General features: G+C 70.6%; 185 protein-coding genes, 4 tRNA genes and 10 pseudogenes (2 of these 199 cut by a window edge). 120 read left to right on the top strand and 79 right to left on the bottom strand.

The window, feature by feature from the left end; genetic code table 11:
* Positions 1 to 2,585, bottom strand: the 5' portion of a protein-coding gene (locus tag E0500_RS01665; protein WP_165935004.1) for an ABC transporter permease. Its footprint begins 766 nt before the window's first position; the window shows 2,585 of its 3,351 coding nt (coding positions 1–2,585); the start codon lies at positions 2,583 to 2,585; its stop codon lies beyond the left edge, outside the window.
* 169 nt (positions 2,586 to 2,754) lie between these two features.
* Entirely contained in the window at positions 2,755 to 3,159 is a 405-nt protein-coding gene (locus E0500_RS01660) for a globin (RefSeq protein WP_131563679.1), read from the bottom strand.
* Between the two features lie 202 nt (positions 3,160 to 3,361).
* Between E0500_RS01660 and E0500_RS01655 the strand changes: the two genes are divergently transcribed.
* Positions 3,362 to 4,378 carry a methyltransferase domain-containing protein gene (locus tag E0500_RS01655; protein ID WP_131563678.1) on the top strand — a complete coding sequence of 339 codons (1,017 nt, stop codon included), beginning with the start codon at positions 3,362 to 3,364 and terminating at the stop codon, positions 4,376 to 4,378.
* Between the two features lie 36 nt (positions 4,379 to 4,414).
* On the opposite strand, the gene E0500_RS01650 is transcribed toward E0500_RS01655, so the two are convergent.
* The 10 genes from E0500_RS01650 to E0500_RS01605 all read right to left on the bottom strand — a co-directional run bounded on the left by E0500_RS01650 (position 4,415) and on the right by E0500_RS01605 (position 18,743).
* Positions 4,415 to 5,998: an FHA domain-containing protein gene (locus E0500_RS01650; protein WP_181586835.1), complete on the bottom strand. Its 1,584-nt coding sequence runs from the start codon at positions 5,996 to 5,998 to the stop codon at positions 4,415 to 4,417.
* Between the two features lie 109 nt (positions 5,999 to 6,107).
* On the bottom strand, positions 6,108 to 7,454 hold the full coding sequence (locus E0500_RS01645) for a VWA domain-containing protein (protein WP_131566887.1): 1,347 nt from the start codon (positions 7,452 to 7,454) through the stop codon (positions 6,108 to 6,110).
* A 326-nt stretch (positions 7,455 to 7,780) separates the two neighbouring features.
* Positions 7,781 to 9,349 (bottom strand): PP2C family serine/threonine-protein phosphatase, encoded by a 1,569-nt coding sequence (locus E0500_RS01640; RefSeq protein ID WP_131566890.1) that lies wholly within the window; start codon positions 9,347 to 9,349, stop codon positions 7,781 to 7,783.
* A 3-nt stretch (positions 9,350 to 9,352) separates the two neighbouring features.
* The gene (locus E0500_RS01635; RefSeq protein WP_131566893.1) at positions 9,353 to 11,980 is read right to left on the bottom strand and encodes a serine/threonine-protein kinase; all 2,628 of its coding nucleotides are present in this window, start codon (positions 11,978 to 11,980) and stop codon (positions 9,353 to 9,355) included.
* Between the two features lie 33 nt (positions 11,981 to 12,013).
* Positions 12,014 to 13,351 carry a hypothetical protein gene (locus E0500_RS01630; RefSeq protein ID WP_131566897.1) on the bottom strand — a complete coding sequence of 446 codons (1,338 nt, stop codon included), beginning with the start codon at positions 13,349 to 13,351 and terminating at the stop codon, positions 12,014 to 12,016.
* A 141-nt stretch (positions 13,352 to 13,492) separates the two neighbouring features.
* Entirely contained in the window at positions 13,493 to 14,521 is a 1,029-nt protein-coding gene (locus E0500_RS01625) for a glutamate ABC transporter substrate-binding protein (RefSeq protein ID WP_131566901.1), read from the bottom strand.
* A gap of 29 nt (positions 14,522 to 14,550) precedes the next feature.
* A complete protein-coding gene (locus E0500_RS01620; RefSeq protein WP_181586834.1) occupies positions 14,551 to 15,990 on the bottom strand; it encodes a hypothetical protein in 1,440 nt (479 codons plus the stop codon).
* Positions 15,991 to 16,359: 369 nt separating this feature from the next.
* Positions 16,360 to 16,896: a hypothetical protein gene (locus E0500_RS01615; protein ID WP_131566904.1), complete on the bottom strand. Its 537-nt coding sequence runs from the start codon at positions 16,894 to 16,896 to the stop codon at positions 16,360 to 16,362.
* Between the two features lie 146 nt (positions 16,897 to 17,042).
* A complete protein-coding gene (locus E0500_RS01610) occupies positions 17,043 to 17,669 on the bottom strand; it encodes a Uma2 family endonuclease (RefSeq protein ID WP_131566907.1) in 627 nt (208 codons plus the stop codon).
* Positions 17,670 to 18,110: 441 nt separating this feature from the next.
* Positions 18,111 to 18,743 carry a LysE family transporter gene (locus E0500_RS01605; protein ID WP_309504798.1) on the bottom strand — a complete coding sequence of 211 codons (633 nt, stop codon included), beginning with the start codon at positions 18,741 to 18,743 and terminating at the stop codon, positions 18,111 to 18,113.
* Between the two features lie 606 nt (positions 18,744 to 19,349).
* Here E0500_RS01605 and E0500_RS01600 point away from each other — a divergent pair.
* Positions 19,350 to 19,496, top strand: coding sequence for a hypothetical protein (locus E0500_RS01600; protein ID WP_165935100.1), 147 nt, complete (start codon positions 19,350 to 19,352; stop codon positions 19,494 to 19,496).
* A 344-nt stretch (positions 19,497 to 19,840) separates the two neighbouring features.
* Here the strand turns inward: E0500_RS01600 and E0500_RS01595 are convergent.
* From E0500_RS01595 to E0500_RS01585, 3 genes and pseudogenes are all read right to left on the bottom strand, one after another.
* Positions 19,841 to 20,031: pseudogene (locus E0500_RS01595) on the bottom strand (transposase); the annotation flags it as partial.
* 140 nt (positions 20,032 to 20,171) lie between these two features.
* Entirely contained in the window at positions 20,172 to 20,348 is a 177-nt protein-coding gene (locus tag E0500_RS01590) for a DUF397 domain-containing protein (protein WP_131566916.1), read from the bottom strand.
* 3 nt (positions 20,349 to 20,351) lie between these two features.
* A complete protein-coding gene (locus tag E0500_RS01585) occupies positions 20,352 to 21,239 on the bottom strand; it encodes a helix-turn-helix transcriptional regulator (protein WP_131566919.1) in 888 nt (295 codons plus the stop codon).
* A 38-nt stretch (positions 21,240 to 21,277) separates the two neighbouring features.
* Here E0500_RS01585 and E0500_RS01580 point away from each other — a divergent pair, with 38 nt between their 5' ends.
* Both E0500_RS01580 and E0500_RS01575 read left to right on the top strand, forming a co-directional pair.
* The gene (locus tag E0500_RS01580) at positions 21,278 to 21,631 is read left to right on the top strand and encodes a hypothetical protein (RefSeq protein ID WP_131566922.1); all 354 of its coding nucleotides are present in this window, start codon (positions 21,278 to 21,280) and stop codon (positions 21,629 to 21,631) included.
* The gene (locus tag E0500_RS01575; protein ID WP_131566925.1) at positions 21,624 to 21,875 is read left to right on the top strand and encodes a hypothetical protein; all 252 of its coding nucleotides are present in this window, start codon (positions 21,624 to 21,626) and stop codon (positions 21,873 to 21,875) included. The genes E0500_RS01580 and E0500_RS01575 overlap by 8 nt, the downstream gene beginning before the upstream one ends.
* 48 nt (positions 21,876 to 21,923) lie before the next feature.
* Here the strand turns inward: E0500_RS01575 and E0500_RS01570 are convergent, their stop codons facing one another.
* Together E0500_RS01570 and E0500_RS01565 are read right to left on the bottom strand one after the other, a co-directional pair.
* Entirely contained in the window at positions 21,924 to 22,610 is a 687-nt protein-coding gene (locus E0500_RS01570) for a hypothetical protein (RefSeq protein ID WP_131566928.1), read from the bottom strand.
* A 270-nt stretch (positions 22,611 to 22,880) separates the two neighbouring features.
* Positions 22,881 to 23,417 (bottom strand): HNH endonuclease, encoded by a 537-nt coding sequence (locus tag E0500_RS01565; protein WP_030237121.1) that lies wholly within the window; start codon positions 23,415 to 23,417, stop codon positions 22,881 to 22,883.
* A gap of 393 nt (positions 23,418 to 23,810) precedes the next feature.
* Here E0500_RS01565 and E0500_RS01560 point away from each other — a divergent pair, with 393 nt between their 5' ends.
* Positions 23,811 to 24,875 (top strand): mechanosensitive ion channel family protein, encoded by a 1,065-nt coding sequence (locus tag E0500_RS01560; RefSeq protein WP_309504795.1) that lies wholly within the window; start codon positions 23,811 to 23,813, stop codon positions 24,873 to 24,875.
* Positions 24,876 to 25,037: 162 nt separating this feature from the next.
* Here E0500_RS01560 and E0500_RS01555 read toward each other — a convergent pair whose 3' ends face one another.
* The 3 genes from E0500_RS01555 to E0500_RS01545 form a co-directional block, all read right to left on the bottom strand.
* Complete coding sequence (locus E0500_RS01555) at positions 25,038 to 26,378, bottom strand: ABC transporter permease (RefSeq protein ID WP_131566931.1); 1,341 nt, start codon at positions 26,376 to 26,378, stop codon at positions 25,038 to 25,040.
* Positions 26,379 to 26,446: 68 nt separating this feature from the next.
* Complete coding sequence (locus E0500_RS01550) at positions 26,447 to 27,145, bottom strand: ABC transporter ATP-binding protein (RefSeq protein ID WP_131566934.1); 699 nt, start codon at positions 27,143 to 27,145, stop codon at positions 26,447 to 26,449.
* Positions 27,142 to 27,675 carry a PadR family transcriptional regulator gene (locus E0500_RS01545; RefSeq protein ID WP_131566937.1) on the bottom strand — a complete coding sequence of 178 codons (534 nt, stop codon included), beginning with the start codon at positions 27,673 to 27,675 and terminating at the stop codon, positions 27,142 to 27,144. The genes E0500_RS01550 and E0500_RS01545 overlap by 4 nt, the downstream gene beginning before the upstream one ends.
* Positions 27,676 to 27,921: 246 nt before the next feature.
* Here E0500_RS01545 and E0500_RS01540 point away from each other — a divergent pair, with 246 nt between their 5' ends.
* The 4 genes and pseudogenes from E0500_RS01540 (at position 27,922) to E0500_RS01525 (ending at position 32,500) form a co-directional block, all read left to right on the top strand.
* Complete coding sequence (locus E0500_RS01540; protein ID WP_131566940.1) at positions 27,922 to 28,167, top strand: hypothetical protein; 246 nt, start codon at positions 27,922 to 27,924, stop codon at positions 28,165 to 28,167.
* A pseudogene (gene malQ, locus E0500_RS01535) lies at positions 28,168 to 30,359 on the top strand (4-alpha-glucanotransferase).
* Positions 30,360 to 30,419: 60 nt separating this feature from the next.
* A complete protein-coding gene (locus tag E0500_RS01530; RefSeq protein WP_131571001.1) occupies positions 30,420 to 30,701 on the top strand; it encodes a hypothetical protein in 282 nt (93 codons plus the stop codon).
* Between the two features lie 249 nt (positions 30,702 to 30,950).
* Positions 30,951 to 32,500 (top strand): annotated as a pseudogene (locus E0500_RS01525) (FAD-dependent monooxygenase).
* Positions 32,501 to 32,533: 33 nt separating this feature from the next.
* Here E0500_RS01525 and pepN (E0500_RS01520) read toward each other — a convergent pair.
* The gene (pepN, locus tag E0500_RS01520; RefSeq protein ID WP_131570995.1) at positions 32,534 to 35,131 is read right to left on the bottom strand and encodes an aminopeptidase N; all 2,598 of its coding nucleotides are present in this window, start codon (positions 35,129 to 35,131) and stop codon (positions 32,534 to 32,536) included.
* Positions 35,132 to 35,244: 113 nt separating this feature from the next.
* Between pepN (E0500_RS01520) and E0500_RS01515 the strand changes: the two genes are divergently transcribed.
* Positions 35,245 to 35,742 carry a DUF1203 domain-containing protein gene (locus E0500_RS01515; protein ID WP_131570992.1) on the top strand — a complete coding sequence of 166 codons (498 nt, stop codon included), beginning with the start codon at positions 35,245 to 35,247 and terminating at the stop codon, positions 35,740 to 35,742.
* Between the two features lie 55 nt (positions 35,743 to 35,797).
* Here E0500_RS01515 and E0500_RS01510 read toward each other — a convergent pair whose 3' ends face one another.
* Entirely contained in the window at positions 35,798 to 36,814 is a 1,017-nt protein-coding gene (locus E0500_RS01510; protein WP_131570990.1) for an aspartate-semialdehyde dehydrogenase, read from the bottom strand.
* 387 nt (positions 36,815 to 37,201) lie between these two features.
* Here E0500_RS01510 and E0500_RS01505 point away from each other — a divergent pair, with 387 nt between their 5' ends.
* From E0500_RS01505 to E0500_RS01495, 3 genes are all read left to right on the top strand, one after another.
* Positions 37,202 to 37,753, top strand: a complete 552-nt coding sequence (locus E0500_RS01505; protein WP_399118379.1) for an RNA polymerase sigma factor — start codon at positions 37,202 to 37,204, stop codon at positions 37,751 to 37,753.
* Positions 37,750 to 37,950 carry a hypothetical protein gene (locus E0500_RS01500; RefSeq protein WP_181586833.1) on the top strand — a complete coding sequence of 67 codons (201 nt, stop codon included), beginning with the start codon at positions 37,750 to 37,752 and terminating at the stop codon, positions 37,948 to 37,950. Before E0500_RS01505 ends, E0500_RS01500 begins: the two co-directional genes overlap by 4 nt.
* 417 nt (positions 37,951 to 38,367) lie before the next feature.
* Complete coding sequence (locus E0500_RS01495; RefSeq protein WP_181586832.1) at positions 38,368 to 38,844, top strand: hypothetical protein; 477 nt, start codon at positions 38,368 to 38,370, stop codon at positions 38,842 to 38,844.
* Between the two features lie 80 nt (positions 38,845 to 38,924).
* On the opposite strand, the gene E0500_RS01490 is transcribed toward E0500_RS01495, so the two are convergent.
* Positions 38,925 to 42,221, bottom strand: a complete 3,297-nt coding sequence (locus tag E0500_RS01490) for a S8 family serine peptidase (protein ID WP_131571666.1) — start codon at positions 42,219 to 42,221, stop codon at positions 38,925 to 38,927.
* A gap of 315 nt (positions 42,222 to 42,536) precedes the next feature.
* Here E0500_RS01490 and E0500_RS01485 point away from each other — a divergent pair, with 315 nt between their 5' ends.
* The 4 genes from E0500_RS01485 (at position 42,537) to E0500_RS45315 (ending at position 46,245) form a co-directional block, all read left to right on the top strand.
* Positions 42,537 to 43,010 (top strand): NUDIX hydrolase, encoded by a 474-nt coding sequence (locus tag E0500_RS01485; RefSeq protein ID WP_131571669.1) that lies wholly within the window; start codon positions 42,537 to 42,539, stop codon positions 43,008 to 43,010.
* 242 nt (positions 43,011 to 43,252) lie between these two features.
* Positions 43,253 to 45,016, top strand: a complete 1,764-nt coding sequence (locus E0500_RS01480) for a TIGR03767 family metallophosphoesterase (RefSeq protein ID WP_131571672.1) — start codon at positions 43,253 to 43,255, stop codon at positions 45,014 to 45,016.
* A gap of 90 nt (positions 45,017 to 45,106) precedes the next feature.
* On the top strand, positions 45,107 to 45,934 hold the full coding sequence (locus E0500_RS01475) for a serine hydrolase domain-containing protein (protein ID WP_399118375.1): 828 nt from the start codon (positions 45,107 to 45,109) through the stop codon (positions 45,932 to 45,934).
* On the top strand, positions 45,931 to 46,245 hold the full coding sequence (locus E0500_RS45315; protein WP_399118373.1) for a hypothetical protein: 315 nt from the start codon (positions 45,931 to 45,933) through the stop codon (positions 46,243 to 46,245). Before E0500_RS01475 ends, E0500_RS45315 begins: the two co-directional genes overlap by 4 nt.
* Before the next feature lie 25 nt (positions 46,246 to 46,270).
* Here E0500_RS45315 and E0500_RS01470 read toward each other — a convergent pair whose 3' ends face one another.
* The 4 genes from E0500_RS01470 to pepN (E0500_RS01455) form a co-directional block, all read right to left on the bottom strand.
* Positions 46,271 to 47,296, bottom strand: coding sequence for a PP2C family protein-serine/threonine phosphatase (locus E0500_RS01470; RefSeq protein ID WP_131569778.1), 1,026 nt, complete (start codon positions 47,294 to 47,296; stop codon positions 46,271 to 46,273).
* Positions 47,297 to 47,537: 241 nt separating this feature from the next.
* Complete coding sequence (locus tag E0500_RS01465; protein ID WP_131569780.1) at positions 47,538 to 48,299, bottom strand: IclR family transcriptional regulator; 762 nt, start codon at positions 48,297 to 48,299, stop codon at positions 47,538 to 47,540.
* A gap of 147 nt (positions 48,300 to 48,446) precedes the next feature.
* A complete protein-coding gene (locus E0500_RS01460; RefSeq protein ID WP_131569782.1) occupies positions 48,447 to 49,487 on the bottom strand; it encodes a hypothetical protein in 1,041 nt (346 codons plus the stop codon).
* Positions 49,488 to 49,735: 248 nt separating this feature from the next.
* The gene (gene pepN / locus E0500_RS01455) at positions 49,736 to 52,306 is read right to left on the bottom strand and encodes an aminopeptidase N (protein ID WP_131569784.1); all 2,571 of its coding nucleotides are present in this window, start codon (positions 52,304 to 52,306) and stop codon (positions 49,736 to 49,738) included.
* Positions 52,307 to 52,483: 177 nt separating this feature from the next.
* Here pepN (E0500_RS01455) and E0500_RS01450 point away from each other — a divergent pair, with 177 nt between their 5' ends.
* On the top strand, positions 52,484 to 53,146 hold the full coding sequence (locus E0500_RS01450; protein WP_131569786.1) for a DsbA family protein: 663 nt from the start codon (positions 52,484 to 52,486) through the stop codon (positions 53,144 to 53,146).
* Between the two features lie 155 nt (positions 53,147 to 53,301).
* On the opposite strand, the gene E0500_RS01445 is transcribed toward E0500_RS01450, so the two are convergent.
* Positions 53,302 to 54,696: an amino acid permease gene (locus E0500_RS01445; RefSeq protein WP_131569788.1), complete on the bottom strand. Its 1,395-nt coding sequence runs from the start codon at positions 54,694 to 54,696 to the stop codon at positions 53,302 to 53,304.
* A gap of 367 nt (positions 54,697 to 55,063) precedes the next feature.
* Between E0500_RS01445 and E0500_RS01440 the strand changes: the two genes are divergently transcribed.
* Positions 55,064 to 55,651: a biotin transporter BioY gene (locus tag E0500_RS01440; RefSeq protein ID WP_131569790.1), complete on the top strand. Its 588-nt coding sequence runs from the start codon at positions 55,064 to 55,066 to the stop codon at positions 55,649 to 55,651.
* Positions 55,652 to 55,792: 141 nt separating this feature from the next.
* Here the strand turns inward: E0500_RS01440 and E0500_RS01435 are convergent, their stop codons facing one another.
* Both E0500_RS01435 and E0500_RS01430 read right to left on the bottom strand, forming a co-directional pair.
* A complete protein-coding gene (locus tag E0500_RS01435) occupies positions 55,793 to 57,190 on the bottom strand; it encodes an FAD-binding oxidoreductase (RefSeq protein WP_399120131.1) in 1,398 nt (465 codons plus the stop codon).
* Positions 57,191 to 57,352: 162 nt separating this feature from the next.
* Complete coding sequence (locus E0500_RS01430; RefSeq protein WP_131569792.1) at positions 57,353 to 58,852, bottom strand: amino acid permease; 1,500 nt, start codon at positions 58,850 to 58,852, stop codon at positions 57,353 to 57,355.
* Between the two features lie 177 nt (positions 58,853 to 59,029).
* Here E0500_RS01430 and E0500_RS01425 point away from each other — a divergent pair, with 177 nt between their 5' ends.
* Complete coding sequence (locus E0500_RS01425; RefSeq protein WP_131569794.1) at positions 59,030 to 59,515, top strand: ribose-5-phosphate isomerase; 486 nt, start codon at positions 59,030 to 59,032, stop codon at positions 59,513 to 59,515.
* A 233-nt stretch (positions 59,516 to 59,748) separates the two neighbouring features.
* A complete protein-coding gene (locus tag E0500_RS01420) occupies positions 59,749 to 60,567 on the top strand; it encodes an Fpg/Nei family DNA glycosylase (RefSeq protein ID WP_181586830.1) in 819 nt (272 codons plus the stop codon).
* Positions 60,568 to 60,625: 58 nt separating this feature from the next.
* On the opposite strand, the gene E0500_RS01415 is transcribed toward E0500_RS01420, so the two are convergent.
* Positions 60,626 to 61,855 (bottom strand): GNAT family N-acetyltransferase, encoded by a 1,230-nt coding sequence (locus E0500_RS01415; RefSeq protein WP_131572231.1) that lies wholly within the window; start codon positions 61,853 to 61,855, stop codon positions 60,626 to 60,628.
* 191 nt (positions 61,856 to 62,046) lie between these two features.
* Here E0500_RS01415 and E0500_RS01410 point away from each other — a divergent pair, with 191 nt between their 5' ends.
* A complete protein-coding gene (locus E0500_RS01410) occupies positions 62,047 to 63,219 on the top strand; it encodes a PP2C family protein-serine/threonine phosphatase (RefSeq protein WP_131572232.1) in 1,173 nt (390 codons plus the stop codon).
* Between the two features lie 437 nt (positions 63,220 to 63,656).
* On the opposite strand, the gene E0500_RS01405 is transcribed toward E0500_RS01410, so the two are convergent.
* A complete protein-coding gene (locus E0500_RS01405) occupies positions 63,657 to 64,823 on the bottom strand; it encodes a cation:proton antiporter (protein ID WP_131570805.1) in 1,167 nt (388 codons plus the stop codon).
* A gap of 138 nt (positions 64,824 to 64,961) precedes the next feature.
* On the opposite strand from E0500_RS01405, the gene E0500_RS01400 reads away from it, so the two are divergent.
* Positions 64,962 to 65,366 carry a phosphohydrolase gene (locus E0500_RS01400; RefSeq protein ID WP_309505205.1) on the top strand — a complete coding sequence of 135 codons (405 nt, stop codon included), beginning with the start codon at positions 64,962 to 64,964 and terminating at the stop codon, positions 65,364 to 65,366.
* Between the two features lie 4 nt (positions 65,367 to 65,370).
* On the opposite strand, the gene E0500_RS01395 is transcribed toward E0500_RS01400, so the two are convergent.
* Positions 65,371 to 66,663, bottom strand: coding sequence for an acyltransferase family protein (locus E0500_RS01395; RefSeq protein ID WP_131570804.1), 1,293 nt, complete (start codon positions 66,661 to 66,663; stop codon positions 65,371 to 65,373).
* Between the two features lie 568 nt (positions 66,664 to 67,231).
* On the opposite strand from E0500_RS01395, the gene E0500_RS01390 reads away from it, so the two are divergent.
* Positions 67,232 to 67,426: a hypothetical protein gene (locus tag E0500_RS01390; RefSeq protein ID WP_131570802.1), complete on the top strand. Its 195-nt coding sequence runs from the start codon at positions 67,232 to 67,234 to the stop codon at positions 67,424 to 67,426.
* 369 nt (positions 67,427 to 67,795) lie between these two features.
* On the opposite strand, the gene E0500_RS01385 is transcribed toward E0500_RS01390, so the two are convergent.
* Positions 67,796 to 67,869, bottom strand: a tRNA-Gly gene (locus tag E0500_RS01385).
* 165 nt (positions 67,870 to 68,034) lie between these two features.
* Between E0500_RS01385 and E0500_RS01380 the strand changes: the two genes are divergently transcribed.
* The 5 genes from E0500_RS01380 to clpX all read left to right on the top strand — a co-directional run bounded on the left by E0500_RS01380 (position 68,035) and on the right by clpX (position 73,878).
* Positions 68,035 to 68,111: transfer RNA gene (locus E0500_RS01380), tRNA-Pro, on the top strand.
* Between the two features lie 210 nt (positions 68,112 to 68,321).
* Positions 68,322 to 69,710, top strand: a complete 1,389-nt coding sequence (gene tig, locus E0500_RS01375; protein ID WP_131570800.1) for a trigger factor — start codon at positions 68,322 to 68,324, stop codon at positions 69,708 to 69,710.
* 1,046 nt (positions 69,711 to 70,756) lie between these two features.
* On the top strand, positions 70,757 to 71,374 hold the full coding sequence (locus E0500_RS01370; RefSeq protein ID WP_165935218.1) for an ATP-dependent Clp protease proteolytic subunit: 618 nt from the start codon (positions 70,757 to 70,759) through the stop codon (positions 71,372 to 71,374).
* A 362-nt stretch (positions 71,375 to 71,736) separates the two neighbouring features.
* Positions 71,737 to 72,417, top strand: a complete 681-nt coding sequence (locus E0500_RS01365) for an ATP-dependent Clp protease proteolytic subunit (RefSeq protein ID WP_131570798.1) — start codon at positions 71,737 to 71,739, stop codon at positions 72,415 to 72,417.
* 174 nt (positions 72,418 to 72,591) lie between these two features.
* The gene (clpX, locus tag E0500_RS01360) at positions 72,592 to 73,878 is read left to right on the top strand and encodes an ATP-dependent Clp protease ATP-binding subunit ClpX (protein WP_131570807.1); all 1,287 of its coding nucleotides are present in this window, start codon (positions 72,592 to 72,594) and stop codon (positions 73,876 to 73,878) included.
* A 102-nt stretch (positions 73,879 to 73,980) separates the two neighbouring features.
* On the opposite strand, the gene E0500_RS01355 is transcribed toward clpX, so the two are convergent.
* Entirely contained in the window at positions 73,981 to 74,985 is a 1,005-nt protein-coding gene (locus E0500_RS01355; protein WP_131570797.1) for a hypothetical protein, read from the bottom strand.
* Positions 74,986 to 75,121: 136 nt separating this feature from the next.
* Here E0500_RS01355 and E0500_RS01350 point away from each other — a divergent pair, with 136 nt between their 5' ends.
* The 12 genes from E0500_RS01350 to E0500_RS01295 all read left to right on the top strand — a co-directional run bounded on the left by E0500_RS01350 (position 75,122) and on the right by E0500_RS01295 (position 92,471).
* Positions 75,122 to 77,746 carry a valine--tRNA ligase gene (locus E0500_RS01350; RefSeq protein WP_131570795.1) on the top strand — a complete coding sequence of 875 codons (2,625 nt, stop codon included), beginning with the start codon at positions 75,122 to 75,124 and terminating at the stop codon, positions 77,744 to 77,746.
* A 119-nt stretch (positions 77,747 to 77,865) separates the two neighbouring features.
* The gene (locus E0500_RS01345; RefSeq protein WP_131570793.1) at positions 77,866 to 79,386 is read left to right on the top strand and encodes a folylpolyglutamate synthase/dihydrofolate synthase family protein; all 1,521 of its coding nucleotides are present in this window, start codon (positions 77,866 to 77,868) and stop codon (positions 79,384 to 79,386) included.
* Between the two features lie 5 nt (positions 79,387 to 79,391).
* A complete protein-coding gene (locus tag E0500_RS01340) occupies positions 79,392 to 79,775 on the top strand; it encodes a DUF4233 domain-containing protein (protein WP_131570792.1) in 384 nt (127 codons plus the stop codon).
* A gap of 99 nt (positions 79,776 to 79,874) precedes the next feature.
* Complete coding sequence (gene ndk, locus E0500_RS01335) at positions 79,875 to 80,288, top strand: nucleoside-diphosphate kinase (RefSeq protein WP_131570790.1); 414 nt, start codon at positions 79,875 to 79,877, stop codon at positions 80,286 to 80,288.
* A 654-nt stretch (positions 80,289 to 80,942) separates the two neighbouring features.
* The gene (locus tag E0500_RS01330) at positions 80,943 to 81,962 is read left to right on the top strand and encodes a rod shape-determining protein (protein WP_131562958.1); all 1,020 of its coding nucleotides are present in this window, start codon (positions 80,943 to 80,945) and stop codon (positions 81,960 to 81,962) included.
* A gap of 167 nt (positions 81,963 to 82,129) precedes the next feature.
* Complete coding sequence (gene mreC, locus E0500_RS01325) at positions 82,130 to 83,074, top strand: rod shape-determining protein MreC (RefSeq protein WP_131562960.1); 945 nt, start codon at positions 82,130 to 82,132, stop codon at positions 83,072 to 83,074.
* A 13-nt stretch (positions 83,075 to 83,087) separates the two neighbouring features.
* Positions 83,088 to 83,756: a rod shape-determining protein MreD gene (gene mreD / locus E0500_RS01320; protein ID WP_131562962.1), complete on the top strand. Its 669-nt coding sequence runs from the start codon at positions 83,088 to 83,090 to the stop codon at positions 83,754 to 83,756.
* Positions 83,757 to 83,874: 118 nt separating this feature from the next.
* Positions 83,875 to 86,172: a penicillin-binding protein 2 gene (gene mrdA, locus E0500_RS01315; protein ID WP_131562964.1), complete on the top strand. Its 2,298-nt coding sequence runs from the start codon at positions 83,875 to 83,877 to the stop codon at positions 86,170 to 86,172.
* The gene (gene rodA / locus E0500_RS01310) at positions 86,169 to 87,368 is read left to right on the top strand and encodes a rod shape-determining protein RodA (RefSeq protein ID WP_131562966.1); all 1,200 of its coding nucleotides are present in this window, start codon (positions 86,169 to 86,171) and stop codon (positions 87,366 to 87,368) included. Before mrdA ends, rodA begins: the two co-directional genes overlap by 4 nt.
* Before the next feature lie 113 nt (positions 87,369 to 87,481).
* Positions 87,482 to 89,110: a CYTH and CHAD domain-containing protein gene (locus E0500_RS01305; RefSeq protein WP_181586829.1), complete on the top strand. Its 1,629-nt coding sequence runs from the start codon at positions 87,482 to 87,484 to the stop codon at positions 89,108 to 89,110.
* A 118-nt stretch (positions 89,111 to 89,228) separates the two neighbouring features.
* Complete coding sequence (locus tag E0500_RS01300) at positions 89,229 to 91,169, top strand: TIGR03960 family B12-binding radical SAM protein (protein ID WP_131562970.1); 1,941 nt, start codon at positions 89,229 to 89,231, stop codon at positions 91,167 to 91,169.
* Positions 91,170 to 91,916: 747 nt separating this feature from the next.
* Entirely contained in the window at positions 91,917 to 92,471 is a 555-nt protein-coding gene (locus E0500_RS01295) for a hypothetical protein (protein ID WP_131562972.1), read from the top strand.
* A 293-nt stretch (positions 92,472 to 92,764) separates the two neighbouring features.
* Here the strand turns inward: E0500_RS01295 and E0500_RS01290 are convergent, their stop codons facing one another.
* Positions 92,765 to 93,367, bottom strand: coding sequence for a hypothetical protein (locus E0500_RS01290; protein WP_181586828.1), 603 nt, complete (start codon positions 93,365 to 93,367; stop codon positions 92,765 to 92,767).
* A gap of 243 nt (positions 93,368 to 93,610) precedes the next feature.
* On the opposite strand from E0500_RS01290, the gene E0500_RS01285 reads away from it, so the two are divergent.
* Entirely contained in the window at positions 93,611 to 93,967 is a 357-nt protein-coding gene (locus tag E0500_RS01285; RefSeq protein WP_131562974.1) for a carboxymuconolactone decarboxylase family protein, read from the top strand.
* A gap of 49 nt (positions 93,968 to 94,016) precedes the next feature.
* On the opposite strand, the gene E0500_RS01280 is transcribed toward E0500_RS01285, so the two are convergent.
* Positions 94,017 to 94,703 carry a DUF899 domain-containing protein gene (locus E0500_RS01280; RefSeq protein WP_131562976.1) on the bottom strand — a complete coding sequence of 229 codons (687 nt, stop codon included), beginning with the start codon at positions 94,701 to 94,703 and terminating at the stop codon, positions 94,017 to 94,019.
* 139 nt (positions 94,704 to 94,842) lie between these two features.
* Here E0500_RS01280 and E0500_RS01275 point away from each other — a divergent pair, with 139 nt between their 5' ends.
* From E0500_RS01275 to obgE, 7 genes are all read left to right on the top strand, one after another.
* A complete protein-coding gene (locus tag E0500_RS01275) occupies positions 94,843 to 96,030 on the top strand; it encodes a hypothetical protein (protein WP_131562978.1) in 1,188 nt (395 codons plus the stop codon).
* A 48-nt stretch (positions 96,031 to 96,078) separates the two neighbouring features.
* Positions 96,079 to 96,891 (top strand): TIGR03936 family radical SAM-associated protein, encoded by an 813-nt coding sequence (locus E0500_RS01270; protein WP_131562980.1) that lies wholly within the window; start codon positions 96,079 to 96,081, stop codon positions 96,889 to 96,891.
* A gap of 273 nt (positions 96,892 to 97,164) precedes the next feature.
* The gene (locus E0500_RS01265) at positions 97,165 to 101,226 is read left to right on the top strand and encodes an Rne/Rng family ribonuclease (protein WP_131562982.1); all 4,062 of its coding nucleotides are present in this window, start codon (positions 97,165 to 97,167) and stop codon (positions 101,224 to 101,226) included.
* Positions 101,227 to 101,701: 475 nt separating this feature from the next.
* Positions 101,702 to 103,048 carry a phospholipase D-like domain-containing protein gene (locus tag E0500_RS01260; RefSeq protein WP_131562984.1) on the top strand — a complete coding sequence of 449 codons (1,347 nt, stop codon included), beginning with the start codon at positions 101,702 to 101,704 and terminating at the stop codon, positions 103,046 to 103,048.
* Between the two features lie 190 nt (positions 103,049 to 103,238).
* Entirely contained in the window at positions 103,239 to 103,559 is a 321-nt protein-coding gene (gene rplU, locus E0500_RS01255) for a 50S ribosomal protein L21 (RefSeq protein WP_004931419.1), read from the top strand.
* A 14-nt stretch (positions 103,560 to 103,573) separates the two neighbouring features.
* The gene (gene rpmA / locus E0500_RS01250) at positions 103,574 to 103,828 is read left to right on the top strand and encodes a 50S ribosomal protein L27 (RefSeq protein ID WP_055620927.1); all 255 of its coding nucleotides are present in this window, start codon (positions 103,574 to 103,576) and stop codon (positions 103,826 to 103,828) included.
* A gap of 138 nt (positions 103,829 to 103,966) precedes the next feature.
* Positions 103,967 to 105,403: a GTPase ObgE gene (gene obgE, locus E0500_RS01245; protein ID WP_131562986.1), complete on the top strand. Its 1,437-nt coding sequence runs from the start codon at positions 103,967 to 103,969 to the stop codon at positions 105,401 to 105,403.
* 15 nt (positions 105,404 to 105,418) lie between these two features.
* On the opposite strand, the gene E0500_RS01240 is transcribed toward obgE, so the two are convergent.
* Both E0500_RS01240 and E0500_RS01235 read right to left on the bottom strand, forming a co-directional pair.
* Positions 105,419 to 106,408 (bottom strand): teichoic acid biosynthesis protein C, encoded by a 990-nt coding sequence (locus tag E0500_RS01240; protein WP_131562988.1) that lies wholly within the window; start codon positions 106,406 to 106,408, stop codon positions 105,419 to 105,421.
* Between the two features lie 122 nt (positions 106,409 to 106,530).
* Positions 106,531 to 108,633 carry a hypothetical protein gene (locus E0500_RS01235; RefSeq protein WP_131562990.1) on the bottom strand — a complete coding sequence of 701 codons (2,103 nt, stop codon included), beginning with the start codon at positions 108,631 to 108,633 and terminating at the stop codon, positions 106,531 to 106,533.
* A 366-nt stretch (positions 108,634 to 108,999) separates the two neighbouring features.
* On the opposite strand from E0500_RS01235, the gene proB reads away from it, so the two are divergent.
* The 5 genes from proB (at position 109,000) to E0500_RS01210 (ending at position 114,240) form a co-directional block, all read left to right on the top strand.
* Complete coding sequence (proB, locus tag E0500_RS01230; protein ID WP_131562992.1) at positions 109,000 to 110,106, top strand: glutamate 5-kinase; 1,107 nt, start codon at positions 109,000 to 109,002, stop codon at positions 110,104 to 110,106.
* Between the two features lie 156 nt (positions 110,107 to 110,262).
* Entirely contained in the window at positions 110,263 to 110,760 is a 498-nt protein-coding gene (locus E0500_RS01225) for a hypothetical protein (protein ID WP_131563011.1), read from the top strand.
* 198 nt (positions 110,761 to 110,958) lie between these two features.
* Positions 110,959 to 112,245 carry a glutamate-5-semialdehyde dehydrogenase gene (locus E0500_RS01220; RefSeq protein WP_131562994.1) on the top strand — a complete coding sequence of 429 codons (1,287 nt, stop codon included), beginning with the start codon at positions 110,959 to 110,961 and terminating at the stop codon, positions 112,243 to 112,245.
* A 213-nt stretch (positions 112,246 to 112,458) separates the two neighbouring features.
* Entirely contained in the window at positions 112,459 to 113,064 is a 606-nt protein-coding gene (locus E0500_RS01215; RefSeq protein WP_131562995.1) for a hypothetical protein, read from the top strand.
* Between the two features lie 111 nt (positions 113,065 to 113,175).
* Entirely contained in the window at positions 113,176 to 114,240 is a 1,065-nt protein-coding gene (locus E0500_RS01210) for a hypothetical protein (RefSeq protein ID WP_131562997.1), read from the top strand.
* 7 nt (positions 114,241 to 114,247) lie between these two features.
* Here E0500_RS01210 and E0500_RS01205 read toward each other — a convergent pair whose 3' ends face one another.
* On the bottom strand, positions 114,248 to 115,369 hold the full coding sequence (locus E0500_RS01205) for a M48 family metallopeptidase (protein ID WP_258572584.1): 1,122 nt from the start codon (positions 115,367 to 115,369) through the stop codon (positions 114,248 to 114,250).
* A gap of 101 nt (positions 115,370 to 115,470) precedes the next feature.
* Here E0500_RS01205 and E0500_RS01200 point away from each other — a divergent pair, with 101 nt between their 5' ends.
* The 10 genes from E0500_RS01200 (at position 115,471) to E0500_RS01155 (ending at position 121,420) form a co-directional block, all read left to right on the top strand.
* On the top strand, positions 115,471 to 115,632 hold the full coding sequence (locus tag E0500_RS01200) for a hypothetical protein (protein ID WP_165934973.1): 162 nt from the start codon (positions 115,471 to 115,473) through the stop codon (positions 115,630 to 115,632).
* Positions 115,633 to 115,983: 351 nt separating this feature from the next.
* Positions 115,984 to 116,148, top strand: coding sequence for a hypothetical protein (locus tag E0500_RS01195; protein WP_165934974.1), 165 nt, complete (start codon positions 115,984 to 115,986; stop codon positions 116,146 to 116,148).
* Positions 116,149 to 116,207: 59 nt separating this feature from the next.
* The gene (nadD, locus tag E0500_RS01190) at positions 116,208 to 116,915 is read left to right on the top strand and encodes a nicotinate-nucleotide adenylyltransferase (RefSeq protein WP_131562999.1); all 708 of its coding nucleotides are present in this window, start codon (positions 116,208 to 116,210) and stop codon (positions 116,913 to 116,915) included.
* A gap of 16 nt (positions 116,916 to 116,931) precedes the next feature.
* Entirely contained in the window at positions 116,932 to 118,836 is a 1,905-nt protein-coding gene (locus E0500_RS01185) for an LCP family protein (RefSeq protein WP_131563001.1), read from the top strand.
* A 116-nt stretch (positions 118,837 to 118,952) separates the two neighbouring features.
* Positions 118,953 to 119,399 carry a ribosome silencing factor gene (gene rsfS, locus E0500_RS01180; RefSeq protein WP_131563003.1) on the top strand — a complete coding sequence of 149 codons (447 nt, stop codon included), beginning with the start codon at positions 118,953 to 118,955 and terminating at the stop codon, positions 119,397 to 119,399.
* The gene (locus E0500_RS01175; RefSeq protein WP_131563005.1) at positions 119,396 to 120,073 is read left to right on the top strand and encodes a histidine phosphatase family protein; all 678 of its coding nucleotides are present in this window, start codon (positions 119,396 to 119,398) and stop codon (positions 120,071 to 120,073) included. The genes rsfS and E0500_RS01175 overlap by 4 nt, the downstream gene beginning before the upstream one ends.
* 212 nt (positions 120,074 to 120,285) lie before the next feature.
* Positions 120,286 to 120,358 (top strand) — tRNA-Ala (locus E0500_RS01170).
* Between the two features lie 386 nt (positions 120,359 to 120,744).
* A complete protein-coding gene (locus tag E0500_RS01165; protein WP_131563007.1) occupies positions 120,745 to 120,918 on the top strand; it encodes a hypothetical protein in 174 nt (57 codons plus the stop codon).
* Positions 120,919 to 120,921: 3 nt separating this feature from the next.
* Positions 120,922 to 121,155, top strand: a complete 234-nt coding sequence (locus tag E0500_RS01160; RefSeq protein WP_131563009.1) for a hypothetical protein — start codon at positions 120,922 to 120,924, stop codon at positions 121,153 to 121,155.
* Between the two features lie 192 nt (positions 121,156 to 121,347).
* Positions 121,348 to 121,420: transfer RNA gene (locus tag E0500_RS01155), tRNA-Ala, on the top strand.
* 109 nt (positions 121,421 to 121,529) lie between these two features.
* Here the strand turns inward: E0500_RS01155 and E0500_RS01150 are convergent.
* Together E0500_RS01150 and E0500_RS01145 are read right to left on the bottom strand one after the other, a co-directional pair.
* Positions 121,530 to 123,146, bottom strand: coding sequence for an NADH-quinone oxidoreductase subunit NuoF family protein (locus E0500_RS01150; protein ID WP_131571241.1), 1,617 nt, complete (start codon positions 123,144 to 123,146; stop codon positions 121,530 to 121,532).
* The gene (locus E0500_RS01145) at positions 123,143 to 124,540 is read right to left on the bottom strand and encodes a cytochrome b/b6 domain-containing protein (protein ID WP_181586827.1); all 1,398 of its coding nucleotides are present in this window, start codon (positions 124,538 to 124,540) and stop codon (positions 123,143 to 123,145) included. Before E0500_RS01145 ends, E0500_RS01150 begins: the two co-directional genes overlap by 4 nt.
* 419 nt (positions 124,541 to 124,959) lie before the next feature.
* Between E0500_RS01145 and leuS the strand changes: the two genes are divergently transcribed.
* The 9 genes and pseudogenes from leuS (at position 124,960) to holA (ending at position 136,426) form a co-directional block, all read left to right on the top strand.
* Positions 124,960 to 127,857 (top strand): leucine--tRNA ligase, encoded by a 2,898-nt coding sequence (leuS, locus tag E0500_RS01140; RefSeq protein WP_131571244.1) that lies wholly within the window; start codon positions 124,960 to 124,962, stop codon positions 127,855 to 127,857.
* Positions 127,858 to 128,008: 151 nt separating this feature from the next.
* Positions 128,009 to 128,775: pseudogene (locus E0500_RS01135) on the top strand (hypothetical protein).
* Positions 128,776 to 128,859: 84 nt separating this feature from the next.
* Positions 128,860 to 129,705, top strand: a complete 846-nt coding sequence (locus tag E0500_RS01130; RefSeq protein WP_131571250.1) for a DegV family protein — start codon at positions 128,860 to 128,862, stop codon at positions 129,703 to 129,705.
* 209 nt (positions 129,706 to 129,914) lie between these two features.
* The gene (locus E0500_RS01125) at positions 129,915 to 131,051 is read left to right on the top strand and encodes a ComEA family DNA-binding protein (RefSeq protein ID WP_181586826.1); all 1,137 of its coding nucleotides are present in this window, start codon (positions 129,915 to 129,917) and stop codon (positions 131,049 to 131,051) included.
* Between the two features lie 104 nt (positions 131,052 to 131,155).
* Positions 131,156 to 133,777, top strand: coding sequence for a ComEC/Rec2 family competence protein (locus E0500_RS01120; protein WP_131571929.1), 2,622 nt, complete (start codon positions 131,156 to 131,158; stop codon positions 133,775 to 133,777).
* A gap of 104 nt (positions 133,778 to 133,881) precedes the next feature.
* Positions 133,882 to 133,962, top strand: a pseudogene (locus E0500_RS43450) (arylamine N-acetyltransferase); the annotation flags it as partial.
* A 211-nt stretch (positions 133,963 to 134,173) separates the two neighbouring features.
* A pseudogene (locus E0500_RS01115) lies at positions 134,174 to 135,054 on the top strand (YceI family protein).
* Positions 135,055 to 135,156: 102 nt separating this feature from the next.
* Positions 135,157 to 135,402: a hypothetical protein gene (locus E0500_RS01110; RefSeq protein WP_131571927.1), complete on the top strand. Its 246-nt coding sequence runs from the start codon at positions 135,157 to 135,159 to the stop codon at positions 135,400 to 135,402.
* A gap of 37 nt (positions 135,403 to 135,439) precedes the next feature.
* A complete protein-coding gene (holA, locus tag E0500_RS01105) occupies positions 135,440 to 136,426 on the top strand; it encodes a DNA polymerase III subunit delta (protein ID WP_131571928.1) in 987 nt (328 codons plus the stop codon).
* 398 nt (positions 136,427 to 136,824) lie between these two features.
* On the opposite strand, the gene rpsT is transcribed toward holA, so the two are convergent.
* Complete coding sequence (gene rpsT / locus E0500_RS01100; RefSeq protein WP_131572356.1) at positions 136,825 to 137,091, bottom strand: 30S ribosomal protein S20; 267 nt, start codon at positions 137,089 to 137,091, stop codon at positions 136,825 to 136,827.
* Between the two features lie 370 nt (positions 137,092 to 137,461).
* Between rpsT and lepA the strand changes: the two genes are divergently transcribed.
* The 5 genes from lepA (at position 137,462) to E0500_RS01075 (ending at position 145,863) form a co-directional block, all read left to right on the top strand.
* A complete protein-coding gene (gene lepA / locus E0500_RS01095; protein WP_131569479.1) occupies positions 137,462 to 139,330 on the top strand; it encodes a translation elongation factor 4 in 1,869 nt (622 codons plus the stop codon).
* 397 nt (positions 139,331 to 139,727) lie between these two features.
* A complete protein-coding gene (locus tag E0500_RS01090; RefSeq protein WP_131569477.1) occupies positions 139,728 to 141,605 on the top strand; it encodes a long-chain fatty acid--CoA ligase in 1,878 nt (625 codons plus the stop codon).
* Positions 141,606 to 141,916: 311 nt separating this feature from the next.
* Positions 141,917 to 143,890 carry a SpoIIE family protein phosphatase gene (locus E0500_RS01085; RefSeq protein WP_131569475.1) on the top strand — a complete coding sequence of 658 codons (1,974 nt, stop codon included), beginning with the start codon at positions 141,917 to 141,919 and terminating at the stop codon, positions 143,888 to 143,890.
* A 61-nt stretch (positions 143,891 to 143,951) separates the two neighbouring features.
* A complete protein-coding gene (gene hemW, locus E0500_RS01080; RefSeq protein ID WP_165935172.1) occupies positions 143,952 to 145,184 on the top strand; it encodes a radical SAM family heme chaperone HemW in 1,233 nt (410 codons plus the stop codon).
* Between the two features lie 100 nt (positions 145,185 to 145,284).
* Positions 145,285 to 145,863, top strand: coding sequence for a Uma2 family endonuclease (locus tag E0500_RS01075; RefSeq protein WP_258572582.1), 579 nt, complete (start codon positions 145,285 to 145,287; stop codon positions 145,861 to 145,863).
* Here E0500_RS01075 and E0500_RS01070 read toward each other — a convergent pair.
* Positions 145,841 to 146,653: a DUF3097 domain-containing protein gene (locus tag E0500_RS01070; RefSeq protein WP_131569469.1), complete on the bottom strand. Its 813-nt coding sequence runs from the start codon at positions 146,651 to 146,653 to the stop codon at positions 145,841 to 145,843. The two genes, E0500_RS01075 and E0500_RS01070, sit on opposite strands and share 23 nt — an antisense overlap.
* Positions 146,654 to 146,699: 46 nt before the next feature.
* On the bottom strand, positions 146,700 to 147,443 hold the full coding sequence (locus tag E0500_RS01065; protein ID WP_131569467.1) for an MBL fold metallo-hydrolase: 744 nt from the start codon (positions 147,441 to 147,443) through the stop codon (positions 146,700 to 146,702).
* A gap of 254 nt (positions 147,444 to 147,697) precedes the next feature.
* On the opposite strand from E0500_RS01065, the gene hrcA reads away from it, so the two are divergent.
* The 9 genes from hrcA to E0500_RS01020 all read left to right on the top strand — a co-directional run bounded on the left by hrcA (position 147,698) and on the right by E0500_RS01020 (position 158,897).
* A complete protein-coding gene (hrcA, locus tag E0500_RS01060; protein ID WP_131569465.1) occupies positions 147,698 to 148,714 on the top strand; it encodes a heat-inducible transcriptional repressor HrcA in 1,017 nt (338 codons plus the stop codon).
* A complete protein-coding gene (gene dnaJ, locus E0500_RS01055) occupies positions 148,715 to 149,848 on the top strand; it encodes a molecular chaperone DnaJ (RefSeq protein ID WP_131569463.1) in 1,134 nt (377 codons plus the stop codon).
* Positions 149,849 to 150,119: 271 nt separating this feature from the next.
* Positions 150,120 to 151,211: a nitronate monooxygenase gene (locus E0500_RS01050; RefSeq protein ID WP_131569461.1), complete on the top strand. Its 1,092-nt coding sequence runs from the start codon at positions 150,120 to 150,122 to the stop codon at positions 151,209 to 151,211.
* Positions 151,211 to 151,951, top strand: a complete 741-nt coding sequence (locus tag E0500_RS01045) for a 16S rRNA (uracil(1498)-N(3))-methyltransferase (protein ID WP_131569459.1) — start codon at positions 151,211 to 151,213, stop codon at positions 151,949 to 151,951. The genes E0500_RS01050 and E0500_RS01045 overlap by 1 nt, the downstream gene beginning before the upstream one ends.
* A 360-nt stretch (positions 151,952 to 152,311) precedes the next feature.
* Entirely contained in the window at positions 152,312 to 152,878 is a 567-nt protein-coding gene (locus tag E0500_RS01040) for a hypothetical protein (protein ID WP_181586824.1), read from the top strand.
* Between the two features lie 45 nt (positions 152,879 to 152,923).
* Entirely contained in the window at positions 152,924 to 156,244 is a 3,321-nt protein-coding gene (locus E0500_RS01035; RefSeq protein WP_165935272.1) for a S41 family peptidase, read from the top strand.
* A gap of 338 nt (positions 156,245 to 156,582) precedes the next feature.
* A complete protein-coding gene (locus E0500_RS01030) occupies positions 156,583 to 156,936 on the top strand; it encodes a histidine triad nucleotide-binding protein (protein ID WP_131570872.1) in 354 nt (117 codons plus the stop codon).
* A 6-nt stretch (positions 156,937 to 156,942) separates the two neighbouring features.
* Positions 156,943 to 157,848, top strand: a complete 906-nt coding sequence (locus tag E0500_RS01025) for a ribonuclease Z (RefSeq protein WP_131570873.1) — start codon at positions 156,943 to 156,945, stop codon at positions 157,846 to 157,848.
* 20 nt (positions 157,849 to 157,868) lie between these two features.
* Complete coding sequence (locus E0500_RS01020; protein WP_165935220.1) at positions 157,869 to 158,897, top strand: adenosine deaminase; 1,029 nt, start codon at positions 157,869 to 157,871, stop codon at positions 158,895 to 158,897.
* A gap of 84 nt (positions 158,898 to 158,981) precedes the next feature.
* Here the strand turns inward: E0500_RS01020 and E0500_RS01015 are convergent, their stop codons facing one another.
* Positions 158,982 to 159,773 (bottom strand): IclR family transcriptional regulator, encoded by a 792-nt coding sequence (locus E0500_RS01015; RefSeq protein ID WP_131570875.1) that lies wholly within the window; start codon positions 159,771 to 159,773, stop codon positions 158,982 to 158,984.
* Between the two features lie 233 nt (positions 159,774 to 160,006).
* Between E0500_RS01015 and E0500_RS01010 the strand changes: the two genes are divergently transcribed.
* From E0500_RS01010 to E0500_RS00960, 11 genes are all read left to right on the top strand, one after another.
* A complete protein-coding gene (locus E0500_RS01010; protein ID WP_309504773.1) occupies positions 160,007 to 161,119 on the top strand; it encodes a PfkB family carbohydrate kinase in 1,113 nt (370 codons plus the stop codon).
* 236 nt (positions 161,120 to 161,355) lie between these two features.
* Complete coding sequence (locus tag E0500_RS01005; RefSeq protein ID WP_131570879.1) at positions 161,356 to 161,859, top strand: TetR/AcrR family transcriptional regulator; 504 nt, start codon at positions 161,356 to 161,358, stop codon at positions 161,857 to 161,859.
* Positions 161,850 to 162,221 (top strand): hypothetical protein, encoded by a 372-nt coding sequence (locus E0500_RS01000; protein WP_131570881.1) that lies wholly within the window; start codon positions 161,850 to 161,852, stop codon positions 162,219 to 162,221. The genes E0500_RS01005 and E0500_RS01000 overlap by 10 nt, the downstream gene beginning before the upstream one ends.
* 183 nt (positions 162,222 to 162,404) lie before the next feature.
* Positions 162,405 to 163,478, top strand: a complete 1,074-nt coding sequence (locus E0500_RS00995) for a PhoH family protein (RefSeq protein WP_131570883.1) — start codon at positions 162,405 to 162,407, stop codon at positions 163,476 to 163,478.
* Between the two features lie 12 nt (positions 163,479 to 163,490).
* A complete protein-coding gene (gene ybeY, locus E0500_RS00990) occupies positions 163,491 to 163,988 on the top strand; it encodes an rRNA maturation RNase YbeY (RefSeq protein ID WP_131570885.1) in 498 nt (165 codons plus the stop codon).
* Positions 163,985 to 165,292, top strand: coding sequence for a hemolysin family protein (locus tag E0500_RS00985; RefSeq protein WP_131570886.1), 1,308 nt, complete (start codon positions 163,985 to 163,987; stop codon positions 165,290 to 165,292). Before ybeY ends, E0500_RS00985 begins: the two co-directional genes overlap by 4 nt.
* The gene (locus E0500_RS00980) at positions 165,289 to 165,648 is read left to right on the top strand and encodes an MmcQ/YjbR family DNA-binding protein (protein ID WP_131570888.1); all 360 of its coding nucleotides are present in this window, start codon (positions 165,289 to 165,291) and stop codon (positions 165,646 to 165,648) included. The genes E0500_RS00985 and E0500_RS00980 overlap by 4 nt, the downstream gene beginning before the upstream one ends.
* 98 nt (positions 165,649 to 165,746) lie before the next feature.
* The gene (locus E0500_RS00975) at positions 165,747 to 166,100 is read left to right on the top strand and encodes a cytidine deaminase (protein ID WP_131570890.1); all 354 of its coding nucleotides are present in this window, start codon (positions 165,747 to 165,749) and stop codon (positions 166,098 to 166,100) included.
* Positions 166,101 to 166,741: 641 nt separating this feature from the next.
* Positions 166,742 to 167,218 carry a hypothetical protein gene (locus E0500_RS00970; protein ID WP_131569560.1) on the top strand — a complete coding sequence of 159 codons (477 nt, stop codon included), beginning with the start codon at positions 166,742 to 166,744 and terminating at the stop codon, positions 167,216 to 167,218.
* A 302-nt stretch (positions 167,219 to 167,520) separates the two neighbouring features.
* Positions 167,521 to 168,864 carry a beta-xylosidase gene (locus tag E0500_RS00965; RefSeq protein WP_181586823.1) on the top strand — a complete coding sequence of 448 codons (1,344 nt, stop codon included), beginning with the start codon at positions 167,521 to 167,523 and terminating at the stop codon, positions 168,862 to 168,864.
* 128 nt (positions 168,865 to 168,992) lie between these two features.
* Positions 168,993 to 170,048, top strand: a complete 1,056-nt coding sequence (locus tag E0500_RS00960) for a WxL protein peptidoglycan domain-containing protein (protein ID WP_181586822.1) — start codon at positions 168,993 to 168,995, stop codon at positions 170,046 to 170,048.
* Here the strand turns inward: E0500_RS00960 and E0500_RS00955 are convergent.
* Complete coding sequence (locus E0500_RS00955; protein WP_131569564.1) at positions 169,987 to 170,325, bottom strand: P-II family nitrogen regulator; 339 nt, start codon at positions 170,323 to 170,325, stop codon at positions 169,987 to 169,989. The two genes, E0500_RS00960 and E0500_RS00955, sit on opposite strands and share 62 nt — an antisense overlap.
* 205 nt (positions 170,326 to 170,530) lie before the next feature.
* Here E0500_RS00955 and era point away from each other — a divergent pair, with 205 nt between their 5' ends.
* On the top strand, positions 170,531 to 171,508 hold the full coding sequence (gene era, locus E0500_RS00950; RefSeq protein WP_131569569.1) for a GTPase Era: 978 nt from the start codon (positions 170,531 to 170,533) through the stop codon (positions 171,506 to 171,508).
* A gap of 177 nt (positions 171,509 to 171,685) precedes the next feature.
* On the opposite strand, the gene E0500_RS00945 is transcribed toward era, so the two are convergent.
* On the bottom strand, positions 171,686 to 172,399 hold the full coding sequence (locus E0500_RS00945) for an SGNH/GDSL hydrolase family protein (RefSeq protein WP_165935175.1): 714 nt from the start codon (positions 172,397 to 172,399) through the stop codon (positions 171,686 to 171,688).
* Positions 172,400 to 172,462: 63 nt separating this feature from the next.
* Between E0500_RS00945 and E0500_RS00940 the strand changes: the two genes are divergently transcribed.
* Positions 172,463 to 173,104 carry a TetR/AcrR family transcriptional regulator gene (locus tag E0500_RS00940; protein ID WP_165935176.1) on the top strand — a complete coding sequence of 214 codons (642 nt, stop codon included), beginning with the start codon at positions 172,463 to 172,465 and terminating at the stop codon, positions 173,102 to 173,104.
* A gap of 58 nt (positions 173,105 to 173,162) precedes the next feature.
* Here the strand turns inward: E0500_RS00940 and E0500_RS00935 are convergent, their stop codons facing one another.
* The 3 genes from E0500_RS00935 to E0500_RS00925 all read right to left on the bottom strand — a co-directional run bounded on the left by E0500_RS00935 (position 173,163) and on the right by E0500_RS00925 (position 175,924).
* Entirely contained in the window at positions 173,163 to 174,479 is a 1,317-nt protein-coding gene (locus E0500_RS00935; protein WP_131569575.1) for a GH1 family beta-glucosidase, read from the bottom strand.
* An 87-nt stretch (positions 174,480 to 174,566) separates the two neighbouring features.
* On the bottom strand, positions 174,567 to 174,833 hold the full coding sequence (locus E0500_RS00930; RefSeq protein ID WP_131569577.1) for a protealysin inhibitor emfourin: 267 nt from the start codon (positions 174,831 to 174,833) through the stop codon (positions 174,567 to 174,569).
* 20 nt (positions 174,834 to 174,853) lie between these two features.
* On the bottom strand, positions 174,854 to 175,924 hold the full coding sequence (locus E0500_RS00925) for a M4 family metallopeptidase (RefSeq protein ID WP_131569579.1): 1,071 nt from the start codon (positions 175,922 to 175,924) through the stop codon (positions 174,854 to 174,856).
* Positions 175,925 to 176,266: 342 nt separating this feature from the next.
* On the opposite strand from E0500_RS00925, the gene leuA reads away from it, so the two are divergent.
* From leuA to E0500_RS00910, 3 genes and pseudogenes are all read left to right on the top strand, one after another.
* A complete protein-coding gene (gene leuA, locus E0500_RS00920) occupies positions 176,267 to 177,988 on the top strand; it encodes a 2-isopropylmalate synthase (RefSeq protein ID WP_131569580.1) in 1,722 nt (573 codons plus the stop codon).
* Positions 177,989 to 178,513: 525 nt separating this feature from the next.
* Positions 178,514 to 179,181: pseudogene (locus tag E0500_RS00915) on the top strand (TerB family tellurite resistance protein).
* A 141-nt stretch (positions 179,182 to 179,322) separates the two neighbouring features.
* A complete protein-coding gene (locus E0500_RS00910; protein WP_258572581.1) occupies positions 179,323 to 180,567 on the top strand; it encodes an exo-alpha-sialidase in 1,245 nt (414 codons plus the stop codon).
* Between the two features lie 509 nt (positions 180,568 to 181,076).
* On the opposite strand, the gene E0500_RS00905 is transcribed toward E0500_RS00910, so the two are convergent.
* The 5 genes from E0500_RS00905 to E0500_RS00885 form a co-directional block, all read right to left on the bottom strand.
* Complete coding sequence (locus E0500_RS00905) at positions 181,077 to 182,015, bottom strand: dihydrodipicolinate synthase family protein (protein WP_131565641.1); 939 nt, start codon at positions 182,013 to 182,015, stop codon at positions 181,077 to 181,079.
* The gene (locus E0500_RS00900) at positions 182,012 to 183,085 is read right to left on the bottom strand and encodes an ABC transporter ATP-binding protein (RefSeq protein WP_131565684.1); all 1,074 of its coding nucleotides are present in this window, start codon (positions 183,083 to 183,085) and stop codon (positions 182,012 to 182,014) included. The genes E0500_RS00905 and E0500_RS00900 overlap by 4 nt, the downstream gene beginning before the upstream one ends.
* Positions 183,086 to 183,156: 71 nt before the next feature.
* Positions 183,157 to 185,142, bottom strand: a complete 1,986-nt coding sequence (locus tag E0500_RS00895) for a dipeptide/oligopeptide/nickel ABC transporter permease/ATP-binding protein (RefSeq protein ID WP_131565686.1) — start codon at positions 185,140 to 185,142, stop codon at positions 183,157 to 183,159.
* A gap of 11 nt (positions 185,143 to 185,153) precedes the next feature.
* Positions 185,154 to 186,113 carry an ABC transporter permease gene (locus E0500_RS00890; RefSeq protein ID WP_131565643.1) on the bottom strand — a complete coding sequence of 320 codons (960 nt, stop codon included), beginning with the start codon at positions 186,111 to 186,113 and terminating at the stop codon, positions 185,154 to 185,156.
* Positions 186,114 to 186,246: 133 nt separating this feature from the next.
* On the bottom strand, positions 186,247 to 187,875 hold the full coding sequence (locus E0500_RS00885; RefSeq protein ID WP_131565645.1) for an ABC transporter substrate-binding protein: 1,629 nt from the start codon (positions 187,873 to 187,875) through the stop codon (positions 186,247 to 186,249).
* 221 nt (positions 187,876 to 188,096) lie between these two features.
* Between E0500_RS00885 and E0500_RS00880 the strand changes: the two genes are divergently transcribed.
* Together E0500_RS00880 and E0500_RS00875 are read left to right on the top strand one after the other, a co-directional pair.
* Positions 188,097 to 188,837: a FadR/GntR family transcriptional regulator gene (locus tag E0500_RS00880; RefSeq protein WP_258573058.1), complete on the top strand. Its 741-nt coding sequence runs from the start codon at positions 188,097 to 188,099 to the stop codon at positions 188,835 to 188,837.
* 40 nt (positions 188,838 to 188,877) lie between these two features.
* Positions 188,878 to 189,345 (top strand): protein-tyrosine phosphatase family protein, encoded by a 468-nt coding sequence (locus E0500_RS00875; protein WP_131565647.1) that lies wholly within the window; start codon positions 188,878 to 188,880, stop codon positions 189,343 to 189,345.
* On the opposite strand, the gene E0500_RS00870 is transcribed toward E0500_RS00875, so the two are convergent.
* From E0500_RS00870 to E0500_RS00845, 6 genes are all read right to left on the bottom strand, one after another.
* Positions 189,337 to 190,308: a cyclase family protein gene (locus E0500_RS00870; protein ID WP_181586820.1), complete on the bottom strand. Its 972-nt coding sequence runs from the start codon at positions 190,306 to 190,308 to the stop codon at positions 189,337 to 189,339. The genes E0500_RS00875 and E0500_RS00870 overlap by 9 nt on opposite strands.
* Positions 190,309 to 190,322: 14 nt before the next feature.
* Positions 190,323 to 191,075 carry an IclR family transcriptional regulator gene (locus E0500_RS00865; RefSeq protein ID WP_131565649.1) on the bottom strand — a complete coding sequence of 251 codons (753 nt, stop codon included), beginning with the start codon at positions 191,073 to 191,075 and terminating at the stop codon, positions 190,323 to 190,325.
* Between the two features lie 130 nt (positions 191,076 to 191,205).
* On the bottom strand, positions 191,206 to 191,487 hold the full coding sequence (locus tag E0500_RS00860) for a hypothetical protein (RefSeq protein WP_131565651.1): 282 nt from the start codon (positions 191,485 to 191,487) through the stop codon (positions 191,206 to 191,208).
* 14 nt (positions 191,488 to 191,501) lie between these two features.
* Entirely contained in the window at positions 191,502 to 192,839 is a 1,338-nt protein-coding gene (locus tag E0500_RS00855) for a TRAP transporter large permease subunit (protein ID WP_131565653.1), read from the bottom strand.
* Positions 192,836 to 194,227, bottom strand: a complete 1,392-nt coding sequence (locus E0500_RS00850) for a DUF1932 domain-containing protein (RefSeq protein ID WP_131565656.1) — start codon at positions 194,225 to 194,227, stop codon at positions 192,836 to 192,838. The genes E0500_RS00855 and E0500_RS00850 overlap by 4 nt, the downstream gene beginning before the upstream one ends.
* Before the next feature lie 134 nt (positions 194,228 to 194,361).
* Positions 194,362 to 194,934, bottom strand: a complete 573-nt coding sequence (locus E0500_RS00845; protein WP_131565658.1) for a class I SAM-dependent methyltransferase — start codon at positions 194,932 to 194,934, stop codon at positions 194,362 to 194,364.
* Between the two features lie 56 nt (positions 194,935 to 194,990).
* Between E0500_RS00845 and E0500_RS00840 the strand changes: the two genes are divergently transcribed.
* Positions 194,991 to 195,881 (top strand): helix-turn-helix transcriptional regulator, encoded by an 891-nt coding sequence (locus tag E0500_RS00840; RefSeq protein WP_131565660.1) that lies wholly within the window; start codon positions 194,991 to 194,993, stop codon positions 195,879 to 195,881.
* Between the two features lie 13 nt (positions 195,882 to 195,894).
* Here E0500_RS00840 and E0500_RS00835 read toward each other — a convergent pair whose 3' ends face one another.
* From E0500_RS00835 to E0500_RS00825, 4 genes are all read right to left on the bottom strand, one after another.
* On the bottom strand, positions 195,895 to 196,734 hold the full coding sequence (locus tag E0500_RS00835) for an isoprenyl transferase (RefSeq protein ID WP_131565663.1): 840 nt from the start codon (positions 196,732 to 196,734) through the stop codon (positions 195,895 to 195,897).
* 63 nt (positions 196,735 to 196,797) lie between these two features.
* Positions 196,798 to 197,547 (bottom strand): DNA repair protein RecO, encoded by a 750-nt coding sequence (gene recO / locus E0500_RS00830; protein ID WP_131565665.1) that lies wholly within the window; start codon positions 197,545 to 197,547, stop codon positions 196,798 to 196,800.
* A 129-nt stretch (positions 197,548 to 197,676) separates the two neighbouring features.
* The gene (locus E0500_RS43445; protein ID WP_131565667.1) at positions 197,677 to 197,907 is read right to left on the bottom strand and encodes a hypothetical protein; all 231 of its coding nucleotides are present in this window, start codon (positions 197,905 to 197,907) and stop codon (positions 197,677 to 197,679) included.
* Positions 197,904 to 198,131 carry a hypothetical protein gene (locus E0500_RS00825; RefSeq protein WP_131565670.1) on the bottom strand — a complete coding sequence of 76 codons (228 nt, stop codon included), beginning with the start codon at positions 198,129 to 198,131 and terminating at the stop codon, positions 197,904 to 197,906. Before E0500_RS00825 ends, E0500_RS43445 begins: the two co-directional genes overlap by 4 nt.
* A 116-nt stretch (positions 198,132 to 198,247) precedes the next feature.
* On the opposite strand from E0500_RS00825, the gene E0500_RS00820 reads away from it, so the two are divergent.
* The 3 genes from E0500_RS00820 (at position 198,248) to E0500_RS00810 (ending at position 200,993) form a co-directional block, all read left to right on the top strand.
* A complete protein-coding gene (locus E0500_RS00820) occupies positions 198,248 to 199,081 on the top strand; it encodes a helix-turn-helix transcriptional regulator (RefSeq protein ID WP_131565672.1) in 834 nt (277 codons plus the stop codon).
* The gene (locus E0500_RS00815; protein ID WP_131565674.1) at positions 199,063 to 199,257 is read left to right on the top strand and encodes a DUF397 domain-containing protein; all 195 of its coding nucleotides are present in this window, start codon (positions 199,063 to 199,065) and stop codon (positions 199,255 to 199,257) included. The genes E0500_RS00820 and E0500_RS00815 overlap by 19 nt, the downstream gene beginning before the upstream one ends.
* A gap of 482 nt (positions 199,258 to 199,739) precedes the next feature.
* Entirely contained in the window at positions 199,740 to 200,993 is a 1,254-nt protein-coding gene (locus E0500_RS00810; RefSeq protein ID WP_131565676.1) for a GNAT family N-acetyltransferase, read from the top strand.
* A gap of 114 nt (positions 200,994 to 201,107) precedes the next feature.
* On the opposite strand, the gene E0500_RS45310 is transcribed toward E0500_RS00810, so the two are convergent.
* From E0500_RS45310 to E0500_RS45300, 3 genes and pseudogenes are all read right to left on the bottom strand, one after another.
* A complete protein-coding gene (locus E0500_RS45310; RefSeq protein WP_399120127.1) occupies positions 201,108 to 201,539 on the bottom strand; it encodes a DUF6185 family protein in 432 nt (143 codons plus the stop codon).
* A gap of 25 nt (positions 201,540 to 201,564) precedes the next feature.
* A pseudogene (locus tag E0500_RS45305) lies at positions 201,565 to 202,419 on the bottom strand (DUF6185 family protein); the annotation flags it as partial.
* Between the two features lie 76 nt (positions 202,420 to 202,495).
* Positions 202,496 to 203,443: pseudogene (locus E0500_RS45300) on the bottom strand (DUF6185 family protein); the annotation flags it as partial.
* Positions 203,444 to 203,851: 408 nt separating this feature from the next.
* On the opposite strand from E0500_RS45300, the gene E0500_RS00795 reads away from it, so the two are divergent.
* The 3 genes from E0500_RS00795 to E0500_RS00785 all read left to right on the top strand — a co-directional run bounded on the left by E0500_RS00795 (position 203,852) and on the right by E0500_RS00785 (position 209,467).
* Complete coding sequence (locus tag E0500_RS00795; RefSeq protein ID WP_131565682.1) at positions 203,852 to 204,562, top strand: DUF6333 family protein; 711 nt, start codon at positions 203,852 to 203,854, stop codon at positions 204,560 to 204,562.
* A 295-nt stretch (positions 204,563 to 204,857) separates the two neighbouring features.
* Positions 204,858 to 208,019, top strand: a complete 3,162-nt coding sequence (locus E0500_RS00790; protein ID WP_181586819.1) for an AfsR/SARP family transcriptional regulator — start codon at positions 204,858 to 204,860, stop codon at positions 208,017 to 208,019.
* 749 nt (positions 208,020 to 208,768) lie between these two features.
* Entirely contained in the window at positions 208,769 to 209,467 is a 699-nt protein-coding gene (locus tag E0500_RS00785) for a M15 family metallopeptidase (protein WP_131570203.1), read from the top strand.
* Positions 209,468 to 209,543: 76 nt separating this feature from the next.
* Here the strand turns inward: E0500_RS00785 and E0500_RS00780 are convergent, their stop codons facing one another.
* The 4 genes from E0500_RS00780 to E0500_RS00765 are packed head-to-tail and all read right to left on the bottom strand — an operon-like array spanning position 209,544 to position 212,807.
* On the bottom strand, positions 209,544 to 209,960 hold the full coding sequence (locus E0500_RS00780; RefSeq protein ID WP_131570205.1) for a Fur family transcriptional regulator: 417 nt from the start codon (positions 209,958 to 209,960) through the stop codon (positions 209,544 to 209,546).
* 59 nt (positions 209,961 to 210,019) lie between these two features.
* On the bottom strand, positions 210,020 to 210,961 hold the full coding sequence (locus E0500_RS00775; protein WP_131570207.1) for a metal ABC transporter permease: 942 nt from the start codon (positions 210,959 to 210,961) through the stop codon (positions 210,020 to 210,022).
* 14 nt (positions 210,962 to 210,975) lie between these two features.
* The gene (locus tag E0500_RS00770) at positions 210,976 to 211,788 is read right to left on the bottom strand and encodes a metal ABC transporter ATP-binding protein (protein ID WP_131570209.1); all 813 of its coding nucleotides are present in this window, start codon (positions 211,786 to 211,788) and stop codon (positions 210,976 to 210,978) included.
* A 20-nt stretch (positions 211,789 to 211,808) separates the two neighbouring features.
* Positions 211,809 to 212,807: a metal ABC transporter substrate-binding protein gene (locus E0500_RS00765; protein ID WP_131570210.1), complete on the bottom strand. Its 999-nt coding sequence runs from the start codon at positions 212,805 to 212,807 to the stop codon at positions 211,809 to 211,811.
* A 219-nt stretch (positions 212,808 to 213,026) separates the two neighbouring features.
* On the opposite strand from E0500_RS00765, the gene E0500_RS00760 reads away from it, so the two are divergent.
* The 3 genes from E0500_RS00760 to E0500_RS00750 all read left to right on the top strand — a co-directional run bounded on the left by E0500_RS00760 (position 213,027) and on the right by E0500_RS00750 (position 216,274).
* Positions 213,027 to 214,406 (top strand): glycine--tRNA ligase, encoded by a 1,380-nt coding sequence (locus E0500_RS00760; RefSeq protein WP_131570212.1) that lies wholly within the window; start codon positions 213,027 to 213,029, stop codon positions 214,404 to 214,406.
* A gap of 249 nt (positions 214,407 to 214,655) precedes the next feature.
* On the top strand, positions 214,656 to 215,660 hold the full coding sequence (locus E0500_RS00755; protein ID WP_131570214.1) for an aldo/keto reductase: 1,005 nt from the start codon (positions 214,656 to 214,658) through the stop codon (positions 215,658 to 215,660).
* Between the two features lie 26 nt (positions 215,661 to 215,686).
* Complete coding sequence (locus E0500_RS00750) at positions 215,687 to 216,274, top strand: TetR family transcriptional regulator (RefSeq protein WP_131570216.1); 588 nt, start codon at positions 215,687 to 215,689, stop codon at positions 216,272 to 216,274.
* Between the two features lie 57 nt (positions 216,275 to 216,331).
* Here the strand turns inward: E0500_RS00750 and E0500_RS00745 are convergent, their stop codons facing one another.
* A complete protein-coding gene (locus E0500_RS00745) occupies positions 216,332 to 216,790 on the bottom strand; it encodes a VOC family protein (RefSeq protein ID WP_131570218.1) in 459 nt (152 codons plus the stop codon).
* A gap of 66 nt (positions 216,791 to 216,856) precedes the next feature.
* On the opposite strand from E0500_RS00745, the gene E0500_RS00740 reads away from it, so the two are divergent.
* Positions 216,857 to 217,462, top strand: coding sequence for an ABATE domain-containing protein (locus E0500_RS00740; RefSeq protein ID WP_181587202.1), 606 nt, complete (start codon positions 216,857 to 216,859; stop codon positions 217,460 to 217,462).
* A 3-nt stretch (positions 217,463 to 217,465) separates the two neighbouring features.
* On the opposite strand, the gene E0500_RS00735 is transcribed toward E0500_RS00740, so the two are convergent.
* Both E0500_RS00735 and E0500_RS00730 read right to left on the bottom strand, forming a co-directional pair.
* Entirely contained in the window at positions 217,466 to 217,672 is a 207-nt protein-coding gene (locus tag E0500_RS00735) for a hypothetical protein (protein WP_131570222.1), read from the bottom strand.
* A gap of 162 nt (positions 217,673 to 217,834) precedes the next feature.
* A complete protein-coding gene (locus E0500_RS00730) occupies positions 217,835 to 219,271 on the bottom strand; it encodes an MFS transporter (protein ID WP_309504763.1) in 1,437 nt (478 codons plus the stop codon).
* Between the two features lie 111 nt (positions 219,272 to 219,382).
* Between E0500_RS00730 and E0500_RS00725 the strand changes: the two genes are divergently transcribed.
* On the top strand, positions 219,383 to 220,423 hold the full coding sequence (locus E0500_RS00725) for a helix-turn-helix transcriptional regulator (protein ID WP_258572579.1): 1,041 nt from the start codon (positions 219,383 to 219,385) through the stop codon (positions 220,421 to 220,423).
* A 98-nt stretch (positions 220,424 to 220,521) separates the two neighbouring features.
* Here the strand turns inward: E0500_RS00725 and E0500_RS00720 are convergent, their stop codons facing one another.
* Positions 220,522 to 221,988, bottom strand: a complete 1,467-nt coding sequence (locus tag E0500_RS00720) for an MFS transporter (protein ID WP_131568093.1) — start codon at positions 221,986 to 221,988, stop codon at positions 220,522 to 220,524.
* Between the two features lie 80 nt (positions 221,989 to 222,068).
* Here E0500_RS00720 and dusB point away from each other — a divergent pair, with 80 nt between their 5' ends.
* On the top strand, positions 222,069 to 223,247 hold the full coding sequence (gene dusB, locus E0500_RS00715) for a tRNA dihydrouridine synthase DusB (protein ID WP_131568095.1): 1,179 nt from the start codon (positions 222,069 to 222,071) through the stop codon (positions 223,245 to 223,247).
* Positions 223,248 to 223,374: 127 nt separating this feature from the next.
* Here dusB and E0500_RS00710 read toward each other — a convergent pair whose 3' ends face one another.
* Together E0500_RS00710 and E0500_RS00705 are read right to left on the bottom strand one after the other, a co-directional pair.
* Complete coding sequence (locus tag E0500_RS00710; protein ID WP_131568097.1) at positions 223,375 to 225,312, bottom strand: glycogen debranching N-terminal domain-containing protein; 1,938 nt, start codon at positions 225,310 to 225,312, stop codon at positions 223,375 to 223,377.
* A complete protein-coding gene (locus E0500_RS00705) occupies positions 225,309 to 226,889 on the bottom strand; it encodes an amylo-alpha-1,6-glucosidase (RefSeq protein WP_399118325.1) in 1,581 nt (526 codons plus the stop codon). Before E0500_RS00705 ends, E0500_RS00710 begins: the two co-directional genes overlap by 4 nt.
* Before the next feature lie 119 nt (positions 226,890 to 227,008).
* Between E0500_RS00705 and E0500_RS00700 the strand changes: the two are divergent.
* Positions 227,009 to 228,228 (top strand): annotated as a pseudogene (locus E0500_RS00700) (ROK family protein).
* Positions 228,229 to 228,681: 453 nt separating this feature from the next.
* A protein-coding gene (gene ppdK / locus E0500_RS00695) for a pyruvate, phosphate dikinase (RefSeq protein WP_399118323.1) crosses the window boundary here: on the top strand, positions 228,682 to 230,686 show its 5' portion. Its footprint extends 743 nt past the window's final position; 2,005 of the gene's 2,748 nt are visible here — the first part of the coding sequence; its start codon is at positions 228,682 to 228,684; the stop codon falls past the right edge of the window.

The raw sequence follows: 230,686 nt of genomic DNA, 5'->3' as shown, positions 1-230,686 counted from the left end.
AGGAACCGGTCGGTGGCGACGCCCGTCACCTCGGACGCCGGAGGCTGGGTCACCTGGAGGCGGACCGTGAACGACTCGGGCCTCCAGTAGAGGTCGCGGGGCACGTACCCGGTGCCGTAGCGGACCACGAGGGAGCCCGGTGGCGACTCCTCCACACGCGGGGTCGTCGGGAGCGTGGAGTCGTCCGCGGACGGCGACGTGCTGCCGGAACGCGACGTGACCGTCCAAGAGGTGGCCTGCGGCAGCGACTTTTCCGGCCCGTTGGCGCGGACGGCGCTCACTTTCTCCAGGGACAGGCGGTGTTGCTCGCCGCCGCCGACCGGTTGCTCCATGGTCAGCCGCACGCCGGTCAGCGTCAGGGGCCCGGCCGCGCGGCCCGTCGGGGCATCGGCCGCGCGGGCGAGGTCCAGGGCGAGGACGTGGAGCCGTCCGTCGACGGCCAACTGGCCGGCGGGGACCTGGTACGGCACGCCGTAGCGGTCCTGCAGAGTGACCGTCACATCGGCTTCGGGGCGCTCGCCGCTCCCGTCCGTGTCCGCCGCGTCGCCACCGTCCCGGTCGCTGCTCAGCCGCAGCGCTAGGCGGAGCTCCGTCGTCCCCTGGGGCAGCCGAGGGCCCGCCGTCCTCCCCTTCGGGGGGAGGCCCGCCAGCAGGGGCCGTACCGGCTCGGAGGCCAGGTCACGCCGTAGCAGCAGTCCGTCGGCCGCTGAGGCCGTGTCCAGGGCAAGAACGGTCGCTGTACGGCCGCCGGACAACGGCATCGCCGTACGGATGGCCGGGGCGGTTGCCCGTACGCCGTCGATGTCCGCGTAGCGCCCGGAGCCGCCGAGGCCGGTCGCGCCGCCCGCGAGGACGCGGACGTCCGTACCGGCGCGGAAGTCCGCCTGGTCGTCCTGCGAGCGGTTCCAGGAGGCGCCCTCGCCGATCGCCAGCATCCCCAGGGCGACTGTGAGGACGAGGAGCAGTACCGGGCCGGCGCCACGCGATGGGCGGCGGCTGAACTGCCAGCCGGCCAGGGCGCTCGGCAGGCCCCGGCCGCCCGCAGCGCGGCGCTCGGCGAGCCGGGCCACCAGCGGAAGCAGCCGCAGGGTGAGGACGGTGCCGGCGAGCAGGGCGAGGGCGGGGGCCGTGACCAGCAGCGGGTCGATGCCGAGGGTGCCGACGGGGCTTCCCCCTACTCCAGCGGAGCCCGGAGCTTCCGAGATGCCGCCGGAGAGGGCGCCGGTGTTCCGGCGGTCCAACTGCCAGTACGCGATGCCGGCGATGACCAGCAGCCCGACATCGGCCCCGGCGCGCACCGGGGCGGGCAGGCTACGGGCCCGCCGCACCGTGAAGGAGCCGGAGGTCAGCGCCGGCACTGTCACCGCGAGCGCGCACCCCAGCGCCACCGCCGCCGCGACCAGCCACACCTCCGCACGCCCGCCGGAGGTGTCGATGTACAGCCCGATCCGGGCCAGCGCCCCACGCTCGGCGAGCAGCCGCGTCAACGGCCCGGCGAGCAGCGGCGCGCAGACCGCCGCGGGCACCGCGAGCAGCAGCGCCTCCAGCGCGGCGAGCCCTGCGACCCGGCGGGGTGAGCCGCCGCGCGCCCTGAGCAGCCGGGTCTCGCCCGCCCGTTCGGCGCTCAGCAGCCGGGCCACGAGGAACAGCGCGTACCCCGAGAGGAGGGCGATCAGCAGTGCCACGATCAGCAGGGTCGAGCGGGAGACGAGGAGGGAGCGTTCGACGTCGTCCAGGATCTCGGGCAGCGAGGTCGTCGCGGCCGTGGTGCCGCTCAGGGCGTCGGACGTGCCCAACCCGGCCGTACCGTCACGGGCCGCCTTCCGCAGCGCGCCGATCCGGTCCGTCGTCAGCGTGGCGAAGTCGGCGGAGGCGAGCCAGGCGGACTCTCCCTTGCTCACCCGGCCGCCGGCGAGCACGGACGGATCGGTGAGCAGGGGTCCGTACGTCGTGAAGGAGAGCTTGTGGACACCGCGGCCGCGGAGGTCGTCCACCTGCCAGTACGGGGCGGTGATCCGGTCGGGCCGGTACAGGCCGGTGATCAGGACACGCACGTCGGGACCGTCGAAACGGTCGGTGAGGGTGAGGCGGGCGCCCGGCTTCAGCCCGAGCGGATCGGCGGCGGCCCCCGGCAGGGCCACCTCGACGGTGCTGCCGCCACCGCGTGGCAGCCGCCCCTCGGTGACCCGCACCTGGGTGCGGTCCAGAGCCGCGAAGTGGGTGAGATCGGGGTTGCCGGACCGGGCGGCGGGTGGCTGGAGGGAGCGCGGGAGGGCGTACGGGCCGGACCGTACGAGCGTGCGCACGGTCAACGGCATGCCGTCGAAGGTCCGTCGAGCGCCCTCCAGCACGGCACGGTCGGCGGCCGCGCGCTCGTCGGCGGACGGGGTGTCCGCCTTGACGATCAGGGAGGTACCGGCGGCGTTCTCGGGGGCGGCGAGGGAGTGGCGCAGGGCCGCGTCGCCGATCGCGCCCGAGTACGCGGTGAGGGTCGTCGGCACCACTGTGGTCAGTACGACGGTGAGCAGCGCGGCGGCGAGCAGCAGCCGGTGCGCCCGCACGCGCAGAAACACGAACCCCGTCACCCGGCCCCCCGTCAGCCGTCCCCGGCTCCGGGATCACCGGAGACCTCCGGGTGATGCTGTCAGATGGTGAGGACAGCCGGTAAGCGCCCGTGGGCCGGACTTGACCGGATCGTGACCGGAATTCGGTGCTCTGCGACCGGAATGTGCCGGCCGCGGAGGCGAACCGGCCTCAGCCGGCGGCGTTCACCATCGAAGCCGCCGCGTACGTCAGGTAGTTCCACAGCGTGCGCTCGTGCTCCTCGGAGAGACCGAGTTCGTCGACGGCCACCCGCATGTGCTTCAGCCAGGCGTCGTGTGCGGCCCGGTCGACGGTGAATGGGGCGTGGCGCATCCGCAGGCGGGGATGCCCGCGGTTCTCGCTGTAGGTGGTGGGGCCGCCCCAGTACTGGATGAGGAACAGCGTGAGGCGCTCCTCGGCCGGGCCCAGGTCCTCCTCCGGGTACATGGGCCGCAGCAGCGGGTCCTCGGCGACGCCCTCGTAGAAGCGGTGCACGAGCCGCCGGAAGGTCTCCTCGCCGCCGACCTGCTCGAAGAAGGTCTGCTCCTGAAGTGTGCCGCGCCGAATCTCATTCACGCACCCATGGTCTCAGACGGGTGGACGGAGGACTCAAGGCCTAGGACCGCACGGATCGACGATCAAGACGGTTCCGGTCGACGATCAAGACGGTTCCGGTCGACGATCAAGACAGTTCCGATCGGCGATCAAGAACGAGCCGATTCCGGTGCGGCCCGTCGTGGTGCTCGCCACGGGGCCGATCGCGCAGCACAGTGTGTATATGGGCACACATGCGGTCGATCGGGACCATGACCTCGCCGCGGAGGCCAGGGCGGCTATGGTGCGCGAGATCGGGGCCGGCGGAGCCTGGGACGCCGACCCGGTGTGGCGGGAGGCGTTCGAGGCGGTTCCGCGCCACCTCTTCGTGCCGTACTACTACGTGGGCGGTGGGCCCGCCCCCTCCACGGGTGCCGGGAGCCCGGGCGGGAGCGGCTACGAGCGGCTCTGGGGCGAGGAGCGCGACCCGAGGCGACGCGAGCGCTGGCTGCGCGGCGCGTACACCGACGTCCCGCTCGCCACACGCCTGCGCGACGGTGAGTTGATCTCCTCCAGCAGCCAACCCTCGCTGATGGCGAACATGCTGGCCGAACTGGAGGTGGAGGACGGAAACCGCGTCCTGGAGATCGGCGCCGGCACCGGCTACAACGCGGCCCTGCTCGCGCACCGCCTCGGGGACGACCTGGTCACCACCGTCGACCTGGACCCCGACATCACCGAGGGGGCACGCAGGCATCTGGCCGCCGCCGGGTACCACCCGACCGTCGTCACGGGCGACGGCGCACGCGGGGTGCCCCAACGCGCGCCGTACGACCGGATCATCGCGACCTGCACGCTGTTCTCGATCCCGCGCGCCTGGCTCGCCCAGTGCGCACCCGACGCCCGCATCCTGACGCCGCTGGCCACGGGTCTGATCCGGCTGCGGGTACGGGACGCCGAGACCGCCGAGGGGCGTTTCCTGCACACGCCCGCGTACTTCGTGCCGTTGCGCGGCGACGGGGGAGGGCCCGCGCGGCTGCATCCCCATCTGGGCGGGCTGCCGGGCCGGGCCAGGGACCACGAGCTCTTCCGGTTCCTGCTGACCCTGACCGCGGGCACCCTGGACCCGCACGAGGCGCTCGCGCTGTGGGACCGCGAGGGGCACCCGACGCGCGACCGGTACGGGATCACGATCAGCGCCGACCGCGAATGGGCGTGGCTGGACGACCCGGAGGGGCCGTATGCGTGGCCCCTCCCGTAAGTCATATGACCCGTCCGCTCGCGCTCGGCTGTGTGTTCAGCCTCGCCGGATGGTGATCGTCGTCCAGGCCCCCACGTGCACCCGGTCCCCGTCCTGCAGGGGTACCGGGACGAACGGCTGGATGGGCTCCTCGGAGCCGTTGACCGTGGTGCCGTTCGTGGAGTTCTGGTCGACGACCGCCCAACTGCCGTCCGGCTGCTGGACCAGGACCGCGTGCTGGTGCGAGACGCCCGGGTCCTCCGGCGGCACCGACAGATCGATGTCAGGGGTGTCACCGGTGGAGTGACGGCGGCGGCCGATGGTCAGCTGGTTGCCGAGGAGGGTGCGCTGCTGCTCCGGGGAGTACGCGGGCAAGTTGAGCCCCGCGGCCTCGGGGCCGGAGCGCTGCATCATCGACATGAAGTAGTCGCGGTCCGGGCCGATCGTCGCCGTCCAGGTGGCCGGCTGCTGGGGGTACGCGGGAGCGGGCGGGGCCTGGGTGGCACCCGGCTGCGGGTATCCGTAGCCACCTGGCGCCCCCGGTCCACCGGGCGCGGGAGGCGCACCGGGACCGGACGACGGCGGGGAGATCATCCAGTCGTCCTTCCCGCCACCGAAGGACGGGCCGCCCGGCTGAGGGCCGCCGGGCCCGCCGGGAGCGGGCGCACCCGGCTGTCCCGTCTCGCCGGGGAACGTGGGCGGAGCGGGCGGCCCAGCCTGCTGGAAGCCCTGCGGCAGCCCACCGGCCGCCGGACCACCACCCGCCCCCGGACCACCGAAGCCTCCGGGACCACCAGGGCCGGAAGGTCCACCGGGTCCGGGAGGGCCGCCGGCTCCCGGCGGAGCGGTCGGCACGGAGGGCTCGCCGCCGAAGGGCGGCCCCGGCGGGATGGGCTCCGCGGGCCGGTTCACCTGCGAGGGGCGCGAGCTCTGATAGTCATACGAGTCACCGCCGCCGAAGGCCGGACCCGGCCCGGGCGGCTGCTGGAACCGGAGCGCCGGGTTCGGCCCACCAGGTCCACCGGGGCCACCAGGATCCGCGGACCCAGCCTGCCCCCCAGGGCCCCCAGGGCCGCCGGGGCCACCGGGGCCGCCAGGCCCCGCAAATGGTGCCGGTCCGCCGGGACCCGCGAACGGTGCGGGACTACCAGGACCCGCGAACGGTCCCGGTCCGCCCGGACCCGCGAACGGTGCCGGGCCACCAGGACCTGCAAACGGTGCGGGACCGCCCGGACCACCGGGCCCCGCGGGTCCTCCGGGACCCGTCGGCCCAGGCCCAGGTCCGGCCCCAGGCCCGGAGGGCCGAGGTGCGGCCGGGGTGTACGAGGTGGCCGTGTTCGTCAGGAAGTTCCACCGGCACTCCTCGCAGAACGGCGCACCGCCCTCGCGGGGCGTGCGGCACTGCGGGCAGAGCTCCGGTGCGCCGCCGGGCATGGCGGACGGATGCGGATGCCCTCCGGGCTGACCGCCCGCGCCCGGAGGCGGGGGAGGAGGCGGAGGGGAGCCGGGTGGCGGATAACCGTAGCCCGCGGCCGGCGGCGGGGGCGGAGGTGGCGGGGGCACGGCACCGGCCATGCGGTGACCGCAGACCTCGCACCAGTCGTCGGAACCCGACTGGTGTCCGTTCGGGCAGGTCGGCATGTCGGCGCGTCCCCCTTTCCTGTCCGGCCGTCCGGGCCGGATTGCTCGGCCGCTGTGGGCCAGTGTGCTTGATTGGTTTTGTCCGACCCCCGGAGCGGGGTCGGCAACGCTACTTCTTGACGCGAACGGTTTTGGTGGACCGCGTCTCCAGAGTCATCTCGTCGGCCTCCGCGACCTTCGCCTTCAGTCGCACAGTACCTGCCGCTGCGTCGACGACGTCCACCACCTTCGCAAGCAGTTTCGCTGTATCGGCATTACCCGACTCGCTGGCGAGTTGAACGGCCCGGCCCAGTTTGGCCGTTGCTCCGTCGACATCTCCGGATTTGCGCGCATCCAGACCTTGTTGGATGACTTGTGCCAGTTCGGCCTGGCCCGTGTAGTGCGCGACCTGGGGATTGATGGAGGTCGAGGCCGCCATGTCCTCAGTCCACACGGCCCGTACGAGACCCTGCGCGCCCAGGTTGTGGACGGTTCCGTCGGGTTGCGGGATCACCAGCGAGACGCGGGCGGCCAGCATCTCCTGGCCGATGTCGGCGGCGGGCACCTTCACACACACGTGGTAGTCGCGCGACTCGTCACCCCATGAACCGGTCGGGTAGTCCCCGGCGCGCGGGCCCGCCTCGGTGCGGCGCTCGGTCAACTCCTCGACCGTGGGGGCCACCTGCTTCACGAACTTGATCTCCGTGCCCATGGGTGTCCACAGCCGCAGCGCGACGTCCGCGACCTCCTTGCCCATGGCCGTCTCCATCATCTGGGTGAAGTCGGCGGCGAGGCCCGTCGGGTCGGCGATGATGTCGGCGGTGCCGAGCAGCGCGGACGCGATCCCTGTGACCTCTTTCACCTCCCAGTCGGTGCCCACGCCCCGCGCGTCACAGGTGAAGCGTCCGGCGGACGCGTCGAGGGCGGCGCGCAGGTCCTCCGGGGACTCGTGCTCGTTGCGGCCGTCGGTGAGGAGGATGCCGTGCCGTATGGCGGCGTCCTCGGAGGAGAGCAGGCGGTCGGCGAGCTTCAGCCACGTCCCGATCGCGGTGCCGCCGCCCGCGCTCAGCCTGCGCAGGGCCTGTTTGGCCTGGTCACGCGTGGTGGCGTCGGCGACGGCGAGCCGACCGCCGCCGGGGTAGACCTCCTTGGCGATGTGTGTGCCGCCGACCACCGCGAAGTGCACACCGTCGCGCAACGCGTCGATCGCGGCGGCCGTGGCGTCCCGCGCCCCCCGCATCTTCGTCGGCGGGTAGTCCATCGAGCCCGAGCAGTCGACCATGATCGCCACGGCCGCGGACGGGCCCTGTCCCGGCGCGTACAGGTGCGGGGCGGCTACGGCGCCGCCGATGGTGCCGCCGCCGGTCGAGCTCACCGTCACGATGGCGTTGACCTCGCGGCCGCCCTCCGGCAGGTACTCGTTCTGGTACACGTCCACCGAGAACTGCGGCACGTTCGACTTCGAGAAATTGGCCATGCGTTCTCTGTCCCCCTCAAGGCCCCCACGACGCGTGGGCCGATGACTGTGGCTGCGTGAACGGGCCGGTCCCCACCGGTCCGTTGGCCGACGCCGTCGACCGGCCGTTCCCCTGCGTTCGGCCGGCCTTTCGGCCGTTTCCATCCGTCGATCCGGCCGACCGACTGACCGTTCCGCCCGTCGAATCGGCCGACTGACCGTTCCGCCCGTCGAATCGGCCGACCGACCGTTGCGTCCGTCGAGCCGGCCGGCCCCGTCTGCCGGCCGCTCGAATCCGTTCCACCGGCCGTTCCCACACGGCCGTGACGGCGCCCTCGCGAGCGCCCTCAGGCCGATCCTGCCCCCTGGGGCGGGGCCGGGAACGGGAGGACGGCCACTGTTACGTTGTCGTGGCCCCCACCGTCGAGGGCGTGGCCCACCAGAACCTGGGCGGCGTGCAGCGGGCGTTGCGCGGCGTCGAGGGGTACGACCTCGGCCATCTCCTCGGCCGCCTCCGCGTAGTTCCACAGCCCGTCGGTGCACACCACCACTACACCCGGCCGGTCCGGTTTGAAGGAAGCGGTGTGCGGCTCCAGTTCGTACGCGTCCGCGCCGAGCCAGCCCGTGATGGCGTGGGCGCGATGATCGGCGTACGCCTCGGCCTCGCTCATCAGTCCCGCGGCCACCATCTGTGCGGCCCACGAGTCGTCCTCGGTCAGCCGGGCCGGGGGTGAGCTGCGGTCCGTGGGGACCCAGTAGGCGCGGCTGTCGCCGACCCAGCCGACGATCAGCAGGGTGGAGGTGACGACGGCGCCGACCAGCGTGCACGCGGGCGCGTTCTGGTGGGGGGCGTGCTCCTGGGCCGTCCGGGGTTCCTCCGCCAGGGAGTTGACGGCGTTCGAGGCGGCGACGATCGCGTCGTGCATGGCCTGCTGCGGGTGTGTGCCGCGCGGCAGGGTCTCCAGCAGCGCCTCGCCCGCGGCGCGGGACGCGGCGAGCGAGGCGTCGTCGGGGCGGGTCGCGGACGACACACCGTCGCAGACGATCGCGACGACCGCGGGCGAACCGTCGGGCAGGGCGGTGGAGGACACCGTGAAGGCGTCCTCGTTGCGGTGGTGGCGCAGCCCCCGGTCACTGACCGCGGCCACGGCGCCCAACTCCTGCTCCATGTGGTCGCGTTCGCGGGGCTGGGCATGGCCGCAGTTCTCGCAGTAGCCGTCCCGGTCGACCTGCCCCGCGCGGCATGCCACGCAGGTCTTGGTGCCCGCGGGCGGCGTCGAGAGGTCAGCGGTACGGGGGTCGACGGGCCGGGGCGCGGCCAGGTGGTAGTCGCCCGCGTCGGACGATGACGACGAGGAAGACGAGGACGACGAAGAAGACGAGGGTGGCGAGGCGGATGAGGAGACCGATGGGGCCGACGGGGCCGACGGGGACGAGGCGGATGCGTCGGACGTATCAGACGCGCCGGACGAGGGCGACTCGGCGGGCCGGTCGAACCGTACGCCCCGCGCCGGACGCTCGGCCCCACTCGGTGATGGCGACAGCGCTGGCGCCTCGCCCTGCGGCGCACCCCCGCTCACCTGCGACGTCCCTTGGGCGGACGGCTCGGCTCCGCCCGGCTGCGCGCCTTCGGCGTGCAGTTCGGAACCGCCCGAGTCCGTCCCCCGGAGTTCGCCGGGCAGGTGCACCGGTGCCGGAGCGTCGGAGGCGCCGGCCTCGGGGGCGACTGGCCAGGCCACCGGCGACGCCGCGTCCGGCAGGGGAGGGGCCGTCCCGTTCATGGTGATCGTCGGGGTGTCCGTCGGCGGCGGGGGGACCACCGACAGGTCGTACCCGCACGCACCGCAGAAACGGTCACCCGATTCGAGGGGCCACTCGCAGCTCGGGCAGGCGGCCAGTTGGGGCATCTGCGACATCAACTACACCCACGTCCGGGGGCGGTAACGGTTGGCACGTTCCACCAGGTCGATCCTTTCCTCGCCGCCCTGCGCGAGCCGGGCCAGCGTGCGGTACGAGCGCTCCAGGCCGAAGCGGAGGCCGCGCTCGTCGAGCGCGCTGCCGAGCAGCACACGTCCGCCGCCCGCAGGTGGCGCCGAACCCTGGCTACCGGAGAGTACCCAGTCCAGCGCGCTGCCGAGGACCTCTGTGGACAACTGCTCACGGCGCACGGCGTCCAGACCGTACCCGCCGAGGGCCTCGACCTGGCCCGCGGCGGCGGTGAGGTCGTCGAGGAACGGCGATCCGGCGGTGTCGTTCGTACGCTGACGCAGACGCGCCCGCACGGCTGCGACGCGGGCCGCCGTGTAGTGGATCGATGCCTCCGGCACGGACTCCAGCGTGCGCACGGCACCGCTCCGGTCGCCCGCCGCGAGCTGCACCCGGGCGAGCCCGAACGCACTGCTCACATAGCTGGGGTCGGTCGACCACACCAGGCGGTGGTACTCGGCCGCGTTGTCCAGCTGCCCGAGGACCTCCGCGCACAGGCCGAGGGCCAGCTTCGGCGCGGGCTCGCCGGGGAACGCGTCGTAGACGGCGTCGAACGCCAGCGCGGCGCTCTCGTGGTCGCCGGTCGCGAGCGCCGCCACGCCCCGGTACCAGACCACCCGCCAGTCGTCCGGATGGTCCCGCTCCAGGGCGTCCAGGGTGCCGAGGGCACTGGCGAACTCGCCCATCTCCAGCCGGGCCCGCAGCTCCCGCAGCCGCAGCTCCAGCGAGCCGGTGGGCGCCGCGTGCAGCGCGGTGATCAGCTCCGCGGGCGCCGAGGCGATGAGTCCGGCGAGGAACCCGGCGTTGGGATCACCGGGGTCGACCCGGGGGACGGGCAGCGCGAGCGCGGCGGCGGCCGTGTCGAGCGGCTTGACCACCACGGGGTCAGCGGCGCCCGGTGTCGGCAGCGGGAAGGACTGCGCCCCCTGCGGTTGCGCCGCCTGCAGTTGCGTTCCCTGCAGTTGCGTTCCCTGCGGTTGCATCCCCTTCGGCGCCGTCCCGCCCGATGCCACCAACGCGGCGGTGCCCTTCTTCCCGCGTACCGGAGCGACCCGCACCCCCAGCCGCGACACGTCCCCGTCCAGTTCGGCGAACAACTCCGTGTCCGTGACCCTGAGCTCGGGCCCGAACAGGGTGGACAGCGCCGGCCGCGGCCGCCCCGTCTGCAGGGACACGACCTCGCGCAGCACGCCCGTGAGCTGCTCCGCCATCTCCTGAGCGGAGGCGAACCTGCGGGCCGGGTCGGGGTCGGTGGCGCGCACCAGAAGCCGGTAGTACGACTCGTACTGCCGGAAGACCTCGATGTGGTCCGGGTCGGGCAGGGAGTCCACGAACACGTTCGTGTAGCCCTGGAAGTCGAAGGTGAGGACGGCCAGTGTGCGTGCGACCGTGTACAGGTCGGAGGCCACGGAGGGACCGACGTCCGCGACCTCCGGCGCCTGGTAGCCGACCGTGCCGTAGATGGCGGACTCGTCGTCGTCCATCCTGCGCACCGCGCCCATGTCGATCAGCTTGAGCTGGTCCTCGGTCTGGATCGCGTTGTCGACCTTGAAGTCGCAGTACAGCAGGTTGCGGCTGTGCAGATGACCGAGGGCCTCCAGCGCCTCGATGCCGTACGCGCACGCCTGCTCGACCGGCAGCGGGTCGCGCTTCCCGGCGGGCGTGCGGCGCTCGTTGGCGATCTCCTTGAGGGACTTGCCGCCGACGTACTCCATCACGATGTACCCGTCCAGCGAGCCGGTGCGCTGGTCGAGGTGCTCGACGAAGTTGTAGATGCGGACGATGTTGGCGTGCTCGATCTCGGCGAGGAAGCGGCGCTCGGAGATCGCGGCGGCCATCGCGTCCTGGTCACCGGTGTCCAGCAGGCCCTTCAGCACGACCCAGCGGTCCGACACGGCACGGTCCACGGCCAGGTATATCCAGCCGAGACCGCCGTGCGCGAGGCAGCCCGCGACCTCGTACTGGCCGTGCACCACGTCGCCGCCCCTCAGCTTCGGGACGAACGAGTAGGGGTGGCCGCACTTGGTGCAGAAGCCCTCCACGCGCCCCGGCCGTTCGCCGCGCGCCCGCCCCACCGGCGCCCCGCAGTCGGAGCGCGAGCAGAACCGCTTCCGCTCGGGCACCTCGGGGTTCTCCAGGACCATCGCCCGCGGGTCGGGCCGCGGCACCTGCGGCACCTGCACCAGACCGGCGCCCAGGCGGGCCCGCCCGGAGGAACCGGCGGCCGAACCGGAGCTGCGCACCGACACCGAGCGGCCCGTCGACTTCCCCGACAGGGCGCGCGAGAGCCGGCCGGAGACCGAGCGCCGGGACTGGGAGGACCGCGCGGACGTCCGGGAGCTGGCGCGGGAGCTACGGCTCGACCTGCTCGACCTGCTCGACCCGCTGGAACCGTGGGCCCCCTTGCCGCCGGCGGTGATCCCCGTGGCCGGAGAACCGACCATGCCGTTCGCTGCGACGACCGGCGCCAGACCACATGTGTCGCAGTACAGCTCGCCGCCGCCCACGTCCTCGTACGCGCCCGAGCAGTCGGGCCGCTGGCACGCCTGCCGCTCACTCATCCCGTATCACTCATCCCGCATCACCTCTGTCGCTCACGCGCCCGGCCCCCTCCGGTCCTGTGGCCGACCGGCCCCGCCCTGCCCGGGCACGACCGTGCCCAGCAGCTCCGCGGCGGCCCGCTGGTAGCGGAGCACCGCCTGTTCGGCGACCCGCAGGTCGCAGGGCGCGCTCCACAGCATGCGGCGGGCCGCGTCGTACCGCTCGACGAGGAACGGGTCCTCCGCGAGTCCGTGCCGGGCGACCTTCGCCTTGTACGCGTCGAGGCGGCCGCGCAGTTCGGCGCGGACCGCCAGGGGAGCGGTGACCGCGGTCAACGACTCCCGGGCCCGCAGCAGTTCGTCCTCCGCCTTCTGCTCCAGGGACTCCAGGAGCGGGGACAGACGGTGCCACTGGGCGTGCCTGCGGTACTCGGCGGCCGTGGCGAGCTGCTCCTGCAACACGGTGGGCGGGCCGCTGACCACGGGCACCTCCGTCGCGGCGATCTTCGCGAGCACCTCGCCGCGCGCGCTGCGTGCCTCGGCGAGCGTACGGTCCGCGCGGCTGAGCACGTCCCGGAGCTTCACCAGCCGTGCCTCCGCGTCCTGGCGGACCGTCAGTACGGCGTCGATCTCACGCCGTACGTCCTCCAGGGCGCGCGCCTCACGGTCGTACGTCGAGGTGTCCGGACGGCCGCCGCCGGGGGCCGAGCTCCTCCCCTGCGCGGGCACCCAGTACGCCAGCGGGTCGGACACCACCTGCTCGCGCAGGGAGGCCAGGGTGCGGGTGATCCGCTCCAGGTCGTCGCCCGCCGGGTGCTCTCCGGGGCGTACGCCGACGGAGTGCGCGAGCTGACGGGTGCGCTGCAACTCGGCGGCCAGTAAGTCGATCCGGGCGGGCAGCGCAGACCAGACCGCGTCGGCGGCGACCACCATGTCCAGCGAGGTCGCGTACAGCTCGTTCATCCGTTCCACGAGCTCGGCCAGGGTGAACTGCTCGCTCAGTCTGCCCCCGCCGACCCGCGCCGGTACGTTGGCCGTCGCCGTGGCACTGCCCGCGACCGTGACGCTCTGGCCGCGCAGCAGTTCGGTCAGCTCGACCAGGTCCTCACGGCTCGACCACCGGCGCCGCGAGCGGATGTCACGGGCGGAGCGCAGCGCGTCCGTGTACGAGTCGAAGTACGCCCACAGCAGCGTGATCGACGCCTCCGCGGCCGTCCAGCGCTCCCTGGTGAGGCCCGTGAGCTCGGCGCCTTCGAGGAGTCTGCGGCCCGCGTGGTCCTGCAGGGCGAGGAGTGAGGTCTCGATCGCCTCGTGCTCCGCGCCGAGCCGCGCCAGCGCACGGTCCACCTCGTCCCGGTCCATCACCGGCCCGGTGGATCCCGCGACGCCCATCGATCACCTCTCGCTCTCGTCGTTCCCCGCGCCCACGGCGTTCGGGCAACTCTCCAGTCGTACCAGGTCGGTTGTTCCGCTTACGGTTCTGGTCTTTTCGGACTCACTGTTCGTGCTCGGTCTGTCCAGGGTCGGTCTGTGTCACCTGTAGTCGGGCGTCGGCGGCCGCGACTTCGCCGCGTCCTCCCCGAGGGTGGGGGCGAGCCACTTGTCGTACGACTGCTGCCAGCCGCTGTCGCGGTAGTCCTCAAGGACCTGGTTGACCCGGCGCACCAGATCCTCCGCGTCCTTCTTCATCGCCACGCCGTAGTACTCGGTCGTGAAGGGGTCGCCCTTGAGGTCGACCGTCGGATCCTGTGCGGCCTGGCTCGCGGCGAGCGCGCCGTCCGTGACGACCGCGTCGACCTCGCCGAGCTGGAGCCGCACCAGGCAGTCGAGCTGGTTGGGAACGGTGGTGGAAATGTCGGCGGAGGAGGGGAGGCCCCCCTTCTTCTGGTCGTCCCTCAGTGTTTCGAGTGCGGTGGAGCCGCTCGCCGTACAGATCTTGGTCTTGGCCAGCGAGTCGTAGCCGTCGATCGTCGAGGACCTGGGTGCGAGGACCTGCTGACCGGTCGTGAAGTAGGGCGCGGAGAAGGCGACCTCCTCCAGGCGCTTGCAGCTGATCGTCATGGTGCGGACCACCATGTCCACCTGCCCACTCTGGATCGCCGGAATGCGCTGGTTCGTGGGAACGGCCTTGAAGCGGATGTTGTGCGTCGAGTCGCCGCCGACGATCTCGTCGGCGATACGGTGCGCGAGGTCGATGTCGAAGCCCTCCAGCTCGGCCTTGTCGCTCTCGCTGTTCGGATCGCGGTAGCCCCAGCGGTAGCTGTTCTGGTCGACGCCGACGGTGAGATAGCCCTTCTTCTTGATGTCCGCGATCGTCGTACCGCTCTCGTCGGAGGACGGCTCCAGGCTCTGCTTCCAGGCGTCGGCGTCCTCGCAATCGTCCGCCTTCGCGTACGTGACCCGGGTGGGCCCCTGGCCGCCGGTGGTCGCGCTGCCCTCGACGAGAGGCGCGTCACGCAGCGGCAGCAGCGTGAAGACCGCGGTGAGGGCGCAGGCGGCCCCCATCGCGCCCACGCCGCCCCAGCCCTTCAGGCCGGCCCTCAGGCGTCGTGCCGCACTCATCACCGCGCCCCCTTCCGCCACCGGCCTCATCACCGGTACTCCGACAGCCTGCGCCCGATGCCGAGAACGGCGCCCGACGCGCCCAGCACGGCGAGCACGGCGGCGCCCACGGGGAGCCCGGTCATCGCCTTCCTGCCGTCCTGGGCCGCCAGCTCGAACTGGGCCTGCTCGTGCCCGAGCGCCTTCTCCAGATTGCTCACGACGCTGTCGAAGCACTCACCCGTCGGTTTGTCGTCCGCGGAGCCGATGACCTTGCTCAGGGCGGCCTGGTAGTCGCCGTCGGTGTCGAACTCGCGGGCCTCTTTGTGGCGCTCCAGCCACTCCCTCATGTTGCGGGTGGCCGCTTTCACGGGCCGCTGGCCCGCCTGGTCGTCGGCCATGTGTCCGGCGATCCCCAGGTACGACGAGAGGTCGCTCATGTCGCCCCTGAAGTCGCTGTCGAACTTGTCGGCGCCGGTACTGGTGGTCTCCGAGCCCCGGCTGACCAGCGTCAGGTTCTCGTTGCCGCGTGCCTTGAGGGAGGCGATCCGGGCGTCGTTCAGCACGTTCACCGAGACCACGCCGTCGTCGTACGAGTCGAGAAGTGCCGAGCGAGCGACGGTGTGGCCGACGACGAGCCACAGCAGGACGGCCGTGGCTGCGGCGGAGGCGGTGAACAGGCCGCGGTTCAGCACCCGGTTCGTGCGGTGGTAGGTGCGGCGCTGGGCCCACACGAGGGCACCGAGAGCGAGGACGCCGAGGCTGATCGCGGCCCACGGGTAGGCGGTCGCGCTGTCATAGTCGTCGCTCAGGCGCTCGTTCTCGTTGTTGTAGAGAAGCTCGGCCTTGGGGAGCATCTCCTCCTGCATCTTCTCGTTCGCGTACCGCAGGTAGGCGCCGCCCAGCGGGTAGCCCTGCCGGTTGTTCGCGCGGGCCCGCTCGACGAGGCCCTTGTACTCGGGCAGCAACTCGTTGAGCTCGGCAATGGTCCGGGCGGAGGAGGAGCCGGGCTCGGAGGCCGTCGCGGCGTCCGCCAGACCGGAGGCGGCCGCTCTCATGTCCTCCTCGTACCGGGTGCGGGACTCGGGGGTCTCCTGGCCGCCGGCGAGGAAACCGCTGGAGGCCGCCGTGTTGGCGCCGGCCAGGGCGCGGTAGACGTCGGCCGCGGCGGCGCTCAGGGGCTGGCTGCTGTGGAGCACGTCGTCGGCGGCGGTCGAGCGGTCCGACATCTGCCACGCGGCGACGGCACCGAAGGCGACGACCAGGAGCGCGAGGGCGGCCCCGATGATCCGCAGCCGACCGGGCTCGGTCGCCGCGGCCGCGCGCAGTTCGTCGACGCCCTCCATGAACGCCGTGCGGTGCGGTGGGCCGCTGTCCGGCGCGCCGGACGCCGCGGGCCGAGCAGGCCGCGTGGCCTGCGGTGGCACGGCCGGGGCCGTGGTCGCGGCCTGGGCCGGTGGCGCCGCGCTCCCCTTCGACGTGTCCGTCACTTGACCTCCCCCATGGTCATCCGCCGGTCACTTCCGCCCGGTGAACCGCACCGTGAACGGAGGCGTCCGGCCGCAAGTATCGCCGCCGTGACTGACATCCGAACAGGTCCTGACTGGATCTTGTTCGGATTGCAGTCCCGATGCAGTCCCCACTGTCGATCGCCCACACCGCGAGAGGCTTCCCACACCACCCCCCGCCCATGAATACGCCATCGGGTTCGGTTCGGTTCCCGCCGAGTTCACCCACTTTCGGGGGACGTTCGCCGTGGGCGCTCAGTGGCCCTCGTCATACGCCATACGCCCACACGCGCGCGTGTACGTCGTCGCGGGCGCCCACAGGGTCGAGGCTCTCGTGGGGGATGCGGTGCGTCAGCCTTCGTCGGACGCGGACAGGGCCTCGGTGATCATGCGGGTGGCGAAGTCGGGGTCGTCGGTGAGGCGGTTGATGTGCTCCGCGAGCAGGAAAGCGGTGGCTTCCAGCGGAGTCATCTCGTTCTCGGTCCAGCGTCCGTACTGTTTGCGCCACAGGCTGGGGCTCAGGCCGGTGCCTGCGGCGACGAGCAGGCCGGCCATGGTGGGAATGACCTCGGGGCGGACGCTCTTGGGCATCATGCGCATCGTGGCCACGAGGTTGGGCACCACGCACTCGATGACGTCCTTGTCGTGGTCCTCGTAGGCCATCCGCAGCCACTGCATGAACATGTAGATGAGCGTGCACGTGCCGTCCAGCACGTCATCGACTCCCCTGGGGCCCAGGGACGCGGCGAACTGGTCGATCAGCGCCTGTTGTTCGGGGTCGGCCTTGGTCTTGCCGTCGTAGACGGCTTTGAGCCGGGAGTCCATCATCATGAGTGCTGCGCTCACATCGCCGGCGCGAGCGTGCTGGGGGTCGCAGGGCGATGACACAGGTTTTCCTCCTCATGTGCCCGCGGTGGGGGACGGGCCCAGGTAGCGAAACAGTCCAGAAGGTGTCGCCGTCGAAGGAGAAGTGGGCGACCACCAGCAGGGACCGGCGACTCCAGGACAGGGCGGGGGGTGCCCAAGCCCACTACTCAGCTGTCTCCCAGGAAGGGAGCCGTGTCGAGCGTGGGGTACGGGGCGGGGAGGGCGAGAGGTTCGCCCAGATCGACCTTGATCTCGGAGGCGTAGTACGCCTGCGTGGGATCTTCGCCTGGCAGCATCGGGTCCGTGTAGCAGTGGGCCGTCTTCGCGTTGCAGTTGATCAGGACGTAGACGGGGACGCCGACGGCGGCGTAGGTGCGGAGTTTGGGGCCGGTGTCCATCTCGTGGTTGGTGGAGGTGACCTCGCCGGCCAGGGCGATCATGTCGATGGGGTACCAGCCCCTGTGGGCCTTGCGGTACGACTCGTCGAGCTCCGAGGCCCTCCGGCGGCGGACGTAGAAGTCCGGAACGAGCAGGGACATAGTAGTGCCGTCCTTGTGGGCGGCTCGATAGCCGTTACCGAAGCCCGTTAGGCGGAATCCGGCGGCACGGAACTGGTAGCTCAGCTCGAAAGCGCCATCGTTGTGACTGTCGTCGGGCTGCGGTGGCACGATGGCCGTCCCCTCGATGTACTCGGGTCGAATCGGCGCCACTGATGCCTCTTCGAACGCGATCAGCAGATCGATGGGGTCCTGCTTCGGCTTCATGACCGGCTCCATGATGGGTTCGGCGCTCATCGATGGCTCTCCCTCGTCACGCTGATGCCAGGCTACGCCCGCGCTGGGTGCCCCAGCAGAACGATGGGCCACCTGGCTGCCCTGCGGCCTGGGCGTTCCGTGCGCGTTCACTCGAACGAGCGTGCTGAACCGTTACGGCGACCGCTGCCCCGTGCTGGCGGCACGCGGTGACGGCACCGAAGGCGACGACCAGGAGGGCGAGGGCGGCCCCGATGATCCGCATCCGGCGCTCAGTGTCCTTCGTAGTACGTCCGCACGCGCGCGATGGTGCCGTTCGCACCTCCACGGATGCCCCCTCCGAGTGCAGGGTGGCCGCCAGTCGCTCCTTCGTATGCGCCAGGGCGGGGCGCCAAGCAGTTGGACCAGGCCACCGAGGCCGACCGCCGGGCCAAGACCGCCCGGTGATCGATCTCCTCGGCGTTGACACACACCGGGACCTGGTCATGGCACTGAAGTGAGCAGGCGAGCGGCGAGCGCGGCGATCAGCGCGCTGGAAGCCAGGGCGGTGACGAGCCGGCCCCGACTGCCGGTCAGAGTTCGGCCGAGCAGTGCTCCCCCACCGGCGAGAAGCATCTGCCAGCTGGCAGATGCCCCGAAGGCCGCGAGAACGAATACGACCTGTTCCAAGCCGTCTGGAGCCGCTGTGCTCTGGCTGCCGAGCACGAGCGCCGCGAAGTAGATCACGGTCATGGGGTTCATCATCGTGATCCCCAGCAGCCCCATATAGGCCCGTGCAGGATTGAGGGGGACCTCGTCGGTCCGGGTTGTCGCCTGTCGAGCGCGGTACTGGCTGATCGCCGTGACGCCGCTGCGGGCCGCCAGCGCGATGAGCACCAAGGCCGAGACCCACCGCAGGGGAACCATGACCGGTTCGATCGCGGGGACGAGCGCGGCACCGCCAAGCACGGCGATCAGCGCATAGAGACCGTCGGCGGTTGCGACACCCAGTGCGGCACAAGCGCCGATCTTCAGAGACGTCCGGGCTGTCAGAGCCACCAGATATGTCGCCACCGCTCCCACGGGCACGGCGATGCCGTAGCCGGCGAGGAGGCCCGCGACCAGGGCGGCGATCACGAGTGCGCGAGCGTCGGCCTTTGCAGTCGGCCGGGCTGCTGCTGGACTCGCACCGATCGGACGGTGGAGGTCAGCGGCAGAGAGGCGATAGTCGTGGTCATGGGCAGATCTTGAGGGCATCGCGGCTGTCCGGACAACTCATTTTCGAGAGTGACATCGTCGGAAAGTGGTCTGCGGTGCTTCAAGCCCCGGCGACGGAACCCTGCCTCCCGCTGCACTGGGTCCGAACCACCGATGCCCCCACAGGTCAGCGCCCGCTGGGAACCAAGGCGGGCAGGTCTGCAGAACGATGTGAGCGGTGGTGCGACCCAAGGAGCGTTATCCGCAAGGCCACGAGCCGAACCTGGACCCTGGTACCGGTCAGGCCCAGGCGCCGGGCTATCTCCGGCCACCGGCCGGGAGCATCGCATAACGGAGCCGGGTCCTTCCGAACCGCGCCTGTCAGGGACGCGGACCAAAAGGACCCGGGACGGCCAAGTTATCGCTCCGTGCCCGGATCGGCTGCCGATCATGGACTTGCGTCGTTGTCCATCCCCATCACGGACGGAGCACGCGGCTCTCAAACTTGCTGACCCCGTGGGTCCAGTTCACCCTGTCGAAAACAAATTGGTTGTCCAACTGGCCGACTGCGCCTCGGACGGCCATGAGTTCGTTGCCGATGCGGGCGACTGGCCCGGTGACGATGCCCTTGGTGCGGGCGAGTCCTTCACGCGCGACGGCGCGAATCTCGGCGAGGCCGGTGGTGATCGCTGATCCAGGGCCTGGAACAGCCCCGGCGGGACCACGTCCTCGGCCCGGGGCGCGAGCGAGGGCCCCTGACCTGGGACATCGGTCATAGGTGAAGATGAAGCGACGAGCACGGCAGCCTTGCGGCTCTGGGAGGGTAGAGAACTCCATGATCCACAACGGCCGTGCCCGTCTCATACTCGGACCCAGGTGATCAACCGGCCGAACCGGGACTCAGTCGACCCTCCCCGGGGCCCTGGGGGCGAGACGGAGCGCGAGAGCGAACACCAGCGTTGTGATGAGCCATGCGGTCACGCTGTCAGCCGGGTAGAGGGCGATGGCCCACCAGGTATGACGCACAAATCGGCGGCGGCGGCGGTGCTGCTGCCCGCCCTGCCCGGCCGCAGCAGCCCCGCGACCGGCTCTCGGCGCCGCCGCGTCCGTGGTCGATGAAGGCCATGAGCGGGTGGTGGCCGTAGTTCTTCTTCCAGGTCCGTGTGGCGTCCTCCTTGTCGGAGTGGGCCAGCACCAGCACGCCGTCGATGTCCACGATCACCTGGCCGTCGGCGTGGGATCGGACACGGCGGTGGGCCCCAGTGGCTGCCGGGGTCACGGGTCCGCTCGCTGCGCCGTTTCCGAAGAAGAGTTGTTCGTAGCCATGTGTATGGGCGCGTGAGGCCGCTTTGTGCTGCCGACCTGAACTCAACGGCTCAGTGACGCAATGAAGTTGGCCCAGGCTTGAGGGGAGAGGCGGAGTGGCCGGGCATCCGGGGTCTTGGAGTCGCGGACGGCTATGGTGCCGGGGATGTTACGGGCGACTTCGACGCATTCGTTGGCGGCTGTGCTGTAGCTGGACTTCATGAACTCGAACTCGGGCATGGGTCACATTTCCTTGCGCAGGTTGTCGATGAGTAGTACGGAGTCGCGTGGGGCCAGGCTGAGCCGGGCGGTGCGGTCGAACAACGTGCTGTACGTGTTGCTTTCGATCTCGTTCTCCACCCAGATCATGTCCGTGATGGTGTCGCTCTGGACCACGTCCAGGGCCTCGTCGTCGGCGAAGGAGATGATGCTGAACGGGCCCGCGATGCAGGGGTGGGCGCCAGCACGGAACGGGAGCACCTGGAGCCGTACGTTGGGCAGTTCGGCGATTTCCAAGAGGCGTTCCAGTTGGGTGCGTGTGACGTCTGGCCCGCCGATCTGCTGGCGTAGTGCGGCTTCCCACACCACGGCGTGCAGGTGGAGGGGGCGTTCGCCCAGCAGGCGTCCTTGGCGCTTCTGCTTCACTTCGGCCGCACGCTCGATGTCGTCGGGGTCCTCCCAACGACCTTCGGCGACCGCAAGTGCCCGTGTGTATTCGGGGATCTGAAACAGACCGGGGATCAGTGAGGACTGCCAGGTCCGGATGCGGCTGGCGACGTCCTCCATCGCGATGTACTCGGCCATGGCGCCGGTGTCGATCGAGCCACGCCACCACCCCTTGGTCTTGCGGCGTTCGCGGTCCAGTCTGGCCAAGTCCAGGAGCCGAGCCAGGGCTTTGGGGTCATCCAGGCCGTAGAACTCGCACAGTACCCGGATGTCAGGGTCCCGCATCGGCACCCAGCCCCGCTCCATCTTCACGATCTTGGTGCCGGTCGCGTTGATGGACCCTGCGGCTTGCTGTTGGGTCTTTCCTGCCGAGTCGCGTAGACGTAGCAGCTCTCCACCAAGCGCGGGGTGCCCGCTCTGCTCGTGGGCGAGAAGGAGGGACAGGAATGGCGCTAGCGTGGGCATGTGCCACAGCTGGGCTCGACGAGCGGAAGGGACGGCCGATGACCATGCCGTACACGGAGGGGGACACTCCGCTGATTCCCCGTCCCGCTCTCACGCTTCAGGCACTGCGCCAGGCGGTGGCCACCGTGGCGCCCTCCCGGCTCCCGGAGTTCTTCGAGGACCTTCAGAAGGCGTTCGTACGGGCCGGGGACGAGGACAGTGTGGTGCCGATCAGGATGTTCTACCGGCAGTGGGGCGTGGTCGTGGAGATCGAGCGCCACCCCGAGACGGCGCGCCGCCTGCACGCCGCAGAGCAGGACATCAACAGCCCCGATCCCGCCGTACGCGACCGTGCTGTCCGTGAGGCCGGCGACATCGTGCGCGCGGCGCATCGAGAGGTCGCCGGTGGCTGACTGGTACTGGGAGCCGTTCCAGGACGATCTGCTGGACGGGCTCCCGGACGTGGCACGCGCGGAAACCGAGCGCCTGGCCAACGAGATCGCCGTGAGTGAGTCGATGGTCTTCCTGGAGGGAACCGCCTATACCGGGCCGGGTCCCGGAGTGCGGACCGAGAGCCGGGGGCTGCTCATGCTCACCTACCTGACGGATGTGCGCGGAGAGCGCATCGTGGTGATGCAGGTGAGCTGGTTCGGCTGAGGCCATGGGGTCCGGTGGTGCAGGAACCGTCACCCGCGTCGGGACACCTCAGTTCGGGTTGAAGTGGGTGTTCGTCCGGCAGCCGAGGAGACGGTAGATGTTGGGCTCTCCCGGGGGCGGCTTGATCCACTGGTACTGGCACGCACCCTCGATGAACCTGCCCTGGATGCCGCCGGGGAAGTCGATCTCCCTGTTCCACAGGAAGGTCGACTCGATGCCGGTCTGCCGCGCGGTGGCGTTGATGTCGATCCCGCCGGGGGCCTGGATCGCGTACACCCACCCGGTGTTGTTCGTACTGGGGCCCGACGTGGCGAAGCCCTGCGCCACCCACCGCTCGCAACTGGTGCTGACGTGGGCGGTGTTCTGCCCGCCGCCCCCGGTGATCCACACCGGCAGCGGGTTGAGGTCCGAACCCTTCGGGGTGAAGCCGTTCCGGAAGACCGGCTCCGGGTCGGGGCGGGTGTCCCCCCGCCACAGCGTGTTGTCGTCGTGACGCCAGTACCAGGCCTCGCGCAACGCGGCCACGTCCACCTGTGGCTGGATGCTGAGATCCGTCGTGGTCTGCGCCCAGTTCGTCTCCTTGAACCCGCCGGTCGGGCCGCAGGGGGCGGTGCTGCGGATCTGCTCCGGGGTTCCCGGGTACGGATCCGTCGAGGCGTCGGCGGGGGACGTGAACGCCAGCGAGGCGGCGATCAGGGTGGCGGCGGAAGTGATCCGGAATGCGGTCTTCAGCATGGTCGGGACAGCCCATCGGTCGGCGCGCGGGACGCATGGTCCCTAGCCGGAAATGAGGGTGGACCCGACAGGCGCTCGGGGCAGTCACCCGCAGGCACCACCAGGTCCACTCGCCCGGTGGAGCCCCGCTCCCCTGATCGGCGCAGGCGGACGGAACCCCGCAGTCGGCGTACGCGCACACCGATGGGCCCCGGAGCGCGTGCGTTCCAGGGCCCGGTGGGGCGCCCGGCGGCCTCAGCGGTGCGCCGGGTCATGCAAAAGCCCGGATCGTCAGGCGGAAATGCCGTCGATCCGGGCCAACGCGTCGTCCGCGCCGTACGGCTGCAAGTAGGGCAGCCAGCGCGGGTCCCTATGGCCGGTCCCGATGATGCGCCAGGCCAGGCCGGTGGGTGGGGCGGGTTTGTGGCGGAGCCGCCAGCCGATCTCCACGAGATGGCGGTCTGCCTTGACGTGGTTGCAGCGACGGCAGGACGCCACCACGTTGTCCCACACGTGCTTGCCCCCGCGACTGCGCGGGATGACGTGGTCGACGCTGGTTGCGACGCCACCGCAGTACATGCACCGGCCCCCGTCCCGGGCGAACAGCGCCCGCCGGGTCAGTGGGACGGGCCCCCGGTAAGGGACCCGAACGAACCTTTTGAGCCGGACCACGCTGGGTGCGGGGACTGTGACGGTCGCGCTGTGCAGATAGGCGCCGGACTCCTCAAGGCAGACGGCCTTGTTCTCAAGGACGAGGACGAGCGCGCGGCGGAGCGGTACGACGCCGAGTGGCTCGTACGACGCGTTGAGGACCAGGACATGCGGCACGGATGCCTCCTTGTGCGTCGGCGGCGCGTGGCTCGCGCCGGGACGTTCGGTAGCCAGTGTCCCCTCATGCCTGGTCGAAGCGCCACCATGTCCTGGTAACGGGCTGGGAGTGTTTTCGACCACACACTGATTCATCCCCCGGATCATGAGCGGTTCATCCCGCCTGTTCATGCCCGGAGAGAGTTCCCGTGGTGAGAGTTGTCTCTCCCTGGAACATCACGACGATCCACACAGGATGCCCCGATAGTGTGGTGGTTCTGCCCGACAGTCCCGCGTCTGTCCACGGTCCGGTCGCGGCTCGTACATGTTCATGACGAGTCTGCGACGGTCCTCGGTCCTCGGCCGTGTCCCCCCTGTCTGTCGGCAGACCCGCTACACCTGGAGGTACCTGCCGTGTCCTTGTCCGTCCTGCTGTCGGCCGCCGACCCCGGTGACGCACCGACGGCCCCTACGCTCCAGGACGCCCAGGAGAGCGCGACCAACGCCGCGAGCTGGGTCGAGGAGAACTGGTCCACGTGGCTCGCCATCGGTCTGCGGGTGCTGTTGATCGTGGTGATCGCGGCCGTCCTCAGGGTGGCGATCCGCCGGGCCATCACCAAGCTCATAGACCGCATGAACCGTACGGCCTCGGCGGTCGACGGCACCGCACTCGGCGGGCTGCTCGTCAACGTGGAGCGGCGGCGCCAGCGCTCCCAGGCCATCGGCTCGGTGCTGCGCTCGGTCGCGTCGTTCCTGATCATGGGCACGGCCGCGCTGATGGTCCTCGCCACGTTCGAGATCAATCTGGCGCCGCTGCTGGCGTCCGCCGGTGTCGCGGGCGTGGCCATCGGTTTCGGCGCCCGCAACCTGGTGACGGACTTCCTCTCCGGCGTCTTCATGATCCTTGAGGACCAGTACGGCGTCGGGGACACCGTCGACGCGGGCGTCGCCTCGGGCGAGGTGATCGAGGTGGGGCTGCGCGTGACGAAGCTGCGCGGCGACAACGGCGAGATCTGGTACGTCCGCAACGGCGAGGTCAAGCGCATCGGCAACCTCTCCCAGGGGTGGGCCACGGCCGGCGTCGACGTCACCGTCCGTCCCATCGAGGACCTGGAGAAGGTCCGCCGCACCGTGCTGGCCGTCGGCGAGGAGATGAGCAAGGACGAGCCGTGGAACGAGCGTCTCTGGGGCCCCATCGAGGTCCTGGGCCTGGACAGCGTCCTGCTCGACTCGATGGTCGTCCGCGTCTCCGCCAAGACGATGCCCGGCAAGGCCCTCTCCGTGGAGCGGGAGCTGCGCTGGCGGATCAAGCGGGCCTTCGACGCGGCCGACATCCCCATCGTGGGCGGCATCCCGCTGCAGCAGGAGGTCGAGCAGGAAACGGACCCCACGGCGGGCATGGCACCCCCGTCGGCGTACTCCTCCACGTCGTCGCCCCAGTCCGAGCGGGCGGCTCCGATCGCGCCACCGGTGAAGTAGGTCCCGCCGACGAAGTAAGTAGTGCGCCGTACGGCGAAGGGCGGCGCCCGAAGCATTCCCGGCGCCGCCCTTTCTCGTGCGCACCCCCAGCAGTGCGCCCCCATACCCTCGCGGCGCCCGGAAGGTCCCCCGTGCCTCCCGGGCGCCGGGCTATGGCGCGGGCTAGGCGTACCGCAGCTCCGCCGGGCGCAGGGTGCGGCGAAGGAGCGGCAGCGCGGTGGCGGCCGCCAGCAGGCAGAGGACGTACACCGCCACCGGGACCAGGAGCGCCTCGTACGGCACACTCCAGTCGCTGCCCCCGACGAGGGCCCCGTACCAGACGCCGATCGTCATGCCGCCGACGCTCGCCAGCAGGAGCGCCGGGGCCAGCGGCAGCGCGGTCTCCAGCAGCAGCGCCCGGCCGAGCACCGCGCGCGGCACGCCCGCGGCGGTCTGCGCGGCCAGGCCCCGGCGGCGGGTGGCCAGCGACTCGGCGGCGCCGACCGCGAGGCCGGAGAGGGTGATCGCGAGGGCGACGAGCACGGCGGCGCCGGCGAGGTCGATGCCGGTGGTGTAGAAGGACTGGTCCACGGCCAGTGTGCTGGGCTCGCGGGCATTCAGGTCACTGAGCAGTGCGTGCCGTACACCCACGAAGCCGGTGCCGACCACGGTCACCAGGAGTACCGTCGCATGGGTGCGGGCCGTCGTCCATGGCGCGTCGCGCAGGCGTTCCGCGGCGATCAGCACGGCCGGGCTCCCGGTACGGGCGGCCAGCAGCCGGCCGGTGAGCCGCGAGATCACGCCGGTGAGCCACACGGCGCCCACCCCGGTCAGGATCACCACTACGACGACCACCGTCACCGGGGCATACCTACCGAAGGCGTCCGGCACCAGGGCCAGCCCCGCCGCCAGCACGCCCAGCGCGACTAGGAACCCGGCGCCCCGACCCCGCCGCGCCGCCGGCCGCACCCGCCGCACCCAGCCGAGCGGCGACGCCACCACCCGGCGCAACGCGAGGGCGCTCACCAGCGCGCCCAGCACCGGGACGGCGACCGCCACCAGCGCGATCCCGGCCCAGACGAACCCGGGCGGGTCCTCGGTCAGGCGCAGCAGGAACCGGACGAACAACGCCGTGGCGACCGCAGAGCCCACCAGGCACGCCAGCCCCGACTCCAGCGCGGCGATCCGCCGCACCTGCCCGGCCGTCGCCCCCGCGAGCCGCAGCCCGGCGAGCCGCCGGTCGCGGTGCACGGCACCGATCCGGGCGCACTGGCCGAGGAAGCCCAGCACCGGCACCAGCAGGAGCGTCAGCCCCAGCATCACACCGGAGCGCGTGCCAGGATCGTCCAGCAGCCCGGCGGCGAGCGGAACGCGGTACCGCCCCGATGCCGAGGCCAGCACCGTCGCCCCGAGCGTGAAGGCCGTCGCCAGCCCCGCCCCGACCGCGGTGAGCGCCACTCGCCACCACTCCCGCCGGCCGGAGCCGCGGGTGAGCAGCCAGGCCGTGCGCAGATCGGATCTCATGGACCGCACCGGACTACCGGATCCCACGGACCGCACCGGACCATCGGATCTCATGGACCTCACCTGACTCACGCCGCCACCCCCACCGGGACCACGGCACCGTCGCGCAGCTGCACCTCGCGGTCCGCGTACGCCGCCACCTGCGCGTCGTGTGTGATCAGCAACACCGCCGTACCGGACTCCCGGGCCGTGTGGACCAGCGCCGACATGACCTGCTCGCCGGCGAGCGAGTCCAGGGCCCCCGTCGGCTCGTCCGCGAAGACGACCTTCGGACCGGTCACCAGCGCCCGCGCCAGCGACACCCGCTGTGCCTGCCCGCCGCTCATCTCGCCGGGCCGCATCTCCTCCTGGCCGAGCACGCCGAACCGTTCCAGCCACTGGCCCGCCCGCACATGCGCGTCCCGCCGCGAGGCGCCCGCCAGCAGCAGCGGCAGCGCCACGTTGTCCAGGGCCGTCAGCTCGGGGATCAGCTGCCCGAACTGGAACACCACCCCGAAGTCCGTACGGCGCAACTCGCTGAGCCGTTTCTCGGGGAGCCCGTCCAGGCGCGTGTCGCCGTAGACCACGGACCCCTCGTCGGGCCGGACGATGCCCGCCAGGCAGTGCAGCAGCGTGGACTTGCCGCTGCCGCTCGCGCCCGTGACGGCGAGGATCTCGCCCGCGCGCAGCTCCACCGAGGCGCCGCGCAGCGCCCGGGTCCTCCCGTGGGTCTTGGTCAGTCCACGGGCTGCCAGGAGTGGCGCCGGCTTCTCGCTGTTGGTGCTCATGAGGCATCGACCTCCGCGGTCAGAGTGGTGAGCCGGGCCGCGGTGGTGTTCATCCACCGGAGATCGGCGTCGAGGTGGTTGAGGGCGTAGTCCGCCGAGAGCACCGTCGCGAGGTCGGCGCTCGGGGCGGTCTTCACCGAGGTGAGCTCCCGCATCCGCGCCATGTGCGCGGCGCGCTGCTCCCGTAGGTAGGCGGCCGGGTCGCCGCCGGCCAGGATCGAGACGACGACCTTGGCGAAGATCTCGTTCGTCACGAACGGTGCGGGCGGGGCGATCTCGGCGGCCCACTCGGCGAGTTCACGCGCGCCCTCGCCCGTCGAGCGGTACATCGTCCGCTCCGGGCCGCCGTCGGAGTCGGTTCCGTCGACCTCGGCCAGTCCGTCGCGGACCAGCCGCTGCAGGGTCGTGTAGACCTGCCCGTAGGCCAGCGGCCGGGCTTGCGGGAAGCGTTCGTCGTGCCGTCGCTTGAGGTCGTAGCCATGGCTCGGCCCTCCGGCGAGCAGCCCCAACAGGATGTGGCGGGTGCTCATGCCGATCATTATGTACTCGGTATATGTACCGAGTGAATAGTGATCCGTGGGGAAGGTGTCGGGGGAGCTCTCGCGTGTCACAATTGTCACGGTATGCACGGTCCGTGACCGCGCCTAAACGGAACGTGTGTGACCAGAACCACGTTGTCCGCCCGAATACGTCTGCGCAGACGCCCCCTGGGTAGGCAGGCCCTAGGTCAGTCAGACCCTGACCCGCCACTGCCGCACGACGACAAGGAGGCCACCGTGGCCGCACATCTTTTGTTCCCGGCCCCTTCCAAACCCACGGCGGAGGAGTCCGCCGACATCGAGCACCTGTGCGTGTTCAGCGCGGAGGGAGCCTGCGCCGAGCCGCCCCTCACCAGCGAGCCCCCGCTGCCCGACGCCGAGCCCCTGACCAGCGAGCCGCCCCTCGCCGACGCCGCGCCCCTGACCAGCGAGCCCACGCCCACGGGCGCCGCCTACTCCGGCCTCGATCCCCTGGGGGTCTAGATGGCGCAGGCCGATCCGGCGGCGGAGCCGAGACCCGCCGAGGACCCCGGCTCCTCCGAGAGCCCGGAGAGCCCGGAGAGCCCGGAGAGACCGGGGAGCCCGGAGGGCTCCGAAGGCGGGACGCCGTTGTCCCGGCTCGCCGCGCTGCACGGCGTCGCCACCTCCTACAGCCCGTCCCCCGACCGCACCGTCGCGGCCTCGGACACCGCGATCGTCACGGCCCTGGCGGCACTGGACATCGACGCGAGCACCCCTCAGGCCGTGCGCGCGGCCCTCGACTTACGGGAACAGGAGCTGCGGGAGCGCCTGTTACCCCCGACCGTGGTGTGCTGGGGCGGACAGACCCCCGGCGCACTGGCCGGACTCCCCGAGGGCACCCACCTGCACATCGAGACCGAACAGGGCGAACTCCGCTCCACCGCCGAGCAGTTGCCGCACGGCGTGCACGCCCTGCGCGCCACCGCACCCGACGGCCGCACCGCCGACGCCCACCTCGTCGTGGCCCCGACCCGGCTGCCCGCCCCGCCCGGACGCACATACGGACTACTCGTCCAGCTCTACTCCCTGCTCTCCCGACGCAGTTGGGGCATGGGCGACCTCGGCGACCTGGCCGAGCTGACCGCCTGGGCCGGACGCGCGCTCGGCGCCGGATTCGTGCAGGTCAACCCCTCCACGCGGCCGTCCCCGGCCACCCGACCGACCCCTCCCCGTACCGCCCCTCCTCACGCCGCTACCCCGACCCCGTGCACCTGCGGGTCGAGGACGTCGACGAGTTCCCTTACGTCCACGTCGAAGTCCACGACCGTCTCCGTGCGCTGCTGGACCGGAGCGCCCGGCTGCGTGAATCCGTGCTCGGCAAGGGCGAGTTGATCGACCGCGACGCCGTGTGGGAGGCCAAGCGGGAAGCGCTGGAGCTGGTGCACGCCGTACCGCTCGGGCCCGGCCGGCGGGCCGCGTACTGCGACTTCCTCGCCGAGGAGGGCGAGGCGCTGGAGGACCACGCCACGTGGTGCGCGCTCGCCGAGGTGTACGGCTCCGACTGGCACCGGTGGCCCGCCGGTCTGCGCGACCCCCGCTCGCCCGCGACCTCCCGCGCCCGCGCCGAGCTGATGGACCGCGTCGACTTCCACAGCCGCCTGGCCTGGCTCACGGACGCCCAGCTCGCCGCCGCTCAGCGCTCCGCGCGGGACGCGGGGATGCCGATCGGGCTTGTGCACGACCTGGCGGTCGGCGTGCACCCCGACGGCGCCGACGCGTGGGCGCAGCAGGAGTACGTCGCCCCTGGCATGTCGGTCGGCGCGCCCCCGGACGCCTTCAACGCCCGCGGCCAGGACTGGGGCCTGCCGCCCTGGCGCCCCGACCGTCTCGCCGCGTCCGGCTATGCCCCGTACCGCCGGCTGCTGCGGGCCCTGCTCCGCCATGCCGGCGCCCTGCGGATCGACCACGTCATGGGGCTCTTCCGGCTGTGGTGGGTGCCACTGGGCCAGGCGCCGACGGAGGGGACGTACGTCCGCTACGACGCCGAGGCGATGCTCGCGATCCTGGTACTGGAGGCCTCCCGGGCCGGGGCGCTGGTGATCGGCGAGGACCTCGGGACGGTCGAGCCGGGCGTGCGCGAGGCGCTGAACGAGCGTGGCGTGCTGGGCACTTCGGTGCTGTGGTTCGAACGCGACTGGGAGGGCACGGGACTGCCCCTGCCGCCCGAGCACTGGCGCGCGGACTGCCTGGCCACGGCCACCACCCACGACCTGCCGCCCACCGCATCCCGGCTGACCGGCGACCACGTCCAGCTCCGCGACCGTCTCGGCCTGCTGACCCGCCCCCTGGCAGAGGAACGTGCCGAGGCCGCCGCCGACACGAGCGAGTGGCTGGCCCTGCTGTCCCGGCTGGGCCTGCTCCGGGGCGGTAGCGGCGGTATCTCGTCCCCCTCGGAGGAGGCCGAGATCCAGGCCGTCCATCGTTTCCTGCTGCGCACCCCGGCCCGCATGATCGGCCTCTGGCTGCCGGACGCGGTCGGTGACCGCCGCCCGCAGAACCTCCCCGGCACCTGGGACCAGTACCCGAACTGGCGTCTCCCCGTCGCCGACGCCGACGGCCGTCCGGTGACCCTGGAGGATCTGGCCTCCTCGCCCCGGCTGCACGCGCTGGTGGACGTGCTGCGGGGGCGCGGGAGCCGGGACGGGAGACCCTGAGCCCGCTCTGTACGGCACCCCGGGCGCGCTGCCGTTTCACGCGTTCGCTACGTTTGCACCGTGGACAAGAAGAACGCCCTGCGCGCCGGCGCCCTGGCTGCCGGTACGACGCTGATGATGCTGCTCATGTCGTCTCCCGCGCTCGCGCTGACGCGCGACGACGGTGACGACCCGGGTCCCGGCCTTTCGATGATCGAGACGCTGGGTCTGTTCGTCGTGGCGCCGATCGCGCTGTTCCTGCTGATCGCGGGCCTGACGTGGGTCCTCGACGGGTCCACGGACCGCGAGCCGAAGGCCAAGGCCAAGGCCAAGACTGCGACGAAGGCCGACGCCAAGGCCTGACGGCCGCCCAGTCGTCCACAGCTACAGCTACAGGCCACAGCTTCCGCCCTCCGCCGAGGGCGTCCGAGGCCATCCGAGGGCACCCACCGCACGTGTACGTGGTGGGTGCCCTCGGCGTGTTCTGCTGTCCTGGAAGACGCCCCGCCAGCGCTCGGTCCCCGTCTGACGGGTCGCGCCGCCGTATGTTGGCAAACGGTCGTAGGCAGACAGTCGTCGGCCAAGCAGAATGCTGACCCGGAAGGGGTCGTCATGACCGGCACCGCAGACCCGACGCGCACCACCAGCACCCCCCGCCCCGCCACCGCGCTTCGCGACGTCATCGTCGTCGGCGCCGGGCCCACCGGTCTGCTGCTGGCCGGCGACCTCGCCGCCGCGGGTGTTCCGGTCACGCTCGTCGAGAAGCGCCCGCACGGGATCAGCAACCTCTCCCGCGCCTTCGCCGTGCACGCCCGCACCCTGGAGCAGCTCGACGCGCGCGGCCTCGCCGACGAACTGGAGGCCAGGGGCCGGACGGTCGACCGGATCAGGCTCTTCGGGCGGCTCAGCGTACGGCTGGACACGCTGCCGTCACGCTTCAACCACGTGCTCGTGATCCCGCAGTACGAGGTGGAGGAGGTGCTGGAGCGGCGGGCGGCCGAGGCCGGTGTGCGGTTCCGGTACGAGGCCGAGGTCACCGGGGTCCGGCAGGGCGGTGACATGGTGACCGTCGAGGTCCGCGGCCCGCGTGGCGAGGACGGGCCGGAGGAGCTCACCGCCGCGTACGTCGTCGGAGCCGACGGGCATCGCAGTGCCGTGCGCGAGGCGATCGGCCTGCCGTTCCCCGGCAGGTCGGTCATCCGGTCGGTCGTCCTCGCGGACGTACGGCTCGACGAGGAACCCGAGATGCTGCTCACCGCGGGCGCCGTCGGTGACGCGTTCGCCTTCCTCGTGCCCTTCGGCGACGGCTACTACCGTGTCATCGGCTGGCACCGCGGCCGGGACGTCCCCGACAGCGAGCCACTCGAACTCGGCGAGGTCAGGGAGATCACCCGGCTTGCCCTCGGCCGCGACTACGGCATGCGCGACGCCCGCTGGATGTCCCGCTTCCACAGCGACGAGCGCCAGGCACCCGCCTACCGGGTCGGCCGCGTCTTCCTCGCGGGGGACGCCGCGCACGTCCACAGCCCGGCCGGCGGACAGGGCATGAACACCGGACTCCAGGACGCCGCGAACCTCGGCTGGAAGCTCGCCGCGGTCCTCGGCGGCCACGCGGACCCCGCTCTGCTGGACACCTACCAGGCCGAACGCCACCCGGTCGGCAGGTCCGTACTCCGCAGCAGCGGCGGCATCGTCCGGCTCGCCATGGCCAAGTACCCCTGGACGCTGGCGTTCCGGGCCGTGCTCACCATGTTCCTCAACTGGGTCGGCCCGGTCCGCGCCCGTGCGATCGGCCAGGTCACGGGCATCGGATTCAAGTACGGCGCTCCCCGTGGCGCCCACCGGCTCGTCGGCACCCGCGTCCCGGACGTCACCCTCAGGAGCGGCCGCCTTCACGAGGCCATGAGGGGCGGCCGGTTCGTCCTCATCACGCCTCGTACGTCCCCCCGTACGTCCCCCCGTACAGCCGCCCGTTCGTCCCCCGTTCATCCGGCCCGCACACCGCCGGGGACCGCAAGGACCGCCTCACCGTGGAGGAATGGGCGAGCAACCGCCGTACGACGGTGCTGGTGCGGCCCGACGGATACGTGGCCTGGGCCGCGGAGGACGCGGACGGCCCGGCGGTCGAAGCTGCCCTGACCGCCGCCGTCGGCGCCCGCTGAGCCGACTCACCGGGCGCCGACGACGTCGTACACCTACGCCTGCGCCGCCGCGTCCGCCGCCTGGGCCTTCAGGGCGCGCTCGACGCCCGAGCGGGACTCCGAGACGAGCCGGCGCAGCGCCGCGTTCGGCTCGGCGTCGGTCAGCCAGGAGTCCGTGCGGTCCAGCGTGGCCTGCGCCACCTGGATGGACGGGTACAGGCCGACGGCGATCTGCTGGGCCATCTCGTGGGAGCGCGACTCCCAGATGTCCTTGACCACCTCGAAGTACTTCTCCGCGTACGGAGCGAGCAGCTCGCGCTGGTCGGTCTGGACGAAGCCCGCGATGACCGCCTCCTGCACGGCGTTCGGGAGCTTGTCGGACTCGACGGCCGAGGCCCAGGCCTCCGCCTTGGCCTCCTCCGACGGACGCGCGGCCCGCGCCGACGCCGCGTGGCGCTCGCCCGCCGCCGTCTTGTCGCGCTCGTACTCGCCCGCGATCTCCGTCTCGTCGAAGCGCCCCACCGCCGCGAGCCGGTGCACGAACGCCCAGCGCAGCTCGGTGTCGACGGACAGCCCCTCGATCGTCTGCGTGCCCTCCAGCAGCGCGTCCAGCAGGTCCAGCTGCTCCGGCGTGCGCGCGGTCGCAGCGAAGGCGCGCGCCCAGGCCAGCTGGTGGTCGCCGCCCGGCTCCGCCGCGCGCAGATGGGCCAGCGTGGCGTCCGTCCAGCGGGTCAGCAGCGCCTCGCGGGTCGTCGGGTCGGCGTACAGGTCGATCGCGAGCTTCACCTGGCGGTGCAGCGACTGCACGACGCCGATGTCCGACTCCTTGGCGATGCCGGACAGGACGAGCGACAGGTAGTCGCGGGTCGCGAGCTCCGCGTCGCGGGTCATGTCCCAGGCCGAGGCCCAGCACAGGGCGCGCGGCAGGGACTCCGCGAAGTCACCGAGGTGCTCGGTCACGAAGGCGAGGGACTGCTCGTCCAGGCGCACCTTGGCGTACGACAGGTCGTCGTCGTTGAGCAGGACCACGGCCGGGCGGCCCTTGCCCACCAGCTGCGGTACGGCGGTCAGCTCGCCGTCGACGTCCAGCTCGATGCGGTCGTCCCGCACCAGCCTGCCGGTCGCGTCGCGTTCGTACAGGCCAACGGCGATGCGGTGCGGGCGCAGTGTGGGCTCGCCCTTGGCACCGGCGGGCAGGGCCGGGGCCTCCTGCCGGATGGCGAAGGAGGTGATGACGCCGTGCTCGTCGGTCTCGATCTCCGGCCGCAGCACATTGATCCCGGCCGTCTCCAGCCACTTCTTCGACCACGTGCTGAGGTCACGCCCGGAGGTCTCCTCCAGGGCGCCCAGCAGGTCGGACAGGCGCGTGTTGCCGTACGCGTGCGCCTTGAAATAAGCCTGTACGCCCCGGAAGAACTCGTCCATGCCGACATAGGCGACGAGCTGCTTGAGGACGGAGGCCCCTTTGGCGTAGGTGATCCCGTCGAAGTTGACCAGGACATCGTCCAGGTCGCGGATCTCGGCCATGATCGGGTGGGTGGACGGCAGCTGGTCCTGCCGGTACGCCCACGTCTTCATCTGGTTGGCGAAGGTGGTCCAGGAGTGCGGCCACCGGCTCTCGGGCGCGTACGCCAGGCAGGCGATCGACGTGTACGTGGCGAACGACTCGTTCAGCCACAGGTCGTTCCACCACTCCATCGTCACGAGGTCGCCGAACCACATGTGGGCCAGCTCGTGCAGGACGGTCTCGGCACGCACCTCGTACGCCGCGTCCGTCACCTTCGACCGGAAGACGTACTGGTCACGAATGGTGACCGCACCGGCGTTCTCCATCGCGCCCGCGTTGAACTCCGGCACGAAGAGCTGGTCGTACTTCTTGAACGGGTACGCGTAGTCGAACTTCTCCTGGAACCAGTCGAAGCCCTGCCGGGTCACCTCGAAGATCGCGTCCGAGTCGAGGAACTCGGCGAGCGAGGGCCGGCAGTAGATGCCGAGCGGCACACTCTGCCCGTCCTTCTCGTACACGCTGTGCACCGAGTGGTACGGGCCCACGATGAGCGCCGTGATGTACGTCGAGATGCGGGGCGTCGGCTCGAAGACCCAGACGTCGTCCTTGGGTTCGGGCGTCGGCGAGTTGGAGATCACCGTCCAGCCGGAGGGTGCCTTCACGGTGAACTGGAAGGTGGCCTTCAGGTCGGGCTGCTCGAAGGACGCGAACGCGCGGCGGGCGTCCGGCACCTCGAACTGCGTGTAGAGATAGGCCTGGTTGTCGACGGGGTCGACGAACCGGTGGAGCCCCTCACCGGTGTTGGTGTACGCGCAGTCGGCCACGACCCGCAGGACGTTGCGCCCCTCCAGCAGCCCCGGCAGGGCGATCCGGGAGTCCTCGAACACCTCGGCGGGGTCCAGGGCGTCCCCGTTCAGGGTCACCTCGTGGACGGTCGGGGCCACCAGATCGATGAAGGACTCCGCGCCGGTCTCCGGCACGTTCCCCGAAGCGTTCTGCGCCACGTCGAAGCGCACCGTGGTCACGGACCGGTAGGTGCCGCCCTCCTGCGCGCCGGAGAGGTCGAGATCGATCTCGTACGAGTCAACGGTGAGCAGCTTCGCCCGCGCTTGCGCCTCTTCGCGGGTCAGGTTTGTGCCAGGCACGCGGTCATCTCCTCGGTGTGTGCGGTCTCGGCCATCCTTCCACGGGACCCAGGGGGAACGCGATGTCCGTTTCCTGCCGGTGAACAGGCCGTACACGCGCGAGGCTGGCCTTCATGACGACATACGTTTCACTTCCCATCACCCGTGCGGTCCTGAAGGAGTTGCGCTCCGCCGACGACGCGGGGCGCCGGATGGTTCCCGTGACCGATGAGGAGGGTGGTGCTCCGCTGCGTTGCTGCCTACGGCGTAGTGAGCGCGGGGAGGTCATCGCTCTCGTCTCGTACGCTCCGTTGCGGCGCTGGGCGGCTCGGGCGGGGGTGGATCCCGGGGCGTACGACGAACAGGGGCCCGTCTTCATCCATGCGGAGGAGTGCGGGGGCCCTGCCGGGCAGGGGTATGCGTTCACGGGGGCGCGGCGCACGGTTCGGCGGTACTCGGCCGATGGTCACATCCTGGGAGGGCGGCTCGTGGAGAGTGCCACGGGTGCCGCTGGGTTCGACCAGGCCTTTGAGGAGGCCTTCGAGGAGGCGTTCGCCGATCCTGATGTGGCGTTGGTGCATGTGAGGGCGGTGGAGTACGGGTGCTTTCTGTACGAGGTAGGTAGGCGGTAGGCGGTAGGCGGGGGCGAGGAACCGTCCGTCGCCCCCGCCGCCCCCACCCGCCGCGTCAGCCCTTCAGTTCCGCCGCCACCAGCTCCGCGATCTGCACCGCGTTCAGCGCCGCGCCCTTGCGCAGGTTGTCGTTGGAGACGAACAGCGACAGACCGTGCTCGACCGTCTCGTCGACGCGGAGGCGACCGACGTACGAGGGGTCCTTGCCCGCAGCCTGAAGAGGGGTCGGAATGTCGGTGAGGACCACGCCGGGCGCACCCGCGAGCAGCTCCGTCGCGCGCTCGACGGTGATCGGGCGGGCGAAGCGGGCGTTGACCTGGAGGGAGTGGCCGGAGAAGACCGGGACGCGCACACAGGTGCCGGAGACCTTGAGGCCGGGGATCTCCAGGATCTTGCGGGACTCGTTGCGGAGCTTCTGCTCCTCGTCGGTCTCGTTCAGGCCGTCGTCCACGATCGAGCCGGCCAGCGGGACCACGTTGAAGGCGATGGGGCGCTGGTAGACCTGCGGCTCGGGGAAGTCGAGCGCCTCCCCGTCGTGCGTGAGCCGGTCCGCGTCGGCGATCACCTTCTGGGCCTGCCCGTGCAGCTCCGCGACGCCCGCGAGGCCGGATCCCGACACCGCCTGGTACGTGGCGACGACCACCGCCTCCAGGCCGGCCTCCTCGTGCAGCGGCTTCAGCACCGGCATCGCGGCCATCGTCGTGCAGTTCGGGTTGGCGATGATGCCCTTGGGGCGGTCCGCGATCGCGTGCGGGTTCACCTCGGAGACCACCAGGGGGACCTCGGGGTCCTTGCGCCACGCCGACGAGTTGTCGATCACGACCGCGCCCTGCGAGGCGACCTTCTCGGCCAGCGCCTTCGAGGTCGCGCCACCCGCGGAGAACAGCACGATGTCGAGGCCCGTGTAGTCGGCCGTCGTCGCGTCCTCCACCGTCACGCCGTCCAGCACCGTCCCGGCCGAACGGGCCGAGGCGAACAGACGCAGCTCGTCGACCGGGAACTTCCGCTCGACGAGGATCCTGCGCATGACCGTGCCGACCTGACCGGTGGCTCCGACGATTCCGACCCTCACGGCGACTCCTTTGCGTGTGTATTGCGTACGTATGACGTGGCCTGGCGCTCCCATCATGCGTCGGCCCCCGGTCCACGTGTCCAATTCTTTGCGTGCGCGGCCCGAGGCGTGGGACGCGCGGGGAAGGCGCAGGTCGGGACGGGGACATCCCGGCCGGCGGAGGCTCGTCGGCATCCGGCCCCCCGCACCGCAGATTTCCGCCCGCGACCCGCCGCGCACGGGAAGCCGTACGGGGCTCCGCCTCCCGGGTCCCGTCTGCCCTCATCCCTCCCCGCCAAGCGTGCCCTCCGTCACACACGCACACCGCCGCCCCGAAAGAGAGCCCCCGGCCGAACGTTTCCCCCGCCCCCGGCGTCCTAGAGGAAACGCGGCGAGGGGAGGGTGGCTGTGCTGCGCAGAAAAACCCGGCGGGCCGCGGGGGTGGACGAACCTCTGGACGTGGCCCAGGGGGCGGACGATCCCCTGGACGCGGCCCAGGAGCGCCGGGTGCGGGCGGTGCTCGCGCTCGGCGGGGTACCGCAGTCGGACCTGCTGGACGGGGTGCAGCAGGTACGGCTGCGGCTCCTGGAACGGGCCGCGAGCGGTCGCGAGGCCCCCCGGGACGTGTCCGCGTGGGCGGCGGTCGTCGCCTCCAATCTGGCCATGGACTGGCACCGGGCCAAGCGCCGCCAGGAACGCATCGGCGAGCGCCTGGCCTCGTTCCGGCAGCTGGAGCACACCTCCGGTGAGGACTCCAGCGTGCTCTCGCTCGCCGTCGCCCGCGGTCTGGACGCGCTGCCCGACGCCCTGCGCCAGGTCGTCGTGCTGCGCTTCTACGCCGACCTGCCGGTACGCGGGATCGCCGAGGAACTCGGCATCCCCGAGGGCACGGTCAAGAGCAGGCTCCACTCGGCGGTCCGCGCCCTGCGCGCCCGCCTGCACGAGGACGAGGTGGTGTGACGTGGCCGCCCGGAACGAAAACCCGCACGACGACCGGCACGACGGCCGGAAGCAAGACCGGCGCGACGCCCGGTACGACGACCGGCACGAAGCCCGGAACCCAGACCGGAACCCAGACCGGAACCCAGCCCGGAACCCAGCCCGGCGCGACGCCCGGTACGACGCGCGTGACCCGTACGACGGCATGGACGCGCTGATGGCCGCGATCATCGACGAACCGTTGCCCGAAGGGGCCCTGGACGACGCCGCGTTCGCCGCGGAGCACAGGTCCGCCCTGGCCGACGTGGCGCTGCTGCGCGAGCAGTTGGGGCTGATCGGTCACGCGCTGGCCGGGGACGGTCTCACCACGCCCACGCCCACGCCCGCGCCCGGCACGGAAGCGGAAGCCGTGGACCCGGCGGGGCGACCCATGGCCGCGCGGCCCGCACCCGGCACCCAGGGCACGTCGCGGCCCGCACAGGAAACCGATTCCGAGACGGAACCCGCACCGGCGCCCACCCCGCCAGTGAGGCCCGTGCGGCGTCCACCCCTCGGCTCGCCCCGCCCGCACCCGCGCCCCGAGGCGACGCCGCCCATCGGCGATCGCCCTCGCCTTCGGGACTCTCGCCGCCGCCGTGGCCGTCCTCGGGGTCGTCGGGCTGGGATGGACGATCTCGCAGGGTGGTGCAGGGGTACACGGCGCCAGCAGCGACAGCGCGGCCAGTTCGGAGGAGCACGCGGGCAAGGCGCAGGACACGTCAGGGACGCCGGACGGCGTGACATCACAGGACGGCCTGGCCTACGTCGCCTGCGCCCGCCTCATCGTCGAGGGGACCGTCACGGGCGTCGAACCGGCCCCCGATACCGGGCTGTCCAGGGTCGCGCTGGATGTCGAGCGTTACTACAAGCCGGACAAGGGTGACGAGGAGGTCGTGTTCCCCGTGGAGGAGCGCGAGGCCCGCCGCCTGCGCGAGGGCGAGCCCGTCCTGATCGGCATCCACCGCGACGAGGCGAAGCCCGACCTGTTGGTCACCGGTGAGAAGAGGATCGCCCAGGAACGTTCCTGGATCGAGCGGGCGGTGCCGGGGGCCGAGTCCGTGCGGTGCGAGTGACCGCACGAGGAAGGGCGGGCGCCCGCACCCGGGCGCCCGCCCCACACCAAGCGCACGCCCTTACGGCGTGACCTTCTCGCTTACGGCGTGACCTTCTCGATCCGCACGCTCCCGACGCCCGCGGCCGTACCACGCGCGTTCACCAGCTGGACCTCGCCGAAGAACTCACGTCCCGCCGGCGCCTCGGCCTGCGCGACGACCGAACCGGAGAACGTCGCCGAGTCGCCCGTGCCGAGCTTCACCGCCGTACCGCCCACCGTGATCTCGCCGAGCGCGGAGGAGAAGTACACGTCGCGGTAGTCGTACGCCGTGGAGCCGGACGGAACCGCGTAGCCCACGACCACCACGGTGTATGTACCGGCGGCCGGCGAGGGCACGGAGACGGACTCCTCCGAGTCGCCGTCGGCGGAGCTGCCGGCCTCGTCGCCGTTCGGGTCGAGGACCACCAGGTCGAGGTCGGCGGCCTGGTCCGAGACGTTGCCGATGGCGACGTCCAGCGACTCGGCGCCCTCGGGGACGTCGACCGTGGTGACCTGCTGGGCGCCGGGGGCGATGGTCGGCCGTGCCGACTTCGAGGAGCCGAGCGGGCCGCCCACCAGCTTGCCCTCGACGGGGGCGAGCTCGTTCGTCACCTTCCAGGAGGCGTCGGTCGGGGTACCGGCCTTGGCCTCGGGAATCGTCACGAGCTCAGGGTCGAAGGACGCGCCGAGGACGGAGACCTCCAGGCTGTACGGGTTGTCGAGCAGCGGCGACGTACGGCGCGACTCGACCTCGATCTCCCACACACCGGGCTGCGGGTCCGCGTACGCGCGCACGTCGGGCTTGCAGCCGTTGCCGCCTGCGTAGTTGTTGTAGCAGTACGGGGTGCCGGTGCTGTCGACCGGAACGCCGTACGGGTGGATGGCGATGAACCGGGTCTGGCTCTTGTCCTTCAGCCCGCCGATCGCCACCTCCAGCGTCTTCGCGCCCTCGGGGACGGTCACGAAGTACGAGTTCGAGCTGTTGCGCTGGACCTCGCCCGACGCCGAGAAGCCGTACTTCAGCGGGGCCGAGACCACGACCGTGTTCAGGACCTGCTTGTCGACGCCCGCGGTCCTCGGGTCGTCGACCTCCAGGATCGCGCTGCGCAGGCCGGAGTACTTCGGCTTGGCGGAGATCTTCACGGTCACCGGCTTGTTCAGCGGCAGCGAGACCTCGTCGTCGCCGACGATCCGGAAGGTGTCGCCGCTGTTGTTCTTCAGCCGCAGCTCGTGGCGGATCGGCCGGTCGGCACCCGACGTACGGGTGATGGTGACGTCGTAGGTCTTCTTCTGGCCGACCTTCAGACCGCCCTCACGGTCGTAGACGCCCGTGCCGAAGCCCGGGGTCTTCAGGGCGAAGTCGATCGCGGTGTCGACAGGGGCCTTCACGGTGTAGTCGGCCGCCGCGGGGCCCTTCTGGACGACCTTCCACGCGTCGACGACGTTGATCAGGCCCGCGCCCTCCGCGTACGCCTGGACACCGCTGATGTGGTCGGCGGTCGAGGTGAGCGCGGTGCGCAGCTTCGCCGGGGTGAGGGCGATGTTCTTCTGCTGGGCGGCGGAGAGCAGGAGCGCCGAGGCGCCTGCCGCCTGCGGGGACGCCATCGACGTGCCCTGGAGCATCGCGTAGCCGGGCGGCAGCGCGTAGCCCGCCTCGGCGACCGGGGCGCCCGGCAGCCAGGTCTGGACGGTGTTGATCGCGGCACCGGGCGCGGTCAGCGTCGGCGTGAAGCCGCCGTCCTCACGCGGGCCGCGCGAGGAGAAGGGCATCATCGCGTACTTCTTCTCCACGGCCGAGCCGTAGTTGGCGGCCCAGGTCTCCTTGGAGATGGACGCGCCGACCGAGATGACCTTGTCGGCCAGGCTCGGGTCGCCGATCGTGTTGGCACCGGGGCCGGAGTTGCCGGCCGAGATGACGAGCTGCACGCCGTACGTGTCGATCAGTCGCGTGTACAGCTCGGCACGCGCGTTGTTGCCGTCGTTGAGGGCCGGCAGACCGCCGATGGACATGTTGACGATGTCGACGCCCCGGTTGATGACCAGGTCGGCCATGCCCTCCATGAGCGCGGTGCTGGTGCAGCCGCCGCTCCAGGTGCAGGCACGGGACGAGACGATCTTCGCGCCCGGGGCCGCGCCGTTCATCTTGCCGCCGAACAGGCCGTTGGCGGCGGTGATGCCGGCGACGTGTGTGCCGTGCTCGGACTCGATGACGCCGATGTTGACGAAGTCGGCCTTCGCACCGGAGGAGTTGAGGACGACGTCCTTGCGGATCTCGACGACGAACGGCTGCCGCTCCACGACGTCCGTGGACGGGTCGTCGGTGCCGAAGTAGCCGATCTGGAAGCCGTCCTTGTACGGCTTGAGCGGCGTGTCGTCACTGAAGTCGTAGTTGTTGTTCAGGTCGACGCGGACCGTGCCGGCCGCCGCGTCGTACAGGACACCCCAGGAGTCGGTGGTGTCGCCGTCCCGGTTCGCGTCGCCCGCCGCGTCGCCGCCGGCGGTGTACGACTCCAGGAAGGTGCTGATCTTGTACGAACCGGCCGGCGCGGTCCAGGTCTTGCCCCCGTAGGTGAAGGTGGGCCCCGAGACGGAGGTGTCCATCCGACGCCAGGTGTTGTCGCCGTCCTTGACCGGGTCGGTCGCCGTCACCCAGTCGACGATCTTCCGCTCGCCCGTGGTGGTCTTCTGCAGCGCCGGGTGGCCCAGGTCAACGCCCGAGTCGAGGATGCCGATGGTGATGCCCCGGCCGTCCGCCTTCGGGTTCTGCTTCACGAAATCGACGGCGCCCGTCTCGAAGGACGGGTTGTACGGGTTCTCGGCCGGAGTGCTCCTGCCGGGCGCCGGGTAACTCCCGGCCGTGGCCTGCTCCTTGGCGCCCTTCGCCCGGTCGCCGCTCGGCGTCGGGTCGTCGAGCGGGATCTCCTGCTGCAGATCGATGCCGTGCACGGAGGAGAGCTTCGCGGCCGCCGCGATGGCCGAGTCCGCCTTCTTCGTGGGCACCGTGGCCCGGACGTAGCCGAGCTTGTCGTAGGTGCGGCCCACATAGCCGCCCTCGATGGCGTCCAGCTGCCCGGCGACCTGCTCGGTCTTGCCGGGCGCCGTGGCGATCATCATGGTGACGTTCTTGGCGCCGTCCGCCTTGGCCTCGGCGAGCAGGTCGGCGTCGGACGAACCGAGCTTGTCGTGGGCGGACTTGACGCCACCGTCGGCAGGAACGGCCGGGGACGGGTCGTCCGCGGAGAAGGCCATGGGTATCGGCCCGGCCGCGGAGAGCGCGGCCACCAGTCCCGCGGCGACCGCGATACGGGCCACGCGTCTCGCACCCGATATCGGGGCGCGCTGGGAGGTGAAGGTCATCTGCATCCCTTGTACGTGAAGGAACGAACGACAGCGATTCGACAGTGATTCGACGGTGAATCACGGTGAAGTACGGTGAAGCAACGGTGATCCGAACGGTGGGACGGATCGCGTTGTCCGGTGTGCGGATCCGGATGATCGCTCAGCCTTACGCATGAGACGTCGTTTTGGGGAGAGTCCTGCCGCGGTGCGCGGGAATCATGGGGAAATCCCCGCATGCGGCGAGGAGTTGAAGACGGTCGATGGTGGGACATGTCGGTCGATGGTTCCCCGAATCAGCCCTCCGTTCGTCGTTCGTGTGTGTAACGTCTGTGCATGCGTGAGGAGTTGAGAGTGGCGGCGTACGCCGTGTGCGTACGGGACGGACAGTTGCTGCTGGCCCGCTGGGTGGCCCGTGACGGCAGCAAGCGGTGGACGCTGCCCGGCGGGGGCATGGACCACGGCGAGGACCCGTACGACACGGTGATCCGCGAGGTCGAGGAGGAGACGGGGTACACGGTCGAGCCGGCCGCCCTCCTCGGCGTGCACTCCAACAGGCGCCAGTACCCGCGCCGCCTCGGCACGGTCGCCGACTTCCACGGTCTGCGCATCGTCTACGAGGCCCGCGTCACCGGCGGCGACCTCCGCCACGAGACGAACGGCTCCACCGACATGGCGGCCTGGCACCCGCTCGACACCGTGCCCTCCCTGGAACGGGTCGGACTGATCGACGTCGGCCTCACCCTGTGGCGCGAACGCCCGCCCGCCGGACACCTGAAGGAGCCGGTGCCGGACGCGCCGCGGGGATAGGTGCTGTACCCCGCGAAGTGAACTCGGAGTGACCGCCGGCCTTCCGGCTGTCTTACGTTCGGGAAGTCTTCGCGAACGCGCAGGGTGGCCCAAGATCCACGTACGGTGATCGGTGCTCCGCGTTGCCGTCCAGTTCACGTGCAGGCCATCCCCGGTGCCAACGATCCAGTACGAGCGGACTGTTCGCGTGCCGAGCCGTCCGTGACCATCACTGACGCGTTTGCACTCGGGGAGATCGCGCCATGTCGCGCCTACGCTCTGTCGCCGCCGCTGCCACCGCTCCTGACCGTCGCGCCTTCCTCGCCGCCACCGGCGCGGTGTCCCTCTCGGCGGGCATCGGGCTCGCCCTGCGGCCCGGCGCCGAGGCCCCCGCCCGCGCCACCACCGGGGACGCGGCCTCGGTCTCCCTTTCCTCCCGCCAGGCGCCGGCCGCGCCCCTGGCGCCGTACACGCGCGGCACGACCCTCGGCTCGGTCGCGGCGCCCAGAGGCGGCTCCGGCTACCGACGGCTCGGCGACGGCCCGGCCTGGAACCGCGTCGTCCGCGGCGACCTGGCCACCCCCGGGTCGGGCCGCGAGAACCGCCGTACGGCCCTCGCCGCCTTCGTCCAGTTCACCGACCTGCACGTGGTGGACGTCCAGCACCCGCTGCGGTACGAGTACCTGCGCGCCCAGACGTCGAGCGCCTGGCGTCCGCAGGAGGCGCTGTCCGTGGCGGGCGCGGTCTCGCTCGTCGAGCGGGTCAACGCGCTCCGCGGAGCCCCCGTCACCGGTTCCCCGCTCCACTTCGTGATGACGACGGGCGACAACACCGACAACAACTCCCGCACCGAGCTGGACTGGTTCCTGAAGGTGATGAGCGGTGGCCGCATCGCCCCCAACTCCGGTGACCCGCGTCGCTACGAGGGCGTCCAGGACAGCGGTCTGAAGCTGTACTGGCAGCCGGAAGCGGCCCTGCGCGACGCCGACAAGCAGCTCGGCTTCCCGCACATCGAGGGCTTCCTCGCGGCCGCGATCCGGGAGGTGAACAGCCCCGGCCTGAACCTGCCCTGGTACTCGACGGTCGGCAACCACGACTCCCTGCCCGGCGGCTGCTACGCCCCCGGCGACTCCTTCTTCGCGGACTTCGCGGTCGGCGGCAGGAAGCTGATGACGCTGGACGAGCAGGCCGGTAAAACGATCTGGGACAACGTCAAAACGGGCGGCGACCCCCAGGGCGCCGACTGGAAGGCGATGCTCAAGTCCCACACCCGGCAGATGCGTTCGGTCACCCCGGACGAGAACCGCGCCCCCTTCACCCCGCTGGAGTACCTCAAGGCCCACCTGGACCCGGCCCACACCGGCCCCGGCCCGGTCGGCCACGGCTACTCGCAGGCGAACGTGGACGCCGGCACCCAGTACTACACCTTCCGCATTGCCGACGACGTCATCGGCATCAGCCTCGACTCCACCGACCCCGGCGGCCACTACGAGGGCTCGCTCGGCACGGCGCAGCTGAAGTGGCTGGACCGCACGCTGAAGGAGCACGGCGAGAACGGCTCGTACGCGATCGTCTTCAGCCATCACACCAGCAGGACGATGCGCAACCTCCGCGAGGACCCCGCCCACCCCGGTGAGGCCCGCCACGGCGGCGACGAGGTCCTCTCCCTCCTCGGCCGCCACAAGGGCGTCCTGGCCTGGGTCAACGGCCACAGCCACCGCAACCGGATCACCCCGCACTCGTACCCGGGCGGCGGCTCCTTCTGGGAGATCTCGACGGCCTCCCACATCGACTTCCCCCAGCTCGCCCGCGTCATCGAGCTGGTGGACAACGAGGACGGCACGATCTCCCTGTTCACCACGCTCGTCGAGTCGGCGGCCCCGCACACCACGGACTTCGCCGACCTCTCCCAGACCGGCCTCGCGTCCCTGTACCGCGAACTGTCCTTCAACGCCCCGGGCTCCCGCACGGACCTCTCCGGCACGCCGGAGGACCGGAACGTGGAACTGGTGTTGCGCAAGGGCTGAAAGCCGCTCAACCATCGCATGCCGGTCAACCCTCGCCCAGCCCTCCGGGGTCCCCCCTCCCGACCGAACCCATCGGAGCAGGGGGAACCCATGTCAGCACGTACGGGACTCGTCGTCGCGACCGCGTTGGCGGCAGCCGTGGCCATGGCCGCCCCGGTGGCCGCGGCACCCGCCGGGGTCGCGGGGCCCGGCCACCGCGCGACCCGGAAGGCCATGGACGCCGCCGTGCGGGACGGCGTACCGGGCGTCACCGCACAGGCGAAAGACGCCCACGGTGTCTGGAAGGCCACGTCGGGCGTGGGTAACCTCAGGACGGGCAAGCCGCGTTCGACCGAGGACCACTACCGCGTCGCCAGCATCACCAAGACGTTCGTGGCGACGGTAATGCTCCAGCTGGAGGCGGAGGGAGAGCTGTCGCTGGACGACACGGTGGAGAAGTGGCTGCCGGGCGTGGTCCGCGGCCACGGCCACGACGGCAGGAAGATCACGCTCCGCCAGCTCCTCAACCACACCAGCGGGATCTTCAACATCACCAAGGACAAGACCTTCATCGAGAGGTACCTCGCGAAGGACGGCTTCTTGGAGCACCGCTACGACACGCTGACCCCACAGGACCTGGTGGCGTTCGCCATGAAGAACGAGCCGGACTTCGACCCGGGCAGGTCCTGGAACTACTCGAACACGAACTATGTCCTCGCCGGCATGGTGATCAAGAGGGTCACGGGCCACTGGTACGGCGACGAGATCCGCGCCCGCATCATTGAGCCGCTCGGCCTGCAGGCCACGACCGCCCCCGCACGGACCCCACGATGCCCCGCCCCAGCAGCCGGGCGTACAGCAAACTCCGCGACACCACCGGCCCGGCGTACGACGTCACCGAGTGGAACCCCACGCTCGCCGGCGCGTCGGGCAGCATGATCTCCGACTCGGCGGACCTCAGCCGCTTCTACACAGAACTCATACGCGGGCGCCTGCTCCCGAAGAAGCAGCAGAAGGAGCTGACGACCACGGTCGACACCGGCGACCCGAACCGGCGCTACGGCCTGGGCCTCACCGATGTCGAGCTGAGCTGCGGAGTCCACGTCTGGGGCCACGGCGGCGACGTCTACGGCACCCTCGCGGTCGCGCTGACGACGGCAGACGGCCGCCACTCCCTCGCCTTCAACTTCAACGGCGACTGGTCGGGCGACAGTGATGCGGTGATCGAGGCGGAGTTCTGCGGCAAGTAGAGCCGAGGCGGCGCGGCGCCCGCGCTCAGGACACCGCTGGTTCCGGCACGGGCGGCTTACGGAGCAGGAGCAGCGCCGCGTCGTCGTGCAGTCGGCCGCCCACGTGCTCCAGCAGTTCGTCGTGGAGCGCGGTGAGGGTGCCTGCCGGCTCGTCGGACACGTGGCGCGCCAGCCCTTCGGCGAGCGGATAGAACTCACCGCCGTGGTCGCGGGCCTCGGTGACCCCGTCGGTGTAGAGCAGCAGCTGGTCCCCTCGGCCGAAGGGCAGCACCTGGAGGCTGGGGGTCTCGCTCGTGAGGGCGCGCAGCCCCAGGGGCGGAGCCGGATGGGTGGGCTCCGCCGCCACGACGCCGCCGGACGCGCGGACCAGCAGCGGGGGCGCGTGTCCGCAGTTGACCAGCTCCAGCTGCCCTGCCTGCGGGTATCCGGCGACCACGGCGGTGACGAAGTCGTCGCCGTCGAGGTTGCGTGTCAGGCTCCGCTCGATCCTGCCGACGACGGCGAGGAGATCGGGCTCGTCGTAGGCGGCCTCCCGGAAGACACCGAGCACGAGTGCGGCGGTCTCCACGGCCGGCAGCCCCTTGCCGCGCACATCGCCGACGATCAGCCTGACCCCGTACGGGGTGGGCACGAGCGCGTAGAGATCCCCGCCGATACGGGCCTCCGCCGCCGCGGCGCTGTAGCGCACGGCCACCTGGAACGGGCCGACCCTCTCCGGTACCGGTTTGAGCAGCGCGTGCTGAGCGGCCTCGGCGACCGAGCGGACGGCCGCGAGCACCCGTTCGCGACGCCGGAGCACTGCGCTGGACAGGCTGCTCGCCAGGGTGACGACCGTCAGCGCGGAGAGCACGGCTGCCAGCTCTCGGTCCGGAGCGCTGGCATGGAGACCGAGCGTCGTGCCCAGCCCGGTGGCGAGGAGACCGATGCAGAGGACTCCGTGCGGCCCGCAGGTGGTGGCGGCCAGCGCGGGCCCGGCCGCGAGCAGGGGCAGCAGTATCCTCCCCCCTCCGCCGAGGAGTCCGACGATCACGACGACGGACACGATCAGCACGGGCAGGACGGGCGTGCCCGCGGCCACCCGTGCGGCAGCGCTTTTCCGGGCCGATGCCCCGGGATGTGCTCCTCGCTTCCTGAACGGCCGTGCCTGCCGCCGGCCGGCGCCGGCATGGTCTCGGGCCTGGCTCATGCTGTGTCCGCAGTCCTCACCTGTGCGTGGTGCGCGAGACGCACTCCTGAAATGTCCCTTTCGTCCAGGAAAAAGGTTCGAGCGGAAAGTTGCAAGGAGGAGATTTTCAGATAGTGAACGAAAGACTCCTGGTCACGCGACACGCGGTCGGGATCAGCCGCGCCCGTATCTCCTCGATCTGGCGGCGGCGCTCCGCCCGCAGGGAGACGCCGAGCGAGCCGAGCGTGTCCCCGCTGTAGACGGGCACAGCGATGCAGACCGTGCCGAGGATGTACTCCTCCAGGTCCGTGACGGCCGGCGCCACGGGTGAGGAGTCGAGATGCCGGAGCAGCTCCGGAGGGCTGGTGATGGTCCGCGGGGTGAGGTCGACGAGGGGGTGTCGGGCGAGGTAGTCCCTGCGGGAGTCGTCGTCGAGTTCCCGCAGTACGGACTTCCCCAGCGCGGTGGCGTGCCCGGCCTCCTCGAAGCCCACCCAGATGTCGACCCGCGGCGCCTTGGGGCCGTCGACGATCTCCGCGACCCGGATCTCGCCCTCCTCGTAGAAGGTGAGGTAGGCGGCGGTCGTGAGCTCGTCCCGCAGTGCGGCGAGCGTGGGACGGATCCGGCTGAGCTGCGCCTGTCCGCGGCCCGTGGTGTGCAGCGTCTCCAGCCGGTCGCCCAGGACGAAGCCGCCGTCGTCCAGCTTGCGCACGTATCCGTCGTGGAGCAGCGTCCGCAGCAGGTGATAGGCGGTGGCCAGGGGCAGCCTCGTGTCGTGCGCCAACTGCTTCGCCGGTGCACCGTTCTCGTGCACGCTCACCGCCTCCAGCAGGCGGAAGGCCCGCTGCACGGACGTGATGAGCGTGGGGCCGTCCCGTCGCACACCCATAAGACCAGCGTGCGCCGGGCGCACGACGCAGGCAAGGCCGCAGTCCGCGAACGCCGAGGTCATCCGTAGGGGCCGCCGAATCCACTTCGGCGGCCCCTACGCTCCCCTCCTGATACCGGCGCCCGATGCCCCGCGCCCGTGGAGCGCTCAGCGGGGGAGCACCACTACGTACGCCGCCGGCTCGCGGTCCACCGACGCCATCAGGGCCGTACGGACGATCGCGGCCTGCTGCTCCAGGGACTCGCGGAGCTTCCTCGGGGTGATGTGGACGACCGTGATGCCCAGGCGCTCCAGGGCCTCGCGCTTGCGGGCGTACTCCGACCCGAGGGCGTCCTCGTCGTGGCGGGGGCCCCGGGTGTCCAGCTCCACGGCCACCGCGTGCTCCGGCCAGTACGCGTCGAGGCCGCCCAGGTGGGGGCCGCCGGGCAATCGCAGGTCCACGTTCCAGACGGGGTCGGGGAGGCCGTGCTCCTCGACCATGCGGAGCAGCCGGTCCTCGGCGAGCGCGCGGCCCTCGGCCAGGAGGGAGTCGACCGCGCCCACCACGTGCGGGCGGTTCAGCAGCCGCGCCCGGGACAGCTCCCGGACCACCGCGGACGGCTCGGCGTGACCGGCGCGCACCGCCTCCGTCAGCAGCCGGCGTACGGCACCCGCGTCGGCCAGGCCCGCCACCGCGTCGGCCAGGGCCCGCGGAACCGGTGCGACCGGGAGGCCGGCGATGTGGACCGGGACGGGAAGCGCGGGCGTGCGCAGGACGCGTGCGCAGCCCGTGGAGCGCAGGCGGCGCAGACGCGGGACGAGGACGTCGACGTGGTCCAGGGAGAGCAGCGAGGGAGCCGAGGCGAAACCGTGCAGGGCGAGGGCGGCCAGGCCCGTGATCACGGCGTCCGGGGCGGGGCCGTGCGGCTTGTCGGCGCCCGGCTGTGCGGGCACCCCGGCCGCGTCGCGGGATCGGCCCGCGTACAGCAGGACCGCCTGGAGGCGCTCCTGAGGCGTGGCCGCGCCGGGGTGGAGCAGGTACACGCCCGGCAGGATCTGCTGCCAGGGCCCGCCGGGGCGGCACTGCTCGCTCGTCTCGGCCGGCGTGACGCCGAGGCCGCGCAGCTGGGCGGTGGTCCGCACACGGCCCCGGAGGTCGGCGAGGCGGTGCAGCGGGTGGGAGTGGGGGGAGAGCGGGGTGTTGTTCATGACCCGCAGATTCCCGTGTGCGACCGGCCCTTGAACCGCTGTTACACGCTCGTCGCCATATGCGGACAAGACGGCCCTAAAGTACGCACGTTCGAGTGCCGAGAGTGGCTGGTCCGGATGGGGAACGGTAAAGGTTACGGCTCCGAATACCTGAATTTCGTAACCGCGCGATGGGGGCACCGCGTCAACCTGCGGTGCCACCCAAGTACGCCTCGCGGACGGCTACTTACCGGGCGCGGAGCCGACGGCTACTTCGCCGCCGCGTCACACGCCTGGCCCCGCAGTGACCGCGCCAGGTCGTCCCGTGCCTCCAGGACCAGCCTCCGCAGTGCGGGCGGCGCGTCCTCGTGCGCCGACAGCCAGGCGTCGGTGGCGTCCAGCGTGGCCGGGGAGCCCTGCAACGACGGGAACAGCCCGCTCACCACGTTCATGCCGATCTGGATCGACCGCTGGGCCCAGACCCGTTCGATCGCCGCGAAGTACTTCTCCGCGTACGGCGCCGTCAGCTCCCGCTGGGACGGCCGGCCGAAGCCCGCGATCGTCGCCTCGACCAGGGCGTTGGACAGCGTGTCCGACTCCACCACCGACGCCCACGCCTGCGCCTTCACCGCGGCCGAGGGGCGGGCGGCCAGGCAGCGGACCTGGTGCCGCCTGCCGGACGCCGTGTCGTCGCGGGCCAGCTCGGCGGCCAGCTCCTTCTCGCCGACGACGCCGTGCGTGGCCAGCGTGTCCAGGAGCGCCCAGCGCAGCTCCTGGTCGACCTGGAGTCCGTCGACCGTCGCCGTACCGTCGAGCAGGCCCGTCAGCAGCTCGAAGCCCGGCTCGTCGGTCACCCGGGCGAAGAACCGTGCCCACGCCAGTTGGTGCTCGCTGCCGTGCTCGGCGGCGTACAGCTCGACCGCCGCGCCCTGCGTGAGCAGGCGGGAGCCCTGTTCCCGCCACTCCGGCGCCGCGTAGTGCGTCAGCGCCGACTCGGCCCACGCGTGCAGCATCTGCAGGACACCGATGTCGGACTCCCGGCCCGCGAACTTCAGCACCAGGTCGATGAACTCCCGCGCCGGCAGCAGCGCGTCCCGCGTCATGTTCCACAGCGCCGACCAGCACAGGGCCCGCGCCAGAGGGTCGGTCATGTCGCCGAGAGCGGCCCGCAGCGTCGCCAGCGACATGTCGTCGAAGCGGGTCTTGCAGTACGTCAGGTCGGCATCGTTGACCAGCACCAGCTCCGGCGCCTCGGCGCCCGCCAGCTCCGCCACGACCGTACGCGCACCGTCGACGTCCGTCTCGGCCTGGGCGTACCGCTCCAGCGCGCCCTCCTGGCCGCGCCGGTACAGGCCGATGGCCACCCGGTGCGGCCGCAGCCGGGGGTGTGACTCCGCCGCCTCCTGCAGTACGGCCAGCTCGGCCACGCGCCCGTCCGCGTCCAGCAGCACCTGTGGGGTCAGCGAGTTCACGCCGGCCGTCTGCAGCCAGGAACGCGCCCAGCCGCCCATGTCCCGCCCGGACGTCTCCTCCAGCACCGACAGCAGGTCACCCAGGCGCGTGTTGCCGTACGCGTTCCGCTTGAAGTACCGCCGCGCGCCCTCCAGGAAGGCGTCCCGCCCGGCGTACGCGACGAGCTGCTTCAGCACCGAGGCGCCCTTGGCGTAGGTGATGCCGTCGAAGTTGAGCTTCGCGTCCTCCAGATCACGGATGTCGGCCGTGACGGGGTGCGTGGAGGGCAGCTGGTCGGCGCGGTACGCCCAGGACTTGCGGTTGTTGGCGAAGGTGATCCAGCCATCGGTGAAGCGGGTCGCCTCGACCATCGAGAAGGTGCCCATGAAGTCCGCGAAGGACTCCTTCAGCCACAGGTCGTCCCACCACACCATGGTCACCAGGTCGCCGAACCACATGTGTGCCATCTCGTGCAGGATGACGTTCGCCCGCCGCTCGTACGACGCCTGCGTGACCTTGCCCCGGAAGATGAACTCCTCGCGGAACGTGACGAGCCCCGGGTTCTCCATCGCGCCGAGGTTGTACTCCGGCACGAAGGCCTGGTCGTACTTCCCGAAGGGGTAGGGGTAGTCGAAGTGGTCGTGGAAGAAGTCCAGGCCCTGCTTCGTGACGAGGAAGACGTCGTCGGCGTCGAAGTAGGGGGCGAGACCCCTGCGGCACATCGCGCCGAGGGGGATCTCCAGCCGCGTACCGTCCTCGAAGGTCCGCTCGTACGTGTCCGTCACGTAGTGGTACGGCCCCGCCACGACCGCCGTGATGTACGTCGAGATCGGCTTGGTCTCCGCGAACCGCCACACCCCGTCCTGTTGCTCGCCGGCCCCGTTGCTCCAGACCGTCCAGCCCTCCGGCGCCCGTACTTCGAAACGGAAGGGCGCCTTCAGGTCGGGCTGCTCGAAGTTCGCGAAGACACGGCGGGAGTCGGCCGGCTCGTACTGGGTGTAGAGGTAGACCTCGCCGTCCTCGGGGTCGACGAAGCGGTGCAGCCCCTCGCCGGTGCGCGAGTAGGCGCACCGGGCGTCGACGACGAGCTCGTTGTCGGCCGCCAGGTCCTCCAGGACGATCCGCGTACCGTCGAAGACCTCGCTCGGGTCCAGGTCCCTGCCGTTGAGGGACACCGCCGTCACGCTCGGCGCGACCAGGTCGGCGAAGCTGGTGGCGCCCGGGTCGGAGCAGCGGAAGCGGATCGTGGTGACCGAACGGAACGTGCGCGGTTCGCCGCCCGTGTCGCCCACGGCGGAGCGCACGTCGAGCGACACCTCGTACCCGTCGACGGACAGCAGCGCGGCCCGCTCCTGGGCCTCGTCGCGGGACAGATTCTCACCGGGCACGGGCGGCACTCCCTACAGGTGGTGTTCGGCATACGGACAGGCCGATCCTGCCATGCGCCCCCGGGACCGGACAGCGGGGCGCAGTGCCCACATCGTGGGGCGGGGCGTGGGAATGGTGCGGGCGTGCGCCGGTGTTGCCCAGGGAAAACGACCACTTGGCCACTTTCTAGGAGAGCCATGTCCGAGCAGTCCTCCGGGGCGACCTCCGGCAAGACCCCCGTCGACTTCTGGTTCGACCCGCTGTGCCCGTGGGCCTGGATGACCTCGCGGTGGGTCCTGGAGGTGGAGAAGGTCCGGGACATCGAGGTCCGCTGGCATCTGATGAGCCTCGCGGTCCTGAACGAGAACAAGCTGGACGAGCTGCCCGAGAACTACCGCGAGATGCTCCAGACCAAAGCGTGGGGTCCCGTACGGGTGGTCATCGCCGCGGAGCAGGAGCACGGCGCCGAGGTGCTCGGCGACCTGTACACCGCGCTCGGCACCCGCATCCACAACCAGGGCGAGGGCATCGAGAAGGAGGTCGTCGCCCGGGCGCTGAAGGACGTGGGCCTGCCCGAGTCGCTGATGGACCACTGGGACTCCACCCCGTACGAGCCCGAACTGCGCGCCTCCCACAACGAGGGCATCGAGAAGGTCGGCCAGGAGGTCGGCACCCCGGTCATCGCGGTCCCCGGCTCCGACGGCGAGCAGATCGCCTTCTTCGGCCCGGTCGTCACCCCGGCCCCCAAGGGCGAGGAGGCCGCCAAGCTCTGGGACGGCACCCTCATGGTCGCCTCGATCCCGGGCTTCTACGAGATCAAGCGCACCCGTACCAAGGGCCCGGACTTCAGCAACCTCTGACCCCGGGCGCCCGCATGGGTGGGCCCCCGCGAGTCACGTTCTCGCGGGGGCCCACCTGTATCTCTGCCTGCCCGGTGAGCGTGAGAGAAGACGATCACGGGCAGGACGTTTCCTACCTCTGCCGGGCGGCGAACGGCAATACGTCCGCCGGCGGATCAGCTCTTGGCGCGAGTCCTCTGCCGCGCGTACCCGAGCGCCGCCAGAACCAGCGTCATCCCGCCCGTCGCGTACAGCTGCACCCGGGTGCCCGGCTCCCGCGCCATCAGGACGAAGATCGCCGCCATCCCCGCGAGCGCGACCCACGTCAGCGCCGGGAACGCCCACATCCGCACGACCAGCTTCTCCGAGGCCTCCCGCTCCAGCCGGCGGCGCAGCCGCAGCTGCGAGACGGCGATGAACACCCAGACGACCAGGATCACGGCGCCGATCATGTTCAGCAGCCAGGGAAAGACGTCGTCCGGCCGCCAGTAGCTCAGCACCACGCAGACGAAACCGGACACGCAGGAGGCCAGGACCGCGACCCGCGGCACCCCGCGGGAGACCCGCGCCAGCGCCTTCGGGCCCTGTCCCCGTGCCACCAGCGAGTACGCGATGCGCGAGGAACCGTAGATGTTGGCGTTCATGGCCGACAGCAGGGCCACGAGGACGACCACGTTCATCAGCTGGGCGGCGCCAGGGATGCCGATGTGTTCGAGGGCGGCGACGTACGGGCCCTTGTCGACGACGGCCTTCGCGTTCCACGGGACGAGGGTGACGACGACCGCCATCGAGCCGATGTAGAAGAGCGCGATGCGCCACATCGCCGTACGGACCGCACGGGCGACACCACGGACCGGGTCCTCCGACTCGGCCGCCGCGATGGTGACCGTCTCCAGACCGCCGTACGCGAACACCGAGGCGAGCAGCCCGATGACGAGGCCCTCACTGCCGTTCGGCAGGAAGCCGCCCTCGCCGGTGAGGCGGGAGAGGCCGGGGGAGTCCGTGCCCGGCAGAACCCCGGCGACCGCGAGCACGCCGAGGACCAGGAACAGGCTGATCGCGCCGACCTTGAGCGCGGCGAACCAGAACTCGAACTCGCCGAAGTTCTTCACGGCGGCCAGGTTCGTGACGAGGAACACCACCATGAACAGCGCCACCCACCCCCACTCGGGGGTGTCGGGCAGCCAGCCGGTCACGATCTTCGCGGCGCCGATGCCCTCCAGGCCGACGGCCGTGCAGAGCAGGACCCAGAAGGCCCAGCCGGCGGTGAAGCCCGCCCACGGGCCGAGGGCGCGCTCGGCATGCGCCGAGAAGGAGCCGGACGACGGATACGCGGCCGACATCTCGCCGAGCATCCGCATCACCAGCATGACGAGCAGACCGGAGAGCGCGTACGCGACGACGATCGACGGCCCGGCGGCGGCGATGCCCGCCCCGGACCCGACGAACAGGCCCGCGCCGATCACCCCGCCCAGCGCGATCATCGACAGGTGACGCTGTTTGAGGCCGTGGGAAAGAGGGACGTCCGCGGCAGAGGTCTCCCGCGCGGAGTCGAGGGTGCTGCCTGACATGGGTGTCGTGGCCCCTTGGTAGCGAATGGGTGCGAGTGGGCAAAACGCCGACAGTGTGGGCGCCCACCGCGCCGCATGAGAAGCCCGCCCACCATGCGGACGGCCGGGGCACGGAACGTGATGATTCGCTCACGCCGGTTGTTTGGAGGAACCCTACAGTTCCCGCCCGCCCGCCAACCTCCCCGAGCCGTCTCCCCACCTCAGTGACCGGCGTCACCCCGGAGCGTGTGTAAGTCACATCCTTTGTGGGGAGCACATCAAGCGCGCGCTGTTCGCTTTGTCGAGCGCTGACGGTGATCGCGTCCAGGGCCCTGGGATAGCGTCACCGTGTCCCCGACCGCATCCATCGCCGGAGTGAGCCCCCGTCATGAGCATTGCCGCCGCCACATCCGCCCGCCGCCCCGGCGAAGTCCTCGCCGACCTGCTGCCCGCGTCCCGCGTCCGCGACGTCGCGCTCGTGCTCGGCGGCGCCGCACTCACCGGAATCGCCGCCCAGATCGCGGTGCCGGTGCCGGGCTCCCCGGTGCCGGTGACCGGCCAGACCTTCGCGGCGCTCCTCGTGGGTACGGCGCTGGGCGCGGGCCGAGGGTTCCTGTCGCTCGCCCTGTACGCGCTGGTGGGCATGGCCGGGATGCCGTGGTTCGCGGAAGGCGGTTCGGGCTATGCCGCGCCGTCCTTCGGCTACGTCCTCGGCATGCTGCTGGCCGCCACCTTCGTGGGTGCGCTGGCCCGGCGCGGCGGTGACCGCTCGGTGCTGCGCATGGCGGGCACCATGGCCGTCGGCGAGCTGATCATCTACGCGATCGGCGTGCCGTACCTGGCCCTCGCCGCCGACATGTCGCTGACCGCCGCCATCGCGGCCGGCCTCACCCCGTTCCTGATCGGCGACGCCCTGAAGGCCGCGCTGGCGATGGGCGCGCTGCCCGCGGCCTGGAAGCTCGCCGACCGCAAGTGAGCGATCCGCTCCGCCGGTCGCAAGGGAACGACCCGCTCCATCGGCCGTAAGGGAGCGATCCGCTCCATCGGCCGCAGATGAGCGATCCGCTCCGCCCGGCGAAGGGCCCTGCCGCACCGCGCGGCAGGGCCCCTCCCGTTCTCAGGCCCGTTCCCTGGCCGGCTCGATCGTCTCGATCGTGTAGTTCCGCCGGAACATGCCGCTCGGGTCGTACCTCGCCTTCAACGCGGCGAGCCGCAGCCGCGTCTCCGTGTCGTACAGCCCCTCGGTACGGTCGTCCGCGCCGAACGCGAAGTTGAGCGCACGCCCGATGGTCCACGGCGAGAGGACCGCGAACGCCGGGTCCAGCACCGCACGCGCCGCCTCACGCCCGGCCATCGCCACCAGCCGCACGAGGAACCGTCCCTCCCGGTGCGGCACGGAGTTCGGTGCCTCGGCGGCCAGCGCCCCGCCCAGGTGGTTGATCTGCACCACGCACATCGGGGACACCCCGGGGCCGGTGCGCGACAGCACCTCGGCGGCAGCGGCCACGTCCAGACCGCTCAGCACCGCGCTGTCCCCGTAGTACGTGTGCGGGACGTCCGGGTCACTGTGGACGGTGTGGCTCTCGGTGTACGGCATCTCCCGCAGCGAGTCCCTGAGCACCGGACCCAACGCCCGCAGCGGGGCGACCAGCCGCTCCCCATCGGTGCCGGCTCCGGTGTACACGACCCGCACCGAGATGACGTACCGCCCGCGCAGGTGCGGCGGCAGCGCCGGGACGTCCGGGTACGCGACCGCGGCGAAAGACGAGGTCAGCGTCGCGGGCACGGTCCGCGTCCAGCGCTCGTACGCCCGCAGCACGGCCTCCGGGTCCACCGCGCGCCCGTCGAGGTCGAGCGCGCCACCGTACAGCCGCGCCACCGGCACGAGACCGGTCTCCACCTCGGTGACGACACCGAAGTTGTGGCCGCCGCCGAGCAGTGCCCAGTACAGATCGGGGTCAGACTCCCGCGTCACGTGGCGGAGCCGCCCGTCGGCGGTGACCACGTCCAGGGCGCGCACATGGTCGGCCGCATACCCGAACTCCCTGGCCAGGAGGGGCAGTCCACCGCTCAACGTGTACGAGACGGCGCCCACGCCCGGTGCGGAACCGTTCAACGGGGCGAGCCCGTACGGTGCGGCCGCCTCGACGACACCGCCCCAGCGGACCCCCGCCTGCATGCGTGCCGTACGCGCCTCGGGGTCGATCGTCACGCCGTCCATGCGCTTCGTCGTGATCAGCACACCACCCTCGGCCGCCCCCGGCAGCCCGTGCCCGGTCGCCTGGACACCGACCGGCAGTCCCTCGGCCGCCGCGTACGCCACCGCGGCGGCCACATCGGCGGGCGAGGACGCGGCGAAGACCACGGCGGGCCGCTGCGCCGGGCCGGTCTGGAAGCCGGCGACCTCGCCCTCGTAGCCGTCGTCGCCGGGCCTGAAGACGAGGCGCTGCGCCGTGGGGTCCTTCTGGTCCTTGTCGTTCTTATGGCCCTTGTGGCCCTGCAAGGTCACGGGTATGTCCTTCGGTTCTTGTGGGCTGGCTCGCCGGGAGGTCGGCTCGTGGTCCTTCGTCCTTCCGGTTGGGGGCGATGGTTGCTGGATTTCCTGACATCTGCCGTCAACTTTTCGCGTACGGCTTTGTCCCGTGCGGCAGCCTCACGCTCGTGCGAACCCGGCGTTTCAGCGCTCCGAGGTATCCGAGGCCTCCAAGCCCTCCGCGGTCGCCGAGGTCTCCGGCTTCGTGGCTGTGGCCCGCCCGCCGCCCGGCAGCCTCTCCTTGACCAGCGAGACCCCGACCACGACGGCCGCCACCAGCAGCGACAGCAGCAGGATGTCGCGGTTGCCGTGCTCGGTGTCGGTCAGCATGTAGCCCAGGACGAACAGGATCAGAGCGATGGTCGCCCAGGTCAGGTACGGGTACAGCCACATCCGGACGACCAGCTTCTCCGGCTCCTCGCGCTCGATGACCTTGCGCAGCCGCAGCTGGGAGAAGCAGATCACCAGCCAGACGAACAGGGCCACGGCGCCGGAGGAGTTGACGAGGAAGAGGAAGACGGAGTCCGGGTAGGCGTAGTTGAAGAAGACCGCCACGAACCCGAAGACGACCGAGGAGAGGATCGCGGCCATCGGCACACCGCGCGCGTTCGTCCGCGCGAACGCCTTCGGCGCGTCACCGCGTGCGCCGAGCGAGAACGCCATCCGGGAGGCCGTGTAGAGACCGGAGTTGAGGCAGGACAGCACGGACGTCAGCACGATGAAGTTCATGATCTGGCCGGCGTGCGCGATGCCGAGGGAGTCCAGGGCGGCGACGTACGAGCCCTTGTCCTTGATGGACGGGTCGTTCCACGGCAGCAGCGTCACCACGACGAAGATCGAGCCGAGGTAGAAGACACCGATGCGCCAGATGATGCTGTTGGTGGCCTTGGTGACCGACTTCCGCGGGTCCTCCGACTCACCGGCCGCCAGTGTGGCGATCTCGGTGCCCATGAAGGAGAAGACGACGAGCAGTACGCCGATGAGGATCGCGCCCGGACCGTTCGGCAGGAAGCCGCTGTGGTCGGTGAGATTGGACAGCCCGGCCTTCCCGGCGTCGACACCCGGCAGCACCCCGAAGACGGCGAGCCCGCCGACGACGATGAACGCGGCGATCGCGACGACCTTGATCCCCGCGAACCAGAACTCGAACTCGCCGTACGAGCCGACCGAGACGAGGTTGGTGGCGGTCAGCACCACCATCACGATGAGCGCCCACCCCCACTGCGGTACGTCGGGCATCCACCCTTCGAGGATCTCGGCCCCGGCGGTGGCCTCCACGGCGAGCACGACGACCCAGAAGAACCAGTACAGCCAGCCGATCGAGAACCCGGCCCAGCGCCCGAGCGCGCGGTCGGCGTGGGCGGAGAAGGACCCGGACGTCGGGTTGGCGGCCGACATCTCGCCGAGCATCCGCATCACGAGGACGACCATCGTCCCCACGAGGGCGTACGACAGGAGGATGCCGGGGCCGGCGGTGGCGATGCCGGAGCTGGACCCCACGAAGAGGCCGGCGCCGATGACGCCACCGATGGCGATCATGGACAGATGACGGCTCTTGAGCCCGGCCTGGAGGCCGCCGCCGGGCTCTCCGTGGCCGCCCGGGCCGCTTCCGGCCTTCGTTGTCGTGGTCGGCTGCGAAGTCATGGGGGTATTTCCTTTGCGCCGCTGGAGGGTACGGGGCCGGACATCTGTGATGTCCGGCGCGCGTCTTCGGTCGTGTGTCTCGTGGCATCTGCCCCCTGGTGAGGCCCTCCATGACTCCTGTTTTCGCTGCTGGCCCCCCGGCGGGCGACGCCGAAACCGGCGTGTCACACTCGGATCATGCGCGTCTACCTCGGCTCGGATCACGCCGGCTACGAACTGAAGAACCACCTCGTTGAGTGGCTCAAGGCCGCCGGCCACGAGCCCGTCGACTGCGGGCCCCACATCTACGACGCCCAGGACGACTACCCGCCGTTCTGCCTCCGTGCCGCCGAGAAGACGGCCGCCGACGCCGGGTCCCTCGGCATCGTGATCGGCGGCTCCGGGAACGGGGAGCAGATCGCGGCGAACAAGGTGAAGGGCGTCCGTGCGGCCCTTGCCTGGAGCGTGGAGACCGCTTCGCTGGGGCGCGAGCACAACGATGCCAACGTCATCGCGGTGGGTGCGCGCATGCACACCCAGGAGGAGGCGACGAAGTTCGTCGAGACCTTCCTCAACACGCCTTTCTCCGGCGACGCACGCCACGTCCGCCGCATCGACATGCTGTCGGCGTACGAGACGACGGGCGACCTCCCCCCGATCCCGCCCCACCACCCGCAGCAGTAGGCACCACCGCCGGGTGGCGCTGGAAGGGCGCGATCGACGCTGGCCAGGTGCCAGGTGCCAGGAGGGCGGCCAGGCACCCCCAGCCCGTCCGGCGTTTGAGGACGAGGCCGTTCAGGCCGAGCGGGGGTCTGGGGGCGGAGCTCCCAGGGGACGGGAATGGGTAGGGGCGGCGGGGGCGAGGAAATCCCCCTGCCCCCACCCCACGCACGCAACCACACCCCGGAGACACCCCCATGCCGGAAGGCCACACCATCCACCGCCTGGCCCAGGACTACGCCGCGGCCTTCACCGGCGGAGCCACCCGCGTCACCAGCCCTCAGGGCAAGTTCACCGACGCCGCAGCCCTCCTCGACGGCACGGAACTCACCACCGCCGAAGCCCACGGCAAGCACCTCTTCCTCCGCTTCGGCCCGGAGGCCATCGGGGACTGGATCCACATCCACCTCGGCCTCTTCGGCAAGGTCGCCTTCGGCCCCGCCCCCGCACCCCCACCCACCGACACGGTCCGCCTCCGCCTCGCGAACGACACGACGTACGTAGACCTCCGCGGCCCCACCACCTGCGCGCTGATCACCAACCCCGAGAAGCAGGCCGTACACGACCGCCTCGGCCCCGACCCCCTCCGCCCGGACGCCGACCCGTCAGCCGCGTACCGCCGCGTCTCCCGCAGCCGTACGACGATCGCCGCCCTCCTCATGGACCAGAAGGTCATCGCGGGCGTCGGCAACGTCTACCGCGCCGAGGTCCTCTTCCGGCACAACATCGACCCGTACCGCCCCGGAAAGCACATCACCCCGGGCGAATGGGAAGCGATGTGGGCCGACCTGGTCGAGCTCATGCGCGAGGGCGTGCGCAACAACCGCATCGACACCGTCCGCCCGGAACACACCCCGGAAGCCATGGGCCGACCGCCTCGCGTCGACGACCACGGTGGCGAGGTGTACGTGTACCGCAGGGCCACGCTGCCCTGCCACATCTGTGGCGGCGAGATCCGCACCGCCGATCTCGCCGCCCGCAACCTCTTCTGGTGCCCGACCTGCCAACAGAACTGACAAGCGGCAGACCCGAATCCACCGCGACCACGTACCAGAATCCGCGAATCCGCGTCCCTCAGAACCCGTGCGGCAACCAAGGCGCCACAGCCGAAGAGAAACCCACCGACGCCTCCGCAAGCGCACCCTGCCGCAGCTCCCGCACCCGCCCGGCCGCCGCCAGCGACGCCAGGCTCACCCCGCCCAGATACGCCGCTCCCAACTCCCGTACGGACAGGGCGAGATCAGCGGGGTCGTCCGTCCGCGTACAGCTCGCGCCCTTCGTATCACCGATGAGCCGCCAACGCCCCTCGTTCCAGGGGCAGAACGCGTCCTCGACCTCGAACACCACGTCCACCGGCGCCTGGTACGTCCGCGTCTGAAGCGCCGCGCCCACGTCCACGAGCCGCAGGTGCAGCGTGTCCCGTATCCGCACCTGACAGCGCCGGATGTCGGACACCATGTGCAGCCACGCCTCGTCGACCGGCCGCCCGTACGCGACGACCTTCGACGTCAGGTCGATGTCGAAGAGGAACCGCCACAGGGCCGCGTGCGCGGCCGGGTCGAGGGCCTCCAGGTCCCGCAGGTGTACGACGTTCCGGGCACCCGACTGGTCCCAGTCGCCCTTGATGCGGAAGCGGGTGTAGCCCACGACCTCCCCACCCCGCTCGGCCACCACGCACTGCAGCGGCGACTGCCCGTTCCGGTCGCTCTCCGGATCCAGCAGCCCCAACCGCTCCCAGCCGGGCTGCCGCGCCAGCATGCCCGGCCGTTCCGGCACTCGCCGTGCGTACACCGCCTCGCACGCGTCGACCACCTCGGCCGGCGGCGCGTACCGCAGGCGCACCTCGTCGGTGCCGGGCGGCACGAACAGCCGTACGCGGGTGGTGTCCACCTCGACGTTGGACTGGTACGTGGCGGCCCCGTAGCCGAACCGGCCGTAGATCACGGGCTCCGAGGCGGTCAGTACGGCGAGGGGCTCACCCCAGGAGCGGATGTCGTCCAACTGCCGCCGCATCATGGCCCGTAGCAGTCCGCGCCGCCGATGGGTGGCCGCGACGCTCACCATCGTGATGCCCGCGGCCGGCACCAAGGCGCCGCCCGGGACCGTGATCCGGAAGGTGAAGGCGCCCGCCGTGCCCACGCATTGGTCACCGTCCCAGGCGCCGATGGTGCGGTTGTGTTCCGTGAGGTCGTGCCACAGCTCACGCTCCTCGGACGACTCGGCCACACCGCCGAAGGCCCGGATGAAGTTGCCGTACCAGGCGTTCCAGTCGGCCTTCCGCAGCACCCGCAAGTCAGTCGCCATACGCCATGCCTACCAGGACAATCCGGGCCGGTCGAACGATTTTCGCCCGACTGTCGGAGACACCACGGCCCGGTCCGTGGTGTCTCCTCGTGTGGGATCTGTGTGAGATTCGTCGTGAACCGGCCCTCGGAAGGGGGACAAGTAGGACCTCCTGTGCACAAGAGCTGGTCCGATCGATAGGGTCCCGAACAATGGCAGCAGGACGAGAGCGGCGCGCGGAGGCCGAGACGTTCACGGCCCGGTTGAGGAAAATGGCTCACCGGGTCCGCACCGGCGTGCGTAAATCCGCCGTCGACTACTTCCGGGGGGACGGCTCCGACTGGGTCGCGCTCGCCGGTCTGATGCTGACGATCCCCCTGATCGCCGCGTGCACGATGGCCAACTCGGTGTGGGTGTCCCCGGCGGTCCTCGTCCTCCCGATCGTCGCGGGCGGCCTGCTGCTGCGCCCGGCCAGCCTGCTGGCGCTGTACGCGGCTGCCGCGACCGCGCTGATAGTCGAGTCCGTGCAGCTCGGACCGTATACGGAGGGCCCGTCCCGGGTGACACCGGGCATCGTGCTGGTCGTCGCGGCCTGCGGCTTCTTCGGCCTCCTCATCGCCCAGTTCCGCAGCCGGGTCGGTGTGCCCTGGCGGCGGGGCGGCACGATGCTCTTCGACCTGCGGGAACGGATCCGGGTGCAGAGCAAGCTGCCGCAGCTGCCGTTCGGCTGGCACCGGGAGATGGCGCTGCGGCCTGCGGGAGGGCAGTCCTTCTCGGGCGACTTCGTGGTCGCGGCCCGCACGAACGGCGGCCGCACGCTGGAGGTCGTCCTCACGGACGTCTCGGGCAAGGGTATGGATGCGGGCTCACGCGCGCTACTCCTCTCCGGCGCCTTCGGCGGCCTCCTGGGATCGCTCCCACCCCATGCCTTCCTCCCCGCCGCGAACGGCTACCTCCTCCGCCAGGACTGGGACGAGGGCTTCGCGACCTCGATCCACCTCGTCCTGGACCTGGACTCGGGCGACTACGAACTCTTCTCCGCCGGGCACCCGCCGGGGCTCCAGCTCAGCGCGGGCAGCGGCCGCTGGGAGGAGAAGGTCGCGGAGGGCCCTCTCCTCGGGGTCTACGACGGCGCCCAGTTCGACCCCGTCAAGGGTTCTCTCCGCCCTGGCGACGTCCTCATGCTCTTCACGGACGGCCTCGTCGAGACCTCCGACCGCGACATCGTCGAAGGCATCGACCGACTCACGGGCGAGGCCGACCGCTATGTCGCCGGTGGTTTCCACGGCGCCGCCTGGCACCTCATCGAAGCGGTGGCCAGAGACGTGAACGACGACCGCGCCCTGCTCCTGATCTCCCGAGAGGGCACCACAGCCCCCCGCTGACCCGGAGGTCTACCGCCCCTGTGGGCTGCCTGGGCAGGGAGGCCGCACATCCCAGCCCCTCCGGCGTTTGAGGAGCGGGGGTTCGGGGGCCGGCCCCCGAATCGGGGTCCGGGGCGGAGCCCGGAAGAGCGAGCGAGAAAAGAGCCCCGAAGCGCGGACCCGGGGCGCGGCCCCGCGCGGGGTGCAGGGGAAGCCCCCTAGGGGCCAGGGGCGGGCTGCCTCGGTGTTGGGAGTGCAGGGGACAAGCCTCTGCCCTCGCGGTGCTCGGGCGCGGCCCCGCTTCTGGGGGTCCAGGGGGCGTAGCCCCCTTGGCGGGGTCGAAGGGGCGGAGCCCCTGGGGACGGGACGGGGAGGGGCGGCGGGGGCGAGAAAAACCCCAGGGAACCCAGCAGCCGCCTCGCACCCCAAACCCCCGCCCCCTACCCCACCGACTCGAACTAACCCACCAACTCGGACACCCTGGTCTCCCGACGCCCTGGAAGAACCCGCGCCAACCAGTGCGACCGGACCGCTGTCAGAGGACCCAGGACGGCCAGCAGGAGCACATAGCCGGCGATGAAGGGCGACAACCGGGCATCCAGCCCCGCAGCAGCCGCCATCGTCGCGAGTATCAGCGCGAACTCTCCCCGCGCCAGCAACGTCGTGGCGATGTTCGCCGCGGGCCCCGGCCCAAAGGCGTACACACGCGCCGCCCCCAGCCCCGCCAGCACATTCATCGCCAGCGTCACGGCCACCGCCGCGAGAACCGGCCACAACACCGTCGGAAGATCACCGGGATCGATCGACAGACCGAACGCGAAGAAGAAGATCGCCCCGAAGGCGTCCCGCAGCGGATGCACGAGCTTGCGTATACGCGCCCCCGACGCCGTACTCCCCAGCATCAGGCCCACCATGAAGGCCCCGATCGCGTCCGCCACCCCGAACCACTCCGACACCCCGGCCACGAACACCGCCGCCCCGAGGAAGGAGATCACCAGCAGCTCGTCGTCCCGCGTGGAGAAGAGGCGCCCGATCACACGTGTCCCGAAACGCGCCACCAGCGCGAGGAGCAGCAGGAACCCGAACGCCTTGCCCGCGTCCAGCACCGCCGACGACAGGGAGTCCGCCCCGGACAGGATCGGCTGCAAGGCCGCGAGATACAGGGCGAGGAAGATGTCCTCGACCACGATGATCCCGAGAATCGGCTTGGTCTCCGGGTTGCCGAGCCGCCCCGTGTCCACCAGCACCTTGGTGACGATCGCGGACGACGAGATGCCGAGCACTCCGGCGAGGACGAGCGCCTCGGAGGTGCCCCACCCGAGGGCGAAACCGAAGGCCAGGCCCGCGCCCACGTTCAGCGCGAGATACGTGCCTCCGGCGAGCGCCATGCGGCGTCCGCCCGCTTTGAGGTCGTCCAGGTGGAACTCCAGGCCCAGGTAGAAGAGGAGCAGCACCAGGCCGAGCGCGGAGAGCATCTCCATGTCGTGCGGGTCCGAGACGAGCACGACGCCGGGGGTGTGCGGGCCGAGCAGGATCCCGGCCAGGATGAAGAGGGGAATGGTGGGTAGTCCTATGCGCCCGCCGAGGCGTGCGAGGACAGCGGCGGCGAGGAAAGCGCCGCCCATGGCGATGAGGGTGTCTGCGTGTCCGATGGGCTCGTCCTCCAGTTCGACCAGTCGGGCTGGTATGGCAAATGCAGCAAAGGAAGCGTCAAGAACGCGTCAATAGTTACTTTACCAAAGTATTCCGAAGCGAGCAGAGTTATCCACAGCCAGCAGACTGAAGCCCGCCTGCAGGCCGTGGCCGAGGGCGTGCGTGCCCGCGGCGGCGACGAGGAGCAGATCGCGGCGGCCTGGCTGCACGACGCGGTGGAGGACGAGGCACTGTCGGAGGAGTGGCTGCGCGGCGCCGCACTGACGGACCGCACGAAGAGCGTCGTGCGGGCACTCACCAAGCGGGCGGGCGAGGCCCCTCAGGCGTACGCCGCGCGCATCCTGGCCACCCCGGGCGCCCTGCTGGTCAAGGAGGCCGACCTGGCGCACAACGCCGACCCCGCCCGGCTCTCGGCCCTCGACGAGGCAACCCGCGCCCGGCTGGAGAAGAAGTACGCACACATGCGAAGCCTCCTCGGCCTGACGGCCGAGGAGGCAAAGGGTGAAGGGAGCTGAACGGTCAGCTCTTGGAGTCGGCCTTACCGACCATGGAATCGGCCTTACCGGCTTCGGAGCCGGTCCTGTCGGCCTTAGGGCCGGACCTGACGGACTGGCCGGTCCTACCGGCCCTGTCGGAGCTGCCGGACTTGCCGCGCTCGCGTGCCAGCTCTGCCGCGTCCCGCCGGAACGCCCACTCCATCTTGGGCTCCATCGCGAACCGGAACATCCGCTGTACCGGCGGGGTGCAGAGCACCGTGACGATCGCGGCCGCCAGCAACGTGACGAAGATCTCGCCGACCGGCTGGTAGACCCAGTCGTAGGTGTCGTACCAGCCCCAGAAGCGGGACCCCTTGACGAGGAAGCCGTGCAGCAGGTAGCCGTACAGCGTGCCCGCGCCGAGCACCGTGAACCACATCTTGCGGCGTGGCACCCAGGCGAAGAAGCAGACCGTAAGCACCATCGAGCAGCCGAAGAGCGCGAGCGTCATGACCATGCCGGCCCACCACGGGGCAGCCAGCTCCTGAGCGCTGTCACGGTGGTAGAACCACGCCGAGTTCATGCGCGGCGCCGCCCAATACGCCACCGCCAGTGCGGCCGCGAACACCGGTACCGCCAGGATCCGCACCTCGCGGCGCCGCATCATCTGGAAGTGCTCCGGCTTCATGACCAGACCCACGACGAAGAACGGCAGGAACTGCAGGACGCGTTGGAGGTCCAGGTCGTCGCCGATGTCGGGCGACACGGAGGCGAGCACGGCGATGGCGAGCGCGATCGGCACGGGCCAGCGCACGACCTTCCACAGCGGGGTCGTCAGCCGCCATACGAACAGCGCGATCAGGAACCAGGTGAGGTACCACGGGTCCAGCAGGCTGATCGGGTGGCCCGGGTCGTCATCGGCCCAGCGCTTGAAGAGGGAGTACGCGACCTCGAAGATCACATACGGGACGGCGACTCCGGTGATCAGGCGCCGGAGCCGGTCGGGGCGCATGTCGAAACTGCGCGAGAAGTAACCGGAGATGACGATGAACGCCGGCATGTGGAACGTGAAGACGAGCATGTAGAGCGCCTCGGCGGCGCGGCTCTGGCTGGTGAGGGGCTGCCAGGCATGGCCCACCGCGACGAGCACGATGGCCAGGTACTTGGCGTTGTCGAAGAACGCGTCGCGCTGTTTGACCGGTCTGGCGTCCGGCGCGGCGGCACTGGCGTCCGGCCGCGCGATCTTGGGGGAGCTCGGGCCCGGTGTGTCGTCCGTCGACTGCTGAGCCGGGGGGAGTGACGCCCTGGGGCCGTGCGGTCGCAGCGAGTTCGTCACAGACCCTCCCGCCGGGAAGTCCGGGGAGTGGTCCGGGTACTCGCTGCGCGTGCGGAGGTCGAGGCAGCGGTAAACATCTGAGGCACCCTAGCGTTGGCTGTGCGATTTAGTAAAACTCTCGACGTGAATCCTGCATTACCCCCCGAGTACCCGGGATTTGAGGAAGGGTTACGCGCCGATTTCCGGACCGCAGGCATGCCGTTTACTGCCCTTCTGTCCTCATTCTTCCGGACTAAATGGTGCATAACGTTCGCGGGCGACTCTGGTGAAATGTCCGCTTTCGCGGGCTCCTTGGTGTGCCTGTGGCAACAATTCGAATTAACTGCGAACAGGATGTGTGTGCATCGAAACGATCATCTCTGAATTCGACTGCGGATGGCACCTCGAATTGCCGTGCGGCGTGTGGCTGTTGGGGACGGGGATGCGCAGGTCCAGTACGGGGACCGGCCAACGTTGGCTCACCAGCCGCATAGGTGGGCCGGGTTGGTGGCACGATGGTTCCGACGGGGGTGTGCGGGGCCGGCACTCCCGGGCCGGGTGAGCGGACCGACCGAGGGTGTGATGAGTTGTGGCCATTTCGCTGTCAGTGGTGCTGCTGTTGGCGATCATCCTTGTGGTGCTGATAAGAGGGGGGAACCTCAAGGCCGGACCTGCGGTCGTCGCCATACTCTTCGGCTTCTTCCTTGCCTCGACCGGCATGGCCGACGACATCCAGCGGTTCCTCAACTCCATAGCTGAGACCGTCAACTCGATTCAGTTCTAGACGTTACGGGGATGGCGCTGCGCGTCTCGGACCCGTCGGCGGCGGGCGGTCACCGCACCGAGGACCGCCTCGGCACCGACGGCACACGCGTCGCCAAACCTCGCGCGCTCGGACTCCGGTCGCCGGCTCTCGATCGAGGTCGTCGAGGTCGTACAGGTTGTCCAGGTCGTTGAGGTCGTCCACGGGCGGTGTGCCACCGGTCGGCGGTGCCCTCACCGCCCCGTCGTGGACACGTAGGGCCGACTCGCTCACCCGCATGACGTGGGGCCGGCCGCGGGCTCTCCTGCCCTGAACGACGGGTTGATCAGGCTCAACGCATGAACAAGGCCCGAGCGGAGTTTTCGATCTCCAGCCCGGGCCTCGTCCCTGTGGAGCGGGCGACGGGAATCGAACCCGCGTAGCTAGTTTGGAAGACTAGGGCTCTACCATTGAGCTACGCCCGCACAGGTCGCGCCGCAGGTCAGGTGACCGCGGCACAGGAGGCATCGTAGCGGGTCCGGTGCCCTCACCGCACACCCCGTTTCCCGGTCGCACCGGCGTGCAACCGGTGCTCCGGAAATGCGGCAGCCGCACTGCCTGTGGGCATGTACCCTACGTGTCGCACCAGACGGGGTGTGGCGCAGCTTGGTAGCGCGTCCGCTTTGGGAGCGGAAGGCCGTGGGTTCAAATCCCGCCACCCCGACCACCAGCCGGAACCCGCCACGGGGAGCCCGGAGCGTCAAGCTCTCCTTTTGGGGCGCGTACCGCCTGCGGTTACTATGCAAGCTGCGCGCCCGTGTGTCTGCACCGTTACGTCTCTCAGGGCCCGCGAATCCGCTGAGGCTCCGCCCGGTCATCCGTACCGGCAGCAGCGAGCAGCAGAAATCCAAGAAGTCAGCCACAAGGAGACCGAACCGTGAAGAGCGCCGTGGAGACCCTGAACCCGACCCGGGTTCGGCTCACTGTCGAGGTGCCCTTCGAGGAGCTCAAGGACAGCCTCGACGCGGCGTACAAGAAGATCAACCAGCAGGTCACGGTGAAGGGCTTCCGCAAGGGCAAGATCCCGGCCCGGGTCATCGACCAGCGGTTCGGTCGTGGCGCCGTGCTGGAGGAGGCCGTCAACGACGCGCTTCCGAAGCTCTACACCGAGGCGGTCAACGAGGCCGAGCTGAACGTCCTCGGCCAGCCCGAGGTCGACATCACGGAGCTGAAGGACGGCGAGACGCTGAACTTCACCGCCGAGGTCGACATCCGCCCGACCATCGAGATCCCGGACTACTCCGGCATCGAGGTCGAGGTCGACGCCGTAGAGGTCACGGACGAGGACATCGCCGAGTCGGTCGAGCAGCTCCGTGAGCGCTTCGCCTCGACGTCCCCCGTCGAGCGTGCCGCCGAGGACGGCGACGTCGTGACGATCGACCTGGAGGCCAAGGTCGAGGGCGAGGTGCTGGAGGACGGCGTCGCGAACGGCGTCTCCTACACCATCGGCTCCGGCGAGCTGCTCGACGGCATCGACGACGCCGTGAAGGGCCTGGAGGCCGGTGGCGAGGCCACCTTCGCCTCCGAGCTCAAGGGCGGCTCGGCGGCCGGCAAGGAGGCCGAGGTGACGGTCAAGGTCACCCAGGTCGCCGCCCGGGAGCTGCCCGAGCTGGACGACGAGTTCGCGCAGCTCGCGTCCGAGTTCGACACGCTGGAGGAGCTGAGGGCGGACAGCCGTAAGCGCCTGGAGAACATGAAGCAGTACGACCAGGCCACGCAGGCTCAGGAGCGCGTCCTGGAGAAGCTGCTGGAGCTCGTCGAGGTGCCCGTCCCCGAGAAGCTGCTCGAGGACGAGATCAACACCCGCAAGCACAACCTGGAGCACCACCAGCTCGGCCAGATGGGCCTCACCCTCGACAAGTACCTGGAGCTCCAGGGCAAGACGGCCGAGGAGTTCGAGGAGGAGACGCGCGAGGCCGCGGTCAAGGGCATCAAGACCCAGTTCGTCCTCGACGAGCTGGTCTCCAGGGAGAAGCTGAACGTCAACCAGGAGGAGCTGACGGAGCACCTGATGCGCCGTGCCGCCTCCTCCGGTATGTCTCCCGACCAGTTCGCCCAGGCGGTCGTCGAGGGCGGTCAGGTTCCGCTCCTCGTCGGCGAGGTCGCCCGCGGTAAGGCCCTGGCCCTGGTCGTCGAGGCCACGACGGTCAAGGACACCAACGGCGAGATCGTGGACCTGGACGACGAGGAGGAGGCGGAGGGCTCTGCGGAGGGTTCCGCCGAGACCCCGGCCGAGGCGAAGCCGGAGACCAAGCCGGAGGCCTGACCTCCACGGCACCCGTGAAGCACCCCTGACGGGCCCCGAGGCCGCACCAGCGCGCCTCGGGGCCCGTCGGCGTTCCCATGGGCCTGTGCCGCGCGGTCTCGGCGGCGGGCCGGGCGCCTCGGCGCTTTCCTGCGGGGCGGGTGCGTGTGCCGTGTACGTGTGCGTGCGCACGACCCGGTGGTGGGGTGACCCGGGCGCCTCCGCGTTTGCCCGTGGACGGGTGCGTGCGTGGCTGCCCCGCCGTGGTGGCTTGGGCGCCTACGCGTTTGTTCGTGGGTCGGGGGCGCGCCGGGAGGTCTCCGTCCTCGGTCCGGCGGGTCTGTGGGGTGTCGTATGTGCTCGGCGGCGGACGCCGGCCGCTGCGGGCGGACACCTCCCGGCACACCCCCTGCCGCGCGTACGCGGCTGCCGGGCGCGTCGGGGGCGCGGTTACGGCTGGCGGTGCGCGGACGGGTGCGGTTTCGGCTGGCGGTGCGCGGACGGGTGCGGGCACGGCTGCCGATGCGCGGAAGGGCGCGGACATGGCTGCCGGTGCGGGTGGTGCCGGTGGTGCCGGTGGTGCGGCGGGGCCGGTGTTTGCTGGTGGTACTGGTGTGCGGGCGGGTAAGGGCAGGGCTGGCAGTGCGTGGGCGATGCGGTCGACGTGCGGCACGGTTCCCTGCTGGGCTCGGGCGAGCCTGTGCATTCAGGGGCGCGGGGAACTGCGCGACCAGCCACAACGCACCCGCAGCCGCCCACCGACAGAAACCCGGCAGACGAACCCGGCGGCCCGGGGCCCGGGGCGGAGCCCCGTGGCGGGGCCCGGGGCGGAGGGCCACTCACAGCCTGGGCGAGCCCCGCCAACCGCCGACCCAGCGGAGCGCATGCGCTGACAGCGAACAGTTCCCTCTGCGGGATTCCCCGGAGGGACCCGCGCGTTAGGGTCCATGAATACGAGGGCAGGGAAGTCCCCGGAGCAGCCCCGACAGGGGCGCGCACGGGGTCCCAGGCCCCAGCAGAAGACGTGAGACGGCCCGGCGCCGTCGTAAGACGAGCAGGTGGATTACGTGACGAATCTGATGCCCTCCGCCGCCGGCGAGCCTTCCATCGGTGGCCTCGGCGACCAGGTCTACAACCGGCTGCTCGGCGAGCGGATCATTTTCCTCGGCCAGCCGGTCGACGACGATATCGCGAACAAGATCACCGCACAGCTGCTGCTCCTTGCCGCTGACCCGGACAAGGACATCAACCTGTACATCAACAGCCCCGGCGGCTCGATCACGGCCGGTATGGCGATCTACGACACCATGCAGTTCATCAAGAACGACGTGGTGACCATCGCCATGGGCCTCGCCGCCTCCATGGGCCAGTTCCTGCTCAGCGCGGGCACGCCGGGCAAGCGCTTCGCGCTGCCGAACGCCGAGATCCTGATCCACCAGCCCTCCGCCGGCCTCGCCGGCTCGGCCTCCGACATCAAGATCCACGCCGAGCGGCTGCTGCACACCAAGAAGCGCATGGCCGAGCTCACGGCGCACCACACCGGCCAGTCGGTTGATCAGGTCACCCGCGACTCCGACCGTGACCGCTGGTTCGACGCCTACGAGGCCAAGGACTACGGCCTCATCGACGACGTCATCACCCACGCCGCCAGCTTGCCGGGCGGCGGCGGCACCGGGGCCGCGTAACCGGCGCACGCCGGGCGCGCGCCGGAGTCACCGCACACCGGCGCACGACTCCGCGCAGCCGTACGGACCGTACAGACCGCACAGGCGGTACGAGCCGTACAACGGAACCGCTCCCACGCGACCAGGTACGACGACGGACGACGGATCGGGAAACGGGTCGGGAAAACGGATGGGGACCGCGGGGCAACCCGCTCCCGGTTCCGGTCCCGATGCCGATCACCGAGGCGACGTACGACGATGGAAGCGAGTGGACCGCGGCCCCGTACGACGGCGCGCGGCGACGCACCAGCACCCCGGCGCCCCCGTAGGCCCCAGACCCCCAGCCGACCGCCTCAGCCCCTCTCAGGCTCCCAGGAGACACAGTGAACGACTTCCCCGGCAGCGGCCTCTACGACCGTGCGCGCGCCCAGTACAGCGGCCCCACGGCCGAGTCCCGCTATGTCATCCCGCGCTTCGTCGAGCGCACCTCCCAGGGCGTGCGTGAGTACGACCCGTACGCGAAGCTCTTCGAGGAGCGCGTGATCTTCCTCGGCGTGCAGATCGACGACGCCTCCGCCAACGACGTCATGGCGCAGCTGCTGTGCCTGGAGTCGATGGACCCCGACCGGGACATCTCGGTCTACATCAACAGCCCGGGCGGTTCCTTCACCGCGCTCACGGCCATCTACGACACGATGCAGTTCGTGAAGCCGGACATCCAGACGGTCTGCATGGGCCAGGCGGCCTCCGCCGCCGCCATCCTGCTGGCCGCCGGTACGCCCGGCAAGCGCATGGCGCTGCCGAACGCCCGCGTGCTGATCCACCAGCCGTACAGCGAGACCGGCCGCGGCCAGGTCTCCGACCTGGAGATCGCCGCCAACGAGATCCTCCGGATGCGCTCGCAGCTGGAGGAGATGCTGGCCAAGCACTCCACCACGCCGATCGACAAGATCCGCGAGGACATCGAGCGCGACAAGATCCTCACGGCCGAGGACGCGCTCTCGTACGGCCTGATCGATCAGATCATCTCGACCCGGAAAATGAACAACGAGTCCGTCCGCTAGGACGGGTGGGGGAGTATCGTCTGCCGCCCCTTGGCATGGTTTGGCACGGTGCACGTCAAAGTGAACCGTGCCAAGGGGGGCCCGAACGTGGGGCCCGGCAAGGTACCGTCGGACATAAGGCAGCACCAGGAGCCGCTGGACCTAGGCGTCTCCCAGGCGAAGGGGAAGCACACCGTGGCACGCATCGGTGACGGCGGCGATCTGCTCAAGTGCTCGTTCTGCGGCAAGAGCCAGAAGCAGGTCAAGAAGCTCATCGCAGGCCCCGGTGTGTACATCTGCGACGAGTGCATCGATCTCTGCAACGAGATCATCGAGGAGGAGCTCGCGGAGACCAGCGAGGTCCGCTGGGAGGAGCTCCCGAAACCCCGCGAGATCTACGAGTTCCTGGAGGGGTACGTCGTCGGCCAGGAGGCCGCGAAGAAGGCCCTCTCGGTCGCGGTGTACAACCACTACAAACGCGTCCAGGCCGGCGAGAACGGCGGGGCGAACGGCCGCGACGACGCCATCGAGCTGGCGAAGTCCAACATCCTGTTGCTCGGCCCCACGGGCTCGGGCAAGACCCTGCTGGCCCAGACCCTGGCCCGGATGCTCAACGTCCCGTTCGCCATCGCCGACGCGACGGCGCTCACGGAGGCGGGCTACGTGGGCGAGGACGTCGAGAACATCCTGCTGAAGCTCATCCAGGCCGCCGACTACGACGTCAAGAAGGCCGAGACCGGGATCATCTACATCGACGAGATCGACAAGGTGGCCCGCAAGAGCGAGAACCCGTCGATCACCCGGGACGTGTCGGGTGAGGGCGTCCAGCAGGCACTCCTGAAGATCCTGGAGGGCACGACGGCCTCCGTCCCGCCCCAGGGCGGGCGCAAGCACCCGCACCAGGAGTTCATCCAGATCGACACGACGAACGTCCTGTTCATCGTGGGCGGTGCCTTCGCCGGTCTGGAGAAGATCATCGAGTCCCGGGCGGGCGCGAAGGGCATCGGCTTCGGTGCGACCATCCGTTCCAAGCGCGAGCTCGAATCCAAGGACCAGTTCGAGGACGTCATGCCCGAGGACCTGGTGAAGTTCGGCATGATCCCCGAGTTCATCGGCCGGCTGCCCGTCATCACCTCGGTCCACAACCTCGACCGCAAGGCCCTCCTCCAGATCCTGGTGGAGCCGCGCAACGCGCTCGTGAAGCAGTACCAGCGCCTCTTCGAACTCGACGGTGTGGAGCTGGACTTCGAGCGCGAGGCCCTGGAGGCCATCGCCGACCAGGCCATCCTCCGCCAGACCGGCGCCCGCGGCCTGCGCGCCATCATGGAGGAGGTCCTCCAGGCGGTCATGTACGAGGTACCGTCCCGCAAGGACGTGGCCCGCGTGGTCATCACGGCGGACGTCGTCCTGTCGAACGTGAACCCGACGCTGATCCCGCGCGACGCCCGCGGCCGCGGTTCGGGGGAGCAGAAGACGGCCTAGTCGCCGCGCGTGCGACAGCGAGGGGCCCCGGTCAACCGACCGGGGCCCCTTCGTAGTTGAACAGTGTTGAACAGTTCGCAGTGGAACAGCCGATCCGCGGGATCAGGCCTTGACGCGGACTTCCTTACGGAGCTTGGCGGCGGTCTCGGCCGTCTCGGCCGGGTCCGCGCTCTTGCCCGCCGCGATGTCCGAGTACTCCATCGGCATCACAAAACCGAGCGTGCTGTGGTCGGCCCAGACGCAGTAGACGATGCTCAGCTCGCTCGGCCCGCCCGCCGTACCCCCGGTCGGCGCCTTGCCCTTGGCCGTCTGGCACTTCATGACGGCGCCGTCGAGCGAGCTCGGCGTGTACGCCTGCGGGCTGCCCTCGAAGGTGACGTCCTTCTCGGCGTCCGTCTTCTGCATGGCGAAGAACCCGTCGACCGCCTTCTCCGGGTCCTCGATCTCGCCGTAGATGCCGCCGAAGGTGATCATCTTCCCGGCCAGCGGGTTACCGCTGTCCTTGCCCGCCTCGTAGTTGGCGCTGACGTCCTGGGGGTTCGCGATGCCCCAGCTCTCCGCCGTCTTCAGGTCGCTCGAACTCATGCCGTCGCCGCCGCTGCTGGCGGACTTCTTGTACTCGGTGAGCACGGTCTCCGGCGTCGTCAGCTTGTGCGGCCCGTCGTCCGCGATGTCCGAACCGCCACCGCCACGGCTCCCGCCGAACGCGAAGTACGCACCCACGGCGATCACGGCCACGACGGCCACCGCGCCGATGACGAGGCCCGTCTTCTTGTTGCCGCCACCGGGGGCCGGCGGCTGGGGAACCCCGTAGGGCTGCTGGCCGTACGGAGCCTGCTGACCGTACGCGGGCTGCTGGCCGTAGGGCGGCTGCTGCGGGGGAACACCAGGGGGCGTGCCCTGGGGGGCCTGCTGGGGGTACCCGTAGCCGGGCTGCGCGGGAGGCGCCGGCGGCGGCGCCTGCTGGGGGTAGCCGTAGCCGGGCTGCGCGGGGGGCGTCTGCGGCGGCTGGCCGTAGGGGCCCGGCTGGCCGTACGGCCCCGGCTGCTGGGGCTGTCCCGGCTGCTGGGGCTGCCCGCCGTACGGGCCCGGCTGGTTGTAGCTCATTTCTGGGTTCCCCTCCAGATGCTTATGTTTCGCTGACATCCTTGCCCAGACCGGGAGCGGGCGTTGCGCCGGGGTGCGTACCGTTACAGAACAAACGCGTTTCGGGACTGCCCCGTGACACCCCTAAACTGAGCCCGTGACCGAGAACGCTCAGCAGCAGCCCACAGCGCCCAGCACCGAACTGCCGACCCAGTACGCGCCGGCCGAGGTAGAGGGGCCGCTGTACGAGCGCTGGGTTGAGCGGGGCTACTTCGAGGCGGACGAGAAGAGCGACAAGCCGCCGTACACCGTCGTCATCCCGCCGCCGAACGTCACCGGCAGCCTGCACCTCGGGCACGCCTTCGAACACACCCTCATCGACGCCCTCACCCGCCGCAAGCGCATGCAGGGCTACGAGACGCTGTGGCAGCCCGGCATGGACCACGCCGGCATCGCCACGCAGAACATCGTCGAGCGCGAGCTGGGGAAGGAAGGAAAGTCCCGGCACGACCTCGGTCGCGAGGCCTTCGTCGAGCGCGTCTGGCAGTGGAAGGCCGAGTCCGGCGGGCAGATCAGCGGACAGATGCGCCGCCTCGGCGACGGCGTCGCCTGGTCGCGCGAGCGCTTCACCATGGACGAGGGGCTTTCCCAGGCCGTCCAGACCATCTTCAAGCGGTTCTACGACGACGAGCTGATCTACCGCGCCGAGCGCATCATCAACTGGTGCCCCCGCTGTCTGACGGCCATCTCGGACATCGAGGTCGAGTACCAGGACGACGACGGTGAGCTCGTCTCGATGAAGTACGGCGAGGGGGACGACACCATCGTCGTCGCCACGACCCGTGCCGAGACCATGCTCGGAGACACGGCGGTTGCCGTTCACCCCGAGGACGAGCGGTACAAGCACCTGATCGGCAAGCTCATCAGGCTGCCGCTGACCGACCGTTCGATCCCGGTCGTCGCCGACGAGCACGTCGACCCCGAGTTCGGCACGGGCGCCGTCAAGGTCACCCCGGCCCACGACCCGAACGACTTCGAGATCGGCCAGCGCCACAACCTGCCGTCCCTCACCATCATGGACGAGCACGCCGTCATCACCGTCCACGGCCCCTTCCAGGGACTGGACCGGCTCGAAGCCCGTTCCGCCATCGTCGCCGCACTGCGCGCCGAGGGCCGGATCGTCGCCGAGAAGCGGCCGTACGTCCACTCCGTCGGCCACTGCTCGCGCTGCAACACCACCATCGAGCCGCGCCTGTCCATGCAGTGGTGGGTCAAGGTCGGCCCGCTGGCGAAGGCGGCGGGTGACGCCGTCCGTGACGGACGCGTCAAGATCCATCCGCAGGAGATGGAGAAGCGGTACTTCGACTGGGTCGACAACCTCCACGACTGGTGCATTTCCCGGCAGTTGTGGTGGGGTCACCGCATTCCGGTCTGGTACGGGCCGAACGGCGAGGTCGTCTGCGTCGGCCCGAACGACGAGCCCCCGTCCGGTGAGGGCTGGCATCAGGACACCGACGTCCTCGACACCTGGTTCTCCTCCGGCCTGTGGCCCTTCTCGACCCTCGGCTGGCCCGGACAGACCGAGTCGCTCGCGAAGTTCTACCCGAACTCCGTCCTGGTCACCGGCTACGACATCCTCTTCTTCTGGGTCGCCCGGATGATGATGTTCGGCCTGTACGCGATGGACGGCACCCCGCCGTTCCACACCATCGCCCTGCACGGCATGGTGCGCGACCAGTTCGGCAAGAAGATGTCGAAGTCCTTCGGCAACGCGGTCAACCCGCTGGACTGGATGGACAAGTACGGCTCCGACGCGCTCAGGTTCACCTTGGCTCGCGGCGCCAACCCCGGTGTCGACGTGCCGATCGGCGAGGACTGGGTCCAGGGCTCCCGCAACTTCGCCAACAAGATCTGGAACGCCACGCGCTTCGCGCTGATGAACGGCGCGACGGTCGAGGGCCCGCTGCCGGACGCGGCGAAGATGTCGGCGACCGACCGCTGGATCCTCTCCCGCCTGAACTCCGTCGTCGCCGAAGTCGACGCGTTCTACGAGGACTTCCAGTTCGCCAAGCTGTCCGACGCACTGTTCCACTTCGCCTGGGACGAGGTCTTCGACTGGTACGTCGAGCTGTCCAAGACGACGTTCCAGGCGGGCGGAGAGGCGGCCGAGGTCAGCAAGCGCGTCCTCGGCGAGGTCCTCGACGTCACCCTGAAACTGCTGCACCCGGTCGTCCCGTTCGTGACGGAGACGCTGTGGACGACGCTGACGGGCGGTGAGTCCGTCGTCATCGCCGACTGGCCGAAGGACAGTGGCTTCCGGGACGCGGCGGCCGAGAAGGAGATCGAAACGCTCCAGTCCGTCATCACCGAGGTCCGCCGCTTCCGCGCCGACCAGGGCCTCCAGCCCGGCCAGCGCGTCCCGGCCCGTCTGGAACTGGGCGGCACCGCGCTCGCCCCGCACGAGGCCGCCATCCGCCAGCTGCTCCGGCTCCAGCAGGAGGGCGAGGGCTTCTCGGCGACGGCCACGCTGCCGGTGGCGGGCGCCGAGGTCGCGCTGGACCTCTCCGGTGTGATCGACGTGGCGGCGGAGCGCAAGCGGCTGGCCAAGGACCTGGCGGCCGCCGAGAAGGAGAAGGCCCAGGCCACGGCCAAGCTCGGCAACGAGGCGTTCCTCGCGAAGGCCCCGGACCAGGTCGTGGAGAAGATCCGCACGCGGCTCGCGAAGGCGGACGAGGACATCACGCGGATCCAGGCGCAGCTGGAGCGACTGCCGCAGGCGTAGCCGTTCGCAGCCGTTCGTACGGTGCCGAAGGCCCCCGGAGCCACCAGGTTCCGGGGGCCCTGCGTCTGTGAGGCCGGGCGCCTCAAGCCTCTGTCGGTGCTCGTCCGTAGACTGGTCCCGTGAGTGAGCTCCCCCCGCACGACAGCAGTGCGCAGCCCGACCCCGCCGACTCCTTCGAGGAGATCATCGCGGCCGAGACGGGTCGCGACCCCGATCTCGCGGTGATCGAGGCGGGCAGCCGTACCCTGCGCACCCAGGGCGGGCCGCCGGGGGCCGACGTGCCCGCGCGGCCGGCGGACCCCGAGGCCGACAAGGCCCTGCGCGAGGTCGAGGCGGAACTGGCCACGCGCTGGGGCGAGACCAAGCTGGAGCCGTCGGTCTCGCGGATCGCCGCGCTGATGGACGTGCTGGGCGAGCCGCAGCGGTCGTACCCCTCCATCCACATCACGGGGACCAACGGCAAGACGTCCACCGCCCGCATGATCGAGGCGCTGCTGGGCGCCTTCGAGCTGCGTACCGGCCGCTACACCTCGCCGCACGTCCAGTCGATCACCGAGCGGATCAGCCTGGACGGCGCCCCCATGGGGGCCGAGCGGTTCGTCGAGACGTACCAGGACATCAAGCCGTACATCGAGATGGTGGACGACCAGCAGGAGTTCCGGCTGTCCTTCTTCGAGGTGCTCACGGGCATGGCGTACGCGGCCTTCGCGGACGCGCCCGTGGACGTGGCCGTCGTCGAGGTGGGCATGGGCGGCAGCTGGGACGCCACCAACGTCATCGATGCCGACGTGGCCGTCGTGACACCCATAGACCTCGACCACACCGACCGGCTCGGCACCACGCCCGGTGAGATCGCCGGCGAGAAGGCGGGCATCGTCAAGCAGGACGCGACGGTGATCCTCGCCCAGCAGCCGGTCGACGCGGCGCAGGTGCTGCTGAAGAAGGCCGTCGAGGTGGACGCGACCGTGGCGCGGGAGGGCCTGGAGTTCGGGGTCGTCGGCCGGCAGGTCGCGGTCGGCGGACAACTGCTCACGCTGCGCGGGCTCGGCGGGGAGTACGAGGAGCTGTTCCTGCCGCTGCACGGCGCCTACCAGGCGCACAACGCGGCGGTGGCGCTCGCGGCGGTCGAGGCGTTCTTCGGGGTCGGCTCGCAGCGGCCGGAGCCGCTCGACATCGACACCGTCCGCAAGGCGTTCGCGTCCGTCGCCTCACCCGGGCGCCTTGAGGTCGTACGGCGCTCTCCGACGGTCGTGCTGGACGCCGCCCACAATCCGGCGGGCGCGCGCGCCACGGCGGACGCGGTGAGTGAGGTGTTCGACTTCAGCCGGCTGATCGGTGTCGTGGGCGCGAGCGGCGACAAGAACGTGCGGGGGCTGCTGGAGGCCTTCGAGCCGATCTTCGCCGAGGTCGTGATCACCCAGAACTCCAGCCATCGCGCGATGGACGCGGACCAGCTGGCCGCGATCGCGGTTGAGGTGTTCGGGGACGAGCGCGTCCAGGTCGAGCCGCGGCTCGACGACGCCCTGGAGGCGGCGATCACGCTCGCCGAGGAGGAGGGCGAGTACGCGGGCGGTGGTGTCCTTGTCACCGGGTCCGTCATCACCGTGGGCGAGGCCCGACTGCTGCTGGGGAGGGGCTGAGTCCCGTGCGTACGCTGTGTGCTTCGACGCTGATCGGTGAGTTCTTCGTCATCGGGTTCGCCGGGCTGGTCGCCATGAAGGACCCGGACCTGTCCATGAGTACGGTGTGGACGGTCTGCGGTGTCGCGATGGCGCTGTGCGTTCTGCTGTGCGGGCTGATCACGCGACCTGGTGGGGTGCAGCTCGGCTGGGCGCTCCAGATCGTGCTGATCGCCTCCGGCTTCGTCGTCCCGGTCATGTTCTTCCTGGGGGCCGTCTTCGCGGCGCTGTGGTGGGCGTCCGTCCACTTCGGGCGGAAGGTGGACGAGGCGAAGGCGCGGTTCGCCGCGCAGGGGGCGGCGGCCCAGGGAGTGCCGGGGGAGGCGTCCACCGGCGCCGGGGCTTCCTGATGCCGCTCTGACGGCATCCTGACGCTGTGTGACGCTCCAACGAGCGCGCCCTGTAGCCTCTGAGCTCCGCACACTTGTGAAATTGAAGGAGTCACCGTCGTGAGCCAGCGCACCCTTGTCCTCCTCAAGCCCGACGCCGTTCGTCGTGGGCTGACCGGCGAGATCATCAGCCGTATCGAGCGCAAGGCCGGATGGCGGATCACTGCGCTGGAGCTGCGCACGCTGGACCAGGAGACGCTGGAGCAGCACTACGGGGAGCACAAGGGCAAGCCGTTCTACGAGCCGCTGGTCGAGTTCATGGCGTCCGGGCCCGTGGTCGCGCTGATCGTGGAGGGTGAGCGGGTCATCGAGGGGCTGCGTGCGCTGGCGGGGCCGACGGACCCGATCGCCGCCGCGCCCGGGTCGATCCGGGGCGACTACGGCGTCATCGTCCGCGAGAACCTCATTCACGCGTCCGACTCCGAGGAGTCCGCCGAGCGCGAGGTGAAGATCTTCTTCCCCGGCCGCGCGTAACGCTTCCAGCGACGGCCCGGTCCCGCGGTGTGCGGGGCCGGGCCGTCGGTGGTCGCGCGAGGGTTTCCTCGCCCCCCCCCCGCCGCGCCTACCGTCCCATCCCTGGGGGGCTGCCGCCCCAGACCCCCGTTCGGTGGCTGGGGTGGGTGGATTGTGTGCGGGTGTGCGGGTGGGTGGTTGGTTGGTTCATCGGACTGAACGGCCTCGTCCTCAAACGCCGGACGGGCTGAAAACCAGAGCCTCGCCCGCACATTCCAGCCCCTCCCGCGTTTGAGGAAAACAAGGGCTGTGCGGCATCGCGCCCGCGTGCCCGACGGACCGGACGCGGCCCCGCCCACCCGTTCAGCCCACACCGAAGCACCGAATTTCTGATCCTCCGTCAGCCCCACTTCCCCGGCTGACCAGGCAACTCCCCGGAAAATTCGCCGTTCCCCCGGCATACGCATGCGGATCGGGGGAACGCGTGCCCCCGATGGACCGTCTGCGCGAGCGAGGCGGCCCATCATCTGCCCACAATGGCGAAGACCCTCGCGCAGTGTCCGTGCGGGCGAGACTACGATGTAAGCCTTCACGTCACAGCACCCACTTCGCCAACCCGAAAAGCCGTCAGTGCTCCACTTTGGGAAGGCCAGACGAATCCTGATGGGGAACTCAATGTCGTTCATCGGCCGTGACATGGCTGTCGACCTCGGGACCGCCAACACGCTGGTGTACGTCAGGGGTCGCGGGATCGTACTCAACGAACCGTCCGTCGTCGCGATCAACACCAACACCGGTGGCATCCTCGCGGTCGGCGCGGAAGCGAAGAAGATGATCGGCCGGACGCCTGGCAACATCGTCGCCGTGCGCCCGCTCAAGGACGGCGTCATCGCCGACTTCGAGATCACCGAGCGGATGCTCCGTTACTTCATCCTGAAGATCCACAAGCGGAGGTATCTGGCCCGGCCCCGGGTCGTCGTCTGCGTGCCCTCCGGTATCACCGGTGTCGAGCGCCGCGCCGTCATCGAGGCGTCCTCCCAGGCCGGCGCCCGCCAGGTGCACATCATCGAGGAGCCCATGGCCGCGGCCATCGGCTCCGGCCTGCCGGTCCACGAGGCCACGGGCAACATGGTGGTGGACATCGGCGGCGGCACCACGGAGGTCGCGGTCATCTCGCTCGGCGGAATCGTCACAGCACAGTCCATCCGCGTAGCGGGTGACGAGCTGGACAACGCGATCATTCAGCACATCAAGAAGGAGTACTCGCTGCTTCTTGGTGAGCGGACGGCCGAACAGATCAAGATCACGATTGGTTCGGCGTACGACCTCGACTCTGACGAGCACACCGAAATCCGCGGCCGGGACCTCGTCTCCGGGCTGCCGAAGACCGTGGTCATCTCCACGGGCGAGGTGCGGAAGGCCATCGAAGAGCCGGTCAATGCCATCGTCGACGCCGTCAAGACCACCCTCGACAAGTGTCCGCCGGAGCTCTCCGGCGACATCATGGACCGGGGGATCGTGCTGACCGGCGGCGGTGCGCTGTTGCGCGGGCTGGACGAGCGGCTGCGCCGGGAGACCGGGATGCCGATCCATATCGCCGAGGACCCGCTGGACAGCGTGGCGCTCGGTTCCGGCAAGTGCGTCGAGGAGTTCGAGGCGTTGCAGCAGGTGCTCGACGCCCAGCCCCGCAGATGACGTAAAACTTCGGTTCCGCCGTACGAGACGAACCCCTCTCGTACGGCGGATCGTTGATATTGAGGCATAAGCTCCCCCATAACACCCGTGAGTGCCCGCGCGCTCGGGACCCCTTGGTGAGCTTTTCGAACTGACCATTCCGACAAGGAAGGGCACGGCCGCCGCACGTGAGGGACACACGAGAGAGCCGGCTGCTCCTGGTGCTGCTGATCGCCATCGCGTTCGCACTGATCACGGTGGACATCCGTGGTGGGGAGGACTCTCCGGTCGACGGTGCCCGGCAAGCCGCGGCCACGGTCTTCGGTCCGATCGAGGACGGGGTCTCGACCGCCGTCGACCCCATCGGGAACGCCGTCTCCGCCATCCGTGACTCCGGCGAACGGCACGACCGGCTCGCCGCGCTGGAGAAGGAGAACGCCGCGCTGAAGGCCGAGCTCGGCAGCGACGACCGCAACCGAAGCCGCGTCAGGCAGCTCGACAAGATGCTGAAGACCGCCGCCAACGGCCAGTACGGCATCAAGGGCGCCGAGGTCATCGCCATCGGCGCCGCCCAGGGGTTCTCGTGGACCGTCACCATCGACATCGGCTCCAAAGAGGGACTCAAGCGGGACATGACCGTGCTGAACGGCGACGGGCTGGTCGGGCGGGTCACCACCGTCGGACCGAACACCGCCACCGTGCTGCTCGCCAGCGACCCCGACTTCACCGTGGGCACGCGCATGGAGGCCACCGACGAGCTCGGCTTCGCCTCCGGGCAGGGTGACCGGCCGCTGCGCGTCGAACTGCTCAACGGCAAGGCGAAGGTGAAGAAGGGTGACCGGCTCGTCACCTTCGGGTCGGAGGCCGACAAGCCGTTCGTGCCGGGTGTGCCGGTGGGGGTCGTGTCGCGGGTCGATCCGTCGGGCGGTGACCTCACCCGCACGATCTACGTCAGGCCGTACGTCGGCTTCACCAAGCTCGACATCGTCGGTGTCGTCGTCGAGGCGCCCCGCAGGGATCCCCGTGACACCGTCCTGCCGGACAAGCCGAAGCCCACGCCCACGCCGACCGTGACAGTGACGGTCACACCGTCCGCCGCGGCACCCACCGACGGACAACCGCAAGAGCAGTAGGAGCTGAACCCCCATGCGCTTCAACCGGATGCTGCTCTCCACGACCCTCGTGATCGTGGCCCTGGTCGTCCAGGTGAGCATCCTCGCCCGACTCCATCTTCCGGGTGCCGTACCGGACTTGGTGCTCCTCACGGTCCTCGGCCTGGCACTGGTGTACGGCCATGTCGGCGGTGCCTTCATCGGCTTCGGCGCGGGCCTCCTGGCGGACCTCGCCCCGCCGGCCGACCACGCCGCCGGGCGCTACGCCCTCGTGCTCTGCGTCATCGGCTACCTGGCCGGACTCGTCAAGCCCGACAACGGGCAGCTCAGGTCCGCGACCGGGCCCATGGCCGTCGTGGTCGCCGCCGCCGTCGGTACGACCCTGCTGTACGCCGGCGTCGGCGCCCTCGTCGGCGACACGGCCGCCCGCCATGTCGGCCTGCCCAGCCTGCTGTTCACCGCCGCCCTGTACGACCTGCTGCTCGCCCCCTTCGTCGTCCCCGCGATCATCGCCCTGGCCCGCCGCGCCGACCGAGACCCGCTCGCCGAGACCGCCTCCGCCAAGGCCGCCGACGTCTCCCCGGGCTGGCTCTCCGCCGGCACCGGCCTGCGCATCGGCAGCCAGCGCGGCGGCCTCCGCATGAGGGCCGTCAGAGCGCGTATGGCCCGCGCCGGACGCATCAAGGGGGTCAAGCGGCTGTGAGGGCACGGCAGTCGACCACACGGGCGCCCGCCGCCGGCGCTCACAGCTTGTCGGTGTACTCGTATGCCTGTACGCGCTCTGATGCCCGTACGCGCTCTGAGAGGGGGAGGCAGCCGCAGTGACCAATATCCCCGAGACGGGCCGGACCCCACGGGTCCAGATCCGGCTCGTCATCATCCAGATCCTCGTCGTCTCCCTCCTCGGCACCCTCGGCGGCCGCCTCTGGTACCTCCAGATCCGCGAGGGCGAGGCCTACGCCAAGGAGGCGTCCGGCAACCACGTGCAGAAGGTCGTCGACCCCGCCGTACGCGGCTCGATCCTCGACGCCCGCGGTGTGCCGATCGCCGACAACGAGACACGGCTCGTCGTCTCCGCCTCACGCACCGACCTGCTGAAGATGAAGGACGACGGCAAGGCGGCCCTCACCAAGCTCGCCGGCGTCCTGGGCATGAAGCCCAGGGAGGTCATGAACAAGGTCCGGCTGTGTGACTCCAAGACGCCGCAGCCCTGCTGGAACGGTTCCCCCTACCAGCCGATCCCCATCACCGACGAGGCCACCGCCAAGCAGGCCCTGCAGATCCGCGAGCGCTCCGAGGACTTCCCCGGCATCACCGCCGAGCCCCAGGCCGTGCGCCGCTACGCGAGCCCCGGCGAGTCCAACACCGCACAGGTCCTCGGCTACCTCTCGCCCGTCACGGACGAGGAGATCCAGCAGGCCCAGGACACCAACTCGCCGTTCCTGCGCTCCGACCAGGTGGGACGCAGCGGCCTTGAGCGCCAGTACGACAAGCAGCTGCGCGGCAAGGCCGGAGTCACCCGCTACGAGGTCGACAACCTCGGCCGGGTCATAGGGCGTGCCCAGGCGGACCCGGCCGAGCCCGGCTCGAACCTGGTCACCAGCATCGACGCCCGCGTCCAGCGCATCGCTGAGTACGAGCTCGAAGAGGCGATGAAGGCGGCCCGCAAGGAGCACGACCGGAACACCGGCACCAACTACAAGGCGGACTCCGGCGCGGTCGTGGTGATGGAGGCCAAGACGGGCCGTGTCGTCGCCATGGCGTCCAACCCGACGTACGACCCGAACGCCTGGGTCGGCGGCATCTCCGGCAAGGACTACGCCCGGCTCACCGAGAAGAAGTCCAACTACCCGCTGCTGAACCGCGCGATCCAGGGTCAGTCGGCCCCCGGCTCCATCTTCAAGGTCATCCCGACGGCCGCCGCGGTCAACGCCGGCTACTCCTTCAACGGACCGTACGACTGCTCCAGCTCGTACTCCATCGGCGGCCAGGTCTTCAACAACTTCGAGTCCAAGGGGTACGGCCCGATCAGCCTCGGCCAAGCCCTGGAGGTCTCCTGCGACACCGTCTTCTACCGGCTCGCCCACGAGGAGTGGAAGCGCGACGGCGGCACCAAGCCGAAGAAGAACGCCGACGACTGGTTCTACAAGACCGCCCACCAGTTCGGCCTCGGCGCCGAGACCGGCATCGACCTGCCCAACGAGGTCACCGGCCGCATCCCCGACCGCCAGTGGAAGCAGAGCTACTGGACGGCCAACAAGGACGCCTGGTGCAAGTCCGGCAAGAAGGACGGCGACTACGGCGAGCGCATCGCGTACGAGAACTGCCTCGAAGGCAACCAGATGCGTGCCGGTGACTCCGTCAACTACTCCATCGGACAGGGAGACACCCTCGTCACCCCCATCCAGATGGCCACGATCTACTCGGCGATCTCCAACGGCGGCACCCTCTACAACCCCACCGTCGGCAAGGCCATCGTCAGCGCCGACGGCAAGCACGTCGAGGAGATCACACCCAAGTCGCACGGCAAGCTGCCGATAACACAGAAGCTCCGCGACGAGATGAACGACGCCCTCGCCGGCGTCGCGACCCGCGGCACTGCGGCCTGGCGCTTCCAGGGCTGGCCGCAGGACCAGATCGCCATGCACGCCAAGACGGGTACGGCCGAGGTCTACGGCAAGCAGACCACCTCGTGGTTCGCCTCGTACACCAAGGACTACTCGATCGTCATGACGATCTCCCAGGGTGGTACGGGTTCCGGAGCCTCGGCCCCGGCCGTCCGCAAGCTCTACAACGCCCTGTACGGGGTCTCCGAGGACGGCGCGATCGACAAGAAGAAGGCGCTGCTCTCCACCCCGCAGGAGGGCCTGCCGAAGATCGATTCCGACGGGTCCATCGACGCTCCGAAGATCGGGACCTACCCGCCGAAGGAGCCGGAGCGGGCCACCGAGGAAGGGGCCCAGACGGTGCCGGGCAACGACCCGGCCGCCACCGTGCCCCAGCCCGGCGCCGGCAACAACCGCGACACCCGACGGCGCACAGCCCGCCCGAAGAACCCGAAGGGCCTGAAGGGCCTGAAGAGCCTGAAGAAGAGGAAGAGGCGGAGGACGTCTCCATGACAGGAGCCAACACTTTCTCCGTCTCCGGATACGGACCCCAGCGCTCCGGCTGGGCCCGGCTGATCGCCCGCGACTCGCTCGCCCGCAGGCTCGACTGGCCGATGCTGCTGTGCACCGTCGCGCTGTCCCTGATCGGCGCGGCCCTCGTCTACTCGGCGACCCGCAACCGCACCGTGCTCAACCAGGGCGACCCGTACTACTTCCTGGTCCGGCACCTGCTCAACACCGGCATCGGGATCGCCCTGATGGTCGGCACGATCTGGCTCGGCCACCGCACCCTGCGCACGGCCGTCCCGATCCTGTACGGCGTCTCGGTCTTCCTGATCCTGCTGGTGCTCACCCCGCTCGGCGCCACCATCAACGGCGCCCACGCGTGGATCGTCCTCGGCGGCGGCTTCTCGCTCCAGCCCTCCGAGTTCGTGAAGATCACGATCATCCTGGGCATGGCGATGCTGCTCGCCGCCAGAGTGGACGCGGGCGACAAGCCGTACCCCGACCACCGCACGGTCCTGCAGTCCCTCGGCCTCGCCGCCGTGCCGATAATGATCGTGCTGCTCATGCCCGACCTCGGCTCGGTCATGGTCATGGTCATCATCGTGCTCGGCGTGCTGCTCGCCTCCGGCGCCTCCAACCGCTGGGTGCTCGGACTCATCGGCGCGGGCGCGATGGGCGCGGTCGCGGTCTGGCAGCTCAAGATCCTCGACGAGTACCAGATCAACCGGTTCGCCGCCTTCGCCAACCCCGAACTCGACCCGGCCGGCGTCGGCTACAACACCAACCAGGCCCGCATCGCCATCGGCTCCGGCGGCCTCTTCGGCACCGGACTCGGCAAGGGCTCGCAGACCACCGGCCAGTTCGTGCCCGAACAGCAGACGGACTTCGTCTTCACGGTCGCGGGAGAGGAACTGGGCTTCGTCGGCGCGGGCCTGATCATCGTGCTGCTGGGTGTGGTGATGTGGCGAGCCTGCCGCATCGCCCGCGAGACGACCGAGCTGTACGGCACGATCGTCGCCGCCGGGATCATCGCCTGGTTCGCCTTCCAGACCTTCGAGAACATCGGAATGACGCTCGGGATCATGCCGGTGGCCGGTCTGCCGCTGCCGTTCGTGTCGTACGGAGGGTCGTCGATGTTCGCGGTGTGGGTGGCGGTAGGCCTGTTGCAGTCCATCCGGGTGCAGCGGCCCATGTCGGCGTAGGCGCTCCGCTCGGGATGCTGAATCGGGGGGCCGAAGCGGAGATGAACGGCTGATGTCGGTGTCATGCCGTTTTGGGGATGTCGCATAAACGGAATGGCGACTAGATTCGGTTCATGGCGGACACGAAACGCGAAATCGAGCGGAAGTACGAATCCGACGAGAGCGGCCTGCCCGACCTGACCGGAGTCGCCGGGGTCGCGACCGTCGTCGACAAGGGTGTCGCCGAGCTGGACGCCGTCTACTACGACACCCCGGACGAACGCCTCGCCTCGGCGGGAATCACTCTGCGCCGCCGCACCGGAGGCGACGACGCGGGCTGGCACCTGAAGTTCCCCGTCTCCTCCGGCGTACGGGACGAGATCCGCGAGCCCCTCTCCGACGCGGTGCCCAGCGCACTCGCCGGGCTCCTGCGCTCCCGGATCCGTGACACCGACCTCGTCCCCCTCGTCCGTATCCGCTCCTCCCGTGACGTCCGTGACCTGCTCGACGCGGACGGCGCACTCCTCGCAGAGGTCGGCGTCGACGCCGTACACGCCGAGCGCCTCACCGGTGTGCCGCTCGCCACACAGTGGTCCGAGATCGAGGTCGAGCTGGCCGACGGCCGTGACCCGGCGTTCCTCGACAAGGTCGACAAGAAGCTGCGCAAGGCGGGCGTACGGACGTCCGCGGCGCCGTCGAAGCTGGCCAGAGCCCTGCGCGAGACGACACCGCGCGAGGCCGACGCGGCGAAGGGTGAGCCCGACAAGAAGGCCAAGGGAGCGAAGGAGCCCAAGGGAGCCAAAAGGGCTGAGGAGGCCAAAGGGGCTGAGGGCGGCAAGGCAGCTGAGGGGGTCAAGGCGACCAAGAAAGGCAAGGCGGGCGGCAAGCGCGCTCCCGAGCCCCCGCGGGTCGCCGCCGACCACGTCCTCGCCTACGTGGGCGCCCAGCGCGACGCGATCGTCGGCCTCGACCCCGCCGTCCGCCGCGACCTGCCCGACTCCGTGCACAGCATGCGCGTCGCCACCCGCCGGCTGCGCAGCTCCCTCCGGTCGTACGCCAAGGTCCTGGACCGCACCTTCACGGACCCCATCGGTGCGGAACTCAAGTGGCTGGCGGGGGAGTTGGGCGTCGACCGCGACCAGGAGGTGCTGACCGAACGCCTGACGGCCGCGCTGGACGACCTGCCCAGCACGCTCCTCGTCGGCCCCGTCCGCACCCGGCTGCGCACCTGGTCGCAGGCGGGCAGCTCCGGCTCACGCCGTCGGCTGATCGCCGTACTCGACGGAACGCGGTACCTGGACCTGCTGAACACCCTCGACGCGCTGCTCGCCGAGCCGCCCCTGCTCAAGGCCGCCCAGGGCGATCCGGAGAAGGTGCTCACCAAGGCCGTCCGGCGGGAGGAGGGCAAGGTGTCCACTCTGGTCGCGCAGGCCCTGGACGTACCCTCCGGAACCGACCGCGACCTGGCGATGCACGAGGCCCGCAAGAAGGCCAAGCGCGCCCGGTACGCGGCGGAGGCGGCCGTCGACTTCGACGACCGCTTCAAGGCCCGGGTCCGGGCCAGTAAGTCGCTCCAGACCCTCCTCGGTGACCACCAGGACAGCGTGATGGCCCGGGAGGCCCTGCGCGACCTCGCGTCGCAGGCCCAGGGGCCGGGGGAGATCTCCTTCACGTACGGAGTGCTCTACGGCCGGGAGGAGCGCAGGGCGGCGGAGATCGAGGCGACGCTTCCGGACGCTTACGCGCAGTGGTGCACACCCTGACACGGGCGGTGATGCACGTCCTGACGCGTACGGACAGTGGCGTGAGTCGCGTTAGGCTGGATGGTCACTTGTGTCTGTCAGTTCCGTCCAGTCCATCCAGCTCACGAAGGTTCGCTAGATGTCTGCCGAAGTCGCTGCGGCCGCCGACTCCGTGTTCCCGCAGCTCGAAGCTCTGCTCCCGCATGTGCAGAAGCCGATCCAGTACGTCGGCGGAGAGCTCAACTCCACCGTCAAGCCGTGGGACTCCTGCGATGTCCGCTGGGCGCTCATGTACCCCGACGCGTACGAGGTCGGTCTGCCCAACCAGGGTGTCATGATCCTCTACGAGGTACTGAACGAGCAGGAGGGCGTCCTCGCCGAGCGCACGTACAGCGTGTGGCCGGACCTGGAGGAGCTGATGCGGGAACACGACGTCCCGCAGTTCACCGTGGACAGCCACAGGCCGGTGAAGGCCTTCGACGTGTTCGGTCTGTCCTTCTCCACGGAACTGGGCTACACGAACATGCTCACGGCCCTGGACCTGGCCGGCATCCCCCTGGAGTCCAAGGACCGGACCGTGGACGACCCGATCGTCCTGGCCGGCGGCCACGCGGCCTTCAACCCCGAGCCGATCGCCGACTTCATCGACGCGGCGGTCATCGGCGACGGCGAGCAGGCCGTACTGGACATGACGAAGATCATCCGCGAGTGGAAGGCGGAGGGCCGCCCCGGTGGCCGCGAGGAGGTCCTGTTCCGCCTGGCGAAGACGGGCGCGGTCTACATCCCGGCGTTCTACGACGTGGAGTACCTCCCGGACGGCCGCATCGCCCGTGTGGTCCCCAACAAGTCGGGCGTGCCGTGGCGTGTGTCCAAGCACACGGTCATGGACCTGGACGAGTGGCCGTACCCCAAGCAGCCCCTCGTCCCGCTGGCCGAGACGGTTCACGAGCGCATGTCGGTGGAGATCTTCCGCGGCTGCACGCGCGGCTGCCGCTTCTGCCAGGCGGGCATGATCACGCGCCCGGTGCGGGAGCGTTCGATCACGGGCATCGGCGAGATGGTCGACAAGGGTCTGAAGGCCACGGGCTTCGAGGAGGTCGGCCTCCTGTCCCTGTCCTCCGCGGACCACTCGGAGATCGGCGACATCGCCAAGGGCCTGGCGGACCGCTACGAAGAGGACAAGATCGGCCTCTCGCTGCCCTCCACCCGTGTGGACGCCTTCAACATCGACCTGGCGAACGAGCTGACGAGGAACGGCCGCCGCTCGGGCCTGACCTTCGCCCCCGAAGGCGGCTCGGAGCGCATCCGCAAGGTCATCAACAAGATGGTCTCGGAGGAGGACCTGATCCGGACCGTCGCCACCGCCTACGGCAACGGCTGGCGCCAGGTGAAGCTGTACTTCATGTGCGGCCTGCCGACGGAGACGGACGACGACGTCCTCCAGATCGCCGACATGGCGACCCGTGTCATCCAGAAGGGCCGCGAGGTCTCCGGCTCGAACGACATCCGCTGCACTGTCTCGATCGGCGGCTTCGTCCCCAAGCCGCACACCCCGTTCCAGTGGGCCCCGCAGCTGAGCGCGGAGGAGACGGACGCCCGCCTGCAGAAGCTGAGGGACAAGATCCGGGGCGACAAGAAGTACGGCCGCTCGATCGGCTTCCGCTACCACGACGGCAAGCCGGGCATCGTCGAGGGCCTGCTGTCACGGGGCGACCGCCGCATCGGCTCGGTCATCCGCGCGGTCTACGAGGACGGCGGCCGCTTCGACGGCTGGCGCGAGCACTTCTCGTACGACCGCTGGATGAGCTGCGCGGACAAGGCACTCGCCCCCTTCGGCGTGGACGTCGACTGGTACACCACCCGCGAACGGTCCTACGAGGAGGTCCTCCCCTGGGACCACCTGGATTCCGGGCTGGACAAGGACTGGCTCTGGGAGGACTGGCAGGACGCCCTCGACGAGACGGAGGTCGAGGACTGCCGGTGGACGCCGTGCTTTGACTGTGGGGTGTGTCCGCAGCTCGACACGCACATCCAGATCGGCCCGACGGGCAAGAAGCTGCTGCCGCTGACGGTGAAGTAGACGGCGCATGCCGACGCCGCCGCGCCGGCGAGACAACCCGCTGCCGCGGCGGCGTCGGCACGGCGTCGTACCGCTCGGCGGGCGCCGTCTGCAGAGCCTCGCTCATTGGTCGCCGCCGCCTCGTCGGCGGGCAGGTTGCCTGTCGTCGGCGCCGGGTTGGTCGGCAGTAGCGGGGCGGCGAGCAGCTTTGTCGTGGCGGCGGCTGTCGTGTTCCGGTGCACCCTCTGCGGTGGCTCGCCGAGATGCTCGGCAAGTACGTCGAGTGGGTAGCCGATGGTCGACAGATTGGTCGGCGGGTACGCGAGTGGCTGACTGACGGTCAGTATGTCGGGGATGGCGCTCGTGTGCGGTGGGGTGTTCGGGGTGCGTGGCGGGGCCTGCAGCGCGAACCGCGACTCCATGCGGAACGCTCGGGTCCCTGAGGCCGGGGCATCGGGCAACGGGGCAATCGCCCGTGTCTGAACGCCTCTAGCAGTTGTGAGCGGTGTCATCGGTCCACGACATGCTGCCGACGGGGTGAATGAGCGTCGGCGCTGTCCCCCAGGTGGCTCAACGGTTCGCCAAGTTGCCCTTTTTCTCAGTTGTTTGATGGTCCGTCATAAGTGCGGTGCATGACCTTCGCACACCCAGTCGGCCCCCTTTCCGTCACCCTTCGGATATCTCTGCGGTGGCGGCAGAAAATGGTCCGAGTATGTTCATTCATGGCTGGTCGATCATCTGACACCCCCTGAGAGAAGGAGAAACGGAATGCCCGAAAGGAAAAGCAGCGGCAGGCGTAAACGTGCCGTTGTCGCGATCGCGGCGTCAGTAGGCATTGTGGCCGCGGCCGCAACCGGGGTGAACTACGCATCAGCTTCCAGTTCGGCCCCCCGGTCCGCTCCGCAGAACGCCGCCCAGTCGGCCGCGCAGTCCGCTGGTCAGTCCGCTGGTCAGTCGGCTGGTCAGTCTGCCCCGAACGTCGTGGAAGACGCCGCTTCCTCTGTCCCCCAGGGCGGTGACAACCGGACGGACATCGACCGCAGGAACAACGAGAGGCGGATCCTCGTCAACGAGCGAACGTTTGCAGCTGAGCACGGTGTGTGCACCGCTGTGATCAGTAGTCAATCCGCCAACTTCAACGTCCGGAACGAGAGCGACAAGACCATCGAATTCTTCAGCGGAATTACCTGTGACAACGGTGCCCCAATTGCGATCATTGGGCCCCGGAGCTCCAGTAGTGCAATCCCTGGAACGGTAGTCACCGGCGGCGGGATCACCGCGATCGTAGGCAGCTTCCGAGTGATCGACAACGAGCGCCGCTGACCTCGACGTGGACCTGAGGCAGCGACAAGCCCGTCTGTTCAGCACTTGGCCCCCGGCCCGCCCTAATCGGGCCGGGGTCCAAGTGCGGGGTATCCCTGAGGGGATAGCCCGGCCTGGATGGGTTGTACGGCATGCCGGCGCTGGTCAGGAACAGGCTCGACGCTGCGAGTGTGCGCACTCCTCCGGCGGTTTTCCCGCATTGACGCGAAGAATCAGTCCACGGCTTCGGCCTCTCGGACGTTCCTCAACCGGGGCGCAGACACTTCGCATCGGTTCAACGGCCTTGGCGCCGGTCAGGACCCTGAGTCCTGCGCGGCCACCGACGCTCCCCGGGGTGCGGGCCGTCCGGACATGCCGCCACCGCCGGCGCTCACTCCGCCGCGCGGGGTCCGTGCGCTGTTGCTGTTGGCCTCGAACTTCCCGTCCCGCAGCTCGAAACTCTGAGGCGGTGAGCAGCCGATCGCCGGGGTGATCAGGAGGCTCGTGGTGATGGGCGCGGGGTTGGTGCTCGCTGTCGAGAACTCGCAGATCGCGCCCCGCCCGGTGACCGGGAACCAGAACCAGCCGTCCACCGCACCGACCCGTACCTCGTCCGACAGCACGAACTTGCCGTTCTGCCGCATGAAGGCCTTCAGACGGACGGAGGCTCTCAGCGGGTCGGCGGTGGACCGGATCGCGGTGAGGGTGAACTTGATGTTCTCGTCGGCGTCCAGGACGGAGGACGCGATCTGCCTGGTCTCGGCCGCCTGCCCGCCGTTGGTCCGCCCGCCGTTGGTCCGCCCGTCGTGGGCTTCGGCCTCGGTGGTTACGGCCGGGGCGGCCAGTAGGGCGACGGTCGCCGCAGTGGTGACCAGTACCGCGCCGCCGCGCGCGAGCGCGGTCGCTTGTATCGGCATACTTTCCTCCCTGATGCTCATGCGGGCGTCTTGTTCACGCATGAATGCCGCTTTTTTCCTTCCATACGGCGAGAGGAAAACCACCTTGAATCACCCGTTCGCGGCGCGGCGTCACCCGCTCAGCCCGCATGCGTGAGGCTCGGAGGGCCCATACGGTGGAAGGGCAAGCAACTGGCGCGTGGGTGCCGTGCTCCGGCGGGTGCCGCGTGCCGGTTCCGCACAGCACCGGAAGGCGGTCCGGAGATGGCTACGTCGTCTGAGGCTCCCGTTCTTGACACCCTCTCCGCCATGACCATCGACTCGGTCGAGCGTTGTGGCATGGACGAAAGCTCGCTCATCCTCACCCGCATCGCCGCGCTCGCGGCCATGGGTGCGCCGTCGATCTCCTACCTCGCCCACGTCCGTCCTGCCGTCAAGGCCAACCTGACGGTTGAGCAGATACAGGACGTTCTCGTGGCGATCGCCCCCGTGGTGGGCACGGCACGTGTCATGGCGGCGGCAGGTCGCATCACCGAGGCGCTCGGTTTCGCCGTCGCGGTGGCCGAGTCCGACGCCGAGGCGATCGCCGGGGCCGAGGCCCGGAAGCGGAGTAAGTCCTGAGCCCGGCCCACGAGCGGCCCGGTAGGCCGTGCGGTCGTGCCTGGGCCGGTTAACCCCGCGCCGACTCGCCCCCACCGTCGTACTCGTCGTGCCAGTGCCACCATGCGTACGGTGCGCTCTGGGGATAGTCCTGGGGTGAGTTCTCCCATGTCTCCTGCCGGCCGAGCGCGGTCATGTCGAGGTAGCTCCAGGTGCTCCCCAGCGCCTCGTCGCCGCGGGCGTTGATGAAGTAGGTGCGGAACACTTTGTCGCCGTCGCGGATGAAGGCGTTCGTGCCGTGCCACTCGTTCACACCGAAGTCGGTGTCGAAGTCGTCGGTGATCGTGTACCAGGGCATCGTCCAGCCCATCCGCGCCTTCACCCGCTGGATGTCCGGCTGCGGTGCGCGCGAGGCGAAGACGAGAGTGGTGTCGCGGGCGTTCAGATGGGCGAGGTGGCCGATGTGGTCAGCGACCATGGAGCAGCCGACGCAGGCGTGGTCGGGCCAGCCGGCCACCCCGGGTTCGAAGAAGGCGCGGTAGACGATCAGCTGGCGACGTCCCTCGAACAGGTCGAGCAGACTGGCCTTGCCTTCGGGGCCGTCGAACTCGTACTCCTTCTCCACTGCCTGCCACGGCATCTGCCGGCGCTTGGCGGCCAGAGCGTCACGGGCGCGGGTCAGCTGCTTCTCTTCCACCAGCAGTTGCTGGCGCGCAGCCTCCCACTCCCGCGGGGAAACGACCGGTGGTGTCTTCATTGCGACGTTCACCTTTCACTTCGGTAGGCCCCCTGAGTCAAGGGTCGGCCGACACCGGCACGGGTGCACGCCCGGCAAGAGGAAAAGGGCGGGGGCTACCTGCTGCATCCGGACAGGGCGTTCAGGCGTCTACGCGGGTATGAATCTGGAGAAGTCGCCTGCTGAACCGCCTGCGCGGCAGTCGCCCGAAGGGTGCCTCACCGTCGCGGTGCGCGTTCCGGTGCGGATCGTGGTGCTGGTGCTGGTCGTGCCGGTACGGATGGTGTGGGACGCGCTGGTCGTGGGCGGGCGGCTGTTGAAGGACGCCGTGCTGCGGCCGTTGGGGCGGGCCCTGCTGTGGGTGGGGCGGGCCGTGTTCGTGTGGCCGTGGGTGGCGCTGTGGCGGTACGTCGTCGTGCCGGTCGCGAAGGGGATCGCCTGGCTGGGGAACGTGCTGCTCGTCGTGCCCGCCGTATGGGTGTACCGGCACGTGCTCACGCCCGTCGGGCACGGGATCGCCTGGGTGGCCGGGGCCGTCCGGGCGGGTGTCGTGTGGGTGGCCCGGGGTGTGTGGAGTGGAGTCGTCCGGGTCTGCCGGGGGATCGGGGCCGGGTTCGGCTGGGTGTACGCGCGCCTGCTGACTCCGGTCGGGCACGGGATCGCGTGGCTGGTCAGGGGGATCGGGCTCGTGCTCGCCGCGCTGGGGGTCGGTGTGTACGCGGCCGTGTCCTGGCTGGTGCGGTATCTCCTCGTCGTGCCGGCCGTGTGGGTGTACCGGTATGTGCTCACGCCCGTCGGGCACGGGATCGCCTGGGTCGCGGGCGGGGTCGCGTGGCTCGTGCGGATGCTTCTCACCGGTGTGTGGCTCGCGCTGTACTGGACCGGGCGTGTGCTGATCGTGCTGCCCGCGCTCGCGGTGTGGCGGTGGGTACTGGCGCCGATCGGGCGGGCGCTCGTCGTCGTCGGGCGGGAGATCCGGGATGCGCTGGGGCACGCGTGGCGCATCGCAGGGCATGTGTCGCAGGCCGTCGGGAGGGCCCTCGGCACTCTCTTCCGGTGGATCTTCGTCGAGCCCGTCCGTTGGGTGTACCGCACCGTGCTGACCCCCGTCGGGCATGTCGTACGGGACGTGGTCTGGCGGCCCGCCGTCGAGGCCGCGCGCAGTGTGGGCCGTGCCGTCCGGCAGGCGCTGGCCTCCGCCCGTGAGTCCGTCCGGCAGGCCCGGGCCGACTTCCGGCGGATGCTCTTCGGAGAGCCGGAGCAGCGGCAGTCCGTCGGGCCTCGGGAACCTGTCGGCCGTGAGGCACGTACTCTTGGTAGCAGTACGACCGCACTCACGAAGGACTGAGCGACACTGGGCAAGCGACAGCCCGAAGGCCCGCCGCCCGCACCGGCGGTGCAGCGCATCCGACTGCGCTACACCAAGCGCGGCCGCCTCCGGTTCACCAGCCACCGTGACTTCCAGCGTGCTTTCGAGCGCGCGCTGCGCCGTGCCGAGGTGCCGATGGCGTACTCGGCGGGGTTCACGCCGCACCCGAAGGTGTCGTACGCCAATGCCGCACCCACCGGCACGGGCAGTGAGGCGGAGTACCTGGAGATCGCGCTCACCGAGGCGCGCGATCCCGACAAGCTGCGTGAGCTCCTCGACGAGTCGATGCCCGCCGGGCTCGACATCGTCGACGCGGTCGAGGCCCGCACCTCGGGTCTCGCCGACCGGCTCACCGCGTCCGCCTGGGAGCTGCGTCTCGACGGGGTGACCCCCGAGGAGGCGGAGCGCGCGGTGGTGGCCTTCAAGGCGGCCGAGACCATCGAGGTCGAGCGCCAGACCAAGAAGGGCATGCGGGCCTTCGACGCCCGCGCCGCCGTCGTGAACCTTGAGGCAGTCCCCGAGGCGCACAGTCCACGGCCGACCGCAAGCGGAGCGGCCGGCGTCGCGGCCCTTTCTGGGCCGACCGACCAGCCCTGTGCGATACTGCGGCTGGTTGTTCGGCACGTGACGCCTGCCGTACGACCCGACGACGTCCTGTCCGGTCTCCGCGCCGTGGCCGACCTGGCGCCGCCGGTCCCCGCAGCGGTGACCAGGCTGGCGCAGGGGCTGTTCGATGAAGAGACCGGCACGGTGACCGACCCGCTCGCGCCCGACCGCGAGGCAGCAGCGACCGAGCCGCACACGGCCCGCGCGACTGCCGCCGCGACGGCGCCGGCGTAAGGAAGGTCCCGCGAAGGGACGGACGTCGTAGCGCCGCCCTCGTACTCGGGAGCCACCTGGGTCGGGCAGCGCACCGACCAGAAGACTTTCACAGAAGACTTTCGCCAGGCCGTACGCAACATGGCGTACGGAACCGGCGAGACAGGACACAGCGAGCTCCCGTGTGGCGCCCGCGCCCCGGACGGCGGCACCGCGCACAGCGCGAGCCGCGGACGTCACCGGCATCGCCGGACCAGGCGCGGCGCCCGGGAGCCTGACGGGAGAACCGCCCGCATGCTCGAACCGAACGAACCCGCAGAGTCCGTGACGGACTCCGAACGCAACACCCCCAGCGACACCCTGCCGCCGCGGAGGCGGCGCCGTGCCGCGTCCCGCCCCGCGGGCCCGCCCGCGGGCACCGCCGAGGCGCCCGTGGAGACCATCGCGCCGGCCACACCGCCCGCGGACTCCGCGGCCCTTGCGGCCGACGAGACGGCCGCGACCACCGAGGTGGCGCGGGTCGTCGCGGTCGGGGAGATCACAGAGAACGAGAACGAGGAGGCGGTGGCTGAGACGGCCGCCGCCGAAGAGGCGGTTGCGGAGGCCGCTGGGGCCGAGGTGGCTCCTGTGTCTGCTTCTGCTCCGCGTACGAGGCGTCGGGCTACGCGGCGTGCGTCGGCGCCTGCCGGTGCGCCGGAGGCTGCGGAGACGGTGGTGTCCGTGGCTCCGGTGAGTGGTGAGAGCGGCGGCGTGGCTGCTGAGCCTGCCGAGGTTTCTGAGCCCGTCGTTGCCGAGTCGGCTCCGGTTGTCGGCGAGGCCGAGGTGGCTTCTGCTCCTGCGCCGCGTACCCGTCGTCGGGCTACGCGGCGTGCGTCGGCGCCCGCCGGGGCGCCCACGGCCGCCGAGACCGTCGTCGCCGAGGCGGCCGCGGAGACGCCCGCTGCTGAGGTCGAGACGCCCGTCGAGGCAGAGGAGAAGCCCGTGGCCGCGGAGGTGGCCGAGGAGGCTGCTCCTCGCCGTACCCGTCGGCGTGCCACGCGGCGCGTGTCCGCGCCGACCGGGGGGGCCACGGGAGACGCCGCCCAGGAGAGCGTGACCGAGCCTGAGCCCGAGGCCGCGGCTGAAGAAGCCGGAGAGGCTGTTGAGGCCGCTGAGGCTGTCGAGGCCAAGGCGGACGCCACGCAGGAGACCCCGGCCCCGGAGGCCGAGGAGGCCGCCGAAGCCGCCGCTCCGCGTAGGACCCGTCGGCGGGCCACCCGCAAGGCTGCCGGTGGCTTCTCCGAGCCCAAGGTGCGGCCCGCGGCCGAGGACGGTGGCGAGCAAGAAGCGAAGCGGCCCGCGCGGCCGGCGGTCGCGGTGTTCCAGGCACCCGTGTTCACCGAGCCGATGTTCCAGACGCCGGAGCGGGCTGCGGCCGCCGCTGCCGCCGAGGCGGCGGAGGAGGCCCCCGCGGCCGAGGAGTTCCCGGAGGAGGAGAGCACCGGCTCGCGGCGGCGTCGCCGTCGGCGCGGCTTCGACGAGGAGCCCGCGGCCGTGACCACCGACGAGGCGGAAGAGGTCGACGAGGCCGAGGAGTCCGCCGAGGCGGAGGGGGCCGAGGGCGACGAGGCCGAGGAGACCGGAGCGCGCCGTCGGCGTCGCCGCGGTGGCCGTCGCCGTCGCCGGGGCGAGTCCGCCGACGCGGAGGGCGAGTCCACGGAGTCCGAGGAGCTCGCCGCCGAGCAGGCCGCGCAGGACGCCGAGGACACCGCCGAGCAGGTCGACGAGGACGCCGAGGAGGCGGCCGACGGCCGGGGCGACGAGGAGCAGGCCGGCTCCAGCAGCAGCCGTCGCCGTCGGCGCCGTCGGCGCCGCGCGGGTGACACGACCGTCGACACGGAGCCCGACGAGGGCGACCCGGAGCGTACGGTCGTCAAGGTCCGCGAGCCGAGGGAACGGCGCGGGAAGGACACCGAGCCCTCCGACGAGGTGCAGTCCATCAAGGGCTCGACCCGTTTGGAGGCCAAGAAGCAGCGCCGCCGGGAAGGCCGTGAGCAGGGCCGTCGCCGCGTCCCGATCATCACCGAGGCCGAGTTCCTGGCCCGCCGTGAGGCCGTGGAGCGCGTGATGGTCGTCCGGCAGAACGGCGACCGTACGCAGATCGGCGTCCTGGAGGACGGCGTGCTCGTCGAGCACTACGTCAACAAGGAGCAGTCGACCTCGTACGTCGGCAACGTGTACCTCGGCAAGGTGCAGAACGTGCTGCCGTCGATGGAGGCCGCGTTCATCGACATCGGCAAGGGACGGAACGCCGTTCTGTATGCCGGCGAGGTGAACTTCGAGGCGCTGGGGCTCTCGGGCGGGCCGCGGCGGATCGAGAGCGCCCTGAAGTCCGGGCAGTCCGTGCTCGTCCAGGTGACGAAGGACCCGATCGGCCACAAGGGTGCGCGTCTGACCAGCCAGGTCTCGCTGCCGGGCCGCTACCTGGTGTACGTCCCCGAGGGGTCGATGACCGGCATCAGCCGCAAGCTGCCCGACACCGAGCGCGCGCGTCTGAAGACCATCCTCAAGAAGATCGTCCCCGAGGACGCGGGCGTCATCGTGCGCACCGCCGCCGAGGGCGCGAGCGAGGAGGAGTTGCGCCGGGACGTCGAGCGGCTGCAGGCGCAGTGGGAGGACATCCGGAAGAAGTCGAAGAGCGGCGGCAGCTCGAACGCGCCGTCGCTGCTGTACGGCGAGCCGGACATGACCGTCCGCGTCGTCCGCGACATCTTCAACGAGGACTTCTCCAAGGTCATCGTGAGCGGTGACGAGGCGTGGGACACGGTGCACGGGTACGTCTCGCACGTGGCGCCCGACCTTGCCGACCGGCTGTCCAAGTGGACCTCCGAGGTCGACGTCTTCGCGACGTACCGGATCGACGAGCAGCTCGCCAAGGCGCTGGACCGGAAGGTCTGGCTGCCGAGCGGTGGTTCGCTGGTGATCGACAAGACCGAGGCCATGGTCGTGGTCGACGTCAACACCGGCAAGTTCACCGGTCAGGGCGGCAACCTGGAGGAGACGGTCACCAGGAACAACCTGGAGGCGGCCGAGGAGATCGTGCGCCAGCTGCGGCTGCGCGACCTGGGCGGCATCGTGGTGATCGACTTCATTGACATGGTGCTGGAGTCCAACCGGGACTTGGTGCTGCGGCGCCTGCTGGAGTGCCTGGGACGCGACCGTACGAAGCACCAGGTGGCCGAGGTGACGTCGCTGGGGCTCGTGCAGATGACCCGTAAGCGGGTCGGGCAGGGGCTGCTGGAGTCGTTCTCCGAGACCTGCGTGCACTGCAACGGACGTGGCGTGATCGTGCACATGGATCAGGCGACGGGCACGGGCGGCGGCGGCAAGCGGCGCAAGCGCGGGCGTGGGGGTGCCGAGCACGAGCACGTTCACGTGGCGGAGGCGGCCGAAGTCGCCGAGGTGGCGGAGTCTGTCGAGGCCGAGCCCGTGGCGGAGGTCGCGGCGGAGGTCGCCGAGGTCGCGGCGGAGTCGCTGGTGGGTGTTCTCGCACCGGACGAGGAGCTGTACAGCAGCGTCGCCGAGGCGGAGGCCGCGGCTACGCGTGGGCGTACTCGGCGGCGGGCCACCCGGAAGGTCTCGGCGCCGGCCAGGGCGCCGAAGGCGCGGAGGGGCGCGGAGGCCGAGCCGGTAGTGGCGGTGGAGAACCCGGTGGTCGAGACGGCGCCTGCCGTGACCGAGGAGGCTCCGGCGGTCTCGAAGGAGCCCGTGGCCGAGGCTGCCGCCGCTCCGGCGGACGCCGCGCCCAAGGGGCGTACGCGGCGGCGGGCGACCCGGAAGGCGTCTGCGCCGGCCGGGGCTCCTTCGGCCGAGGAGGCCGTGGTGACCGTGCCGGAGTCGGAGTCGGCTGCCGAGCCCGTTGCGGAGCCGGTGGCCGCCGAGTCGGTCGCCGAGCCGGTGGTTGCGGTTGAGGCTGCGGAGTCGGCTGCGCCTGCGCGGCCGCGGCGGCGGGCCGTGCGGAAGGCGACCGCGCCTACCGCGTCCGAGGACGCGGCTGTGGTGGTCGTGCCGGCGGCTTCGGCTGAGGCGGCTGGTGAGGCTCCTGCGGCGTCCGTGGCGGACGCGGCTTCTGAAGTCTCCGAGGCTTCCGCGGGTGAAGGTGTCGCGGAGGAGGCCGCGCCTGCCAAGAAGGCGGCGCGCAAGGCTGCGAAGAAGGCGACCGCCAAGAAGGCCGCCGTGAAGAAGACGGCGGCCAAGAAGACCGCGGCCAAGAAGACTACGGCGAAGAAGGCGACGAAGAAGTCGGCGACCAAGAAGACGGCCGCTGCGGCGCAGCAGGCGCCGTCCACGGTGACGGCTTCCGCCGACGAAGGCTGAGTCTGTCGGGGCGTTTGCCTGGCTTGGTGAACCGGTGCCCCGGTCCGGTGGCTTGTCCGCTGGGCCGGGGCACCGGTGTGTCCTCCGGGGTTCGTTTCCCGCCGTCGTGGCTTGGGCGCCTGCGGTTTCGTCGTGGGTCGGGTGCGCGCCGGGAGGTCTCCGTCCTCGGTCCGGCGGGTCTGTGGGGGAGTCAGGTGCTCGGCGGTGGACGCCGGCCGCTGCGGGCGGACACCTCCCGGCACACCCCCTGCCGTGCGTACGCGGCTGGCGGCCGGTGGGGGCGGGCGTTGTCCCCGTTGTGGTGCGTTTCCCCGCTGAGCTGTCGGAGGCCCGGAGGGCTCGCGTACCGCACCCCCCTCTTGGATCGAGGGAGGCCACCTGAAAAACTCGGCTGGTTAGTTGCTGGTCACATGAATGAACACCGAGTGGGCTCTGGGGAGAGCGCTGGCTCGGGGCAAGGCGGGGAGGGGATCGCATGGCGCGCGTGCGCCTGAGGGGTGCTGGGCGGCACCGTGGTGTGAAGCCGGTCAGGGCCGGGCGGCAGGCTGTGGCGTTGGCCACGGTGTTGTCGGCGGCGGGGGTGCAGGTCGCTGTGTCGGCAGGCACCGCCGAAGCCGCGCCCGCTTGGATCGAGGGGCCCATCTTCAACGATCCGTTGGGTGCGAGTGATGAGCAGCTCGCCATTCGTACGCGGTTGATCGAGCTGACGGATGCGGCGCTGCCGGGGTCCACCATCAAGGTCGCCGTCTACCACGTGTGGGAGGCGTCGGTGGTGGACGCGCTGATCGCCGCCGAGAACCGTGGTGTCCGTGTGCAGGTGCTGCTCGACGAGTCGAGCGTCAGCGATCGGCCCGCCAACACCTCGTACAGCACTCTGGCGGCGGCGCTCGGTACGGATCGCACGAAGGGGTCGTACGTGACGACCTGTCCGGTGGACAAGTCCTGTCTGGGCGACCCGAAGTACGGACAGTCGATCATGCACAACAAGTTCTGGCTGTTCTCGGCCGTCGAGGGCGCCACGAACGTCGTCGTGCAGACGACGTCCAACTCGACGCCTTCGGCGCACACCAAGTTCTTCAACGACGCTCTGCTGCTGCCGAACAACCCGACGATGTACGACGCGTACGCGGACTACTTCGACACGATGGTCGCCAGGGGATGGAAGTCCTGGGAGTACCGGACGGTCAGCAACGGGCTATACAAGGCCTACTTCTTTCCGCGGGCCGGGAACACGCGGGACACCGACACCGTGTACTCCGTGCTCAACAACGTCCAGTGCACGTACAAGGACAGCGCGGGGGTCACCCAGAAGACCTGGGTGCGGGTGGCGATCTTCAAGATCACGCGGCTGGCCATCGCGGAGAAGCTGGTCGCGCTGAAGAAGGCCGGCTGCAACGTCAGCATCGTGTACGCCGAGTCGGACAGCGCGAAGAGCAGCGGCGGGACCAAGGGGACGTGGGAGATGATGCACACGTCCGGTGGGCCGACGGTGCGGTGCTACAACGACGACCGGGACCCGTTGAACCCCGGGAAGAAGCTGACCACGCCGTACATCATCCACTCCAAGTACATCCTCGTGGACGGGATGTACGACGGGGCGCGGAAGAAGATCAGCTTTACCGGGTCGGGGAACTACACCGGGCCTGCCCTGCGGGAGAACGACGAGTCGATCGTCAAGGTCGACGACAGCGCCGTGCACGACATGTACAAGGTGCATTTCAACAAGGTGATCGGGGTCGCCTACCCGGGGAAGGCGGACGGCACGGACCTGTGCAAGGGCGTGAAGCCGCTGCCCGCGGACGGTGAGAAGCCCACCACGTGACGGAGAGGGGCTCGGTTTGACCCCTTCGGGCGTGTCCTCGTACCCTTGACCGTCGGCGTGTCCCCTGATGCGTCACATCCCCGTAAACCTCATCCTCCCGGGCGCCGGGCGCGCTTGTGGGAGAGGCCGTTCGTGTGTCGGACGGCTGGACTGCGGGGGTGCCGTTTCCGAGCGAGAGAGTGAGATCCGCGTGTACGCCATCGTGCGCAGCGGTGGTCGCCAGCACAAGGTTGCTGTCGGCGACATCGTTGAGGTTGACAAGATTTCCACTGCCAAGGTTGGCGACACGGTCGAGCTCTCGACCCTGCTCGTTGTCGACGGCGACGCTGTGACCAGCGACCCGTGGGTGCTGGCCGGCATCAAGGTCCAGGCCGAGGTCGTGGACCACCACAAGGGCCAGAAGATCGACATTCTGCGCTACAAGAACAAGACCGGCTACCGCCGTCGTCAGGGCCACCGCCAGCAGTACACGGCGATCAAGGTCACTGAGATCCCCGCGGCTGCGAAGTAAGGGACTGAGAAGAGATGGCACACAAGAAGGGCGCATCGTCCACCCGGAACGGTCGCGACTCGAACGCCCAGCGGCTCGGCGTGAAGCGCTTCGGCGGTCAGGTCGTCAACGCGGGTGAGATCCTGGTCCGCCAGCGCGGCACCCACTTCCACCCGGGCGCGGGCGTCGGCCGTGGCGGCGACGACACGCTGTTCGCGCTGCAGGCCGGTGCGGTGGAGTTCGGCTCCAGCCGTGGCCGCAAGGTCGTGAACATCGTTCCGGTCGCCTGACCGGAATTCCTCGCGAGGCGGACCTCACTTCCCGGCAGGGAAGGTGGGTCCGCCTTTCGCGTGTTGCAGCAACTGAAGACGGCTGCGCGGAAGACAGCAGCACTGTAAGCATTCGTATGTTTCTGGAGGCACTGAACCATGACCACCTTCGTGGACCGCGTCGAGCTGCACGTCGCCGCGGGTAACGGAGGTCACGGCTGTGCCTCCGTCCACCGTGAGAAGTTCAAGCCGCTGGGCGGGCCCGACGGCGGGAACGGCGGGCGCGGCGGTGACGTGATCCTCGTCGTCGACCAGTCCGTCACCACGCTGCTCGACTACCACCACTCGCCCCACCGCAAGGCCACCAACGGCAAGCCCGGCGAGGGCGGCAACCGCTCCGGCAAGGACGGACAGGACCTGGTGCTGCCGGTGCCGGACGGGACCGTGGTGCTTGACAAGGCGGGCAACGTGCTCGCCGACCTGGTGGGGCACGGAACGTCGTACGTCGCCGCTCAGGGCGGCCGGGGCGGGCTCGGCAACGCGGCGCTGGCCTCGGCCCGGCGCAAGGCCCCCGGCTTCGCGCTGCTCGGTGAGCCGGGCGATCTCCAGGACATCGTGCTGGAGCTCAAGACCGTCGCCGACGTGGCGCTGGTGGGCTACCCGAGCGCGGGCAAGTCCTCGCTGATCTCCGTGCTCTCCGCCGCCAAGCCCAAGATCGCGGACTATCCGTTCACGACGCTCGTCCCGAACCTGGGCGTGGTGACCGCGGGCTCGACCGTGTACACGATCGCCGACGTGCCGGGGCTCATCCCGGGTGCCAGCCAGGGCAAGGGCCTGGGCCTGGAGTTCCTGCGCCATGTGGAGCGGTGCAGCGTGCTCGTGCACGTCCTGGACACGGCCACGCTGGAGTCCGAGCGGGACCCCGTCTCCGACCTCGACATCATCGAGGAGGAGCTGGCGCAGTACGGCGGCCTGGGCGACCGTCCGCGGATCGTGGTGCTCAACAAGATCGACGTACCGGACGGCAAGGACCTCGCCGAGATGGTGCGGCCGGACCTGGAGGAGCGCGGTTACCGGGTCTTCGAGGTGTCCGCGGTCGCGCACCTGGGGCTGAAGGAGCTGTCCTTCGCCCTCGCCGACCTGGTGGCCGGGGCGCGCGCCGCCCGGCCGAAGGAGGAGGCGACGCGGATCGTCATCCGCCCGAAGGCCGTCGACGACGCGGGCTTCACCGTCGTGCGCGAGGACGACGGACTCTTCCGGGTGCGTGGCGAGAAGCCCGAGCGGTGGGTCCGCCAGACCGACTTCAACAACGACGAGGCCGTGGGCTACCTCGCCGACCGGCTGAACCGCCTCGGTGTCGAGGAGGAGCTCATGAAGGCGGGCGCCCGGATGGGCGACGGCGTCGCCATCGGGCCCGAGGACAACGCGGTCGTCTTCGACTGGGAGCCCACCGTCACGGCCGGCGCCGAGATGCTCGGCCGTCGTGGCGAGGACCATCGCCTCGAAGGCGTACGGCCCGCCGCGCAGCGTCGCCGGGACCGCGACGCCGAGCGGGACGAGGCAGAGCGGGAGTACGACGGCTTCGAGCCGTTCTAGCCGGGTGGGCGAGCGTCAGAGCAGGACGTTCTTGTAGAAGACGTTCGAGAGGCGCTCGCCCGGAGTGTTGCCCGAGGCGAAGCCGAAGAACAGGCGGGGCTCGCCTCCCGTGGCGGTGTGGACAGCCATGCCCTCCGGCTCACGGAAGGTGAGCGTGGAGCCGGCGCCGGTGAGGAACTCCTCCATCACCGCGCCGGTGTTCATGTCGACGCTCCAGAGCGTGGCGTCGTCCGTGTCGCTGTGCCCCGTGAGGCAGTACAGGTACTGGCCGTACGCCGTGTAGCCCTGGAAGGAGTTCCGTACGGTGGTGTCGTCCGGGTCCAGGTACGTGATGCGGTCCGGCTGCCGGAAGTCGGCCAGCGGGTGGCCGAAGTCGCCGTTCGTGGCGGCCGTCAGGTCGTAGGCGGCGAAGCGGTGGATGCCTGAGCCCGCAGGCAGGTAGCGCACGATCATCCGGTGGTGCGTGGGGTCGATGGCGCATGTGTGCCGGTCCGCCGAGGGCTTCGGCGTGTACGTCGTGACCGCCGGGGACGAGGGGCTCAGCGTGGTGCCGTCGCTGTACTTGAAGCGGGCCAGCCGCCGCCCGTAGCCGGCGGTGTCCGCGTCGACGTCGGTCCACAGGTAGGTCGACGTGCCCACGGACTGGGCGCCGATGGAGACCGCGTGGCCGAAGCCGGTCAGGTACATGTGGCCGATCGCCGTCCAGGTCGACCATGCGAGCTCGGTGACGCACAGGTCGCCGGACGTGCCGGGCGAGCCCTCGCGCAACTGGGCCGTGAACAGCCGTTGGTTGGTCTGGTCGAAGGCGAAGCTCTGCATCACGGTGCCGTTGTAGAGCTCCCGGTTCCGGTACAGGTCGTGCGACGCCTGCCCGCCCAGCTGGAACCGCTTCGACGTGGGCACGGCCGCCGACACGGCCCCCGCGCCGTATCCGAGTCCGAGCACGGTCAGTGAGAGGCCGCCTCCTGCGCGCAGCAGCGTGCGGCGGCTCAGGGCTTCGTTCATCAGGTCCCCCCGTTGACGGGCGATGAGCGCGTGAACAGCAGCAGGACCCTATGCGAAAGGCCCCGGGAGCGGTCTCCCGGGGCCTCAACTCGCGTCGTGCGACGGTCCGTTGTGATCAGGTGCTACGCGGTCACGGAGTCCCCCGCGCCGTTCGACCCGGCGTCGTCGGACATCTCCTCGGACGCCTCACGCGGCGAGGGAATCTCGCCGGCCAGGCGGGCCTCCATGACCACACGGCGCTCGTCGGCCTTCGCGCACAGAGCCCGGACCGCGTTGTTGAAGCGGACCAGGGACGGCGGGTCGGCCGGGCCGAGCAGGTGCTCCTTCAACTCCGCGCGGGCCGAGGTGAACTGGTCCTTCTCCGGGTGGCGCACCGACTCCAGCAGGGCCGGGACGCCCTCGGCGGACGGGGTGAGGATGACGCCCGCCGACACGGTCGGGAAGCCCGTACGGAACGCCTCCTCCGTCAGGCCCGAGGTGTTGGCGACCGCGTACGGCTTCTCGCTGGACAGCCAGTCGGAGACCACCGACGAGACATCGCTGATCAGCAGGTCCGCCTGGTTGAAGCAGGCGAAGATCGCGGGGCGCGCGTCCGTGATGATCTGGTGCTCCCACTCCGGGAACGACGCCCAGTACGCCTTCTCCCAGGCGGTCGTGGCCTCGGCGATGGCGGCCTCGCGGTCGCCCCGGGGCGCGCCCTGGAGGAGCATGCGCTCCAGTTCGTCCGCGCTGTCACGGAAGTGCGTGGACGTGAGCTTGTCCAGTGCGGTGGTGCGGCGGGCCAGCTCGGCGGCGGCCTCCGGGCCCGGCCGGGAGCCGGAACGGCGGGTGTTCGCCTCGCGGATCATCGCCATGATCCGCTCGTTCGCGGCGCCCGCGCGCGGGTCGACGGAACCCGTCATCGGGTGCGGCTTGTACAGCAGGCGCACGTTGTCGTCGGCCAGCAGCCCGCGGACGATGTTCTCACCGGCCAGCACCACGGAGGTGTTGCCGGGGTTGCCGTCCCAGCCCTCCCAGGTGGGGGCGTACAGAACCGTCGTGAGGTGCTCGCTCGCGTCCTTGTCACGGGGCCCCGTCGGCGCGCCCGAGTACGGGCGGATCGGCGCGAGCTGCGGGCGGCCGACCTCGACGATGTCCTTGTCCTCGACACCGACCTCGGCGAGCGCGTACCGCTCGCGCGCCGCGGGACCGGCGACCCACACCTCGTCGTACGCCTTCGCGTACGGGTTGCAGGAGGACAGCTTGTCGCTCTCGCCGTGGTTGATGAACGCGTGCTTGATTGTGGGGATGCGCAGCACCTGCGAGGTCTTCGCGGCGTTCGCCGGGTGCAGCATCATCTGCAGCGTCGAGTTCTCCAGCGAGAACATCGTCGAGACCTTCGGGAAGCAGATGATCGGCACGTCGGTGGCGTCGATCTTCTGCACCATGAACCGCTCGCGCAGCACGATCAGCGGCTTGCCCTCGACCTTGGAGAGCGTGGAGAGCCACATGTTCGCCTGGTACGCCGACGTCGCGCCGCCCGAGAAGTACATGGCGACCGTCGGCCGGTAGTCGGCCAGCCACTGGTCCAGCCACTCCATGACCTGCTGGTCGCTCTTCGCCCGCTTCTTCGGCAGCAGCCAGGTCGCCAGGTACACCGTGCCGCCGAGGGCCAGGGCGAGCGCGGTACCGAGGCCGATGCCGCCCCAGAGCCCGTCCTTGGTGGCCGCGGTGGCCATCAGGCCGGCCGTGGTCGGCAGCGAGAACGTCAGCAGGCGGTGGGCCTGGCGGCGGGCCAGCAGACGCGGCGGGGCGGCGGTCAGCCGCAGCGCGGACGCGTCGATGTTCCGCGTCACGATCGGCAGCGTCCGGGTGCGGCGCACGAGCACCGCCATGCCCTGGCAGGCGAAGTGCAACGCGTAGAAGGCCCACAGGCCAAGCACCAGTGGTGCGTGCTCGCCCTCCGGGTCGACTCCCTCGATCCGCAGCAGCCCCACCAGGACCAGCATGTCGCGCAGCAACTGCCGGACCAGCGTGTCGAGCCGGATCTTGCCGAGGACCGCGAGCAGACCGGGGTCCCGGTACTGCAGCGCGGTGTCCAGGACGAGGCCGGCCGCGCTCGCCGCGACGAACACCGGGACGTTCGGCAGCAGCGCGGAGACGATCTGGGCCGTGAAGAGCGCGAACATCGCCAGCAGCGCGGACAGCTGCGCGATGCGGCGGGGGGCGAGCCTTGCGGAGGGCACTGGCTGGGCTCCTGCGGAGGGAATCGATGACGGATGGGGGGAAAGTAGCGGAGAGATTAGTGGGGGCGGCCCGCCTCCGTGCGCGCGCCCCGGGCGTTTTCCGCCCCATGGGCGCCTCGAACAGGTGAGGCCGACCCCTGACGGTATGACCTACGGAGCCGGAGGAGCAATCTTTCGCGGGATCAATCGGCGCAAAAGGGTCATAGGCGTCACGCGTCGGACGCCCGGTCGGCCGTCCACCCACCGAAATGCCGCGACATCCGCCCCCCACGCTCACGTAGATTGCAGACACCGGCGGGTCGGAGCCGGGGAAAAGTGGGGATACGCGTGTCTACGGCAGGGCAGGGCGTCGCGAGGCGGCAGGGCGTGGCGGAAGCGCACAGGGTCGTCGTCAAGGTGGGTTCCTCGTCCCTGACCACGGCGGCCGGGGGCCTGGACGCGGACCGCGTGGACGCCCTCGTCGACGTGCTCGCCAAAGCCCGCAGTGGTGGCGAGAGGGAGATCGTGCTGGTCTCGTCCGGGGCCATCGCGGCGGGGCTCGCACCGCTGGGCCTGCGCCGGCGCCCCAAGGACCTCGCCCGGCAGCAGGCGGCCGCGAGCGTCGGCCAGGGCCTCCTCGTGGCCCGTTACACGGCTTCCTGTGCCCGGTACGGCATCCGTGTCGGCCAGGTGCTCCTCACCTCCGACGACATGAGCCGCCGCGCCCACCACCGCAACGCCTCGCGCACCCTCGACAAGCTGCTCGCGATGGGCGCGCTGCCGGTCGTCAACGAGAACGACACCGTCGCCACGGACGAGATCCGCTTCGGCGACAACGACCGCCTCGCCGCGCTTGTCGCCCACCTGGTCCGGGCCGACCTGCTGGTCCTGCTCTCGGACGTCGACGGTGTCTACGACGGCGACCCCGGCAGGCCCGGCACCTCGCGGATAGCGGAGGTGCGGGGGCCCGAGGACCTCGCCCACGTCGAGATCGGCAGCACGGGCAAGGCCGGCGTCGGCACCGGCGGCATGGTCACCAAGGTCGAGGCCGCCGGGATCGCCACCGGGGCGGGCGTCCCCGTGGTCCTGACCAGCGCCATCCACGCGGCGGACGCCCTCACCGGCCGCGACACCGGCACGTACTTCCACCCCACGGGCAAGCGTTCCGCCGACCGGCTGCTGTGGCTCCAGCACGCCTCCACCCCGCAGGGCTCGCTCACCCTCGACGACGGGGCCGTGCGTGCGGTCGTCGAGGGCCGCAAGTCGCTGCTGCCCGCGGGCATCGCGGCGGTCGAGGGTGAGTTCACCGCGGGCGACCCCGTCGAGCTGCGGGACGGAGAGGGGCGCGCGGTGGCGCGGGGGCTCGTCAACTTCGACGCCAAGGAGATCCCCCGGCTGATCGGCCGCTCGACCAGGGAACTGGCGCGCGAGCTGGGACCCGCGTACGAACGAGAGGTCGTACACAGGGACGACCTGGCCCTGCTTCACCCTTGATCGAACGCGCCCGGAAAGGGCCGAATCACAGGCTTCCGGCGGGCCACGTTCCGTAAAACCGCCACGCGGAGCCGTCCGGCCTGCTCAACTTTGTTGCAGGGAGATTCCGCCCGGCCAAGGCCCGGTCATTGCGAAAAGGAGGCTGTCGTGAGACAAGTGCGCCCTGGGGCGGCGGCGTCCCGCGGTGGTGGTGCCTCCCCCGGGGCCGGCGAAGGGCGCGCGCTGACCAGCGTCGCGGCCGGAGACGCGTACGACGGGCAGGCCGCCCGGCAGCGTTCCGGGCGGCCGTCCGGTGCGCAGGAGCCGAAGGACGTTCCCCGGCTGTGGCACGTGACGCTCAGCGTCTCGGGCGGCGAGGCTCCGCTGACGGAGGTGCGGCGCGGCCTCGAACAGCTCGCCCACGACCACCCCTTCCTGCTGACCAGCCGCTACGCCACCGACCACGCCGAGATCCGCTACTGGGAAGAGGCCCGCGACCTGCACGACGCGGCCGCCGTCGCCCTGCGCCTGTGGGGCGAGCACCGCCAGAGCGCCAGACTGCCGCCCTGGGAGATCGTCGGCCTGGAGGTCATCGACCGCGAGACGTACCACCAGCGCATCGCCGAGGGACACGGACCGCTGCCGGCGACGCCCGTGGGGGTGCATCCCTTCTGAGGGCCGTCCTCCTGCAGGACCGCTCGTCTGCAGGGCCGCCCTTCTGAGTGACCACTCCGGGGGCGCCTGCGCGTCCGGAAATGGCGTGCGGGCCGGGAGTGAAGCACCTTTCAGGTGGCTTTGGGCGCCGCCCAGCGCCGTGTCTCGCGCTTTGGGATAGTCGATGGACGTCTCCGCCCGGCGCACTACCCTTCCAGCATGACCACGCTCTCGCCGTACGACGCCATGTCCCCGGTCACCCGGGTCGCCTACCGCGCCAAGGCCGCCGCCGCCGATCTCGCGCCGCTGCCGCGCGCCGAGAAGGACGACGCGCTGCTCGCGATCGCGGACGCGCTGGAGGTCCGCACGAGCGAGATCGTCGCGGCCAACGCCCAGGACATCGAGCGTGCCCGCGAGGCCGGCACCAGTGAGGCGATCATCGACCGGCTGACGCTGACCCCGGAGCGGGTCCGGGCCATCGCCTCCGACGTGCGCGACGTCGTGTCCCTCCCCGACCCGGTCGGGGAGGTCGTCCGCGGCTCCACCCTGCCGAACGGCATCGACCTGCGTCAGGTGCGCGTCCCGCTGGGAGTCGTCGGCATCATCTACGAGGCCCGGCCGAACGTGACCGTCGACGCCGCCGCCCTGTGCCTGAAGTCCGGCAACGCGGTGCTGCTGCGGGGCTCGTCGTCGGCGTACGAGTCGAACGCGGCGCTCGTCCGGGTGCTCCGGGACGCCGTCGGCGGTGCCGGGCTGCCCGCCGACGCCGTGCAGCTCGTGCCTGGCGAGAGCCGTGAGTCCGTACGCGAGCTGATGCGTGCCCGCGGCCTCGTCGACGTGCTCATCCCGCGCGGCGGCGCCTCCCTGATCCGTACGGTCGTCGAGGAGTCGACCGTCCCCGTGATCGAGACGGGCACCGGCAACTGCCACGTGTACGTCGACGCCCACGCCGACCTCGACATGGCGATCGAGATCCTGATCAACTCCAAGGCCCAGCGGGTGAGCGTCTGCAACGCCGCCGAGACCCTGCTGGTCCACCAGGACATCGCCCCCGAGTTCCTGCCGCGCGCCCTGGACGCACTGGCCGACGCCGGGGTGACCGTGCACGGCGACGAGCGCGTGCTGGCCTACGCCAAGGACACCCGGGCCACCGTCGTCGAGGCCACCACGGACGACTGGGAGACCGAGTACCTCTCGTACGACATCTCCGCCGCCGTCGTCGACTCGCTCGACAGGGCCGTGGAGCACATCCGGCTGTGGACCTCCGGGCACACCGAGGCGATCGTGACGACCTCGCAGCAGGCCGCCCGCCGCTTCACCCAACTGGTGGACTCCACGACGGTCGCGGTGAACGCCTCCACCCGCTTCACGGACGGCGGCCAGTTCGGCTTCGGGGCCGAGATCGGCATCTCGACGCAGAAGCTGCACGCCCGAGGGCCCATGGGGCTGCCGGAGCTGACGAGCACGAAGTACATCGTGACCGGCGACGGACACGTACGGCGCTGAGTTGAACGCTGGGCAGTTGAACTCGTAACAGAACTGGCGAGGATGGCCGGGCGCCCGGCGTGCGCCCGGCTCACGGCGGGCCCTGTGCGCGCGGGCGCTCGCGGGCGTCCAGGGAGCGCTGGGAACGGTCACATTCCCATGAACTGTCTTCGCAAAGCGGATGAATTTCCTTACCGTCTGCCCAAATTACCCCCTCAGGACTACCCTGGAAGGGTGCCGGAGGACGTGGGGGGCACGCCGTTCCCTGACGGCTGGGAGCCCGACGACGACCGCGACCGCGGAGGTATGGACGAAGAGTTCGCCTCCGTGGTCTTCGACGAGGCCTTCGTACGGGCGGCAGCGGTGCACGAGCCGACCGCCGTCGAACGCCTCCTGGCAGCCGCCCAGGCCCGTGCCGAAGCGCAGGAGGCCGAAGCGCGCCGGGCGCACACCAGAGGCGCGCGCGGCGACGACGAGCGCTACGAGGACGGCTACGGACCCGACGGCGACTACGGCTACGACCGGGACCCCGACGACCTGGACGACGCGGAGATCCTGGAGGACCGCTACGGCGCGCCGGGGTACGGCGGGGCGTACGGCAAGCGGGCCCGCTGGCACCGGCCCGTCGCCTGGGTACTCGCCCTCGTGATGGGCATCGGCATGGTCGCCCTCGCCTTCACGGCGGTCTACCGCGGTGCCACCTCTGGCGGACGCCAGGACCGGGTCCCACCACCCGCCTCCACCGGGCCGGAGCAGGGCGGCGCGACGGCTCCCACGGGCCCCTCGGCCTCGGCCGACTATTCCCAGCCACCGGTGTCGGCGGTGCCGCGCACGCCCTGAGGAGGGGCCGTTCCGCGGTTCGACAACCGTTCGAAAACCTGGTGAGAACCTGTCAGAACTTGTCACGCAGCCGGGCGTTTACCTGGGCCTCAACAGACCTACTCTGAAGGTATGGGCGGGCCAGGAGACCCACCTGAGGGGCCACCCGAGGGTGCTCCCGGTGGAGAGGACGAGTACCGATCCGTCGTCTTCGACGAGTCGTTCGTCCGCGCTGCCCGCCTCCAGGAGTTCTCCGCCCAGGAGCGCATCGGTGACCACGCCCCCGCCGTACGCCGCCGCCCGCCCCTGCGGCGCGGCCTGTCCCGGCAGGCGCTGATCCTCGTCCTGCTGATCGCCATGGCCTTCGGCACCGCGATCTACATGGGCATGCGCCATCCGTACCAGACACCGGCCGCCCAGCCCACCGACCCGCTGCGGATGACCGTCATCCCGCTCGCGCCCCAGGCCCGGGTACCCGGCACCACGAACCCCGAGAAGCTGTACGCGCACAGTCCGGCCGCCCAGTTCCGCATCGGCGCCGAAGGCATCACCATGCCCGCCACCCGCCGTACCGCGCACTTCTCGGACAGCCAGGTCGTCACCGCGCTGAGCACCGCCAAGGACTACATCGTGGCCTCCGCCCTCGCCCCGGAGGTGCTGAGCGGGATGTCCGTCCGGCCCGCGCGGATGCTGCTCGACCCGGAGCAGCTCGACCAGTTCGACCAGAGCTTCGAGCGCCCCACCGCCGACGGACGGCACGCCCCCACCGGCTGGCTGGTCCGCTTCGACCCCTCCCGCGCCGAGCTCGCCGACACCAAGATCCGCGTCCAGGGCACGCTGCAGGCCGCCGAGTACGACGGCAGCACCCTTGAGGTCGTCGCCGACCACACGCTCGTGTACGCGCTGCGGCCCGCCGGCTCCGACGCCAGTGCCAAGGCCTCCCTGTTCACCGTCCGGCGCGAGCTGCAGTTCCGCTTCGACAGCGACGACCTGCGCACCCACCAGGCCGAACTCGTCGCCTCCTACGTGCAGGCCGGCCCGCTCTCCTGCTCCGAGGACTCCACGAACCACCTGCGCCCGCTGCTCGCCGGCCAGACGGCCAGGGAGGGCGGCCCGGCCGGCACGGACCCCTTCGCGACGGGCAGCGCCACGGCCCTGTGCGGGTCACTCGCACAGAGCGCGCAGCCAGAGGTGTGACCCGCGGTCACGCCTCGTCGTCGGGGCCGTCGGGGCGCTTGTCCTTGGGGGAGTCGCCGCCGCTGTCCTTGGACGAGCCGCCACCGCCGCCCGCGAAGCCGCCGAACCCCCGCCGTACCCGGCCGCCGAGGTCGCCGGCGCCGCCCGCGATGTCGGTGACCAGCTTCATCAGCGGGTCCTTGGAGTTCTTCACATCGCTGGCGTAGCTGGCCGCCGACTGCCGGAACGAGTCGGTCACCGAAGTGTCCTTGTCCTCGTCGCGTCGCGGGTAGTGACCGTCCATGATCCGCTGGTGGTCGCGGGACTCCGCCCACTTCTTCAGCTCGGCCGCGCGGACGGTGGTGAAGGGGTGCGAGCGGGGCATGACGTTCAGGATCTTCAGCACGGAGTCGCGCAGGTCGCCCGCGGCCTCGTACTCGTCGGCCTGCGCGAGGAACGCGTCCACGTTCATCTCGTGCAGGTGGTTGCCGCCCGCGATCTTCATCAGACCGCGCATCGACGCCCGCAGATCCTGGCCGACCAGCAGGCCCGCGCGGTCCGCGGACAGCTCCGACTTGCGGAACCACTCGCGCAGCGCGGTCACGATCGCCATGATCGCGAGGTTGCCCAGCGGAATCCACGCCACCCGCAGGGCCAGGCTGGTCAGGAAGAGCAGGATCGTGCGGTAGACGGAGTGGCCCGAGAGGGCGTGACCCACCTCGTGACCGACGACCGCCCGCATCTCCTCCTCGTCGAGCAGCTCGACGAGCCCCGTGGTGACGACGATGATCGGCTCGTCCAGGCCTATGCACATCGCGTTCGGCTGCGGGTCCTGGTTGACGTACATCGGCGGGACCTTCTCCAGGTCCAGGATGTAGCAGGCGTCCCGCAGCATGTCGTTCAGGTGTGCGAACTGCGCGTCCGAGACCCGTACGGAGTCGGACAGGAACAGCAGCCTCAGGCTGCGCTCGGGCAGCAGACCGCTGAGCGCCTTGAAGACCGTGTCGAAGCCGCTGAGCTTGCGCAGGGCCACCAGGGCCGAGCGGTCCGCGGGATGTTCGTACGCCCGCGAGGAGATCCCCTCGAAGCGCCTGCGCTGCCTGCTGGGCACGTTCTCGTGCCCGTTCTGCTCGTGGCTGTCGTCGGACATGTGTCCCCCATGCGTCTGATTGCCCAGTGTGCCCCCCGAGGCGGGTTCCAGCCTAGGCGGAGATACCGTGGCAGGGCAGCACACCCGTTAGGAGCGTTCCCATGGAGCACGTCACGGCAGCCCGTTGGATCACGGAGGCCGCGGTCGCGGCCGAGCCGCAGGGGCCGGGCAATCTGCTGCGCGTCGTACTGATCGTGATGATCGTCGGATGCGTCCTGGGCGGATGGTTCCTGCTGCGCGGTTACCGGCGGGACGACGACTGACGGTCGGTTTCCGGGCGGGCGGGGTGGCGGTGTGGCTTTCGCGGTGTGGTGGCTTTCACCGCGCGGCGGCTTCCGGCTTCTGGGTCCGGTGGTCTCGGGCGGGCTGTCTCGTTCATGTCCTGGGGGTGCGGTCCCGGGACGTCCTGGGTCACGGGCTCGTACAGGCAATGAATACGGACGCGGAGGGGAGCCCTTTCACCGGGTGCCCGGCGGCCGTGCTTCCCCGCGGCGGAGGTGGCGGAGTGGGGGTGATCGCCCTGCCGCGGAGTCGGGGTGATCGCGGCGGAGGTGCCCGCATACGATGGGCCGGAGTCTTAGTCCCGTTCCCACACCCGGATAGGTCAGCCGACGATGAGCTTCCACAGCACCGCTGCCCAGTTGGTCACTCTCGCCTCCGAGGGCGAGGGGAACGGCGGCAACCACGAGAGCCTCAACCCCTACCTGACCGGCGGCGGAGCGCTCTTCGCGCTGCTGCTCCTGCTGTGGATCACCACCCGATTCAACCGGGACCGCTGAATCCCCGCAAAAGGACGTTCGACCGGGGCGCGTCGGCCGGGCCGGTAGGGTCTGCACGCATGGGAGAGCAGGAAATGCCTACCGGTCCGGAGCACACCAAGGCGGACGGTCCGGAGCACGAGACGGAGCGCGACCCGGCGATAGGCCAGGTGCGGGGCCCGAACGGCTCGTCCGCGACGGGCCGGCGACGCCTCGGTGTCATGGGCGGAACGTTCGACCCGATCCACAACGGGCATCTCGTCGCCGCCCAGGAGGTCGCCGCCCAGTTCCACCTCGACGAGGTCGTGTTCGTACCGACCGGCCAGCCGTGGCAGAAGACCCACCGCAAGGTCTCCCCCGCGGAGGACCGCTACCTGATGACCGTCATCGCGACCGCCGAGAACCCTCACTTCTCGGTCAGCCGCATCGACATCGACCGCGGCGGCCCCACCTACACCACGGACACCCTGCGTGAACTGCGGGCGCTCAACCCCGACACGGACCTCTTCTTCATCACCGGCGCCGACGCGCTGAGCCAGATCCTCACCTGGCGTGACACGGACGAGTTGTTCTCCCTCGCGCACTTCATCGGCGTCACCCGGCCCGGCCACACCCTCGCCGACCCGGGCCTGCCCGCGGGCGGGGTCTCTTTGGTCGAGGTTCCGGCCATGGCCATCTCGTCCACAGACTGCCGTGCAAGGGTCGCGAAGGGCGATCCCGTCTGGTATCTGGTGCCGGACGGTGTGGTGCGCTACATCGACAAGCGGCAGCTGTACCGCGGCGAGTGAGCCGAGAGGGGCACCGGTGAACGACCGATACGACGCTGGCCACGGGGGCGACCAGTACGAACTCGTCGGCTATGACGAGTTCGGGCAGCCTGTGTACCGGCAGGTGCCCGCCCAGCCCTCCCCGCAGGGACCCCATCAGCAGGGACCCCATCAGGGGTACGACCCCTACGGCGCGGGGCCCCAGCAGCAGTCGCAGGGCTACGGCTACGACCCGTACACAGCCGGTGGTCAGCAACCCCCGGCTTCGTACGACACGGGCCGTCAGCAGCCGGCGGCCCCCTACGACGCGAACCAGCAACCGGCCGCCTTCTACGACCCCTACAACCAGTACGGGACAACTGCTCCCGCCGGCGGGGGAGCGGGGACCGGCTCCGGCTACGACCCGTACGACCCCTACGGGCAGGCCTCCGGCGACGGACAGCAGCCGCGGGCCGCGGGCCGGCAGACGCACACCGCCGAGCAGACCGCCTACATCCCCCAGCAGACGCGGCCGACCGCCGCTCCGGAAGGGGCTGGGAGCCGCCCGGGCGACGGGGCAGCCGGACCTCCGGCCACCGACGGACCGCCTCAGGGCCGGCCCGTCGGCCCCTCGGGTGAGCCGGCCGCAGGCCATGACGCCCACGGCGACGAACGGGACTACCGCACCGAGCAGTTCGCCTTCGTCGAGGAGCCCGACGGCAACTCCGAGGACGTCATCGACTGGCTGAAGTTCACGGAGAACCGCACCGAACGCCGCGAGGAGGCCCGGCGCCGGGCCCGCAGCCGGATCGTCGCCCTGGTGGTGACGCTCGCCCTGTTCGCCGTCGGCGGCGTCGGCTACCTCTGGTACACGGGCGCACTGCCCGGGACGTCCTCGGAGGAGAAGGCGGGCACCCCCACGGCCGCGGGCGCCCAGAAACGCGACGTGCTCGTCGTCCACCTGCACAACACCGCCAAGGGCGGCACCTCCACGGCGCTGCTCGTGAACAACACCACCACGAAGCGGGGCGCCACCGTCCTGCTGCCCAACTCCCTCGCCCTGACCGACGACGACGGCAATACCAGCACCCTCGCCAAGTCCGTCGAGGACGACGGTTCCTCCGGTACCCGGGACGCACTCGACACCGTCCTGGGCACCAACATCGAGGGCAGCTGGCGCCTCGACACCCCGTACCTGAACAACCTCGTCGAGCTCGTCGGCAACATCGACGTCGACACCAACGCCGCCGTGCCCGCCCCGGACGCCAAGAAGGGCGAGGCACCCCTGGTCAACAAGGGCAAGGGCCAGACCCTCAGCGGCAAGATGGCCGTCGCGTACGCCACCTACCGCGCCCCCGGAGAGGCCCAGAACGCCCAGCTGGAGCGGTTCGGACAGGTCATGCAGGGCGTGCTGCGTAAGTTGTCCTCCGACGCGCAGGCCGCCACCACCACCGTGCAGACGCTGGCCCAGATCCTCGACCCCCCGCTGACCGACAACGACCTCGGGACCTTCCTCGCGAAGCTCGCCGACCGGGCCAAGGGCGGCGACTACAAGACCGACCTGCTGCCGGTCCAGCAGGACGGCACCCTGAGCACGCAGGACTCCGACAGTGTGGTCAAGGACGTGCTCGGCGGCGCCGCGAAGAGCCCCGACGCGGGCGACGCCGTCCGGGTCGGCATCAGGAACGCCACCGGCGCCAAGGACGCCGCCGAACAGTCCCGCGTGGTCCTGATCAACGGCGGCTACACCTTCCTCGACGCCGGCACCGCCTCAGCGGCCCAGGCCGCGTCCCAGGTCACGTATGCCGACGCCGCGAGCAAGGACGACGCCGTCGAGGTCGCCAAGACCCTCGGCCTGCCCACCGACTCCGTCCAGAAGGGCAGGACCACGTCCAACGCCGACGTCTCGGTCGTCCTCGGCCAGGACTACGAGGTGACCACCGCCCCGGGCACCTCGGGGTGACCTGCCCACGGCTTGACCGACGGGGTAGGCGTTAACCGCTGGGGAGCCGTCGGCGGTCCGTGAGACCCTTGAGGTAGCCCTTGAGGGTTCACTGACCGTCGACCGAAAGCCTTGTAGTGACCGCTACCGACCGCTCGCTGGAACTCATCAACACCGCCGCCCAGGCGGCCGCCGACAAACTCGCGCACGACGTCATCGCCTACGACGTGAGCGACGTACTGTCCATCACGGACGCCTTCCTCCTCGCCTCCGCACCCAACGACCGCCAGGTCAAGTCGATCGTCGACGAGATCGAGGAGCGGCTGAACAAGGAGCTGGACGCCAAGCCCGTGCGCCGCGAGGGCGACCGCGAGGCCCGCTGGGTGCTCCTCGACTACGTCGACATCGTCGTCCACGTCCAGCACAGCGAGGAGCGCGTCTTCTACGCCCTGGAGCGGCTCTGGAAGGACTGCCCCGAGCTGGAGCTGCCGGCCGACGCCAAGGCCACCCGCGGCAAGGGCGAGGAGCACGCCAGGCTGCGGGCCGCCGAGGAGGCCGCCGAGCTCGGCGGGGAGCTGCGGTGAGTGCCGCACCGGGGACAGAGGCGGCCGACCCGAAGCCGGGGCGCGGCCGTCGCGTCATCCTCTGGAGACACGGCCAGACCTCGTGGAACCTGGAGCGCCGATTCCAGGGCACCACGGACATAGAGCTCACCGAGACCGGTGTCGGCCAGGCCCGCCGCGCCGCCCGGCTGCTCGCGTCCCTGAAGCCCGACGCGATCGTCGCCTCCGACCTCAGCCGCGCCGCCGCCACGGCCGCCGAGCTGGCGCTGCTCACCGGCCTCGCCGTGACGCACGACGAGGCGCTGCGCGAGACCTACGCGGGCGTCTGGCAGGGGCTGACGCACGAGGAGATCATCGGGAGGCACGGCGAGGAGTACACCGCGTGGAAGCGCGGTGAGCCGGTCCGCCGCGGAGGCGGCGAACTGGAGACCGAGGTCGCCGACCGCGCCGCCCCGGTGGTGCTGCGGCACGCCGACAAGCTGCCCGCGGACGGCACCCTCGTGGTGGCCAGCCACGGCGGCACCATCCGCACCACCATCGGGCGTCTCATCGGCCTGGAGCCCCACCACTGGGAGAGCCTCGGCGGGCTCTCCAACTGCTGCTGGTCCGTCCTCGGCGAGGGCGCCCGCGGCTGGCGTCTGCTGGAGCACAACGCCGGCACCCTGCCGGAGCCGGTGCTCGGCGACGACGACTGACGCCCGCCGGCGGAGCGGCCGCAGGGCGACCGGCACGCTCCGTTGGGAGGGCGGCGGAGGGATCTTCGGCACGCGCCCGCAGACCCCTGTCCAGGCGGCCCGGTGAGCCCCGGGACCGGATTTCACTTTCCGCCTGGTCGCAGGCTAGAGTTCTTCTTGTTCGCCCCGCCGAGCGGGGCGAAACACCGTGTGGCTCCATCACATGGCCGCAAGGGGCTATAGCTCAGTTGGTAGAGCGCCTGCATGGCATGCAGGAGGTCAGGAGTTCAATTCTCCTTAGCTCCACAGATCGACATTCTTCAGTTGTCGAAGATCGGTACCGAAGATCCCGCCCCCGTCAGGGGAGCGGGATTTTTCGTATGCAGGTGGGCATTACGAGCATCGAACCGCGCCCGCACGCATGGGAGTTGGGGCGACGCGGGTCCGGTCAACAGTCCGCTCATCGCAGTCGCGGCCTTCGGCGCACTCTTCCCGCACCGGCTTGAGTCACTTGGGCTCCCGGGGCGTATACCTCTGCGGACGCCCTTCTCGCATGCGTGTGCGCACTGGCCGGGACGGCATTCCTGGGTGCCGTGTCCGGACTGGTACGAAGGCGTCGCTGACCGTATTGGTCCGGCCGTGGCAGAATCAAACGGCCGGAAGGGGGCGCGGCCCGACGGGAGGGAGAAGCGATGCCTGGGAGCATCCGCGGGGAGGTCGGCGACCCCCTCGCACCGGTGGTGACACGGAAGACGGCCACCCTCCTGAACTGCCCTTCCTGCGGCTCACTCCAGGTCGCCCAAGTCCTCGGTGACAACGGGGGGATCTCCTACGTGTGCACGACCTGCGGCCACAGCTGGAGCTGATCGATGGGTGCACACCGGAGGAAATGCGACTGGTGCGGCAGTGGCACGCCCATTGTCCGCGACATGGAACCCGTCAACCGCGACTACCAGTACTGGTGCGAGGAATGCGCGCGGGCGCTGATCATAAAAGGCGACCCGATCGAGACGTACCGTGAGCTGGAGGGCGAGCCGATCTACGGTCGGCTTCTTGAGGAGCACTGCACGCTCAAGCGGTTCTACTCGTTCGTGACAGCCTGATCAGCAGTGCCGTCACGGCAGTTGGGCCTCGGGCATCCGTGGCCCGCAGGGCGTTCCAAGGGACATCGTCGACCGTATCCGGACAGAACGGAAACGAATTGGTGATGCCCCCGGAGGACCGTGTAATGTTGGCGTCGCCGCCAGGGAAACCGGGCGACACGGTCAATATGCGGCTCCGCCGCATGACCGCGAGGGGCTATAGCTCAGTTGGTAGAGCGCCTGCATGGCATGCAGGAGGTCAGGAGTTCAATTCTCCTTAGCTCCACACATCCACAGTTCCATAGATCCACAGTTCCATAGATCCACAGAAGAGATCCCGTCCGATCGGATTGATCGGGCGGGATCTTTGGTTTCTGGAGTCCCTCACGACATGCTCAGCGGCCGCTGCCCAGGGCCCGGCGGCCGCGGCCCTGCGAGAGGACCGGCAGGTTGCGGGACGGCGCGGAGCCGCGGGTGTCCTCCTCGATACGCAGGGCCAGCGCCGGGCAGCGGCGCACCGCGCGCAGCGCCTTCGCCTCGGCGTACTGGGGCACCGACGCCTGCGCGACGGTCGGGAAGCCGTCGGCGCCCAGCTCGAAGACCTCCGGGAGGATGTCCGCGCACAGGCCGTGGCCGCGGCACAGCGTCCAGTCGACGAAGATCTTCTGACGGCTGCCGCCGCCCTCCTCCTCGGCCATGCCGCCGGGGATGCCCGTAGGGGCCCTGCCGCCCTCGAAGAGCGGCAGAACGCCCTCGACGGGCCTTCCGCAGCCGTTTCCGAGGACGTGGGCCGCCAGGTCGTCCGTGAACGCCTTGATGGTCGACTCCAGGAACATCGCGGAGCCGTCCGGGTGCGAGCACGCGCCGCGCCGCTTCACGTTCTTGGCAACCTGCTTGAGGGCCTCCAGGGCGGCCGGGCCGCCGCCGTTGAGGATGTCCTCCATGCCGCGCGCCGCGGCCGGCAGACCGAGGTAGCAGGGACCGCACTGTCCCGCGCTCTCCTCGGCCAGCCACTTCGCCACCTGCAGCGACTCGCCCAGCGGGCAGGTGTCCTGGGTGATCGGGAGGATCGCGCCCGCGCCGAGCGCACCTCCCACCGCGTCCAGGGAGTTGCGCGAGACGATGGCCTCGTTGACCGTCGCCGCGTCGATCCACTTGCCGTGGTAGCCGCCGGTCAGCACACCCTGCGGGACCGGCGGGGCGCCCGCGAGCTGCAGGACGTACCGCAGCGGCACGCCCGTGGGCGCCTCGACCACCATGGGCCGCGCGACCGCACCGGAGATCGTGAGCATCACGGTGCCCGGCTCGTCGTACAGGCCGGTGTTGCCGTAGCGCTCGGAGCCGATGCGTGCGGCGATCGCGAGCTGGGCGAACGTCTCGGCGTTGGAGAGCAGCGTGGGCGCGCCCCCGACACCGCTCCGCGACGCACTGGTCTTGCGCCCCGGCGGGATGGCCGGGCCGCCGTCGATGGAGCGGATCAGCGAGGCGGCGGCACCGGTGACCATCCGCACCGGGTTGCGCTGCACGCTCGCGCGGATGGCCGCGCCGCGCCGGTTGCTCAGCCCGCGCTCGGAGAGGGCGGCCTCCATCGAGCGCTGGGTGGATTCACGTGTCACCCCGACGACGAGCTGCCGGGCGCCGAGGGCCTCCGCGACCAGCAGGGCGCCGTCGAGGATGAGGTGCGGTGCACGGTTGATCATTACCGTGTCCTTGCGGCAGGCGGGCTCGTCCTCGCTTCCGTTGACGACGACCACCGGCCGGATGCCGCGCTTGATCGCCGATTCGGCGACCGACCGCAGCTTCTTGTGGAAGGGGAAGCCCGCGCCACCACGCCCCTTCAGGTTGATCCGCTCGGAGAGCTGGGCGAGTTGCTCGCCGCCCATCGGTTCGAGCGGACCGTGCACCTTGAGGTGCATGGGGAGGTCGAGTCTCTCGACGAGGTCGAAACCCGAGGTGAGCTGTGGAAGCCCCACCACACGGACTTCGGGGACGTCGGGAAGGGCCTCGTTCACTTAAAGCCTCCGGAAGGCGCGTTCCAGGGTTCGCCTGAGCCCGGCCTCTCGTAGTCGTACGAGCCGGGCAGCGTTTCAGTGGCGGGACCGCTGTTGTACGTGTCGTTCGGGTTGTACGTGTCGTAGGGGGCGTTCGTCTCAGCCGTTCCGTAGGAAGTTTCGGGAGTTCCCGCGTACGTCTGGCCGGGATACGCCTGACCTGCGAACGTCTGGCCCGCGAAGGTGTCCTGCATCGGGTCGTACGCCGACGGGGGCGCCTCGCCGACCGGCGGCGGGGACGGAGCCGGCCAGCGGGTGCCCGTGGTGGAGCCGTCGTCGTAGCGCGGTACGGCCTCGGTGGGCTGCATGTCCAGCGGCAGGTCCATGCGCTGGGTCGGCTCGGGCGTCAGGGGGTCCTGCGCGCGCGGGGTGGCCGACACGGCACGGTAGGCGGCCGCGAAGCCGGGGGCGGGGTCCGGTGAGTCGGTGAGCGAGCCGGAGTCGTAGAGGCCGGCAGACGGCGACGGCGTCCGCTGCGGGGGCACCATCGTGTCGCCCAGGGGAGTGCCCCCGCGTGAACCCATGCCCGGCAGGGGCGAGTCGGCTCCCCTGTCGCGGCCGGAGGCTGCGCCGCGCCCCGCGTCTGGGCCGCGGCCGGCGCCCGCGCCCATCGTGGCCTCGGCCATCCGGGCGCGGCTGGCGTCCAGCTGCTCGCGTCCCGGCCGGGTGTCGGTGCCGAGCACGCTGACGATCGTGTCGGCCACCCGGCGCTTGAACGGACGAGGGGCCGCGCGCAGCATGAGGGCGCCGGCGACGCCGACGAGGCACAGGCTGTACAGGATGATGAAGACCGGCTTGGCCTCTCGACCCGCGTAGAGCCCGTGGACCAACGCGAAGCACCACGCCGGGTACGCCAGCATGTGGAACACCCGCCAGCGCGCCGCGGTCTCTGCCCGGGTCATGAAGGCGCTGCGGAGCGCGCCGGTGATGGCCGTGGTGATCATCAGCAGCCCGGCCATCGAGCCGAAGGCGATGAGTACCGCGGTGCCCGTGAAGCCGAGGCTGAAGGGGATGAGCGCGGCGTAGAACGGGGCATGTTCCAGCGCGACCTTCACCGTGACGTGCAGCAGCAGGAACGCGACCGAGGAGATCGCGGTCGTGCGGTGCACGGCCTGCGACACGATGCGCTGGCGCGTGCTGAGGAAGAGCCGGTCGCTGGCGACCAGCCCCCAGATCACCGAACAGGAGAGGGCGACCAGCGACAGCACACCGGCGCCGAAGTCGAGGAACTCACGTACTACGTCACCTCCAGCCAGCACGATCACAGGTATGAGCAGCAGAGCGGCAGCGGTCGCAACCCCATAGGCCGAGCGGCCCGTCTTGGGGAGCGAGCTGTTACTACTACGAGGGTTCATGGGGGCAACTCCGAACGGTTCGGGAAAGCGGTCCCGTGGGTCGCACTCTAAGTGGAGCCAAACCGAGCGGTACGAGGTTTGAGTTATTGCCTTGTTATCAACGGGCTAACTCACATGGGTGATGCACCATAGTGACCGTTACGCGAAGTAACTTTTGAATAATGTTCAACTTTTTTGGCCGGTTTCGATGGCCGGCAGTCGGCGCCCCTGCCCGCGGAACCTCGTCGCGACGCGCGCGGGGGCTGCGGTACCCTGACGCCATGCGTGCCGTACGCCTTCTGCTTAGCGAGCCGCGCTGACCAGCCCCGGCCACGGGTGAATCGTGGTCGGAGTCAGCGCGGCGTCCCCTCCTGTGTGAGGGGATTTTTCGTTTCTTGAAACAGTCGCTGGCAGAGACGATCGATGGAGCTTTGAGGATCATGAGCGAGACGAACCCCGCTGCCGCCGCTGCCGTGTCGGCGGAGGCCGCGCCGCACCGCTACACGGCCGCCGTCGCGGCCGAGATCGAGGCACGCTGGCAGGACTTCTGGGACGCCGAGGGCACGTACGAGGCGCCCAACCCGACCGGTGACCTGGCGGGCGACCCGAAGGAGGCCGCCAAGCCCAAGAAGTTCATCATGGACATGTTCCCGTACCCCTCCGGTGCGGGCCTGCACGTCGGCCACCCCCTGGGCTACATCGCCACCGACGTGTTCGCCCGGTTCGAGCGGATGACCGGCCACAACGTCCTGCACACCCTGGGCTTCGACGCCTTCGGACTGCCCGCCGAGCAGTACGCCGTGCAGACCGGCACGCACCCGCGGGTGTCCACCGAGGCCAACATCGAGAACATGAAGGTCCAGCTGCGCCGGCTGGGCCTGGGCCACGACAAGCGCCGGTCGTTCGCCACGATCGACCCGGACTACTACAAGTGGACCCAGTGGATCTTCCTGCAGATCTTCAACTCCTGGTACGACGACGAGGTCAGGAAGGCCCGCCCGATCTCCGAGCTGATCGGCCAGTTCGAGACCGGTGAGCGCGCCGTACCCGGGCACACGCGCGCGTGGAGCGAGCTGAGCGCCGCCGAGCGGGCCGAGGTCCTGGGCGAGTTCCGCCTGGCGTACGCCTCCGACGCGCCGGTCAACTGGTGCCCCGGCCTGGGCACCGTGCTGGCCAACGAGGAGGTCACCGCCGACGGCCGCTCCGAGCGCGGCAACTTCCCCGTCTTCAAGGCGAAGCTGCGCCAGTGGAACATGCGCATCACCGCGTACGCCGACCGGCTGCTGGACGACCTGGACGCGCTGGACTGGCCCGAGGCCATCAAGCTGCAGCAGCGCAACTGGATCGGCCGTTCCGAGGGCGCCCGCGTCGACTTCCCCGTGGACGGCGAGAGCATCACGGTCTTCACCACACGCCCGGACACCCTGTTCGGCGCGACCTACATGGTGCTGGCGCCCGAGCACCCGCTGGTCGAGAAGTTCACCCCGGACGCCTGGCCGGAGGGCACCCACCAGGTCTGGACCGGCGGTCACGCGACCCCGGCCGAGGCCGTCGCCGCGTACCGCGCGCAGGCGGCCTCCAAGTCGGACGTGGAGCGCCAGGCCGAGGCCAAGGACAAGACCGGTGTCTTCATCGGCGCGTACGCCACCAACCCGGTCAACGGGGAGCAGGTTCCCGTCTTCATCGCCGACTACGTGCTGATGGGCTACGGAACCGGCGCCATCATGGCCGTCCCGGCGGGCGACCAGCGCGACTTCGAGTTCGCGCGCGCCTTCGAACTGCCGGTCCACTGCATCGTCGAGCCGACCGACGGCCGCGGCACGGACACGTCGACGTGGGAGGACGCCTTCGCCTCGTACGACGCGAAGATCATCAACTCCTCGAACGACGGGATCAGCCTGGACGGACTGGGCGTCGTCGACGCCAAGGCGCGCATCACCGAGTGGCTGGAGCGCGAGGGCGTCGGCGAAGGCACCGTCAACTTCCGGCTGCGCGACTGGCTGTTCAGCCGCCAGCGCTACTGGGGCGAGCCCTTCCCGATCGTCTACGACGAGGACGGCGTCGCCCACGCGCTGCCCGAGTCGATGCTGCCCCTGGAACTGCCGGAGGTCGAGGACTACTCGCCGCGCACCTTCGACCCCGACGACGCCGACACCCAGCCCGAGACGCCGCTGTCCCGCAACGAGGAATGGGCCAACGTCACCCTGGACCTGGGCGACGGACGCGGACCCCGCAGGTACCGCCGCGAGACCAACACCATGCCCAACTGGGCCGGTTCCTGCTGGTACGAGCTGCGCTACCTGGACCCGCACAACAGCGACAAGCTGGTCGACCCGGCCATCGAGCGGTACTGGATGGGCCCGCGCGAGGGCATGCCGCACGGCGGCGTCGACCTGTACATCGGCGGCGCCGAACACGCCGTGCTGCACCTGCTGTACGCGCGCTTCTGGTCCAAGGTCCTGTACGACCTGGGGCACGTCTCGTCGGCCGAGCCGTTCCACAAGCTGTTCAACCAGGGCATGATCCAGGCGTACGTCTACCGCGACAGCCGTGGCATCGCCGTACCGGCCGCCGAGGTGGAGGAGCGCGACGGCGCGTACTACTACCAGGGCGAGAAGGTCACCCGCCTGCTGGGCAAGATGGGCAAGTCCCTGAAGAACGCCGTCACTCCGGACGAGATCTGCGCCGAGTACGGGGCGGACACCCTGCGCCTGTACGAGATGGCGATGGGCCCGCTGGACGTGTCGCGGCCGTGGGACACGCGCGCGGTGGTGGGCCAGTTCCGGCTGCTGCAGCGGCTGTGGCGCAACGTCGTGGACGAGACGACCGGCGAGGTCACCGTCGTCGACACCGAGGACGCCGACATCGACGTGGACACCCTGCGGGCGCTGCACAAGGCCATCGACGGTGTACGCCAGGACCTGGAGGGCATGCGGTTCAACACCGCGATCGCCAAGGTCACCGAGCTGAACAACCACCTGACCAAGGCGGGAGGCCCGCTGCCGCGGTCCGTCGCCGAGGCGCTGGTGCTGCTGGTCGCGCCGCTGGCCCCGCACATCGCCGAGGAACTGTGGCGCAAGCTGGGCCACACCGACTCGGTCGTCCACCGCGACTTCCCGGTCGCCGACCCCGCGTACGTCGTGGACGAGGCCGTGACCTGCGTCGTGCAGATCAAGGGCAAGGTCAAGGCACGCCTGGAGGTGCCGCCGTCCATCTCCGAGGAGGAGCTGGAAAAGGTGGCGCTGGCCGACGAGAAGGTCGTCTCCGCGCTGGGCGGTGCCGGGATCCGCAAGGTGATCGTGCGGGCGCCGAAGCTGGTGAACATCGTCACGGCGTAACGCCTTCGGCGTATCCGCGGAGGGCGTGGGTACGGCTCGGGGTGATCCCTTACGGGCAGGTTCGGGGTTCTACAGGAACTCCCGGCCTGCCCGTAGCGTTTACCGTGGAAGACAACGCAACAGTTGCCGATCGCGTCGGAGGAGGAGCATCGTGGAGGCCGTGATCGCCGTGGTCGTCCTGATCTTCGTGCTGTTCCTGGTGCTGGGCGCGTACGCCACGGTCAAGGTGGTCGGCGCCGCCAAGCGCGGTGTGGACCGGACCATCGAGCAGGCCCGCCGCACGGTCGAGGACACCACGCTGCGCGCCAAGACCCTCACTCAGCCCGGAGCGGCGGGCGAGCTGGCCGATCTGCGGCTCAGGCTGCGGACAACGATGCGGGCCACCCAGGACGCGCTGCACGCGGGCGTGGCGGAGGACGAGTCCCTGAAGGAGTCGCTGGCTCTCTTCCAGCGTCTCAGCGCGCACGGACACGAGTTGGACGACGCGCTGAGGCGTCTGGAGTCCGACCCGTCCCGCGCCAAGCTCGCCGAGCGGCTGCCGGACCTGCGGGAGCGCACCGAGCGGATCATCAAGGCGGCGGACTCCCTGCGCTGGGCGGCGCACGACCGGGCCCGCCGCTTCGCGGAGGAGGACCTCGACGCGCTCAGCGCGCAGATCGACGTCGAGGCGGGCGCACTGCGGCACTGGACGACGGAACCCACGTCATCGGCCGGGACACACACCCCGCCTCCCACTGCCGCGCCGCCCCCGTGGCCCGAGGCCCCGGCCCCCGAAGGCGCCGCCTCGAACGGGCAGACCTGGCCGGAAACCCCCAGTCCCGCACGGCCGGCGAACCGGCGCGGCCCGCCATCAACCCACCGGGCCCGCGCATCACCTATCCCTGGCAGAAGAAACCCCGCCCTGAGAGCACGACTTGATACCCCCCGTCATCCCACCCGTCCAACCGCAGGTGGGAGGGGCCGGGCTGCCCCCCGCACGTTTCGGCAGGTAACCTCCAGCTCATGTCCCGCCATGTCGCCATCGTCACCGATTCAACGGCCTACCTGCCGCCACGGACGATGCAGCACCATGGCATCACGGCGGTGCCGTTGACCGTGGTCCTCGGCGACCGGGCGCTCGAAGAGGGCACCGAGATCTCTGCGCGCTCGCTGGCCCAGGCACTCCAGAAGCGACGGCCCGTCACCACGTCCCGCCCCAGCCCCGAACTGTTCGCCGAGACCTACCGCAAGGTCGCCGAGTCGGGAGCCACGTGCATCGTCTCCCTGCACCTGTCGGCCGAGTTCTCGGGCACCTACGACGCGGCCGTCCTCGCGGCACGGGAGGCGCCCGTGCCCGTACGCGTGGTCGACACCGGAATGGTCGCCATGGCACTGGGGTTCTGCGCGCTGGCCGCGGCCCGGACCGCGGAGGCCGGCGGCACGGTGGACGAGGCGGTCACGGCCGCCGAGAAACGCGCCGCGGGCACGTCCGCCTACTTCTACGTGGACACCCTCGACTACCTGCGCCGGGGTGGCCGCATCGGAGCCGCGCAGGCGCTGTTCGGCTCAGCCCTCGCGGTGAAGCCGCTGCTGCAACTGGACGGCGGCCGCATCGAACTCCTTGAGAAGGTACGCACGGCGTCCAAGGCGATCGCCCGCCTGGAGGAGATCGTCGCCGACCGTGCGGGGCGCGCACAGGTCGACATCGCCGTCCACCACCTCGCCGCACCCGAGCGGGCACAGGCGCTCGCGGACCGGCTGCGAGCGCGGGTACCCGGACTGGTCGATCTGCATGTGAGCGAGGTCGGTGCGGTGATCGGTGCGCACACAGGGCCCGGGCTGCTGGGGGCGGTTGTCTCGCCTCGGTGACGCGCGGGTGCTCGTGGGCTGTGTGTGTTGGGGGGTGTGCGGGCTGCGCAGGCTGTGGGGACCGTGAGGGCTGAGCAGGCTGTGCGGTTCGCTGTGACGAGTGGTGGCTGGTGCTCATGTGGGTGATCGAGTTATCCACAACCGGCCGGTAATCCACGGGAATTGAGCAAGATCATCGCGAGTGTACGGGAGTGCCCGATCCTCGTCGCATGGCACTTCGATCACCGTCACGCACAGCGACCGTCACCAGTGGCCCGGGCCGTGGGCCTGTCTCCGACAGCCGGGTCCGCCACCGTCGTTCCCTCACCCGAGGCAGGTCCCGACGCCGCCGGGCCTCCGCGGAAGCGCTCCGCCTGCGCGCGGAAGCGCTCTTCACCGAAACAGCAAGGGAACGGCGGGAGTTGGGCAACGGCCCACCGGTCATTCTGAGCGGTCCGGGCGGTCCGGGCGGTCCGGGCGGTCCGGGCGGTCCGGGCGAGCCAGGTGGGCTGGGCGGGCCGGGCGGGCCGAGAGGGACGACTGGGCGCGGCGCCGGTGATGCGTGGATCGGTGGTGTCGCGGACGACGGCCCGGCAGTCGGAGCGGCCCTAGAGCCGGGCGCCGACTCGACGATCCGTATGCCGAGGACGACTTGGCGGGAGCGGATCGGGCCTGCGGTGCGGGAGCGGATGCCGCTGTGGTTGCAGGCGAGGTGCGGGCTGGAGCGGAGAAGCGTGCTGGCGCTGAGTGTGGTGCTGGTCGTCGCGGCGGTCTTCGCCGTACAGCACTTCTGGGCGGGCCGGACGGAGCCGGTGAGCGCACCCGAGGTGGTGCGCCCGGCACCGTTCGACGAACGGGACGGAGATCGGGACGCGGCCACAACGGGCGCCTCCCCCGGGGTGTCGGCTTCCCCCGCGGGTCCCGTGATCGTGGTGGACGTCAGCGGGAAGGTGCGGAACCCCGGAGTCCAGCGGCTGCCGGCGGGCTCACGGGTCGCCGACGCGCTGAGGGCGGCGGGTGGGGTGCGCTCGGGCACGAGCATCGAGGGGCTCAACCGCGCCCGCCTCCTCATGGACGGCGAGCAGGTGGTCGTCGGTGGTCCGGCGCCGCCCGCCGCGGGTGTGGTGCCGGGAGCCGGGGGCGCCGGCGGGCCGGGCGCCGGCGCCGCCCCCGCGGCTCCGGTCTCCCTCAACACGGCCACCGCGGACCAACTCGACACCCTGCCAGGCGTCGGCCCCGTGCTGGCCCAGCACATCATCGACTACCGCACCCAGCACGGCGGCTTCCGCTCGGTCGACGAACTCCGCGAGGTCAACGGCATCGGCGACCGGCGTTTCGCCGACCTGCGGAATCTCGTACGGCCATGAGGAGTCCTGGGGGAGAGCTCGACGCCGTTGCGCGAAGCACGAGGCGAGCAGCGAACACCGCTGCCGAGCGCCCCGGCGGCCGCCCTGACCGCGTGCCCGTCCATATGGCGTCCGTGAGCCGGCTGGGCGCCGCGCACCCCAGGCAGGAGGGGCCGACGGACCTGCGGCTGGTGCCGCCCGCGCTGGCGGCCTGGACGACAGCGGCTTTCACGCTCGACGCCCCGGTCGAGTGGGTCATCGGTGTGGTGGTGGTCTGCCTGATCGTGGGTGGTGCCCTGCTCCTGGGTGGTTCCCTGCTCGTGGCCCGGCGGCACCGTGCGCACGAGCCGACGCCCGATCGGCCGACTCACGGGCCCCGGACCAGCAGATCCGAGCGGGCGGGGCGTAGCAGGCCGTGGCACAGGGTCTCCATCGCCGCCGTCCTGCTCTGTGCCGCCGCGGCAGCGGCCTCCGCCGGACTGCACGGGGCGGACCTGCGGCGCGGCCCGGTCCCCGCGCTGGCACGTCAGTACGCGCATGTGACGGCCGATGTAGAGCTCACCTCCGATCCACGGCTCACCCGCCCCCGGATCGGAGGAGACCACGCGGCCCCCACGGCCGTACTGCTGAACGCCGAGGTCCGGCGGGTGAAGAAGCCGGACGGTACGGTCCTCGCGACGCGGACGCCGGTCCTGGTGATGGTGGATGCGAGGTCGGGGCCCAGCAGGGGCGGGAGTCCAGGGGCGGGGAGTAGCGGCAGCCCGCGGGCAGGGAGTGACGGGAGCCCGGGGGCGCAGGGCGGCGGCTCCGAGCGTGGTGTCTGGCTGTCGCTGCTCCCGTCGACGCGGGTACGTGTCGCCGCGCAGGTCGTGCCGGCCATGGTCGGTGGGGACCGGATCGCCGCCGTGCTCCGCGTCCGGGGCGGCGGGCCGCCGGAGGTCGTTGGGGAGGCGTCCGGGGTGCAGCGGTTCGCCGGGACGCTGCGGAGCGGGCTGCGGGAGGCGACGGACGGGCTGGACGCGGACGCGCGGGCGTTGCTGCCGGGCTTCGTCGTCGGCGACACCTCGCGGGTGCCGGTCGAGTTGGACGAGGCCTTCAAGGCGACTGATCTCACCCATCTCCTGGCCGTCAGCGGGGCGAACTTCACCATCCTCCTCGCCCTGTTCATCGGTCCGCCCGGGCTTGCCCAACGCGTCGAGCGCAGAGGGCTCGCGCCGCGGCTGGGTATCCCGTTGCGGGCGACCGCGCTGGCCGGAGGCGCGCTGACGCTGGGTTTCGTGATCGTGTGCCGGCCGGATCCGAGCGTGCTGCGAGCCGCGGCCTGCGGGTCGATCGCGTTGCTGGCCATCGCGACCGGGCGCCGCAGGTCGCTGATTCCCGCGCTGGCCACGGCGGTTCTGCTGCTGGTGCTGTACGACCCGTGGCTGGCCCGCAGCTACGGGTTCCTGCTCTCGGTCCTCGCGACCGGTGCCCTGCTCACCCTTGCCCCACGGTGGAGCGCGGCGCTCCAGCGGCGTCGGGTGCCGCCGGGCCCGGCCGAGGCGCTGGCCGCGGCTGCCGCCGCCCAGGCGGTGTGCGCCCCGGTCGTCGCGGTGCTGTCGGCGCGGGTGAGCCTGGTGGCGGTGCCGTGCAACCTGCTGGCCGAGTTCGCGGTGGCGCCGGCCACGGTGCTCGGGTTCGCCACACTGGCCACGGCACCTGTGGCGATGCCGGTCGCCAAGGTCCTCGCGTGGTGCGCGAGTTGGCCGGCCGGGTGGATCGCGGACATCGCGCGCACGGGGGCCGCCATGCCCGGCGCGGGAGTGGACTGGCCGGGGAGCTGGACGGGTGCGCTGCTGCTCGCCATGGTCACGGTGGTGGTCGTCCTCGTCGGGCGGCGGATCGTGAGCCGTCCCAGGATGTGCCTGGCAGGCCTTGTGGTGTTCCTGCTCGTGGTGGTGCAGCCGCCACCGCTGACCAGGGTGATCACCGGGTGGCCACCGCCCGGTTGGCGGTTCGCGATGTGCGACGTCGGACAGGGAGACGCGACCGTGCTCGCGGCGGGCGACGGGACGGGGGTGGTCGTGGACGCGGGACCCGATCCCATGCTGGTCGACCGCTGTCTGAGCGCGCTCGGCATCACCAGAATTGCACTCATCGTGCTGACTCACTTCCACGCCGATCATGTGGCCGGTCTGCCAGGCGTACTACGCGGACGGTCGGTGGGCGCGATCGAGACCACGGGGTTCGAGGAGCCGGTGGACCAGGCCGAGTTCGTACGGAGACAGGCCGCGGCCCGGCGTATTCCCGTGACGCGGGCCGTGGCGGGGGAGGAGCGGCGCACGGGGCGTCTGGCGTGGCGGGTGCTGTGGCCGCCGCCGAGCACCGGGCCCGCGCCAGAAGGACCCAACGACGCAAGCGTGACCATGCTCGTCCGGTCGGCCGGACTGACCCTGCTGATACTCGGCGATCTCGAACCCACGGCACAGCGGGCGTTGTTGAGATCCCCGGCCGCCGCGGATCTGGGAGCTGTGGATGTGGTGAAGGTCGCACACCACGGCTCGGCCTACCAGGATCCGGACCTCATACGTGCCGTGGCGCCGCGTCTGGCGCTCATCTCGGTGGGGGCGGACAACCTGTACGGCCACCCGGCGCCGAGCACGCTCGCGGCGCTGCGGGCCGTGGGCGCGACGGTGCTGCGTACCGACGAGGACGGGGCGATCGCCGTCGCCGGTGCGGCGCAGGGGCTGCGGGTGGCGAGAGACTGACGGCCTGGTGGACCGGACCGGACCGGACCGGACTGGTCGGGGTGACCAGGGGTCCGGCGGAGCGGTGAAAGACCGGCAGGGTGGTGAAGGGTGGTGAAAGACCGGCGAGGGTGTTCGGCGAGGCGGGCCGGCTCGGGATCCCGTACGACCATCTCGCGCTGCTGGTAGGGACGGCGGATGGGGGTGGCGTACCGGGCGCGCTTCGGGATCGAGTTGGAGCGGGTACCGGAGGTGAGAAAGGCGGATAAGGGGGCTTAATTGGCGTTACTCATGCGTAGTACCGTCACAAGTGCTGGATTTCCGCGATGTGGTCACCAGTTGCCTCGAAAGTCACATCAGTGGTCGAATGCATCTTCGGCAACAGGTGGTGTCGAATCACGCAGGGATGTGTCGCAGATGCTGGGCCGCTGGCGGGAGAACCGAGCGAAGCAGGGGCAACGGGGCGGCCCCATGAGTGCGGTACGGGTTCCGCCCGGTGCCGGGGTGCTCAGTTGCCGGGTGCTCGATCCGGTGAACGAGCCCGTGCAGCAGGCGGAGTTCGTGGTCAGTGACGCGATGGGCCGCAAGATCGTCGGCGGGGGCACGGACCCGTACGGGTCGTTCATCGCGGCGGTGCCGGCGGGGAGTACCGGCTCGCGGTGTCGGCCGAGGGGTACACGCCGTACCGGGCGAACGCCGTCGTCGGCGAGAGCGCGCTGGCCTCGCTCGGTGATGTGACCCTGCAGATCGCCCAGCCGTACGAGCTGCCCAGGGCGGGCGACTGGGAGATCGAGCCGACGCATTCCTCGATCGGGTTCACCGCGCGGCACATCGGACTGGCGCATGTGCACGGGCGGTTCAACAGGTTCGCGGGGGCGATCCGGATCGGGGACTCCCCGGAGCGGTCGGCGATGCATGTGGTGATCGACGCGGCGTCCATCGACACGAACGTCAGGATGCGGGACGACCATCTGCGGTCGGCGGACTTCCTGGACGTGGAGCGGTTTCCGACGCTGGAGTTCTACAGCGAACGGTTCGTGCACAGGGGCGGCAACCGTTGGGCGATCACGGGGGCGCTGTCGCTGCACGGGGTGACGCGGACGGTCACGCTCGACACCGAGTACCTCGGGCTGGGCAACGGCATGGAGGGTGAGGAGCGGGCGGCCTGCAAGGCCACGACCGAGCTGCGGCGCGACGACTTCACGGTGAGCTGGCAGACGATGCTCGCGCGGGGCATCGCGGTCGTGGGGCCCAGCATTCGAGTCGACCTCGATGTGCAGATCGTGCCCAAGGGCTGAACCGGGGTTCGGTTGTGCTCGGTGGCGGTGGCGGTGGCGGTGGCGGTGAAGAGGGGTGCGGGCCCGGCGTGGGGCGTGGCCGGGCCGGCGGAAAATGTCTCCGTGACTGATGTGAGACATGTGCTGGTGCTGCCTGACCGCGAGGCCGCGGAGGAGGTGGCGGAGGCGCTGGCCGACCGCTTCGGGCTGGACGAGGAGCCCCAGCTCGTCCGGGACGCGCTGGCAGGGGAGGACGACGCCGAGGACGCACAGTGGCTGGTCGTCCTGCGGGACGAGACGGAGCGGCTCGATCCCGCCGAGTTGGAGGAGTTCGCGGGGGAGTGGGACGGCTGGCGGGAGGAGCCGTAGCTCCGCGCTGTCAGTGGTGCGTGGGATGCTGTGAGAGATGGCCAGGAAGACTGCGAATGACGACCCTCTCGCCCCGGTCACGGTTGCCGTGGGCCAGGAGGACCTCCTGCTCGACCGTGCCGTGCAGGAGGTGGTGGCCGCCGCGAAGGCCGCCGACGCCGACACGGACGTACGTGACCTGACCCCGGACCAGTTGCAGCCCGGGACGCTCGCCGAGTTGACGAGTCCGTCGCTCTTCGCGGAGCGGAAGGTCGTGGTCGTACGCAACGCGCAGGATCTCTCGGCCGACACGGTCAAGGACGTGAAGGCGTATCTCGGGGCACCAGCCGAGGAGATCACCCTTGTGCTGCTGCACGCGGGCGGTGCCAAGGGCAAGGGGCTGCTGGACGCGGCGCGCAAGGCGGGGGCGCGGGAGGTGGCGTGCCCGAAGATGACGAAGCCGGCGGAGCGGCTGAGCTTCGTGCGGGGGGAGTTCCGCACCTTGGGGCGGTCGGCCACGCCCGAGGCGTGCCAGGCGCTCGTGGACGCGATCGGGAGTGATCTGCGGGAGCTGGCGTCCGCGGCGTCGCAGTTGGTCGCGGACGTCGAGGGGACGATCGACGAGGCCGTGGTCGGGCGGTACTACACCGGGCGGGCCGAGGCATCGAGTTTCGAGGTGGCGGACCGGGCGGTGGAGGGTCGGGCCGCGGAGGCGTTGGAGGCGCTGCGGTGGTCTCTGTCGACGGGGGTCGCACCCGTGCTGATCACCAGTGCGCTGGCTCAGGGGGTGCGGGCCATCGGGAAGCTGTCCTCGGCGAGGGGCGGCCGGCCGGCCGATCTCGCGCGGGAGTTGGGGATGCCGCCGTGGAAGATCGATCGGGTGCGGCAGCAGATGCGGGGGTGGACGCCGGACGGAGTGGCCGTTGCCCTGCGAGCTGTTGCCGAGGCCGATGCGGGGGTCAAGGGCGGGGGCGACGATCCTGAGTACGCGTTGGAGAAGGCGGTTGTGACGATCGCCCGGGCTGCGCGCTCTCGGCGGGGCTGAGCGGACCGGCCCTGGGGGCCTCTCCTCGGGCGTCGGACGGCCGGGTGTGGCTGGGTAGGGCTGGCAGCGCTCGACCGGGACGGGACGACTGGGCAGGGGCAGGGGCAGGGGCAGGGGCAGGGGCAGGGGCAGGGACAGGGACAGCGGCAGGGACAGCGGCAGGGGCCGACAGGCCGCGTACAGAATGCCGAAAGGCCCCGATCCACCCCCCGGGGGAAGGGAGACGGAACCGGGGCCTTCGGTTCAAGCTTGTGGGTCCACGCCCGCGTGGCGAACGCAGGCCGCGCGTGAACCCGGGGTGCCGGATGGGAGCGGATGAGAGAGGGCCCGCTCTGGGTCCAGCCCGACGGTCAAGTCAGGAGTGAGTCAGAAGACGAGTCCGGGTGGACTCGGCCGACTCAGCCCTTGAGGGCAGTGACCTGGGAAGCCAGCGCCGACTTCTTGTTGGCGGCCTGGTTCTTGTGGATGACGCCCTTGGAGACGGCCTTGTCGAGCTTGCGCGAGGCCTCGCGCAGGGCGAGGGTCGCCTTCTCCACGTCACCCGCGGCCGTGGCCTCGCGGGTCTTGCGGATCGCGGTCTTCAGGGAAGACTTGACGGCCTTGTTGCGCAGCCGGGCCTTCTCGTTGGTCTTGATCCGCTTGATCTGGGACTTGATGTTCGCCACGAATGAGCCTTTTCAGGTTCAGGCACGTGGGACGTCGCAACGCCTCACGCGCCGGTGATTGATCTTCGAATGGACCGCCGGAGACCCGGCGGAGCCGATCGCGCCTCGCGCTGAGAGGGCATGAGGCACAGCCCCCCACGGTACCAGCCGCCTTCCGGCCGACCCAAACCGGTCCCGCACCGCACCAGTGCCGTCCGGCACCCATGGAAGTGCCCGCCCACCGAACCCTGAGCCCTCACCCACCCGCCCAAGACGCCCCCGTGCCGCCCGAACCGGTCTCTACTCCTCACCCGTGGGACCATTGGAGCCTACGTATCGATCCGACCCGAGACCGCAGACACTGCGGACGCCTCAAGAATCAGGACCCTGCGTGCCCGCGATCCCCAGCCATGTGCCCGAGCCGAGCCGTACCGACCCGGCGCTGATCCGCAACTTCTGCATCATCGCGCACATCGACCACGGCAAGTCCACGCTCGCCGACCGGATGCTCCAGCTGACCGGTGTCGTTGAGCAGCGGCAGATGCGCGCCCAGTACCTCGACCGCATGGACATCGAGCGCGAGCGCGGCATCACGATCAAGTCCCAGGCGGTGCGGTTGCCGTGGGCTCCAACCCAGGAACCCGGCAACACGCACATCCTCAACATGATCGACACCCCCGGGCACGTCGACTTCACCTACGAGGTCTCGCGGTCGCTCGCGGCCTGCGAGGGGACCGTCCTCCTCGTCGACGCGGCCCAGGGCATCGAGGCCCAGACCCTCGCCAACCTGTATCTGGCGATGGAGAACGACCTCGCGATCATCCCTGTGCTCAACAAGATCGACCTTCCGGCCGCGCAGCCCGAGAAGTTCGCCGAGGAGCTCGCCAATCTCGTCGGGTGCGACCCCGACGACGTGCTGAAGGTCTCCGCCAAGACCGGGCTGGGCGTAGAGGCCCTGCTCGACAAGGTCGTCGCCGAGATTCCCGCCCCCGTCGGAATCAAGGACGCGCCCGCGCGGGCCATGATCTTCGACTCCGTGTACGACTCCTACCGGGGTGTCGTGACGTACGTGCGAGTCGTCGACGGGCAGCTCAACAAGCGTGAGCGGATCCGGATGATGTCCACCGGCGCCACCCACGAGCTGCTGGAGATCGGGACCAACTCGCCGGAGATGCTCGGTGCCGACGGCCTCGGCGTGGGTGAGGTGGGTTACCTCATCACCGGTGTGAAGGACGTCCGCCAGTCCAAGGTCGGTGACACGATCACCAGCCTGAGCAAGGGCGCGACCGAACCCCTCGGCGGGTACAAGGACCCCAAGCCGATGGTGTTCTCCGGCCTCTACCCCCTCGACGGCTCCGACTACCCGGAGCTGCGCGACGCCCTCGACAAGCTTCAGCTCAACGACGCCGCGCTGGTCTACGAGCCGGAGACCTCCGCCGCCCTCGGCTTCGGTTTCCGCGTCGGCTTCCTGGGGCTGCTGCACCTCGACGTCGTCCGTGAGCGGCTTGAGCGGGAGTTCGGGCTCGACCTCATCGCCACCGCGCCGAACGTGGTCTACCGCGTGGTGATGGAGGACGGCACCGAGCACACGGTCACCAACCCGAGCGAGTTCCCCGAGGGCAAGATCAACGAGGTGTACGAGCCGGTCGTACGCGCCACGATCCTCGCCCCGAGCGAGTTCATCGGCTCGATCATGGAGCTGTGCCAGACACGGCGCGGCACCCTCCTCGGCATGGACTACCTCTCCGAGGACCGCGTCGAGATCCGTTACACCCTCCCGCTCGCCGAGATCGTCTTCGACTTCTTCGATCAGCTGAAGTCCAAGACCCGCGGCTACGCCTCCCTCGACTACGAGCCCACCGGCGAGCAGACCTCCAGCCTGGTCAAGGTCGACATCCTGCTGCACGGCGACAAGGTGGACGCCTTCTCCGCGATCACGCACCGCGACCAGGCCTACGCCTACGGAGTGCGGCTCGTCGCCAAGCTCAAGGAGCTGATCCCGCGGCAGGCCTTCGAGGTGCCCGTCCAGGCGGCCATCGGCTCCCGGGTCATCGCCCGCGAGACCATCCGCGCCATCCGCAAGGACGTCCTCGCCAAGTGCTACGGCGGTGACATCTCCCGTAAGCGGAAGCTGCTGGAGAAGCAGAAGGAAGGCAAGAAGCGGATGAAGATGGTGGGCTCTGTGGAGGTTCCGCAAGAGGCCTTCATCGCCGTCCTGTCCAGCGACGACGGCGGTGGGTCCGGGAAGGGCAAGAAGTAGGGAGTATGGGCGGAAAGCGCAGGAAGTAAGGGCGCAAGGGGCAGGAAGTAGGGGCGCGTAGGGGGCGGTCGCCTGCCCCCGCAAGGCGCGGTGGCCTCTCGGCGTAACGCCTGTTACCCATGGAAACCCGGGCAGAAGACGGGCAGAAGAGGGGTAGAAGGCGGGCAGGCTGCGGGCGGACATCGGGCAGGGTGCGGGCCCGTCGCGTTTCGGCGTGGCGGGCCCTACGTGCGCGTAGGGTCGCTCTCCGTAGGAGTTGTCCGTAGGAAGTGACAGGGCACCGCCCCTTACGCGCTGGGCGGCCGCGCTCTACCCTGATCACCACTCGATAGTTACTCGCGAGTTAAACAACAGCCGCTTTGAGCCAGCCGCACAGTCGCGGGCCCCGGAGGATGTCGTGAGCGACACACTGACCCTGATCGAGAACCGTCCGCCGTCCGTGGCGGCCCTCTTCCTGGAGCGCGTGGCGGCCACGCCCGACGCGGAGGCCTACCGCTACCCCGTGCCCTCGTCCTCCAACGCGGGTCCGGACGAGTGGAAGTCGCTCAGCTGGGCGCAGGCCGCCGAGCGGGTCCACGCCATCGCGGCCGGGCTGATCGAACTGGGTGTGCAGCCGGAACAGCGTGTCGCCCTCGCCTCGGCCACCCGGGTCGAGTGGATTCTCGCCGACCTCGGCATCATGTGCGCGGGCGCCGCGACCACGACCGTCTACCCGTCGACGAACGCCGACGAGTCCGCGTTCATCCTGTCCGACTCCGAGAGCAGGGTCCTCGTCGCGGAGGACGCCGCGCAGCTCGCCAAGGCCCGGGAGAAGCGGGCCGAGCTGCCCGAGCTGACCCATGTCGTCGTCATCGACCCGGCCGGCGCGGACCTCTCCGAGGACTGGACCCTCTCGCTCGCCGAGCTGGAGAAGCGCGGCGCAGCGTACCTGGAGAAGAATCCCGACCTGATCAAGGACAAGGTCGGCGCGATCACCTCCGAGCAACTCGCCACCCTCATCTACACCTCGGGCACCACGGGCCGTCCCAAGGGCGTCCGCCTCCCGCACGACAACTGGTCGTACATGGCGAAGGCGATCGCCGCGACGGGCCTGATCAGCACCGATGACGTGCAGTACCTGTGGCTGCCGCTCGCCCATGTCTTCGGCAAGGTGCTCACCTCCGGGCAGATCGAGGTCGGCCACGTCACCGCGGTCGACGGCCGCGTCGACAAGATCATCGAGAACCTGCCGGTCGTCCAGCCGACGTACATGGCCGCCGTGCCGCGTGTCTTCGAGAAGGTCTACAACGGGGTCGCCGCCAAGGCCCGCGCGGGCGGGCCCGCCAAGTACAGGATCTTCCAGTGGGCGGCCCAGGTCGCGCGCGAGTACGCCAACGTCAGCCAGGACAACTTCCGGCGGACCGGCAGCGCTTCGGTGCCGTTCGGGCTGGGAGCCAAGCACGCGGTCGCGGACGCGCTGGTCTTCAAGAAGCTGCGCGAGGCCTTCGGTGGACATCTGCGGGCCTGTGTCTCCGGGTCCGTCGCGCTGGCCCCCGAGATCGGCTTCTTCTTCGCCGGCGCGGGCATCCACATCCTGGAGGGGTACGGCCTCACGGAGTCGTCCGCCGCGTCCTTCGTCAACCCCGGTGAGGCGTACCGGACCGGCACGGTCGGCAAGCCGCTGCCCGGCTGTGAGGTGCGCATCGCCGACGACGGCGAGATCCTGCTGCGCGGTCCGGGAATCATGGAAGGCTACCACAAGCTGCCGGAGAAGACCGCCGAAGTCCTGGAGCCCGACGGCTGGTTCCACACCGGCGACATCGGCGAACTCTCGCCCGACGGCTACCTCCGCATCACCGACCGCAAGAAGGACCTGTTCAAGACCTCCGGCGGCAAGTACATCGCGCCGACCGAGGTCGAGGGCCAGTTCAAGGCCCTGTGCCCGTTCGTGTCCAACGTCATGGTGATCGGTGCCGACCGCAACTTCTGCACCGCGCTCATCGCCCTCGACGAGCCGACCCTCCTCGGCTGGGCCAAGGAGAACGGCATGGGCGGCAAGTCGTACGAGGACGTCGTCGCCTCTCCCGCGATGGTCGAGCTCATCGACGGCTACGTGCAGCGTCTCAACACGGGCCTTCAGCGGTGGCAGACCGTCAAGAAGTTCCGCCTCCTGCCTCGCGATCTGGACGTGGAGCACGGTGAGCTGACGCCGAGCCTGAAGTTGAAGCGGCCGGTGGTGGAGCGGGAGTACCAGCACCTGATCGAGGAGATGTACGCCGGCGCCAGGGAGGCGTAGAGGGATCTCCGTCGCGCGGGGCCGCATATCGATATTTCGATATGCGGCCCCGCGCCCCTTTTCGGGGCGCATCGATGCAGGGGGGCGTAGAGATACAGGGGGCGTAGAGATAGAGGGGGGCGCAGATCGGATGCCCGAATCTGCCGCTCTTTCTGATCATCCCTCTTTCTGACCGTCTTCGAGCACCCGCGTAGCACTGTTCTCACTCATGATGGCCCACTTCGGTAACTCCGTGCTTATGGGCGTGGTCAGTCTGTCACGCTGTCCCTGCCGCCTGAGATCTATCGTCGAACTGCTCCGGGAGCCGCACAGTGGGGGCCATTCCGACGCAACGCGAGTCGACGACTCGCGCCCCTGGTACACCGGCGCACCAGGGAACGGACCGGCGCGCGGTCGCACATGTGTCGCTGCCCGGCGGCCCGCTCGCGCCCGGAGCCGCCCGCCGCTTCGCCCGCGCCGGCCTGGACGAGTGGGCCCAGCTCGCGCTCCCCGGCGCCGAAGCCCTCACCGACCGGTTCGTCGGCGACGTCCTGATCGTGGTCAGCGAGCTGGTCACCAACGCCGTAGTGCACGCCGGCACGGACGTCGAGCTGCTGTGCCGTCTGGAGCCCCCCGAGCCTCCCGACGAGGATTCCGCCCACGTCGTCGTCGAGGTCTCCGACCACCACCCCGCGCGCGCCGTACGCGACGACGGCGCCGAACGCCCGTACAGCACCGAGCGCCCCCACGGCACCGAACCCTCCTACGGCACCCCGGAGTACGGGCGCGGCCTGCGGCTCGTCTCCGCGCTCTGCGACGCCTGGGGCATCACCTACCGCACCGGCGTGAAGACCGTCTGGGCACGCCTGCCCGTCGACGGGGCCGCGGCCGTCGAGGAGAGGACCGAGGCGTACGCCGCCGACGCCGCCTTCGGACACGGGACGATCGCCGTCGACGTACTCGCCCCCGCACCGAGGCGGACCATGGAGAGCGACCGGGAATGGCTGAACCGCGGCGCCCTCTCCTTCCTCGCCGAGGCCTCCGACCTGCTGGCCGGGCAGCTCGACGAGGACCTGGTCGCCGCGCTCGCCGGACAGTTGCTGGTGCCGCGCCTGGCCGACTGGTGCGCGGTGTGGCTGGAGGACGAGGGCATGGGCTGGCGCGGGGCCGAGGCCGACTTCGGCTCGGGACCCCGGCTCGCCCGCGTCTGGCACGTCAGCGAGAACCGCATCGAGGACCTGCGCCACGCGCTGGAGAAGGACCCGCCCCGGCTGCCGGAGTCCGTACGGTCGCGGGCGGTGCCGGTGGCGTGGCCCGGTGAGGCACTCGGCGACCAGGACGAGACCGGGACCGCCCTCGCGTACCGGCTGATCGCGGGCGGACGGCCGCTGGGCACACTCGTCATCGGGCGGGCCGGACTGCTCCGCTTCGCGGACGAGGTCACCGGGCTCGTCGAGGACCTCAGCCGCCGGGTGGCCCTCGCGATCGGCGCGGCCCGCCAGTACGCCCGCCAGGCCACCATCAGCCGGGTCCTCCAGCGCGGCCTGCTGCCCGGCGCGGTCGCCGAGATCCCCGGGATGCACAGCGCGCTCGTGTACGAGCCGTGCGACAAGGGCGGGCCCAGCGGCGACTTCTACGACCTGTTCCCGGCGGGCGACGGCCGCTGGTGCTTCGCCCTCGGAGACGTGCAGGGCAAGGGCCCCGAGGCCGCCGTCGTCATCGGCCTCGCCCGGCCCTGGCTGCGGCTGCTCGCCCGCGAGGGCTACCAGGTCGCCGACGTCCTCGACCGCCTCAACCAGCTCCTCCTCGACGACGCCACCGAGGCGGCAGACGCCGCCGCCCGAGCCCTGGTCACGGCCGGCGGCCCCGGCCTCGGCGCCGACGAGGGCCCCCAGACCCGTTTCCTGTCCCTCCTGTACGGCGAGCTCGTCCCCTACGAAGGCGGCGTCCAGTGCACCCTCGCCTCCGCCGGACACCCCCTGCCGCTGGTCCTGGGCCCCGACGGCGACGTACGCACCGCCGCCGAACCGCAGACCCTGCTCGGTGTGATCGAGGACACCGCGTACATCTCCGAGACCTTCGCCCTGCACCCCGGTGACACGCTGCTGTGCGTCACCGACGGAGTGACCGAGCGGCGCTGCGGATCGGTGATGTTCGACGACGGGGACGGGCTCGCGGTCGCCCTGTCCGGCTGCACCGGGCTGAACGCACAGCTCATCGCGGAGCGGATCACGAGGCTGGTGCACGAGTTCGGCGAGCGGCCGCCGGAGGACGATCTGGCGTTGCTGGTGTTGCAGGCGGAGTAGGCGACCGCACGCGGGTGGCCGACCGCACGGTGGAGGTCGCCGGTGCTGGACAATGGAACGCATGCCTTCCGCACTCCCCGACGGCGAGCCCGTCCCCGACGACGGGGCGCTGCCCGCGCACGCCCTGACCGGGGCCGCGGACCGGCCCCTCGGGTTCTACCTGCACGTCCCGTACTGCGCGACCCGCTGTGGCTACTGCGACTTCAACACCTACACGGCGACCGAACTGCGCGGAACGGGCGGGGTCCTCGCCTCCCGTGAGAACTACGCCGAGACCCTGATCGACGAGATCCGCCTGGCCCGCAAGGTGCTCGGCGACGACCCGCGCCCCGTCCGCACGGTCTTCGTCGGCGGCGGCACGCCCACGCTGCTGCCCGCCGGCGACCTCGTACGGATGCTGGGAGCGATCCGGGACGAGTTCGGGCTCGCGGACGACGCGGAGGTCACCACGGAGGCGAACCCGGAGTCGGTGGACCCGGCGTATCTCGACGCGCTGAGGGCGGGTGGCTTCAACCGGATCTCCTTCGGCATGCAGAGCGCCCGGCAGCACGTGCTGCGAGTGCTGGACCGTACCCACACCCCCGGCCGCCCCGAGCGGTGCGTCGCCGAGGCCCGGTCGGCGGGATTCGAGCACGTCAACCTCGACCTGATCTACGGCACCCCCGGGGAGTCGGACGACGACTGGCGGGCCTCCCTGGACGCGGCGATCGGGGCGGGCCCTGACCACGTGTCGGCGTACGCGCTGATCGTCGAGGAGGGCACGCAGCTCGCGCGGCGTATCCGCCGGGGCGAGGTCCCGATGACGGACGACGACGTCCACGCGGACCGCTACCTGATCGCGGACGAGACCCTGTCCGCGGCGGGCTACTCCTGGTACGAGGTCTCGAACTGGGCCACGTCCGCCGCGGGCCGCTGCCTCCACAACGAGCTGTACTGGCGCGGCGCCGACTGGTGGGGCGCGGGCCCCGGCGCCCACAGCCACGTTGGCGGGGTGCGCTGGTGGAACGTGAAGCACCCGGGGGCGTACGCGGCGGCGCTGGCGGCGGGGCGCTCGCCGGGCGCCGGGCGTGAGGTGCTCGCGGAGGAGGACCGGAGGGTCGAGCGGATTCTGCTGGAGCTGCGGTTGCGGGAGGGCTGTCCGCTGTCGCTCCTGCGGGATGAGGGCCTCAAGGCTTCGCGGCGGGCATTGGAGGACGGGCTCCTGGAGGGCGGGCCGTACGAGGAGGGGAAGGCAGTCCTTACGTTGCGGGGGCGGTTGCTGGCGGATGCAGTGGTCAGGGACTTGGTCGACTGATCACTCCGGCGAGTGAATCGGTGCGGAACTCCGGTTCGGTCCCTACCCTGTTTCGTAGGCTGCCGCCAAAAGGACGCGGCGGATGTGGAGGGCCACGGAGATGACCGCTGTGGACGAGTACGGAATGACCAAGTTCTTCGAGGGGTTCGAACCTCCGGAGGGCGTCACTGCCGAGCTTCTCCGGGGGGAAATCGTGATGATGGCCAGCCCTGATCTGGTGCACAACGTCATCGTGATGCTGATCGGCAGGCAGATCCCACTGGAACGCTGGTACTCCCTTCAGACACAGGACGTCGACATTGTCGACGAGGCCAGCGAGCCCGTTCCAGACTTGGTGGTTGTGGCTCCTGACGCCCTGCCCGACTCGGGCCGCCTTCTGCCGTCCCCGCTGATCACCATGGTCGTGGAGGTCGTCTCCAAGACCAGCGTCACACGGGACTACGGAGTCAAACGGTCGATCTACGCCGCTGGCAAAGTCCCCGCCTACCTGATCGCCGACCCGATCATGGCGCAATGCGTCCTGCTGACGAACCCCGCAGGCCTGGGTGAGGACGCCGACTACCGGCGCCAGGAGATCATCAAATTCGGAGACCCACTGCCGCTGGAGGTTCTGGGACTCGAACTGGACACCAGCGACTTCGGAACATTCCCCGGCGTCAGGCCCCACCGCTATCCGTAACGAAGTCGATCAGCTCCTCCACCCGCCCCAGCAACTCCGGCTCCAGGTCCTTGTAAGAGCGCACCGAGCCGAGGATCCGCTGCCACGCCTCCCCGGTGTTCGTCACACGCCAGCCCAGCGCCCGGCACACCCCCGTCTTCCAGTCCTGTCCGCGCGGCACCTGCGGCCACTCCGGGATGCCCACCGACGCCGGCTTCACGGCCTGCCAGATGTCCACGTACGGATGGCCCACCACCAGAGCGTGCTCGCTCGTCACCGACTCGGCGATACGGGACTCCTTGCTGCCCGGCACCAGGTGGTCCACCAGCACACCCAGGCGGGCGTCCGGGCCGGGCGCGAAGTCCGCGACGATGGCCGGCAGGTCGTCCACGCCCTCCAGGTACTCCACGACCACGCCCTCGATGCGCAGATCGTCGCCCCACACCTTCTCGACGAGCTCGGCGTCGTGGCGGCCCTCCACGTAGATGCGCCCGGCACGGGCCACGCGCGCGCGTGCGCGAGGGACGGCCACCGAACCGGATGCCGTGCGGGTGGTACGGGCAGGGCCCGAAGGCGGCCGTACGAGCGTCACCACGCGGCCCTCCAGCAGGAACCCCCGCGGCTCCAGCGGGAACACCCGGTGCTTGCCGAAGCGGTCCTCCAGGGTCACCGTGCCCGCCTCGCAGCGGATCACCGCGCCGCAGAAGCCGGTCCCGGGCTCCTCGACCACCAGCCCGGGCTCCGCCGGGACTTCCGGTACGGGCTTGGGCTTCTTCCACGGCGGGGTCAGGTCCGGCGAGTACTGGCGCATTCGGATGACGATACGAGAACCGGAGCGGTAACCGGAGCGGCGGTCATCACGACACGCCGAAGCGGGCCGCCAGCGCGTCTCTCTGCGCCCGTACGAACGCCGCGTCCACCGCCGCCCCGTGCCCCGGCACGTACACCGCGTCCTCGCCGCCCAGGTCCAGCAGCCGGTCCAGCGCGGCCGGCCAGTGCGCGGGGACGGCGTCCGGACCCGCCTGGGGCTCGCCGGACTCCTCGACCAGGTCACCGCAGAAGACCACCTCCGGCGACGAGGGCGAGCCGGGCACCAGCACCGCCAGGTCGTGGGCCGTGTGGCCCGGGCCGACGTTCGCCAGGAGCACCTGCGTGCCGCCGCCCAGGTCCAGCGTCCACTCCCCGCTGACGTGGTGGCGGGGGCGGACGAGGAGGTCCGCGGCAGCGGCGGCCTCCTGAGCGTCCAGGCCGTACCGCACGGCGTCGGCCCGCAGTTCCTCGCGTGCGCGGTCGCCGGTGAGGACCATGTCCACGCCCACCGCGCCGTACACCTCGACTCCCGCGAAGGACGCCGCCCCGAAGACATGGTCGAAGTGCGGGTGCGTGAGCGCGAGATGTGTCACACGGAGGTCGCCACCCAGCAGCCACCGCGCCTCGGCGCCCAACCGCGCGCCCTCGCGCAGGCTCGACCCCGCGTCGATCATGAGAGCGGAACCGTCCCCGACGACCAGCCCGGCCGTGCAGTCCCACACCGGAAGGCGACAGCGCCCCACGCGCGGGCCAAGTTCCTCCCACCCGGACTCTTCCCAACTCACCGTCATACGCCGACGCTAACCCCAGGCCCTCAGGGGCGACGGATTCTCCCTGTGCCGGCGTTCCGCGTGTACTCGCCGGTACGACATCGCGGGACACGTCGGTACACGTCGGCATGACAAGGCGTGGCCGCCCTTGCCGGGGCCGTACCCCACCGCCGTACACTGGTGGGAATGCTGGCACTCGCCCGCGGTGAGTGCCAAGGGGGAGTCGCAAGGACGCGCGGGGACGCGCAAGGACGGAAGTACTGGAGGTGTGCGCGATGCTCAGCGAACGCAGGCTCGAAGTGCTGCGCGCCATCGTCCAGGACTACGTCGGCACCGAGGAACCGGTGGGTTCCAAGGCGCTCACCGAGCGGCACAGGCTCGGTGTCTCCCCGGCCACCGTCCGCAACGACATGGCGGCCCTCGAAGAGGAGGGGTACATCGCCCAGCCGCACACCAGCGCCGGGCGCATCCCCACCGACAAGGGCTACCGCCTCTTCGTCGACAAGCTGGCCGCGGTCAAGCCGATGACCCCACCGGAGCGGCGCGCCATCCAGAACTTCCTGGAGGGCGCCGTCGACCTGGACGACGTGGTCGGCCGGACCGTACGGCTGCTGGCGCAGCTCACGCGGCAGGTCGCCGTCGTGCAGTACCCGTCGCTCACGCGGTCCACGGTGCGGCACGTAGAGCTGCTGTCGCTGGCGCCCGCGCGCGTGATGCTCGTACTGATCACGGACACCGGGCGGGTGGAGCAGCGCATGATCGACTGCCACGCCCCGTTCGGGGAAACATCCCTCGCGGATCTGCGCGCACGGCTCAACAGCCGTGTGGCGGGCCGCCGTTTCGCGGACGTGCCGCAACTCGTGGAGGACCTTCCGGAGGCCTTCGACGTCGAGGACCGCGGCAGCGTCTCAACCGTGCTCTCCGCCCTTCTGGAAACGCTCGTCGAGGAGCGGGAGGAGCGGCTGATGATCGGCGGAACCGCCAATCTGACCCGCTTCGGACATGACTTCCCCCTCACGATCCGGCCGGTGCTCGAAGCGCTGGAGGAGCAGGTCGTGCTCCTCAAGTTGCTGGGCGAGGCGAAGGATTCGGGCATGACCGTGCGTATCGGCCATGAGAACGCGCATGAGGGACTCAACTCCACGTCCGTGGTCTCAGTGGGCTACGGTTCGGGCGGCGAGGCAGTAGCAAAACTCGGCGTGGTCGGACCGACCCGCATGGACTATCCGGGAACGATGGGAGCAGTACGAGCGGTGGCACGTTACGTCGGACAGATCCTGGCGGAGTCGTAAGTGGCCACGGACTACTACGCCGTACTCGGCGTGCGCCGCGATGCGTCCCAGGAAGAGATCAAGAAGGCGTTCCGCAGACTCGCGCGCGAGCTGCACCCGGACGTCAACCCCGATCCGAAGACGCAGGAGCGGTTCAAGGAGATCAACGCCGCGTACGAGGTGTTGTCGGACCCGCAGAAGAAGCAGGTCTACGACCTCGGCGGTGACCCGCTGTCCCAGGCGGGCGGCGGTGCGGGCGGCTTCGGCGCCGGCGGGTTCGGGAACTTCTCGGACATCATGGACGCGTTCTTCGGTACGGCGTCCCAGCGCGGCCCGCGGTCGCGCACCCGCCGGGGCCAGGACGCGATGATCCGGCTGGATGTCGAGCTCGACGAGGCGGCCTTCGGCACGACGAAGGACATCCAGGTCGACACGGCCGTCGTCTGCAAGACCTGCAACGGCGAGGGCGCTGCCCCCGGCACGTCCGCCCAGACCTGTGACATGTGCCGCGGCCGCGGTGAGGTGTCCCAGGTCACCCGGTCCTTCCTGGGCCAGGTCATGACGTCCCGCCCCTGCCCGCAGTGCCAGGGCTTCGGCACGGTCGTCCCGAACCCGTGCCCCGAGTGCGCGGGCGACGGCCGGGTGCGGTCCCGCCGCACGCTTACCGTGAAGATCCCGGCCGGTGTCGACAACGGCACGCGGATCCAGCTCGCGGGCGAGGGTGAGGTCGGCCCCGGCGGCGGCCCGGCAGGCGACCTGTACGTCGAGATCCACGAGCTCCCGCACTCGACGTTCCAGCGCCGCGGCGACGACCTGCACTGCACGGTCACCATCCCGATGACCGCGGCGGCACTCGGCACGAAGGTGCCGTTGGAGACCCTCGACGGCCTGGAGGAGGTCGACATCCGCCCGGGCACCCAGTCCGGCCAGTCGATCCCGCTGCACGGGCGCGGCGTCACGCATCTGCGGGGCGGCGGCCGCGGCGACCTCATCGTGCACGTCGAGGTCACGACCCCGACCAAGCTCGACCCCGAGCAGGAGCGCCTGCTGCGCGAGCTGTCGAAGCTGCGGGGCGAGGAGCGGCCGACGGGGCAGTTCCAGCCGGGGCAGCAGGGCTTGTTCTCCCGTTTGAAGGACGCGTTCAACGGGCGCTGACGTGGGCGGGCGCGGGAGCTGTTCCCGCGCCCGGCGGAGGCTACCGAGTGCCGCTGGGCGGTGTCGCCGACTGGCCTGATCTCGCCCTGGCCCCGTCCTGACCTAGCCCTGAGCTCGCCCTGGCTCCGTCCTGACCCAGCCCTGAGCTCGCCCTGATCCTGCCCGTGAGGGGAACCCCTCCACCGTTCCTGAAGCGTGCCCGTTCCCCTGGCCTGTGCCCAGGTGGAAGGCCGGATTCGGACTCCTGCGGAGGACGTGACAACATGCCGTCATGTCCTCCGCGCTGACCGATCTTTTCCCCACACCGATCGTGCAGGCCCCCATGGCGGGCGGGGTCTCCGTGCCACAGCTCGCCGCCGCCGTGTGCGAGGCCGGCGGGCTCGGCTTCCTCGCGGCCGGGTACAAGACGGCCGACGGCATGCACCAGGAGATCAAGCAACTGCGTGGTCTCACGGCCCGCCCCTTCGGCGTGAACCTCTTCATGCCGCAGCCCGACTACGCCGACCGGGCCGCCGTCGAGGTGTACGCCAACCAGCTCGCCGCCGAGGCCGCCTGGTACAAGGCCGAGCTGGGCAACCCCGACAGCGGGCGCGACGACGGCTACGAAGCCAAGCTCGCCGTCCTCCTCGACAACCCCGTGCCGGTCGTCTCCTTCCACTTCGGCTGTCCCGCCCCCGACGTCCTCCGGGCCCTCTCCGCCAAGGGCACACTGACCCTCGTCACCGTGACCACGGCCGACGAGGCGCTGGCCGTGGAGAGCGCCGGGGCCGACGCCGTGATCGTGCAGGGCGTGGAGGCGGGCGGGCACCAGGGCACCCACCACGACGACCCCGGGCGGGACCGCGCGGGCATCGGTCTGCTCTCCCTCCTCGCCCAGGTCCGCGAGGCCGTCTCGCTTCCGATCGTCGCGGCCGGCGGCATCATGCGGGGCAGCCAGATCGCCGCGGTCCTCGCCGCCGGGGCGTGTGCGGCGCAGCTCGGCACGGCGTTCCTCGCGACACCCGAGTCCGGTGCCAACGCGCTGCACAAGCAGGCTCTGAGTAACCCGCTGTTCGTCGGTACGGAACTGACGCGCGCGTTCTCGGGACGCCCGGCCCGCGGGCTGGTGAACCGCTTCCTGCGCGAGCACGGCCCGTACGCCCCCGCCGCGTACCCCCACGTCCACCACCTCACCTCCGGACTGCGCAAGGCGGCGGCCAAGGCCGGCGATCCGCAGGGCATGGCGCTGTGGGCGGGGCAGGGACACCGGATGGCCCGGGAGCTGCCCGCGGGGCAGCTGGTGGAGGTGCTGGCGACGGAGCTGGCCGCCGCGAGGGCGGAGCTGTCCGCGGGCCCGGAGGGTTCGGCGGAGGGCGTCGCCTGATGACCGCGCCGGTTTTCGTCGTGGACCAACTGGACGGTGTGGGGGCGGAGTTCGTCCTCGACGGTGCCGAGGGACGGCACGCGGTGTCCGTGAAGCGGCTGCGGCCCGGTGAGGACGTGACCCTCACGGACGGGTGCGGGCGGTGGACGCAAGGCGTGGTGAAGACCGCCGACGGCAGGGACCGGCTGGTGGTCACGGACCTGGCACCCGTGCGGGACGAGCCCCCGGAGTCGCCCCGCATCACCGTCGTCCAGGCGTTGCCCAAGGGCGACCGGGGTGAGCTGGCCGTCGAGACCATGACCGAGACCGGGGTGGACGCGATCGTGCCCTGGGCGGCCTCGCGCTGCATCACCCAGTGGAAGGGCGAGCGAGGGCTGAAGGCGCTGGCCAAATGGCGCTCCACGGCGCGTGAGGCGGGGAAGCAGTCGCGGCGGGTTCGCTTTCCCGAGGTCGCGGACGCGGCGACGACGAAGCAGGTTGCCGCGCTGCTCGCCGGGGCGGACTTCGCGGGTGTGCTGCACGAGTCCGGAGACGATCCGCTGGCGACCGTCGACCTTCCCGCTGCCGGGGAGATCGTGCTGGTGGTGGGGCCCGAGGGTGGGGTGTCGCCGGAGGAGCTGGCGCTGTTCGAGGAGGCGGGGGCGCGGGCGTACCGTCTCGGTCGCAGTGTGCTTCGTACGTCGACGGCTGGTACGGCGGCTGCGGCGTTGCTGCTTACGCGGACGGGGCGGTGGGGCTGACCGGGGTTGTTCCTCGCCCCCGCCGCCCCTACCCGTCCCATCCCTTCCCTGGGGCTGCCGACCCCAGACCCCCGCATCGGCCTGAACGGCCTCGTCCTCAAACGCCGGACGGGCTGACATTCAGCCCCTCCGGCGTTTGAGGAGCGGGGGTCCGGGGCTGGCCCCCGAGACGGGGTCGGGGCAGAGCCCCGAAACCCGGAGGTCCAGGGGGCGCAGCCCCCTCGGCGGGGTCGAAGGGCGGAGCCCCTGGGGATGGGACGGGTAGGGGCGGCGGGGGCGAAAAACGCCCCCTGCGCGCGGCGCGGAGCGTGGCCGCATGCGGTCTACCGTGTCGCGGCGGGCGATGGCACGCTGCCGTACATGGGAGCTTTAGGGCGTTTGGGGCATCGGCTGGGCGGGCGTCGGGTTCTGCTGGGGGCGGGGCTCGCCATGGGCGTCATCGTGGGCGTGTCCGCGTGTGAGACAGGCGGACTGAGCACCGCCGCCGTGGCGCACACCACCGACCAGGCCGGAACCCGCGAGCTGGAACGGCAGGGCGCAGACGTGGAGTGGCTCAACTGCACGGCCTCGTACGACGACAGCGACGGCAAGAACCAGTCGCCCTCGGCCGGCGTCGACACCGTCGCCAAAGTCGACTGCAACGGCGAGACGAAGGATGGAAAAGACATCACCATCACGGGAAAGGTGACGCGGGAGATCAACGGCAAGTGCGTCCGCGGTGACCTCACCGCCAAGATCGCGGGCAAGGAGTGGTTCCAGGTGAACGTACTGGGCAACTGCAACGCGCCCGACCCCATCCCGACGCCCACTCCCACCCCGCCCACCGACGACAACTCGCCCGGCGGACCCGGCCCGACCGTCACCGTGACCGTGACGAAGACCGTCTACTGCCAGTCACATCCCACCTGCTGGCCCGAGGGCAAGTGATCCAAACCCCTCCCAAGAACGCCATACGCTGCCTAGAGTGACCTGGTGACACTGCCTGCAGCCTCTGCCTCTCCCGCGTATTTCCGGTTTCCGCACCTGCACGGCGAATCGGTCGCCTTCACCGCCGAGGACGACGTCTGGGTCGCGCCTCTCGACGGTGGCCGCGCCTGGCGGGTCAGCGCCGACAACGTCCCCGTCAACCATCCGCGCATCTCGCCGGACGGCACCACCGTCGCCTGGACCTCCACCCGCGACGGAGCACCCGAGGTCCACATCGCCCCCATCGACGGCGGGCCGTCCAAGCGCCTGACGTACTGGGGAAGCTGGCGGACCCAGGTGCGCGGCTGGACACCCGACGGAAAGGTCCTCGCGCTCAGCACGCAGGGCCAGGCCGGCCTCCGGCGCAGCTGGGCGCGTGCCGTCCCGCTCGACGGCGGACCGGCGACGACCCTGCCGTACGGGCCCGTCGGCGACGTCGTGTACGGACCGAGCACCGTACTGCTGTCCGCGCCCATGGGCCGCGAGGCCGCCTGGTGGAAGCGGTACCGCGGCGGCACGGCGGGCAAGCTGTGGATCGAGCGGGAGCAAGGCGACGGAGGGGACGGAGGGGACGGAGGGGACGGAGGGGACGGAGGCGACGGAGGCGACACCGGTGCCGCCGGTGTCGGCAGTGTCGGCAGTGGGGAGTTCGTGCGGCTCCATGCCGAGCTCGACGGGAACATCGAGTACCCCCTGTGGGTGGGGGACCGGATCGCCTTTCTGTCCGATCACGAAGGGGTCGGGGCGCTCTACTCGTCGTTGAGTGACGGCTCCGATCTGCGGCGGCACACTCCTCTCGACGGGTTCTACGCCCGGCACGCCGCCACCGACGGCACGCGCGTCGTGTACGCGTCCGCCGGTGAGCTGTGGCTCCTCGACGACCTCGACGGCGCGGAGCCCCGGCGGCTCGACATCCGGCTCGGCGGGCAGCGCGTCGATCTCCAGCCGCATCCCGTGAACGCGAGCCACTGGTTCGGGACGGGCTCGCCCGACCACACCGGGCGCGGCAGCGCCGTCTCCGTGCGCGGTGCAGTCCACTGGGTCACCCACCGCTCCGGCCCCACCCGCTCGCTCGCCGTCGAGCACGGCGTACGGGCACGGCTGCCCGTCACCTTCCGCGCGGACGGCGAGGAGTGGGTGGTGTGGGTGACGGACGCCGAGGGCGACGACGCCCTGGAGTTCGCGCCCGCCACCGGAGTCGCGCCGGGGGCCACCCCGCGACGGCTCGCCGCCGGGCAGCTCGGGCGCGTGCTCGGGCTCGCCATGGCGCCCGACGGCAGCCGGGCCGCCGTCGCCTCGCACGACGGGCGCGTGCTGCTCGTCGAGCGGGAGAGCGGCGAGGTGCGCGAGGTCGACCGCAGTGAGGACGGCGAGGTCTCCGGGCTGGTCTTCTCGCCCGACTGTGCCTGGCTCGCCTGGTCCCACCCCGGCCCGAGCCCGCTGCGCCAGCTCAAACTCGCCAACACCACCGACCTGTCGGTGACGGAGGCGACGCCGCTGCGGTTCCAGGACTACTCGCCCGCCTTCACGCTGGACGGCAAGCACCTGGCGTTCCTGTCCGCGCGGTCCTTCGACCCGGTCTACGACGAGCACGTCTTCGACCTGGCCTTCGTCGGCGGCTCGCGTCCGCATCTCATCACGCTCGCCGCGACGACCCCGTCCCCCTTCGGACCGCAACGCCACGGCCGCCCCTTCGAGGCGCCCGACAAGGACGAGACGCCGGACAGCGAGGGCGCCCCCGCGACCCGAATCGACCTCGAAGGGCTCGCCGACCGGATCGTGCCGTTCCCCGTCGAGGCCGCGCGCTACTCGGGGCTGCGGGCCGCCAAGGACGGCGTGCTGTGGCTGCGGCACCCGGTGCGCGGCGTACTCGGTCACGCGCGGGCCACGCCCGACGACCCGGACCCCAAGACCTCGCTGGAGCGGTACGACCTCGCCCAGCAGCGCGTCGAGTACCTCGCCTCCGACGCCGAGCGGTTCGCGGTCAGCGGCGACGGCAAGCGGGTGCTGCTGTGGACCGACGGCAAGCTCAAGGTCGTCCCCAGCGACCGGCGCGCCTCCAGCGACGAGGACAGCGACACCAACATCACCGTCGACCTGTCGCGCGTACGGCAGACCGTCGACCCGGCCGCCGAGTGGCGCCAGATGTACGACGAGGCCGGCCGCTTCATGCGGGACAACTTCTGGCGGCCTGATCTCGGGGGAGTCGACTGGGACGGGGTGCTGGACCGGTACCGGCCCGCGCTCGCCCGGGTCGCCACCCACGACGACCTGGTGGACCTGCTGTGGGAGGTGCAGGGCGAACTCGGTACGTCGCACGCGTACGTCACTCCGCGCGGCGGCGGGGGATGGGGCGAGCGGCGGCAGGGGCTCCTCGGCGCCGACATCTCCCGGCACGAGGACGGCCCCCAGGGATCGGCTCGGTGGCGCATCGACCGCGTCCTGCCGTCGGAGACCTCCGACCCCGAAGCCCACGCGCCGCTCGCCGCGCCCGGAGTGGCGGTACGGGCCGGGGACGCGATCATCGCGGTGGGCGGGCAGCCCGTGGATCCGGTGACCGGTCCGGGTCCGCTGCTCGTGGGTACGGCGGGCAAGCCCGTCGAACTGACCGTCCTGCCCGCCGGCGGCGGGGACCCCCGGCACACGGTCGTCGTGCCCATCGACGACGAGGAGCCGCTCCGCTACCACGCATGGGTGGCGGACCGGAGGGCCTACGTGCACGAGAAGTCCGGGGGCCGGCTGGGCTACCTGCACGTGCCGGACATGCAGGCGCCGGGCTGGGCGCAGATCCACCGCGACCTGCGGATCGAGGTGGCGCGGGAGGGCCTCGTGGTGGACGTCCGCGAGAACCGTGGCGGGCACACCTCCCAGCTGGTCATCGAGAAGCTGGCGCGCCGGATCGTGGGCTGGGACGTGCCGCGCGGGATGCGGCCGTACAGCTACCCGGGGGATGCGCCGCGCGGGCCCGTCGTCGCCGTCGCCAACGAGTTCTCCGGGTCCGACGGGGACATCGTGAACGCGGCGATCAAGGCGCTCGGGATCGGGCCGGTGGTCGGTACCCGGACGTGGGGCGGCGTCATCGGCATCGACAGCCGCTACCGCCTCGTCGACGGCACGCTCGTCACTCAGCCGAAGTACGCGTTCTGGCTGGAGGGGTACGGGTGGGGCGTCGAGAACCACGGTGTGGACCCCGACGTTGAGGTCGTCCAGGCCCCGCACGATTACGCGGCGGGGCGGGACGCACAGCTGGACGAGGCGATCCGCCTCGCGCTGGCCGCGCTGGAGGAGACACCGGCGAAGACGGCTCCGCCGCTGCCGGAGTTGTGAGCCGCGCGGGGGCCTGGGTCGGGGCGGGGCGGGTCCTGCTGAGAGGTTTCGCCCCCGCCGCCCCTACCCGTCCCATCCCCAGGGGCGCTGCCCCTTCGACCCCGACCGAGGGGCTGCGCCCCCTGGGCCCCCCATGGCTTTGGGGCTCTGCCCCGGACCCCGGTTTCGGGGGCCGGCCCCCGGACCCCTGCTCCTCAAACGCCGGAGGGGCTGAAAGTTCAGCGGGGGTCTGGGGGCGGCAGCCCCAGGGAAGGGACGGGAATGGGTAGGGGCGGCGGGGGCGAAATCCCCTCGGTACCATGCCCCGGACGTGATCTATCGGCGGCGAGGAGGCACGCATGGCTGGGGAGCCGCAGGACGACTGTCTGTTCTGCAAGATCGTGGCGGGGCAGATTCCGGCGACCGTGGTACGGGAGACGGAGACGACCGTCGCGTTCCGGGACATCAACCCTCAGGCACCGACGCACGTGCTGATCATCCCCCGGGTGCACTACCCCGACATCGCCACCCTCGGCTCCGCCGAGCCCAACATCGCCGCGGACCTGCTCCGCGAGTCCGGCGAGGTGGCCGGAGAGGAAAAGCTGGAGAGCTACCGGGTCGTGTTCAACACCGGCAGCGGCGCCGGGCAGACCGTCTTCCACGCGCACGCGCACCTCATCGGCGGGCGCGGGCTCGAATGGCCCCCCGGATAACTCGCCATGTCCGTACGCGAACTGGTGGTCCTCGGTACCGCCAGCCAGGTCCCGACCCGGCACCGCAACCACAACGGGTACGTGCTGCGGTGGGACGGCGAGGGAATCCTGTTCGACCCCGGTGAGGGCACCCAGCGGCAGATGCTGCGTGCCGGAGTCGCTGCCCACGACCTGCACCGGATCTGTGTCACACACTTCCACGGGGATCATTCGCTGGGCCTCGCCGGTGTCATCCAGCGCATCAACCTCGACCGCGTACCGCACGACGTCACCGCGCACTACCCGCGCTCCGGGCAGCGGTTCTTCGACCGGCTGCGGTACGCGACCGCGTACCGCGAGACCGTGCAACTGGTCCAGGCGCCGGTCGCGGAGGACGGTGTGCTCGCCGACACCTCCTCGTACCGCCTTGAGGCGCGCAGGCTCTCCCATCCCGTCGAGTCGTTCGGGTACCGGCTCGTCGAGCCCGACGGGCGGCGCATGCTGCCGGAGCGGCTGGCCGCGCACGGGATCAAGGGGCCGGACGTCGGGCGGATACAGAGAGAAGGGGCCCTGGGGGGCGTCTCACTCGGGGACGTGAGCGAGGTGCGGCGCGGGCAGCGGTTCGCGTTCGTCATGGACACCCGGCTGTGCGAGGGCGTGTACGCGCTGGCCGACGGCTGCGACATGCTCGTCATCGAGTCGACGTTCCTCGACGAGGAAGCGGAACTCGCCGACGAGTACGGCCACCTGACAGCCGGTCAGGCGGCCGGCGTGGCGCGGGACGCGGGCGTGCGGCACCTCGTGCTGACGCACTTCAGTCAGCGGTACACCGAGCCCGACGAGTTCGAGCGGCAGGCGCGGGCCGCCGGGTACGAGGGGGAGCTGACGGTGGCGCACGACCTGTTGCGGGTGCCGGTACCGAAGCGCAGATAAAACGGCCGTACGATGCGTTGATGCCCCTCCCGAAAGCTGAACTTCACCTGCACATCGAAGGCACCCTGGAGCCCGAGCTGGCGTTCGCGCTGGCCGCGCGGAACGGGGTCGCGTTGCCGTACGCCGACACGGACGAGCTCCGTGAGGCGTACCGGTTCGAGGATCTGCAGTCCTTCCTGAACCTGTACTACGAGCTCATGGCCGTCCTGCGGACCGAGCGGGACTTCGAGGACCTGGCCGACGCGTATCTCGCGCGGGCCGCCGCGCAGGGGGTGCGGCACGCCGAGATCTTCTTCGATCCGCAGGCCCACATCGCGCGGGGCGTGGCGATGGGGACGGTGGTGGAGGGGCTGTGGCGTGCGCTCGGCCGATGGGGGTCCCCCCGCTCGAGCGAAGCCGAGAGTGGGGGACAGGACACGCACGGGGTCTCCACCCAGCTGATCATGTGCTTCCTGCGGGACGAGTCCGCCGAGTCGGCGATGGAGACCCTGGAGGCCGCGAAACCGTATCTCGACCGGATCGTGGGCATCGGCCTCGACTCCGCGGAGGTCGGGCATCCGCCGGTGAAGTTCCGGGAGGTGTACGAGGCGGCGGCCGGTCTGGGGCTGCGGCGGGTGGCGCACGCGGGGGAGGAGGGCCCGCCGTCGTACATCGTCGAGGCCCTGGACGTGCTCGGGGTCGAGCGGGTCGACCACGGCCTGCGGTGCATGGAGGACGAGGCGCTGGTCGAGCGGCTCGTACGGGAGCGGGTGCCGTTGACGCTGTGCCCGCTGTCGAACGTCCGGCTCCGCGCGGTCGACGCCCTCGCCGACCACCCCCTGCCCGCCATGCTGGACGCCGGGCTGCTGTGCACGGTCAACTCCGATGACCCGGCCTACTTCGGCGGTTACGCGGGCGACAACTTCGACGCGGTGCGCTCGACGCTGGGCCTGAGCGAGGAGCGGCTGCGCGAACTGGCCCGCAACTCGTTCCTGGCGTCCTTCCTGGAGCACGACGAGGAGCGGCGGGCACGGTACCTCGCCGAGGTGGAGGCGTACGAGTTCGGGTAGCGGCGCCGTCCCGGCCCGGGCGCGTGCGGGTTGGTTCGCGGCGCCGCCGGGAGCGTCCCGTGAGCGCATCGCCCGAGCTCGGCCTCAGCGCCAGTTGACCGCACCCGACACCCAGGGCGTCGCCGCCTCCACCTTCGCCCGGATCTCGCGCATCACCGAGATGATCTGTTCCTCGTGGCTCGGCGAGAGCCGCGCCACCGGCACCGAGCAGCTGATCGCGTCCTGAGCGGGAGTGTCGTAGCGGAGGGCGAAGCCGAAGCCGACGATGCCCGTGACGCCCTCCTCGTGGTCGACGGAGTAGCCGCGGGCGCGCGTCGCGGCGATGTCGGACAGGAGGGACTCGCGGGTGGTGTGAGTATTGAGGGTCAGCCGGGCGTACGGGGGCTCGGGGAGGGCGTCGTCGGCGCGTTCCGCCAGGAGGGCCTTGCCCAGGGCGCCCGCGTGGGCGGGGAGGCGGCGGCCCACGCGGCTGATCGTGCGCAGGTACTCGTGGGACTCGCGGGTCGCGAGGTAGGCGACGTCCGTGCCGTCCAGGCGGCCCATGTGGATCGTCTCGCCCAGGGCGTCGGAGGCCTTGTCGAGGTAGGGGCGGACGACGCGGACGCGCGGGTCGGAGTCCAGGTAGCTCGTGCCGGTGAGCAGGGCGCGGATACCGATGCCGTAGAGGGAGCCCGTGGCGTCCGTGCGGACCCAGCCGCGGTTGATCAGGGTCTGGAGCAGGGCGTACATCGAGCTGCGGGGGACCTGGAGCTCGTCCGCCAGTTCCTGGAGGCGTGCGGGGCGGTCGCCGCGGGCGGCCAGGAGTTCCAGCAGGTCGACCGTGCGGGCGGCGGACTTCACCTCGCGTACACCGCGTTCGTCCGTGGGTTCCGACATGAGCTGATCGTAAGGGGATCGCGCACGACCGTTGACGGCTGATGGACGACCTTCGCGGAGATCGAGGCGTCTCACGTTCGAGGACGGCACTGCTCCGGGGCCGCTGAGGGCGCCCGACGCGGGGCGCATGCGCGGTCGTGCGACGCATGGGGCGGCTCCGGCGCGAGGGGCGGCGCTGTGCGGGGCGGTTGGTGCACACTGGGCCTGATCCGCACCACGCCAGGGAGCACACCGTGATCGCGTCCAAGGGAGAGCGACTGTACCGCCGGCCCCACGTCGACCCCCTCGCCGCTCTGCGCACACCGGGCGACCCGCCGTGGGACGTGTACCTGACCGGCACCGTCTTCCTCGACATCGTCTTCACCGGCCTCGACTTCGCCCCCGTGCGCGGGACCGAGTCCTGGGCGCGCGGCATGGGGTCGAGCCCCGGCGGCGTGGCGAACATGGCGACCGCGCTCGCCCGGCTCGGTCTGCGGACGTCCCTGGCGGCGGCCTTCGGGGACGACCACTACGGGGAGTACTGCTGGGATGCCCTGGAGCAGGGCGAGGGCATCGACCTGACCCCGTCCCGTACGGTCCCCGGCTGGCACTCCCCGGTCACCGTCTCCATGGCGTACGAGGGCGAGCGCACGATGGTCTCGCACGGTCACGAGCCGCCGCCGGAGGAGACCGCGCCGGAGTGCCCGCCCCATGCGCGCGCCGCGGTCGCGTCCCTGACGCCCGGGGTGCGTGCCCCCTGGATCGCCCAGGCCGCGGGCAAGGGGACCCGGATCTTCGCCGACGTCGGCTGGGACGACACCGGCCGCTGGGACCTGGCGGGCCTCGCCGACCTGGAGCACTGCGAGGCGTTCCTGCCCAACGCGGCGGAGGCGATGCGCTACACCGGCGCCGACTGTCCCCGTGCGGCCGCGCACGCCCTCACCGAGTACGTGCCGCTCGCTGTGGTGACCCTCGGTGCGCAGGGGGCGTACGCCGTGGACGCGCGGACCGGTGAGACCGCCGAGGTGCCGGCCATCGCCGTCGAGGCGATGGATCCCACGGGGGCGGGTGACGTGTTCGTGGCGGGTTTCGTGGCCGGGACACTGGCCGAGTGGCCGCTGGCGGACCGGCTGGCCTTCGCCGGGCTGACCGCGGCGCTGTCGGTGCAGGAGTTCGGGGGCTCCCTGTCGGCTCCCGGCTGGTCCGAGACCGCCGCGTGGTGGCGGCGGGTGCAGTCGCTGGAGGGCCAGGACCCGGCGGCCCTGCAGCGCTACGCCTTCCTGGAGTCCCTGCTGCCCGAGGAGGAGGTCAGCCCGTGGCCGCTGCGGAGGGCGGTGCCGACGATCGGGTTCAAGCGGTCGGCGTGACCGGACGGGTTCGGTTCGGTTCGGTGAGTTCAGGCAGCGGGATGTCGTCCCAGCCGCCCAGCCGCCCAGCCGCCCAGCCGCCCAGCTGCCCGGCCGCCCGGCCGGGCGCGCAGGAGGTTGCCGCCGCAACTCCAGGGGCGCCGGCCCCGGCATCCGACATCCGACATCCTGAGCATCCCCCATTGAAGAACGATCGTTCTTGACTGAGCGTTCTTTAATCGCGTACCGTCATCGACATGGGACGACCACGCGCCTTCGACACCGACCAGGCCATCAGCGCCGCGGCCGCCCTCTTCGCCGCCCACGGCTATGAGGGCACGTCGGTGGACGACCTGGTCACCGCCACCGGCATCCACCGGGGCAGTCTCTACAAGGTGTTCGGCTCCAAACGGGGCCTGCATCTGACCGCCCTGCGCAACCACCTCGACCACGAGATCCATCCGGCCGCCATTGCGATCGCCGCCATCGCCGACCCCGCCCAGGCACTGACGGCCGCCATCGCCGGGTACGACGACGGCCCGGCCGCCGGACTCCTCCTCCTCGCCGCGGCCGAACGCGCCCCCCACGACCCGGAGGTCGCCGCACTGGTCGCGGAAGGCATCACCGCGCTGGAGGAGGCTCTGCGCCCCACCCACGGCGACGCCGCACCCCGACTCGCCTCCACCGTCCTCGGCACCCGCCTGCGCCTGCGCGCCCGCCCGCCGACCGCACCGAAGGAGCACTCACTGACATGGCCGTGATCACCATCGACCGTGAACGCGCCCTCCTGACCGCCGAATTCCAGGGCCTCGACAAGCTCTGGACGTTGAAGAGCCGCCTTGAGATCCCCCTCGCCCACGTGCGTGGCGCCACCCACGACCCCGGCATCGCACGCGAGCCCAGGGGCATCCGGGTCGCCGGTACCCACATGCCCGGAGTGATCACCGCCGGCCGCTTCCGCCGTGGCGGCGAACACCTCTTCTGGGACGTGAAGAACCCGGCCAAGGCGGTCGTCATCGAACTCGCCGACGCAGCGACATATGACCGCCTCGTCATCGAGGTCGACGACCCTCGCGCCACCGTGGCCCTCATCGAACAGTCCATCGCCCGGGACGAAGTGTGACGTCAGGCTCGGACACGCCTCGGGAAGGAAAGTCGGCCCGACTCCCGCCGCTGCCACGCCAACCCGACCGCGAAAAGCCCTACGGCGTTGTCAGTACCCCGGCGTACCCTGGAAACCGCCAGACCGCCCATGGGGCGGGCGAGTCGTATCGAGGAGGACGAGCAAGGCCTACAGAGCCGGCCCATGACTCAAACACCCACAGCTCACACCTCCGCGCAGGAGCAGGCGAGAGCGCAGTTCACCGTTCCGGCCGCACACCCCATGGTGACCGTGCTGGGTTCCGGAGACTCCCTCCTGCGCGTGATCGAGAAGGCCTTCCCGGCGGTCGACATCCATGTCCGGGGCAATGAGATCAGCGCGGTCGGCGACTCGGGTGAGGTCGCCCTGGTCCAGCGCCTGTTCGACGAGATGATGCTGGTGCTCCGCACCGGACAGCCGATGACGGAGGACGCAGTGGAACGCTCGATCGCCATGCTCAGGGCGAGCGAGAACGGGGAGAGCGACGGCCAGGAAACCCCGGCCGAGGTACTCACGCAGAACATCCTGTCCTCGCGCGGCCGCACGATCCGCCCCAAGACGCTCAACCAGAAGCGTTACGTGGACGCGATCGACAAGCACACCATCGTCTTCGGCATCGGTCCCGCGGGCACGGGCAAGACCTACCTCGCCATGGCCAAGGCGGTCCAGGCCCTCCAGTCCAAGCAGGTCAACCGCATCATCCTGACCCGCCCGGCGGTGGAGGCGGGCGAGCGGCTCGGCTTCCTGCCCGGCACGCTCTACGAGAAGATCGACCCGTACCTGCGCCCGCTGTACGACGCGCTGCACGACATGCTCGACCCGGATTCCATCCCACGGCTCATGGCCGCGGGGACCATCGAGGTCGCGCCGCTCGCGTACATGCGTGGCCGCACGCTCAACGACGCCTTCATCATCCTGGACGAGGCCCAGAACACGAGCCCCGAGCAGATGAAAATGTTCCTCACCCGCCTCGGCTTCGACTCGAAGATAGTGATCACGGGCGATGTCACCCAGGTCGACCTGCCGGACGGCACGAAGTCCGGCCTGCGGCAGGTGCGGGACATCCTGGAGGGCGTCGAGGACGTGCACTTCTCCATCCTGTCGTCCCACGATGTCGTCCGGCACAAGCTGGTCGGCCGTATCGTCGACGCGTACGAGAAGTACGACAGCAAGAACGGCACGCAGAACGGCACCCACAAGGGCCGCGGCAAGGCCGGACACGGGCACAAGGGGAAGTAGACCAGCACGACCATGTCGATCGACGTCAACAACGAGTCCGGAACCGAGGTCGACGAGCAGGCGATCCTCGACATCGCCCGCTACGCGCTCGCACGGATGCGCATCCACCCGCTCTCCGAGCTCTCGGTGATCGTCGTGGACGCCGACGCCATGGAGCAACTGCACATCCAGTGGATGGATCTGCCCGGGCCCACGGATGTCATGTCCTTTCCGATGGACGAGCTGCGGCCGCCCTCGAAGGACGACGACGAGCCTCCGCACGGGCTCCTCGGTGACATCGTGTTGTGCCCGGAGGTCGCGGCCAAGCAGGGCACGGAAGCGCCCACGCAGCACTCCATGGACGAGGAGCTCCAACTGCTCACCGTCCACGGAGTGCTGCACCTGCTCGGGTACGACCACGAGGCGCCGGACGAGAAGGCCGAGATGTTCGGCCTCCAGGCGGCCATCGTCGACGGCTGGCGCGCGGAGAAGGGCCTGACGGGCCCCTCCCCGGCCCCCACCGTGTCATGAGCGCATCCCTTCTCACCGGCGCCGTCGCGCTGGTCGTCGTGGCCTGGCTCGCCGCCTGCGCGGAGGCGGGCCTCGCGCGCGTCTCCAGCTTCCGAGCCGAGGAGGCCGTACGGTCCGGGCGGCGCGGCAGCGCCAAGCTCGCCCAGGTCGCGGCCGACCCCACCCGCTACCTCAACGTGGCACTGCTCGTGCGCGTCGCCTGCGAGATGGCGGCCGCCGCGCTGATCACGTACGCCTGCCTCCAGGAGTTCGACAAGACCTGGCAGGCCCTCGTCGTCGCCATCGCCGTGATGGTCCTCGTGTCGTACGTCGCCGTCGGGGTGTCGCCGCGCACGATCGGCCGCCAGCACCCGCTGAACACGGCGACGGCCGCCGCGTACGTGCTGCTCCCGCTGGCCCGGATCATGGGCCCGATCCCGCCCCTGCTGATCCTCATCGGTAACGCGCTCACCCCCGGCAAGGGCTTCCGCCGCGGCCCCTTCGCCTCCGAGGCGGAGTTGCGCGCGCTGGTGGACCTGGCCGAGAAGGAGTCCCTGATCGAGGCCGAGGAGCGCCGTATGGTGCACTCCGTCTTCGAACTCGGCGACACCCTCGTCCGCGAGGTCATGGTCCCGCGGACCGACCTGGTCGTCATCGAGCGTTTCAAGACGATCCGTCAGGCCCTCACCCTGGCCCTGCGCTCCGGCTTCTCCCGCATCCCGGTCACCGGCGAGAGCGAGGACGACATCGTAGGGATCGTGTACCTGAAGGACCTGGCCCGCAAGACGCACATCAGCCGGGACGCCGAGTCCGAGCTGGTCTCCACCGCCATGCGGCCCGCAGCCTTCGTCCCCGACACCAAGAACGCGGGTGACCTGCTGCGTGAGATGCAGCAGGAGCGCAACCACGTCGCCGTCGTCATCGACGAGTACGGCGGCACGGCCGGCATCGTCACCATCGAGGACATCCTCGAGGAGATCGTCGGCGAGATCACCGACGAGTACGACCGTGAGCTGCCCCCGGTGGAGGAGCTCGGCGAGGACCGCTACCGCGTGACGGCCCGCCTCGACATCGGCGACCTCGGCGAGCTGTACGGCATAGAGGCGTACGACGACGAGGACGTGGAGACGGTGGGCGGGCTGCTCGCGAAGGCGCTGGGCCGCGTGCCGATCGCCGGGGCCTCGTCCGTCGTGCCCCTGCCGGACGAGCGGGAGCTGCGCCTCACCGCCGAGGCCGCCGCCGGCCGCCGGAACAAGATCGTCACGGTGCTGGTGGAGCCGATCGGGCCGCCCGAGCCCGTGGAGGCGGAGAAGGAGTCCGAGTGACGCCCCAGGAGCTGCGCGCGTTCTGCCTCTCCTTCAACGCGGCAGTGGAGGACTTCCCGTTCAACCCGGAGACCTCGGTCTTCAAGGTCCTGGGCAAGATGTTCGCCCTGACGTACCTGGACGGGCGCCCGCTCACCGTCAACCTCAAGTGCGACCCGGAGGACGCCGTACGGCTGCGCGGCGAGTACCCCGGCCTGATCATCCCCGGCTACCACATGAACAAGCGCCACTGGAACACGGTCACGGCCGACGGCGACCTCCCGGACCACGTCGTCCGGGAGCTCATCGAGGACTCCTACGACCTGGTGGTGGCCGGCCTGCCACGAGCGGAGCGGCTCCGCCTGGATCGTCCCTGAGCGTCCTGGACCGTCCCTGAGCGTCCTCTGCAGCGGCTGTCCTCGGCGTGGTGGGGTGAGTGGGCCGGTGGTCGCCGTGCCTCCGTATGCTCGGGGGCATGACCGACAGCAGCGCGCTCGACCCAGAGGACCGCAAGATCGTCACCCTGGCCCGGTCGGCCCGGGCCCGTAACGGGGTGCCCGAGGGCGCGGCCGTACGGGACGACACGGGGCGTACGTATGTGGCGGGGACCGTCGACCTCGACTCGCTGCGGTTGAGCGCGCTGCGTACGGCCGTCGCGATGGCCGTGGCGTCCGGGGCGAAGTCCCTTGAGGCGGCCGCGGTGGTCACGGAGTCGGAGGGCGTGCCGGAGGAGGACCGGGCGGCGGTACGGGATCTCGGTGGTGCGGGGACTCCGGTGTTGGTTGCGGGGCCGGACGGTTCGGTGCGGGGGACTGTGACGGCGGGCTGAGGTGTTGGTGGCGGACTGAGGGGTTTGCGGATGCTTGGGGTGGGTGGGTGGGTCGGTGGCGGGCTGTGTGTGGCTGGTCGCGCCCACGCGGCGGAGCCGCATATCAGACACAGCCCCGCGCCCCTGAAAGCGCGCAGTTTCCCCGCGCCCCTGAAAGCGCGCGCGCCCCGGCTGGAGTGGATCGGCCGGTAGGCGGGACCCTGGACGGGGCGAAAGTCGTGTGTGGGCGACAGAGCCCGGGGGCGGCGGGACCCGCACTGTTGGACAGAACGGTGCAACCAGTCTCAAGGGCAACGCCGTTCAGCACCCGCCCTGGGAACGACTTCGGCCAGTTTCGCGGACCCTTGGAAGAACTGGCAGGGCGTGTCTTGCAATCCCGGGTTACTCACGCGTCAATGGAACCCGTTCTTCCGACGGACCGTCAGATTCCGCCGCGTCGCGTGCCGCACCCCGCTCGCGGTGGGTGGTTCGCGCGCACGCGTCTCCCCGCATCCTCGCCAGGCCGGCCCCACCTCGCGGTGCTCGATCTCGATGCCGAGCACCGACCGGTCCGGTGACGAGTCCGCGTGCCCGGAAGGCGACCGTCCCAAGCTCCGCCCCCACATGGCAATTCCCGGACCAGGGAAGGGAACACGATTCAGATGAGACGCAATCGATTCGGGATCAGCGCGGCACTGGTGACCGGTGCGGTCGCCGTCGCAGGGCTCACCTTCGCCCCCGGCGCCGCGGCCGTCGAGCCGCAGGCCGCGACGATCACCGCCGACTGCGGCCTGTACGGTGGCGGCGGCGCCACCCTCACGGCCACCCAGAACGGCACCTCCGCCACCATCACCCTCAGCTCCGACGAGATCACCGCTCCTCTCGCCATCGGCGCGGACTCCGTCCAGTCCACCCTCACCCTGGTGAAGGCGGGCGGCGGCACGACCGCGTTCACCGGCACCAAGAACCCGGCGATGGCCGCCGGCGACGGGGTCACGGTCGGGCCGCTCCCCGGCACCGTCGCCGCGGGGGACAGCCTGGAGGCCTACGGCGGCTCTCTCAAGCTGACGGTCTTCGGGATCACCATCACGTGCAACGCCGAAGGGCCGCAGTCGCCGGGGCCGTTCGTGTTCGAGTAAGCCCTCGCGAGTGCTCCCTCACGAGTGCTCCCTCGCGAGTAAGCCCTCGCGTGTGAACCCTCGCGTGTGCAATGTGTGAAGGCCGGTTCCGTCCCGGAAGCCTGCGGGGACGGAACCGGTCGGGGTTCCTCCACCCCCCCCGTTCGCCCCCAAGTGGATTGCTGTGAGCGGGCGTTGACAGAAGCTGATGGCCCATCAGTTCTAGTCCCGCACGTCCATTGACTTCTCACACAACCTGCACATCAATGGCCCCCTGTCGGCGCGGAAGAGCCACTGCGCCCGCATCCCTCAAGGGGGTATCCATGGGATCCATCAGCCGAAGAGGCGTCGTACGAAGAAGCCGCCTGGCCGCGCTCCTCGGGGCGACCGCGCTCGCCGTCACCGCCCAGGGGGCGCTCACCGCGCCCGCCGGTGCCGCGAGTACCCGGTCCGCGGACGTGGACTTCGCCACGCACTGCGTTCCGCCGCCGATCGCGGGCATCCCGCCCATCGACGGCACGACCACCGCGCGGATCGCGGTGGACAACGCCACACCGAAGGTGGGCGACACCGTCACCGTGACCTACACGGTGGTCAAGCCCGCCGCCAGCAACCCCACCGACCTCGCCCTGCCGGCCGACATCATGACGCCCACAGGCAAGGTCACCCTGGGCGGGGCGCAGACAGGGGACATCACGGTCGCGGGGCCGAAGAAGAACGACCCCGTGCCCGGACGGGGCCCCTTCCCCTCGTTCTCCATGACCGGCACCTTCACGGTCACCTCACCCGGCGCGATCACCCTCTCGCCCGGCGACTACAACATCCACACCAGCTACATCCTCGAACTGGACACCCCCTGCACGGTGACCAACCCGCCCGCGCCGGTCTCCGAGACCGTGACCGCCACGGACGTCAGCCAGCCCAACACCCGTGCCATCTCACTGGGTTCGGCCTCCGGGACCCCGGGTGCCCGGGTCACCGTCACCGGCAGCGACTTCACGCCGGGGGCGAGGGTCACCCTCGCCGGGCGCGCGGGCACGGCCCAGACGGCGGACACGGCCACCGTCACCGCGGACGCCCAGGGCGCCTTCAGCGGTGCGCTGACCGTGAACGACAGGGCGACGACGGGCGTCGTGGCGTACGAGGGTGACAGCTGGAGCGACAGCAAGGGCGCCGGTCCGGCCGCGTACGTCGTGATCGACGACACTCCCGTCCCGGGGGACAGTCAGAAGATCACGGCCAGGGTCACCGCGGGAACCCTCTCCATGAGCCAGGCCGGGGACACCGTCGACCTCGGCTCCGTCGAGTCCGGTTCCGGCGGCACGGCCGACGGCGATCTGCGGACGGTCACCGTCAAGGACCACCGCGGCGGTACGGCCGGCTGGTCGCTGACCGGCAAGGTCACGGACTTCACGGGTCCTGGGGCGTCCATCCCCGCCTCGAAGCTGAGCTGGACCCCGGCGTGCGTCACCGAGCAGGGCAGCCCGAGCACCTGCCAGGCCGGTTCCGCCGGTCCGGTGGGCAGCGCGGGCGCGACCCTGGCGTCCGCACCCGACGGCACCCGCACCGGCGGTGAGTTCACCGTGGACGCCAAGCTCGCGCTGGAGGTCCCGGCGGCCACGCCGCCCGGTTCGTACGCGGGCGTCCTGACGCTCACCCTCACCTGACGGCCGTCGTGGGCCGGGCGCGCACCCGCCCGCCCACCACGTCACCCGAGCAACCGAGCAACCGAGCAACCGAGTGCCTGAGCATCCGAGCGTCCGTCCGCAGCGCCGTCCGTAGGGGGTCCGCACCCATGCGCAAGCCGTACGCCCTCCTCCCCCTCCAACTCTCCCTCCTCCTGACCGCCCTGCTGCTCTGGCCGGCCGGCCCCTCGTACGCCGCCGACAACGGCAGCTGGTCCGTGTTCCCCGTCTCCTCCGAGCTCTCCCAGCGGCCGTACTTCTACGTCACCGCCAATCCCGGCACGACGGTCAGGGACAAGGTCGTCGTCGCCAACAAGACGGGCAGACCGCTGACGTTCCGCCTCTACGCGGCCGACGCGTACAACACCGCCCGCGACGGCGGGTTCGCGGTCCGCACGGTGAAGGAGAGGCAGCGCGGAGTGGGTGCCTGGGCGAAGCCCGCGAAGTCCCGGGTGACCGTGCCGGCGCGCGGCCGGGTCACCGTGCCGTTCACCCTGCGCGTGCCCGAGCGGGCCGAACCGGGCGACCATCCGGGCGCGCTGGTGGCCCTGGATGAGCGGATCGACGCGGGCGACGGGTCGCTCGCGGTCGGGGTGCAGCGGGCCGTGGGCGCCCGCGTCTACCTGCGAGTGAACGGGCCCACGGTGCCCGCCCTCGCCGTCGAGAAGGTCCGCGTCCGCCACACGCAGCCCCTCGTGCCCGGCACGGGCGATAGCACGGCGACGATCTCGTACACCCTCCACAACACCGGCAACGTCACCCTCAACCCACGGGTCGAACTGAGGGCCCAGGGCCTCTTCGGCCGTACGCTCCTGTCCCGCGACCTGACCGGAATCCCCTCGGAGCTGCTGCCGGGGCAGCGCGTGCGCCTGGCCGAACCCTGGCGTGGCGCGCCCCAACTCGACTGGGGCGACGTCACGTTGACCGCCTCCGCCGAGGACACCCGAGAGTCGGCCAGCGTGTCGTTCTTCGCGCTGCCGTGGCTGGTGGCGCTGGTGCTGGGGACGGGGCTGGTGGCGGCGGGGTGGTGGTCCGGGCGCGGCGGCGCAGGGCGCTCCGTTGAAAGGGCCGCCTCAAGACCGCGTCTGAAGGGGCGGGGCCGCCTCAGAGCGCGTCGGGGCCGCGTTCGCCCGTCCGCACCCGTACGACGGTCTCGACGGGCATGATCCACACCTTGCCGTCGCCGATCTTGCCGGTCCGGGCGGCCCTGACCACGGCGTCGACGGCCGCCTCGGCGTCCGCGTCCTCGACGACGGCCTCGATGCGAACCTTGGGGACGAGATCGACGCGGTACTCGGCGCCCCGGTACACCTCGGTGTGGCCGCGCTGGCGGCCGTAACCGCTTGCCTCGGTGACGGTGAGACCGTGGACTCCGAGTTCCCGGAGCGCGGTCTTGACCTCGTCGAGTCGGTGCGGCTTGACGACGGCGGTGATGAGCTTCATGCCTGCCTGCTGACCTTCTGCGCGCTGGGGACGGACGATGCGGACGCGGACGCGGACGCGGACGCGGATGGGGATGCGGTGACCGGGACGCCGTGGCCCGGGACGCCGTGATCGTAGGCCGTTTCGGCGTGCACCGTAAGGTCCGGGCCGGTGTGCACCTGACGGCGAAGGCGGCTGTGCGGTGGGGCTTCGGGGATCAGGGACAATGGGCGCCATGAGCGTTCGCACCCAGACCCCCGAGCCGTCGGAGTCCCCGGAGTCCTCGGGCTCCGTCCACCGCGCGGGCTTCGCCTGTTTCGTGGGCCGCCCCAACGCGGGCAAGTCCACCCTCACGAACGCTCTGGTCGGGCAGAAGGTGGCGATCACCTCGAACCGGCCGCAGACGACGCGGCACACGGTACGGGGCATCGTGCACCGGCCGGAGGCGCAGCTGATCCTGGTGGACACCCCCGGGCTGCACAAGCCGCGCACGCTGCTGGGGGAGCGGCTGAACGACGTGGTGCGCACCACGTGGGCCGAGGTGGACGTGATCGGCTTCTGTCTGCCGGCCGACCAGAAGATCGGCCCCGGCGACCGCTTCATCGCGAAGGAGCTGGCCGGGATCAAGAAGACCCCGAAGGTCGCGATCGTCACGAAGACGGACCTGGTCGACCCCAAGGCCCTGGCCGAACAGCTGATCGCGATCGACCAGCTGGGCAAGGAGCTGGGCATCGAGTGGGCCGAGATCGTGCCCGTGTCGGCGGTCGGCGACAAGCAGGTGAACCTGCTGGCGGACCTCCTGATCCCGCTCCTCCCCCCGGGCCCTGCGCTCTACCCCGAGGGCGACCTGACGGACGAGCCCGAGCAGGTGATGGTGGCCGAGCTGATCCGCGAGGCGGCGCTGGAGGGCGTACGGGACGAGCTTCCGCACTCCATCGCGGTGGTCGTGGAGGAGATGCTCCCCCGCGAGGACCGCCCGGCGGACAAGCCTCTGCTGGACATCCACGCGAACCTCTACATCGAGCGCTCCAGCCAGAAGGGCATCATCATCGGCCCCAAGGGCAAGCGCCTGAAGGACGTCGGCATCAAGTCCCGCAAGCACATCGAGGCGCTGCTCGGTACGCCGGTGTTCCTCGACCTCCATGTGAAGGTCGCCAAGGACTGGCAGCGGGACCCGAAGCAGCTGCGGCGGCTGGGCTTCTAGGGCGTGTTTCGAAAGTCCCGTCGTCCGCCCGAAGGGCGGGCCGCGCGGCGTCTGGTGCGTGCGATCGCAAGGCGCCGGAGCGCCCTAATAGCGGAGCTATTCGGGCGTTTCGGCAACGCCGCGATCGTGGTGCCAGGCGTCGCGCGGCAGGCGGGACTTCGATCACGCCCTAGAGCCTCACGGGACCACCGGCAGCGTCGCCTCCGTCAGTGTGGCGAGGCGGGCCGCCAGTACCCGCGCCCAGGCCCGGTAGCCCTCCGCCGACGGGTGGAACCGGTCCCTGGCCAGCCACTCGCCCGGGAGGTCCGGCGGGCCCCCGGACGGCAGGTGGAAGACGGCGACTCCCCTCGCGGCCGCCGTCCTCAACTGCCTGTCCAGGAGCCCGACGTAGAGTCCGAGTGGTACTCGGACCCGGCTGGGGAGTGCCTCCAGGCGGGCCAGCGACGGGAGGCCCGCGAAGACCACCGGGACGTCCTCGCCGAGCCGTAGCCGGACGTCACGGATCAGGCGCTCCGCCTCCCGGCGGAACGCCCGCGGCCGGCGCAGCCGCATCGCGTCGTTCGTGCCCGCCACCACCAGCACCACGTCCGGGCGCCAGCGGGCCGTCGGGTCCGTCAGGCCCGGCAGCAGGCCCTGGCGGACCGTCGACAGCGAGGCCCCCGCCTTCGCCGCCACCCGCCACGACACCGCCCGCCCGGTCATGGCCGACACGGCCGCCGCCAGCTGCCCCGCCATGGCTTCCCGGTGGTCCGCCGCCCCGACCCCCGCGGCCACCGAGTCCCCGATCACCGCGAGCCGCAGGGCCGGCTCCCTGCCTTCCGTGAGCCCCGAGTCGTCCCCCGCGGCCTCGGGCAGCCGTACCAACCGCCCGCGCATCCCTTTCGTGAACATCACGACCCCCTCGCCCGCAATCCATAACGGCGTTATATCCATAACAACGTTATGCTGTGGTCCGTGTCAAGCCGCAGCCAGGAACCGGCCAGTCCGGTTCGCCGCCTCCTCCTCGACGAAGCCGCTCGCGTCCTGGCCGAGGAAGGCCCCGCCGCGCTCAGCGCCCGTCGCCTCGTCAAGGCCGTCGGGGCGTCGACGATGGCCGTGTACACGCACTTCGGATCGATGCCGGCGCTGGTGCGCGAGGTGATGCGGGAAGGCGTCGAACGGTTCCTGGGCAGGGTGGACGCTGTCGCGCCGGGAACCGATCCCGTCCTCGAACTCACCGAACTCTGCCGCGTCTACCAGGAGTTCGCCCGCGCCGAACCCGACGTGTACGCCGTGATGTTCGGCGGCTCCACCCTCGCCGGGTTCGAACTCACCCAGGGGGACCGGCAGATGGGCGTGGCCCTGCTACGGCACCCGCGGGACGCCATCCGCCGCTGCGTCGACTCCGGACGGTTCCGCGCGGACGCCGACGCCGACCTCCTGGTCCGGCAGCTGTTCGTCCAGATGCACGGCCTCGCCCAACTCGCCCACGCCGGTTACATCCTGGGCATCTACGGCCCGGACGACGTACTCGCCGGACTGCTGCGGGACTTCGCGGTGGCGGCCGGTGACGACCCGGAACGGGCGGCGCGTTCCGTGCGGTCGGGACTGGGGTGACGGGACCCGACCGGTCACGGTGCCGGAGCCGCCCTGGTCATCCCTGGGCCGCTCGTGGTCACCCCCCGGTCCGCCGCCGGCTCCGCAGCCCGTCCCGCAGCCACGCGTACGACGCCTTGGGCGTCCGCTCCAGCGTGTCGTAGTCGACGTGGACGAGGCCGAAGCGGCGCGCGAACCCCTCCGCCCACTCGAAGTTGTCGAGCAGGGACCATACGAAGTAGCCGCGGACGTCCACGCCCGCCTCCATCGCACGGTGCAGCGCCCGGATGTGGCCGTCGAGGTAGGTGATCCGCTCCTGGTCGTCGACGCCCTCGTACGAGCAGCCGTTCTCGGTGATGACGACGGGAGGCAGGCGGTCGCCGTACCGCTCGGTGAATCCCGTCAGCAGCTCCGTGAGGCCCTCCGGCACCACCGGCCAGCCGAAGTCCGTCACGGGGTACCCCTCGATCTCCCTGACGGAGAAGGGCAGTTCGGCCGGGATCGTCAGCCCGCCGAACTCGATGTCCTCACCCTGGGGCGCACCCACCCGGGTCGGCGCGTAGTAGTTGATGCCGTACCAGTCCAGTGGCTCCCCGATCACCTTGAGATCGGCCGACACGTCCCCGGGCATCAGGTCAGCGATGCCCTCGGGGTATTCGCCCAGCAGGACGGGGTCGGAGAACATCCGGTTCAGCAGCAGGTCGTAGAACCCCGCCGCCTCCAGGTCCGCCTGCTCCCGCGAGGCCGCCCACGTCGGCCCGTGCGAGTTGGCGATGCCGATGTCGTCGGCTCCGGCCGCGCGCAGGGCCTGCACACCCAGCCCGTGGGCCAGGAGCTGGTGGTGGGCGGCCGGCAGCGCGTCGAACATCAGCTTCCTGCCCGGTGCGTGCGCGCCGAGCGCATGCCCGAACAGGGTGTGTTCGGCGGGCTCGTTGATCGTGATCCACTTCTTCACGCGGTCGCCGAGACGTTCGGCGACGACCGACACGTACTCCGCGAAACGCGCGGCCGTGTCCCGCTCCAGCCAGTCCAGGGTCACCGGCAGGTCCCAGTGGAAGAGGGTCGGGACGGGCCGCACGCCCGCCCCGCACAGCTCGTCCACCAGCCGGTCGTAGAAGTCCAGGCCGCCCTCGGAACGCACCCGTGGCCAGGAGACCGAGAAGCGGTACGCGTCCACGCCCAGGCCGGCCAGGAGCGCGACGTCCTCGCGGTAGCGGTGGTAGTGGTCGGGGGCCGTCGCCGCGGTCGACCCGTCCTTGATCCGTCCGGGTTCGGCGCTGAAGGCGTCCCACACGGAGGGCTCGCGCTCGCCCGCCGCACCCTCGATCTGGTGGGCCGAGGTCGACACGCCCCACAGGAAGTCGGACGGGAACTGGGATATCGGGTTCGTCGCCATGCGCGGATCATCCGTACCGGCGGTAACGGAAGTCAACGCATCCGAGCGAACCGCATCCGAGCGAACCGCATCCGAGTGAACCGGCCGCTACGCCCCCTCCTTCAGCACCCTTGAGATCAGCTTGCGCTGCTCCTCCGTGAGCCGGGGGTCGGAGCAGTACACCGTCCTGTCGTTCACGGTGATCTGGTAGCTGAAGCCGTCCGGCACCCCGATCGGGGGCGTGCCCCGGCCGTCGGCGACCGCCTGCTCGGCCAGGGCATGCCACTCCTGGGCGTCGGCGCGCCCCGAGGTCTCCACCTCGGCGAACCGCTCGATGCCCGCGAAACCGCCCGTGCGCCTCACCTGAATACGCATGGGTCTTGTCTAGTACGGAACTACACCGTCCGCACCCCGACCTGCTCCCAGGCCTTCAGCACGGCCCGCAGCTCCTCGCCCTCGTTGTACCGGGCCCGGGCCGCCGCGACCGTGAGCTTCGCGAAGTCCGTGAACATGGCCTTCTCCTTCAGCTCGCCGCCCGTCAGCACGTCGTACCAGATCTGCCCGGCCCGCTCCCAGGCATGCCCGCCGAGCTCGGTGGCCGCCAGGTAGAACGCGTGGTTCGGGATGCCGGAATTGATGTGGACGCCACCGTTGTCGCGGCCGGTGCGCACGTAGTCGTCCATCGTCGCGGGCTGCGGGTCCTTGCCGAGGACGTCGTCGTCGTACGCCGTGCCGGGTGCCTTCATGGAGCGCAGGGCGACGCCGGTGACACGCGGGGCGAGCAGGCCCGCGCCGATCAGCCAGTCGGCCTCGGCGGCGGTCTGGCCGAGCGTGTACTGCTTGATCAACGCGCCGAAGACGTCCGACATCGACTCGTTGAGCGCGCCCGGCTGACCGAAGTACGTGAGGTTCGCCGTGTACTGGGTGACGCCGTGCGCGAGCTCGTGGCCGATGACGTCGACCGGGATGGTGAAGTCGAGGAAGATCTCGCCGTCGCCGTCCCCGAAGACCATCTGCTCGCCGTTCCAGAAGGCGTTGTTGTACTCGCGGTCGTAGTGCACGGTCGCGTCCAGCGGCAGGCCGTTGCCGTCGATCGAGTCCCGCTCGTACGCCTTGAGGAACAGCTCGAAGGTCGCGCCCAGGCCCGCGTACGCGCGGTTGACCGTGGCGTCCTTGCCGGGCTTGTCGCCCTCGGCGCGCACCTTGCGGCCGGGCAGGGCGGTGCCGTGCCCGGCGTCGTAGACGGTGCGGTGCGGTTTCCCGGCCTCCGCCCCGGCGGGCGCGGCGACGGCCGGTGCGCCGATGACCGTGGTCAGACGACGGTGGGTGCGCTCCAAGGCGTCGCGCTCCAGGGTCCGGCGGGCGGGACCGGCGAGAGCGGGGTCCTCGTGCTGGGCCAGCTTGTCGAGGACGTGCGGCGGTACGACGGTGCAGAAGACGGGCTCGTGGCCCCCGTTGGTTTTCATGCCCGGAACCCTTGCACTGAGTTATCGGACTGTCACTACCTGCAACCGTGATTGGTGAAATGTGGTGACACAGGTGTCGCTTCTCCGTGTGGATGTGACGCCGGAGTGGTATAGGGCACTTTTCGCCCCGTTCCTCCCCTTGGCCCCTTACTGATCCCGCATACTGATACGGCCCCCCGCACAGAGCGAGGCTCGGCTATGCTCCGCAGCATCATGCATTTCGGGCTGCTCCTCCTTAGCTGCCGCGGCGAGGGCCTGTAGTCGAGGCCGACCCCCTCCCCGCGGAGTTCGGCGTTGCGCCGTCGGCCGTCCACTCGGACATCCTGAGGAGCCCGAAGCATCATGGCGAACCGCCAGCAGCCCACCTCCATGCCGGTCCACAAGTACCGTCCGTACGACCAGGTCGACGTCGCCGACCGCACCTGGCCGAACAACCGGATCACCCAGGCGCCGCGGTGGCTCTCCACCGACCTGCGCGACGGCAACCAGGCCCTGATCGACCCCATGTCGCCCGCCCGCAAGCGCGAGATGTTCGACCTGCTGGTGAAGATGGGCTACAAGGAGATCGAGGTCGGCTTCCCCGCCTCCGGCCAGACCGACTTCGACTTCGTACGCTCGATCATCGAGGAGCCGGGCGCCATCCCGGACGACGTCACCATCTCCGTACTGACCCAGGCCCGTGAGGACCTGATCGAGCGGACGGTCGAGTCGCTGAAGGGCGCCAGGCGCGCCACCGTCCACCTCTACAACGCCACCGCTCCCGTCTTCCGCCGGGTCGTCTTCCGTGGCTCCAAGGACGACATCAAGCAGATCGCCGTCGACGGCACCCGCCTGGTGATGGAGTACGCGGAGAAGCTGCTGGGCCCGGAGACGGCGTTCGGCTACCAGTACTCGCCGGAGATCTTCACCGACACCGAACTGGACTTCGCGCTGGAGGTCTGCGAGGCGGTCATGGACGTCTGGCAGCCCGGTCCCGGCCGCGAGATCATCCTCAACCTGCCCGCCACCGTGGAGCGGTCGACGCCGTCCACGCACGCGGACCGCTTCGAGTGGATGGGCCGCAACCTGTCCCGCCGCGAGCACGTCTGCCTGTCGATCCACCCGCACAACGACCGCGGCACCGCTGTCGCCGCCGCCGAGCTGGCGCTGATGGCCGGCGCCGACCGTGTCGAGGGCTGTCTGTTCGGGCAGGGCGAGCGCACCGGCAACGTCGACCTGGTCACCCTGGGCATGAACCTGTTCTCCCAGGGCGTCGACCCGCAGATCGACTTCTCCGACATCGACGAGATCCGTCGTACGTGGGAGTACTGCAACCAGATGGAGGTCCACGCACGCCACCCGTACGTCGGCGACCTCGTCTACACCTCCTTCTCCGGCTCCCACCAGGACGCCATCAAGAAGGGCTTCGACGCGATGGAGGCCGACGCGGTGGTCAAGGGCGTCACGGTCGACGACATCGAGTGGGCCGTGCCGTACCTGCCCATCGACCCCAAGGACGTCGGCCGCTCCTACGAGGCCGTCATCCGCGTCAACTCGCAGTCCGGCAAGGGCGGGATCGCCTACGTCCTGAAGAACGACCACAAGCTGGACCTGCCGCGCCGTATGCAGATCGAGTTCTCGAAGATCATCCAGGCGAAGACGGACGCCGAGGGCGGCGAGGTCACCCCGAAGGACATCTGGGCGACCTTCCAGGACGAGTACCTGCCGAACCCGGCGAACGCCTGGGGCCGCCTCCAGGTACGCAACAACCAGTCGACCACCGACACCGACGGCGTGGACACCCTCACCGTCGAGGCCGAGGTCGACGGCACGGAGACCACCCTGGTCGGCACCGGCAACGGTCCGATCTCGGCGTTCTTCCACGCGCTGCAGGGCATCGGCGTCGACGCCCGCCTGCTGGACTACCAGGAGCACACGATGAGCGAGGGCGCCTCCGCGCAGGCCGCCTCGTACATCGAGGTCGCGATCGACGACAAGGTCCTCTGGGGCATCGGCATCGACGCGAACACGACACGCGCCTCGCTGAAGGCGGTCGTCTCCGCCGTCAACCGCGCGACCCGCTGACGCGAAAGCCCGGCCGTTTCACGGCCGGGCTCACAGCCCCGTGCCCCGTCAGGGGCGCGGGGCTGTGACACGATGCGGCTCCGCCGCGCGGGCGCGATCAACGACGACGGACTCGCGGTTTCGAGACGGCGTGCAGTCTCGAATTCAGGGGCGCGGGGCCGTGCCGATATGCGGCTCCGCCGCGTGGGCCCGACAAGCCACCGGCGAGCCGCAGTTTCAAGACGGAGTCCCCTGGACGCCCCGCACCCAGGTCGCGCCCCACGACGACCCGCACTCCCAGAACCCGCTCACCCAGCGGAGCGACGACGTCGCATACCGGCCATTCGTTCGCCAGATCACGAACGGGTCTCTTCCCGAGGGCTGACTCCACCTCGACAATGTGGCTAACATCACGGGGCGCGGCGATGGTGCCGCGGCGCTGGGAGGTGCGACGTGCAGCCAGACGGACGGGACGGCCGGGGTGCCCACGAGACCCGCGCGCCCCACGTACCGGGCTCCCGTACGGCCGGTACGGCGAGCCGCACGATGACCCGCCTGAACCGCGTCCTGGGCACACGCACCGCGTGGACGCCGGTCGGCGACGGCGAGTTCTTCTGCCCCGGATGCGGGGGCGACCGTAACTACCAGCGCCTCGTGGGCCGCCGCCGCCTCACCCTCGCGGGTGTCCCCCTCGTCCCGCGCGGCGAGACGGGCCCGGTCGTGGAGTGCGCGGCCTGCCGCCACCACTACGGCACCGAGGTCCTGGACCACCCGACCACCACCCGCTTCTCGGCGATGCTGCGGGACGCCGTCCACACCGTCGCGCTCGCCGTCCTGGCCGCCGGGGCCCCCTGCGCCCCCGCCGCCCTGTCGACCGCCGCGGGCGCGGTGCGCTCCGCCGGCTTCGACGACTGCACGATGGAAGCGCTCGGCGCCCTCGTCGAGGCCCTCGCCGCCGACACGGGCCGCGTTTTCGGCGAGCCCTGCGGCCCGGGCCTCGCCATAGAACTCCACGAGGCCCTGGACCCCCTCGCCCCCACCTCGCCCCGCCCGGCCGTGAGACCATCCTGCTCCACGGCGCCCGCATCGCCCTCGCCGACGGCCCGTACACACCCGCCGAACGGGACGTCCTGTCCACCGTCGGGGCGGCCCTCACGATGACCGCGGACGACGTCACCCGCCTGCTGCTGGCGGCGGCCCGTACTCCCTCGTAGAGCCACCCCTACGTGACGCGGCCGGTTCTCCCGGGCGTCAACGCCCAGGCAACTCAGTGGTATTGCTGCCTTTCACCGGAAACCGTAGGTTCGCCTGGACGTCCGACGTCCCATTTCCGCCTCATGTCCAGGAGAGCCGCCTTGTCTGCCACGAGCCGTACGGCCGCGTTGTCCGCCTCCTCCGCCGCGGGACTGCTCACCGCGCTCACCGCGCTCACCGCCCTCACCGCCCTCGCCGTCACCGCCGGAACGAGCCCCGCGGCGGCCCTGCCCCTGCCCCCTCGCGGCTGCACCTCGTCCGTGCCGTACACGGCGGGGGAGGGCGGTTACGACACGTACCGGATCCCGGCGGCGATCACCACGCCGGGAGGTGCCGTGCTCGCCTTCGCGGAGGGAAGACGCAACAGCGCGAGCGACACGGGCAGCATCGACGTCGTCCTCAGACGGTCGATCGACGGCGGCTGCACATGGGGGCCGACGAAGGTGGTGGCGGCGGGCAAGGGGAACACGCGGGGCAACCCGGCGCCGGTCGTGGACCCGCGCACCGGGCGCATCGTCCTCGTGACGTCCTACAACAGCGGCGCGGTGACCGAGGCGCAGATCATGCGGGGCGAGGTGACGCCGGAGCAGAGCCGCCGCGGCTTCGTCCAGACGAGCAAGGACGACGGCCGCAGCTTCACCGCTCCGCGGGACATCACGGCGGACGTGAAGCTCCCGGACTGGCGCTGGTACGCGACGGGTCCGGGCCACGCCGTCGCCCTCACCCGCGGCCCGCACGCCGGCCGCCTGGTGATCCCCGCCAACCACTCCGCGGCGCCGCCCGTCGGCTCCCCCGACACGGGCCAGGAGCCGAAGTACTACGGCGCCCACGCCTTCTACTCCGACGACGGCGGTGCGAACTGGCGGCTGGGCTTCGTGGACGACTCGTACGACGGGTACGACAACGCGAACGAGAGCATCGCCGCCGAACTCCCCGACGGGCGCCTGTACTTCAGCTCCCGTGACCAGAACGGCACGAGTACCGGCAACCGTCTGGACGCGTACTCCGAGGACGGCGCCGCGACCCTGACCCGCCCGTACACGGTCCAGCCCACGCTGAACGACGTCCCGGTCGTCCAGGGCAGCGTCCTCCAGGTGAAGAACGGCCCCCTCCTCTTCTCCGGCCCCTCCGTCTCGACGGCCCGCCAGTCCATGGCGATCTGGCGCAGCGGGAACGCGGGCGCGACGTTCACCAAGGCGAAGACCCTGTCGACGTCACGCGCCGCGTACTCCGACCTCGTACAGCTCGGCGGCAGCCGGGTGGGTGTCCTGTACGAGACGGGGGTGTCGGGGACGTACGAGCGGATCGAGTTCCGGCGCGTGGCGATGGCTGAGCTGGCGGGTTAGCGCCCGCCGGGCCCGGGCCCGGGGGTTCCTCGCCCCCGCCGCCCCTACCCGTCCCACCCCTTCCCTGGGGGCTGCCGCCCCAGACCCCCGCTTTGTCGGCCTGAACGGCCTCGTCCTCAAACGCCGGACGGGCTGGGGGTGCCTGGCCTCGGCTGAAAATCCCCAGGAGGAAGGTCCCGGCCTCGGCCGGAGGGTCCCAGCCTCGGCCGGAGGGTCCCGGCCCTGGCTGGCAAACCCCGGCCCCGGCCGGCAGAAACCCAGTCCCGCTCTGCGTATTCGAGCCCGCCCGCACATTCCAGCCGCCCGCACATTCCAGCCCCTCCGGCGTTTGAGGAGCGGGAGTCCGGGGGCTGGCCCCGAAACGGGGTCCGGGGTGGAGCCCCGAAAGATGGGACCGGGGCCGTGCCCCGGAAGCCCGGGGGTCCAGGGGCGCAGCCCCAGTGGCCGGGGTCGAAGGGGCGGCGCCCCTGGGGATGGGACGGGTAGGGGCGGCGGGGGCGGAACAACCCCTACAGCAGGCCCGCCGACGCCAGGTACTTGCCCACCCGCTCCACCTCGCCCTCCGACAACGCCACCTGAGGCTCGGCGGTGGCGCCGCACGCGATGACGCCCCGGAGCCGGAGCGCCGCCTTGAAGGCGCCGAGGGCCGAGGAGCTCCCGCCCATACGGCCGTCGGCGGCGCCCGCACCCACCATGCCGAACAGGGCGAACAGCCGGTCCTGTTCGGCGCGGGCCCGCTCCCAGTCCCCCGCACGGCAGAGGTCGTACAGGCGGACGTAGCCCGCCGGGTCCACGTTGGCGAGACCGGGCACGGCACCGTCCGCGCCCATGGCCAGCGCCGAGTCGACGAGGAGCTCGGAGCCGGTGAGGACGCTGAAACCGGTGATGTCGTGGCGGGTACGGGCCCCCGTCACCACCGCGCGGAAACCGGCCTGGTCGCCGCTGGAGTCCTTCAGCCCGGCCAGCACGCCTTCGGCCGCGAGGTCGAGGACCAGGTCCGGGCTCAGCTTCGTGTGGACGGAGACCGGCAGGTCGTACGCGACGACCGGGACCGGCGAGCGTTCCGCGATCAGCCGGTAGTGGCGGGCGATCTCCGCGGGGTGGGTGCTGGTGTAGAAGGGCGCGGTGACGACGACGCCGTCCGCACCCGCCCCGATGACGGCCGCCACATGGTCCAGGACCCGGGGCGTGGTCATGTCGATCGCGCCCGCCAGGACCGGCAGCCGGCCGCCGACGTGCGTCACGACGCTCTCCACGACCAGCCTTCGCTGCCGGTCCGTCAGATACGCGGCCTCCGACGACGAGCCCAGCACGAACAGGCCGTGCACACCCCCGGCCACCAGATGGTCGACCAGGCTGATGAGGGAGGGGACGTCCACCTCGCGATCCGGTGTCAGCGGGGTGCAGACGGGAGGTACGACACCGGTCAGCGGGGTGGACATGGTCATGGATGCTCCCTGGGTTCTTTCCGTACGTCGGGTACGGGGACGTCGGCCATGGCGGTGGCCTCGGGCGGTGCGGAGGCGGCCGCCTGAGCGACGAGCTCCCGGGTCGGCCGGCCCTCCTCAACAGGATGGTGGCACCGGAAGCGATGACCGGGCGTCGACGCGGCCGCGACGTCCGGCATCACCTCCGCGCACACATCGTCCGCCTTCCAGCAGCGCGTACGGAACGGACAGCCGCTCGGCGGGCGTGTCGCCGACGGCACCGGCCCGACGAGAGGGATCGGGTCGATGGGGTCCAGCAGACCGGGTGTCGCGGAGAAGAGCGCGCGGGTGTAGGGGTGACGGGCGCGTTCGGTGACCTCGTCGGCCGGGGACTCCTCGACGATCCGGCCGAGGTACATGGTGATCACGCGGTCACTCATGCGCCGTACGGTCTGGATGTCGTGCGACACGAACACCAGGGCGAGGCCCAGACGCTCCTTGAGGTCCAGCAGGAGGTTCAGGATCTGGGCGCGCACCGACACGTCCAGGGCGCTCGTGGGCTCGTCGGCCACCACCAGCTCCGGGTCCAGGGCCAGCGCCCGCGCGATGGCGACGCGCTGCCGCTGTCCGCCCGACAACTGGCCGGGGAGGGCGTCGGCGAGTGCCACGGGAAGGCCGACCAGGGACATCAACTCCCGTACGCGGTCGTCGCGTTCGGCCGGAGTGCCACGCCGGTGGACGTCCAGTGGGTCGCGGAGGATCTGGCGGACGGGCAGCCGCCGGTTCAGGGCGGTGGAGGGGTCCTGGAAGACCATGCCGGTGCCGCGGCCGACCGTGGCCCGGCGCTCGGCGGGCTTCATGGCCCACAGGTCCCGGCCCCGGAAGGAGACCGTGCCGGACGTCGGCCGCTGCACGCCCACCAGCACCTTGGCCAGGGTCGACTTGCCGCAGCCCGACTCCCCGACCACGCCGACCGTCTCGCCGGGCGCGATACGGAATGCGGCGCCCGTGAGGGCGTACACCCGGTCGCGTGTGAACAGGCCGCCGCTGCGGGCCCTGTGGACGACATGGGCGTCGGAGAGCGCGGCCAACTCGTGCCCCGCACTGCTGAGCCGCTCGGCCACCTCGGGCCCCTCACCGCTCACCCGCTCGGTCGGCTCGCTCACTTCACGGCCCTTCCCGTCGGCTCGGGGGCGGTCAGGTCGATCGCCGGGTGGTGGCAGGCGGCCGTGTGACGGGTGCCGCCGACGAGCTCGGGGCGGGTCGTGTGGCACACCTCGGTCGCCATCGGGCACCGGTCGGCGAACCGGCAGCCCCGCGGGAAGTCGGCGGGGGAGGGGACCGTGCCCTTGATCTGGGTCATGCGTTCGGCGGCCGACTCCAGGGACAGCACGCTGCCGAGCAGGCCGCGCGTGTAGTGGTGGGACGGGCTGCCCACCAGGTCGGCCGTCACGCCCGTCTCCACGATCCGGCCGCCGTACATCACGATCACCCGGTCGGTGACGTCCGCGATGAGCGCCAGGTCGTGCGAGACCAGGATCAGCGCGAAGTCAAGCTCCTCGCGCAGCCGCAGCAGCAGCTCGATGATCTGTGCCTGCACGGTGACGTCGAGGGCGGTCGTCGGCTCGTCGGCGACGATCAGCCGGGGCTCGCGGGACAGGGCCATGGCGATCAGGACGCGCTGGCGCTGCCCGCCGGACAGCTCGTGCGGGTAGCTGCGCAGGGTGCGGTCCGGGTCGAGGCCGACGAGCTCCAGCAGTTCGGCGGGGGTGCGCCGGCCGCCCCGCCGTACGACCTGTTTCAGCTGGGCGCGGATCGTCATCGCCGGGTTCAGGGACGACAGCGCGTCCTGGTAGATCATCGCCATGTCGTGGCCGAGCAGCCGGCGCCTGACGCGCATCGGCTCGGCCAGCAGGTTCCGCCGGCCGAAGCGGACCTGTCCGCGTACACGGGCGCCCTTCGGCTCCAGGCCCATCACGGCCAGCGCGGTCAGCGACTTGCCGCAGCCCGACTCGCCGACCAGGCCGACGACCTCACCCGGGTGCACGTCGAAGCTGATGCCGTCCACGATGTCCACGCCGCCGTGCCGCTGCTCGAAGCCGATGGCGAGGCTCTCGACCGAGAGCACCGGTTGTCCTCCGGGCAGGGGCCGGGCCCGGTCGCGCAGTCGCCGGGCCGCCTCCGTGAGCCCCGGCAGCTGGAGCACCTTCCCGCTGCCCGGCTCGGGCGCCTCCAGCCGGTCCCGCTCGCCCGTGCGTGCCTCGACGTCCCGGGGCGCGGGCGCCGCCCACGCGTCCGACACGCCCTCGGAGAGGATGTTCAGCGACAGCACCGTGACCAGCATCAGCAGCCCCGGGAACACGGTCGCCCACCAGCCCCCGGTCAGCACCATGTTCTTGCCGTCCGCGATGACACTGCCCCACGACGGGTCCGGCGGCCGCACCCCGGCGCCGATGAACGACAGCGACGCCTCGAAGACGATGGCCTCCGCGACCTGCACCGTGCAGAACACCAGCACAGGGGCGGCACAGTTGATGGCCACGTGCTTCACCACGATGTGGGGCGTACGGGCCCCGATGACGCGCTCGGCGGTCACGTAGTCCTCGCCGTACTGGTCCAGGACGTTCGCCCGTACGACCCTCGCGACCGGCGGGGTGAACAGGAACGCGATCGCGCAGATCAGCACGGTGATGCCGCCGCCGAACACGGCGACCAGCACGGCCGCCAGCGCGATGCCCGGGAACGCCATGACGACGTCCAGGCAGCGCATCAGCGTCTCGTCCACCGCCTTGCGCGAGGTGGCGGCGACGGCACCGATGACCGCCCCGACGATCAGCGCAAGGCCGGTGGCGCCGAGCCCGATCGCGAGCGACCACCGGGCCCCGTACATCAGCCGGCTCAGAATGTCCCGGCCGAGACTGTCCTGCCCCATCCAGTGATCCGCGGACGGCGCCCCCGTACCGTCCACGAGCCCCTGCTGGTCGAGCGGATCGTGCGGGGCGAGCAGCGGCGCCAGCAGCGCCACCAGCACCACGACCGACAGGAAGCAGACCGCGATCCGGGACAGCAGCGGAAGCCGCTGCCAGCCGCGCACCCGGATACCGGGGCGGGACAGGGCGTCCGTGAGCCGTTTGCGCGTCGGCACCATGAAGCCGCCCATCAGCTCGCCTCCCTCAGCCGCGGGTTGACCAGCAGATAGAGGATGTCGATGACGAGGTTCACGACCACGAAGCCCGTGGCGGTGGTCAGCACCACACCCTGGACGACCGCCGGGTCGCCGTTCTTCACGGCGTCGATCATCAGCTTCCCCATCCCGGGCAGCGAGAAGATCGTCTCGATGACGACGGCGCCGCCCAGCAGATAACCGACGCGCAGCCCGAGGACGGTGAGTGGATTGATCAGCGCGTTGCGGAGCACGTTCCGGCCGACCACGACCCTCGGCGGCAGACCGCTCCCGATCGCCGTCCGCACATAGTCCTTGTCCAGCTCCTCCACCACGGACGTACGCACGATGCGGGTGAGCTGCGCGGCCACCGGCAGCGACAGCGCGAACGCGGGCAGCGTCATCGTCTTCAGCCACCCCGTGAACGAGTCCGCCGGATTGACGTACCCGCTCGTCGGGAACCAGCCCAGGTCCACCGCCAGGTACTGGATCATCAGCAGTGCCAGCCAGAACCCGGGTGCCGCCACCCCGGTCAGCGACACCACCCGGATGATCTGGTCCGGCAGCCGGTCCCGGTAGATCGCGGCGGTGACCCCGCCCAGCAGGGCGAGGACCACCGCGATGCCGAGGCCCATGAAGGTGAGCTGGACGGTGAGCGGCAGCGCGGTGGTGACCTGGTCGACCACCGGCGCCCTGGTCAGCGCGCTGATCCCCATGTCACCGTGCAGCAGGTCCCCGACGAACCCCACGTACCGCACGGGCAGCGGGTCCAGCAGCCCGTTCTCCTCCCGGAACTGGTGCAGTTGCTCGGGCGTCGGATTGGCCCCCTGGAAGAACGCGGACGCCGGGTCGACGTCCGAGAACCGCATGACCAGGAACACGAACAGCACGATCCCGAGCACGAGGGGGACGAGCAGCGCGATCCGCCGGATCAGGATCCTGAGGATGGCGATCACGTACGAACTCCAGCCCTCACGGTGACTCCAGCCCTCACGGTGACTCCAGCCCTCACGGTGACTCCAGCCCTCACGGTGACTCCCGCCCTCACGGTGACTCCCGCCCTCACGGTGACTCCCGCCCTCACCGTGACTACACCCACTTGGCCTGAAGCAGATTGATCCCCGGATAGGGCTGCGCCCTTATCCCCGCCAGCCGCTTCGGATCCCACGCCGTCATCAACTCGGTGTGCACCACCGGATACAGCACGGCCTGCTCGGCGACGACGTCGACGTAGTCCTGGATCATGGCCTTCTTCTTCTCGGCGTCCGGCTCCCGCGTCGCCTGGTCCATGTCCTTGAAGAGCTGCCTGGCCACGGAGTTGTCGGCCCACCGGGTGTACTGCATCCAGAGGTTCGTCGCCGTGTAGTTGTACCGCATGATCAGATCGGCATCGAGCCCGAACTGGTTGGGGTTCGAGGCGGCGGCGACGACCTGGTAGTCCTGCTTCTGGTCCATCTTCGTGAAGACGGCCGTGGTCTCCTGCGGCGACAGCGTGGTCTCGACGCCGATCGCGTCCCAGGACGACTTGATGGTCGGCAGGCAGTCGACGATCCAGCTGACGTTCACGGCGAGGATGTCGATCTTCAGCCCGCTGACCCCGGCCTCCTTCAGCAGCTGCTTGGCCTTGTCCGGGTCGTAGTCGTACACGGTCTTCGCGCGCCGGTACGTGGGATTGGCCTCGTTCAGGAACGACGAGGACGGCGTCCCGTGCCCCTTCAGCGCGACCTCCACCATCTTCTCGGTGTCGATGGCGTAGCGCAGCGCCTGCCGGACCCGTACGTCGTCGAAGGGCTTGTGCCGGGTGTTGAACATCAGGAAGAGGTTGTTCATCCCCGAGCCGCCCTTCACGGACAGCCCGCCCTTCTCCAGCTGCGTGATGTTGGCGTACGGGATGTTGTCGGCGATCTGCGCGCCGGCGCTCGCGCCCGAGATCTTCGCGACGCGGGGGGCCGCGTCCACTATGGTCAGCCAGTTCATCTTCTTGAAGGCGGGCTTGCGCGGGCCGTTGTAGTCCGCGAACGCTTCGAACGTGGTGTTGGACTTCGGGTGGTGCGCGGTCTGCCGGTACGGTCCCGAGCCGATCGCCTTGCCCTTGATGGCGTCCTCCCAGGCGCCGGGCCCCGAGAAGACGTGCTTCGGCATGATCTTCGCGAGGGTCAGCCGCGAAACCCCTTCAGGGAAGGGGAACTTCAGCACCAGCTCGACGTTCTGCGCGTCGATCTTCTTGACTTCCTTGAGCCAGCTGACGAAGAACCCCTTGGCCAGGGTCTGCGTGTCCGGATCCAGAATCCGGTCGAACACGAACACCACGTCGTCGGCGGTGACCGGCTTCCCGTCGTGGAACTTCGCACCCGCCCGCAGTGTGAACTTCCAGGAGGTGCCGGTGAGATCGCTCGGCACCTCGGTGGCGAGCGCCGCGTACGGCTCGCGCGAGATGGGGTCGGTGTCGAGGAGGCCCTCGTAGATGTGGTTGTTGGCGGCCATGCAGAAGGCAGACGCGGTCTGGGTCGGGTCCCAGCTGCCGTCGTTGCCGTAGCCGATGACGGCGGTCAGCGTCCCGTTCCCGCCGCCCCCGCCCCCGGTGTCATTGGTGGACTCGGGCCCGGACGAGCAGGCGGTCAACGACGAGGAGATGGCTGCGGCGGCACCCAGCGCGCCGGAGTACTTCAGGAACGACCGGCGGTGCAGCGCCGGTACGTCAGGGGTCACGTCGCGCACGGTTCCTCCTACAGGGGTCCGGGAGGGGAGGAGTACGAGGAGTACTGAGTATGTGGTGAGGAGATACGACGTCCTACGTCATAGGGGGCAGCGTGACCATAAGAGGGGCCGTGGGGGCGGTCAAGAGTCCGCACACGAATGGCGTATCTTCCACAGGTACGACCAATGGCAGGCTGAAAACCGTTCCGGAGGTGGGACGTCGGATGTCCAGTGAGCGTACGATGCGGCGCATGTCTCAGGAGACCGGGAACCGACGTCGGCCCGGACAGCGGGTGAGCAGCCAGATCCAGCGCGACGTGATGCAGCTGATCCTCGACCGAAAGCTCCAGCCGGGGGCGCCACTGCCCACCGAGACGGAGCTGATGGAGGACCTCGGCGTCAGCCGCAACTCCGTCCGGGAGGCACTCAAGGCACTCCAGGCCCTCGACATAGTCGACATCCGGCACGGCTACGGCACCTATGTCGGCCAGGCCTCGCTGACCCCCCTCGTCGACGGCCTCACCTTCCGCACGCTCGCCCGGCCCGACGGCGATCCGGGCGCCCTCGCCGAGATCCTCCAGGTGCGCGAGGTGCTGGAGGAGGGCCTGATCCGCCGGGCCGCGGCCACGCTGTCCGACGCCGATCTGGACCGCCTGGAAGCGGTCGTCGACCGTATGGAGGCGGCCGGGAAGGCCGGGGAGCCCTTCCCCGAACTCGACCGCGAGTTCCACGAGCTGCTGTACGCGCCCCTCGGCAACGCGCTCGTGCCGCAGCTGCTCGGCGCCTTCTGGACGGTCTTCCGCCGGGTCTCGGGCGCCCGCGGCTGGACGGACGACCCGTCCCCCGAGCTCACGGTGCGCCGCCACCGCGACATCGTCACCGCCCTGCGGGCCCACGACGTCGAGGCCGCCCAGCGCGCGATGGCCGACCACTTCCGCGGCATCGAGGCGAGGGCGGCACAGGAGTCGCGCGGGGTCGGCTGAACACCGTCCTCCGTCCACGGGCCGTGCCTAAGCTGGCCCGATGACCGAGCCCTGGAAGCCGACCGACCCCGGCGTGCTGTGCCTTCCCTCCGGGCGCCTGGTGCGCGGCCGAGGACTTCGCCACCCCCTCCCGGAGGGCCCGACGCCCACGTACGCCGTGTACCTCCTCGGCAGGCAGCCACCCGAAGTCCCGTGGGACGCCGACTGGTTGCGCTGGCCCGACTTCCGTCTGCCCAGCGACCGCGCGCGGGCCGAGGAGATGCTCCGGGACGTCTGGTCCCGCGCCGCCACCGAGCGCGTGGAGCTCGCCTGCGGTGGCGGGCGCGGCCGCACGGGCACCGCCCTGGCCTGCCTGGCGGTCCTGGACGGCGTACGCCCGGAGGAGGCGGTGGCGTACGTGCGCGAGCACTACGACCGGCACGCGGTGGAGACGCCGTGGCAGCGGCGGTACGTACGGCGCTTCGCGGGGCCGCGCGCCCAGGACCTGTCCGGGGGATCGTCAGCGTAGGGCGGTGGCGTTGGCGGGTGAGCCGACTCCACCCGTCAGGTTGAGGGGCTTGACGGTGAGGAGACTGTCCCAGCGCCCGGTGGTGCGGCAGTCCAGGGCGAGGGCGTGCAGGTTCCACAACTCGCCCAGCGGGAGGCCCAGTCTGGCGATCAGTTCCTGGTGCATCATGCCGTCGTCCTCGGGGGCGGTGTGGCGGAAGTCGCTGGTGTCCAGCACGGGCAGGACTTCCACCGCGAAGGTGTCGGTGGCCAGCAGGGCGATGCGGTGGTCCCAGCACCAGGCGGCGAAGGCGCGGCTCTGGGCGAAGCCGGTGGCGCGTCGTTGTGCGCGGACCTCGGCGCGTACGTCCTGGGTGGTGGTGAGGTACCAGGCTGCCCAGCCGGTGTGGACGAGCACCAGGTCACCGGGTTCGACGTGACAGTTCTGCGCCGCCAGGGCTTCGTCGAGGAGTTCCGTGGTGAGGGCGGGGCCGTCCGCGTGATCGAGGGGAGTGCCCCGGTCGCGGAGCAGGCCGTCGATGTCGATGAGGACGCCCCGTCCGACGAGCGGCGTCTCGGCCCAGAGCTGTATGCCCAGCCGAGGGCTGCCGGGGGTGATCTCGTCGTCGGGGACGCCGTTGTAGAAGCCGTGCCCGGAGGCGCGGCGGTGGCGCAGCCCGTCGACCTGGGTGCTTGCCTGGAGGTGGAAGTTGTCCAGGACGTCGTCGCGGGCCTGCTCGTGCTTCGCGGTGATGCGGTGGTGGGGCACGCCCCGGGCCTTGGACATGGGCGGGTCGAAGGCGTCCAGTGGGTAGTCCAGATTGAAGGCGTGTCCCTCGGTGACGCAGGCGGCGGCGCGGCGGATCTGCGGAGGGCCCGCGAAGTTCGCCATGCCCCGTTCGGGCCGGTCGGCGAACAGGTGCCAGCTGGATCCGGGCGGGGCGTCGGTGCGCCGGGTGAGTTGCCGGTAGGTGGGCAGAGCCATGAGCGGGCTTTCTGTCAGGGGCAGCGGGCGGCGACGGCGCCGGCTGCGCGGCGTACTTCGTTGATGATGCGGGGCCGGTCGTCCTCGGCGAGTTCGCTGTGCGGGCCGCTGACGCTGAGTGCCCCGAGGGTCTCCTCGCCGTGGCGGATGGGCGCGCTGACGGCGATGACGTCGAGGACGCGTTCGCTCAGGGAGAGGGCGTATCCGTCGTCGCGGACGCGGCCGAGGTCACGCGCGAGGGCGTCGGCGGTGATCTGCTCGCCGGAGATGCGGGTGAACGGAGTGAACTGGTCGATGAACTCCTGGAGTTCCGGTGCGGGAAGCCATGCGGCCAGCGCCTTGCCCGCGCCCAGGGTGAGCGGGAGCTTCTCTCCGATGGGCAGCTGGTAGCGCAGGGGGTTGCGGCCCTGCACGCGGGCGATGAGCACACGGGAGAAGGCGACGCGTACGAAGAGGCTGGCGGTCAGGCCGGTGGTGGCGGCCAGCTCCTGGAGGATGGGCAGGGCGACCTGGCTGAGGCGGTTGTTGACCAGGAAAGCGTGGGCGGTGGCGACGGCGGCCGGTCCTGCGACGTAGCCGCTGTCCTCCTTGGCCGCGTAACCGCGTTCGACGAGCACGTTGAGAATGCGCTGGGCGGTCGCCACGTGCAGGTCCGCGCGGCGGGCGACCTCGCTCAGCCGCAGTGGCTGCCTGGTGTCCTCCAGTACCCCCAGCACGTCGAGGGCCCGGTCGAGGGAGCGCATGGAAGAGGCGGGGGCGGTGGCCATGTGGGGGCTCCTGGATGGTCTGCTCTGCACGCGGAGTCTTGATAAGAGTTATCAGCATGCGAGCAGGGGGTGGATCGCACAAGATCCATCCAGGCCGGTCACGGCCGCAGTGGCCGCCTTGGCGGTGACCTCAGTGGCCGCGGGGAGCGGGGGCGGCGTAGGAACGGGACTCGTCCGGGGTGTTCTCGTCCCGCGCCGGCTCGGGGCGACCGTAGGAGAGCACGAACGAGAGGATGCCGGAGATGCTCGCGGCGATGCACGTGGCCGGTCCGGCGTCGGCTTCCACGTCCGCGACCCACTGGGCGTCGCCGAGGACGATGCCCAGTGCCTGGCCCGCGACGACGGCGACTCCGCCCGCGAGGAAGACGAGGATGCTCAGGCGGAAGAGCTGTTGCATGAGACGGTGCGCCATGACGGTCTCCGGTTTCAGACGGGCAGGACGCCGGTGGCAACCGCGGCGCCGATGAACAGGATGGGTACGCAGTAGTACGTGACCAGGGGCAGGAACGTGCGGGCCGGGTCGACCCCGGCGATACCGCTCGCGACGTAGATGGGGGCTCCCGACGGTGGAGAGGCACCCTCGGTCGAGGCGAAGATGAGGACCGCGACACAGGCGGTGGCCGGCGGCACCCCGGCCCCGACCAGGGAGGAGACCGCGACCGGGCCGATGGCGGCCATGGTGGCGGAGGCGGTCAGCGGAATGGCCACGCCCACCACGAGGACACCCACGATGAGCGCCATGGCCCACAGCGGGGCGTTCACCTCGGCCAGCAGGTCGGTCAGTTGCTGTGGGAGCCCGAGTTCCCCCAGCACGTTGGAGGCGGAGAAGGCGGCCACGATGGTGACACCGATCACCCCGAACTGAGGGGCCGCGTCGCCGAGCATCCGCCACCATTCACGGCCCGAGCGGGGAAGGTGCCGTCGGCCCAGGATCAGGACGGTGGCGATCAGCAGGACGGGGATCCAGGTGATCAGACTGATGGCGTCCGACATCTTGGCGCCCACCCAGTCGCTCAGGGCGCCACCCGAGACGCCCCGGGTCATCAGCAGCGGTACGACGATGCCGACGAACAGGAACAGGCTCGTCCACCCCGCGCTCAGGCTGGTGCGCAGGGGCAGCAGGTCGGCGCGGTCCATCGGCTGGATTTTGTGACGGCGCACCATGACGAAGGCGGCAACCATCCGGTAGCCCAGACACCACAGTCCGCCCAGGAACAGCGGGAGCACGATGTCGTCGGTGGTGGCCATGGACGCCACGCCGGCCGAGCCCATGAGGATGAACATGGTGGAACTGAAGGGGAAGGTGACACCCATGCCGGCGCCGCCGGCCGCGACGGTGGCGGCGAGTTCACCGCTCACCTTGGACCGCTTCATCCAGGGGATCGTCACCGACCCGACGGCCGCGGTCACCGCCGCCCCGACGTGGGCGATGGCACCGAACAGGCCCGCGGCGGCCGTGGAGGTGTAGATGGGGCCGCCCCGCAGCCGTCCCAGCAGGGAGTTGAGGATGCTCAGCAGCTGATCCAGTACCGGTGTGCGGGAGAGCACATAGCTCATGAAGACGAAGGCCAGAGCGGCGAAGGTGACCTCCTCCTGCATGGCCTCGGCGAACCCGTCCCACATGACGTGCCCGATGTCGCGGCCGGCGAACGCACCCGTGACGAGGAAACCGACGATCAGGGCCTCGCCGATGTTGCGCTTGAGGACGGCGTTCCACACGATGATGGCCGCGATGTAGCAGCCCAGGGCCCATATGGCGATCACGAGGCTCCTCCTGGAGTGACGGTGGCGGCCGCGGCGCGGATGCCGGCGCGCCGTCGGGCTTCGTCGGCCTCCACCGCACGCGCGGCGGCCAGGACGGACGCTGCCTGGTCGGCCGGGACGACGGCGACGCCGTCACCGTCACCCACCACCAGATCGCCCCGCCGGCAGACGACGCCGCCCACGGCGACGGGCACACCCACCCGGCCGGGCCCGAACTTGTACGGGCCCGCCGGTGTCACCGCACGCGCCCACACGGGGAAACCCATCTCGGCCAGTACCTCGACATCGCGGGTGGCTCCGTCCAGCACCATGCCGACCACACCCCGGGCCCGGGCCCGCTCGGCGATCAGTTCGCCGATCAGTGCGCGGGACGTGTCGCCCTCACCGTTGACGACGATGATGTCACCCGGCTCGGCGACCCTGATCGCCTCGTGGATCGCCCGATTGTCCCCGGCCCGGGTCCACACGGTCAGCGCACGGCCCACGGCCCTGGCCCCGGGCCAGACGGCGCTGATCCCGGAGTCCACAAGGCCGAGCCGCTCGGTGGCGTCGCCGATGTTCGCGGTCGGCAGCCCCTGGTACGCCGCGATCACCTCCGGTGTCACCCGGGCGGTGTCACGCAGTCCTTCGGGGCGGGTGGCCAGCTCGTGCACCTGACTGATGGCGCGGGGCAGCACCGCGTCGAGGCCGAGTTCGGCCACCAGATCCGCGGCCGCGGACACTTCGCGCGCCCGGCGGGCACCGTGCTTGTACGTTCCCTGGTACAGCCGCTCCAGCGTCGTCTCGCCGTCCGAGAGTTCGGCCGCGATCTGCTCACGTACCCAGCGCTCGTCGCCGGCCGCCCGGCCCGCCTCCACCGCCTCCACGATGACGGCGCCGAGCCCCTTCATGAACAGGCTGCGCAGCAGCTTGCGTGCCGAGGCCGCACCGGGCTCGGCGCCCAGGTCCTCGACCGGAGCCCCCAGCGTGCCGAAGTAGTCGGCGATCACTGACGCTCCCTGGCCGCTGGCCACCAACGCGGTCCGGTGACGGAACTTCGGCACCGGACCGATGACGGAGACGTCCGCGAAGACCGCAGGGGAGGCGTCGATCGCGGCGGCGATGCTCCGCTTCAGCTCCGGAGCGGCCGCGTTCATGTCCGCGTACACGGTTGCGGCCTGCAGATGCGGGGCCACCTCCAACGCCACGTCCAGCGCCGCCTTCGCACCGGTCAGGCCGAGTACCAGGTCGCAGCCTGCGACCACGTCGGCGGGGGAGTCCTTCCGTTCGACGCCGCCCGGGGCGGGCACATCGGCCGGATCGAATCCGGCCACCTCCCAGCCGTTTTCCAGGAAGCCCGCCGCATACAGCGCCCCGGCCTCGCCGAGGCCCAGGATTCCAACCTTCACCACAACTCCCTCTCGCACGTTTCTCGCACAGTGATAAGAGTTATCACTTAGCGCGGGAGGATGTTGCTCTGGCGTTACGCGTACGTCAAGAGTCGAGCGAATGATCGATCAAAGTGGGCGGCTGGGGGGCGAGCTCAGGGGCGTCGGGCCCGGAAGCGGAAGCCGTCGGCCTCCGGGTGCAGGTCCATGGACACGTCGGTGAAACCCGCCCTGGCCAGGCGGTCGGGGAAGGTGTCCGGATCGATGGTGTTGTTCGTGTCGCCGAGGTGGAGAATCCGGAAGCGGAAGCTCGGCAGACTGTCGCTGCCGGCGAAGACGCCGCCGGGGCGCAGCACGCGGAAGGCCTCCGCGAAGATGCGGTCCTGCTGCTCGGCGGTCGGCACGTGGTGCAGCATCGTGAAGCAGACGACCGAGTCGTACGACGCGTCGGGCAGCGGCATGGCGGCACCGTCCGCGTGGAGGACGCGCGCACGGTCGCCCCAGGTGTCCTGGAGCATGCGGGCGGTGGCGTCGTCGATCTCGACGGCGGTGAGGCGGGGCACCCGCTCCACGAGCACGCGCAGATTGGCCCCGTAACCGGGACCGATCTCCAGCACGTCCTCACCCAGCTCGACGTCGGCGAGCGCCCACGGCAGCAGACGCTCCTTCGTCATCAGCGCCCACTTCTCGGAACTGCACAGCTTGCGGTGGACCAGGTTCATCGGCATGCCACCGACGCTACGAGCGGCCTGCCGGTGTCCACCACGGGCTAGGCTGCCGTCCCATGTCGCGAAACGGACAGTGGCCCGCCCCGACCGCGATCTTCATCGGCCACTTCACCATGCCGCGCGGCACGGCCTTCCCTCAGCACTGGCACGCCGCGCATCAACTCGCGTGGTCGGCCAAGGGGTTGCTCCGCGTCACCAGCGAGCAGGGCTCCTGGCTGCTGCCGCCCTCGCTCGCCCTGTGGATCCCCGCGGGCGTGCCCCACACGACGGAGTCGGCGGGCGACGCGGTGATGCGCAGCCCGTACGTGAACCCGGAGAGCTGCCCGCAGCTCGACTGGCGGGAGCCGACGGTGCTGGAGGCCGGCCCGCTGCTGCGCTCCCTCATCGACCACCTGGTGCGCACCGACCTGACGCCGGAGGCCCGCTCCCGCGCGGAGGCGGTCCTCCTGGACGTCCTGCACCCCGTCCCCGTCACGAGCGTCGCCGTGACCGTGCCCCGCGACCCGCGCACTCGCATGATCGCCGACGCCCTCACCGCCGACCCCGCCGACAGCCGCTCCCTCGACTCCTGGGGCACCCGGGCCGGGGCCAGCGCGCGGACGCTGGCCCGCCCGTTCGTCTCCGAGACCGGGCTGGCGTTCGGCCAGTGGCGCGAACGCCTGCGCATGCGCGCCGCGATGCCGCTCCTCGCCGAAGGCCTCCCGATCGAGTCCGTCGCCCGCCGCGTGGGCTACGCCTCGGCCAGCTCCTTCGTGGCGGCGTTCCGGCGCATCGTGGGGGTGACACCACGGCAGTACTTCCCGGTGGAGCGGAGAGACCTTCCGCGGGGAGACCTTCCGCGGAGAGACCTTCCGCGGGGAGACCTTCCGCGGAGAGAGCTTCCGCGGGGAGACCTTCCGCGGAGAGAGCTTCCGCGGGGAGACCTTCCGCGGGGAGACCTCCCGTGAGGCGGGCGGCGCGTCAGCCCTGCTCGGTCCGTCCCTCCATCGCCAGCAGCTCCTCGTTCGGGATCGCACCGCCGAAGCGGCGGTCGCGCGACGCGTACTCGACGCACGCGCGCCACAGGTCACGCCGGTCGAAGTCGGGCCACAGCACGTCCTGGAAGACCATCTCGGCGTAGGCGCTCTGCCAGAGCAGGTAGTTGGAGGTGCGCTGCTCGCCGCTCGGCCGCAGGAACAGGTCCACATCGGGCATGTCCGAGTAGTAGAGATACCGGGCGAAGGTCTTCTCGTTGACCTTCGACGGGTCGAGCCGGCCCGCCTTCACGTCCTCCGCCAGGGCCTGCGCCGCGTCGGTGATCTCCGCACGGCCGCCGTAGTTCATGCAGAAGTACAGCGTGAGCCGGTCGTTGCCCTTGGTCTGCTCCTGGGCGATCTGGAGCTCCTTGGCGACCGACTTCCACAGCTTGGGCATGCGGCCCACCCAGCGCACCCGGATGCCGAGTTCGTCGAGCGTGTCCCGGGTCTTGCGGATGAAGTCCCGGTTGAAGTTCATGAGGAAGCGGACCTCGTCCGGCGAGCGCTTCCAGTTCTCCGTCGAGAAGGCGTACAGCGAGATGCTCCCGACGCCGATCTCGATCGCGCCCTGGAGCACGTCCAGCACGCACTCGGCGCCGACCTTGTGCCCCTCGGTGCGCGGCAGACCACGCTCCTTGGCCCAGCGCCCGTTGCCGTCCATGATGACTGCCACATGGCCCGGGACCAGCTCGCCGGGGAGTTTCGGCGGGCGGGCGCCGGACGGGTGCGGCTCCGGCGTCCTGTACTCGCGGCGCTGCCGCCCCAGGAACCCGCGTACGACCATGTGCTTCTCGTCTCCTCGTGCTCGCGTCGTGCGTGCTTACGTACTTGCTTGGTTCAAGGCCTGTCAGGACTTCTCGACGTACCGCAGGGAGCGCAGCCCGCGTTCCAGGTGCCAGTGCAGGTACGCGGACACCAGCCCGCTGCCCTCCCGCACATGCCGCGGCTCGCACGCGTCCGCCGTCTCCCAGTCTCCCGTGAGCAGCGCACCGAGCAGTTCCAGCGCCTGCGGAGACGGTACGACACTGCCGGGCACCCGGCAGTCCCCGCACACGGAACCCCCGGACGCCACCGAGAAGAACCGGTTCGGCCCCGGCATCCCGCACTTCGCACAGTCGCTGAAACTGGGCGCGTACCCGTTCACGGCGAGGGAACGCAGCAGGAACGCGTCCAGAACGAGGTGCGGCGCGTGCTCGCCCCGGGCGAGGGTACGCAGCCCGCCGACGAGCAGCAGGTACTGCTGTACGGCCGGCTCGCCCTCGTGGTCGGTGAACCGCTCGGCCGTCTCCAGCATCGCCGTCCCGGCGGTGTACCGGGCGTAGTCGGCGACGATCCCGCCACCGTACGGGGCTATCGTCTCACTCTGCGTGCACAACGGCAGCCCGCGCCCGATCAGGTCGCTTCCGCGGGCGAAGAACTGCACGTCCACGTGCGAGAACGGTTCGAGGCGGGCCCCGAACTTGGACTTCGTCCGCCGCACGCCGCGTGCCACGGCCCGGACCCGCCCGTGACTCCGCGTGAGCAGCGTGATGATCCGGTCCGCCTCACCCAGCTTCTGGGTGCGCAGCACGATGCCGTCGTCGCGGAACAGACTCATGGGACCCATTCTCGCCTACGGCGCGTGTGCGGCGGCCCGAAGCGCTCGGTCGGCGCGGGAAACCGGGTGGGGCTGGAGAACCAGCCCCACCCGGTGTTCGAGGACGAGTCCCGTCGGGCCGGGAGGCCTTCAAGGCACTTCGCCCCTGCTCCTCGCGTTCTCGTACGCCGTCGCCGCGCGCAGCCGTTCTATCGTCGTCGCGGCCCGCAGGGACTCGGGTACGCAGTCCCACTCCCGGCCCCCGCCCACCGGTCTCAACTGCACATACGGCCCCTCGTGCCCCATGACCCGTCCCACCTGTCCGGTAAGCGTGTCGACGGCGTACGACCCGACCGGCGGTCTCTTCCCGCCACCGCTCACCGCAACGCCGCCGCGAGGCGTGCCGCGACGGTGACGGAACAGCCGCCCAGCACCACCAGCGGACAGGGCGCCTCCCGCGCAAGAGTTGCCGGGTCGATCCGTAGTGAAGGCAGCACAATTCCGGCCCTCGCGAGCGCCTGCCGCAATTCCTCCACCGTTTCCTCCGCCTCTTCGACGCAGAGCGCCGAGTGTCGTCCCCCGAGTGATGCGTTTTCTGCCTTCACCGCTGCTCCCCTGACCTGTTGGGTTTCACTCTTCGCATCTACATGGTGACGCTCTGCGTCTACACTCGGCAGGAGTCTGTGCGCTACAAGCGCGGGGCAGGGCGAGGGGATTGATCATGGCCAACGGTTCGCGGCAGGCTGTGTGGGAGTTCTTCGGGTCCGAGCTGAAGCGGCGCCGGGAAGATGCGGGATTGACTCAAGTCGAGCTGGGGGCGCGGGTATTCGTTTCCGGCGGTTACATCGGGCAGTTCGAACAGGCGATTCGTAAGCCGCAGTTGGATGTGGCGCAGCGGATCGACGAGGTTCTGCAATCCGATGGTTTTTTCGAGCGCACGTGGCGAAAGCTGATTGATGACAAGCGGTATGCGGATTACTTCGCCAAGGCGGCTGAGCTGGAGACGCTGGCTACGAAGATCTGTGACTTCGCGCCGGCGCTGGTGCCGGGGCTGCTGCAGACGGCCGCGTACGCGCGAGCGGTGACCATCGCGATGAACCCGTTCGCTCCGGACGAGTCCATCGAGAAGAAGGTGTCGGGTCGCCTGGAGCGCGCACAGATCCTCAAGGACGCTACTCGGCCCGTGTATTGGGCGATCCTGCACGAGAACGTGCTGCGCATTCCGGTGGGTGGGGCCGCCGTTATGGCCGAGCAAGTGGCGCATGTAGCGGCGCTGGCACGGGAGAGGACGGTGTTGGTACAGGTGCTGCCGCACTCGGCTGGGGCGTACGCCCTGATGAACGGGATGCTGACCCTCATGGAGTTCGAGGACGCTCCCCCGGTCGCCTATACCGAAGCCGTGTATTCGGGGAACCTGCTGGACAACCCGGCCGTGGTGAAGCGTGCGCAGGCGTCATACGATCTGCTCAGGGCCGCCGCACTCTCGCCCGAGGCGTCCCTGGCCCTGATCGAATCGGTGGCGGAGGACTTCAGACGATGCGCGAGTACGACCTGAGCAACGCACGCTGGCGCAAGAGCGGCTACAGCGACGGCAACGGCGGCAGCTGCGTCGAGGTGGCCGACGGAGTCCCCGGCATCGTCCCCGTCCGTGACAGCAAGGTCCCCGACGGGCCCCTCCTCCTGATCAGCCCGGCTGCCTGGGCCGAGTTCATCGGTGCCGTGACCAAGTGACGGTGGCCCAAGCGCTCAAGTGACCGTGGGGACCGCCCGCTTCATGTCAGTGTCGTGCCTCCGCGCTCCGAGTAAAGGGCGCTCCCTCCGGTCGCGTCGGCTACGCCGATTCCGCTTCGCTTCACCCTTGACTCGGACCACTCCGGCACGCGAGAGAAGCGAGCGGGCGGCCAGGGGAGGAGCGGGGCCCCTTGCGTGGGAGTACGTCCCCACGCCATGAAGTCACCCGGCGACGGGGGCGCGTCAGCTCCTCTGGGCACGCCGGGTTGGCTCGGCGGCTGCCGGTGAGTGGGTGGAGCACGGCTGCCGAAGTCGCCTCTCGGTGGGAGGGTGCCTGGTGGAGAGTGCGACACTTTTTGGGAAAGTGTTGCACTCTCGCGACTCACTGCCAGGCCCCCGGCCCGGCGGAGCACCGCTGACGTTCGAAGACCCTTGGGGAAAGTCAGTCGCGGGGTCGGCTCGGCGTCCGGTACACAGACCTGGTGACGAACCCTCCGTACCCGCTGCGCAGTGTCACCGACGACGAGTTCGCGCCCTGGGCGCGCATGATCGCGGACACTTACGGTACGGACCGCTCCGAGGAAGAGCTGGCCGACCAGCGGGCCGCGACGGATCTGGAGCGGACCGTCGCCGCATTCGACGGGTTCCTGCCGGTGGCCGGCGCCTCCGTCTACAGCCGGGTGCTGACCGTTCCCGGGGGCGTCATGCCCGTCGCGGGGGTCGCCTCCGTGGGCGTGGCCCCGACGCATCGGCGTCGCGGAATCCTCACCTCGATGATGCGCAGGCAGCTGACGGACCTGCACGAGAGCGGTCGAGAACCGATCGCTGTGCTTCGCCCCTCCGAAGCCGGGATCTACGGACGCTACGGCTACGGGCCGGCCACGCTGGGCAATCGGCTCCGCTGCGACCGGCGCGCCCTGCGCTTCCGTCCCGGCACGGACTTCGGGAACGGAACGGTCCGGCTGTTCGCCGCCGTCGAGGCCCGTCCTGTCATTGAGAAGGTCTACGACCAGGCGCGAGCCGCGACGGTCGGTTGGCCCGACCGGCAGGACAGCCACTGGAGGGTCCGCCTTGCCGATCGTCCGCACACCCGCGGATCGGCCACAGCCCTGCGTTTCGCAGTGCATCAGGACAGCGACGGCCGAGCCACCGGCTACGCGCTCTACCGGCACCGGTCAGTGCCGGACGCGCTCGGTGGGAGCACCGGCGTGGTGCAGGTGGAGGAACTGGCGGCACTCTCGCGCCAGGCATACGCCGTGCTGTGGCGCTTCCTCGCCGGAATCGACCTGACCACCTGGATCGAGTACGAGGGCGCCGTTGACGAGCCGCTGCCCCACCTGCTGGCCGAGCCGCGGGCGATCCACGCGACCCTGGTCGACCGCTTGTGGGTGCGGCTGGTCGACGTCGACCGGGCCCTCACGGGACGACGCTACGCGGTGCCGCTCGACGTCGTTCTGGACGTGGAGGACACCTTCTGCCCGTGGAACACCGGACGCCACCGGCTCCGGGCGGAGGGCGAGAGCGTCAGCTGCGAGCCCACGACCGACCCTGCCGACCTGCGGATGACGGCAGCGGAACTCGGCGCGGCCTTCCTCGGCGGCACCACACTGGCAACCCTCGCGGCCACGGGCCTCGTCGAGGAACTGCGCCCAGGCACGCTGCCCCTCGCCTCAGCCGCCTTCCGTGGCGAACGGGAACCCTGGTACCCCGGCGGCTGGGCATTCCCGCTCTACTGACCACCCGACGCTGCAGCCGTCGCGGCCGCTGAGATCGGCAATTGGCAGATTTGGGCCAGCTCCGAGGCCAGTCACCAGGCCTTTCCCGGCCCACCGGTGGCCCAAAACTGCCAATTACACCACCCACCTGGGACCCGCCTTTCCTGGCGCGCGCTTCCCCTTCAGCTGCTGCCAGATACTCACCAGCGCCACCAACTGGGCCACGAAGAACGCCACCTGCACCGACGCCGTGCGCAACTGGTACACGGACAGGAGCAGCGCTGCCTTCGTCGGCCAGTAGTGGCCCTCCTGGCGGAACGTGTCGATGTCCATGGCGACGACCGTCACGGTGAGGATGAGCAGGGTCAGTGCCACGTCCAGCGCCCAGTTGCCGAAGAACTGGTCGAAGGCCCTGGTGATCCAGTGCTGGGCGACCGGAGCCGCGTACACCAGGGAGAGGGTCAGCGCCTTCGTGGGCCCTCGCCGGCCGGGCAGCTGGCGCCACAGCGCTCCCAGGACGAAGCCGGCGGCCGCCCAGTTCGCTTGGGAACCGATCACCTGCGTCAGAAGGTCGGCGAAGTATCTGGTCCGCCCAGAGACCGACAGCCGTGGCGGGCAGGGCGATCAGCGACGAGAGGAACGTGGCGCGGCACGCGTTGAGCCACCAGGTGGTGCGTGGTCCCCAGGCCAGGGCCAGTTCCACGGAGTCCACCGAGTCCGGCAGCCGGGCGCCGGCGTACGGCGCCGTGGCGCCCGGCGGTGTCCATCGGTGCAACCGGTCGAGCTGCTCCTCCAGTTCGGCTCGCTTGCCGTCCTGTTGGCCCTGGTCGAGGCGGCGCAGCTGGGCGTGCAGATCGCGGTAGGTGCGCGCGGAGCCGATGAGCCAGCGGTGGTCGGACTCCCGGATCACGCTGTGCAGGGGTCTGCGTTCGGGCCTGTCCGGGAGCAGTTCGCGGCATAGTACCGAGCGTGATCTTCCAAGGGCGAGAAGGAGGTAGAGGGCGAGCACTATGGGCGGTACCGACACCAGCCACATGGGGAAGCCCGCGACCCAGCCGGGAGTCGGCGCGATCTCCATCACGAAGAGCATGTTGATGACCAGGAGGTCGGTTGCCCCGGGATTGACGGGCGGTGCGCCGGGCGCCTGGGCACGGGCCCAGAGCGCGGCGACGAGTGCGCCCATCAGGCTCAGCCACCAGGTCCAGTAGTGGATCCAGTCCGGCCAGGCGGAGGGGAACCATGCCAGGTCGTTGAGGAGTTCCGCGACGTGCCAGCGGACGTAGCCCTCGTCGCTGTCCCCGATGCTCAGCCAACTCCGCTGTTCCCACAGGTTCTCCGAGGCCCAGATGCTCATCGCCGGGAGCACGGCCGCGACGTCGACCGCCCGTCGCAGCCGCGTGGCGGACGCGGCCAGGCCCACCATCCAGACGAGGACCAGGCAGCCGCACGCGAGGGCGAAACCGCAGGAAACCCCATGTCATCCGGAAGTGATCGATTTCGCTGCCGTGCTCCGTGGAGAGCCAGAAGCCGGGCGGCAGCGCGGACCATCCGAGTGTGCTCGCCACGACGCCGATGTAGGCGACCGCCAGCGCCGCCGCCGTCCCAGCGGCCCGCCCGGGTCTGCCGAACAGCACCAGGGCACCCCCGCCGAGCGTCGAGATCACCAGGTGGACGGCGACCCTGTGGTCCGGCCACCACGGGAAGATCCCGTGATCACCGAGGAAGCGGGGTGCCTGGTCGTCCACTTCGAAGGCGAGCACGGCGGCGAACATGACACAGGCCCACAGGAGCAGGTTCCGGTGCGTGGCCTCCTCGGCCGGGGTCGGTGACCACGACACGGGCGACCTGCGCAGCCTCCTCACCAGGAGCAGGAGAACCGCGAAGAGCACCAGGTCGTACGAGAGAAACGTCGCCGAACCCACGAGGTACCAAGGGCTGTCGTTCCACTGGGCGGCCAGCGCCTTGGTCGCCGGTGGCTGGATCTGGATCCGGACGTCGGGCGGACTGTGACCCGCCTTCGTCCGGGTCCAGGTCAGCCGGGTGACCGAGCCCTTGGTCGGGGTCGGGGACACGGTCCGGGCCGCGCGTCCGCCGAGATCGACGGTGATCTCCTGCCACCAGGCCTTGTCCAGGGCAGGAGGAGGCAGCAGGGCCGGCGTCCAGAACCTCTTGCCGACGCTGATGCGCCACGGCCCGAAATCCCTGTCCCCTGTGGCGTCCACGATCGTGACGGCGCGGTGCTCCACCGTGATCGACTTGCTCTGGACCGTCACCTTGGGCGGCCAGGGGCGCCATTCCGTGTCCCGGTACGGATACGGATCGTTCGGGTAGCGCAGAACGCACCGCATGGCCGCCCGGTACCGCTCGGTGTCTCCGTTGAGCAGCAGATCGGGGGCCAGGCTCCAGGACTTCGGCACTTCTACGACAAAGCGGGTGTCGACCTTCGTGTAGTCCTCGCCGTCGTGTTTCATCGGCACCGAAGTAGTGGCTTTCGCACCTTCAGTTCGCCCGAGGCGCAGTCGTCGTCCGCTGCCGACGCCCTTCCCTCAAGGCCGAGCTCCTACAGGACGAACAACGCCGTCAGGCACAGCAGCAGAAAACCTCTGAGCAGCCCCCGTCCCAAAGCCTCCCCCTCGGCACTGGCCGGCCCGGTCTCGCCCTCCGAACCCTTCCGGCCCCGCATGCACCGGAAACACAGACCCACCCTGCCCCGGCACGAAAATCCGAGCCGGACCGGGGGTACGCACTGCTCACCGGCTTCCGCCCCTGAGTGCATGCGTGTACCGGCTGCAGTCGGTACACGGTTCGCTCGCCGGTCAACTCCACTTCTCCGCAGCATCGTTACGTCCTGGTGATGAGCTGCGGCTACGCTCGGCGGCATGAGTCCGGTATCCCCCGGAACGCGGGTGAATCCTGGTCACAGTGGGCACGCGCATCTGGTCATCGTCCATCCCCCCTTCGCGGCCCCGCTCCTGCCCGGAGAGCGGCCGTCTGCTGCTGCCCACGACCCGGGGGCGGCCAGGGCTGCGGTGCTGTCCCTGTCGACCGTCTCGATGATCCGCCGTGAGCACGCTCCGTCCCGGCTGGAGCATCCGGGAAGCCCGGCCGGCCGCGAAGAGCTGGACGGTGTATGCGCGGCCGTGTGGGGCTCCACGGTGAAGATCAGCGACCCGGCGCTTGTCGAGGACGGGGTACTGGCCGGTGCTTTGGAGGACGAGTTCCAGGCGCAGAGGAAGAGGCATCCGGATGCCCGGATCGTAGCTGTCTGCGAACGCGACTTCGGCGCCTCCTACATGAAGATCCTCGTCGCTGTGCCCGGTACCCCGGATCTGACGGTTGAGGGCTTCGATGAGCTGGAGATCACCGGCGACCGGCGTGCCACTCTGGCCGCTGTGGGGATCGACCCCGACCGGCTGGGCGAGGGATACGACGTCAGTGATGAATGGTTCTTCGACTACGACGGCTTCCTCCACATGCTCACCGGCGGCGCCCTGTCCGTCTACGCGGATGAAGAGCGCTTCGAGTCGGCGTTCGTTGTCGACCGGAGCGAGGAGGGCGAGGACAACATCTGCGAGGTCTGGTTTCCATAGGCGGCGCCCCTGGTGTCCACCGTCCCGCCACCGTCCCGACCCGCCCGGGCAGCAGAACAACCGAACTCGTGATCCGAACTCGGCACGGGCCAGGCCCTGACCCCTCTGTCGCGCTTGTCCTGCTGCGGGGGAAATCTGCTCCCGGCCCGCCCCAGAACGCCCACGCCGTCTGCTGTTTTCTCTCAATTCCGTGACGCATCATGTGTTCTGGGAAACCACGACGCCGTACATCCGCGTCGAACGTTGCGTGAGCAACGCTGTCGCTGCGATCCGACGGCACGGAAGACGGGGACCCGTGGAGCTGGAATACCGCTTGCTCGGCCCGGTCGAGGCCTACCGGGACGGCATGCCCTTGCGCCTCGGCGGCCCCAAGCCGCGGGCGCTGCTGGCCGTGCTGCTGCTGCGGGCCGGGCAGGTCGTGCCCGCCGACGCGCTGGTCGACGCCATCTGGGGCGAGGAACCGCCCGACACGGCGCGGGCACTGGTGCAGTCGTACGTCTCGGCGCTGCGGCGCGCCCTGCCCGAGGACGCCGGGGAGGCGATCGAGACCCGGGCGCCGGGGTACGTGCTGCGGCCGGGGGCCGGCCGGGTCGATCTCGTACGGTTCGAGGAGCTGACCGCCGAGGGACGGCGGGCCGCCGCCGAGGGCGACCACCGCGCGGCCGCCCGCGCGCTGCGTGAGGCGCTGGCCCTGTGGCGCGGCCCGGCGCTCGGCGGGGTCGGGGGAGCGCTGCGTGGCGAGGCCGTTCGGCTGGAGGAGGCCCGGCAGACGGCGCTGGAGGAGCGGATCGCGGTCGAGCTGGAGATCGCGGGGCAGGAGGCCGACCTCGCGACCGAGCTCACCGCGCTGGTCTCGGCCCACCCCACGCGGGAGCGGCTGCGCGGCCAGCTCATGCTCGCGCTCTACCGGCTGGGGCGCCAGGCCGACGCCCTGGCGGTGTACGGCGAGGGGCGCGCCGTGCTCGCCGACGAGCTCGGCATCGACCCCGGCCCGGAGCTGAACCGGATGCACGAGGCGGTGCTGCGGGCCGATCCGGGGCTGTTGCCGGGCAGGCGGACCCCGGCCACCGCGCCGCCACCCGCCCGTACGGGCGCCGCGCCGACACGGCCCGTTTCGCTGCTGCCGCCCGCCCTCGGTGACTTCACCGGGCGGGAGACGGAGTCGGCGGAGGTCGTCGAGTGGCTGACCGGGCCGCGTACGGCGACACCCGTGGTCGTGGTGTCGGGGCCCGCCGGAGTCGGGAAGTCCACCCTCGCCGTGCAGGCGGCACACCGGGTGGCGGACCGGTATCCCGACGGCCAGCTCTACGCCGAACTGCACGGCTTCAGCGAGCCCGTGCCGCCGGGGGAGATCCTCGGGCGGCTGCTGCGGGCGCTGGGCGCGGACCCGCCCGAGGACCCGGCCGAGCGCGGCGACCTCTTCCGCAGCCTCGTCGCGGGACGCCGCATCCTGCTGGTCCTCGACGACGCGGGCAGCGAGTCGCAGGTGCGTCCGCTGCTGCCGGGCAGCGCGGCCTGCGGAGTGCTGGTGACCTCACGGACGCGGCTCGGCGGGCTCGTCGGCGCCCGGCGGACCGACCTCGACGTCCTCGACGACGTACGCGGACTTCAGTTGCTGACTCGTGTCATTGGCGCCACGTGGGGGGACCCGCGGGAGGAGGCCGCCGCGCGGCGGATCGTCGAGCTGTGCGGCGGGCTGCCGCTGGCATTGCGGATCGCCGGGGCGCGGCTGGCGACCCGCCGGCACTGGACGCCCAGCATGCTCGCCGACCGCCTCGCCGACGAACACCGCCGCCTCGACGAGCTGTCCGTGGGCGACCTGGAGGTACGGGCGAGTCTCGGCCTCAGCTATCAGGCGCTGGACCCGAGCGCCCGCCTCGTGCTGCGCCGCCTCGCGACGCTGGGCTCGGCGGACGTGGCCGCCTGGACGGTGGCCGCGCTCGCCGACGTACCGGAGGACGAGGCGGAGGAGGTGCTGGAACGGCTCGTGGACGCCCAACTGCTGGACTGCCCCGGCACCGACCAGGTCGGCCAGCCCCGCTACCGGCTCCACGACCTGGTCCGCGTCTACGCCGCCGAACGCGCCGAGGCCGAGGACCCGGTCGCCGACCGCACCGCCGCCGTGGGCCGCGCCCTGACCGCCGGCCTGTGGCTGATGGACCGCGTCACGGAGGCGGCACCCCCGGGAGCGGTGATACTGCGCCAGCGCCGCGCGGTCACGGGGAGCTTGGGCGACGCCCCAGGCCGACGTGACGGGACCGACGGCACGGACGGCTCCTACGGCTCCGACAGCCCGTACGGCACCGCGACCACCCGGCAGCCGCCCGCCCCCTCCGGCCCTTCCGCTCCCTCCGCCCCCGTCAGTGCCCGCACCGCCCGGCGAGCCCTCGCCGATCCGTTCACCTGGTTCGACGCCGAGGCGGGCGCCCTGACCACGGCCGTCGAACGGGCCGCCGCGATGGGGCTGCACACGCCGGCCTGCGAGGCCGCTGCGGCGTTGTGCTCCTCGTCGTTCGCCATCAGCAACCGCTTCGACGCCTGGTGGCGCAGCCACGACGCAGCCCTCGCCGCCGCCCGGCGCGCCGAGGACCTCTCCGGCGAGGCCCTGCTGCTCATCGGCCTGGGCCAGCTCCGCTACGAACAGGACCGCTGTGCCGAGGCACTGGACTACTTCCGGCAGGCGGAACGGATCTGCGCCGACCTCGGTGACGTACACGGCCGCTCCGCCGCCCTCGCCGGTGTCGGCAGCGCCTTCCGCGAGCTGGGCGAACTACGCGCCGCCGAACGGGCCCTCGCCGACGCGGCCGACGGCTTCCGGCGGCTCGGCGACGACACCGGCGTGGGTCTCGCCTGCCGGTACGCCGGTTCCGTCCGGCTCGAACTCGGCGATCACGACACGGCGCTCGTCCTCCTCGACGAGTCGCTGGCCGCGTACCGGCGGCAGGGCAGCCGGCGCGGGGAGGCCATGGCGCTGCGCACACTCAGCCTCATCCACCGGTCGCTCGGCGAGTACGAGGCGGCGGCGCGCGTGGCCGGGCAGGCGCGGGAGATCCTGAGTGACCTGGGGGATCCGCTGATGGCCGCGTACAGCATGCGGGCGCGGGCCAAGGCGTGGCTGCGGATGGGCCGTATACGAGAGGCCGAGTCCGAGCTGCGCGAGGCGCTCGGAGTCTGCCGGGCCCACCAGGACCGCTTCGGCGAGGCGCTGACCGTGCGCACCCTCGGTGAGTGCGCGCTCGCCGACGGCCGCTTCGCCGAGGCGGCCCAGCTGCTGAGCGCGTCGGTGGCCGGCTGGGACGACATGGGCCTGCGCCTCCCGCGTGCCCGAGCCCTGCGGGACCTGGCCACGGCGCGCGAGGCACTGGGCGACGGGCCGGGGGCGGCGGCGCTGCGCGCCGAGGCGATGGCCGTGTTCACCGCGTGCGAGGCCCGCGAACGGAACGAGCCCTGGCCCTAGGCCCTGTCGTCAAACTCCCTCCCCCACTGCCTTAAGGGCGTGGGAGGTGCCCCCAGCCCCGCGACGCCTGGCACGCACGCTCGCCGCGTTGCCGGAAAGCCCTAGTAGCTCCTCCCCCCACGCTCGGCTTCGCTCGCGCGGGGGAACCCCCATCGAGGACTTTCCGGCGCCTTGCGATCGCACGCACCAGACGCCGTGGGGCCCGCCCTCCGGGCGGACGACGGGAGTTTGACGACAGGGCCTAGGGGGCTTCTGATGGCTCTCCGCGGCGTCGCGCCGCCCGGCACGCTCCCCCACTGCCTTGAGGGCGTGGGAGGTGCCCCCACTCGCCGCACCGTACGTAGATCCGCTACGAGGACTCCGCCCGGCACGCCGAGAGCACGCACCGAACGCCGCTCCTTCTTCCACGGAGAGCCATCAGAAGCCCCAACCGCCCCAGCGGCCGTAGGCCGTGCCTGGCCGTGCCCGCAACGCCTTGCCGTGGACTTGCAGAGAACTTGCAGCGCCCTGCGCCAAGCTCGTGGGTGTCGGGGGACAACTGGTCGGCCGGGCGATCCTCACCGCTCGGCCGGCCAAACAGAGGGCACCACCAGCCAGGGGAAGCCAGGCACATGCCGGGGGAGCTCCGGGGCAGGGGCATCGGGTAGGACCGTCCCTGTCCCGGGGCATCGCGGCACGACCACACCTTGCCTCGACCCGCCAGCATCGCCGTACACCAGTACGCCCGAACCGCCTGCGAGAGACGACGCATGCCCCCGATCATTCTCATGAACGACCCCGCGGTCGCAGGTGTCCCCGTCCAGGACTGTGGTGAACCCCTGGTCGATCTGCGGGAGTTGGCCTTCGTGGTCGTGGACTCCCGGCAGGCCGACCCGGAGGGTTCCTACGCGCTGATCCGCGAGGGCGTCGCCTGGCGGCTGGCCCGCGCGGCACGGCTGCTCCCGGACGGCCTGCGGCTGCTGGTCACCGAGGGGTACCGCCCTCTCCCTCTCCAGATCAGTTACTTCGAGGCGTACGCGGCCGAACTGCGCCGTGCCAACCCGGACTGGTCCGAGGAGCACCTGCGGACCCAGACCAGCCGGTCCCTGTCCCCGCCGGAGATCGGTCCGCATGTCGCCGGCGCCGCGGTGGACCTGACGTTGTGCACCGCCTCGGGTGAGGAGCTCGATCTGGGTACACCGGTCGACGCGAGCCCCGAGGAGAGCGCGGGCGCCTGCTACACCGACGCTCCGGACATCTCCGACGAGGCCCGCCGTAACCGCCGCTTCCTCTCCGTCGCGCTCACCACGGCGGGCCTGGTCAACTACCCCACCGAGTGGTGGCACTGGTCGTACGGCGACCGCTACTGGGCCCTCATGACCGGGGCCGCGGCGGCCTGTTACGGCCCGGTGGACGGCGCCCGGGATATTCAGCCGAGGCCAGGCACCCCCAGCCCGTCCGGCGTTTGAGGACGAGGCCGTTCAGGCCGACAAGCGGGGGTCTGGGGGCGGCAGCCCCAAGGGAAGGCAGGCACTCGCCAACCGCTCAACCGCCGGAGGCACCCGCACAGTCGGCGCACGTGCCGAAGATCTCCACCGTGTGCGCCACGTTCACGAATCCGTGTTCCACCGCGATCGCGTCCGCCCACTTCTCCACCGCGGGCCCCTCGACCTCGACGGCCTTGCCGCAGACCCGGCAGACGAGATGGTGGTGGTGCTCACCAGTGGAGCACCGGCGGTACACCGACTCGCCGTCGGAGGTGCGCAGCACGTCCACCTCGCCCGCGTCGGCGAGGGACTGCAACGTGCGGTACACGGTGGTCAGTCCGACCGAGTCGCCCTTGTGCTTGAGCATGTCGTGGAGCTCCTGCGCGCTGCGGAACTCGTCGACCTCGTCGAGCGCCGCCGCCACGGCCGCACGCTGCCGAGTGGACCGACCCCGTACGGGTCCAGCGGTCGTCACCGTTGCCTCCTCACGTCTGCGCCTTGCCGGGCCATTGTGCCAGCCCGGACAGAAGGGAGTCAGGCGCCGATCCCCTCCGTCCCGTTCCGGGAAGCGCGGCCGGCCGGGACCGTCGCCCGTCCCGTCTCCTTGCCCGTCTCGGGGATCACACACTCCGCCGGGTCGTCCCCGGCATGTTCCGGCACCCGCGCCCGCCGCCGTGCCAGCGGCGCCGCCAGCGCCGTGAGCAGCAGGAACGCGGCGATGGTCAGCAGCACGATCGTCGCCCCCGGCGGCACGTCCTGGTAGTACGAGGTAACCGTACCGCTGAGCGTCACCGTCACGCCGATGGCCACCGCGACCGCGAACGTCGCCGCGAAGCTCCGGCTGAGCTGCTGGGCCGCCGCCACGGGCACCACCATCAACGCCGAGACCAGCAGCAGTCCGACCACCCGCATCGCCACGGTCACCGTCACGGCCGCCGTGACCGCCGTGAGCAGGTTCAGCGCCCGCACCGGCAGGCCCGTGACCCGGGCGAACTCCTCGTCCTGGCTCACCGCGAACAGCTGGCGGCGCAGGCCGATCGTCACCAGCACCACGAACGCCGCCAGCAGGCAGATCGCCGTCACGTCCGACTGGGACACCGTCGACAGCGAGCCGAAGAGGTACGACGTCAGGTTGGCGTTCGAGCCCGTCGGCGCGAGGTTGATGAACATCACTCCGCCCGCCATGCCCCCGTAGAAGAGCATCGCCAGCGCGATGTCGCCGCGCGTCCTGCCGTACCAGCGGATGAGTTCCATCAGCACCGCGCCCAGGACGGACACCAGCGTCGCCATCCACACCGGGGACCACGACAGCAGGAAGCCGAGGCCGACGCCCGTCATCGCCACGTGGCCGATGCCGTCGCCCATCAGGGCCTGGCGGCGCTGGACGAGGTAGATGCCGATCGCGGGCGCGGTGATGCCGACGAGGACGGCGGCGAGCAGGGCCCGCTGCATGAAGGCGTAGTTCAGGAGTTCCATGATTCGGTGCCTTCTCAGCTCAGCAGACCCGTACGGACCGGTTCCGCTCCGGGAGCCGCGTGCGGGTGGACGTGGTCGTGGCCGGGCAGGGCGTGCTGGCCGACTGCCTTGGGCGGCGGGCCGTCGTGCAGGACGCAGCCGTCGCGCAGGACGACCGCGCGGTCGATCAGCGGCTCCAGGGGGCCGAGTTCGTGCAGGACGAGGAGGACGGTCGTGCCCTTGCCCACCTGTTCGCGCAGGGTTTCCGCGAGCACCTCCTGGCTGGCGAGGTCGACGCCCGCCATGGGCTCGTCCATGATCAGCAGCTCGGGTTCGCAGGCGAGGGCGCGGGCGATCAGGACGCGCTGGTGCTGGCCCCCGGACAGGGCGTTCACGGAGTCCTTCGCCCGGTCCGCCATACCGACCAGCGCGAGAGCCCTGCGTACGGCCTCGTGGTCGGCCTTGCGGAGGATGCCGAAGCGGGCCCGGGACAGGCGGCCGGAGGCGACGACCTCGGTCACCGTGGCCGGGACGCCGCCCGCGGCCGTGGTGCGCTGCGGCACGTACCCGACCCGTTTCCAGTCGGAGAAGCGGGCACGCGGAGTGCCGAAGATCTCGATGGAGCCGTCGCTGACCGGTACCTGGCCGATGACGCTGCGTATGGCCGTGGACTTGCCGGAGCCGTTGGCGCCGAGCAGCGCGACGACCTCGCCGCGGTGCACGGTCAGGTCGATGCCGCGCAGGACGGTGCGCGAGCCCAGTTCGGCGCGGACACCTCGCAGGGATATGACGGGCTCGGATATGACCGGCTCGGATATGACGGGGTCGATGGCGGGTTCGTCGCTCATGCCTGCGTCCTCCACGGAGGTCACTTGGCGCCCAGTGCGTTCTGCAGCGCCTTGAGGTTGGCTTCCATGACCTGGATGTAGTCGTCGCCCCGGGACTTGGACGTGATGCCCTCGATGGGGTCGAGCACGTCCGTCTTCAGGTTCGAGTCCTTCGCGAGGGTCTTCGCGGTCTTGTCGCTGACGAGAGTCTCGTAGAAGACGGTGGAGACCCCGTCGGCCTTGGCCATCTTCTCAAGATCCTTCACGCGGGCGGCACTGGGCTCCGACTCCGGGTCGAGGCCGGCGATGGCCTCCTCGGTCAGGCCGTAGCGCTCGGCGAGATAGCCGAAGGCGGCGTGGGTGGTGATGAAGACCCTGGTCCTGGTGTTCTTCAGGCCGCTGTCGAACTGGGAGTCCAGGGCGCCGAGCTTCTCGACCAGGGCCTCGGTGTTCGTCTTGTAGACGTCCGCGTGGTCCGGGTCGGCCTTCTCGAAGGCGGCGCCGACGCCCTTGGCGACCTCGGCGTACTTCACCGGGTCGAGCCAGATGTGGGGGTCCTTGCCGCCCGCCTCCTCGCCGTGCTCGTGGTCGTGCTCGGCCGCGTGGCCGCCGACCTCGGTGCCGTGCTTCTCCAGGGAGGTCAGTGTGGTGGCGTCGATCTTCGTCCTGACCTCGGACTGGGCGACGGCGTCGTCGACGGACGGCTGGAGGCCCTTGAGGTAGAGAATGGCGTCCGATTCCTGGAGCTGCGCGGTCTGCCGGGCGCTGATCTCCAGGTCGTGCGGCTCCTGGCCGGGTTCGGTGAGGGTGGTGACGTGTACGTACTTCCCGCCGATCTGCTCGGCGAGGTAGGCCATGGGGTAGAACGACGCCACGACGTCGAACTTGTCCGTGTTGCCCGAGGCGGCGGACGTGTCCGAGCATGCGGTGAGGGTGCCGAGGCCGAGGGCGGTGGCCGCCGCGACCGCGGTCCCGGATATGAGGTGTCGCCGGTGTCGCCGGTTTCGACGCTGTCGTCGTACTACGTTCATGACAGTCATTTTCAGCAAAGATGGAAATGATTGTCAACAAGCCCTGGGTGAGGCTATGGGTAAGGCCGAGGTGAGGGGTCGGTGACCGTTTTGTGCTACCTCCTGACCGAACCGATTTGATTGGAGGGGAGCCCCCGCCGGTAACCTGAAGCATTCGCTCTGAGGCGCATCGCTTCCCTCCAGGAGCGCATCCGCTTCGTCGCCCGTCGTCGTAATGAAGAGAGCACCGTGGCCGCCGACAAGATCGACACCATCGTCAGCCTGAGCAAGCGCCGTGGCTTCGTATTCCCGTGCAGCGAGATCTACGGTGGCCAGCGCGCCGCCTGGGACTACGGACCGCTGGGTGTCGAGCTCAAGGAGAACATCAAGCGCCAGTGGTGGCGCTACATGGTCACGTCGCGCGAGGACGTCGTCGGTATCGACTCGTCCGTGATCCTGGCCACCGAGGTCTGGGTGGCCTCCGGCCACGTCGCCACCTTCACCGACCCGCTCACCGAGTGCACCTCCTGCCACAAGCGGTTCCGCGCGGACCACCTGGAGGAGGCGTACGAGGCGAAGCACGGCCGCATGCCCGAGAGTCTCGCCGAGGTCAACTGCCCGAACTGCGGCAACAAGGGCCAGTTCACCGAGCCCAAGCAGTTCTCCGGCCTGCTCTCCACGCACCTCGGCCCGACACAGGACAGCGGCTCCATCGCCTACCTGCGCCCCGAGACCGCCCAGGGCATCTTCACCAACTTCGCCCAGGTGCAGACCTCCTCGCGCCGCAAGCCGCCGTTCGGCATCGCGCAGATGGGCAAGTCGTTCCGCAACGAGATCACGCCGGGCAACTTCATCTTCCGTACCCGTGAGTTCGAGCAGATGGAGATGGAGTTCTTCGTCAAGCCGGGCGAGGACGAGAAGTGGCAGGAGTACTGGATGCAGGAGCGCTGGAACTGGTACACCGGCCTGGGTCTGAGTGAAGAGAACATGCGCTGGTACGAGCACCCGCAGGAGAAGCTCTCCCACTACTCCAAGCGCACCGCCGACATCGAGTACCGCTTCCGCTTCGGCGGCAGCGAGTGGGGCGAGCTGGAGGGTGTGGCCAACCGCACCGACTACGACCTCTCCGCCCACTCCAAGGCCTCCGGCCAGGACCTCTCCTACTTCGACCAGGAGGCGGGCGAGCGCTGGACCCCGTACGTGATCGAGCCGGCGGCGGGTGTCGGGCGCACGATGCTGGCCTTCCTCCTGGACGCCTACGTCGAGGACGAGGCCCCCAATGCCAAGGGCAAGATGGAGAAGCGCACGGTGCTGCGCCTCGACCCGCGCCTGTCCCCGGTGAAGGTCGCGGTCCTCCCGCTCTCCCGCAACCCGGAGCTGTCCCCGAAGGCGAAGGGGCTCGCCCAGGCCCTGCGCCAGCACTGGAACATCGAGTTCGACGACGCCGGCGCGATCGGCCGCCGCTACCGCCGCCAGGACGAGATCGGTACGCCGTTCTGCGTCACGGTCGACTTCGACACGCTGGACGACAACGCGGTGACGGTGCGTGAGCGTGACTCGATGAAGCAGGAGCGCGTGTCGCTGGACCAGATCGAGGCGTACCTCGCGGCGCGTCTGATCGGCTGCTAGGAGCCTTCCGGCCGCACGAGCGGCCGGGCTGTTCCCCGTACCCCTTTTGGGGTGCGGGGAACAGCCGTTTTTACGGGTCCCTGTAGGTCGGCGGATGGCGGATGGCGCATGGCGCATGACAGAGGGGTGCCCGGCGACTGACAGCTGACAAATATTGAAATCTGTCAGCTGTCATGCCAGGGTGGATGTACGGCACCGTGGACGCGTGCCGCGTACGGCCCACGGTTCACGACATCCCAAGGAGCCCTCATGCAAACCCGTCCCCTCGGTACCACCGGCCCCCAGGTCTCCGCCCTCGGCCTCGGCTGCATGGGCATGTCCGCGCTGTACGGCACCGCGGACCGGGCCGAATCCATCGCGACCATCCACGCCGCGCTCGAAGCGGGCGTGACCCTGCTCGACACCGGCGACTTCTACGGCATGGGCCACAACGAGATGCTGATCGGCGAGGCCCTGCGGTCCGCTCCGGCGGCGCGGCGCGAACAGGCGCTCACCAGCGTCAAGTTCGGGGCGCTGCGGGGCCCGGACGGCGAGTGGGGTGGTGTCGATGGACGACCGGCCGCGGTGAAGAACTTCGCCGCCTACTCGCTCCAGCGCCTCGGCGTGGACCACATCGACGTCTACCGGATCGCCCGGATCGACCCCGGCGTGCCGATCGAGGAGACGGTCGGCGCCATCGCGGAACTGGTGGAGAAGGGATACGTGCGGCACATCGGGCTGAGTGAGGTCGGCGCCGACACCATCCGGCGGGCCGCCGCCACCGCCCCTGTCGTGGACCTCCAGATCGAGTACTCGCTCATCTCGCGGAGCCTGGAGCAGAGCATCCTGCCGACCACCCGTGAGCTGGGCATCTCCATCACGGCGTACGGCGTGCTGTCCCGTGGTCTGATCTCCGGGCACTACACCCGCGACCGGCAGCTGGCCGCGAACGACTTCCGCTCCCACTCCCCCCGTTTCCAGGGCGAGAACCTCGACCACAACCTCGACCTCGTCGAGTCCCTGCGCAAGATCGCCGAGCAGAAGGGCGTCAGTGTCGCGCAGATCGCCATCGCCTGGGTGCTCTCACGGGGCGAGGACATCGTGCCGCTGATCGGCGCCCGCACCCGGGAGCGGCTGACCGAGTCGCTGGGCGCGCTGGACGTGACGCTGGACGACGCGGACCTGGCGGCCATCGAATCCGCGATCCCGGCCGACGCGGCGGCGGGCGACCGCTATGCGCCCGCGCAGATGTCGACGCTCGACAGCGAGCGCTGACCGGCCCTCCCGGTACGGTCTCTCTCATGGCACCGACCCCGCAGACCCTGACCGCCGAGCGCATCCTCGAAGCGACCGAGGAGGTGCTGCGCCGCCACGGCCCCGCCAAGGCGACCGTGGTGGACGTGGCCCGCGCGCTCGGAGTCAGCCACGGCAGTGTCTACCGGCACTTCAGTACGAAGGCGGCGCTGCGGGAGGCGGTGACGAAGCGCTGGCTGGACCGTACGTCCGACTCCCTCTCCGGCATCGTCGCCGAGGACCGCGACCCGGAGGCCCGGCTGCGCGACTGGTTCACCGCTCTCTTCGCGGCCAAGCGCCGCAAGGCCGGTGACGACCCCGAGCTCTTCGCCACGTACATGGTCCTGACCGAGGAGAGCGGTGGGGCGGTGGGCGAGCACCTGGCCGAACTGACAGGCCAGTTGAGGCGGATGGTCCAGGCGGGCGTCGACGCCGGCACCTTCAGCACCGACGACCCGGACGCCACCGCCCGCGCCCTCTTCCACGCCTCACGCCGCTTCCACGACCCGCGTTACGCCCCCGAGTGGGAACAGCCCGGGACAGAGGCGGAATTCGACGCCGTGGTGGACCTGCTGCTGCGGGGCCTGAAGGCCTGACGCCCGCGCCCCGCCCTGGGACCCTGTCGTCCCCGCCCTGTCGTCCCCGCCCTGCTGTCACGCCACGCAGAACTCGTTGCCTTCCGGGTCCTGCATCAACCACCAGTGGCCCGCGGGGCCCTTGTCCACCTCACGGACACGGGTCGCGCCCAGGGATTCCAGGCGGGAGACCAGCTCGTCCCGGCCGCCGGCTTCCGCGTGGATGTCGATGTGCAGGCGGTTCTTCACCGTTTTCGGCTCGGGGACGTCCTGGAACAGCAGACGACGGCCCTTGCCGATGCCGGTGAACGAGTCGTACGGGTCCTCGGGGTGGCGTACGGCCGCGTAGCCCCGGAAGGAGCGGCGGCCCTCATGCTCGGCGACCGCAGCCTCGGGGAGGTCGCCCGTTGACAGGAGATGGTCGATGAGCGCGGTCGCGTCCTCCACCTCGTACTTCAGTGCCGTGGCCCAGAAGTCCGCCATGGTCCGGGCGTCGTGGGTGTCGATGACCAGCTTCCAGTGCAGAGCGTCGTTCATGTAACTGGTTATATTGGTTACAGAGGCTCGTCGTCCACAGGTCGGGGGTTGTTGCGTGTGTCCGGGATGGTGCTGCGGTCCCACTCCGGGGTCTCGTTCCGGTTCGACCCCGGTGCGCTCTGTCTCGAACTGCTCACCACCGGAGGGCCGGGTGCCTTCCGCAGGTTCGAGGTGCTCCACGCGCCCGCCGATCTGGTCGCCTGGGCCGAGCGGTCGCGGCTCACGCCCACGCCCGCGCTGGAGGTCACGGAGCAGGACGTGGCGTACGCCCGTCGGGTCCGGGACGCGCTGTTCCGCGTAGTCGTGGCGCGGATCTGCGGCGGGTTGCCCGAGTTCGGTGTGGCGGGCGGGGGCCGTGAGGACCTCGATGTCCTCAACGAGGCGGCCGCTCATCCGCCGTTGGTCCCCGCGATCGTCGGCGACGGCGAGCGGCGTGTGTGGGCGGGAGTGGCCGTCGGGACCCAGCTCGTCTCCAGCGTCGCCCGCGATGCCGTCGAGCTGCTCACCGGGCCGTACGCCGAGCGCGTCCGCATGTGCGCCGGCGAGCGCTGCTACCTCGTCTACGTCGACACCTCACGGCCCGGACGGCGCCGCTGGTGCTCCATGGAACACTGCGGCAACCGCCACAAGGTGCGGGCCCTGCGCGCCCGCCGCGCCGAGGAAGGGCGGTGAGCGCTACGCCGTCTTGGGGTCCACCGTCGCCTGGTGCTCCTCGGCCAGGTGTTCCTCCGCCTTCAGCCACGACAGGAACTGTGCGCCCTTCCGCCAGCCGCACGTGTCGCATGCGATCGTGCGCTGCACTCCCGTGCGTTCGACCCGGACGGTGTGTTCGCGCCCGTGCTGGTCCCAGCGGGTCACCTTGCTCGTGTTGATCTCCAGCATCACATCTCCACGTCTCCACGCCTCCTGGCGACGCTCGGTGCTCCAGGGGGTGTTGAGCCTTCTGATTCCTTCTGACTCCTTCTGAATCTTTGTGCAGCAAGGAGTTTGCAGCAAGACCAACATCAACAGGGGCTCTCGGGGCGACGAGTTCGACCGCTTCTCCTAGCTGATCGTTCGCGGCAGCCGCAGGCTCAGCGCCACCGTCAGGGCGATTCCCGCCAGTTGGACCAGGAGTGTCGTCGCCAGGGCGTCGCCCATGCCCATCCCCGGGACCAGCGAAAGGAAGAGGGAGCCGAGGGTGGCCACGCCCAGGGCGAGGGCCGACTGCTGGGTGGTGATCATGACGCCGCTGCCGACTCCGGCCCGTGCGGACGGGACCTCGGAGAGGACGATCCGGAAGAGGATGGGGAGTTGGAGCGCTTGACCGGAACCCGCGATCGTCACGCCGGGCAGGAGCGGCAGCCAGGTCAGGTCCGGCCAGCTCCGCCACACGGCGAGGGCCATCAGCGCCACGCCCGCCGCCTGGATGAGCCCGCCCGCGGTCACCACGCGGGTGCCGTACCGGGCGACCAGCCGCGGACCCGCCAGCGAGACGAGGAAGAACGACACCGCCATCGGGGACAGCGCGAGACCGGCCGCGACCGGACCGAGCCGCGCGCCCTGCTGCAACGCCACCGCGATCACGAACATGAACCCGCTGAAGCCGATCGAGAACGGCACGATCATGACCAGGCCCCGGCGGAGTGACGTGAGCGCGAAGAGACTGGGCGGTACGAGGGGCGTACGGCCCAGGCGGTCCTCCCGGCGCTCGACCAAGTAGAAGGCACCGGCCGCGAACGGGAACGCGGCCAGCGCCAGCCAGGTCCACAGGGGCCAGCCCGCCGCCCGCCCCTCGGTGAGCGGCACGAGGAGGGTCAGCAGGGACACGGCCAGCAGGACCGTGCCGGGACCGTCCACGGGCTCCGGGTGCGACGAGCGGGTCTCGGGCACGGCACGCGCGGCCAGGACCAGGCCGACCACGACGACCGGCACGTTCACCAGGAACACCGCGCGCCAGTCGGTGCCAGCGATGTCGGCCGCCACCAGGACGCCGCCGAGGATCTGCCCGGCCACCATGGAGAGCCCGGCCGTCGCGCCGTACAGGCTCATCGCCCGGGCGCGGTGCGCGCCGGAGGTCGTCGCCTGGATGGTGGCGAGCACCTGCGGGAGCATCGCGGCCGCCGCCGCGCCCTGTGCGACCCGCGCCGCCACCAGCGACCAGGCGTCCGGAGCGAGCCCGCACGCCAGCGAGGTCACCCCGAAGGCGGCCATGCCCCACAGGAACAACCGGCGCCGGCCGAAGAGGTCGCCGAGCCGGCCGCCGAGGACCAGCAGAACGGCGTACGAGACGCCGTACCCGGCGACGACGAGTTCCAGGACCGCCTCGCCCGCGGAGAGGTCGCGGCCGATCGTCGGCAGGGCCACGTTCACGATGAAGAAGTCGATGAGCGGGAGCGCCGCGCCGAGCAGGACCGTGAAGAGCCCGAGACCGCCCAGCACGGACGGCGGGGCGGTGGGGGCGCGGACGGGGGTGGTGGTGAGGGAATCCGTATCGGTCACACCAAGCAGGTTCCTGCCTGGCTCAGCCTGGTACCAGAGTCTCCTTATCCTGGTAGAAGCACTACCTGGAAAACAGGTGCAACAGGGTCCGCAGGGCCGCACGCTGGAGGCATGACGACCATGGCGGTACGGGCGACCGAGGCACAACCACGCCAGGCACCACCAGGCCAAACACCACCACGCGAGGCCCGCCCACGCGAGGCACGCTCCCCGGCGGCACGCTCACCGCAGATGGGCGGGCCGGCGACGGACGAGCCTGCGACGGACGAGCCAACGACGGTACGGCCTCCTGCGGCGCAGGAGTCGGCCGTACGCCGGCACGAGCTCGCCGCGTTCCTGCGCCACCGTCGCGAGCACATCACGCCCGAGCAGGTCGGCCTGCCCCGCGGGCGGCGCCGGCGCACGCCCGGACTGCGCCGAGAGGAGGTCGCGCAGCTCTCCGCAGTCGGCGTCACCTGGTACACCTGGCTCGAACAGGCCAGGGACATCCAGGTCTCCGTGCAGGTCCTCGACGCCCTCGCCCGCACCCTGCTCCTCGACTCCAGCGAGCGCGAGCACCTGTTCAACCTGGCCGGGGCCGTGGACCCCTCGCCCGGCAAGAACTGTTCGTCGGTGACCCCGGCGCAGCGGGCCATCCTGGAGCAGATGGAGCCGTTCCCGGCCTGCCTGCAGAACAGCCGGTACGACATCCTCGCGTACAACCGCACGTACGGCCTGCTGCTCTGCGACCTCGCCGCGGTGCCGCCCGAGGACCTGAACTGCATCGTCCTCGCCTACACCCACGAGGAGTGGCGCTCGTCGATCGTGCACCTGGAGGAGACCACCCGGTTCATGGCCGCCAAGCTGCGCGCAGCTATGGCCGGTCATCTCGCCGACCCCGCCTGGAAGACGCTGCTGAACCGGCTGCACACGGAGTCCGCGGAGTTCCGCGAGGCCTGGGACCGCCACGAGGTCGTCGCGGGGGCCCGCAGCAAGCGCAAGCAGTTCGTCAACGCCCATGTCGGTCCGCTCACCCTCGACCACACCGACCTCTGGCTCGGCCCGAGCAGCGGACCACGGATGGTGACGTACGCCCCGGTCGACGAGGAGTCGCGCGAGCGGCTGGAGAAACTGCACGCCCTCGCGCTGGAGCGGGAGGCGGCCGCCCGGTGATCCCGTGGGGCGGCTGATCCCGTTGTGGCGGCGGGGCGCACTGGCGAGCTTGAGCTACGCACCTGGCGCACCTGAGCCACGCACCTGACACCCCTGAGCTACGCCCGGTCGGCGTTCGCCCCGGACACCGCTCCCGCCGTGCTCCGGACCTCGGCCGCCTCCAGGCGGTCGGCCGTGCGCTCGGCCGTCCGGCGGGCCCACCGCCCCGTCGTGAGCGCGCCCAGGACCAGTACCGCGAGGCCGCAGCCGGCGATGATCCACCAGCCGGGCCGGGCGGCCGACACGAACGTGTCCCGGTACGCCGACGAGCTCACGCCCGCCGCCAGCACCGCACCGATCACCGCGACGCCCAGCGTCTGGCCGATCTGGCGGCTGGTGGAGGCGACGGCGGCGGCGACCCCGGCCTGGGCGCGGGGCATGCCGGAGACGGCGGTGTTGGTGATGGGGGAGTTGACGAAGCCGAAGCCCACGCCGAACAGGACGAATCCGATGAAGAGTGTGACGTTCGACGTCTCGGCCTCGAAGACGGCGAAGAGCACACCGCTCGCGGTCATCGCGCACCCGGCCAGCAGGAGCGGCAGCCGTGGCCCCCGGCTGCCGACCAGCCGGCCGGACAGCGGCGCACAGGCGAAGGTCGGCACCGCCATCGGCAGCATCCACAGGCCCGCGTGCAGGGCGTCCAGACCGCGCACGTTCTGCAGGTACAGCGTCGACAGGAAGAGGAAGCCACCGAGCGCCGCGAACGCGCCGATCGCGATCACCGTCGCCCCGCTGAACGGTGCCGACCGGAAGAAACGCAGCTCGATGAGGGGTTCGGCGCGGCGCGGCTCGTACCAGAGGATGCCGATCAGGGCCACGAGCGCGAGGACCGCGAAGGGGAGGACGTGGGCGATCCCGGAGTTCGGCGCCTCGATGATCGAGTACGTGAGGGCACCGAACAGGGCGATCACCATGACCTGCCCCACCGGGTCGGGACGGCGGGCCTTCGGGGCGCGGGACTCGGGGACACAGCGCAGAGTGAGCAGGAGCGCGGCCAGCCCGACGGGCAGGTTGATCCAGAAGATCGAGCGCCAGCCGACCGACTCCACGAGCAGCCCGCCGACCAGCGGACCGGCGGCCATCGATATGCCGACGACGGCTCCCCACGCACCGATCGCGCGGGCACGCTCACGTGGGTCGGTGAAGGTGTTGGTGATGATCGACATCGCGACCGGGTTCAGCATCGAACCGCCCACCGCCTGGACCATCCGGAAGGCGACGAGGGCCTCCAGGTTCGGGGCGAGGGAGCACAGCGCCGAGCCGATGGTGAAGACGACCAGACCCGCCATGAAGACGCGCTTGCGGCCGATGCGGTCCGCGGTCGCCCCCGAGAACATCAGCAGTGAGGCGAGCACGAGCGTGTACGCGTCGATCGTCCACTGGAGCCCTGACACGCTCGCGTTCAGTTCCCGCTGCATCGACGGCAGGGCGACGTTCAGGACCGTGTTGTCGAGACTCACGATCAGCAGGCTCATGCAGCAGATCGCGAGCACCAGCAGACGCCGGCGGTGACTGAGCTCGGGCATGCGTTCCATCGTACGCCAAAATCAATAGTGCGCCTAACTAATGACTGGAGGGGGTGGCCGGAGTACGCGACAATGAGGGAATGTCCACGTCCACCGTCGCCCCCACGAGTCCCCTCCGGATCGGCCCGCACACCGTCCAGCCGCCCGTCGTGCTCGCCCCCATGGCCGGCATCACGAACGCGCCCTTCCGCACGCTGTGCCGTGAGTTCAGCGAGGGCAAAGGGCTGTACGTCAGCGAGATGATCACGACCCGGGCCCTGGTCGAGCGCAACGACAAGACCATGCAGCTGATCAGGTTCGACGCGTCGGAGACCCCGCGCTCGATCCAGCTGTACGGCGTGGACCCGGTGACCGTCGGCAAGGCCGTCCGCATGATCGCGGAGGAGGACCTCGCCGACCACATCGACCTCAACTTCGGCTGCCCGGTCCCGAAGGTGACCCGCAAGGGCGGCGGCTCGGCCCTCCCGTACAAGCGCAACCTCCTCCGCGCGATCCTCCGCGAGGCCGTGACCGGGGCCGGTGACCTCCCCGTCACGATGAAGATGCGCAAGGGCATCGACGACGACCACATCACGTACCTCGACGCCGGCCGCATCGCCGTCGAGGAGGGCGTGACGTCCATCGCCCTCCACGGCCGCACGGCCGCCCAGCACTACGGCGGCACGGCCGACTGGGACGCCATCGCCCGCCTGAAGGAGCACGTGCCCGAGATCCCCGTCCTCGGCAACGGCGACATCTGGTCGGCCGAGGACGCGCTGCGGATGGTGCGGGAGACGGGCTGCGACGGAGTGGTCGTGGGCCGCGGGTGCCTGGGGCGCCCGTGGCTGTTCGCGGACTTGGTGGCGGCCTTCGAGGGCCGTACTGGAGCCCGTGCCGGAGGCACTGATGGATACGGCGTCCGCCCGTCCCTCCGCGAGGTGGCCGACGTCATGGTCCGCCACGCCACCCTCCTCGGCGAGTGGATCGGCGACGAGTCCCGCGGCGTCATCGACTTCCGCAAGCACGTGGCCTGGTACCTGAAGGGCTTCGCGGTCGGCTCCGAGATGCGCAAGCGCCTGGCGATCACGTCCTCGCTGGACGAACTCCGCGGCGGCCTCGACGAACTGGACCTGGACCAGCCCTGGCCGACGGGCGCCGACGGCCCGCGCGGCCGCACCTCCGGCAACAACCGCGTGGTACTGCCGGACGGCTGGCTCAAGGACCCGTACGACTGCACGGGCGTGACCGAGGAAGCAGAACTGGACACGTCGGGGGGGTAATGGGCTGCGCCCCGTCAGGGGCGCGCCCGTCAGGGGCGCGGGGAACTGCGCGACAAGCCACACACAACCCGCAGCCGCGAACCGACAGCCAGTCCCGAGCTCTCATCCGCCCAACCCAGCGGAGCGCTCACGCACCCCCAACGGCCGTCAGCAATGCCAACGGCGCCGCAGCCGCCCGAGCCTCCCGCACACACGCATGCGGATAAGGAACGGGCTCCGGGTGGGTGTCCCGCCCGTACCCGGCCAGGACCTCCGGCAACCGGTGCCCGGTCGCCATCGCCGCGTCCACCAGCCCGTGCGCAACCGTCCGCGCCTCGTCGTGCAGCCCGTACCGCGCGAGCCCCAGCGCGATCAGCGCGTTGTCGTGCGGCCACACGGAACCGAGGTGGTAGGACAGCGGGTGATACGCGGGCTGCCCGGCCGCGACCGTCCGTACGCCCCACCCCGAGAAGAAGTCGGGCTCCAGCAACCGCCGCCCCACGAGTTCGCCGTACTCCTTGTCCAGCAACCCCGACCACAGCAGATGCCCCGCGTCCGACGCAAGCGCATCGACCTGGTTGCCCTCACCGTCCAAGGCCAGCGCGGCGAAGCCGTGGTCGGCCATCCAGAAGTCCCGCTGGAAGCGGTCGCGCAGATCGGCCGCCGCCTGCTCCAGCAGTGCCCCGTAGACCTCGTCCTCCCACACCGAGCGGGCGAGGTGGGCCGTGCGGCGCAGCGCGTCGTACGCATAGCCCTGGGCGCCCGCCGCCATCACCGGCCCGGAGGGACGGCTGCCGTCGGCCGAGCAGATCGCTCCCGGGGAGTCCTTCCAGTTCTGGTTCGCGAGGCCGCCCTGGTCCGCGCGGTACACCAGGTAGCCGCGGGAGGTGAGGCCGCCGTGGTCGAGCATCCAGCCGATCGCGGCACGGGCGTGGGGCTCCAGACGGCGGGCCAGGCTCACGTCGCCGGTCTGCTCGACGTACGCGCCGAGGAGGACGAGGAAGAGCGGGGTCGCGTCCACCGAGCCGTAGTACCGCCCGAACGGCACCTGGCCGAAGTGGGCCAGCTCGCCGTGCCGTACCTCGTGCACGATCTTGCCCGGCTGGGCCACCGCGTCGAGGCCGACCTCGGTGGCCTGGGTGGCGGCGAGTGCGGGGAGGGTGGCGGCCGCGAGCTCCGGGCGGTAGGGGAGGGCGAACAGCGAGGTGAGGAGCGCGTCGCGGCCGAGCAGCGTGAGGAACCAGGGGACTCCGGCCGCCGGGACGCGCAGTTCCTCCCCGTCCGGGCCCGTCGCGGGGACCTGGAGCACGGCGAGGTCGCTGAGCCCGCGCGCACACGCCGCCGCCAGCTCCGGCCAGCTCGTCGGGAAGGGCACGCCCTCCGCGAACTCGCCCTCCAGGGCGAGGAGTTGCTCGGTGGCGATGGCGGGGGAGGACGGAACCTCGGGTGCGCGGGGGGTGCCGTGCGGGCGTGCGGCCACCTGGAGTGTCAGCTCCGCCGAGCCGTGGGGCTCCAGGTCGAGGGCCCAGACGAGGCGGCGGGCGCCCGTGCCCGTCTCCTCCACGCCGTCGGGCGCGGGCTCGGACGTGACCGTCGTACAGGAGTGCCACTCGCCGCGCCGGTAGCTGAACTCCACGCCGTCGTCGAGGACCGTGCGGGAGCGCACGGCGCCGGTCTTGGTGTACGTGCGGTGGTCGGAGCGCAGTTCGAACTGGTCCGTGAAGTCGGCGTCCGCGGTGACCGCGATATGGACCGTCGTCGGCACCGGGCGGTTGCTGGTGACGCGCAGCGACTCCACTAACGCGCCGTCGGTGACGGCCTGTTCCCGGAAGAGCGTGTACGCCGGCGGTTCCTGGCGGCCGCCGCGCGGTACGAGGACGCAGCGCGCGGTGTCGCCGTCGGCGACCGGGGTGAGCGTCTCGGGTACGGCGCCGTCGACGGTGAGCTGCCAGCGGCTGAGGTGGCGGGCGTCCCGTACGAACAGCCCGTCCGGGGGGTTGCCGCCGCGTACCCCGCTGATGTCGCCGCCGTCGCCCACGGCCGCGAACGTCCTGCCGCGTACGAGCAGATGCTGCCGGTCCGTCATCCCCGGTCCCCTCGTTTGTCCCTCATGCCGTCCATGTCGTCCATGCCGTCCGTGCGGTCCATGTCGTTCATGCCGAACGTGCCGATGCCCACGGGGGTCACGCCGTGCCCCGGGGGCTGGTGGAGCAGGTCGAGCGTGAGTGCGGCCGTCCAGCTGAAGTCGCCCGACCCGCAGGCCTCGCCGGTGTACGGGTCGACGTACTCCGCGAACCCGGATGTCCCGGCGATGCTCAGGAAATCCTCCCGCAGCACGTCGGCCCGTTCCCGCTCACCGTGCAGCCGCAGCCCGCGCTCGATCAGCCAGGCCGTGTTGAACCAGGCCGGCCCGCGCCAGTACCGGTGCGGGTCGAAGGCCTCACCGGTGAGGTCGTAACTCGGTACGAGACGGGCGGCCCCGCCGAGCCCGAAGTGCGGTCCGCTCGCCGTGCGGAGCAGGGTGTCGGTGATGTCACGCGACAGGGTCGGCAGCAGCAGGGGGACCAGCCCGGAGACACCGCGCTCGGGGATCAGTCCGCCGCCGCGCACGTCCCGGCAGAAGAACATGCCCTCCGCCGGGTCCCACAGCCGGTCCACCAGGGCGGCCGTCAGCCGCTCCGCGCGCGCGTGCCGGGCCGTGCCCGTGGCGCCGAGCTCCTTCGCGATCCGGGCGAGTGCGTGCTCCGAGGCGATCAGCAGCGCGTTGAACGCCGGGTCCTCGACGGCGAAGCTCCCGCGGCCGTCGGCATAGGCGCCGTCCCGGTAGTCCGTCGCCAGACGCACGTACCGCCCGTAGTCCAGGTCCGTCGGCCGGTCCTCGGGTGCGCCGTGGTCGAGGTCGGCGCGGCGGAAGGAGCGGGCCGGGGCCGGGGTGACGCGGGCGAGCGGGGCGTCCCAGCACGGGGAGTTGTCCATGCCCTGCTCCCAGGGGTGGACGACCGAGGCGAGGCCGCCTCCGCCGAGGTCACGGCGGTGCAGCAGATAGCGGTGCCAGGCGGCCAGGCGCGGGTACAGCCGGGGCAGGAAGCCGCGCGCCCGGGACAGTCCGGGGTCGGCCTGGTGGACCAGCCATGCGGCGAGCGCGTGCACCGGTGGCTGCACGATGCCCGAGGTCTGTACGGTGCGCGGGGCGCCCGCGGCGTGCCCCGCGGTCGAGGAACGCCAGAAGTCGGGGCTCGGGAAGTACGCGTCGAGCGGTACGGAGGGGTTGAAGACGATGTGCGGGATCCGGCCGTCGCCCCACTGGGCGCCGAGCAGCGTCTCCAGCTCCGTCTGCGCCCGTAACGGCGACAGGTGCCGCAGCCCGATGGCGATGAACGCCGAGTCCCACGACCACTGGTGCGGATACAGCCCCCGCGACGGCACGGTCGACGTCCCCGTCCAGTTGTCCTCCAGCACCCGGGCGGCCCTGCGGTGCAGGCAACCGGCCGGCGCCGCCGGATCGTATACATCGGCTCCGACGTGCGCGATCCCGTCCGGACCGGGCCCGATTCCACGCGGCTCGGCCGGCTTGCCCGGCTCGGCCGCCGGAGGTGGGGCCGGGGTGCGGAGTGGGCCCGTGCGGTCCCGCAGTTGGGCGGTGAGCTGGGTTGTGCGGTCCACGCAGGGCCCCCCGAGGACGTCGAGCCGACCGGTTCGGCAGTGGCTACCGTAGAGTTACGTCTATTTAACACGCAAAACTCAATATGTAATGCAAGGTTGGTGAACGCAAGGGGGTGCGCATGAATGGAAGGGCTCTGAAGGCGGGCGGTCATGCCGGTGCCGGAGATCTGCTCGAACTGGTCCGCAGTGGGCGGGCCACCACCCGTGGCGCGCTCCAGCAGGCCACGGGCCTGTCCCGGGCCACGGTCGGCCAGCGCCTCGACCGGCTGTTCCGGGCGGGCTGGCTGCGCGAGGGGGCCGGCGGTCCGGTGGACTCCCCGCTCGGCGGACGCCCCTCCATCACCCTGGAGTTCGACGCCTCCCACGCCGTCGTGCTCGCCGCCGACCTCGACACCCGTCACGCCGGCGCGGCGGTACTCTCGCTCACCGGCGAGATCCAGGCCGAGCACACGGGCACCCTGGTCATAGACGACGGCCCCGAGGCCGTACTGGACGAACTCGGCCGCTGGTTCGCCGAGTTGCTCCAGAAGGCGGGGCGGCAGGCGGACGCGGTGTGCGGCATCGGGCTGGCGGTCCCCGGCCCGGTCGACAGCGACACCGGCCGTGTCGTCCAGCCGCCGATCATGCCGGGCTGGGACGGCTACGACGTCAGAGGCCGCCTGGCCCGCGCCTTCGCCGAGCACGCGGGTGGCCGAGCGGACACGGTCGTCCTCGTCGACAACGACGCCAACCTCATGGCGTACGGCGAACAGCGCTCCGGTTACCCGGACTGCGCGGCCTTCGCCCTCGTCAAGGTGTCCACGGGTATCGGCGCCGGAGTGGTCGTCCGGGGGGCGATCTACCGCGGGATCGACGGCGGTGCCGGGGACATAGGGCACATCCGGGTTCCGGAGGGTGCGGACGCGCTGTGCAGATGCGGCTCGTACGGCTGTCTGGCCGCCGTGGCGAGCGGTGGCGCCGTGGCCCGGAAGCTGGCCGAGGCGGGTGTTCCGGCCGCCTCGGGCTCGGACGTGCGGGACCTGCTGGTCTCGGGTCACCCCGAGGCGATGGCGCTGGCGCGGGAGGCCGGGCGCCACGTCGGCGACGTACTGGCGACGGTGGTGACGCTGCTGAACCCCGGTGTCCTGATGATCGCCGGGGATCTGGCCGGTATCCCCTTCCTCACCGGGGTGCGTGAGCTGCTGTACCAGCGGGCGCTGCCCCGCTCCACCGCCCACCTCGACGTGGTGACCTCACGGCTGGGGAGCGGGCGGGCCTGGTGGGGGCGGGCGCGCTGGTCGTGGAGCACCTGTACGCGCCGGAGCGCGTGGAGGAGCGGCTGGCCGCGCTGGGCGTGTGACGGGCCTGGGCGTGAGGCGGCCGTGGGCGTGTGACGGGCGTGTTTCCGACTGTGTCCGGGGCTGTCTCCCGGTCCGCATGCTGAAATCCGGGCACCCCGAACGGCGTGATTCTCGCCACCCCTGATAGGGGCTGCGCTCAGATGAGCGAATCGTGGGCGGGTTCCGCTTCTTCAAAGGGTGGCACTGAGTGCCACCCTTTGATCGTTCATCAGGTAAACTCAGACGTAAGGATTGCTGCTCATCTGAGCGATAGGCGGGGTGGGTGGGTGATCTCCCGTTCAAGAACTGAACACATGGTGTCGCCTTTCCTTGCCAAGCCTTGACTTTCGATCCAGCGGCGGACGGGTGGTTACAGGCGCATGACGCGCAAGTGGACGTACCCAGGTACCTTCGATCTGGGTATGTTCCTCGCCGTCAGGGCAGCCACCGCGTCCTCGGAGGAGTTGGGACCCGTGTCGGAAAACAAAGAACCCCACGCAGGCCGCACGGCTCAGAGCGTTGAGAGCGTGAAGTTCGTTTATGACTTCACCGAGGGCAACAAGGACCTCAAGGACCTCCTCGGCGGAAAGGGCGCGAACCTCGCCGAGATGACCAACCTCGGCCTCCCCGTCCCTCCCGGCTTCACCATCACCACCGAGGCCTGCAAGGTCTACCTCGACAGTGGCGAGGAGCCGGTGGCACTGCGTGACGAGGTCAGCTCGCACCTCGCCGCCCTCGAAAAGACCATGGGCAAGAAGCTCGGCCAGCCCGACAACCCGCTCCTCGTGTCGGTCCGTTCCGGGGCGAAGTTCTCCATGCCCGGCATGATGGACACCGTCCTCAACATCGGCCTCTCCGACAAGTCCGTCCAGGGACTGGCCAAGCAGGCCGGCGACGAGCGCTTCGCGTGGGACTCCTACCGCCGCCTCATCCAGATGTTCGGCAAGACGGTCCTCGGCGTCGACGGCGACCTCTTCGAGGACGCCCTGGAGGAGGCCAAGAAGGCCAAGAAGGTCGCGGTCGACACGGAGCTGGAGGCCGCGGACCTGAAGAAGCTGGTCACCAAGTTCAAGAAGATCGTCAAGGCCGAGGCCGGCCGGGACTTCCCGCAGGACCCGCGCGAGCAGATGGACCTCGCCATCAAGGCGGTCTTCGACTCCTGGAACGGCGACCGCGCGAAGCTCTACCGCCGCCAGGAACGCATCCCGCACGACCTCGGCACGGCCGTCAACATCTGCTCGATGGTCTTCGGCAACCTGGGCCCGGACTCGGGCACGGGCGTCGCGTTCACCCGCGACCCCGCGAGCGGCCACCAGGGCGTGTACGGCGACTACCTGCAGAACGCGCAGGGCGAGGACGTGGTCGCGGGCATCCGCAACACCGTCGCGCTCGCCGAGCTGGAGAAGATCGACAAGAAGTCGTACGACCAGCTCATGCAGATCATGGAGACCCTGGAGAACCACTACAAGGATCTCTGCGACATCGAGTTCACCATCGAGCGCGGCCAGCTCTGGATGCTCCAGACACGCGTCGGCAAACGCACGGCGGGCGCCGCCTTCCGGATCGCGACCCAGCTGGTCGACCAGGGCCTGATCGACGAGGCGGAAGCACTCCAGCGCGTCAACGGCGCCCAGCTCGCCCAGCTGATGTTCCCGCGCTTCGACGAGCAGGCGAAGGTCGAGCAGGTCGGCCGTGGGATCGCCGCCTCTCCGGGCGCGGCGGTCGGCAAGGCGGTCTTCGACTCGTACACCGCCGTGAAGTGGTCCCGCTCCGGCGAGAAGGTCATCCTGATCCGCCGCGAGACGAACCCCGACGACCTGGACGGCATGATCGCGGCCGAGGGCATCCTGACCTCGCGCGGCGGCAAGACCTCCCACGCCGCCGTGGTGGCCCGCGGCATGGGCAAGACGTGCGTGTGCGGCGCCGAGGAGCTGGAGGTCGACACCAAGCGCCGCCGGATGACGGTGCCCGGCGGGCACGTCGTCGAGGAAGGCGACCTGATCTCCATCGACGGCTCCAGCGGCAAGGTGTACCTGGGCGAGGTACCGGTCGTCCCGTCCCCCGTCGTCGAGTACTTCGAGGGCCGGATGCACGCGGGCGCCGACGACGCCGACGAACTGGTGGAGGCGGTCCACCGCATCATGGCCTTCGCCGACCGCAAGCGGCGCCTGCGCGTCCGTGCCAACGCGGACAACGCCGAGGACGCGCTGCGGGCCCGCCGTTTCGGCGCCCAGGGCATCGGCCTGTGCCGTACGGAGCACATGTTCCTCGGCGACCGCCGCGAACTCGTCGAACGCCTGATCCTGGCGGACACCGAAGTGGACCGCGAGGAGTCCCTGAAGCAACTGCTCCCGCTCCAGAAGCAGGACTTCGTGGAACTCTTCGAGGCGATGGACGGCCTGCCGGTCACGATCCGCCTCCTGGACCCGCCGCTGCACGAGTTCCTGCCCGACATCACCGAGCTGTCGGTACGGGTGG

It is taken from the genome of Streptomyces sp. KM273126 (assembly GCF_004337435.2).
Taxonomy (GTDB): Bacteria; Actinomycetota; Actinomycetes; order Streptomycetales; family Streptomycetaceae; genus Streptomyces; species Streptomyces acidicola.
This window is presented reverse-complemented; position numbering and strand designations above follow the sequence as displayed.

Excerpts from the sequence above, each read along its gene's own strand:
- E0500_RS01655 (WP_131563678.1), top strand. The coding sequence starts at position 3,362 with ATGGGCACACATGCGGTCGATCGGGACCATGACCTCGCCGCGGAGGCC.
- E0500_RS01650 (WP_181586835.1), bottom strand. The coding sequence starts at position 5,998 with ATGCCGACCTGCCCGAACGGACACCAGTCGGGTTCCGACGACTGGTGC.
- E0500_RS01645 (WP_131566887.1), bottom strand. The coding sequence starts at position 7,454 with ATGGCCAATTTCTCGAAGTCGAACGTGCCGCAGTTCTCGGTGGACGTG.
- E0500_RS01640 (WP_131566890.1), bottom strand. The coding sequence starts at position 9,349 with ATGTCGCAGATGCCCCAACTGGCCGCCTGCCCGAGCTGCGAGTGGCCC.
- E0500_RS01635 (WP_131566893.1), bottom strand. The coding sequence starts at position 11,980 with ATGAGTGAGCGGCAGGCGTGCCAGCGGCCCGACTGCTCGGGCGCGTAC.
- E0500_RS01630 (WP_131566897.1), bottom strand. The coding sequence starts at position 13,351 with ATGGGCGTCGCGGGATCCACCGGGCCGGTGATGGACCGGGACGAGGTG.
- E0500_RS01625 (WP_131566901.1), bottom strand. The coding sequence starts at position 14,521 with ATGAGTGCGGCACGACGCCTGAGGGCCGGCCTGAAGGGCTGGGGCGGC.
- E0500_RS01610 (WP_131566907.1), bottom strand. The coding sequence starts at position 17,669 with ATGAGCGCCGAACCCATCATGGAGCCGGTCATGAAGCCGAAGCAGGAC.
- E0500_RS01590 (WP_131566916.1), bottom strand. The coding sequence starts at position 20,348 with ATGCCCGAGTTCGAGTTCATGAAGTCCAGCTACAGCACAGCCGCCAAC.
- E0500_RS01585 (WP_131566919.1), bottom strand. The coding sequence starts at position 21,239 with ATGCCCACGCTAGCGCCATTCCTGTCCCTCCTTCTCGCCCACGAGCAG.
- E0500_RS01580 (WP_131566922.1), top strand. The coding sequence starts at position 21,278 with ATGACCATGCCGTACACGGAGGGGGACACTCCGCTGATTCCCCGTCCC.
- E0500_RS01570 (WP_131566928.1), bottom strand. The coding sequence starts at position 22,610 with ATGCTGAAGACCGCATTCCGGATCACTTCCGCCGCCACCCTGATCGCC.
- E0500_RS01555 (WP_131566931.1), bottom strand. The coding sequence starts at position 26,378 with ATGAGATCCGATCTGCGCACGGCCTGGCTGCTCACCCGCGGCTCCGGC.
- E0500_RS01550 (WP_131566934.1), bottom strand. The coding sequence starts at position 27,145 with ATGAGCACCAACAGCGAGAAGCCGGCGCCACTCCTGGCAGCCCGTGGA.
- E0500_RS01545 (WP_131566937.1), bottom strand. The coding sequence starts at position 27,675 with ATGAGCACCCGCCACATCCTGTTGGGGCTGCTCGCCGGAGGGCCGAGC.
- E0500_RS01515 (WP_131570992.1), top strand. The coding sequence starts at position 35,245 with ATGACGACATACGTTTCACTTCCCATCACCCGTGCGGTCCTGAAGGAG.
- E0500_RS01490 (WP_131571666.1), bottom strand. The coding sequence starts at position 42,221 with ATGACCTTCACCTCCCAGCGCGCCCCGATATCGGGTGCGAGACGCGTG.
- E0500_RS01485 (WP_131571669.1), top strand. The coding sequence starts at position 42,537 with ATGCGTGAGGAGTTGAGAGTGGCGGCGTACGCCGTGTGCGTACGGGAC.
- E0500_RS01480 (WP_131571672.1), top strand. The coding sequence starts at position 43,253 with ATGTCGCGCCTACGCTCTGTCGCCGCCGCTGCCACCGCTCCTGACCGT.
- E0500_RS01475 (WP_399118375.1), top strand. The coding sequence starts at position 45,107 with ATGTCAGCACGTACGGGACTCGTCGTCGCGACCGCGTTGGCGGCAGCC.
- E0500_RS45315 (WP_399118373.1), top strand. The coding sequence starts at position 45,931 with ATGATCTCCGACTCGGCGGACCTCAGCCGCTTCTACACAGAACTCATA.
- E0500_RS01465 (WP_131569780.1), bottom strand. The coding sequence starts at position 48,299 with ATGGGTGTGCGACGGGACGGCCCCACGCTCATCACGTCCGTGCAGCGG.
- E0500_RS01460 (WP_131569782.1), bottom strand. The coding sequence starts at position 49,487 with ATGAACAACACCCCGCTCTCCCCCCACTCCCACCCGCTGCACCGCCTC.
- E0500_RS01450 (WP_131569786.1), top strand. The coding sequence starts at position 52,484 with ATGTCCGAGCAGTCCTCCGGGGCGACCTCCGGCAAGACCCCCGTCGAC.
- E0500_RS01445 (WP_131569788.1), bottom strand. The coding sequence starts at position 54,696 with ATGTCAGGCAGCACCCTCGACTCCGCGCGGGAGACCTCTGCCGCGGAC.
- E0500_RS01440 (WP_131569790.1), top strand. The coding sequence starts at position 55,064 with ATGAGCATTGCCGCCGCCACATCCGCCCGCCGCCCCGGCGAAGTCCTC.
- E0500_RS01430 (WP_131569792.1), bottom strand. The coding sequence starts at position 58,852 with ATGACTTCGCAGCCGACCACGACAACGAAGGCCGGAAGCGGCCCGGGC.
- E0500_RS01425 (WP_131569794.1), top strand. The coding sequence starts at position 59,030 with ATGCGCGTCTACCTCGGCTCGGATCACGCCGGCTACGAACTGAAGAAC.
- E0500_RS01420 (WP_181586830.1), top strand. The coding sequence starts at position 59,749 with ATGCCGGAAGGCCACACCATCCACCGCCTGGCCCAGGACTACGCCGCG.
- E0500_RS01415 (WP_131572231.1), bottom strand. The coding sequence starts at position 61,855 with ATGGCGACTGACTTGCGGGTGCTGCGGAAGGCCGACTGGAACGCCTGG.
- E0500_RS01410 (WP_131572232.1), top strand. The coding sequence starts at position 62,047 with ATGGCAGCAGGACGAGAGCGGCGCGCGGAGGCCGAGACGTTCACGGCC.
- E0500_RS01405 (WP_131570805.1), bottom strand. The coding sequence starts at position 64,823 with ATGGGCGGCGCTTTCCTCGCCGCCGCTGTCCTCGCACGCCTCGGCGGG.
- E0500_RS01355 (WP_131570797.1), bottom strand. The coding sequence starts at position 74,985 with ATGAGCTACAACCAGCCGGGCCCGTACGGCGGGCAGCCCCAGCAGCCG.
- E0500_RS01330 (WP_131562958.1), top strand. The coding sequence starts at position 80,943 with ATGTCGTTCATCGGCCGTGACATGGCTGTCGACCTCGGGACCGCCAAC.
- mreD (WP_131562962.1), top strand. The coding sequence starts at position 83,088 with ATGCGCTTCAACCGGATGCTGCTCTCCACGACCCTCGTGATCGTGGCC.
- rodA (WP_131562966.1), top strand. The coding sequence starts at position 86,169 with ATGACAGGAGCCAACACTTTCTCCGTCTCCGGATACGGACCCCAGCGC.
- E0500_RS01305 (WP_181586829.1), top strand. The coding sequence starts at position 87,482 with ATGGCGGACACGAAACGCGAAATCGAGCGGAAGTACGAATCCGACGAG.
- E0500_RS01300 (WP_131562970.1), top strand. The coding sequence starts at position 89,229 with ATGTCTGCCGAAGTCGCTGCGGCCGCCGACTCCGTGTTCCCGCAGCTC.
- E0500_RS01295 (WP_131562972.1), top strand. The coding sequence starts at position 91,917 with ATGCCCGAAAGGAAAAGCAGCGGCAGGCGTAAACGTGCCGTTGTCGCG.
- E0500_RS01290 (WP_181586828.1), bottom strand. The coding sequence starts at position 93,367 with ATGCCGATACAAGCGACCGCGCTCGCGCGCGGCGGCGCGGTACTGGTC.
- E0500_RS01285 (WP_131562974.1), top strand. The coding sequence starts at position 93,611 with ATGGCTACGTCGTCTGAGGCTCCCGTTCTTGACACCCTCTCCGCCATG.
- E0500_RS01280 (WP_131562976.1), bottom strand. The coding sequence starts at position 94,703 with ATGAAGACACCACCGGTCGTTTCCCCGCGGGAGTGGGAGGCTGCGCGC.
- E0500_RS01275 (WP_131562978.1), top strand. The coding sequence starts at position 94,843 with ATGAATCTGGAGAAGTCGCCTGCTGAACCGCCTGCGCGGCAGTCGCCC.
- E0500_RS01265 (WP_131562982.1), top strand. The coding sequence starts at position 97,165 with ATGCTCGAACCGAACGAACCCGCAGAGTCCGTGACGGACTCCGAACGC.
- E0500_RS01260 (WP_131562984.1), top strand. The coding sequence starts at position 101,702 with ATGGCGCGCGTGCGCCTGAGGGGTGCTGGGCGGCACCGTGGTGTGAAG.
- rpmA (WP_055620927.1), top strand. The coding sequence starts at position 103,574 with ATGGCACACAAGAAGGGCGCATCGTCCACCCGGAACGGTCGCGACTCG.
- obgE (WP_131562986.1), top strand. The coding sequence starts at position 103,967 with ATGACCACCTTCGTGGACCGCGTCGAGCTGCACGTCGCCGCGGGTAAC.
- E0500_RS01240 (WP_131562988.1), bottom strand. The coding sequence starts at position 106,408 with ATGAACGAAGCCCTGAGCCGCCGCACGCTGCTGCGCGCAGGAGGCGGC.
- E0500_RS01220 (WP_131562994.1), top strand. The coding sequence starts at position 110,959 with ATGACCACGCTCTCGCCGTACGACGCCATGTCCCCGGTCACCCGGGTC.
- E0500_RS01210 (WP_131562997.1), top strand. The coding sequence starts at position 113,176 with ATGGGCGGGCCAGGAGACCCACCTGAGGGGCCACCCGAGGGTGCTCCC.
- E0500_RS01205 (WP_258572584.1), bottom strand. The coding sequence starts at position 115,369 with ATGTCCGACGACAGCCACGAGCAGAACGGGCACGAGAACGTGCCCAGC.
- E0500_RS01200 (WP_165934973.1), top strand. The coding sequence starts at position 115,471 with ATGGAGCACGTCACGGCAGCCCGTTGGATCACGGAGGCCGCGGTCGCG.
- E0500_RS01195 (WP_165934974.1), top strand. The coding sequence starts at position 115,984 with ATGAGCTTCCACAGCACCGCTGCCCAGTTGGTCACTCTCGCCTCCGAG.
- nadD (WP_131562999.1), top strand. The coding sequence starts at position 116,208 with ATGGGAGAGCAGGAAATGCCTACCGGTCCGGAGCACACCAAGGCGGAC.
- E0500_RS01165 (WP_131563007.1), top strand. The coding sequence starts at position 120,745 with ATGCCTGGGAGCATCCGCGGGGAGGTCGGCGACCCCCTCGCACCGGTG.
- E0500_RS01160 (WP_131563009.1), top strand. The coding sequence starts at position 120,922 with ATGGGTGCACACCGGAGGAAATGCGACTGGTGCGGCAGTGGCACGCCC.
- E0500_RS01145 (WP_181586827.1), bottom strand. The coding sequence starts at position 124,540 with ATGAACCCTCGTAGTAGTAACAGCTCGCTCCCCAAGACGGGCCGCTCG.
- leuS (WP_131571244.1), top strand. The coding sequence starts at position 124,960 with ATGAGCGAGACGAACCCCGCTGCCGCCGCTGCCGTGTCGGCGGAGGCC.
- E0500_RS01130 (WP_131571250.1), top strand. The coding sequence starts at position 128,860 with ATGTCCCGCCATGTCGCCATCGTCACCGATTCAACGGCCTACCTGCCG.
- E0500_RS01125 (WP_181586826.1), top strand. The coding sequence starts at position 129,915 with ATGGCACTTCGATCACCGTCACGCACAGCGACCGTCACCAGTGGCCCG.
- E0500_RS01120 (WP_131571929.1), top strand. The coding sequence starts at position 131,156 with ATGGCGTCCGTGAGCCGGCTGGGCGCCGCGCACCCCAGGCAGGAGGGG.
- holA (WP_131571928.1), top strand. The coding sequence starts at position 135,440 with ATGGCCAGGAAGACTGCGAATGACGACCCTCTCGCCCCGGTCACGGTT.
- hemW (WP_165935172.1), top strand. The coding sequence starts at position 143,952 with ATGCCTTCCGCACTCCCCGACGGCGAGCCCGTCCCCGACGACGGGGCG.
- E0500_RS01075 (WP_258572582.1), top strand. The coding sequence starts at position 145,285 with ATGACCGCTGTGGACGAGTACGGAATGACCAAGTTCTTCGAGGGGTTC.
- E0500_RS01070 (WP_131569469.1), bottom strand. The coding sequence starts at position 146,653 with ATGCGCCAGTACTCGCCGGACCTGACCCCGCCGTGGAAGAAGCCCAAG.
- E0500_RS01065 (WP_131569467.1), bottom strand. The coding sequence starts at position 147,443 with ATGACGGTGAGTTGGGAAGAGTCCGGGTGGGAGGAACTTGGCCCGCGC.
- hrcA (WP_131569465.1), top strand. The coding sequence starts at position 147,698 with ATGCTCAGCGAACGCAGGCTCGAAGTGCTGCGCGCCATCGTCCAGGAC.
- E0500_RS01050 (WP_131569461.1), top strand. The coding sequence starts at position 150,120 with ATGTCCTCCGCGCTGACCGATCTTTTCCCCACACCGATCGTGCAGGCC.
- E0500_RS01045 (WP_131569459.1), top strand. The coding sequence starts at position 151,211 with ATGACCGCGCCGGTTTTCGTCGTGGACCAACTGGACGGTGTGGGGGCG.
- E0500_RS01040 (WP_181586824.1), top strand. The coding sequence starts at position 152,312 with ATGGGAGCTTTAGGGCGTTTGGGGCATCGGCTGGGCGGGCGTCGGGTT.
- E0500_RS01030 (WP_131570872.1), top strand. The coding sequence starts at position 156,583 with ATGGCTGGGGAGCCGCAGGACGACTGTCTGTTCTGCAAGATCGTGGCG.
- E0500_RS01025 (WP_131570873.1), top strand. The coding sequence starts at position 156,943 with ATGTCCGTACGCGAACTGGTGGTCCTCGGTACCGCCAGCCAGGTCCCG.
- E0500_RS01020 (WP_165935220.1), top strand. The coding sequence starts at position 157,869 with ATGCCCCTCCCGAAAGCTGAACTTCACCTGCACATCGAAGGCACCCTG.
- E0500_RS01015 (WP_131570875.1), bottom strand. The coding sequence starts at position 159,773 with ATGTCGGAACCCACGGACGAACGCGGTGTACGCGAGGTGAAGTCCGCC.
- E0500_RS01005 (WP_131570879.1), top strand. The coding sequence starts at position 161,356 with ATGGGACGACCACGCGCCTTCGACACCGACCAGGCCATCAGCGCCGCG.
- E0500_RS01000 (WP_131570881.1), top strand. The coding sequence starts at position 161,850 with ATGGCCGTGATCACCATCGACCGTGAACGCGCCCTCCTGACCGCCGAA.
- E0500_RS00995 (WP_131570883.1), top strand. The coding sequence starts at position 162,405 with ATGACTCAAACACCCACAGCTCACACCTCCGCGCAGGAGCAGGCGAGA.
- ybeY (WP_131570885.1), top strand. The coding sequence starts at position 163,491 with ATGTCGATCGACGTCAACAACGAGTCCGGAACCGAGGTCGACGAGCAG.
- E0500_RS00985 (WP_131570886.1), top strand. The coding sequence starts at position 163,985 with ATGAGCGCATCCCTTCTCACCGGCGCCGTCGCGCTGGTCGTCGTGGCC.
- E0500_RS00975 (WP_131570890.1), top strand. The coding sequence starts at position 165,747 with ATGACCGACAGCAGCGCGCTCGACCCAGAGGACCGCAAGATCGTCACC.
- E0500_RS00970 (WP_131569560.1), top strand. The coding sequence starts at position 166,742 with ATGAGACGCAATCGATTCGGGATCAGCGCGGCACTGGTGACCGGTGCG.
- E0500_RS00965 (WP_181586823.1), top strand. The coding sequence starts at position 167,521 with ATGGGATCCATCAGCCGAAGAGGCGTCGTACGAAGAAGCCGCCTGGCC.
- E0500_RS00960 (WP_181586822.1), top strand. The coding sequence starts at position 168,993 with ATGCGCAAGCCGTACGCCCTCCTCCCCCTCCAACTCTCCCTCCTCCTG.
- E0500_RS00955 (WP_131569564.1), bottom strand. The coding sequence starts at position 170,325 with ATGAAGCTCATCACCGCCGTCGTCAAGCCGCACCGACTCGACGAGGTC.
- era (WP_131569569.1), top strand. The coding sequence starts at position 170,531 with ATGGGCGCCATGAGCGTTCGCACCCAGACCCCCGAGCCGTCGGAGTCC.
- E0500_RS00945 (WP_165935175.1), bottom strand. The coding sequence starts at position 172,399 with ATGTTCACGAAAGGGATGCGCGGGCGGTTGGTACGGCTGCCCGAGGCC.
- E0500_RS00935 (WP_131569575.1), bottom strand. The coding sequence starts at position 174,479 with ATGGCGACGAACCCGATATCCCAGTTCCCGTCCGACTTCCTGTGGGGC.
- E0500_RS00930 (WP_131569577.1), bottom strand. The coding sequence starts at position 174,833 with ATGCGTATTCAGGTGAGGCGCACGGGCGGTTTCGCGGGCATCGAGCGG.
- E0500_RS00925 (WP_131569579.1), bottom strand. The coding sequence starts at position 175,924 with ATGAAAACCAACGGGGGCCACGAGCCCGTCTTCTGCACCGTCGTACCG.
- leuA (WP_131569580.1), top strand. The coding sequence starts at position 176,267 with ATGGCGAACCGCCAGCAGCCCACCTCCATGCCGGTCCACAAGTACCGT.
- E0500_RS00905 (WP_131565641.1), bottom strand. The coding sequence starts at position 182,015 with ATGACCATGTCCACCCCGCTGACCGGTGTCGTACCTCCCGTCTGCACC.
- E0500_RS00895 (WP_131565686.1), bottom strand. The coding sequence starts at position 185,142 with ATGGTGCCGACGCGCAAACGGCTCACGGACGCCCTGTCCCGCCCCGGT.
- E0500_RS00880 (WP_258573058.1), top strand. The coding sequence starts at position 188,097 with ATGCGGCGCATGTCTCAGGAGACCGGGAACCGACGTCGGCCCGGACAG.
- E0500_RS00875 (WP_131565647.1), top strand. The coding sequence starts at position 188,878 with ATGACCGAGCCCTGGAAGCCGACCGACCCCGGCGTGCTGTGCCTTCCC.
- E0500_RS00870 (WP_181586820.1), bottom strand. The coding sequence starts at position 190,308 with ATGGCTCTGCCCACCTACCGGCAACTCACCCGGCGCACCGACGCCCCG.
- E0500_RS00865 (WP_131565649.1), bottom strand. The coding sequence starts at position 191,075 with ATGGCCACCGCCCCCGCCTCTTCCATGCGCTCCCTCGACCGGGCCCTC.
- E0500_RS00860 (WP_131565651.1), bottom strand. The coding sequence starts at position 191,487 with ATGGCGCACCGTCTCATGCAACAGCTCTTCCGCCTGAGCATCCTCGTC.
- E0500_RS00845 (WP_131565658.1), bottom strand. The coding sequence starts at position 194,934 with ATGCCGATGAACCTGGTCCACCGCAAGCTGTGCAGTTCCGAGAAGTGG.
- E0500_RS00840 (WP_131565660.1), top strand. The coding sequence starts at position 194,991 with ATGTCGCGAAACGGACAGTGGCCCGCCCCGACCGCGATCTTCATCGGC.
- E0500_RS00835 (WP_131565663.1), bottom strand. The coding sequence starts at position 196,734 with ATGGTCGTACGCGGGTTCCTGGGGCGGCAGCGCCGCGAGTACAGGACG.
- recO (WP_131565665.1), bottom strand. The coding sequence starts at position 197,547 with ATGAGTCTGTTCCGCGACGACGGCATCGTGCTGCGCACCCAGAAGCTG.
- E0500_RS00820 (WP_131565672.1), top strand. The coding sequence starts at position 198,248 with ATGGCCAACGGTTCGCGGCAGGCTGTGTGGGAGTTCTTCGGGTCCGAG.
- E0500_RS00815 (WP_131565674.1), top strand. The coding sequence starts at position 199,063 with ATGCGCGAGTACGACCTGAGCAACGCACGCTGGCGCAAGAGCGGCTAC.
- E0500_RS00795 (WP_131565682.1), top strand. The coding sequence starts at position 203,852 with ATGAGTCCGGTATCCCCCGGAACGCGGGTGAATCCTGGTCACAGTGGG.
- E0500_RS00785 (WP_131570203.1), top strand. The coding sequence starts at position 208,769 with ATGCCCCCGATCATTCTCATGAACGACCCCGCGGTCGCAGGTGTCCCC.
- E0500_RS00775 (WP_131570207.1), bottom strand. The coding sequence starts at position 210,961 with ATGGAACTCCTGAACTACGCCTTCATGCAGCGGGCCCTGCTCGCCGCC.
- E0500_RS00770 (WP_131570209.1), bottom strand. The coding sequence starts at position 211,788 with ATGAGCGACGAACCCGCCATCGACCCCGTCATATCCGAGCCGGTCATA.
- E0500_RS00765 (WP_131570210.1), bottom strand. The coding sequence starts at position 212,807 with ATGACTGTCATGAACGTAGTACGACGACAGCGTCGAAACCGGCGACAC.
- E0500_RS00755 (WP_131570214.1), top strand. The coding sequence starts at position 214,656 with ATGCAAACCCGTCCCCTCGGTACCACCGGCCCCCAGGTCTCCGCCCTC.
- E0500_RS00750 (WP_131570216.1), top strand. The coding sequence starts at position 215,687 with ATGGCACCGACCCCGCAGACCCTGACCGCCGAGCGCATCCTCGAAGCG.
- E0500_RS00745 (WP_131570218.1), bottom strand. The coding sequence starts at position 216,790 with ATGAACGACGCTCTGCACTGGAAGCTGGTCATCGACACCCACGACGCC.
- E0500_RS00740 (WP_181587202.1), top strand. The coding sequence starts at position 216,857 with ATGGTGCTGCGGTCCCACTCCGGGGTCTCGTTCCGGTTCGACCCCGGT.
- E0500_RS00735 (WP_131570222.1), bottom strand. The coding sequence starts at position 217,672 with ATGCTGGAGATCAACACGAGCAAGGTGACCCGCTGGGACCAGCACGGG.
- E0500_RS00725 (WP_258572579.1), top strand. The coding sequence starts at position 219,383 with ATGACGACCATGGCGGTACGGGCGACCGAGGCACAACCACGCCAGGCA.
- E0500_RS00720 (WP_131568093.1), bottom strand. The coding sequence starts at position 221,988 with ATGCCCGAGCTCAGTCACCGCCGGCGTCTGCTGGTGCTCGCGATCTGC.
- dusB (WP_131568095.1), top strand. The coding sequence starts at position 222,069 with ATGTCCACGTCCACCGTCGCCCCCACGAGTCCCCTCCGGATCGGCCCG.
- E0500_RS00710 (WP_131568097.1), bottom strand. The coding sequence starts at position 225,312 with ATGACGGACCGGCAGCATCTGCTCGTACGCGGCAGGACGTTCGCGGCC.